Source organism: Stenotrophomonas sp. YJH_SMC_33, assembly GCF_059372295.1.
The window spans coordinates 169370-336875 of the sequence record NZ_JCAFVJ010000003.1; the positions used below are offsets into that span (position 1 = coordinate 169370).

Below are 167506 nucleotides of genomic sequence, written 5' to 3' on the forward strand. Positions count from 1 at the left end.
AGCGCATCACCCGGCTGTATGCGCAGCATTGCGGACGCAGTGTCGAGGAGGTCGAGCAGACCCTGGACCGCGATCGTTTCATGAGTGCCGAGCAGGCATGCGAATGGGGCCTGATCGACCAGGTACTGGTACGGCGCGACGAGCACGCGGCCTGAGCCTGCCTCTGTAACCACCACATCCACGCTGTGCTGTATGTGCCGCGCGTTGCAGACGCACTCTATGCTCGTACGGTCTTCTGAAGTGGATGTGCGCCATGGCCCTGCATACCTGGTGGTGGTTCCTCGCCACGGTGTTCGTTCTGTGTGGCACGCCGGGGCCGAACATGCTGCATATCCTCGGCCGCAGCGTCGGACTCGGCTTCCGCGGCAGTGTACCGGCGATGGCCGGCTGCCTGCTGGCGATGCTGCTGGTGCTGGCCGCGTCCGCTGCTGGCCTGAGCGCATTGCTTCATTCCTCGCCGATGCTGTTCGAAGTGCTGCGCTATCTGGGCGTGGCCTACCTGGCCTGGCTGGGCCTGAAGGCATGGCGCGACAGCTGTCGTCCCGCGCCTACGGTGACGGTGGATGCCGCACTGCCGATGATGCCGACGCTTGGTGCCTGGACCGTGTTCCGTGGTGGCCTTCTGGTGGGCCTGAGCAATCCCAAGCTGCTGCTGTTCGCGGCGGCGTTCCTGCCGCAGTTCGTTGACCCGTCACGTGGCCAGGCGTTTCAGTACAGCGTGCTGGTGGCCACCTTCGCCGCTTGCGAACTGTTCTGGTACGTGATGTATGCAGCCGGTGGCCATGGCCTGCGCCGCTGGCTGGCCGAACCCTTTGCGCGACGCTGGTTCGAGCGGTTGGTCGGTAGCGTGTTCCTGGCGTTTGCCGTCGCGCTGCTGCGCTTTCGTCCGCGCTGATTCACGCCGCGCACGCGGCCTGTTCACGACTGCCGCATCGGTGACGGCCTAGCCTGATCATCCAGTACGCAGTCCCCGCAGGGAGAGGTTTGACATGATCAAGTGGGCCATCATCTTCGCCATCATCGGTGTGATCGCAGGCGTGCTCGGCTTCGGTGGCATCGCCGGTGCCTCGGTCGGCATCGCCAAGTTCCTGTTCTGGGCCGGCATCATCATCGCCGTGGTGCTGTTCCTGCTCGGCATGACCGTGGCCAAGAAGGTCAGCTAGCGTTGATCGCGCAGCAGCGTGCTCAGTGCGCGCTGCTGCGCGAAAACAGGTTGATCACGAGTACACCGGCGCAGATCAGGCCGATGCCGATCAGCGCGGGTGCATCCAGGCGCTGCTTGAACACCACCAGCCCGATCAGCGAGATCAGCACGATGCCGACGCCGGACCAGATCGCGTAGGCGATGCCGGTCGGGATCGACTTCATGGTCATCGACAACAGGTAGAAGCACAGTCCATAGCCGACCAGTGCGCCCAGTGTCGGCGCCAGCCGGCTCATGCCGTCGGACGCCTTCAGCAGTGATGTGGCAATCACTTCCAGCACGATGGCAGCGGCAAGGTAGAGATAGGAATTCATTGACCGCTCCAGCTCATTGCGCTCAGTTTCAGCGCCTGTTCGGCCATGGTCAATGCGCTGGCACGTTCCTGCGCGTCCAGCGGGTAGGCCGTGGCCCAGAAGCCATTGGCAGCGTGCAGCGCGCCGCGTACCGTTGGCGTCGCCAGGATTCGGCCAGCATCGCACGCTTCCAGGACGTCAAGCGCAGGCAGCGCTGGTTCCATCGGGTTGCCCGCGCTTCGAAATCGCCGATCAGCGCGCCGGTGGCTTCATCCACCAGCAGCCAAGCCATTACGGCAGGCTACTTCGATGGTGGCCCGCAGCAGTGATTGGCGCACGCGGTCGGCTGCCTTGCAGCGCGAACAGGAGCGGATACCGGCGTGGCGGGAAGAAACCGACTGGACGGTACGACTGTAGCGCAGGCCCACCGCGTTGCCGCGCGCTGCCGGCCAAGGCCGGCAGCGGAGCCATCATGCGTCGATGCGGGCGAAACGCGGTTGCGGTCCGTGCTCGCCCGGCACCTGCTCGACGAACATGGTGTACGGGCGTACCCACAGGCCACCTTCGCCATACAGCGCGCGGTACAGCACCATCGGCTGCAGGGTCTCACTGCTGCGGACGATGTCGAGCACTTCGTACTCGCCGCCCTTGAAGTGGCGGTAGCGGCCCGGGGCCAGGGTGGGTAGCGGACTCAGCTCGGCCATGGGCGGCGCGACTCACTTGCGCGCCGGGCTGGCCGGCTTCGCGCAGTAGGCATCGATGGCTTCGGCGGTGTTGGCCAGACCCTGTGCCTGCGCCAGTTCCCACGGACGTTCGCAACGCTGGCTGTGCTCGCACCACTGGTAGCCGGCCGAACCGATGCAACCGTGGGCATCGCGGTCGCCACCGACCTTCGGCGTTGCAGGCGAAGTGGCCGCCGTATCGGCACGCGCAGCGGCCTGATGCTGGTTGGCACAGGCGGACAGCACCAGCAGGGCTGGAATCAGAAGAAGCGCTTTCATCGGGCGGGCTCCGTGCCTAAAGCGACAGTGTCTGCCGCAAATAGCCCTGCAGCAAGCGCTCAGTGCATGGCGGCGCGGATCAGTTCCTCGATCAGCACGAGGTAGCTGGCCACGAAGTAGAACTTCAGCAGCGTCCAACGCTGCTGCGAGAAGAAGGTGCGCATGTGGAAGGGGCCCCTGTTGGTGACGGTAGTGTGAAGCTCCGCCAACTCCGTGACAAGGGTCACGAAAGGGGACTCACTAAACGGCCTCAGGGATGTGATGGCGGGGGCCCTGACAGCGCGGCGCGGCATTTTCGTACAAATCTGATGGGCCATCCCGGAGGCGATCGCTAGCCTGCTGGGGTACCGGTGCTCAGGGCCTTCCGTCGCCGGCTTGACCCATTCCGCAGGAGTCTCCAATGGTCATTACCGTTCAATGCAATGCCCGGCACTGGTCCGTACTGGACCCGCAGGCGCATGACGCAACCCGTTATGCACGGGGCGCCGAGGCCTTCGATGTCGCCGCAGCGCGGGCCCAGGAGCACCACCGCCGCACCGGCCAGTGCAGCACGGTACGGGTCGAGGCGCTTGGCAATTCCGTGGACGCACTCCACTTCGGACGTTGACACCACCCGGCCGAGGTGCAGTCAGCCACGGTTGAGCTGTTTGAATGGGGAAAGAACCGCCTTGGGGGCGCCCCCTGTCCGCCGCGCCGCGAATCCCGGATGCTTGCGCCATCGTATTCATGTGGAGATTCCGATGGGCAAGGCACTCACCTGGCGCACCCTGGCCTGCACGCTGCTGCCGATGTTGGCCGCCGCAGGCGGCGCGCAGGCGCAGAGCTATGGCTACGGTTATGACGACGATCGCTATGGCGGTCGCGACGGCGGCGGCATCGTACGCTGCGAATCGATCAAGAACCGCAGCAATGAATGCCGCCTGGAAGGCCGTGCCCGGATGATCCGTCAGTTGTCCGGCTCGCCGTGCGTGGAAGGCGAGACCTGGGGGCAATCGCGCTACGGCGTCTGGGTCACCCAGGGCTGCCGTGCCGAGTTCGTCGGCGAGTACCGCCGCGGCGGTGGCTGGGGTGGTGGCCATGGCAACGGCTGGGGCAATGGTGGCAATGGCTGGGGCGGGGGCGAGGTGATCACCTGCCATTCCAACGGTCACCGCCAGGAATACTGCGATGCCCGCATCCGCCGTGGCGTGCGCCTGGTCCGCCAGGATTCACGCAGTGCCTGCATCGAAGGCCAGACCTGGGGCTGGGACCGCCGTGGCATCTGGGTCAGCGACGGCTGCCGGGCGCAGTTCCAGGTGAATTGAGCGCGCCCCTCGAAAATCAGAATAATCTGATACAGCTCACATTTTGAACGTCGTATCTTCTGCGAATCAGGGCACCCCTGCGTGCCCCTGATCCGTCGCGATGACGTCTGCCGTAACCGGCACGCCCATCCCGCCACCGTCGATACGCTGCCTCAAGGAGTGAGCTGCATGTTGATCCGCCTGCAATGCGAGCAACGCCAATGGCGCGTGCTGCACCCGGACCGGCCCGAACCGATCGAGTTCCGCGACGGTGCCAGAGCCTATGATTTCGCCGAGACCCTTGCACGTCTCCACTTCGTCGACACCGGGCAGCGCGCTGCGGTGCGGGTGGAAGCCAGCGGCGCCTTCGTGGAAGCGGTCAGCTACGGCTGAGGGTTGGGGCTTCCGGCCAGATCCGGTTCTGGGACCCCGCTATCCACGCATGGCGTCGATCTACTTTGCATCTGGCGTGGGTCTGCGCCTCTGTTCCGCAGGAGATCCACGCCATGCGTGGATCCACGGATTGGCAATCGGCCTCAGCCGGCCGCGCTGAGCGGCGGTGTGCCGGCGGCCAGCTGCGGCCAGCGCTTGAGTACCGCCGCGCGGATGCCCGCGGCATCGATACCGGCTTCGGCCAGCAGGTCTTCACGGCTGGCGTGGTGCTGGTAGCTGTCGGGCAGGCCCAGGTGCAGGATGGGGCGCAGCACGCCTTCGGCGTTGAGCAGCTCACCGACGCCGGAGCCGGCGCCACCGGCCACCACGTTGTCTTCGATCGTCACCAGGCCCTCGTGCTGGGCGGCCACAGCCAGCAACAGCTCGCGGTCCAGCGGCTTGATGAAACGCATGTTGACCACGCTCAGGCCCAGTTCGCGGCCGACCTGCTCGGCGGCGGCCACCGTGCTGCCGAAGGCCAGCAGGGCGATGCGGCTGCCCTGCAGGCGCAGCTCGCCCTTGCCGATCGGCAGGGTGGACAGGTCGGTGCCGGCAGCCACGCCGGTGCCGGTGCCACGCGGATAACGCACGGCTGCCGGGCCGGGGTGCTGCAGGCCGGTGCTGAGCATCTGCCGGCATTCTGCTTCGTTGGAGGGGGCCATCACCACCATGTTCGGCACGCAACGCAGGAAGCTCAGGTCGAGGTTGCCGGCATGGGTCGCGCCGTCCGGGCCGACCACGCCGGCGCGGTCGATCGCGAACAGCACATCCAGGTCCTGGATGGCCACGTCATGCACCAACTGGTCGTACGCGCGCTGCAGGAAGGTCGAGTAGATCGCCACCACCGGCTTGCCCCCCTGGGTCGCCATGCCGGCGGCGAGGGTGACCGCGTGCTGTTCGGCAATGGCCACGTCGAAGTAGCGCTGCGGGTATTCCTTGCTGAAACGCACCAGGCCGGAGCCTTCGCGCATCGCGGGGGTGATGCCGTACAGGCGCGGTTCGGCGGCGGCGGCATCGCACAGCCAGTCGCTGAACACATCGGTGTAGGTCGGCTTCTTGGCACCGGCCTTGGCCACCAGGCCCTTGTCCGGATCGAACGGACCCACCGCGTGGTAGCCGATCTGATCGCCTTCAGCCGGCTCGTAGCCCTTGCCCTTTGTCGTCATCACGTGCAGCAGCTTCGGGCCCTTGGAGGCGCGCAGCGTCTTCAGCGTGGACAGCAGGGCGGGCATGTCGTGGCCGTCGATCGGGCCGGTGTAGTGGAAACCCATTTCCTCGAACATCGTGGACGGCACGAACATGCCCTTCCAGTGTTCTTCCCAGCGCTTCACGAAGCGCGCCGGGTTGTTCTTCTTGTCACCGAGGATCTTCTTGCCGCCTTCGCGCAGCGCATTGAGCGTGCGGCTGCCGGTAGCACGGCCGAGCATCTTGGTCAGGCCGCCGACCGCCTCGGAGATCGACATGTTGTTGTCGTTGAGGATCACCAGCAGGTTCGGTTCCGGCTCCATGCCGCCGGCATGCATCAGCGCTTCGAACGCCATGCCGGCGGTCATCGCGCCGTCACCGATCACGGCCACGATCTTGCGGTCGTCGCCTTCGGACTGGCGGGCGATGGCCATGCCCAGTGCCGCCGAGATCGAGGTCGAGGAGTGGCCGACGCCGAAGGTGTCGTACTCGCTTTCCTCGCGCTTCGGGAACGGCGCGACGCCGTCCTTCTGCTTGACGGTATGGATCTCGTCGCGGCGGCCAGTCAGGATCTTGTGCGGGTAGGTCTGGTGACCCACGTCCCAGACCAGCTGATCGACCGGAGTCTGGTAGAGGTAGTGCAGGGCCACGGTGAGTTCGATCACGCCCAGGCCGGCGGCGAAGTGGCCGCCGCTCTTGCCCACCGATTCGATGAGGTAGGCGCGCAGTTCGTCGGCGACCGCCCTCAATTCGGATTCGTCGAACGTGCGAAGGTCATCCGGAGTCTGGATGCGCGCGAGGCGGGGATAGCGGGCAGAGTCGATCATCATGTTCGCACTTTTTCTGAACGCCCATTTTCGCCCTCAAACGGGGGTGGGGCAAGCAAACGCCGCCGCCCGTGACAAGACGGTGAGGGTTGCATTTTCGGGCGTTCAGGTGCTCAGTTTCGACCGCTTGGGCAATTGCGCCTTCAGGAAGGCCATCTGGTCGGCCAGGATGTTGCGGTTGGACAGGATCAGGTGCTCGATCCAGCTGGGCCGGTAGGGGACTGCCAGCAGGGGCATGCCGGCCTGCTGCGGGGTGCGGTCGCTCTTGCGCGAATTGCAGTGGAAGCAGGCGGTGACCACGTTTTCCCAGCAGTCCAGGCCGCCCTTGGACAGCGGCACGACGTGGTCGCGGGTGAGCGTGGGGCGGTTGAACTGCTGGCCGCAGTACATGCACAGATGGGCGTCGCGGGCGAACAGGGCCGGGTTGGTCAGGTTCGGTGTCGGATCGATCGCGCGGGAGCGGGCGTGGCCGCGGGCGGCAATGATCGGGTGCAGGTCCATGCCGCTCTGCAGGCCGCTGAAGCGGTTGGTACCGCCGTGGATGTGCAGGCAGGGATCGCCCAGCGTCCAGGCAACCGCTTCGCGGGCGTAGAGGCAGGCTGCGTCCTGCCAGGTGATCCAGTCCAGTACGCGTCCGTGGGCATCAAGCGAGAGCAGCCGGACCGATCCGGGGCGATGCAGCGTCGTGGCGTTGGGCGATGCTTCGGCGCCCGGAGCAGAAAGGGGAGCTCCGGCTTCGATCAGACCCAAGCGTGTAGTGTCTGTCTCCATCGGGAGAACAGCTTATACCTGAATCATTGCGATTTGGGTATCGCCCTGTGGGCGAAACCCAAATCGCAAGATTCAGGTCCGCGCATTCCGCATCCCAGCCCGCCGATGGCGGGTTGGGATGCCCACGCATTCCTCCTATCCCCTGCGCCATTGGCGCGCCCCCCTTAACAAGGGGGGGCTTTTCCCCAGGGGGATTTCGGTGGCTTTCATCCACGCGTGGCGTGGATTTCAGATCGCGGGGAACTGTCAGAGGCGGGGCGGTGTGGGTTGGCAGGACCGTTGGCGCCATGGGCCCGAGGCATGCCTCGGGCGGGTTGGGCAGGACGCCCCAACCCCGGTCTTGCCGTGTGCGCAGGACAGCGCACACGAGCAAGGCGCCATCGAGCCCCCAGGGGTGAGGGCGCTTTGCTTGCGAAGCACTGCTTCGCAAGCGCCCGAACGCCCAGCCGCCAGCGGCTGGGCCGGACCGCGGAGCGGGGTTTACGGCGTGTCCTGCCAGCCCACACCGCCCCGCCATCCACCGGGATCCAGCTGTTCCTATTGCGGTTGCCGGCCAGCGGCCGGCACTACCGCGGGTGCCGGGCGGCAGCCCGGCTCAGGCGCCGAAGCGCTCGTCGTCCATTGCCATCAGCGGGGCGGCGCCGGCCTGGATGGCGGCGGCGTGGCTGAGGGTGCGCGGCAGCACGCGGGCGAAGTAGAAGCGCGCGGTTTCGCGCTTGCCCTGGGCGAAAGCGGCACCGTGCGCGCTGGCATCGGCGGCGGCCACGCTGCGGGCCCACCAGTAGGCCAGCACCACGTAACCCGAATAGAACAGGTAGTCGTAGCTGGCTGCGCCCAGTTCGTCCGGATTGCCGGCCGCGCGCTGCAGCACGTCCATCGTCAGCTTGCCCCATTCGGCGGCCTTGGCGCGCAGCGGGCCAATGAACTCGGCCAGCGCTTCGTTGCCCTCGTGTTCCTTGGCGAAGGCTTCGATCTCGGCCAGCATCAGCTTCAGGCCGGCGCCCTGGCTGGAGGCGGTCTTGCGGCCGATCAGGTCCAGCGCCTGGATGCCGGTGGTGCCTTCATACAGCGTGGTGATGCGCGCATCGCGGGCCAGCTGTTCCATGCCGTGTTCGCGGATGTAGCCGTGGCCACCGAAGCACTGCAGGGCGTTGTAGGTGTTCTCGATGCCCCATTCGGTCTGGCAGGCCTTCGAGATGGGCGTGAGGAAGCTCACCAGGGTGTCGGCGCGCTCGCGCTCGGCGGCATCGCCGGCATGGTGGGCAATGTCGATCAGGGTGGCAGCGTGCAGCGCCAGCAGGCGGCTGCCTTCGACCAGCGACTTCACCGTCAGCAGCATGCGTCGCACATCCGGGTGGACCAGGATCGGGTCGGCCGGCTTGTCCGGGAACCTGGCGCCACTCAGGGCGCGCGACTGCAGGCGCTCACGGCTGTACTTCAGTGCGTTCTGGTAGGCGCGCTCGGACAGGCCGATGCCCTGCAGGCCAACGCCCAGGCGCGCGGTGTTCATCATGGTGAACATCGCCTGCAGGCCCTTGTGCGGCTGGCCGACCAGGTAGCCCTGTGCGCCATCGAAGTTCATCACGCAGGTGACCGACCCCTTGATGCCCATCTTGTGCTCGATCGAGCCGCAGCGCAGTGCGTTGCGCTCGCCGACGTTACCTTCGCGGTCGACCTTGAACTTGGGGGTGACGAACAGCGAGATGCCCTTGGCGCCCGGAGGGGCGTCGGGCAGCTTGGCCAGCACCAGGTGCACGATGTTGCCGGTCAGGTCGTGCTCGCCGGCGGTGATGAAGATCTTGGTGCCGGTGATCGCGTAGCTGCCATCGGCATTCGGCTCGGCCTTGGTCTTCAGCAGGCCCAAGTCGGTGCCGCAGTGCGGTTCGGTCAGGCACATGGTGCCGGTCCAGCGACCTTCGATCAGCGGCTTGAGGAAGGCCTCGTGCTGCCAGGCTTCGCCGTGCTGCTTCAGCGCTTCGATGGCGCCGTGCGAGAGCAGCGGGAAGTTGCCCCACGCCAGGTTGGCGGCGTTGATCATTTCGTTGAGCGGCACGCCCAGGGTGTGCGGCAGGCCCTGCCCACCCAGTTCCGGCGAGGCGGTCAGGCCGGTCCAGCCGCCATCGACGAACTGGTCGTAGGCCTGCTTGAAGCCGGGCGGGGTGGTCACTTCACCGGTGGCCTGGTCGAGCACGCAGCCGATCTCGTCGCCGACGCTGTTGAGCGGGGCCAGCACGGTGGCGCTGAAGCGGCCGGCTTCCTCCAGCACGGCATCGACCACGTCGGCGGTGGCGTCGGTGAAGCCCAGGCGGGCGAACAGGGGTTCGACCTTGAGCACGTTGTGCAGGGCGAAACGGAGGTCGGAAAGCGGGGCGGTGTAGCTGCTCATCGGTACGTCTCGGTTTGATCAGGGCAGGGGAGAGTGGCGCCAGGCGCCGCGACGGAAGGTGGAAATCAGCGCAGCACGCCCGGCAGGCCGGGCGCCTGGTTGAGGGTGCTGCGGCTGCTGATATCGAAGCTGCGCTGCTTCTTTTCCTGCGGCGTGGCCGCCACCGTTCCCTTCAGGCCGTAAGCCAGGGTGCGGTTGCTGGCCAGCGCGTCGGCCACCACCAGGCGTGCGGCCGAGCTGGGCACGAGGTCAACATTGATGACATCGGCTGAGGTGCCGCCAATGGAGATGCCCGGCTTGGCCTGCAGGGTGCCGGCGTCGCTGTCGCCGACGGTCAGCGCCAGCGCGACGTCATCGAAGGTCATGGGCATGGAGCTGTAGTTCTGCAGGCGCAGGGCCACGGTCCAGTTGCCGTCGGCGCGCACGGTCAGCTGCTGGAGGCTGGCCGCCGGTTCCGAAACACGCTTGACGATGCCGTTGTTGCAGGCAACAAGGGCGAGGGTGCACAGGACGATCAAGGCGATACGGAAACGGTGGAGCATGGGCGCAGTTCCTCTGAAGGGGTGCGTTGGATAAGCATACTACGGCGTATGGTCGTTTGGATCGCCTGTGGCGACCCGTCGCAGAGGGTAGCGCGTGAAGATGGCGGCCGGGCGTGCGCGGCGCCGGATGGCGCGCGCGTGGTGCGCCGGATGCGGGGAGGTTCAGTCGGCGGGTGTATCGCGAATCGGGGCCATCAGGCGCAGCGGGCCGAGGTCGTAGCCCATCGTCTCGGCCTTGGCTTTCAGCTGTTCGAACTGGGCGCGATCCATTTCCGGCAGGCGCGAGAGGATCCACAGGTACTTTCGGTCCGGTTCACCGACCAACGCCCACTGATAGTCCGGGTCCAGTGCCAGGACCCAGTAGTCGGCCCAGACCAGTGGCACCCAGCTCAGCCAGTCCGGAACGAATCGCACCTGCAACTGGCCGGGATGGCCGGCAACCGGGCGCGCCACGCCTTCAGCAACCACGCGTTCTCCGTCGCCGTTGCGGCAGGCATTGGTGACGCTGATGCGGCCATCGCGGCGCAGCCCGTAGTTGGCGGTGATATCGCCCACGCATTGCTTCTGGAACGAAACCGGAAGATGCGCAATCTCGTGCCACTGGCCGGCGTAGCGATCGATGTCCAGGCGCTCGACCGCGCGCACAGGTTCAGTGGCGATCACCGGGAAGGCGGCCAGCAGCAGGCAGGCGAGCAGGGCATGGCGCAGAGGCATCGTTAGGCTCCAGGCAGGAGTCTGGAGCGTAGGTGCCGCCGCGCATGCCGGTGTAAATGTTTCGTCAACCGGGCGTGTGCGCAGGCGCCGCATCCGCAACTTGTGCAGTGCGCGAAGCACGGACAAAAAAAAGACCCGCATTTCTGCAGGTCTCGAAAGATGGTGGCCGAAGACGGAATCGAACCGCCGACACGGGGATTTTCAATCCCCTGCTCTACCAACTGAGCTACTCGGCCAAACTGTGTGGCAATCACGATCAACTGCGATTCCCGAAAAAAGACCCGCATTTCTGCAGGCTGTCGAACGTGGTGGCCGAGGACGGAATCGAACCGCCGACACGGGGATTTTCAATCCCCTGCTCTACCAACTGAGCTACTCGGCCACGTAGTTCATTGCAGCGAGGTCGCTGCCAAGGACGCGCATATTACGGAGGTCAGTCGCCTACGGCAAGCATTTTGGCAAAAAACCTTCACATTGCCGTCTGCGCAGGCGCAAGTACTTGATCCGCCGTCGCGGGGCGGGGGCGCGCTGGATGCCGATTCATCCGGGCGCGGCGGCGCGGTGATCATCGCCTGCGGCGGAATTCAGCGGGCCACGGTGATCGACAAAAGCGGTGTGGCGGGGCCAGCGCTTGGACGGCACCGACACCTGACATGGAACGCTGTTTTCGTGACCGCCATTGGGGCACGCTGCGGCGTAGTGTCGGCGTTCTCTTCCTGACGCTGGCAACAGCAGAGATCGTTGTCATGTCCGATTCATCGACCACCACCCGCATCGTGCTGGCGTCGCGTCCGCTGGGGGCGCCTACTGCAGCCAATTTCCGCTTGGAGCATGCCGCGCTGCCGCCCTTGGGCGACGGCGAGGTGCTGCTGCGCAATCGCTATCTGTCGCTTGACCCGTACATGCGTGGACGCATGGATGAGGGACCGTCCTATGCCGCGCCGGTGGCGGTGGGCGCGGTGATGGAAGGGCAGACCGTGGCCGAGGTGCTGCAGTCCAACGCCGAGGGTGTAGCTGCAGGTGAGCTGGTGCTGGCGCCGGGTGGCTGGCAGACCCACGCGGTGCTGCCGGCCACGGCACTGGGGCGCCGCCTGGACCCGGCCGGACTGCCGCTGAGTACGGCGCTGGGGGTATATGGCATGCCCGGCTTCACCGCCTATTCCAGCCTGCATGAAATCGCCCGTCTGAAGCCGGGCGAGACGTTGGTGGTGGCTGCCGCAACGGGGCCGGTCGGCGCGACCGTAGCGCAGCTGGCCAAGCTGCAGGGCGCGCGCGTAGTGGCTATCGCTGGTGGCGAGGCCAAGCGTGCCTATCTGCAGACGCTGGGCGTGGACGAGGCGCTGGATCATCGCGCGGCTGATTTTGCCGAGCAGCTGCGCGCGGCGGTACCTGCCGGCATCGACGTGTACTTCGAGAATGTCGGTGGCCATGTGCTGGATGCAGTGCTGCCGCTGCTCAACAACTTCGCCCGCATTCCGGTGTGCGGCACCATCGCCACCTACAACGAGCGGGGCGTCGAGCAGCCCGGCCCGGACCGGTTGCCGGCACTGTTCAGCCAGATCCTGCGCCAGCGCCTGACCGTGCGTGGCTTCATCGTGCACGACTTCAACCATCTGTGGCCGGACTTCGAACGTGAGATGCGGCAGTGGCTGCGCGAAGGCCGCATCCAGTACCGCGAGGATGTGGTGGAAGGGCTGGAGAATGCGCCGGAGGCGTTCTTCGGGCTGCTGCAGGGACGCAACTTCGGCAAGCTGGTGGTGAAGCTGGATTGAGGGCTTGGCGGTGTGCCGACCAAGGTCGGCACCCACTTCAGGCAGTCGAGGCCTTTTCCCTGCGCAGCAGTTCGCGCTTGCGTGCCACGCCCCAGGCATAGCCGGACAGGTCGCCGTCGCGGCGCACCACGCGGTGGCAGGGGACTGCCACCGCCAGCGGGTTGCTTGCGCATGCACGTGCCACCGCACGACTCGAGCGTGGCGCACCGATACGCGCAGCGACATCCGCATAGGAGGCGGTTTGTCCACGCGGGATCTGTTGCAGCGCCTGCCACACCCGTTGCTGGAATGCGGTGCCGCGGATATCCAGCGGCAGCGTGGCGCCCCGCGAAGGATCCTCGACCAGGCCCACGACCTGCGCCACCAGTTGCTCATAGCCCTGGTCGGCGCCAATCAGTTCGGCCTGGCGGAAGCGTTGCTGCAATGACTGCAGCAGCGTCTCCGGATCGTCGCCGAGCAGTATCGCGACCACGCCGGTGGCACTGCTGGCCACCAGCACGCTGCCCAGTGAACTTTCGGCAAGCGCGAAGTGGATGACTTCGCCGCGACCACCTGCGCGCCATTGCTTGGGCGTCATGCCCAGCAACTTCGGTGCGTTCTCGTAGAAGCGCCCACTGGAACCGAAGCCGGCATCATGGAAGGCATCGGTGATGCGTTCCTGCTGTTCCAGCCCGGTGCGCAGGCGGTCGGCGCGCAGCGCGGCAGCGTACTGCTTGGGGGTCAACCCTGTGGCCTGCTTGAACAGGCGGTGCAGCCGGGTCGGGCTGCAGCCGGCGATGTCGGCCAGTTCCTGCAGTGAGGGTTCGTCGAGGCTGGTCTGCAGGTGGCGGCAGACCCGTTCGACGCGGGCATCGAGGGCGGTGGTGGCGGTACTGTCCATGGCCGGATTCTGGCACGCGCCGGTTCTGCGGAAACTCCGTTTCCTGCACCGACGGGCCAGGCCCGGAAACGGAGTGTTGGCAGGCCGAAGGCGCGGCATCGTGGCGGCCACTTCACAACCGGCACCACGACCATGCGCCTGAACAACAAGATCGCTCTCATCACCGGTGCCAGCGCTGGCATTGGCCGCGCCAGCGCGCTGCGCTTCGCCGCCGAAGGGGCGAAGCTGGTGCTCAACGCACGGCGGCCGGAGCCGCTGCAGGCGCTGGTCGAGCAGATTCGCGCCGCCGGTGGCGAAGCCGTGGCGCATGCCGCTGACGTGGCTGACCCGGGCACGGCACAAGCGCTGGTCGATCTGGCCCAGCAGTCCTTCGGCGGCCTGGACATCGCGCTCAACAATGCCGGCATGCTCGGGCCGGGCGTGCCGGCAGCGGAGTTCCCGGTGGACGCTTGGCGTGAAGTGATGGCCACCAATCTGGATGCCGCGTTCCATGCCGCACGTGCGCAGTTGCCGGCACTGCTGGCGCGCGGCGGCGGCTCGCTGGTGTTCGTTGGCACTTTCGTCGGTCACACCGTGGGATTCCCGGGCATGGCGGCCTATGCGTCAAGCAAGGCCGGGCTGATCGGCCTGAGCCAGGTGATCGCCGCCGAATACGGTGCGCGCGGCGTACGCAGCAATGTGCTGCTGCCCGGTGGTACCGATACCGAGATGGGCCGGCAGGCGGCTCCCACCGGCGATGCACATGACTTCGTGCGCTCGCTGCACGCACTCAAGCGCTTGGCCGAGCCGGAGGAGATCGCCAATGCGGCGCTGTTCCTGGCCAGCGATGAAAGCAGTTTCGTTACCGGTACCGCGATGCGTGTGGAGGGCGGGGTATCGATTACCCGCACCTGAGGACGGTCACCGACGTGGCCGGTAGCGGATACCGCTGCTGGCCATGAAGCCCTTCGGATCGAAACGGGCCCATGCCTCGCCCCAGTCGAAGCGGGCGTGGCCGCCGGCCAGTTTGCGCCCCAGCGCCGCACCCAGCGTGCGGCGCATGAAGGCGACTTCGGCATCGATTGCCGCCTGGTTCGGCCAGCCGTCTTCCAACGTCGCACCAGGCAGATCGACGCCGATCGTCACCATGTCGAGCTGTTGCCCGAAGAAGCACAGGCTGATGCCAGCGGGCACACCGCCCAGGCTGAGCCGGTGCAGGCTGAGCCAGCGATAGCCGGTGCCGACATCGCGCTCCCCCCGCACCAGCGGGGCAAAGGCGGCACGCGCTTCGTCCAGTAACAAGGTGGGGCCGATCAATGCTGGCAGGTTGCCGAGCTGGATGCTGCCGTCGGCCGCATTGAGGAGCATCGGCAACGCGTGGGCTGCGTGCTGGGCAGAGGAGGGCATGGCACACCGGCGAGCGTGGTGCCCCGGATTCTGGCTGGGCGGGGCGGTGGCGGCAAGCCGCTTCCTGCACAGGATGTTGGCGCGGGACTGACCTGCGGCTCACTCGGCAACCTCTAGCGTGGTGGCAGCGCTGGCCTGCTGCCGGCGAGGGAGTTTTCGATGAACGAGCAAAGCAGGGATCAGGACCCGAAGCAGGGCGTCCAGGAAAGCCGCCAGGACAGGAAGCAGGACGATGTGGCCAAGCAGCGGCCCGGGCAGCGCGACCAACAGGTGCGCGATGCGCACTCACGCGGCCCGCAGCGCAAGGACGGCGACCAGGAGCCGGCCTGAGTTGCGGGCGCTAAAAAGAAAAGCCCGCAGATCACGAAGATCTACGGGTTCTTCTGAATAGTGGTGGAGCCAAGGAGGATCGAACTCCTGACCTCGTCATTGCGAACGACGCGCTCTCCCAGCTGAGCTATGGCCCCACGGCAGGGCTTCAGTCTAGCCAAGCGCTTGCCGCTTGCCAAGCCGATCAAAGGAATTTCATGTCGAGACGCGAGGCACATCAGCGGGTGACTGTGCCGAAACCGCTTGTTTCGACGGGCTTGGGCACCACGCAACGAAATCGTAACAATTTGGGGGATAATGGCCGCTTGCGCAGTTCTCCTCCCTTTTGCCGCCCGGCTCGCGCAGGCCGCACGGACGCCTCCTCAGAGCATTCCATGCCCTCCCATTCCGATTCCCGCCGCCTGTCGGGTCTGTCGTCTTCCTTTGTTTCCTTCCGCCGTCACCCGCTGGCCCTGGCCTGTGCTGGCCTGGCCCTGGCGGGCAGCTTCGGTGCCGCCGCGCAGGACAGCGCGCCGACCCCAACCGGCCTGGACACGATCACCGTGACCGCCGAACACCGTGAGCAGAACCTGCAGGAAGTGCCGGTCTCGGTGGGTGTGGTGCAGGGCGAGCGCATGCGCGACTTCACCGCCGGCGGCGACGACACCCTGCTGGCACTGTCCGGCCGCGTGCCGAGCCTGTATGCGGAAACCACCACCGGCCGCATCTTCCCGCGCTTCTACATCCGCGGCCTGGGCAACATCGACTTCTACCTGGGAGCCTCGCAGCCGGTGTCGATCATCCAGGACGACGTGGTGCTGGAGCACGTGGTGCTGAAGTCCAACCCGGTCTATGACGTAGACCAGGTGGAAGTGCTGCGCGGCCCGCAGGGCTCGCTGTTCGGCCGCAACACCACCGCCGGCATCGTCAAGTTCGACACCCTGAAGCCGACCCAGGACTACACCGGCCGCGTCAGCGCCAGCTACGCCACCTACAACAGCGTGTCGATCGACGGCGGCTTCGGCGGCCCGATCAACGACATCGCCTCGTTCCGCGTGTCGGCGCTGTACCAGCACCGCGATGACTACGTCGACAACACCTACAGGGGCCCGAGCGCCGATGGCACGGTCAGCCCGAAGAAGAACGCCATGGGCGGCTTCGACGACCGCAACGTGCGCGCCCAGCTGCTGCTGACCCCGAGCGACCAGTTCTCGATCCTGGCCTCGGCCCACGCCCGCGACTATGAAGGCACCTCGACCCTGTTCCTGCGCGGTGCGCTGACCAAGGGCTCGAACAAGACCGACGTGCCGCGCGACAAAGTCGCCTACGACGAGGCCGACAACAACCCGCAGGCCTACAAGACCTACGGCGGCTCGGTGAAGGCACGCTACGACTTCGGCGCGATCGACTTCACCTCGATCACCGCCTACGAGACCACCTCCGGTTACAGCCGTGGCGACACCGACGGCGGTGCTGCGGTGAACTTCCCGGTCAACGGCGTGCCGAACGGCTACGGCCAGTCGATGGGCCGCATCCGCGACCTGGACCAGTGGACCCAGGAATTCCGCCTGGCCAGCCATGACGACAGCGCGCTGCAGTGGCAGGCCGGTGCGTTCTACTTCAACGGCAGCGACACCACCGACTTCTACCAGCGCGCCTGGTTCCTGCAGGGCGCGGCACGCAACCCGAACAACTGGGTGCGCCTGCGCAACAAGAACACCTCGTGGGCCGGTTTCGGCCAGCTGAGCTACGCCTTCACCGACAAGTTCACCGTCACCGCCGGCCTGCGCCAGACCAGGGACGAGAAGCACACCCGCCTGCTGAAGACCGCCGACACCGCTGCCGGCGTGGTCACCTACAAGGGCCGCACCGACGTCAAGATGTCCGACACCACCCCGAGCTGGGATCTGAGCGCGATGTATCAGATCACGCCGGACGTGAGCGTCTACGCCAAGGTCGCGCGTGGCTTCCGTGGCCCGACCATCCAGGGTCGTTCGGCAGTGTTCAATGCCGACTTCACCACCGCCGATTCCGAGACGATCCTGTCCTGGGAAGCGGGCGTGAAGAGCAGCCTGTGGGACAACCGCCTGCGCCTGAACGCCACCGCGTTCACCTACACCGTCAACGACATCCAGCTCAACGGCAACGATTCGGACGGCAACGGCGTGCTGTTCAACGCCGACAAGGCCAAGGCCTACGGCTTCGAAGCCGACATGGAGCTGCGCCCGATCCCGAACCTGACCTTGAGCGCCGGCCTGAGCCTGCTGCACAGCGAGATCAAGGACAAGCGCGTCTACGCACAGGTCTGCGGCCTCAACGGCCAGGTGGTGTGCACGGTGAATGACCCGACCATCAAGGTCGGCGCCAACACCTTCGCGCAGATCGACGGCAACCCGCTGCCGAACGCACCGAAGTACAACGTGAACCTGGCTGCCCGCTACGACTTCCCGGTCAGCGACGCTGGCACCATGTTCGTGTCCACCGACTGGAACAAGCAGGGTTACACCAGCTTCGTGCTGTACGACAGCAAGGAGTTCAACTCCAAGGGTGACTTCGAAGGTGGCCTGAAGATCGGCTACTCGGGCAACTACGGTGCCTACGAAGTTGCGCTGTTCGCGCGCAACATCACCAACGAGAAGAACCTCAAGGGTGTGATCGAGAACTACATGGCGGCGGTCTACAACGAACCGCGCACCGTGGGTGTCTCGCTGAACATGAACTGGTAAGCCTCACCCCGTCGTGTACCGGAAACGGCGCTCATCGAGCGCCGTTTTTCGTTGCTGGCCAGGCATCATCCGTGCTCAAGGCGTGGCGCTGACGCCCTTGCCCAGCGCTGCATCGGACGGCGCACTGGGGCCCAGCACCTGCAGCTGCATCGCCTCCATCCGCTCCAGTACCTTGCGCTGCTTGCCGTTGAGGCCGCGCGAGGTGATTGCGATGTGCTTGCGTGCAGCGTCCAGCGGCGCGGGTTGGTAGTGCACCGTGAAGCGGCGCAGGGCGCATCCCATCAGCTTGTCGACCGGTGCGCAGTCGTTGGCGTTGAAATCGATATCGCCGTCGGCGGCAACAATGAAGGGGCTGAGCAGGATCTGCCCTTCGCGGGCAGTGAAGGCCAGTGGCGCGTGGGCCTTGGCGATGACCGCCTGGATGCGTACGGCAGGGATGTCTTCAGGGACGATCCTGTCATCCCAGTAGCCTTCGGTCGGGCGCGAGGTTTCGTAGTTCTGGGTGCCCCATGCCACGCAGTTGCCGGAGGCCACATGCACCGAGATGCAGACCTGCTGGGAGTGCTGATCGGTCAGGACGCCGGGTGGTACCCAGACCTTCTTCCAGGAATAGAAACGGTAATCGACGTCGGCCAGGCGGGTGACGCCGATGTCCTTCGATACTTCGTCCGTGGTCCCCAGCGGCTTCAGCTTGGCCACGCGGGTGTTCAGGCGGTAGTTCTCCGCACCGTTCAGCAGATAGGTGCCCGGCGGAATCAGATGCACCTCGAACACGTCCATCAACACCGTCCGCTGCGGGCCGGTTTCCAGTTCGTTGGTGTTGAACAGCTGCACATAGCCCTGGGAGGGAATATCCTTGTGCTGGAAGGACACCCGCGTCGAGAACCCGGGTAGGTCGGTCGAGCGGTTGCCCAGATGAAAGCCGGGGACCGGGGAGCCGACACCTGGCCCGCCGTTGTGCACGACATACGGGGCCGGCACCAGCACAGCAACCAGACCGTCGCGGGTGGCACCGTCAATGATGTCCACCAGCTTGGCTGTGTTCTCCTTTTCCTGTGCATAGGAAAGCGGTGCGGCCTGCCCAGAGCATGCCAGGCCCAACGTGGTTAGCAGCAGTGCGCAGGCGGTCGCGATCTTGAGGGTCTGCATCGACGTCTCCTTGTCAGTACCGCCAAACCCTAGCACGGCCCCTGCAGGCTTGAGGTGCACGACGCCGGCGTGGTCCGGCGCCTTGTGCCATCAACGTGCGGGCAGCAGCGCCTGAAGCTGCGATTCCAGTTCCTGCTGGCGCCAGCCCGCCAGTGCGGCCGGCCATTTGCGGCGTTCCAGATAGCTTTCCAGATGCTTGCGGGAGGCCAGCACGCCATCCGGCAGGCCCAGCTCGCGGCTGCGTTCGGCAACGGCGTCCTGCAGCCTCTTCAGTACCTGCTTGTTGCTGTCGTTGGCGGGCAGTGCCAGCGGTGCCTCGGCCTCATCGGCCAGCGGCGTGGATAGTGCCTGCCAGACCGCGCCTGCCAGCTTGCGCGGTGCCTTCGGGAACTGTTCAAACAGCGTGGCCAGCGCGGCGGCATCGGCCGGTGGCGTGCGTGCCAGCGTGGCGGCCAGTTCGTTGTCCAGGATCCAGCTGCGCGGGCGGTCGCTGCTGCGTGCCTGCACATCACGCCAGCGCAGCAGGCGCAGCAGGCGGCGCTGCGCGGGAGCATCGAGAAACTGCGCTGAGCGCATCGCCAGATGCGGCCAGCGGTCCTCGTCATTGGCGACGCTGGCCAGCAGGCGCTCGCCGTCGTCGTGCAGCCACTGCTGGCGGCCCAGTGCCTGCAACTTGGCATCAATGGCGTCATGCAGCGCGAACAGGTGCTCGACGTCGTCGGCGGCGTATTGCAGTTGCGACTCCGAGAGTGGACGGCGCATCCAGTCCGAGCGGGTTTCGCCCTTGGTCAGCGCCACGCCGGTGATTTCCGCGACCAGCTTCTGGTAGCCCATGCCGCCACCAATGCCGGCCAGCGAAGCGCCGATCTGTGTGTCGAACAGCGGTCGCGGCAACACGCCGCAGGTCCACTTGAAGGCAACCAGGTCTTCGCTGGCGCTGTGCATCACCTTGGTGATTGATTCATCGGCCAGCCACGGCGCCAGTGCCTCGGTCATGCCGGGAATCAGCGGATCGATCAGCAGGATGTCCTGCCCGACCGCCATCTGCACCAGAGCCAACTGCGGCCAGAAGGTGCGTTCACGGATGAATTCGGTGTCCAGGCCGATGCGGGCCGGACGCTGCTGGAAGTACGCATCCAGCTCGGCGGGGGTGGTGATCCAGGTTGCCACGGGTCAGGGCCTACTACTCGGGTTTGCTCAGGCAGGGGAGAATAGCCTAACGTCGGTGCGCGTCCCTGCCGAAGGAGATCCTGCTTGCGTTTTCCGCTGTCGTCCGCGCTGTGCACCGCCTTGGCCATGGCCCTGGCAGGCTGCACGCCGTCGCCCCCCACGGCAGTGGACCGGAGTGCCGGGGAGGAGGCGCGCCCGTCCGCGAACGCAGACAGCGACGAGCGCCCGCAGGCCGGGCAGGGCAGCGTGACCATCGCCGGTGAGGATGCCGCCGAGGATGTACAGCAGTGGACGCCGCCGCGGGTGGACCGCCAGGGCCGCAGCCTGGCCCAGTTGCGCCGCGCGGCCGGGCAGGCCTTCACTGAGGGCCGGCTGTATGAGGATGCCGATGCCGCCATTCCGCTGTGGCTGGCAGTACAGGAAGAGGACCCGGATGACCGCCAGGCCCGCCAGGGCCTGCAGCGTGCCCGCCAGCGCCTGCAGCAGCAGGCGGGTGCGTTGCTGGTGCGGCCGCTGAAGCAGCGCGAGGCGCTGGCGGAGGCCAGCCGCCAGGCGCTGGTGCTGCTGACCCTGGCGCCCAAGGACGAGAAGGTACGCGCACTGCAGGGTCGGGTGGAGCTTGCCCAGCGGGTGGTGGCTTACAACCGCGCCGGTGAAGAGGACCTGCGCTCGGGCCGGATCGGCGAAGACGGGGACGGGGCTATTGGCAACTTCCGCGAGGCACTGGCACTGGATGGGAACAACAGCCGTGCGCGGCAGGGACTGGCCGCAGCCGAAAGCGGGCTGATCCGCCGCGCAGAAGATGCTGCACGCGCGCGCGATTTCGCCAGCGCGGGCACTTGGTTGGCCGAAGCCAGCAAGGTGCGCGACTCATCGCCGACCATTGCCGACGCGTTCGAGCGCATCGAGCAGATCCGTGCGGCGGTGTTGCTGCAGCTGCGCGATGACGGCCTGCGCGACCTGTCCACGCCGCAGGGCCTGAAGCCGGCACGCGAGAAGCTGGCCGAGGCCCTGCGCATCGCCCTGCCGGGAGACCCGGTGGTGGCCCAGCTGCGTGAGCGCATTGACCTGGCCACGCACTACGGCAGCTTCCGCCCGGGGCAGGTATTCAGCGATGCCATGCGCGATGGCGGGCGCGGGCCGCAGATGGTGGTGGTCCCGCACGGCGGCTTCCAGATGGGGGCCGGTGATGCCGAGCCGGGCGCCAGCGATGCCGAGCGGCCATCGCATTATGTACGCTTTGATCGAGGCTTCGCGATGGCGATCACCGAGGTGACGGTCAGCGATTTCCAGCGCTACGTGAAGGCGACCAATGCGCGCCCGCGTGCGACCCGTCGCGGCCATTCGGTGGTCTATGACGAACGCAGCGGCAACTTCATCCGCCGCAGCGGCGTGGACTGGCGTTCGGACTACGACGGTGGCCTCGCGATGGCCAATTCGCCGGTGATGCATGTCAGTATCCGCGATGCCGAAAACTATGCGGCGTGGTTGTCCGAGCAGACCGGGCGCAGCTACCGGTTGCCCAGCGAGGCCGAGTTCGAATACGCGCTGCGCGCCGGCAGCAGTGGCCGCTATCCGTGGGGCGCCGCCGGCACGCCGCCGCCCGGTGCTGGCAACTTCACTGGCAGCAAGGATGTCTCGCCATCGGGACGGCACTGGCACAACGCCTTCATCGGCTATGGCGATGGCTGGTGGGGGCCCGCGCCGGTGGCCAGTTTCCAGGCCAATGCCTTCGGCCTGCACGACATGGCGGGCAATCTCAGCGAGTGGGTGGCCGATTGCTGGCATGCCAGCTACCGGCGCGCGCCCTCCGATGGCGCGGCCTGGTTCAACCCGGGCTGCCGCGCACGGGTGATCCGCGGGGGCAACTGGGCCAACGCGCCGGAGCAGACCCGTGCGGCGTGGCGGCAGTCGCAGGATTCGGACACCACCAGCGCGCGCATCGGTTTCCGCCTGGTGCGGGGCATCTGAGCGGCACCGGGCTTCACCCGCTGCTGGCGCCCGCGCACTAAGATTGCGCCGTGCCCGCCGGCCGGCGGGGCCTGCTGGACGACCCCTGATGCGCAATGATCCCTTTTCCCGCTCGCCCCAAGGCCCGCAGCGTCGCGGCCTGTTTGGCAACATCCGCTGGTGGGTGCTGCTGCTGGCCGCCGCCTATGCGCTCTTCTACTGGTTTTCCAATCGCACGGTGGACCCCTACACCGGCGAGAAGGTGATGATTGACAGCAGCCTGGACGCCCGCCAGGAGACCGCCTTGGGCCTGCAGGCCTACCAGCAGATCCTCTCGGAGGAGCCGCCGATGGACTCCAACGCGCCGATCGCCCGCGATGTGCGCGACATCGCCCAGCGCCTGATTGCCAAGGTTGATGTGGTGGAGACTGCACTGGCGCAGGAGCACGGCGTTCAGCCGGCGCATTTCGCGCGTGATTTCCAGTGGGAAGTCAACGTGATCCCATCTGAACAGGCCAACGCATTCTGCCTGCCTGGTGGCAAGATGGCGGTCTATACCGGCCTGGTGCCGGTGGCGCGCACGCGCGACGCGATGGCGGTGGTGATGGGCCACGAGATTGCCCATGCGCTGCTGCGCCACGGTGCGCAGCGGATGGCGCAGCAGAAGCTGACCCAGATCGGGCAGATGGCCGGCGCCGCCAGCGGCATGGATGCGCAGCAGCAACAGATGATGATGTCGGCGATGGGCTACGGGTATCTGTTGCCGTATGCGCGCAGCCACGAGACCCAGGCCGACGAAGTGGGACTGATGCTGGCCGCAGCGGCGTGCTTCGACCCGCGCGAGGCGGTGCCGCTGTGGCAGCGCATGGGCCAGGCCAGTGGTGGCCAGTCACCGCCGGAGTTCGCGTCGACTCACCCGAACCCGGGTACCCGTATCCAGAACCTGCAGGCGTTGATGCCGAAGGCACTCGAGTACCGGCAGAAGTTCTGCGAGCAGGCAAAGTAGGGGGTTGTTCGGCAGGGCTTGCAGCCCTGCACCTGCCGAAGCAACAGCAACAGCAACAGCAACAGCGTGCATTCCTTGGGATGGCGGGGTGGGTCCGGTTGCGGGGGCCGCTGCAAGTACGTCCATGTAAGCTCGGTCGCCGCATCCATGCGGCTCACGCCCCCGCAACCGGACCCACCCCGCCTTCGACAGATGTCCGCGATCTGCCGGAATGGCGCTTGGGGTCAGATCCGTTTTCCGCAGGAAAACGGATCTGACCCCGAATTGATTCGATATCTGAAAGAGATTCATCCACGCATGGCGTGGATCTACCGACCGTCATCGGGACACTGTCTAGGGTGGGGCGGTGTGGCTGTGAGGACCGTTGGCGCCATGGATGGCGCCATCGAGCCCCCAGGGATGGGTTTACGGCGTGTCCTGCACAGCCACACCACCCCGCCAAGCTATCAGCAATCCAGAGCCGCTTTCGCTGTTGCTTCGGCTGTTGCATTTGCCTCTGCAGGTGCAGGGCGCAGCCCTGCCGAACCCCTTTACTTGACCTGCACGTCGATCACGCCGTCGCCCACGCGCGCCTGCAATGCGTCGCCGGGCTGTACCTGATCGACCTGGCGCACCAGCGTGCCATCGTCACTGCGGGTCAGGATGCTGTAGCCGCGCGCTACAGTCGCCAGCGGGCTGACCGCTTCCAGCGAACGCGCCAGCCCGCGCAGGCGCAGCGCATCGCGTTCCAGCAGACGCTGCATCGCTGCCTGCGGTCGTCCGCGCAGGGCGGCCAGGCGGCGTTGCATCGTGTCGAGTTGGCGCTGTGGGTGGTGCCCGCGCAGGACCGCCGCTGCATGGCGAAGGCGCGCAGCACGGCGCTCCTGCTGCTGGTTGAACGCGGCATGCAGGCGCCGGCCCAGATCGAGCTGGCGGCGGCGCAACAGGTCCAGTCGCGCCTGCGGGCTCTGCGCGTTCAGGCGCAGCAGGGCACGGTCAGCACGTTGCATCGCCTGCTGCATCGTGTGCCGCTGCAGCTGCGCCATGCGTGCCGCGGTGCGCCGCAGGCGCAGGGCCAGTTCGCGCTGGTCCGGTACCAGCAGCTCGGCTGCCACCGATGGCGTCGGTGCACGCAGGTCGGCGGCGAAGTCGCTCAGGCTGAAGTCGGTTTCATGGCCCACCGCCGACACTACCGGGGTGCGGCTGGCGGCGATCGCACGGGCCAGTGCTTCATCGTTGAAGGCCCACAGGTCTTCCAGTGAACCGCCGCCACGGGTCAGCAGGATCACGTCGTAGCGGCCACTGGCATCGGCGGCCTGCAGCAGGCGGGTGATCTGTGCAGCGGCGCTGCTGCCCTGCACCAGGGTCGGCAGCAGGTCCACTTCCAGCAGCGGGAAGCGGCGGCCGAGCACGCTCAGCACGTCGCGCACAGCGGCGCCGGTGGGGGAGGTGATCACCGCAAGGCGCTGCACGTGCGCCGGCAGCGGCCGCTTGCGTGCCGGGTCGAACAGGCCTTCGGCCTCCAGCCGTGCCTTCAACTCCTCGAAGGCGCGGCGCAGTGCGCCTTCGCCGGCTTCCTCCATGTGGTCCAGCACCATCTGGTACTCGCCACGGGCGTCGTACAGGGTCACTTTGCCGCGCACCAGCACGCGCATGCCTTCGCGCGGCACGAACTTCAGGTACTGCGCCTTCATCCGGAACATCGCCGCACGCAGCTGCGCGCGCGCATCCTTCAGGGTGAAGTAGAGGTGTCCGGAGGCAGGACGCGCCACGCTGCCCAGTTCGGCCTCGACCCAGATCGCCGGGAAGCTGCCTTCCAGCAGGTCGCGGGCCAGGGTGTTGAGCTGGCTGGGGGTGAGGATGTCGTTGTTGCGTGGCTGCATGGGAACGGCGTGCTGCGGGCGGAACGGGGGCTCAGGATCGCACGTCAGCGCACCGTGTGCTGGCCCAGTGCCCACTGCACGTGTTCACGCACCAGCGGCGAGGGATCGTCGATGCGGGTCTGCAGGGCAGCCAGCGCTTCGGCCGAGGACGGCGCATTGCCCAGCGCCACGGCGATGTTGCGCAGCCAGCGCTCATGGCCGCTGCGCCGGATCGGGCTGCCTTCGGTGCGGCGCAGGAACTCGGCTTCGTCCCAGGCGAACAGCTGGTCCAGGCGCGCGGTATCGAGGTTGTTGCGCGCGCGGAAATCGGCTTCGTCGGTACGCTTGGCGAACTTGTTCCAGGGGCAGACCAGCTGGCAGTCGTCACAGCCGTAGATGCGGTTGCCGATCAACGGCCGCATGTCTTCGGGGATGGCACCGTCGTGCTCGATGGTCAGGTAGGAAATACAGCGCCGCGCGTCCAGCCGCTGCGGGCCGGTGATCGCGCGGGTAGGGCAGACATCGATGCAGCGCGTGCAGGTGCCGCAGTGTGCCGTAGCCGGCGCATCGATCGGCAGCGGGATATCGATGTAGATCTCGCCGATGAAGAACCAGGAACCGCCGTTGCGGTCGATCAGGCAGGTGTGCTTGCCGATCCAGCCCAGCCCCGCGTTGCGCGCCAGTGCGCGCTCCAGCACCGGCGCCGAATCGACGAATACCCGGTAGCCCAGCGGTGCCACTTCATCGTTGATCTGCGTGGCCAGCTTCTGCAGGCGGTTGCGCATCAGCTTGTGGTAGTCGCGGCCCAAGGCGTAACGGGCCACGTAGGCGCGGCCCGGGTCGGCCAGGGTTGCCCAGGCTTCGGTGTCGTCCTTGTGGCTGTAGTCCATGCCTACCGAGATCACCCGCACCGTGCCGGGCAGCAGCTCGGCCGGGCGCGCGCGCAGGGTGCCGTGGCGCGCCATCCAGTCCATCGTGCCGTACAGGCCCTGGCCCAGCCAGTCGGCCAGGTGCGCCTCGTCCTCGCCCAGCTCGATGCCGGCGATGCCGCAGCGCTGGAAGCCATGCGCACGCGCCAGTTCGCGGATGCGCTGTACGGCCTGGACCGGATCGACAGGGGAGGGGGCGGGAGACATATGCACCAGTATAAAATCCCCGCATGGCCAACCTTGCCGCTCTGTTCGATTCCGCTGCCGCGCGCGCGCTTGATGCGCAGGCCTCGGCACTGGCTGCCGAGGGCGGCTGGAGCCTGATGGCGCAGGCCGGCCACGCCGCCTGGCAGTGCCTGCTGCAGCATTGGCCACAAGCGCAGCGGATCGGCGTGGTGGTTGGCGCAGGAAACAACGGCGGCGATGGCCTGGTGCTGGCCCGCCATGCACGACAGGCCGGGCGTACGGTGACGGTGATCGCCTTGCCGGGCAAGCCACCGGCGACGTCGCTGGCGCAGCGTGCCGCATCGGAATTCACGTCCGACGGCGGCACCATCACCGATTTCGACGGCGCGCTGCCCGAGGCCGATATCTGGGTCGATGCCCTGTTCGGTCTGGGCTTCGACCGTGCGCCGGAAGGTGTGGCGCAGGCGCTGATCGTCGCCCTCAACGCGCAGGCGGCACCGGTTCTGGCGCTGGACGTCCCCAGTGGCGTCGATGCCGATCGGGGCGCCGTACCGGGCGAGGCGGTGAAGGCTGCTTTGACCCTGCAGTTCATCGTGCCGCATCGCGGGCTGTATACCGGCGATGCGCTGGATCACTGTGGCCAGAAGGCGCTGGCGCCGCTGCAGCTGCCCGCGGCCGCATGGCAGGGCGTGTCACCCGCCGTGGAGCACTGGACCCAGGCGCGCTTGCCGGCACTGCTGCCGCCGCGCCGCGCCAACAGTCACAAGGGCGAATCCGGCCACGTGCTGTGCGTCGGCGGCAACCACGGCAGCGGCGGTGCCATCGCCATGGCAGCCGAGGCCGCCTTGCGCGCAGGGGCGGGGCTGTTGAGCCTGGGCACCCGCCGCGACCACGTCGGTCCACTGCTGGCTCGGCTGCCCGAGGCGATGACCCATGCACTGGAAGACGGCGATGTGCTGCCGGCGCTGCTGGACAAGGCCAGGGTGGTGGCGATCGGGCCGGGCCTGGGCCAGGACGAATGGGCGCGCGCGCTGTTTGCGCGGGCGCTGGCCAGCGCCAAACCGCTGGTGGTCGATGCCGATGCACTGAATCTGCTGGCGCAGGATCCGCGCGCGCTGCCGGACGCCATCCTTACGCCACATCCGGGCGAGGCCGCGCGCCTGCTCGGCTGCAGTACCGCTGACATCCAGGCCGATCGCTACCGTTGTGCGCAGGCGTTGGCCGAACGCTTCCACGCCGTGGTGGTGTTGAAGGGCGCAGGCAGCATCGTGACGGCGCCCGGGCAGGCGCCACGGCTGATCGCTGCAGGCAATCCCGGCATGGCCGTGGGAGGCATGGGCGATCTGCTCACCGGCATCATCGCCAGCCTGCGCGCGCAGGGCCTGGCCGCCTTCGACGCCGCCGCGGCCGGTGCGCTGCTGCATGGGCTCGCGGGCGACGCCGCGGCCGCCGATGGCGCGCGCGGCCTGCTTCCTACTGATCTGCTGTCGCCGTTGCGGCGACTGGCCAACCCGGAACTTTCCCGATGATCGATTTCTTCCTTGCCGACAGCGATGCCACTGAACTGCTCGGGCAATGGCTGGCGGCCACGCGGCCGCCGCAGGCGCTGGTCGAATTGCGCGGCGACCTGGGGGCCGGCAAATCCACCACGGCCCGCGCACTGCTGCGCGCGCTGGGTGTCCAGGGCGCCATCCGCAGCCCGACCTACACCCTGGTCGAGCGCTATCCGCTGGCCGGCGGTGGCGAGGCCTGGCATCTGGATCTGTACCGGATCGGGCAGGCCGGCGAACTCGATTTCCTCGGGCTGGACGAGGGCAGCGCGGTACTGTGGCTGGTTGAATGGCCGGAACGCGGTGCCGGTGCGCTGCCGCCAACCGACCTGGTGGTGGCGCTGGAGATCGAGGGACAAGGGCGTCGCGTTCGTCTCACTGGCGCCAGCGACGCGGGGCATGAATGGCTGAAACGGCTTCCCCAAGGAGGCGACTTGCAGGCCATATCTGTCGGCTGACGAGAACAAACACCGGCAGGTTACGGATTATTAAGGAAAAAGGTGTTGCATTCCGTTCAGCGCGGTGATTGAATCCTGAGCCATGCGCCCGGGGAACCGTCTCATCGCCATCTGTGCCGCCGTCGGACTGGGTCTGGCGAGCGTCAGCGCGTGGGCCGGTGAAATTCGCCAGGTCCTGCTGAATACCGGTGCCACCGGCACCCGTGCCGAGATCTCGCTGGTGGGCAGTGGCGGTTACAAGACGATGTCGTTGGCCGGACCGAACCGCCTGGTGGTCGATTTCCCGGACTCCAGCGCCGTACGCAACCTGAAAATGCCAGCGGCGCAGGGCGTGGTCACCGCGGTGCGCACCGGACAGCCGGTGCCGGGTACCTTCCGTGTCGTTTTCGACCTTGCTGAATCGGTGGCGCCGTTCCGCCCACAGATGCAGCGCGAGGGCAATGAATCCAAGCTGGTGATCGAATGGCCGGGCGATGGCCCGGCCGTGGCCGCCAGCCGTCCGGCAGCGACGCCAGCGGTGCCGCCGCAGGCGCCGGCCAACACGCCCGCACCGACGCCGACGCCGACGGAGAGCGCGCAGGCGCGTACCGATGCCGCGCGTGCCACGGCGCTGCTGACTGCCCAGGTGCGGCAGCAGGCCAGTGCCACCGCCGCCGCGCCGGCCACGCCTACCCCGGCGCCATCCACCGCGCCGGCCCAGGTCGCGGCGGCGGGTACCGTGGCCAGCAGTTCGCCTTCTTCCTCGCCGGCCGCGATCCTCGCTGGGCAGCGCACCGCAGCGGTGGTGACCACGCCGCCGGCCACGGTGCCTGCGCCGGCACCGACGCCGGTGGAACCGCCGCGCCCGGCCATGCCCAGTGATGCCTCCCGCATCCGCATGCAGGCCGGCATGCGCCATCTGGTGGTGGCCATCGATCCCGGTCACGGAGGCCAGGATCCGGGCGCGATCGGCCCGACCGGCAAGCGTGAGAAGGATGTCACCCTGGCGGTGGCGCGGGAACTGGCCCGTCAGGTCAATGCGACGCCAGGCCTGAAGGCCTACCTTACGCGCGACAGCGACGTGTTCATTCCGCTGCCGATGCGCGCGCAGAAGGCGCGTGCAAACAAGGCCGACATCTTCATTTCCATCCATGCCGACGCGGCCGAGAACCGTTCGGCCACCGGTTCGTCGGTGTACGTACTGTCGACCAAGGGTGCCTCTTCGCAGCGCGCCCGTTGGCTGGCAGACAAGGAAAACGCGGCCGATCTGGTCGGTGGCGTTCGCCTGCAGCAGACCGAGGGCACGCTTGCCAATGTGCTGCTGGACCTGGCGCAGAGCGGCTACATGAAGGCGTCCGAAGACGCCGCCGGCCACGTGCTGGGCGGCCTTAAGCGGATCGGCAACAACCACAAGCCGAACATCGAGCGCGCCAACTTCGCGGTGCTGCGTACGTCGGACATGCCGGCGATGCTGGTGGAAACCGCGTTCATCTCCAACCCGGATGAAGAGCGTCGCCTGACCGACCCGGCCTACCAGCGCAAGATCGCCGGTGCCGTGCTCGATGGCGTGCACACCTTCTTCAGCCGCCAGCCACCGCCGGGCACGCTGTACGCGGCCCGTGCCCAGGCCGAGATCGACGCCGCAGCCACCATGGCCGGCGGCAGCAAGTAATCCGCTTCCTGTAGAGCGCGGTAGAGTCGACTGTTGGTTGACTACGTGCGCAGCGCGGGGCTTTTCGGCGCCCGGGCGGAGAGCAGTCGACTGACAGTCGACTCTACCCACGGGCGCTCCGCTATCATCGACCCATGAAGTCTGCTGCCCATCATCTCCCATGAGCGCGCCCGGTCCGCGCCCGATCCGGCCCTTGCCGGAGATCCTGATCAACCAGATCGCCGCTGGCGAAGTGGTCGAGCGTCCCGCTTCGGTGGTCAAGGAGCTGGTCGAGAACGCGATCGACGCCGGTGCCAGCCGCGTAGATATCGATCTTGAAGAGGGCGGTGTACGCCTGATCCGCATCCGCGACAACGGCAGTGGCATCGCGCCGGAGCAGCTGCCGCTGGCGGTATCGCGCCACGCGACCAGCAAGATCGCCGATCTGGACGATCTTGAATCGGTGGCCACGCTCGGTTTCCGTGGCGAAGCGCTGCCGTCGATCGCCTCGGTCAGTCGCTTCACCCTGGCCTCGCGTCGCGCACATGACGAGCATGGTTCCGCGCTGCAGATCGAAGGCGGAAAGATCGGTGAGGTGACGCCGCGCGCGCATGCGCCGGGTACCACGGTGGAAGTGCGCGAGCTGTTCTACAACGTACCGGCGCGGCGCAAGTTCCTGCGCGCCGAGCGCACCGAGCTGGGCCATATCGAAGAATGGCTGCGCTCGCTGGCCCTGGCGCGGCCGGACGTCGAACTGCGCGTGTCCCACAACGGCAAGGCCTCGCGCCGTTACAAGCCGGGCGATCTGTATTCCGATACGCGATTGGCAGAAACGCTGGGCGAGGATTTCGCCAACCAGGCCGTGCGCGTGGATCACAGTGGCGCCGGCCTGCGCCTGCATGGCTGGATCGCGCAGCCGCATTACTCGCGTGCCAGCGCCGACCAGCAGTACCTGTACGTCAACGGCCGTTCGGTGCGTGATCGCAGCGTCGCCCACGCGGTGAAGATGGCGTACGGCGATGTGCTGTACCACGGTCGGCAGCCGGCCTATGTGCTGTTCCTCGAACTGGACCCGACCCGTGTTGATGTCAACGTGCACCCGGCCAAGCACGAGGTGCGCTTTCGTGATTCGCGGCTGGTGCATGACTTTGTCTATCGCACGCTGAAGGACGCGTTGGCTGATACCCGCGCGGGCATGTCGGCGCAGGAGATCGGTGCGGGTCCGGTGCATCCGGTGGACGCCGCTGCTGCATCGATGGCATCGAGCGCGGGCGCATCGGGTTTCGGGCTGGTGCGTGGGCCTGCGCCCGGTGCCGGCTCGGGCGCAGGCGGCGGTGGCTTTTCCGGCTGGCGCCCGCAGCAGCCCCTTGGGCTGCAGGTTGCTGATGCACCGGCGGCCTACGCCGCGCTGTATGCCACGCCGGCCGGTGCCGAGCCCAGGGCGGCGCTGCCGCCGATGCCGACCGAGAACGGACTGCCGGTCACCAGTGCCGATGCCGGAGTGCCGCCGCTGGGCTATGCGATCGCGCAGCTGCACGGCATCTACATCCTGGCCGAGAACGCCGAAGGCCTGATCGTGGTCGACATGCATGCCGCACACGAACGCATCGGCTACGAGCGGCTGAAGAACGCGCACGATGGCATCGGCCTGCAGTCGCAGCCGTTGCTGGTGCCGATCACGCTGGCGGTGGGCGAGCGCGAGGCCGATACCGCCGAAAGCGAAGCCGACACGCTGGCCGCACTCGGCTTCGAAGTGACCCGTGCCAGCCCCGGTTCACTGCACGTGCGCAGCATACCGGCACTGCTGGCGCATGCCGAACCGGAAGGCCTGCTGCGCGACGTGCTGACCGACCTGCGCGAGCACGGCCAGAGCCGCCGCGTGGCCAGCGCGCGCGACGAGCTGCTGTCGACCATGGCCTGCCACGGCGCGGTGCGTGCCAACCGTCGCCTGACCGTGCCGGAAATGAACGCGCTGCTGCGCGACATGGAGATCACCGAGCGGTCCGGCCAATGCAACCACGGCCGGCCGACCTGGGCCCGTTTTTCGCTGGCGGAGATCGACCGCTGGTTCCTGCGCGGACGTTGAGGGGAGCATCGATGCGTTATCGGGGAATGGGCGGCCTGCTGGTCGCCATGGTGTTGGCCGCCTGCAGCCCCGCGCCGCCGCCGGCACCGGCTTCGGCCGCGGAGGATCCGTCCTATGCCGCCGGGCAGCAGCAGTGGCGGGTGGCACGCTATCAGGACCTGACCCGCCCGGACGGTTGGACAGCGCTGGTCGGCCTGCACTGGCTGCAGAACAGATCGCACTTTGTCGGCAGTGGCGCGACCAATGGCATCCGCCTGGCGGTGGGGCCGGACAAGCTGGGCCTGCTGCGCCGCGAAGGCAGCCAATGGTGGTTCACTCCCGAAGCCGGTACGGATGTCAGCCATGGGGGCAAACCGGTCCGCGGCCGCATCCGCATCGACACCGACAAGGATCCGCAGCCGACGCTGCTGGCCTTCGATGGTGGCAAAGGCCAGCTCAGCATCATCCGTCGCGGTCCGCGCGATGCGCTGCGGGTCAAGCACGCCGATGCGCCTGCACGCCGTGGGTTCGCCGGCCTGGAGTACTGGCCGGGCGGTCCTGACTGGCAGGTGCAGGCGCGCTTCATCGCGCACCCGCCAGGCAAGACCCTGCCGATCGTCGATATCACTGGCTTGACCACCGAGATGCCGAACGCGGGCGCGGTCGAGTTCCAGCGTGATGGCCGCAACTGGCGGCTGGAGGCGATAGGTGCACCCGGGCAGCCGCTGTTCCTGATCTTCGCCGACCGCACCAGTGGTCGCGGCAGCTATCCGGCTGGGCGTTACCTGGACACCGATGCGCCAGGCGCCGATGGTACGGTGCGCATCGATTTCAACCATGCCTACAACCCACCGTGTGCGTTCACCGCCTATGCAACCTGCCCGTTGGCGCCGCCTGAAAACCGGCTGGACCTGCGCGTGGAAGCGGGCGAGAAGGCCTACCACCTGCCTGAAGGAGAAGGCTGAGATGCCGATCAGATCACTGTTGCGTGCCGCCGTTCTGTTGGCGGCCTGTGCGCTGGCACCGCTGGTTGCAGCACGTACCCTGCAAGCCGACACCGCTGGCGCAGCGGCGGCCAGGCCGCCGGTGCCGTTGCTGTGGAAAGTGACCGGCCCAGGCGACTCACGCCTCTACCTGCTCGGTTCCTTCCACCTGCTGAAGCCGCAGGACTACCCGCTGTCGCCCGATGTCGAACAGGCGTTCGAGGCCTCACAGCGGGTAGTGTTCGAACTGTCGCCGGAAGACATGCAGTCGCCCCAGCTGGCCAGCCGCATGGTGCAGGCGGCGATCCGCACCGATGGCAGCGAGCTGAAGCGTGATCTGGATGCGGCCACCTGGCAGAAGCTGCAGGCCTTTGCTGCCCAGAACCAGTTGCCGCTGGCGCAGATGCAGGGCATGAAGCCCTGGTTCGTCGGCCTGAGCATTTCGATCGGGCAGATGCAGAAGCTCGGCCTGGACCCGGCGCTGGGCCTGGACCGCCACTTCATGGAGCGCGCGCAGAAGACCGGCCGCAAGACGGCGGGACTGGAGGACATTGATACCCAGATCGGCATGCTTGACGGAATGACGCTGCAGGAACAGCGGCAGATGCTGGCCGAAGCACTGGACCAGGCCGGCAAGGCCGATGAGCAGGCGCGGCTGCTGCATGATGCGTGGCGCCGCGGTGATGATCGCCTGCTGTGGACCAAGATGGCGGCAGAGATGCGCCAGCAGTACCCGCAGCTGTACCAGCGCATCAACACCGGGCGCAACGATGCCTGGGTGCCGAAGCTGCAGCCGTACCTGCAGGCCGGGCAGGGCGGTACGCTGGTGGTGGTCGGCACGCTGCACCTGCTGGGCAGTGATGGCGTGGTCGAGAAACTGAAGGCGAAAGGGTACAAGGTCGAGCGCGTGTGCTCGGCGTGCAAGGCGAAACGCTGACGTATCGTTGGCGCGATCCAGACAGAAACGGCGCGCCAGGGGCGCACCGTTCTCGTGTCAGCCTGTGAAGCGGCTCAGCGGCGGGTCTTGCTGCCGGTGCCGGTGCCCGGTTCGTTCGGCTTGTTGCCGGTGCCCGTACCGGTGCCGCCCGGGCGCGGGCCACCGAAGCCGCTGCCCATGCTGCGCTGGAATTCCTGCCACAGCTCCAGGTTGCGCTCGGTCAGCTGGTTCATCATCGCCCACGGGGTCTGGCCCAGCAGGTTGCCCATCTGCTGGCGGAACTGTTGCTGCTGGTCGAGGAAGACCTGCATGCTGCGCTCCAGGTAGTTGCCCATGAAGCCCTGCAGGGAATCGCCGTAGAAGCGGATCAGCTGGCTCAGCAGCTGCGTGGACAGCATCGGTTCGCCGTCCTGTTCCTGGTCGGCGATGATCTGCAGCAGGACTGAACGGGTGAGGTCGTCGCCGCTCTTGGCGTCGCGGACTTCGAAGTCTTCACCGTCCAGGATCAGCTGGCGCACGTCCTCGATGGTGATGTAGCTGGAGATCTCGGTGTCGTAGAGACGGCGGTTCGGATACTTCTTGATGATGCGGGTCGCAGCCATGAAGCGGTACTCGTCACAGTAGACGCGCAGCATGGCGCAGTGCAGCAGCGGTTGCAACCGCCCCAGCCCCCGCCAGGCTTGGCTTTCAGGGGCGATCATGTTGCGCAACAAGGGTTTGCGTGCTGCGCAGCATGACCATCGGCAGGGGCCGCCGGTGCATGCCGCGGCGCCCCCTGCGCGGCTCACCAGCCCATGTGGTGGCCGCCGTTGATGTCCAGGTTGCTGCCGGTGATCCACGAGGCTTCCTCGGCCACCAGGAAAGACACGCCATAGGCGATTTCTTCCGGCTTGCCGAGGCGCCCGGTGGGAATGTCGGCGATGATCTTGGCGCGCACGTCCTCCGGAACCGCCATCACCATGTCGGTGGCGACGTAGCCGGGCGAAATGGTGTTGACCGTGATGCCGAAGCCGGCGTTCTCGCGGGCCAGCGAGATGGTGAAGCCGTGCATGCCGGCCTTGGCCGCAGCATAGTTGGCCTGGCCGTACTGGCCCTTCAGGCCGTTGATCGAGCTGATCTGGATGACCCGGCCCCAGCCGCGGCGGCGCATGCCTTCGATGACCGGCCGGGTGACGTTGAACACCGAGTTGAGATTGGTGTTGATCACATCGTGCCACTGGTCCGCGCGCATGCGGTGGAAGGTGGTGTCACGGGTGATGCCGGCGTTGTTGACCAGGATCTCGACCGGGCCCAGCTCGGCCTCGACGGCGCGCACCAGCGCTTCGGCGCTGTCTGGATCGGAGACATCGCCCGGGAAGATCGCCACGTGGTAGCCGCGCTCGGTCATCGCCTGCTGCCAGACGCGGGCCTTGGACTCGTCGCGGTAGTTGGTGGCGACCCGGTGGCCCTGGTCGGCCAGGCGTTGGCAGATGGCGGTACCGATGCCGCCGGTTCCGCCGGTGACCAGTGCGACGCGAGATGTCATGGAGTGCTGTCCGGGTATCAGGTGGGTGAAGGGGGATTCTGCAACATCGGCGCGGAAAGTGCGCCGGCCGGCAACAGGACGTCGGTCCGCGGCAGCCGCGCCGGGTCGAACGCCCGTTGCGCAGCCTCCAGCAGCGCATCCCGCTCATCGGCGCCGTCCAGTGCGGCAGGCGCCTGGCCCAGCAGCTGCCAGAGCGCGCGCAATACCGGCACCGGCCGCGTGCTGTCCACCGGCAGCGACGCCAGCGACTTGGACAGTTTGTGCCCCGGGGCATCGAGCAGCAGCGGCAGGTGCCAGTAGCGTGGCACGGCCAGGCCCAGCGCCTGCTGCAGCAGGATCTGCCGCGCGGTGGAATCGAGCAGGTCGGCGCCGCGCGCCACTTCGGTCACGCCCTGTTCGGCGTCATCGACCACCACGGCCAACTGGTAGGCCCAGCAGCCATCTGCACGGCGCAACACGAAGTCGCCAACCTCGGCATGCACGTCCTGCTGCTGCGGGCCGCGCAGGCCATCGTCGAAGTGCACGATGCTGCCCGGCGGCACGCGGAAGCGGACGGCAGGGTCCGGTCGCGGTTGCCGCGCAACGCAGCGGTGATGGATGCCGCCGTTGGCAGCCAGTTCGCTGCGGCTACAGTGGCAGATGAAGGCCTGGTCGCTGGCCAGCAACACATCCAGCGCGGCCTGGTAGGCCTCGCCTCGCGCGCTCTGCCACAGGACCGGGCCGTCGTGGACCAGTCCGAACGCAGCCAGTGCCTGCAGCTGCGACTGCGCGGCGCCGGGCACGGTACGCGGCGGGTCAACGTCTTCGATGCGCAGCCGCCACAGGCCGCCATGGTGGCGGGCCAGCAGCCAACTGCCGAAGGCGGCAAGCAGGGATCCGGGGTGGAGCAGGCCGGTCGGCGAGGGCGCGAAACGGCCGCAGGGAATGGGGGAGGTCATGCTGGCTGAATCGTCGGTCAGGTTGGCGCTTGAATTCAAGCTGACCACGCCGCAAATTGACCGGTATCGACCCCTTCCGAGCCGGATTTTCCCATGTTTACCCGCATTGCCCTGTTCCTGGCGACCAACTTCGCGGTCCTGATCCTCGCCAGCATCGTGATGTCGCTGGCGGGAACCGACCCGAGCAAGATGAGCGGTCTGCTGATCATGGCCGGCATCTTCGGTTTCGGTGGCTCCTTCATCTCGCTGCTGCTGTCCAAGTGGATGGCCAAGCGCTCCACCGGTGCGGTGGTGATCACCGAGCCGCGCAACCAGACCGAGCGCTGGCTGCTGGCCACGGTCGAGCGCCAGGCCAAGGCCGCCGGCATCGGTATGCCGGAAGTGGCGGTCTATGACGGCCCGGAGATCAATGCCTTCGCCACCGGCGCCAACCGCAACAACGCGCTGGTGGCGGTGTCCACCGGCCTGCTGCACAACATGAGCGAGGACGAGGCTGAAGCGGTGCTGGGCCACGAGATTGCCCACGTCGCCAACGGTGACATGATCACCATGGCGCTGCTGCAGGGCGTGCTGAACACCTTTGTGATCGTGCTGGCCCGCGTGGTCGGCGGCATCATCGACAGCGCGCTGTCGGGCAACCGCGAAGGCGGTGGCCGTGGCTTCGCCTACTACATCATCGTGTTCGTGCTGGAGATGGTGTTTGGCCTGTTCGCGACGATGATCGCCATGTGGTTCTCGCGCCACCGCGAGTTCCGCGCCGATGCAGGCGGTGCCTCGCTGGCTGGCCGCCAGAAGATGATCGCCGCGCTGGAGCGCCTGCAGTTGAACCACGGCCAGAGCACGCTGCCGACCCAGATCGCCGCGTTCGGTATTGCCGGTTCGACGGCGAAGAAGCTGTTCATGAGCCACCCGCCGCTGGAAGAGCGCATCGCCGCGCTGCGGGCGTCGACGGTGGCGTAACTCTCTGCTCCTTGTTAGTGCAGGAACGCCTGGCCCCGCGCCGGGCGTTTTTGTTTTGCGCGCGCACGCATTGGTGGCGCCAGGCGATGCCTAGGATCATTTCCGCGACCGCGGAGGGGTGTCACTTTCTTTGCGCGCAAAGAAAGTAACCAAAGAAACGCTCCGCCAGCCGCGAGCCGTCGCTACGCGCCGGTACCCTGCGCTTCTCGGTGAATCAGGGGACGGCGCCGAACTCGCTGCGCTCAGACACCGGCGCCTCTTCGCCCCTGATTCCCCTGCGATGCTCGGCTCGCTCAAGGCGGACTGGAAGATCAAGATCAAGATCGACAGCATCCACACGTGGCGCGGATCTACTGGGTGCAGCTGTGGCATTTGACGTTGGGTCCGCCTTGAGCGAGCCGAGCACCGCAGGTCCGGCGAGGGCGAAGAGGTGCGGGTGTCTGAGCGCAGCGAGTTCCCGCACCGTCCCTCGACGGTCCGAGGAGCGCAGGGTACCGGCGTGCGCAGCACGTCGGCTCGCGCCCCGGCGGCGTGTTTCTTTGGTTACTTTCTTTGCACGAGCAAAGAAAGTGACACCCCTCCGCGGTCGCGGAAGCGACTCTCCGTGCGCACAAACGAAAACGGCACCTTCGCAGATGCCGTCCCCATGAACCGCTTTACGCGAAACCTCAGAACTTCGCGTCGAACTCGGCGGCGTAGCCGGTGTTCACCAGCACCTTCTGCAGCGACTCGGCCACCTTCAGGTTGCCGGCTACGATCTGGTGGGTCTCCGGGCCACGGTTGTCCATGCGGCCCAGGGTCGCGCCCTTGAAGTCACAGACCTTGCCGCCCGCCTCGCGGACCAGCAGCAGGCCGGCGGCGATGTCCCACGCCTTCACACCGGCTTCGAAGTAGGCGTCGGCGCGGCCGCAGGCCACGTAGGCCAGGTCCAATGCGGCCGAACCGGTGCGGCGGATGTCTTCGCCGTGCACCAGCAGGGCGTCGACCGCCTTCAGCTGGGCGCTGGCGCGGCTGCGCTCGCGCGGGGCGAAACCGGTGTGGATCATCGTGCCTTCCAGATCCTTGCGGTCGGCCACGCGGATGCGGCGGTCGTTCAGCACGGCGCCGGCACCACGGCTGGCGGTGAACAGTTCATTGCGCAGCGGGTCGAAGATGACCGCGTCGGTCGGCTCGCCGTTCTCGACCAGCGCGATCGACACGCAGTAGTGCGGCACGCCACGCAGGTAGTTGCTGGTGCCGTCCAGCGGGTCGATGACCCACATCTGGCGACGCTCGCCCTGCACGCCACCTTCTTCACCGAAGATGCCGTAGTCCGGGTAAGCGCGCTTGAGTTCCTTGACGATGACCTTTTCCGCGTCCGCATCCACTTCGCTGGCGTAGTCCATCCGGCCCTTCTGCACCACGTTCAGTGCCTCGAGCTTGTTGATGTTGCGCAACAGGACGTTGCCGGCGAGGCGGGCGGCCTTGACCATGACGGTGACGGCGGGTTTCTGCATGGCGTGGGCTCCCGGAAAGGCAGAAGAGATGGACTGGCGGGGGAAAAGAGCGGGTCCGGCGCAGTGGCCGGCCGCACAGTTTACCATTGGTCATCGTCCAGCTCGACCTTTTCCCTGTTCATGTCCCAGTTTCCCGCCGCCACCCGCCTCCGATTCGTCCTGGTCGGTACCCAGCATCCCGGCAACATGGGGGCCGCCGCCCGTGCCCTGAAGACCATGGGCCTGGCCCGCCTGGTGCTGGTCGCTCCCGAAAAGCCTCTGGACGAGGAGGCCTTCCGCCGCTCGGCCGGGGCCGAAGATGTGCTGGGGGACGCCCCGGTGGTCGCCACCCTGGCCGAGGCCGTGGCCGATTGCCGCCTGGTGCTGGGCTGCACCGCCCGTGCCCGCCGCGTGCAGCTGGAGGAATACCTGCCGGCCGATGCCGCCGCCCGCGCGGTGGCCAAGGCGGGCGAAGGTGCCGAGGTCGCACTGGTATTCGGTCGTGAGCGCACCGGCCTGACCAACGAGGAACTGCAGCTCTGCCATGCGGCGGTGCACATCCCGTCCGATCCTGAGTTCAGCTCGCTCAACCTGGCGGCCGCCGTACAGGTGCTGGCCTATGAAACGCGCATGCAGCTGCTGGGCGCGCAGCCGGCCCCCAATGCCGAGCCCGGCTTCCGCGAACAGGCCGCCAGCCATGAGCAGATGGAGAGCTTCTTCGCCCAGCTCGGCGACACGCTGGACGAGATCGATTTCCACAAGGGCCGCGCGCCGGAATCGGCGATGCGCAAGCTGCGCCGCCTGTTCCTGCGTAGCGAGCCAAGCGAGCAGGAAGTGCGCCTGTTGCGCGGCATCCTCGCCGACACCCAGCGCATGGCGCGACTGGCACAAGCAGGCAACAAGAACAGCTGACGACGTTCTCATTTTTTCGGGTAGTCTGTCTGGATACCCAGGGGGGGATGAAGCCTGTGTCGGGTCTGCGAAAGGCAATGCAGGGGGGACTGCTGAGCCTGGCCATGGTCCTGCTGGCCGGGACGGTGCGTGCAGCACCGGACCACGTGCTGGTGCTGGGCCGGATCAGCGATGATCCCAAGGCCCACTACGAGCAGCTTCAGCCCTTGCTGGATTACGTGGTGGCGCGCATGCACGACGTTGGCATCAAGGAGGGAAGGATCCTGATGGCACGCGATCCACAGCAGATGGCCAGCTATCTGCGGCGCGGTCGTGTCGACTGGGTCACGGAAACCTCGGGTACGGCGGTGGCGCTGGGCCAGCGCAGTGGCGCCCGTCCGCTGCTGCTGACCGAGCGCAACGGTGTGCGGGAGTACCAGACGGTTTTCTTCGTGCGCCGCGACAGCCCGATCCAGCGCATGCAGGATCTGCGGGGCCATCGCCTGGCCCTGCAGAACACGGCGTCCACCAGTGCCTACCTGGTGCCGGTGATGACGTTGCTGCAGGAAGGCCTGTCGCCGCAGATCCTGGCCGGTGCATGGGACATGCCGGGCCCAGATAGCGTGGGCTACGTATTTGCACGCAGCGAGCTGAACATCGCGACGTTCGTGCACAAGGGGGTGGTTGACGTGGGAGCAGTGAGCAGCGTGGACTGGAATGACGAACGGCGGATGCCAGCAGCGTTCCGGCGCGACTTCCGCGAGCTGCTGCGCACCGAACCCTACCCGCGTGCGGTGGAGATGGTCCGCGCCGACCTTGATCCACGCGTGCGCGATCGCCTGCAGGAAGTGCTGCTGCAGGCGGCCGGCGACCCGAGGGCACGGGGAGCGCTGCATCGGTTTTTTGGCACTTCCGGGTTCCACCGCGTCGATGCGCATGCGCAGCAGCGGCTGGATGAATTGAAACAAGGATTGACGCGCGTGCGGATGGAAGTGGAATGAAGTGGCTTGGCTCGGGGATGCAGGCCCGGTTCCTGCTCGCGATGGGCGGGGCAATGGTCGTGGTGATCGCGATCCTGGCAGTGTTGTTGGGGCGGCAAGCGGCGATGCAGGGCGAGGTGCGCAACCTCAGCGGTGGCGTCATCCATGAATTGTTCGACCGCAGCGTGCGCAGCCGCGGCGAGGCGATGGCGCGCGAGTTGTCCGATGCGCTGGCCAACCCGTTGTACTACCGTGACCTGGACCAGGTTGGCGTACTGGTGCGCAGTACTGCGCGCCAGCCCGTGGTGCGCTACGTGCTGGTGTTCGACGAACGCGGCCGGCTGGTTCACGACGGCTCGGTCGAAGTATCCGGTTTCGGCCAGCCGATGGCTGATCCTCTTGCACCCAGGGCCGCGGCTGCGCAGGCGCTGGTCGTGCAGGAGTCGCCGAAGGTGCTCGACAACACCATGCCGATCATGGTCGGCAACCAGCGCATTGGCGGCGTCCGCGTCGGCATGGCGCTGGATGAGGTGCAGCAGCGCGAGCAGGCAGCCAACGCCACCTTGGGCGAACGCCTGCAGCAGGTCGGCAGCCGTCACCTGGGCTGGCTGCTGTTGATGCTGGGCCTACTGGTGGTGATCGGCGTGGTCGTGATCGTGTACGTGCAGCGTACTCTGGTTGCGCCGATCCGTGATCTTGCCGTCGCTGCCCGTCGCATCGAGGCGGGCGACTACCAGACGCCGCTGGCCGAGAACACCCGCGACGACGAGGTGGGTGAACTGGTGCGCGGTTTTGCCCGCATGCGTGATGCGATCGCCCGCCATGACCGCGAAGTGCGGCGCATGGCCTATACCGACGCGTTGACCGGGCTGACCAACCGGCTGGCATTCCGCGAGGCGCTTGATCATCGGTTGATGGCTGCCCGTGCCGCCAATCACCGGTTGGGCCTGTTGTTCGCCGATATCGACGACTTCAAGCGAGTCAATGACACCCTTGGCCACGAAGCTGGCGATGAAGCACTGCTGCAGTTTGCACAGCGTATCGATCGCGCGGTCACCGAAGCCGGGGGCGATGAAGCCCTGTTGGCGCGCTTCGGCGGAGATGAGTTCGTGATCCTGGTGGGCGATGGTGATGTGGCCGCAAATGCGCGGCTGCTGGCTGAAGTGCTGGTGCGGGAGCTGGGCAAGCCGCTGGTGGTGCAGGGCCGGGAACTGTTCCTGGGTACCTCGATCGGCGTGACCCTGTTCCCTGACGATGCGGCCGATGCCACCACCCTGCTGAAGAACGGCGACATTGCCATGTACCAGGCAAAGATGGCGGGCAAGAACTGCTATCGCTATTACAGCCGGGCGATGGACCATGCAGTCGAGCGTCGCGTGCATATGGAACAGGAGCTGCGCGGCGCCTGGGAGCGCGGCGAACTGCGCCTGGCCTACCAGCCGATCTTCCGCATGCGCGACCGCCGCATGGTCGGCGTTGAAGTGCTGCTGCGCTGGCAGCACCCGACCCTGGGCACGATCCCGCCTTCGGTGTTCATCGAGGTGGCCGAGCAGAGTGGCCTTATCGAAGTCATCGGCCCGAAGGTGCTGCGTGCGGCCTGCATGGAGGCCGCGCAATGGCCGCGCGGGACGGCCGGGGACGACCTGTTCGTGTCGGTCAACGTGTCGCCACGGCAGTTGCGCGGCGGCGAACTGCCGGCACTGGTGGCGCAGTGCCTGCATGAGTCCGGGCTACCGGCCTCGCGGCTGCATCTGGAGCTGACCGAAACCGCCGTGATCGGCGACGAGATGGTGGCCGCACAGCTGCTGGACAAGCTGCACCGCACCGGCGTGAAGGTCTGGCTGGACGATTTCGGCACCGGCTTCTCCGGTCTCAGCCATCTTCGCCAGGTACCGGTGGACGGGGTGAAGATCGACAAGAGCTTCGTGGCCGACATGCAGCGCGATCCCGACGATCTGGCGCTGACCACGGCGATCATCGCCATGGCCCACGCACTGGGCATCACCGTGGTGGCCGAGGGCATCGAGCAGCAGGCGCAGTTCGACCTGCTGGTGCAGCGCGGCTGCGATCTTGGCCAGGGCTACTGGCTGAGTCATCCGGTGACCGCCACCGAAGTGGTGCGGATGATCGAATCGGGCCTCTGACCGACACAAAAAAAGGGACGGAGGGGATTAAGTCGCTTGTGCATTTGCGACTTAATCCCCTCCGTCCCCTTTTTTGGGGCTACAGCGGACGCTTGCTCGGGTCGCCGGGCAGTTCGCGCACCAGTTTCGGGATCAGATAACCGGACAGGCGCGCGGTCAGGCCGGCAATCAGCGCCTTGGCCTGGGCGTCATCCACTTCGAAGTGGGCCACGCCCTCGACCCGGTCCAACTGATGCAGGTAGTAGGGAAGCACGCCGGCGTCGAAGCTGCGCTCGCTCAGGTCCTGCAGGGCCTGCACGCTGTCATTGACCCCGCGCAGCAACACCGCCTGGTTCAGCAGTTGGGCGCCGGTAGCGCGCAGGCGGGCCATCGCCGCGTCCACGCTGGCGTCGAATTCATTGGCATGGTTGGCGTGGACCACGATCGCCAGCGGCCAGGGCAGACTGCCCAGCCAGGAGACCAGCTCATCGTCCACGCGCTCGGGCAGCACGATCGGCAGCCGGGTGTGGATGCGCAGGCGGTGGATATGCGGGATGGCGCGCAGGGCATCGGTCAGTTCGACCAGCTTGTGCGTGGCCAGCGACAGTGGGTCACCGCCGGACAGGATCACCTCGTCGATGTCCGGGTCGGCGGCGATGGCGGCTACGGCCTCCTGCCAGCCACCCTTGGCGGCGTTCTCCGCGCCATAGTCGAAGTGGCGGCGGAAGCAGTAGCGGCAGTTGATCGCGCAGCTGCCGGTGGCGACCAGCAGGGCGCGGCCACGGTACTTCTGGATGACGCCGGTGGCCTTCCTGGCGGCGCCATCGCCCACCGCATCGAAACTGAACCCGGGCGCGGGACGCATTTCCTCGTCGATCGGCAGCACCTGGCGCAGCAGCGGATCGGCCGGATCACCCTTGCGCATGCGGGCCACGAACCCCTCCGGTACGCGCAGCGCGAACTGGGCCATTGCCGCTTCCGAGACGCCCAGCGCGGCCGGGTCCAGCTGCAGCCGGGCCAGCAGGGCCTGTGGGTCGCGCAGTGCCTGGCGCCAGAGCTGCTGCCAGCGCGCGGGCGCGCCTGGCGACTGGGGCCGGGGGAAGGCGGAAAGCTGCATGGAGAGGGGGCCTGCGGTTATCATGGGGGCAGAAAAACAGTCGCCCACCGGCATCCGGTGGGCTTTCCATTCTAACGGCTCGCCGCACCCGCGGCGTTTCTGCCACTCAGGAGTTTACGCATGGCCAGCTACGGCATGAACGACGTCAAGAACGGGATGAAGATCCTGGTCAACAACCAACCGGCCGTCATCATCGACACCGAATACGTCAAGCCGGGCAAGGGCCAGGCCTTCACCCGCGTGAAGTACCGCCTGATCAAGGACGGCCGTACCCAGGAAGTGACCATGAAGTCGACCGACTCGCTGGATGCAGCCGACGTCGTCGACACCGACATGAACTTCATGTACAGCGATGGCGAGTACTGGCACTTCATGGATCCGGAATCCTTCGAGCAGGTCCAGGCCACCAAGGCCGGCATGGGCGGCGCCGAGAAGTGGCTGAAGGGCGAGGAGTCCTGCGTGGTCACCCTGTGGAACGGTGAGCCGATCTTCGTGCAGCCGCCGAACTTCGTCGAGCTGAAGATCACCGAGACCGATCCGGGCGTCCGTGGCGACACCTCGGGCGGCGGCGGCAAGCCGGCCACCCTGGAAACCGGCGCCGTGGTCCGCGTGCCGCTGTTCGTCAACCAGGACGAAGTGATCCGCGTCGACACCCGTTCGGGCGAGTACTCCGCACGCGTCAAGTAATCCGGCGCAGCCGGATTACCTGTAGAGCCGAGCCATGCTCGGCTTTCCGGGCATAACCCGGAACCCGTTGCTGGCGCCCATGGCGCCGCAGCGGACAGCCGCCGGGCATGGCCCGGCGCTACCGCCTCCCGCCAGGCCCTTCTCCAATAGCCAGTGAGCCCGCATGAGCGATAGCCCGCACCTCCCCGAAGCCTGCGACCTGCTCATCGAAGCCGGTTACGTCGTTCCGATCGAGCCGCATGCGGTGGTGCTGGAAGACCATGCCGTCGCCGTGCGTGGCAGCGAGATCGTGGCCATCCTGCCGCGTGCCGAGGCGCGCGCGCGCTTCCGTGCCGCCCAGGTAGTCAGTCGCCCCGAGGCCGCGCTGATGCCGGGTCTGGTCAACGCCCACACGCACAACCCGATGACCCTGCTGCGCGGCGTCGCCGACGACCTGCCGCTGATGACCTGGCTGCAGCAGCACATCTGGCCGGTGGAAGCGGCGGTGATCGGCCCCGAATTCGTTGCCGACGGCACCACCCTGGCCATCGCCGAGATGCTGCGCGGCGGCACCACCTGCGCCAACGAGAACTACTTCTTCGGCGACGTGCAGGCCGCGGTCTACAAGAAACACGGTTTCCGCGCGCTGGTGGGCGCGGTCATCATCGATTTCCCCACCGCCTGGGCCAAGACCGACGACGAGTACTTCGCCAAGGCCGGTGAACTGCACGACCAGTGGCGCACCGATCCGCTGATCGCCACCGCGTTCGCGCCGCATGCGCCTTACACGGTCAACGATGCCAACTTCGAGCGGGTGCGGATGCTGTCCGACCAGCTCGACATGCAGGTGCATCTGCATACCCACGAGACCGCGCAGGAAATCAACGATTCGATCAGGCTGCACGGCCAGCGCCCGCTGGCGCGGCTGGATCGGCTCGGCCTGGTCAACGACCGCCTGATTGCGGTGCACATGACCCAGCTGACCGATGCAGAAATCCACCTGTGCGCCGAGCGCGGCGTGAGCGTGGTGCATTGCCCCGAATCCAACCTGAAGCTGGCCTCCGGTTTCTGCCCGGCCTGCGCCCTGCAGCGCGCAGGCGTGAACCTGGCGATCGGTACCGATGGCTGCGCCAGCAACAACGACCTGGACATGTTCAGCGAGAACCGCACCGCGGCGATCCTGGCCAAGGCCGTGGCCGACGACGCCACTGCACTGGATGCGGCAACCACGCTGCGCGCGTCCACGCTGGGTGGCGCACGCGCGCTGGGCTTCGGTGACCGCATCGGCTCGATCGAAGTCGGCAAGCAGGCCGACCTGGTCTGCGTCGACCTGTCTGCGCTGGAAACCCAGCCGCTGCACAACGTGCTGTCGCAACTGGTGTACGCCACCGGCCGCCAGCAGGTCAGCGACGTCTGGATCGCCGGCAAGCCGAAGCTGGTGCAGCGCGAGCTGGTCGGCATGGACCTGCCGGGCATCATCGCCAACGCGCGCCAGTGGCGCGAGCGCATCCGTCATATCCGCGCCTGATCCCTGGCGCCGCAAGGACCCCTCATGACTGCCCCCCACGCTTCCTCCAATTTCGATCAGGCCGAGCTGGACAAGTTCGCCGCGCTGGCCAACCGCTGGTGGGACGCTGACGGCCCGCAGAAGCCGCTGCACGCACTGAATCCGGTGCGCCTGAAGTACGTGGCCGATCGCGTGCCGCTGCGCGGCGCACGCGTACTCGATATCGGTTGCGGTGGCGGCCTGTTGAGCGAAGCGCTGGCCCAGGCCGGCGCCGACGTCACCGCCATCGACCTGGCCCCGGAGCTGGTGAAGGTCGCGCGCCTGCATGCGCTGGAAAGCGGCGCCAAGGTCGACTACCGCGTGCAGGCTGCCGAGGATCTGGCCGCCGAGCAGCCGGGCAGTTTCGATGTGGTCACCTGCATGGAAATGCTCGAGCACGTGCCAGACCCGGGTGCGATCATCGAGGCCTGCAAGCGCCTGCTGAAGCCGGGCGGCCACCTGTTCCTGTCGACCATCAACCGCACCGCGGCCGCCTTCGCGGTGGCGATTGTCGGCGCCGAGTACGTGGCGCGCCTGCTGCCCAAGGGCACGCACCACTACCAGGAATTCATCAAGCCGGCCGAGTTGGCGCGCTGGCTGCGCGAGGCCGACCTGCAGCTGGTGGATGTCAGCGGCATGGCCTACGAGCCGTGGCGCAACCATGCCCGCCTGAGCAGCCGCACCGACATCAACTATCTGGCCTACGCGGTCAAGCCGGCATGACCTCTGCACGCTTCCCGCGCGCGGTGCTGTTCGATCTGGATGGCACCTTGCTGGACAGCGCGCCGGACTTCGTCGCTACCTGCAACGCGATGCTGGCCGAACGTGGTCGTGCACCCATCGATCCGGCCGCACTGCGCCCGGTGGTGTCGAAGGGCTCGCGGGCGATGGTCTCGGCTGCCTTCCCGGAACTGGACGTCGCCGCACGTGACGCGCTGATCCCGGAATTCCTGCAGCGCTACGAAGCGCTGATCGGCCAGCACGCAGTGCTGTTCGACGGCGTGGCCGGCATGCTCGCCGCGCTGGATGAGGCCGGTACGGTGTGGGGCATCGTCACCAACAAGCCGGAGTACCTGGCGCGCCTGATCCTGCCGCAACATGGTTGGCAGCAGCGTTGCGCGGTGCTGGTCGGCGGTGACAGCCTGGCCGAGCGCAAGCCTCACCCGCTGCCGCTGCTGCACGCTGCGCAGGCCATTGGCGTTGCTGCCGAAGACTGCGTGTACGTGGGTGACGACGAGCGCGACATCATCGCCGCGCGGGCCGCGGCCATGCCGTCGGTGGCGGCGCTGTGGGGTTACCGCCTGCACAGCGACGATCCGCTGGCCTGGCAGGCCGACGTGCTGGTCGAGAACGCTGAACTTCTGCAACTGGCCAGTCTCTGGCCGACCCGGCCGGCAGCCCCGGCCCAGCCGTAAGGAATGGTGTAGTGAGCAGTACCGCGCTGGACAGTTTCCTCGACAAGTGGCGCAGCCGTTGGCCGGAATGGTCGGTGGCCGCCCCGTTCGTGGCCGAATCGCAACGCGAGCTGGCCGTGGCGTGGTTTGCGCTGCTGCAGGAGTTCGACGACATGCTCAACACCAGCGGCGACCCGTTGCCGGCCGACGCCAAGCTGGCGTGGTGGGGCGAGGAGCTGCGCAGTTGGGCCGGGCATCGTTCGCGCCATCCGCTGGGCCGGCTGCTGGAGCCGGTGCGTGCGCCGTGGGCGCAGTTGGCCGAAGCGCTGCCGGATCTGGTTGAAGCACGCACCGTCGCGCCCGATGCAGCCGGCGCCGAGCGCGCGCTGGCCAACTACGCCGAGGCCGTAGCCGCAGTGGAGGCAACCTTGTTCGCGGACAAGCCGCGCACCGGTGCCGGTCGCGCGGTGCAGCTGCAGACCCTGGCCCAGCGCCTGCAGGATGCCGGCGTGGCCGGTGTGCCGCGCAGCCTGCTGGACGGTGATGCCAGCACCGCTGCGCAGCGCTGGGCGCAGCATCTGTTGAAGGGGTGGGGCACCCGCGTGCCCGGCCCGCGCCCGCGCCGCGTGTGGTCCAGCCTGGCACGTGCCCGTGTGGCCGCGCAGGCCGCAGGCAAGCCAATCGAAGCCACTCCGGTGCGCACCCTGCTGCGCGTGTGGTGGGCGGCGCGCGGTTGATCCCGCGCCCCGCCGGGCATGGCCCGGCGCTACCTCGCGCGGTTGATTGAATGCTGTCTGCAGAGCCGAGCCCATGCTCGGCTCATCTCTGCGCGACAGCAGCCGAGCGTGGGCTCGGCTCTACAACAGTGGCTCACCGCTGCACCGGGCGATGGGCGTTATTTGCGCTCCAGCACCAGCAGCGGGTCGATACGGGTCTCGAACCAGTTCATGCCCCAGTGCAGGTGCGGGCCGGTGGCACGGCCGGTGGCGCCGACGGCAGCGATCACCTGGCCCTGCTCCACACGTTCGCCGACTTTTACGTCGATGCGCGACAGGTGCAGGAAGTTGGAGCTGACCCCGAAACCGTGGTCGAGCAGCAGCGTGCCACCGGTCAGGTACAGGTCGGGGCCGGCGAAGGTGACGATGCCGGCGGCCGGTGCCTTTACCGGCGTGCCGGTCGGCACCGCGATGTCCATGCCGGAATGACCGGCACCGGGCTGGCCGTTGTACACCCTCGCATTGCCGAAGCGGCCGCTGATGCGGCCCTGGACCGGCCAGATGAAGGTCTGGGTGAAGTCGGTACGGTCGTCGTCGCGCGAACGTGCAGCGGTTACCTGCGCCTGTTCGCGCTTGATCCGCTCGGCAATCGCCGCCGGCGGATTCACCGTCTTCGGTGGCACCCCGTTGACCCGCTCGGTGGGCCAGTCGCGCGGCGTCACCGCGATGGTTGCGGTCTCGCTGCCACCATCGGGGCGTTGCACCTGCACGTGCAGCGGACCCTTCTCGTCGCGGCCGATGCCGAACACGACGCTGCCATAGCCGCTCACCCGCAGCTGGCGGCCGGCGTACTGCACGCGGCTGCCAGCGGGCACCTTGCCGATCACCAGCGCGCCCTGTGACGCACTGGCCGGGAACACCACGCGGCTGTCGATCAGGCTGCCGATGCCGTCCTGTGCCTGCGCCGACGGTGCGGTGAACAGGGGCGCGGCCAGCAGCAGCGCTCCGAACAGAAGTGCCGAACGCATCAGCGGTCGTAGGTCATGCGCTGGCCGGCGGGTTCGCCCACCAGCTTGCTGCCGTCCCACACCAGCTGGCCGTTGACCCAGGTGGAGGCGATGCGCGAGCGGAAAGTGGTGCCTTCAAACGGCGACCAGCCGCACTTGGACAGCACGTCCTCGCGCTTGACGGTGAACGGCACGTCCTCCACCAGCACCAGGTCGGCAAAGTAGCCTTCGCGCAGGAAGCCGCGTTCTTCCACGTCGAACAGCTGCGCCGGCGCATGTGCGAATTTCTGCACCACCTGCTCGCGGGTCAGCTTGCCTTCGTGCACCCGCTCCAGCGCGGCCACCAGCGCGTACTGCACCAGCGGCAGGCCCGACGGCGCCTGCGCGTAGGGCTTCTGCTTCTCCTCCCAGGTGTGCGGCGCGTGGTCGGTGGCCAGCACGTCCAGCACGTCATCGGCCAGTGCAGCGGTGATTGCCTCGCGGTCGGACACTTCCTTGATCGCCGGGTTGCACTTGATCAGGTTGCCCTTGGTCGCGTAGTCCGGGCGCGCGAAGTGCAGGAAGTGCACGCAGGTTTCGGCGGTGATCTGCTTGCGGCTGCCATCGGCGCGGATCAGCGGGCCCTTCTCGAACAGCGCCAGCTCGTCGGCGGTGGAGATGTGCAGCACATGCAGGCGGGTGCCGTGCTTGCGCGCCAGCGACATCGCCAGGCGGGTCGACTTGATGCAGGCCTCGCGCGAACGGATATCCGGATGCATGTCCGGGGTCAGCGCGTCGCCGTACTTTTCCTGGAAGGCCTTCAGGTTGGCATCGATCATCGGCGTGTCTTCGCAGTGCGTGATGATCGGGGTCGGGCATTCGCGGAAGATCGCATCCAGCGTTTCCGGGTTGTCCACCAGCATGTTGCCGGTAGAGGCGCCCATGAACACCTTCACGCCCGGGGCCTTCTTCGGGTCCAGCGCACGGATCGCTTCGAGGTTGTCATTGCTGGCGCCATGGTAGAAGCCGTAGTTGGCCCAGGCGCGGCCGCGCGCGAGCTCGTACTTGGCTTCCAGGATGGTTGAATCCAGCGTCGGCGGGTTGGTGTTGGGCATGTCCATGAAGCTGGTCAGGCCACCGGCCACGGCCGCCGCCGATTCGCTGGCGATGTCGCCCTTGTGGGTCAGGCCCGGTTCGCGGAAGTGCACCTGGTCATCGATCATGCCGGGAAGCAGCCAGCGCCCGGCCGCGTCCACCACCTGCTCGCCGTCGCGCGGCGCCAGCCCATTGCCGATCTGCGCGATGCGGCCGTTCTCGATGCGCAGGTCGCCGTCGAAGGTGCGGCCTTCGTTGACCATCCGGGCGTTGGTGATGAGGGTGGAGGACATGTCAGTGTTTTCCTGTGCAACGGCAAGAGGGGGCGTGGTTGGATTCGGGCACCGGGTCGAAGCCGCCGGGGTGGAACGGGTGGCAGCGGCCCAGCCGGCGCGCAGCCAGCCAGCTGCCGCGCAGCGGGCCGTGCCGCGAGATGGCTTCCATCGCGTATTCAGAACAGCTCGGCACGAAACGGCAGCGTGGCCCCAGCAGGGGGCTGATGAAGCGCTTGTAGAAGCGCAGCAGGGCAATGAGCAGGCGCGAGATCACCCAGTCATCTTATGCCAGTTGGCATGAAGGCCGCATTTGTGCAGGATGGGCCGTTGGTCGCATGTCGCCGATGGCCTGCGACCGGTACCAGCACCTTCGGGTGCTGGCCAGGTTCCGTACCGCGCAAGGCGGTCCGTGTTCGTCGGACTGCCCATTGGGCGCCTTGGCTCCAGGACTGAATGGGGCAGGGTGCCGAGGTTGCTGCTGCGGGTCGGGTAGGCTATAAAGGCCCGCTTTCCCGGGCCCCGGGGAATCCAAGGAAGAGCGTTTCGTGGCTGCTAAAAAAACTGCAAAGAAGGCCGCAACGGCCGCCAAGAAAACCGCCAAGCCTGTTGTGAAGAAGTTGGCGGCAAAGCCCGTTGCCAAGAAGCCGGCCAGCAAGCCGGCGACCAAGGCAGCGTCCTCGCAACCGGCGGCCAGGAAGGCCACCGCAAAGAAAACGCCGGTCAAGGCAACCAAGCCGGTGGCGAAGAAGGCCGCTGCGCCCGCCAAGGCCAAGCCAGCCGCTGCCAGCAAGAAGGCGCCGGTGAAGAAGACCGTCAGCAAGGCTGCGCCGGTGAAGAAAGCTGCCGCCAAGCCGGTGGCCAAGAAGGCCGCCGCCAAGCCGGCGCCGAAGGCGGTGGTGAAGAAGGCTGCAGCCAAGCCGGTCGCCAAGCCCGTAGCAAAGAAGGTCGCTGCGGCCAAGCCGGTCGCCACGCCTGCCGCTGTAAAGAAGGGTGCCAAGAATGTTGCCGCACCGGCCGTAAAGCCGGCCCCGGCCCCAGTAGTGAAGTCCGCACCGAAGCCTGCTGCCAAGCCGGCTCCGGCCAAGCCTGTCCCGGCCAAGACCGTGGCAGTGGCAGCAGCCCAACCGGCCTCCAAGCCGGCCCCGGCCGCCGCTCCTGCCGCTTCGAAGGCCCCGCAATCCAAGAATCCCGTGCCCGTTTCGAAATCGCCTGCCAAAACCGCCGTGAAATCCGATTCCGCCCCGAAGACCGTGTCGCGCCCTGTCGGCAAGGTTGCCGTGGCCGTCGCCGCCCGCTCGGCAGCACCGGCCCCGCGCAGCAAGTACAAGGTGGTCGAATACAAGACCGACGAGGCCACCGGCCGCCCGATCCTGCCGGCTGGCTACAAGCCGTCCTCGGAAGAGGAATACATGAGCCCGCTGCAGCAGGAGTACTTCCGTCAGCGTCTGCAGAACTGGCGCGCGGACCTGGTGGAAGAGTCCAAGCAGACCATCGAGAATCTTCGTGAGGAAGTGCGTGACATCGGCGATGAAGCCGAGCGCGCGACCCGCGAGACCGAGAACTCGCTGGAACTGCGTACCCGCGACCGCTACCGCAAGCTGATCGGCAAGATCGACAGCACCCTGAAGCGCCTGGAAGCGGGCGACTACGGTTACTGCGTCGACACCGGTGAAGAAATCGGCCTGGAGCGCCTCGAAGCGCGCCTCACGGCTGAACGCACCATCGACGCCCAGGAGCGTTGGGAGCACCTGCAGAAGCAGCAGGGCGACTGATTCCTGCTCGTTGTGTGGTCATGCGAAAAACCCGGCCTCGGCCGGGTTTTTTGTTGGGGTGGTTGGCTGAGTAGAACGGCGCCTTCCGCGTATCAGAGGGAGCCTGCGGGTGGGGCCGGGCAGGACACGCTGCAAGTACATCCCTGTAAGCTCGGCCGCGGCATCCATGCCGCGGACGGTCCTGCCCGGACCCACCCGCAGGCTCTCGCCGGTTTCCTGCGTGCGCGGCCGATGTAGAGCCGAGCCCACGCTCGGCTCAGGCCGCCAAGAGCGGTCATGCGTGCGCTCGCGGCTGTTGAGTCCGCCTTGTAGCGAGCCGAGCACCGCAGGGGAATCAAGGGCGAAGAGGCCGCTCTATCCTGTAGAGCCGACTGCTAGTCGGCTGGCTCTCCGCGCCGTCCCCTGATTCACCGAGGAGCACAGGGCACCGGCGCGCAGCGCCGGCTCGCGGATGGCGGAGCGTTTCTTTGGTTACTTTCTTTTCGCGAAAAGAAAGTGACACCCCGCCGCGGTCGCGGAAAAGGGCTGCCGGGCATGGCCCGGCGCTACCAATGCGTCGGCGCACGTAAAGCGGCTGTCGCGGAAACGACGAGCCGACGCTACTGCAGATCACGCAAATTCAGTTTCCGCAGCGTCGGGTTCTTCCACGCGGTGATCCCGGCCACGCTCAGCACCGCAAACCCACCCAGCACCACGGCCGGCACCAGGCCGAGCAGCTTCGCCATCGTGCCGGCATAGAACGCGCCCAGCTCGTTGGACGAACTGATGAAGATGCCGTTGATCGACGACACCCGGCCGCGCATCTCTTCCGGCGTGGCCAACTGCAGGATGGTCGATCGGATCACCACCGAGATGCCATCGAAGGCCCCGTAGAACAGCAGGATCAGCGCTGACAGCCAGAAGTGCTGCGACAGGCCGAAGCCGATCACGCACAGGCCGAAACCGGCCACCGCGAACAGCAACACGCGGCCGGCATTGCGGTGCAGCGGGTGGCGGGCCAGCCACAGGCCCACGCACACCGAGCCGAGCGCCGGCATCGCGCGCAGGATGCCCAGGCCTTCCGGACCGTGGTGCAGGATCTCGTGCAGGAAGGCCGGCAGCATCGCCACCACGCCGCCCAGCAGCACCGAGAACATGTCCAGCGCCATCGCCCCGACCATGATCCGGTTGCCGACCACGAAGCGCGCGCCTTCGGCGATGCTCTTGAAGATCGGCGCGGCCGGACCGGTGTGCACCGGTTCTTCCACCTTCAATGTAGCCAGGCAGGCCATCGCCACCAGCGCAAAGGCCGTAGCCACCGCGTAGGAGAGGCCCTTGCCGCCGAAGCCGACCAGCACGCCGCCCAGCGCCGGGCCGGCGACCATGCCGGCCTGGAACACCACCGCGCCGAGGCCTGCGCCGCGCGCGAACTGATCGCGGGCCAGCACGCGGGCGAACAGTGCGTTGTAGATAGGTGACAGGAAGGCGCGGACCATGCCGGTCAGGGCGATGGCTGCATAGATGGGCCACACGTCTTCAAACGGCAGCCAGCCCTTGGCCACGCTGGTCAGTACCAGCGCGGTGGCGATCAGCCCGGAACAGGCCGCCATGCCCAACCGACGCCGCGGCAGATGGTCGACCAGGTAGCCGGCGAATGGCGCCACGCAAAAGAACGGCAGCACCTCGGCCAGGCCGATCAGGCCCAGCGAGAACGGATTGCGGGTGACTTCGTAGATGTGCCAGCCGACGGTGACTGCCACCACCTGGTAGGACAGCATCGCGAAGATGCGGTAGGCCAGCAGCTTGGCGAAGCCGGGCCGGGACAGCAGGCCCAGCGCGGTGTCCTCGGCTGTGGCAGGCTCGTTCACGACGGATCGCGCTGCAGCTGGGTCTGCGCGGTCTCGCGGATGAAGGCCAGCATCGCAGCCACACCATTGCTGCGGGTCGGAGACAGGTGGCGGGCCAGGCCGATGTCCTGGATATAGCTCGGTTCGGTGTCCAGGATCTCCCGCGCCGAGCGCCCGGAGTACACGCGCAGCGCCAGGAAGATCAGGCCGGAGACGATGGCCGAATCACTGATGGCATGGAAGCGCAGCGACTGCGCATTGCCTTCCGGCACGATCCAGACCATCGACTGGCAGCCGAGCAGGCGATGCTCTTCGGTCTTCCATTCTTCCGGGAAGGCCGGCAGCTTGCGGCCGAGGTCGATCAGGTACTGGTAGCGCTCGGACCAGTCGCCGAAGAAGCCGAATTCCTCGGCGATGGCGGTCTGGGCCTCGGCGGCGGTGGGTTCAAGCGGGAACGGGGAGTCGGTCACAACAGTCTCTACAGTGGGGGCGTGGCCGGCGGGCCGGCCACGGGGCAGGGCAGCAGGTCAGCCGCGCTTGCGCGACCAGCGCACGCCCTGCGGGGTGTCTTCCAGCACGATGCCTTCGGCGGCCAACTGGTCGCGGATGGCATCGGAACGGGCGAAGTCGCGCGCCTTCTTGGCCGCAGCGCGCTCGTCGATCAGGCCCTGGATACGGGCATCGTCGCCGTCAGCGCCCGCAGCGGTACCAAACCACTGCGCCGGATCGGCCTGCAGAAGGCCCAGTGCCAGGCCGGCACCGAGCAGCTCGGCCTTCAGGCGCGACTGTTCGGCCGGGTCCGTGGCACGACGCGCCTCGGCCGCGATGCGGGCCACTTCGGCCAGCGCCTGCGGGGTGTTGAGGTCGTCGTCGAGGGTCGCTTCGACCGTGGCCGGAATCACCGCGCTGGCCTCGACCGAGGCCAGTTCGCGCAGGGTGCCGTACAGGCGGTCCAGCGTACGCACCGACTGTTCGATCAGCGCATCGGACCAGTCCAGCGGTTGACGGTAGTGGGCCGACAGCAGGGCCAGGCGCAGTGCCTCCGGCGGATGCTGGCGAACCAGGTCATGCACGCGCTCGATGTTGCCCAGTGACTTGCTCATCTTGGCGCCGCCGAAGTTGAGCATGCCGTTGTGCAGCCAGTAGCGGGCGAAGATCCTGCCGCCATGCGCGCATTCGCTCTGCGCGATCTCGTTTTCATGGTGCGGGAACTGCAGGTCGACGCCGCCGGCATGGATGTCGATGGTCTCGCCCAGGTGGGCGGCGGCCATCGCCGAGCATTCGATGTGCCAGCCCGGGCGGCCACGGCCCCAGGGCGATTCCCAGCCGGGCAGGTCGTCGCTGGATGGCTTCCACAGCACGAAATCGCCCGGATCACGCTTGTAGGGGGCGACATCGACGCGGGCGCCAGCCAGCATTTCTTCCGGGTCGCGGCGGGAGAGCTTGCCGTAGCCATCGAAGCTGGCCACCGCAAACAGCACGTGGCCTTCGGCGGCATAGGCATGACCACTGGCGATCAACTGCTCGATCATGGTGATGATCTGCGGCATGTGCGCGGTCACTTCCGGTTCGATGTCAGGCGGCACCACGCCCAGCGCGGCCATGTCTTCACGGTAGGCGGCGGCGAACCTGTCGGTGATGGTGCTGATCGGCACCCCCTGCTCGCGCGCGGCGGTGTTGATCTTGTCGTCCACGTCGGTGATGTTGCGGGCGTAGCGCAGTGCGCCGAAACGCCGCCGCAGCAGGTCGGCCAGCACCCCGAACACCACCGGGCCACGGGCGTTGCCGATGTGCACGTAGTTGTAGACCGTGGGGCCGCACACATACAGGGTCGGACAGGCCGGGTCGAGCGGGGTGAACGGTTCGAGCTGGCGAGTCAGGTTGTTGTGCAGGCGCAGGGTCATGGGGCTGTGGCTGGGGGACAAGTCTGTGATTTTAGAACGTGTCGCTCCCTTTGGGGGCGCTGGTTGCCACCGGTGGACGCCGGAGGGAGCCAGGGTGGGGTGGGCAGGAGCGGCGTGGACGGGTAATGTTCAGCCCCTTGCGCTCGCCACTGCCTACACTATCGCCGTGTCCTTGCTCCCGTCGCCACTGAAATCCACCGCATTGCTGACCCTGGCCTGCCTGTCGGCGCTGCCCGCCGTGGTGCTGGCGCAGGAGGCCGAGCCCCGCAACCGGGTGGTGATCGTGGAGAACGTGAAGTTCGACTACGCCCAGGTACTGAACGTCGAGCCGGTATTCCAGACCCTGCGCGCGACCCGTACCGAGGAGCATTGCGAGCCGGTGTCGACCCGCACCCTGGCCCCGGTCAACGTGACCGGCGAGGAGCCGGTCGAGGACAAGGGCCGGATCAGCCGTTTCTGGGACTCGGTGCGCTCGATATTCAAGCGCAGCGACGAGGAGCCCTCCGAAGAGGCCGGCCCCGAAACGCCGGCCCCGGCGCCTGCCAACAATGGCCCGATGCTGACCCGTGACTGCCGCATCGTGCCGGTGGGGCGTGAATTCCGCCGGCCCATCGCCTACGACGTGGACTACGTCTACAAGGGCACCAAGTATCGGTCGCGGCTGCCGGAAGACCCGGGCAACCGGCTCAAGATCCGGGTGTCGATCACCCCCTGGGTCGGTCCTGAGCAGGGCGCCGCCGGCAATCCCTGATTCTGCGACCCCGGCCCCTTGCGCCGGTCACGGCCGCATGCAAAGATATTCGGCCATGAAGCTCACCGACTTCCAGCACGACAGCAGCGCAGCCCGACAGGCGTCGGGCATGACCTCGCGTGCGCGTCGACCGGAACCCCACATTCTCGCTGGGTAACCGGAGCTTTTTGCTGTTCGTCCGAAAAAAACCCAGCCCGCCGGCTGGGTTTTTTCGTTTCCGCGTTCTGAAAGCTGCAACTGCAACCTTTTCGTTTCACCTTTGCTTCCTGTTTTCCCTTCCACCGCGTCGAACCCGGCGCCGCCACGCAAGGAAAGAAGATGTCCCCCAAGCACTTCCTGAACACCCAGGACTGGAGCCGCAGCGATCTCGACGCATTGCTGACCCAGGCCGCGCTGTTCAAGCGCAACAAGCTCGGCGACCAGCTCAAGGGCAAGTTGATCGCGCTGGTGTTCTTCAACCCGTCCATGCGCACCCGCACCAGCTTCGAACTGGGCGCGTTCCAGCTCGGCGCCCATGCGGTGGTGCTGCAGCCGGGCAAGGATGCGTGGCCGATCGAGTTCAACCTCGGCACGGTGATGGACGGCGATACCGAGGAACACATCGCGGAAGTGGCCAAGGTGCTGGGCCGTTACTGCGACATCATCGCCGTGCGTGCGTTCCCGAAGTTCCAGGACTGGGCGTACGACCGCCAGGACATCGTCCTCAACAGCTTCGCCAGGTATTCGCCGGTGCCGGTCATCAACATGGAGACCATCACCCACCCGTGCCAGGAGCTGGCGCACATCATGGCGCTGCAGGAGCACTTCGGCACCCAGGACCTGCGTGGCAAGAAGTACGTGCTGACCTGGACCTACCACCCCAAGCCGCTCAACACCGCCGTGGCCAACTCGGCGCTGACCATCGCCACCCGCATGGGCATGGACGTGACACTGCTTTGCCCGACCGCCGACTACATCCTCGACGAGCGCTACATGGGCTGGGCCGAGCAGAACGTGGCCGAAAGCGGTGGTTCGCTGAAGATCAGCCATGATGTCGACAGCGCCTACGCCGGCGCCGACGTGGTTTACGCCAAGAGCTGGGGAGCGCTGCCGTTCTTTGGCAACTGGGAACCGGAAAAGCCGATCCGCGACCAGTTCAAGCACTTCATCGTCGACGAACGCAAGATGGCGCTGACCAACAACGGTGTGTTCAGCCACTGCCTGCCGCTGCGTCGCAACGTGAAGGCCACCGATGCGGTGATGGATTCGCCGCAGTGCATCGCCATCAACGAAGCCGAGAACCGCCTGCACGTGCAGAAGGCGATCATGGCCGCGGTTGCCGGGCGCTGATTTTTTCCGATTCAATCATTTCCGCCGGGCACGGCCCGGCGCTACCAGGACATACCCTCCCCATGAGCAATAAAGACGTCGTTCTCGCCTTCTCCGGCGGCCTGGATACCAGCTTCTGCGTGCCCTACCTGCAGGAGCGTGGCTACAACGTGCACACCGTGTTCGCCGACACCGGCGGCGTGGATGATGAAGAGCGCGATTTCATCGAGAAGCGTGCCGCCGAGCTGGGCGTGACCAGCCATGTCACTGTGAACGGTGGCCCGGCGATCTGGGAAGGCTTCGTCAAGCCGTTCGTGTGGGCCGGCGAAGGCTACCAGGGCCAGTACCCGCTGCTGGTGTCGGACCGCTACCTGATCGTGGATGCCGCGCTGAAGCGTGCCGCCGAACTGGGCACCAACATCATCGCCCACGGCTGCACCGGCATGGGCAATGACCAGGTCCGCTTCGACCTGGCCGTGAAGGCGCTGGGTGACTACCAGATCATCGCGCCGATCCGCGAGATCCAGAAGGAACACACCCAGACCCGTGCCTACGAGCAGAAATACCTGGAAGAGCGCGGCTTCGGCGTGCGCGCCAAGCAGCAGGCCTACACCATCAACGAGAACCTGCTGGGCGTGACCATGTCCGGTGGCGAGATCGACCGTTGGGAAGCCCCGGGCGAAGGTGCGCGTGGCTGGTGCTCGCCGCGCAGCGAATGGCCGGAACAAGCGCTGACCGTCACCCTGAAGTTCATTGAAGGCGAAGCGGTTGAACTGAACGGCAAGGCGCTGCCGGGCGACCAGATCCTGGCCCAGCTCAACAAGCTGTTCGCCCCGTACGGCGTCGGTCGCGGCGTGTACACCGGCGACACGGTGATCGGCCTGAAGGGCCGCATCGTGTTCGAGGCCCCGGGCCTGGTCTCGCTGCTGGCCGCACACCGCGCGCTGGAAGATGCGGTGCTGACCAAGCAGCAGAACCGCTTCAAGCCGGACGTGGCACGCAAGTGGGTGGAGCTGGTGTACGAAGGCTTCTACCACGACCCGCTGAAGACCGACATCGAAGCCTTCCTGAAGTCCTCGCAGGCCAAGGTCAACGGTGAAGTGGTGCTGGAAACCCGTGGTGGCCGCGTCGATGCGGTGGCCGTGAAGTCGCCGCACCTGCTCAACACCAAGGGTGCCACCTACGCGCAGTCGGCCGACTGGGGCGTGGAGGAGGCTGAAGGCTTCATCAAGCTGTTCGGTATGAGCTCGACGCTTTACGCGCAAGTCAATCGCTGAGCGATTGAATTGCGCGCGCGTCTCCCGCGCATTCCACCTCAACCCTGCGCCGTTGGCGCGCCCCCTTCAACAAGAAGGGGGCTCTCCACCAGATGCATCACGGTAGCGCCGGGCCATGCCCGGCGGAATTCCACAGGATCTTTGTTTCATGCTTGAACAGACGCTCGATCACCTGCAGGTCCTGGTGTCCTTCGACACCCGCAACCCGCCGCGCGCGATCACCACCGGTGGCATCTTCGATTACCTGCGCGCGAACCTGCCCGGCTTCAACGTCGAGGTGATCGACCACGGCGCCGGTGCGGTCAGCCTGTACGCCGTGCGCGGGACGCCGAAGTACCTGTTCAACGTACATCTTGATACCGTGCCCGATTCGCCGCACTGGAGCGCCGACCCGCACGTGATGCGCCGCCTGGACGACCGCGTGGTCGGTCTGGGCGTGTGTGACATCAAGGGCGCGGCCGCCGCACTGGTGGCCGCAGCCAATGCCAGCGACGGTGACGCGGCCTTCCTGTTCTCCAGCGATGAAGAAGCCAACGATCCGCGCTGCATCGCCGCGTTCCTGGCCCGTGGCCTGCCGTATGAAGCGGTGCTGGTGGCCGAGCCGACCATGAGCGAAGCGGTGCTGGCGCATCGCGGCATCAGCTCGGTGCTGATGCAGTTCGCCGGTCGTGCAGGGCACGCCTCGGGCAAGCAGGATGCGGCTGCCAGTGCGCTGCACCAGGCGATGCGCTGGGGCAACCGCGCGCTGGACCATGTGGAATCGCTGGCTTCGGCACGCTTCGGTGGGCTGACCGGCCTGCGCTTCAACATCGGCCGCGTCGAAGGCGGGATCAAGGCCAACATGATCGCGCCCGCTGCCGAAGTGCGCTTCGGTTTCCGGCCGCTGCCGTCGATGAACATCGACGCGTTGCTGGCCACCTTCGCCGGGTTCGCCGAGCCGGAAGCGGCGGTATTCACCGAGACCTTCCGTGGCCCCAGCCTGCCGGCCGGCGACATCGCCGAAGCCGAGAACCGCCGCCTGCTGGCGCGCGATGTGGCCGACGCGCTCGAGCTGCCGATCGGCAACGCCGTGGACTTCTGGACCGAGGCCTCGCTGTTCTCCGCCGCCGGTTACACCACCCTGGTGTTTGGCCCGGGCGATATTGCCCAGGCCCACACCGCCGATGAGTTCGTGACGCTGGACCAGCTGCAGCGCTACACCGACGCCGTGCACCGCATCATCGCCGCCGGCGCCTGATTCTTCCCTTTCCGACGAAACCGAAATGTCTCCTGCCCTCCAGCCCCACCGCCAGACCCGCCAGACCATCGTGCGCCTGCTTTCCAGCATGGCCAGCGCGAAGGAGATCAGCCAGTACCTCAAGCGCTTTTCGCAGCTGGATGCCAAGCGCTTCGCCGTGGTCAAGGTCGGCGGCGCGGTGCTGCGCGACGATCTCGACGCGCTGACCTCTTCGCTGTCGTTCCTGCAGGAAGTCGGGCTGACCCCGATCGTGCTGCACGGCGCCGGCCCGCAGCTGGATGCCGAGCTGTCGGCGGCCGGCATCGACAAGCAGACCGTGAACGGCCTGCGCGTGACTTCGCCGGAAGCACTGGCGATCGTGCGCCGGGTGTTCCAGCAGTCCAACCTGCGCCTGGTCGAGGCGCTGCAGCAGAACGGCGCGCGCGCCACCTCCATCACCGGTGGCGTGTTCGAGGCCGAGTACCTGGACGTGGATACCTACGGCCTGGTCGGCGAGGTGAAGAAGGTCAACCTGGCGCCGATCGAGGCCAGCCTGCGTGCGGGCTCGATCCCGGTCATCACCAGCCTGGGTGAAACCGCCGGTGGCCAGATCCTCAACGTCAACGCCGACTTCGCCGCCAACGAGCTGGTGCAGGAACTGCAGCCGTACAAGATCATCTTCCTGACCGGCACCGGCGGCCTGCTGGACGAGGCGGGCAACGTGATCGATTCGATCAACCTGTCCACCGAGTACGACCACCTGATCGCGCAGCCGTGGATCCACGGCGGCATGAAGGTGAAGATCGAACAGATCAAGGATCTGCTCGATCGCCTGCCGCTGGAATCGTCGGTGTCGATCACCCGCCCGGCCGACCTGGCCAAGGAACTGTTCACCCACAAGGGCTCGGGCACGCTGGTGCGCAAGGGCGAAAAAGTGCTGCGCGCCACCGCTTGGGACGAACTGGACCTGCCGCGCCTGAAGGGCCTGATCGAATCCAGCTTCGGCCGCACCCTGGTGCCGGACTATTTCCAGAAGACCAGGCTGCTGCGCGCCTACGTCAGCGAGAACTACCGCACCGCGGTCATCCTCACCGACGAGGCCGAAGGCGTGTACCTGGACAAGTTCGCCGTGCTCGACGACGCACAGGGCGAAGGCCTCGGCCGTGCGGTCTGGAACGTGATGCTGGAAGAAACGCCGCAGCTGTTCTGGCGCTCGCGCCATGGCAACCCGATCAATCACTTCTACTACGCCGAGTCCGATGGCTGCTACAAGCAGGATCAGTGGAAGGTATTCTGGTTCGGTGCCGATGGCATCGACCGGATCAAGACCTATGTCGATCATTGCGCGCAGCGCACCCCGAGCCTGCAGGGCTGAGCAATGAGCAACCTCGATGCCTGGAACACGGTTCCTACCCTGCGCGGCCAGCACGTAACCCTGCAGCCGCTGCAGATGGAGCACGTGCCCGGCCTGCGCGATGCGCTTGAAGGCAGCGGCCTGGACCAGCTCTGGTACACCCAGGTGCCATCGCCGGAACAGGCCGAGGCCTATGTGCGGGCCGCGGTGCAGGCGCAGAGCGAAGGCAAGGTGCTGCCGTTCGTGATCCGTGATGCGGCGGGTGACATCATCGGCAGCACGCGCTTCTACGACATGGATGCCAGCGTGCCCAGGCTCAGCCTCGGCTACACCTGGTACACGCCGCGCGTGCAGCGCACCGGCGCCAACACCGAAGCCAAGCTGTTGCTGCTGCAGCACGCCTTCGAGGCCATGGGCTGCATCAGCGTGGTACTGGAAACCAGCTGGTTCAACGTCACCTCGCGCACCGCCATCGCGCGCTTGGGCGCCAAGCAGGATGGCGTGCTGCGCAACCACAAGCGGCATGCCGATGGCACGCCGCGCGATACCGTCATCTTCTCCATCATCGATGCGGAATGGCAGGGCGTGAAGCGCCACCTGCAGTACCGCCTGGACAGTCACGCATGAACGATTCGACCTTTACCCTGGGCATCGTCGGTGCCCGCGGCCATACCGGCGCCGAGCTGATCAAGCTGGTGGCCGCCCATCCGCGGCTGGAACTGGCTTTCGTCTCCTCGCGCGAGCGCGCCGGGCAGCGCCTGTCCGACCACCACCCGGAATTCCAGGGCGAGCTGCAGTACGAAAACCTGGACGCCGACGCAGTGGCGGTCAAGGGCGTGGATGCGGTGATCGTGGCCCTGCCCAACGGCCTGGCCGCGCCGTTCGTGGCCGCGCTGGAGGCGGCGAAGGCGGACACCGTCATCGTCGACCTCTCGGCCGACTACCGCTTCGACAACAGCTGGTATTACGGCCTGCCGGAGCTGACCCGCGGCCGCTACAACGGCCAGAAGCACATCAGCAACCCGGGCTGCTATGCCACGGCGATGCAGCTGGCGGTGCATCCGCTGCTGGACCTGCTGGCGGGTCCGCCGCAGTGCTTCGGTGTCTCCGGCTACTCCGGCGCCGGTACCACGCCGTCGGACAAGAACAACGTCGAACTGCTGGCCGACAACCTGATGCCCTACGCGCTGACCAACCACGTGCATGAGCGGGAGGTGTCGGTGCAGCTGGGTGTGGCTGTTGAATTCATGCCACATGTCGCGCCGCATTTCCGGGGCATCACGCTTACCGCCAACCTGTGGCTGAACCGCGTGCAGACCCGCGAACAGATCGTCGAGCGCTTCCAGCAGGCCTATGCCGGCGAACCCCTGATCGACGTGGTGGATGAAGCGCCGTGGGTCAGCCGTATCGCCGGCCGACACGGTGCCCAGGTCGGTGGCTTCACGCTCGCGCCGGGCGGCAAGCGGGTCGTCGTGGTGGCGACCCTGGACAACCTGCTGAAGGGCGCGGCCACCCAGGCCATGCAGAACCTCAACCTCGCGCTTGGCATCGACGAACTGACGTCGATCCCGCACTGAATACGCATTCCGGAGCCCCCATGGCAGACCTTCTTTGGCAGAAGCCCGGCGTCGCCGTCGACGCCCAGATCCAGACCTTCCTCGCCGGCGACGACGTGATCCTCGACCGCGAGTTCTTCCTGCATGACATCGCTGCCAGCGCCGCGCATGCGCAGGGCCTGCAGCACATCGGCATCCTCAGCGCCGATGAACTGGCAGAACTGCTGCGCGAACTGGAGATCCTGGCGCAGGACTTCCGCGAAGGCCGCTTCGTGCTCGATACCCAGTACGAGGATGGTCACTCGGCGATCGAAGCGCGCCTGACCGAACGCCTCGGCGATGCCGGCCGCAAGATCCACACCGGCCGCAGCCGCAACGACCAGATCCTGGTCGCCACCCGCCTCTGGCTGAAGGAGAAGCTGCAGCGCGTGGCACAGCTCAGCGCCGAAGCGGCCAAGGTTGCGCTGGACCGCGCACAGGCCGAGAAGGACCTGCCGATTCCCGGCTACACCCACATCCAGCGCGCCGTAGTGTCCTCGGCCGGCATGTGGTGGGCGGGCTGGGCCGAGGCCTTCATCGACAACGCCATCCGCGCCCGCGATACCCATGCGCTGGTCGACGCCAATCCGTTGGGTACCGCTGCCGGCTACGGCGTGAACCTGCCGCTGGACCGCGAGCACACCACGGCGGCGCTCGGCTTCGCGCGCATGCAGATCTCGCCGATCTATGCGCAGCTGTCGCGTGGCAAGTTCGAGCTGGCTGCACTGGAAGCGCTCGGTGGCGCCACGCTGGACCTGCGCCGCATTGCCTGGGACCTGTCACTGTTCACCAGCGCCGAGTTCGGCTTCGTCGCGCTGCCGGCGCAGTACACCACCGGCAGTTCGATCATGCCCAACAAGCGCAATCCGGACGTGATCGAGCTGATGCGTGCCACCCACGCCAGCGTCGCCGCTGCGCGCACCGAGATCGAGCAGCTGCTGTCGCTGCCGTCCGGCTACCATCGCGACCTGCAGTCGTCCAAGGGGGCCATCTTCCACGGCTTCGGCCGTGGCCTGGCCGCGCTGGAACTGCTGCCGGCGCTGCTGGCCAATCTGGAATGGCGTGACGACAAGCTGCGCGCGGCGATTGATTCGGGCATGTATGCCACCGACGTTGCGGTGGAAGCGGCGGTGGCTGGCGTGCCGTTCCGCGAGGCCTACAAGGCCGCAGCTGCCGGTGCCGACAGTGCAGGGCAGGGGCGTACCCCGGAAGGCAGCCTCGCCGCGCGCGTGTCGCCGGGTTCGGCCGCCGACCTGCGCCTGGACGAACTGCGCGCGCGCTGGCAGGCGCTGTCCTGATGGCGGGCACTGTCTACCTGGTGATGGCGATGCGCCGGCCGGACTTCAACGATGCAGCGGTGCAGCCGCACCGCGATTTCCTCGATGCGTTGCAGGCGCAGGGCAAGCTGCAGCTGACTGGTGGTTTCGCCGACGGCAGTGGTGGCGCCTATGTGCTGTGCAACGTGGACAGCCTGGCGCAGGCGCAGGCCATCGTCGCCACCGATCCGCTGGTGACGATGCATGCCTCCGACCTGACCGTGCACGAATGGAACACCCGCTGAGGCCCTGACTGATGACTCTGCATGCCAGCCACGTCGCTTCGCCGTTCCCGGAACAGGCGCTGCCGCCGTGGCGGCGTGCGGTGCTGAAAGTGGGCAGCAGCCTGCTCGCCGCCGATGGCGGCGGCCTGTCGCCCCGCCACGCGCTGGGCCTGGCACAGTTCGTTTCTGCCAATGTACTGGCCGGACGTGAGGTGGTGATCGTGTCGTCCGGTGCGGTTGCGGCCGGGCGGGCGATCCTGCCGCGGGCCGATGAGCCCGGCGCGGCGATGGCGGCACGGCAGGCGCTGGCCGCGCTTGGCCAGGCCCAGCTGATCGGGCTCTGGCAGCGCTTCTTCGAGCGCCCGGTGGCGCAGGTGCTGCTGACCCATGACGACCTGCGCAACCGCCGCCGCTACCTCAACGCACGCGCCACGCTCAACGAACTGCTGCGGCTGGGCGCGTTGCCGGTGGTCAACGAGAACGACACCGTGTCGGTGGACGAACTCAAGCTCGGCGACAACGACAACCTGGCCGCCACCGTGGCCGCGCTGGTTGATGCCGATGCGCTGTTCATTGCCACCGACATCGACGGACTGTACAGCGCCGACCCGCGCACCGTGGCCGATGCGCGGCCATTGCACGACGTGCCGGAACTGAGTGACGAGGTGCTGGCGATGGCCGGCGGCGCCGGCTCGCGCGCCGGTACCGGCGGCATGCGGACCAAGCTGGAAGCGGCAGCGAAGGCGGGGCGTCTCGGCATCGAAACCTATCTGTTCAATGGCCGCAGCGGTGACGTGGTACGCGCGCTGGCCCAGGACCGCCTGTTCGGTACCCGTATCCACGCCGCGCGCAGCCGTGAGGCGGCCCGCAAGCACTGGCTGCGGCACGCGCCGCTGGTCGAGGGTGCTATCGTGATCGATGCCGGCGCGGCGCAGGCGATGCGCGAGAAGGGCGCCTCGCTGCTGCCCGGCGGCATCACCGGCGCGGAGGGCATGTTCCGCCGTGGCGACATGGTGCAGGTGTGCTGGAACGCGCCACAGGGCCGCGTCTGCGTGGCGCGCGGAGTCAGCCAGTACGCGGCCGATGATGTGCGCCGGATCGCCGGCCGCCATTCGCGCGACATCGAGGCCGTGCTGGGCTACAACTACGGCGGTAGCGTCGTCCATCGCGACGACCTGGTGCTGCCATGACCGGATTGAAGGACTCGCCGATGAGCGAAATCGAAGCGCAGGCGCGTGCCTGCCGTGACGCGGCCCAGACCGTTGCCGGCCTCGACAGTGCGACGCGCCGCACGCTGCTGCTGGCGATGGCCCAGGCACTGGAAGTGAATGCCGGGCTGATCCTGGCCGGTAATGCGCGCGACCTTGCCGCTGCGCGCGAGAAAGGCATTGGCAGTGCCATGCTCGACCGCCTGGCGCTGGACCCGGCACGCCTGTTCGCGATGGCCGAAGCCGTGCGAGAGGTCGCCGCGCTGCCCGATCCCGTCGGCCAGATCACCCGCGACGATGTGCGTCCAAACGGCATCCGCGTGCAGAAGGTGCGCGTGCCGCTGGGCGTGATCGCGATGATCTACGAGGCGCGCCCGAACGTGACCGCCGAAGCGGCCGCGCTGTGCCTGAAGGCCGGCAATGGTGTGATCCTGCGCGGTGGTTCCGAAGCGATCCACTCCAACACCGCCATCGCCCAGGCGCTGGCCGGCGCCCTGCAGGCCAATGGCGTACCGGCGGCGGCAGTGACCGTGCTGACCGACCTGCGCCGCGAAGCAATGCTGGAACTGCTGCAGCTGCATGAACTGATCGATCTGGCGATTCCGCGCGGCGGCGAAGGCCTGATCCGCTTCGTTGCCGAGCATGCGCGGGTGCCGGTGATCAAGCACTACAAGGGTGTCTGCCACCTGTTCGTGGATGCCAGCGCCGACCTCGGCAAAGCCATCGACCTTCTGGTGGACGGCAAATGCAGCCGTCCGTCGGCCTGCAACTCGCTGGAAACCCTGCTGGTGCATCGTGATGTGGCCGAAGCCTTCCTGCCGCGCGTGGCGCAGGCGCTCGGTGAGCGTGGCGTGGAGCTGCGCGCCGACACGAACGCGCAGCCGCTGCTGCCAGGCAGCACCGCCGCCAGCGAAGACGACTACGCTGCCGAGTTCCTCGACCTGGTGCTGGCCGTGCGCGTGGTTGATGACCTCGAGGCGGCCATCGCGCACATCCGTGCCTATACCTCCGACCATACCGAAGTGATCGCCACCGAAGACGCCGGCCATGCCGAGCGCTTCGTCACTGCGCTGCGCTCGGCGGTAGTGATGGTCAATGCCTCGTCGCGCTTCTCCGACGGTGGCCAGCTGGGCCTGGGCAGCGAGATCGGCATTTCCACCACGCGCCTGCATGCGTACGGTCCAATGGGCCTGGAAGCACTCACCGTCGAACGATTTGTCGTGCGCGGCGAAGGGCAGACGCGCACGTAGATCCACGCGATGCGCGGATGCACTTCGCGGTAGACCCCGGTGCCGACCAAGGTCGGCGCCCACCAGGCCCAAGCGCCGACCAGGATCGGCAGCTACCAAAGCAAGCGCCGACCCGGGTCGGCGACTACCGGGGCGTCACACCACCTCGCGGCGGATACCGATCGGCCGCGCGTGATCGTCCATGTGCAGCGTGGCGGCCTTGCAGCCCAGCAGGCGCTCGGCAAGGCCGGTGCTGGCACCCAGATCGGCCGCGACTTCATTGAGGCTGGCCAGTGGTCGCGGCAGGCGTCGCTCGTGGCCACGGAAGCGCGCGCGGTTGTACTCGGCCCAGCCGATCAGCAGCACGCTGGCACACAGCAGCATCAGCGGCAGTGCCACCAGCACATAGGGGTCGAACTGGCTTTGCCGTTCGTACAGCTGCTGCCAGGCCAGCTGGCCGCCGATCAGCCACGAGAACAGGGTCACCAACGGTGCCCACAGGTAGAAGTAGAACCCCCAGAACGCGAGGGTGACGAAGCCCCAGGCGGTGCGCTGGAAGCGTGGTTGGCGATGCGGCTTGCGGATCATCCGCGAGTCGAAGCGGTTGGACGGGCGTTGTGCGTTCATCGGATCCCCCGATCGGGACTGGTCCAGGTGGCGCGCTTGCTGCGACGGCGCAGCAGGGTCTTCGGCAACGCCACCAGGGTGGTGGAAAGACTGATCAGCCAGTACGCCATCGGGTACCAGATGACCCAGAAGTAGTTGCGTCCAATCTGTGTTTCGTAACGACGGTCGATGATCAGGCTGCTGGCGAACTGCATCAGGCAGACCAGGGCCAGGATCACGCCATGCCATTGCGGCAGCAGGCTGGCGATATGCAGCTGCGGCGGCAGTTCGATGAACTTGCCCAGCGCCCACAGCACAACGATGAACAACATGGTGTAAGCCCAGATCACGCTCAGCACGTACTCCAGCAGTACGCCCCACATGCGCCGCTCCTTCCAGTGCAGCAGCGAGCGGGCGTGGCGCAGCATCACCTCCACGCCACCCTGGGCCCAGCGCAGCCGCTGCCTCCACAGCCCCTTCAGCGTTTCCGGCATCAGGATGAAGCACAGTGCGTTGGGTTCGTAGCGAATGTCCCAGTGCGCCCGCTGCAGGCGCCAGCTGATGTCGATGTCTTCGGTCACCATGTCGTCCGACCACCAGCCGACCTGGTGCAGGGCGGTGCGGCGAAAGCCTGCGATCACTCCGGAGATGGTGAAGATGCGCCCGTACACGCGCTGCGCGCGCTTGATCATGCCGATGATCGACGAGAACTCGGCCACCTGCAGGCGTCCGAGCAGGGTGGAGCGGTTGCGGATGCGCGGATTGCCGGTCACCGCGCCGACCCGGTTGCCGCTCACCAGGTGCCAGATCATCCAGTGCAGCGCGTGCTCCTCCAGCATCGCGTCGCCATCGATGCACACCAGGTACTCCGAGCGGGCCGCCAGCGCACCCATGCGCAGCGCGTTGGCCTTGCCGAGGTTGCGGTCAAGGTGCAGCATGCGCAGCCGCGGATGCTTCGCCGCCAGCACGTCGAGCCGGGCGCCGGTGTCATCACTGCTGCCATCGTCGATGGCGATCACCTCGTAGTCGGCCGGATAGCGCTGTGCCAGCGCCGCGCCGAGCGTGTCGTCGAGGTTCGCGGACTCGTTGTGGCAGGGAATCAACAGGCTCGCGAACGGTGGATCGACCATCAGCGGCGGGTCGTTGCGTGGGCGCGAATGGCGTTCGCGCCGGAAGTAGTAATACAGGCCGCCCGACATCCAGAAGAACGCCATCACCATCGGGTAGTAGAAGGCGAACTGGAACAGGACCTGCAGCAGCGGATGCATGTCCATGTCACTTCTCCGGGTACGGGAAGTTGCCGGCGGACATCGCCGCGCGGGCATCATGGGTGGAAGGCTGGCCGGCGATGAAGTCATCCGGGTACCAGGCGAAGTGGTGCACGCCCTGCGCCTGCAGCTGGCGGATCTGCGCGCGCAGCCGCTCGGCGGGAATCGGTTGCCCGCTGCGCCAATCGACGGTCTGCAGTTCGAACAGGGTGTGCTGCAACTGGGGATCGTGCGCGCGCACCGCGGCCAGCAGCTGGTCGAGCCAGCGTTCCGGATGCCTGCTGCCTTCCATCCACGGCATCGCCATCAGTGCGGTCTGGTCGTAGGCCTTGTTGAACAGGTCCAGGCGCTGCGCGAACCAGGCCTCGCTCTGCGGACGCAGCACCGGCTCCGCGTACAGGTTGCGCACCGTGGCCAGCTTCGGCCGCCAACGCTGCGCACTGTCGCGCAGGGCCAGGGTGAAGTCGATCAGCGCCTGTGTGCGTGCGCTGCCGTCCGTACCGGCCGACAAGGTGGGCAGCTCGGTGTCGCGCAGGTAGCCATCATCATGGAAGAGCAGGCCTTCGAAATACGAATTGACGGCCAGATCCTCGTAGATGTCGAGCATGATCTGGCGTGCCTTCGGATTGGTGAAGTCCAGCCGGTACATGCCGTCGGCATCACCGTTGTGGATCGCCAGTGCCTTGCGCTGCACGGGGTCGGGCAGCTCGAAGCCGAGCACCGGCAGCCATGCGTAAACCTTCACCCCCGTGCGCGACTTCAGCTGCCAGGCGACCCGGCTGAACAGGTCCGCGCGCATCGGCATGTGCCGGTTGGGGAAGTACAGTGCATCGGCGGTGTTGTTGCCGTCCGGATCGGCGAACGCCTGCAGGTAGACGTGGGTGGGCGAGATGCGCTTGACCCGCTCGATCAGCGCATCGAGGTTGCGCCCCTGCTGCGCCGGGTCCGGGTCGTACACATCATCCAGGTCGACCTGCAACGCGCGGATGCCGTCGAGCGCAACGTCGCGCCGCAGCTCGTAGGCGAGGCCCTCCACGGTCGGGTTGTCGCTGACCAGGAAGCGCGCCAGCCCATGCAGGTCGCTGGCCACTGGCGTGCTGCGGCCTTCCAGATCGAAGGACACCGGCATGCCCAGCTGTTCGGCGATGTCGTTGCTCAACTGGTTGTAGGCCGCGTACGGCCAGACAATGGCGCGCGGGCGCACGCCCAGATGCTGCTGGATGCGCTGCACGCTGCGGCCGAGATCGGCGCGCAGGCGCTGCTCGTACTGCGCCTCGCTCTCGTAGCTGCGCGTGGCCGGCCGGTAGATGCGGGTGACCACCGCTGGCGTCGAATTGCCCTGAGGATTGGCAAGCACTCCGTGGTGCAGGTCGTCGGTATGGCTGGCCACTTCGATCAGGCCGCTGTCGTGCATCTGCTTCAGCTGCGCCCAGGTAACGAAGTCATCGTGGCCGAACGGCCGGTAGCCATAGTCGATCGTGCGCCCGGGTGCCATGTCCACGTAATCGGTGATCACTGCCACCAGCGCCGGGTAGCGGTACGCCTGCAGCAGCGGGAACGCCTTGTCGTAGACGCTGCGCAGGCCATCATCGAAGGTCAGCAGTACGGGTTTCGGTGGCAGCGTGGCGCGTCCCTGGGAGGCGTCGATCACCTGCGACAGCGAGACCGGGTGATAACCATGCGCGCCGAGCCAGTCCAGGTGTGCGGCGAAGTTCTGCGTGCTCACCGCATAGGTATCGGCATCGCCCTTGGCCGCGACCCGGTCGCGGATGTCGTGGTAGCTGAGGATCAGCAGGCCGTTGTCAGTGGCATCGAGATGCAGGGCCTGCTGCGCGAACGCCGGCGGCGTGGCGGCCAGCAGCAGGAGCACGATCAGTCGCAGGATGCGGGCCATGTCACTCTCCCCAGCGCAGTGCGGCTTCGAAGCCGATATGACGCTCGCGGTGGCCGTCGTAGACCGGCCGCGACCAGCGCACGCCGTACTCGAACACGCGGCCCTGGCCCAGCTGCCATTCGTGCATGTAGGACACCGAAGGGACCAGAGCGCTGCCGAAGCCGTCCTGCCAGTAGTCACCCAGCGAGACCGTCAGGCGGTGCCGGAAGTGGCGCTCGTAGTGCCGCCACAGCTGCTGGTCGATGCGCAGCCCGATCTCGACCATGCGGTCGCGCTTCGGGTTGAAGTAGGGCGCGTCGTCGCGGCTGCCCCGGCTGGTGTAGGCACTGGCCAGGCCGTCGATCAACCAGCGCGGGCGGGTCAGCAGGCGCTGTTCGATGCTGGTGCTGAACAGCTCGCGGTGGTTGCCGTCGTCGTAGCGGAAGCGGCTGGCGCCGAACATCCAGTGGGTCAGCTCGCTGCGCCGGTAGTCGACCTGCGCGCTCACGCTGTCAGCGGTGATGCCCGCCACGCGCGCCTGCATCGAGGCTTCCGGGTCATTGCGTGCGGCCACCAGCCCGGCATGCCAGTAATCGTTGAACTGCCAACCCACGCCGATGCGCAGGCCGGTATCGCCAATGTGGTCGTTGGCGCGCAGTACCGCCGCTTCCGCATCCAGCTGGCCGAAGCGGTAGCGTACGCCCGCGCCCAGCCACAGCGGGTCAATGCGCTGGTCCTGGAAGTCGACCGAGCGCCTGTCGGCCAAGGCGAACAACCGCCAGCGGTCGTCGAGTACCGGTGTCTGCACTTCGACCCCGTAGTGACGGTCGTTGTTGCCCAGCGGCGAGGTGCCGCCACCGCCGGAGCTGCGACCAATGTCGGTCCATGCCTTCAGCTGCCAACCGCGATGCGCCCGCCAGGCCTGGTCCATGCGTTCGACGGCGGGTTGGGTCGGGTAGCGTGCGACAAGATCGTCGTGCAGTGGCCTTGCCAGGTCATCGCGCTGCAGGGCGACGTAGGCCTCCTCCATGCCCAGCCGCGGCTCGATGTCGCGAGGGTCCAGCGCATGTGCCATCTGCTGGCGCTGCAGTGCCATGCGTGGCCATCCGCGCATCATGTAGACGCTGCCCAGCGCGCTCTGCAGTCCACCGTTGCCCGGTGCGATCTCCACCATTGATTCCAGGTCGCGCTGCGCGGTGGGCAGGTCACCGCTGTAGGCGCGTACCATCGCCAGGTTGAGGTCAGCTTCGTAGCGCGACCAGTTCGCGTATGGGGATTTGCCATTGCTCCAGCGCCACGCTGGTTCCTTGTCGCGCCATGCCTGCAGCAGGTCGATCGCCTTTTCCTGCTGCTCGCTTTCCAGGTAGGCGTAGGCCAGTTCCGAATGCGAGGCGTCGCGCGCCGGATCGCCAGCGACGGCCGCCTGCAGCACCGGGATGGCTTCTTCCGGATGCAGGGTGCCCATCAGCGAATCGCCGACCGCAGGCAGCACATAGTCGGGCAGGGCATGGCCTTCGGCCTGCAGTGCGCGGGCTTCCTCGCGCACCTGCGCATGGCGGCCCAGCCGGTTGAGCAGGATCAGCCGGTCCATGCGGACGCGAAGCGGCGCCTGCGCGGGTGGAGTGCCTTCGGCGCCCAGGTAGCGCTGCATGCGCGCCAGGGTTGATTCGGCCTCTTCCAGCCGGCTGTCTTCGCTGCTGCTGTAGGCCAGGCTCCAGACCACCAGTTTGGCCAGGTAGTCGCCTTCGATGCGCTGCTTCTGTGCAGCGTCGAACAGCTGCGGGCGCTGCTGATACAGCTCCCAGGCGCGCCACGCATTGCCGATGTCGCCCAGGGTCAGTACGCGCAGCTTGAACAGCAGATCGTCGTTGGGCTGCTGTTGGCTGGCGCGCTCGATGGCGCCGAGGGCATCCAGCCAGCGGGCCTGGTCGCGGTAGCGGCCGATCTCGGCCAGGGCCGCCTCGCGGTCGGGCGGGGCAGCACTGCTGGCCCAGGCCAGGGCGGTACAGGCAAGGCCGACGCAGAGCGCCAGCCGGCGGTGGACAACCATTGGGGACCCCCTTGGCTTCCGAACCAGACAACCTGAAAAATGTGACGCACATCACATGCCAGATTTTGGGGTGGCCGTGGCCTGCGTCACTCCCCTCGCGAACTCCCATCCAGCAGGGATGGGCGGAACCAGGACAGCGACCTGCAATGTCTTGTCTGAAACGAGAGTCCCCCGCGCACCGAGTGGTGGCCTGGGCGGCGCTGCCGCCCCCATGCCCGATGCCGGCACGCGGCAAGGATGGGCATTCGTGGGCACTATCCGCCCGGAATTGTCAGCCCGGCGTCAAAATGCGCAAACGGGCTGACGAGCGGTAGGTGGGGCCGGTTGCTGGCCCCATGCGGCTTACCAGAGGTCTTCCAGCTTGCGCGGCTTGCAGGCCACCCAGGAAGCGCACAGCATCAGGGTGGCGCAGCCGAACAGGAAGCTGAACGGGATCGTCCAGCCGTTGCTGACCGTATGCAGCCAGCCGACCAGGAACGGCCCGAGGCAGCTGAAGCTGTAACCCACGCCCTGCATGAAGCCGGACAGTGCCGCCGAGCCGGTGGGGGTGCGCGTGCGCAGGTTGATCAGGGTCAGCGCCAGCGGGAAGGTGGATGGACCGACGCCGAGCAGGCACGCCCACAGCAGAGGGGCCTTCATCGGTGCCAGCAGCAGGCCGGTGAAGGCGATCACGAACGAGAAGAAGCCGATCAGCACCAGCGGAAACGGGTTCTGCATGCGAACTGCCATGGATGGAATGACCAGCGACGGCAGCAGCCCGAGCGCCGAGAACACCGCCACCATCACGCCACCAAAGGCCGGTGTGCCGCCGGCCTCGACCACGATGCGTGGCAGCCAGGTGAACATCGAATAGGTCATCAGCGAAGTCATGCCGAACATCAGCGTCATGCTCCAGCCCAGTGAGGTGCGCCAGACTTTCCCATGCGGCTGTGCGGTCGGGTCGATGGCATCTGCCTGCGGCTTCGGTGCGCGCCTGGCCAGAACCAGCCACGGCAATGCTGCGGCCAGTGCCAGCAGTGCCCACATGCCCAGCGACACGCGCCAGCCAGCGGTGTTGGCCACCGGTACCGCCAGCAATGCGGGCAGCATGGTGCCCAGCTGCAGCACGCTGATGTAGAGCGTGCTCATGGTGCCGACCTTGTTGGCGAAGTAGCGCTTCACCAGCGGCGGCACCACCACGTTGCCGATGCCCATGCCGGCCAGTGCCAGCACCGAACCGAGCAGCAGCGTGCCGACGTTGCCGGCGCTGGAGCGCAGCAGCAGGCCGGCCATCGCCATCACCATCGCCAGCAGCGTGGTGCGCTCCAGGCCCAGGCGCCGCGCCAGCGTCGGCGTGGCCACGCCGAACACCGCGAACGAGGCGGTCGGCAGCATGCCCAGCACGCCGGTCATGGTGGTGCCGAAGCCGAACTGCTGGCCGAGTACGTCCAGCAGCGGGGTGATCGAGGTGACCGCAGTGCGCAGGTTGACCGCTGCCAGCAGGATCGCGGCAAACGCGAGGACACGACCGTGCAGCAGCGACGGCGAATCGGAAGTGGAGGAACTCATCGGTGGTCCTTGCAGGTGTCGCACACCGGGGCAATGGCATGCAGCGCCGGCATCGGTCTACGCCGAAGCGGCAGGTGGGGGAGGGGCTGCTGGCGGGCCGGCAGCGCGGCCATTGTACGTGCGCTGCCTGGCAAGGTCCCGTCATGCGGGAGGCCTGGCGCCTGGTACAAAAAAACCCGGAGGACAGTGATGTCTTCCAGGCTTCTTGGTGACCACCGAAGTGGTCGGGGAGACAGGATTCGAACCTGCGACCTCTACGTCCCGAACGTAGCGCTCTACCAGACTGAGCTACACCCCGAAGGGAGCCGCCTATTCTAGCGATTCATCCCGATGGCGGCAAGGGGTGAACGCTGTTTTCTTCACACCGCAAAAGCGGTGCCACTTCAGGGAACAAAAAAGCCTGGGCGACATCACCAGGCTTCAATGCGACCACCGAAGTGGTCGGGGAGACAGGATTCGAACCTGCGACCTCTACGTCCCGAACGTAGCGCTCTACCAGACTGAGCTACACCCCGAAGGAGCCGCCTAAGATACCGTGTGAAGGCCAAGGCGGCAAGGTCTTTTTACATCTCAGCGACGATTTTCGTTCTCGATGCGGTTCTGCTCGCGGGCTTCGAACCACATGCCGTTGAGGATGGCCACCGTCGAGGCGAGGCCGGCACCGAGAATCCAGGCGAAATACCACATGATCAGTCTCCTTCATTCCGGGTAGGTGCCGACCGTTGGTCGGCACACGTGCAAGCAATCAATACGCGTTGGGGTTGTTGCCCATCTCTTCGGAGGTGGTCTTGCCCTTCAGCACGCGGTACACCCAGGTGGTGTAGGCGAGGATGATCGGCAGGAACACCGCCGTGGCCAGCAGCATGATCCACAGGGTCAGGTGGCTGGACGAGGCATCCCACACGGTCAGGCTGGAGGTGGGCTGGCTCGAGGACGGCAGCAGGAACGGGAAGATGGCGAAGCCGACGGTCAGGATGATGCCGGCGATGGCCGCACCGGAGGCGATGAAGGCCAGGCCACCACGACGGGCCCGCAGCAGAACCGCACTGGCCAGCAGGCCGGCCAGGCCGAGCAGGGGGGCCAGGATCGTGGCCGGCATCGCGCTGTAGTTGCGCATCCAGCCACCGGCGGCGCCGAGTTCGGCGGTCTTCAGCAGCGGATTGGTGGCGCCATCGGTAACCACCTGCGAGGTGATCTGGTAACCCGGCAGGCCGAAGGCCACCCAGGCGCCGCCCACCGCGAACAGCACGAAGGCGATGATCGCCGCGATGCTGCCGAATCGGGCGGCACGCTCGGCCACCGCGCCGTCGGTCTTGATCACCAGCATGGCGGCACCGTGGGCGACCAGCATCGACACGCTCAGCAGGCCGGCCAGCAGCGCGAAGGGCATCAGCAGGCCGAAGAACGAGCCGGTGTAGAAGATGCGCATGCTGTCATCGAAATGGAACGGCACGCCCAGCAGCACGTTGCCCACTGCCACGCCCATGATCAGCGCCGGGATGAAGCCACCGATGAACAGCGCCCAGTCCCAGGTGTTGCGCCAGCGTTCGCTGGGCATCTTGCTGCGGAACTTGAAGCCGACCGGGCGCAGGATCAGGGCGAACAGGATCACGAACATCGCCAGGTAGAAGCCAGAGAAGCTGACCGCGTACAGCGGCGGCCAGGCGGCGAAGATGGCGCCGCCACCCAGGATCAGCCACACCTGGTTGCCTTCCCAGACCGGGCCGATGGTGTTGATCACCCGGCGGCGTTCGGCGTCAGTGCGGGCGACGAAGGGCAGCAGGGTGCCCACGCCCAGGTCGAAACCATCCATCACGGCAAAACCGATCAGCAGGATGCCAAGCAGCAGCCACCAGATCACGCGCAGCGTGGTGTAGTCCAGAAGAATGAAATCCATCTTGGTTCTCCTGCCTCAGGCCTGGCCGGCGACCGGCGCCGAGGCATTGTGGGAAGCATGCGGCTGGGGCGACTGCAGCGATGGCAGCAGCTCGTCCGGACCCTTGCGGATCGCCTTGAGCATCAGCTTGATCTCGACCACGATCAGCGCGGTGTAGATGGCAGTGAAGCCGGCCAGGGTGAGCACGATTTCATGCAGGGCCAGCCCCGATGCCGCATAGAAGGTTGGCAGCACGCCATCGACCGCCCACGGCTGGCGACCATACTCGGCCACGAACCAGCCGCACTCGATCGCGATCCACGGTGCCGGCAGCGTCCACAGGGCCAGCTTGAGGAACCAGCGCTTGTCCTGGAAGTTGTTGCGGCAGGAGTAGTAGAAGGCCAGTGCGAAGAAGGCGATGAGGTAGAAGCCCAGGCCGGCCATCACGCGGAAGGTCCAGAACAGTGGCATCACGCGCGGCACCGTGTCCATCGCCGCCTGCGAGATCTCCTGCGGGGTGGCGTTGAGGATGTCATCGCGATAGCGCTTGAGCAGCAGGCCGTGGCCCAGGTCCTGCCAGTGGCGGTCGAACATCTCGCGTGCTTCGACGTCGTTCTTGTTCGCACGCAGGCGTTCCAGCGCGCCGTAGGCCAGCTGGCCGCCACGCACGCGGTGTTCGGCGCGCTCGACCAGTTCCAGGATGCCTGGAATCGGCTGGTTCAACGAACGGGTGGCGATCAGGCCCATCAGGTAGGGGATCTTCACCGCGTAGTCGTTCTGGTGGGTGTCCTGGTTCGGGATGCCGAAGGCGGTGAAGTCGGCCGGCGCACGCTCGGTCTCCCACATCGCTTCGATCGCGGCCAGCTTCATCTTCTGGTGTTCGCTGGCGGCGTAGCCACTTTCGTCACCCAGCACCACCACCGACAGCGAGGACAGCAGGCCGAACGCCGCGGCCACCGCGAATGAACGACGGGCCAGGTCCTTGTGCTTGTTGCGCAGCAGGAACAGGGCACTGATCGCCATCACGAACACCGCACCGGTCACGTAGCCGGCGCTGACGGTGTGCACGAACTTGGCCTGCGCCACCGGGTTGAACACCACCGCCATGAAGTCGACCACTTCCATGCGCATGGTTTCCGGGTTGAACACCGCACCGGTCGGGTTCTGCATCCAGCCGTTGGCGACCAGGATCCAGATCGCCGACAGGTTGGTGCCCAGCGCCATCAGCCAGGTCACCATCAGGTGCTTGACCTTGCTCAGGCGGTTCCAGCCGAAGAAGAACAGGCCGACGAAGGTGGCTTCCAGGAAGAAGGCCATCAGGCCTTCGATGGCCAGCGGCGCACCGAAGATGTCACCCACGTAGTGGCTGTAGTAGGACCAGTTCATGCCGAACTGGAATTCCATGACGATGCCGGTGGCGACGCCCATGGCGAAGTTGATGCCGAACAGGACGCCCCAGAACAGCGTCATCCTGCGCCAGATCTCCTTGCCGGTCATCACGTACACGCTCTCCATGATGGCCACCATGAAGGACAGGCCGAGGGTGAGCGGTACGAATAGGAAGTGGTACATCGCGGTCAGCGCGAATTGCAGCCGCGACAGTTCTACGACTGTCTGATCAATCATGGCCTGGCTACCTCGTTGGATAGTGCCGTTGCAGGTGGCGGGAAGGGTGGTCTACGACGTGAATGATGTGACCGACTACTTCAAACAGCCTTGATCCAGATCAATGTATGAACAGGTGCCCCGGTTGATCGTATGCCAACCTGATGAAGACTGCGACCGCCGGCCGCAGGGGCGGGCTATTGCCTGCGCCTACAATGCCGTGTCTCCCCCGTTGCCCGTGAAGACCTCTTGAGCGCTGCCGAAACGACCCCTGACGGCCTGTCCCCGGAAGCTGAAACCGCCCGCCAGCGGCGTGTGCGCACGGCCTGGCTGGCCGACCTGGCACGCTCCGCCCGGGCCCGCCAGCGCCTGGCCGCGCTGTGCATCAGCCTGTCCGGCGCGCTGTTGATAGGCCAGGCTGCCGCCATCGCCTGGCTGGTGCAGCAGGTGCTGGTGGAGCGCGTGCCGCTGGCCTCGGGACTGCCAGCGCTGGGTGGGCTGGCGGTGATCCTGGTGCTGCGCACGCTGCTGGGCAGCGCCACCCAGGCGGCTGCCGGTGACGTGGCCGACGCCGCACGCCTGGCATTGCGCGAACGCGTGTTCGCACGCCTGCTGGGCCACGGCCCACTGTGGCTGCGCCAGCGCCGCACCGGCGAACTGGGCGAACTGATGCTGCATCACGGTGATGCGATCGAGAGCTATTACAGCGGCTTCCTGCCGGTGCGCACTGAAGTGGTGGTGGTGCCGCTGCTGATCCTGGCCGCTGTCGCCTGGGTCGACTGGGTGGTGGCGCTGATCCTGCTGTTCACTGCGCCGCTGGTGCCATTTTTCATGATGCTGGTGGGCTGGGGCGCCGAAGCGGCCGGCCGCGCGCAGCTGGGTGAGCTGGCACGCATGAGCGGCCATTTCGCCGACCGCATCAAGGGCCTGGGCCTGCTACGCCTGTATGGCCGCGGCGAAGCTGAGCTGGAGGGGATCGAGGCGGCTGCCGAAGGCGTGCGCGTGCGCACCCTGAAGGTTCTGCGCATCGCCTTCCTCTCGTCCACGGTGCTGGAATTCTTCGCCTCGGTGAGCGTGGCGATGGTGGCGCTGTACCTGGGCCTGAGCTATCTTGGCATGATGTCGCTGCATGCAGCGGTGCCGACGCTGGGTGCGGGGCTGTTCTGCCTGCTGCTGGCACCGGAATTCTATGCGCCGCTGCGACGGCTGGCCGCGCATTACCATGATCGCGCCAATGCACTGGCCGCCGCCGCCGAAGTGGAGCGCCTGCTGCAGTCGCTGCCCGATGAGCAGGGCCTGATCGAGAACGAGGTTGCACCGCTGGCGGTGGAGCCGGCCGAGGCCGCCTTGCCGCCGCTGCAGGCACAAGGGCTGGTGCTGCGCCCGCTGGGCGCGCCGCAGGATGTGCTGCAGGATCTGGACCTGCGGCTGGAGCCGGGCCAGCGCCTGGCCCTGGTTGGTCCCAGCGGCTCCGGTAAAAGCACCCTGCTGGAAGCGCTGGCCGGCTGGCTGCCGCCGCGCGCCGGCAAGCTGCAGCTGCGTCCCGGTGTGCAGGTGGCCTATGCCAGCCAGCGCCCCTACCTGTTCCACGGCAGCATTGCCGACAACCTGCGCCTGGCCGATCCGGGTGCCAGCGATGCGCGTCTTCGTGCGGTGGCCGAGGCCGCGCAGGTGCTGCAGTTCGCACAGCGCCTGCCACTGGGCCTGGACACGGTGATCGGCGAACGTGGCTTCGGCCTGTCCGGCGGCGAAGCCCGTCGTATCGGCCTGGCCCGGTTGTTGCTGCGCGATCCGCAGGTGCTGCTGCTGGACGAACCCACCGCGTTCCTCGATGCCGATACCGAAGCGGCGCTTTTGCGCAGCCTGGCCGCCTATGCACGTGGCCGCAGCGTGGTGGTCGCCACCCACAGCCCGGCGGTGATCGCCTGGGCCGACCGTTGCCTGCTGTTGCCGGAAGGCCGCCTGGTCGAGCCGGCACAGGCGGTGCGCGCATGAGCCGTTCGCCTGATTCGCTGCGCGCGGTGTTCCTGCGCCATCGGCCGCGCCTGCTGCTCACCGTGCTGCTGCTGTGGACCACCATGCTGGCCGGCACCGCATTGCTAGGTCTGTCCGGTGGCTTCCTCACCGCCGCCGCGTTGGCTGGCGCGGCCGGCCTCGGCCAAGGCTTCAACTTCTTTTCACCGTCCGCTGGCATACGCGGGCTGACGATGGCGCGCATCGTGTCGCGCTATTTCGAGAAGCTGGTCGGCCACGACGCCACGCTGCGCATCGCCCGCGACCTGCGCGTGTGGTTCTTCCGCCGCGCGTTGCCGCTGGCACCCGCACGGTTGGGGGCTACGCGCACCGGCGACCTTCTGGCGCGCCTGCTCGGCGATATCGGTGAAGTGGACGGCCTGCTGGTGCGTGCGATCGGGCCGCTGGTGGCGTTGGGCGGATTGTCGCTGGTCGCGATCGTTTCGGCGGCACTGATCCTGCCGTCGGCTGCGGTGCTGATGGCGGTGCTGGCGCTGCTGATCGCCTTCGGCGTGCCGTGGCTGGGCGTGCGTGGCCATGACGACGAGGAGGCCGACCGTGCCGCGCATCGTGCCGCATTGCGTACCGCTGCATTCGAAGGGCTGGAAGGTGCGGGTGACCTGGCCGCGCTGCACGCCGATGCGGCCTGGCAGCTCAAGGTACGCGTAGCTGCCAAGCAGCTGGCCTCGCGTGATCGCCGCCGCCGCTGGCGCCTGATCGCGGCCTCGACGCTGCACGGTCTGGTCGCCGGGCTGGGGCTGGTGGCGATGCTGGCATTGGCCCTGCATGCGGCCGAACAGCAGCGCATCGCGCCGGAGATGGCCGCGGGCCTGGTGTTCCTGACCGTGGCGTTGATCGAGCTGTGGGCCGGCATGGGCCTGGCCTGGCAGTCGCTGCAGTCCGGGCGCATTGCCGCCGAGCGGTTGCAGGCCATCGTCGAGCAACCGCCGACGGTGGACGATCCGCAGGCGCCGCAGCCGGTACCGCAGGCCGCGCGCGTACAGTGGGATGACGTGCATTTCCAGTGGCCCGGTGCGGCGCGGCCGGTGCTGTCCGGCCTGCATCTGACCCTGGCGCCGGGCGAGCGCATCGCGATTCGCGGCGACAGCGGCAGCGGCAAGACCACGCTGTCCAGCCTGCTGCTGCGGCTGTGGGATCCGCAGCAGGGACGGCTGACCTACGGTGGCCGCGATCTGCGTGATTTCGCCCAGGCTGACTGGCACCGGCAACTGGCGTGGCTGCCGCAGAACGCGCCGGTGTTTGCCGGCAGCGTGGCCGAGAACCTGCGCCTTGGTGATCCCGATGCCAGCGACGCCGCGTTGTGGGCGGTGCTGCGCCGCGTGCGTCTGGGCGAATGGGCCGAGCGCAACGGCGGCCTGCAGGCCTGGGTGGGCGAGAACGGCGCGACGATGTCAGCCGGCCAGGCGCGGCGGTTGGCACTGGCGCGCGCGCTGCTGCGCAATGCGCCGATCCTGCTGCTGGACGAACCGACCGAAGGCCTCGACGTGGATACCGCACGCGCGTTGTTGCAGGACCTTTCCGGGTTGCTGGACGGGCGCAGCCTGCTGATGATCACCCACGATGATCTGCCTCAAGGCGTGGTCGATACGCAGTACAGATTGCGCGACGGGGTGTTGGAGCGCGAACTTTGACCGATGCACATCCGCGCGTGGCGTGGATCTACTGTAGAGCCGAGCCCATGCTCGGCTGCCTCTGTACGGAGCCGAGCATGGGCTCGGCTCTACAGGTTGGTTACCGCGAGAACTCGCGCAGCATCACCGCGATCGAGGCCACGTTGGCCAGCACGCACAACCAGAACACCCACTGGAACGCGGCCTTGCGGTGCTTGTGGCGGAACATCGCCTGGCCCAGCAGTGCGCCGGGCCAACCACCTGCAAAGGCCAGCAGCTGCAGGGTGCGCTCGGGAATACGCCACTGCTTTCGCTGCGCCGCGCGCTTGTCATGGCCATAGAGGCCGAACGACACCGCACTGGCCAGCAGGCACCAGCCGCCCAGCCACAGCGGCAGCACGCCGCTGATCATCAGCGCGATCAACGCGCCGAACGCGGCCAGTGCGAGGTTACGCCGCCACGCCACTTACAATGCGTCGAGGAAGCCGCGCACGGCGGGGCCGAAACGATCGAAGTCGACCAGGAAGGCGTCGTGACCCTGCGGTGACTCCAATCCGATGAAATGGGCGTCAGCGCCTCCGGCACGCAGGCCATCGGCGACCTGTTGCTGCTGCTGCACCGGGAACAGGATGTCGGTGTTGGCGCCGATGGCCAGCGCCTTCTCCACCCGGATCTTCGCCAGCCCGGCCAGCACATCGCCATCGGCGTACTCGGCCAGGTCGAACCAGTCCATCGAGCGGCTCAGGTACAGATAGCAGTTGGGATCGAAGAATCGCACGAAGCGCCGTGCGTGGCCTTCCAGGTAACTTTCCACCTGGAATTCGAGGCCGAACGGATCGTCGTCGGTCTGGTCCGAATCCAGCCGCACGCGGCCAAAGCGGCCATCCCATTCCAGTGCCGAACGGTAGGTGATCACGCCCAGCTTGCGGGCCATGCGCATGCCGGACTCGGGATACGCGTCGTCGTCGTAGTGGCCGCCATTCCAGCGCGGGTCAAGGCGGATTGCCTCGCGCTGCAGCGAGCGGATCGCGATGGAGAACGGCAGCGCCTGCGCGCTGCCGGAAATGTTGACGTGGCTGCGCGCAATGCCCGGGTGCAGCATCAGCACGGCCAACGCGGTCATGCCGCCCATCGAGTTGCCGACCACGCAGGCCAGCTGCTCGATGCCCAGCGCACGCACGACTTCGATGGCGGCGCGCGCGCCGTCTTCGATCGACAGCTCGGGGAAGTCGAGACGATACGGCTGGCCGGTGGCCGGGTTGAGCGAGGCAGGACCGGTCGAGCCCTTGCAGCTGCCCAGCGAATTCACGCACACCACGAACCAGCGGTTGGTATCGATGGGTTTGTCGGGGCCAACCATCGCTTCCCACCAGCCCGGTGCCGGGTTGGCCTCGTTGGCCGCTGCATGCGCGTCTGGGGACAGGCCGGTCACGATCAGGATCGCATTGCTGGCGTCAGTCGCCAGCGTTCCCCAAGTCTCGTAGGCCGCGCGCGCGCCGTGCAGGGCGCCACCGCGCTTGAACGAGAAGGGCGAAGGCAGGGCGTGGAAGCGGGTGCCGGGCGGGATGAATTCGGTCATGCAGCCATTCTAGCGGGGCCGCATGTGCAGCTGGCGACACGCTGGATTCCAGCAGCGGGTGGACGCGGACCGGACCGTCGTATCCACGCATGGCGTGGATCTGCTGTAGAGCCGAGCCGATGCTCGGCTGGCGGGCGCCGGCAAGCCAATCGCAGCCGAGCGTGGGCTCGGCTCTACAAGTCAGGGAAACCGCAGTTCCACCACGCCTTCATGCGGCAGGCTTACCTTCACCGGAACGCTCTGCAGGTCGTCCTCGCTGCGGTTGGCGCTGCCGGTGCGTGAGATGCGTGCCAGCACTTCCACTTCGCGATGGGCCGACAGCGGTGCGGTTGGCATCGGACTGTCACCGTCGCCCAGCCCGACCGTGTCCGGGAATCCGCTCAGCGGCAGCTTGCGTGCGGCCACCGGCATCGGCGGTCCACCCACGGCGCGGGCCAGCACGAATACCTGGGTGCTGGCCGGCCACTCGGTGCGCTTCAACGCAGGCAGCTGCACACGCACCTGCAACAGCGCCGGTGCAGCGACTGCCGTCGCGTCCGGTGCCTGGCCTGCGGCCTCGCGGGCAATCGCGATCTGCGCCTGCAGCGCCTGCGCGGCACCCGGTTCCAGTCGCGGCAGCAGGCCGCTCCACACATCCGCGGCCTCGGCATTCTTTCCGCGTTGGCGCAGGGCGATGCCCAGCAGCCAGCTGGCGCGCTCGGCGTCAGGGGCCTGTGTACGTGCCTGCTGCAACCAGGCCATCGCGGTGTCATCGAACTGCTTGCCGGCATCAGCCTGCGCGCGCGCCTGCGCGGCTTCCACCAGCACGCCAGGATCATCCGGTGCCAATTCGGCGGCCTTCGCGAAGGCGTCTGCCGCAGCTGAGGCATTGCCCAGTTCTGCCTGCGAACGCCCGAGCAATGCCCAGCCATCGGCACGCTGAGGGTCGCGCTTCAGTGCATCCTGCAGGGCCTGCACGCCATCGCGCAGGGTGGCTACCGACGGCGTCGGCTGTACCTGTGCTGCACGCGGATCACCGACCAGCAGGTACAGGCAGGCACCGGCCACGCCCAGTGCGAACACGCCGACCACGAAACCGCGACGACCGTGGTGGCGCAACGGCCACAGCACCAGTGCTGCCATCAGCGCAGCAACCAGGCCGGCCAGCACCGGCAGCCAATGGTTCACCATTCGTCTCCTTCATCGGCCTTGCCGGCCGGCGCCGCGCCGACGGTGCGTCCACGTCGGCGGACGATGCCCAGCACCACCAGTGCACCGGCGCCGAGCACCAGCAGGGGGCCACCCCACAGCAGCCAGGTGCCCGGCTGCAACGGTGGTTGATAGAGCACGAACTCACCGTAGCGGGCGACCAGGAACTGCTTGATCTGCGCGTCGTCGTGGCCCTGCTGCATCAGCTGCAGCACCTCGCGGCGCAGGTCCTGGGCGATCTGCGCGTTCGAATCGGCCAGCGACTGGTTCTGGCACTGCACGCAGCGCAGCTGCGCGGCCAGGTCATGGAAGCGGCGTTCCTCGGCATCATCGCGGAACTGCAGCGGCTGCGGATCGTGCAGCGGCTGCTGGGCCAGCGCGGCCAGCGGCAGCATCAGGAGCAGCAGCGCCAGCAGCCAGCGCATCGGCTCAGGGCGCCGTATGCAGGGTGTTGCCGGCACTGCCCTGGGCCTTCTCGATCTTCTCCAGTGCCGGGATCAGCTTCTCGTCGACCACGCGCTGGGTCATCGCTCCGCTGTACTTCCAGCGCACGATGCCACTGCCATCAACCAGGAAGGTTTCTGGCGCAGCGGTCACGCCCCAGTCGATCGCGGTGCGGCCCTCAACATCGCTGAGCACCACCATGAACGGGTTGCCCAGCTGCTCCAGCCAGTGCAGCGCGTCCTTCGGATCATCCTTCCAGTTGTAGCCGATCACGCGCACGCGCTTGCTTTCCGCGAAGCGGGTCAGCACCGGGTGTTCCTCGCGGCAGGCCGCGCACCAGCTGCCCCATACGTTCAGCAGGTAGGGCGCACCGCGCAGGTCGTCGCTGTGCACGATCATCTCCGGATCGTGCAGCACCGGGAGCGCGAACGCGGGTGCCGGCTTGTCGATCAGCGCAGACGGCAGCACGTCGCGCTGCGGGTCACCCGATTTCATCACCCCGTAGATCATCAGCCCGAGCAGGCCGAAGAAGAACAGCACGCCGATCACGATGGCTACCGGCGGCAGCGGGCGGGAGGAGCGCGGGGCAGGGGACTCGGACATGGAAACTCCTACGGACGACGGAAACGGCGGTCGGCGGCGGCGATGAATCCGCCCAGGGCCATCAACAGCGCGCCCAGCCAGATCCAGCGCACGAACGGCTTGATGTGCACCCGTACCGCCCATGCATTGTTGCCCAGCGGCTCGCCCAATGCCACGTAGACATCGCCGTCGAAGCGTGCATCGATGCCGGCCTCGGTCATCACCTGGCCGCCGCTGGCGTACTGGCGCTTCTCCGGGTGCAGCAGGGCCCGTTCGCGGCCGTCGCGGAACACCCGCAGGTGACCGCGGTCGGCGATGAAATTGGGGCCTTCGCGATGGTCCACGCCCTCGAAGCGCACTTCGTAGCGACCGACCACCAGATGCTGGCCCGGTGCCAGCGCCACTTCACGCTGCACGTTCAGCGCTTCGACCAGCAGCGCGCCAGCCAGGAACACGGCGATGCCGGCGTGGGCGACGATCATGCCGAGCATCTCGGCGGTGAAGCGGCCATTGCCGCGCAGGCGCTGCCAGACGAAGCGTGCGGTGCCGAGTGCGACCCAGGCCGCAGCGGCGACGCCGATGCCGGCCTTCCAGCCGTTCTGCGGCGCCTGCCACCAGGCCAGCGCGCCCAGCAGCAGCGCCAGTCCCAGCCAAGGTGCCAGCAGCGCGAAGGCGCGCGAGGGCTGGTCACGCTGCCATTTCACCAGCGGGCCGAACGGCAGCAGCAGGATCATCGGCGCCATCAGCAGCAGGAACAGACTGCCGAAGTAGGGCGGGCCGACCGAGATCTTGCCCAGCGACAGCGCATCGGCCAGCAGCGGGTACAGCGTGCCCAGCAGGACCATCGCGCAGGCGGTGGCCAGCAGCAGGTTGTTGGCCAGCAGCAGGGTCTCGCGCGAGGCGGCGGTGAAGCCACGGCGCGGATCGTCGGCGTCCACGCTCAGCTGGCTGGCACGCAGCGCGTACAGCAGCAGGCTGCCGCCGACCAGCACCGACAGGAACACCAGGATGAACAGGCCACGCGACGGATCGGCGGCGAACGAATGCACGCTGGTCAGCACACCGGAGCGCACCAGGAAGGTGCCCAGCAGCGACAGCGCGAAGGCCGCGATCGCCAGCAGCAGGGTCCAACTGCCGAACGTGCCGCGCTTTTCAGTGACGGCCTGCGAATGGATCAGTGCCGCACCGACCAGCCATGGCATGAAGCTGGCGTTCTCCACCGGGTCCCAGAACCACCAGCCGCCCCAGCCCAGCTCGTAGTAGGCCCACCAGCTGCCCAGCGCTATGCCAAGAGTCAGGAAGCCCCAGGCGACGTTGGTCCAGGGCCGCGTCCAGCGCAGCCAGCGGGCGTCGACGCGGCCTTCCAGAAGCGCTGCCACCGCGAACGCGAACGGCACCGCGAAACCCACGTAACCGATGTACAGCATCGGCGGATGGATGATCAGCCCCGGGTCCTGCAGCAGCGGGTTGAGGTCGCGGCCTTCCAGCGGTGCCGGGTTCAGGCGCAGGAACGGATTGGAGGTGAAGATCAGGAAGGCGAGAAAGCCGACGCTGACAATGCCCATCACCGCCAGTACGCGCGCCTGCACCGGTGCTGGCAGGTGCCGCGAGAACAGCGCCACCGCGCCGGTCCACAATGCCAGCACCAGCGCCCACATCAGCAGCGAGCCCTCATGCGCACCCCACACCGCCGAATAGCGGTAGATCATCGGCAGCAGCGAATTGGAGTTCTCGGCCACGTAGCGCACCGAGAAATCCTGCTGCACGAACGCGGCGGTAAGCACCGCGAACGCGCCGGCCAACAGCAGCAGCTGCGCGAAGGCGGCAGGCCGCGCCACTGCCATCCATGCCGCGTTGTTGCGATGCGCCCCGACCAGCGGCAGGCCGGCCTGCAGCAGCGAGGCCAGCAACGCACACAACAGCAGGATCTGACCCAGTTCGGGCAGCACTCAGCGCACCTCGGGGGCCGTCACCGGCACGTCGTGCCTGCGATGGGCATCGCCCATCTTGTCGGCCACTTCCTTCGGCACGTACTTCTCATCGTGCTTGGCCAGCACTTCGTCGGCGACGAAGACACCGTCCTGCAGGCGGCCACTGGCGACCACCGCGGTGCCTTCGGCGAACATGTCCGGCAGGATCCGCGAGGTGGTCACCGCCAGCTGTGCATCGCCGTCGGTCACGTCGAAGCGCGCCTCCAGCGAGCCGACCGGGCGGTTGAAGGAGCCCTTCACCACCATGCCGCCCAAGCGGAAGCGCGACTGCGCATCGACATCGCCGCGCAGCACTTCCGAAGGGGTGTACAGGTAGGCGATGTTGCGCTCCAGTGCCATCGCCACCAGCGCGGTGGCCAGGCCGGAGGCGAGCAGTGCCAGCAGTACCCAGGCCAGGCGGCGGCGTTGTACCGGCGTCATCGTTCCAGCTCCGTCGACAGTGGCGTCGCTGCGTCCTGCCTGCCCGCCCGGGTCTGCTGGCGTTGCTGGCGGGCCAGTGCCAGCCGGCGTGCCACGCGCAGTCGCAGCCACGAACCGATGGCATCGGCGCCGAGCACCAGTACGAACACGGCGTAGGCGCCGATCACATAGGGAAGGTGGGTCATGGCTGGGCCTCCGGGACAGGGCGTTCGGCACCGACACGTCCACCGACCCAGGCCTTGCCGGCCTCGCGGTCGAGATTGTCAGAGCGCGCCTTGGCCAGCACCGAACCGGCAAACCAGAACTTGGTGCCGATCACCATCCACCACAGCGGCGCGATCATCGCGCTGCTGATCGCCGATTCACCGAACACGTTGATGGACTGGCGCTGGTGCAGGCCGCCCCACCAGTCCACCGAATAGCGGATCACTGGCAGCAGGCTGACACCGACGATGGCCAGCAGGCCGGCCGCGCGTGCGGCGCTGCGGCGGTCCTCGATGGCGTGGTACAGGCCGATCACGCCCAGGTACAGGAACAGCAGCACCAGTTCGCTGGTCATGCGCGGGTCCCAGTCCCACCAGGTGCCCCAGGTGCCCTTGCCCCAGATGCTGCCGGTCAGCAGGGTGATGAGGGTGAAGCCGGCGCCCATCGGCGCGCAGGCCATGGCCAGGATCTCGCAGACCTTGATCCGCCAGATCAGCGCGATGGCCGCGTACAGCGCCATCAGTGCGAACACGAACAGGCTCATCCAGGCACTGGGCACGTGGATGTAGAGGATGCGGAAACTGTCCAGCTGCTTGGCTTCCGGCGGAACCACCAGCAGCGCCTGCCACATGCCGACCAGCAGCACCGGCACTGCGGCGAGGTAGAACACCCGCGACCAGCGGGCGGCGAAACGGTCGAACGTGGGAGGCGAACCGAGTTGGTGGAACCAGCGGACAATCGGATTCATGCGTGGCGGCTATCCAGCAGGGGTGGATTGGCTCTCAGCTCGGTCAACTCAGAGAAATACGTATTGCAGCAGCAGTGGCCAGCGGAGCCAGCACCAGCGCGACCAGCAGGCCGGCGCCCAGCATCAGCAGCGCACCGACCGGATCCTGCCCGCGCCCGGCTGCCGCCAGGCTGCCTGCGCCGAACACCAGCACCGGCACGTACAGCGGCAACGACAGCAACGCCACGAGAATACCAGAGCGCCGGATGCCGACGGTCAGTGCAGCGACCACGCCACCGATCAGGCTCAGCAACGGCGTTCCCAGCAGCAACGATGCCAGCAACATCGGCAGCTGGTCATGCGGCAGATGCAGCATTTCGGCCAGCAGCGGGCTGACCACGATCAACGGCAGGGCGGTGGTGGCCCAGTGCAGCAGCACGCGTACCAGCACCAGCCAGGCCAGCGGCACCGGCGCCAGCAGCCATTGTTCCAACGAGCCGTCTTCGGCATCGGAACGGAACAGCGAATCCAGCGACAGCTGTCCCGCCAGCAGCACGGCCAGCCACAGCACCGCGCCGGCGGTGGCGGCCAGCAGCTGTGGCTCACGACCCTGGGCCAGCGCGAACAGCACCACCACCAGCACCGCGAACAGCAGCGGTTGCAGCGCGTCGCCGCGGCGGCGCCAGAGCAGGCGCAGGTCGCGCTTGAGCAGGGCGCCTGCGGTCTGCCACAGGCCCGGTTCGGTACCCGGCGCGATCATGCGGCACCGCCGAGGTCGAGCTGGCGGGTACGCACCGGCGGTGCGGCATAGGCGCCGTGGGTGGTGACCAGCGCAGCGCCACCGGCGCGCAGGTGCGCCGAAATCATCCGGTTGACCAGGGTGATGCCCTCCAGGTCGAGGTTGGCGTAGGGTTCGTCGAGCAGCCACAGCGGCGCCGGCGACAGCCAGATGCGCGCCAGTGCCAGCCGCCGCTTCTGTCCGGCCGACAGGTGCCGTACCAGGGTGTCCTCGTAACCGGCCAGGCCGACGATGGCCAGTGCGTTGCCGGGCATCTGCCCCGCGCGGCGCCCATGCAGGCCACACAGAAAGTGCAGGTTCTCCAGTGTACCGAGGTCCGGCTTCAGGGCAGGTAGATGGCTGAGGTAGGCGACATAGCGCGCACGCTCGGCATTGCTGGCGGGCCTGCCGTCGATCCGCACCTGGCCGGCGCCGGGCCGGGCCAGGCCGGCCAGCACGCGCAGCAGGGTGGTCTTGCCGGCGCCGTTGCCACCCTGCACCAGCAGGGCTTCACCCGCGTCCACATGGAAGTCCAGCGGGCCGAACACCGGCTCGTCATTGCGGGAGAAGCTCAGGCCGCTGGCGGCCAGCAATGCAGGGGTGTCCAAGGGGCAGGGGTCTTCATGCCGGAGTGCGGTCGCAATTGTAGCGGTGAATTCACAGGGTAGTGCCGGCCGCTGGCCGGCAATTTCGCCATCTGCCAGCCGAGGTTGCCGGCCGGCGGCCGGCACTACCGACGCGCGGATTGCGTAAACTCGCAGGTCTGTTCCCCCACAGCCCAGGCCGATGCAACCCACCACCAAGCTGCCCAAGGTCGGTACCACGATCTTCACCGTGATGTCCCAGCTCGCCGCCGAACACGGCGCGGTCAACCTGGGCCAGGGTTTCCCGGACTTTTCCGCGCCGCAGCGCCTGATCGACGAGACCGCCAGGGCGATGGCCGCCGGGCTGAACCAGTACCCGCCGATGACCGGCGTGGCGCCGCTGCGCCAGGCCATCGCGCAGAAGTCGCTGGACCTGTACGGCGCCACCATCGACCCGGACGCCGAAATCACCGTCACCAGCGGCGCCACCGAGGCCATCTTCAATGCCATCCACGCCGTGGTGCGTGCCGGCGAGGAAGTCATCGTGCTCGACCCGGCCTATGATTGCTACGAGCCGGCGATCGAGATGGCCGGGGCCACCGCCGTGCACGTGCCGCTGGACCCGCAGACGTTCGCTGTCGATTGGGATCGCGTGCGTGCAGCGATCACCCCGCGCACCCGCATGTTGATCGTCAACACCCCGCACAATCCGTCCGGCGCGATGCTGTCGGCGCAGGACATGCAGGCGCTGGCCGAGCTGCTGCGTGGCACGCAGATCTACCTGATTTCCGATGAAGTGTATGAGCACATCATCTACGACGGCCGTCGCCATGAGTCGGCGCTGCGCTACCCGGAGCTGCGCGAGCGCGCGTTCGTGATCTCCAGCTTCGGCAAGACCTACCACTGCACTGGCTGGAAGATCGGCTACGCCGTGGCGCCGCCGTTGCTGACCGCTGAATTCCGCAAGGTGCACCAGTACAACACGTTCACCAGCTTCGGCCCGGCCCAGTACGGCTTCGCCGCGATGATCCGCGACGAACCCGAACACCACCTGGAACTGGGCGCCTTCTACCAGGCCAAGCGCGACCGTTTCCGCGAGCAGCTGGCCGGCACCCGCCTGAAGGCGCTGCCGGTGCCGGGCGGCTACTTCCAGCTGGTCGACTACTCGGCCATCAGCGATCTGCCGGACCATGAGTTCGTGAAGTGGCTGACCATCGAGAAGGGCGTCACTGCCATTCCGCTGTCGCCGTTCTACGAGACTCCGCCGGCCGGCCAGCGCCTGGTGCGGCTGTGCTTTGCCAAGAACGAAGCGACCATGGACGCGGCGATCGAACGCCTGCGGCTGCTGTGATGTCAGTGGGGCCTGGTTCGGATCGGAAGAGATTCTTCGAGCTGCTTGGGTCGGAGCTCTTTCCGCGTCTGCTGCAGGAGGGATTCGTTCGCAAAGGACTGACCTTCCGCAGGATTCGCACTCCGCTGATTCATGTAGTCGAATGCCAAACCGGTTCCAACGGGCAGTGTTGCTACTTGGAGATGGGGGCGCATCTGGATTTTTTGCCTCAGCATGGTGGCGGCGAGTATTCGCCGGCAACGATTGACGAATCCGGCTGTGTTTTCAGAGAGCGGCTTGCCGGGGACGGTGCAGGTACAGGCGGTGGCTGGGTCTATGGGGCTTCCGAACAGGAGAGTGTCACCTCAGTGAAAGCGCTTTGTTCCGCATGGGAGAGCGCCGGTAGCCACTTTTTCGCAGCTCACCAGGCTTTCCCGGACGACTATCAGGTCATGTTGGACAGGGCAGATCTTGAGCGAGCTCGGGCCATTGAGCTGCTCACCCTCGCGCGTGTAGCGGCCAATCTGCGGCGTAAGGAGCAGGCTTTGGCACTGGCTCACCTGGGGTTGGAGCGGGCAGCTCCGGCTGCAAGCTCGCTGAGGGCGCAGTTGCGCCGATTCATTGAATGCGAAGGGTGATGTCGAATCCCTTGATCGCGTCATTGTCACTTACTGCTTCTTCAACATCAGTGAATCCATGTCAATGAATGACCTGCGCATTTCCCTCGTCCAGGGCGACACCCGCTGGCACGATCCGGCCGGCAACCGCGCCTACTACGGCGCGCTGCTCGCACCGCTGGCTGGCACCACCGACCTGGTGATCCTGCCGGAGACCTTCACCAGTGGTTTCTCCAACGAGGCCATCGCCCAGGCCGAAGGCATGGACGGCCCGACCGTGGCCTGGGTGCGCGAACAGGCGAAGGCGCTGGACGCGGCGGTGATCGGCAGCGTGCAGCTGCGCGACGGCGAGGGCGTGTACAACCGCCTGCTGTTCGCCACCCCCGATGGCAACCTGCAGTACTACGACAAGCGCCACCTGTTCCGTTACGGCGGCGAGCACGAGCGCTATGCCGCTGGCCGTGAGCGCCTGAGCGTGGAATGGAAGGGCTGGCGGGTCAATCCGCAGGTCTGCTACGACCTGCGCTTCCCGGTGTTCTGCCGCAACCGCTACAACGTCGAACGCCCGCAGCAGCTGGATTTCGACCTGCAGATCTTCGTGGCCAACTGGCCGTCGGCGCGCGCCTATGCGTGGAAGACCCTGCTGCGTGCGCGCGCGATCGAGAACCTGTGCTTCGTGGCGGCGGTAAACCGCGTCGGCGTGGACGGCAACCAGCTGCACTACGCCGGCGACAGCGCGGTGATCGACTTCCTCGGCCAGCCGCAGGTGGAGATCCGCGAACGCGAACAGGTGGTGACCACCACCATTTCGGCCGAAGCACTGGCCGCACATCGTGCGCGCTTCCCGGCGATGCTCGATGCCGATGCCTTTCGCCTGGACGAACAGGCCTGAGCCACGGCCTGAACACCGCCGCACCAGCGCGCGCGCCTGCATCCAATCTGCACGCGCGCGCTGCTAGATTCGCCGGCAGTCCGACCGAACTGGAAGTGCCGCCATGAACAAGCCTCTCGCCCTGCTGCTGGCCCTGTCTGCTGCAACGCTGGCCCCAGCTGCACACGCCGCCGGCAATCTCGATTGCCAGCTGCGCTACAACCTGTCCGGTTGGTCGCTGATCTACAAGACCGCTTCCGGCACCGGCACGGTCAGCTGCAGCAATGGCGCCAGCATGCCGGTGCGTATCGAAGTGAAGGGCGGGGGCCTGACCGTGGGCAAGTCGAAGATCACCAATGGGCGTGGCAGCTTCACCGGTGCGGCCAGCGTCAACGAACTGCTGGGTACCTACGCGTCGGTGGGTGCGCATGCGGGTGCGGTGAAATCCAGCAACGCGCAGGTGATGACCAAGGGCGACATCTCGCTGGCCCTGTCCGGTACCGGCAAGGGCTGGGACCTGGGCGTGGACGGCGCCGCCTTCACCATCAGCCGGCGCTGAGGCGCGTCGGCTGGGCAGTTCCCCAGCTGATGCGGATGTAGTGCTGTTCGGAATCGCTCAACAGCCGTTCGACATCGAAACCATTTTTCAGCAATTGTGCGACCGCGTCTTCGACGAGCTGCTCGCTGGCCATTACCTGGCTGAAGCCGAACACGATGTAGCGACGGCCATTTTCCGAGGCGGCCTGGATGGCGTTGTCGAGGTCGCGGTAGAACAGTTCGATCGGGCGCTTGGCGGCGTCAGCGTTGGCGCGGGCCTGTTCGGCGGTGATGGTGATCATGGGCATCGGTCTTGTGTGGGACAGCGCGCACGATAGCCAGCGAATCAAAGCCGTTCCCGGAAGCCGCGCACAGTGCGCTGTTTTTGCAGCAATTCCTAGGTCGCAGCGGGACGCCGCCGCTGCAGCCAGAAGGCCAGCAGGCCACACACGATGAGCGTCGGGGCCAGCAGCTGCACTGCACCGACCAACGCCATTGCCGCACCGATCAACAGGTAGTAGAGCAGGCCGAACAGTGCGCCTGCGCTGCCAAGACAATGTGGGTAGCCGCGCAGGGCCTGGCCCAGCACATTGGGAATGGCAAGGCCGAAGCCCGTCACCACCGGCACCATCGCCGCGATCACGGCAGGGTGATCATGCAGCAGCGCAGCCAGCAGGCCTCCCGTCAGAACCAGGCCTGCGGCGGTGCGGATGCGCGTGGCCGCGGCAACGCCGGCACGCAACAGGCGGCCATTGCCCCATGCACCCAGTGCCGAGCCCAATGCCAGCAACGCGCCGCTGGCGCCGAACCAGGCGGCGGGCCAGTGCAGGCGCGCAAATACGAAAGGACCGAGCGCGTACCAGCTGTACATCGCTACGTTGAAAGCCATCACCAGCAATGCGTGTGACCAGATCCAGCGATCGCACAGCAGTTGCCGCAGCAGCGGCAGCATGGGCGTGTGCGGGATATGTGCAGGGCGGCTTTCGCGCAGGCCAGCCAGGCATGCGACTGCCAGCACGGCAGCGGTCAGCAGCAGGCCGGACTGTACGCCGACATAGCCATGGACGGCGACCAGCAGCGTGCCCAGTGCAAGGCCGATGGCCGGGCTCAGGGCCAGGGCCATGCCGATCCAGGAGAATGCCTGCGCCAACGCGGGTCCCTGCAGGTGGTCGCGCAGCACGGTCTGGGTGACCACCGAAGCGGCGGCGGCGCCAACCGCGGCCAGCGCTTGGGCCAGCAACACCTGGCCGAAGCTACCAGCGAGCAGGCCGCCCAGTGCAGCCACGGCAAAGACGCCCAAGCCACATAGAAGGGCCGGGCGACGACCGATACGATCGGCCAGGCGCCCCCACAGCAGCACGCCTGCAGCGAAGCCGAACAGATACAGGCTCATGGCCTGGCTGGCGGTACCCGGCGGCAGGGCGAAGCGTTTGGCCAGATCGGCCAGGGCCGGGCTGTACAGGGTCTGTGCCAACTGCGGAAACATCAGCAGTGCAATGGTGAGCAACAACAGGCGGCGCGACATGCGGGCGCTCCAGAAACGGGGCTGCGCATTGTGGTCGCGACTGCAATGACGCACCCTGTCTATCCTGTCATCGAATGTATGAAATCAGACATGGCCTGGTTGCAGCCGCACACGCACTTCGACGCCGATGCCTGGAGCGCTCCGGTGCTGGGGATCGCAGCATCACTGGCGGATCACGACTCGGGTTGGCACCAGCATGCACGCGCGCAACTGCTCTACACCCGGCAGGGCTGCACGCGCCTCACCTACGGTGATCGCATCAGCCTGCTGCCGCCCGCGCGCGCCGCGTGGATTCCCGGTGGGCTACGCCATCGCGCGCAGATGCGCCAGGCGGTCGACTACCGTTCGTTGTACTTCGACGCCACCCTGTCAGCCCAGCTGCCCCGGCAACCAGCGATCATCGGCGTGGGGCCGCTGCTGCAGGCCTTGCTGGAGCCGATTGCGCAGGCGCCGTTCGACCATGACTGGCAGTCGCCGCGCGCGCACCACCAACTGGCGTTGTGCGTGCTGGAAATCGCTGCTGCACCGGTGGCGCCGATGGACCTGCCTTTGCCGCGTGATCCGCGCATTGCACGTTGCCTGCCGTTGGCCGAACAGCTGCCGCCCGAACTGCACGAACTGGCCACGCGTACCGGCCTGAGCGCGCGTACGGTTGGCCGGTTGATGCAACACGATACAGGCATGGGCTATCAGGCCTGGCGCCAGCAATGGCGCCTGATGCGGGCCATGGAGCTGCTGTTGCTCGGTCATCGCGTCGCGCATGTGGCCCAGGACACCGGCTTCTCCGCCGAGAGCCCGTTCATCGCCTTCTTCCGCGGCATGACCGGCACCACGCCCGCCGCGTTCCAGCGCCACGCAAAAGGGGACGGAGGGGATTAAGTCGCTTTCGCCCCTTTGATACAGGCCGTGGCAAAAACGACTTAATCCCCTCCGTCCCCTTTTCAAAGAAAAACCCCGGCCGGAGCCGGGGTTTTTCATTTCAGTCGGGCCGGTGATCAGCCGCCGCGCGGGCCGCTGCGGCGCGGGCCGCCCGGTCCGCGGTTGCCACCGGGGCCGCCCGGACCACGGTTCCCACCCGGGCCGCCAGGGCCGCGATTGCCGCCCGGGCCACGGTTGCCGCCGCCCGGACCACGACCGCCCGGACGCGCACCGTGCGCCGGCTTCGGGCTGCCGTAGGGGTTGAAGCCCGGCGTGGCGTGGTCGGACGGGAAGCTTGGGGCATTGCCCGGATGGCCGTACGGGTGCCTGTTGCCCTGGCCCTGCGAGCGGTTGCCGGCACCGGCCGGACGACCCTGGCCGCCTGCGCCGCCACGGCCTTCGCCGCCGAAACCGCCACGGCCCTGCCCGCCACCGGCGCCTGCACCCGGACCCTTCGGCTTGCCATACGGACGACCCTGGCCGCCTGCACCCGGACCACGGGCACCGGGGCCGCGCGCGCCCGGACCGGCGTTGCGATGGCCGCTCGGGCCGGTGCTTACGCCATCCGGCACGTACCAGGTGCGGAATGCCGCCGGATTGCCTTCCGGCAGCGAGCGATCATTCTTCGGGGCGCGCTGCTTGAACGGCTTCTGCGACTGCTTGGCTGCCGCTTCACCGCTGACCGTCAGGCCGCCCTTGAAGCCGCCACCCTTGCCGCCGCGACCACGGCCGCGGTCTTCGCGGACGTTGTCGAAACGGCGCAGCTCGCGACCTTCGTCAGCGGTGTTGTGGCCATTGACGTAGGCATTGCCGCGGCCACCTTCGCGCACGCGCACGGTGGTCTTGGCGGCGCGGCGCTGGCCGATCACCGGCTGCAGCGTCAGCGCCGACGGTGCGCCTTCTTCCAGCTTCAGCTGCGCACGCAGCGCTTCCACCTGGGCGGTACCCAGTTCCACCGAATGGCCACGGGCCAGTTCGCGCGGCAGGCTAACCTTGCCGTAGCGGGTGCGCTTCAGGCGGCTGACCTGGCAACCCTGCGATTCCCACAGGCGGCGCACTTCGCGGTTGCGGCCTTCCTTCACCACGACGCGGAACCAGTCGTGCGAATCGGTGCCGCCGATGCGTTCGATCTCATCGAACTTGGCCGGACCGTCCTCCAGCGCGACGCCACGGCTGAGGCGGTCGACGATGGCGTCGGAGACCTTTTCCTCGCCTTCCGGCGCACGCACGCGCACCACGTACTCGCGCTCGACCTCGAACGACGGGTGCATCATGGCGTTGGCCAGTTCACCGTCGGTGGTGGCCAGCAGCAGGCCGGTGGTGTTGATGTCCAGGCGGCCGATGGCGATCCAGCGCGCGCCCTTCAGCGGCGGCAGCGATTCGAACACGGTCGGGCGGCCTTCGGGATCTTCGCGGGTGGTCACTTCGCCTTCAGGCTTGTTGTAGACCAGCACGCGCGACGGTTCGGACAGGGCGGTGGCGACGAAGCCGCGACCGTCCAGTTCGATCCTGTCGCCGCTCTTGACCGACATGCCGGTCTGCGCGACTTCACCGTTGACCTTGACCAGGCCCTCGGCAATGCGCTGTTCCAGCGCACGGCGCGAGCCGAGGCCGGCCTGGGCCAGCACCTTGTGCAGGCGCTCTTCCAGCTTGAACTGTTCGGAGGTGGCTTCGCGCTTCAGCGAGAGCTTGTTTCGGGGGGTGTCACTCATCAGTTTTGCTCCGGCCGACGGTTTCGAGGTCGGCCTCTGGTTCGGAATCGGCTTGGTCAACAGCCACGGTCGTCATCGCGACGGCGTTGTCTTCGCGTTCGTTCAGGGGCACCGCGCGCTCGCCCGGCGCGGAATCGGGGTGCCCATCATCGAGGGGCGAAGGTGCTTGCTCATCGGTGGCCGACGCAGGCGCTGCATCGGCGGAATCGGGGGTGTCACTGCCGGCCAGGCCGGCGTCGTCGTTGGCGGCAGCGCCGTCGGCCGAGACGTCCGGGCCGTCGGCGCCGGCAACGGCCGGAGCATCGCGGTCCAGCGCCAGCTGCGGTTCCAGCTCGCCCAGGTCCTTCAGTTCCGACAGCGGCGGCAGTTCGTCCAGCCGCTTCAGCCCGAAGTAGTCCAGGAAGCCCTTGGTGGTGCCGAACAGTGCCGGCTTGCCGGGCACGTCGCGGTGGCCGACCACGCGGATCCATTCGCGTTCTTCCAGTGCCTGGATGATGTTGCTGCTGACCGCCACGCCGCGCACCTGTTCGATCTCGCCGCGGGTGATCGGCTGCCGGTAGGCGATCAGCGCCAGGGTTTCCAGGGTGGCACGGGTGTAGCGGGTCTTGCGTTCGGTCCACAGCCGGCTGATCCAGCCATGCACTTCGCTGGTGACCTGGTAGCGGAAGCCCGAAGCGACCTCGACCAGTTCCACGCCGCGTCCTTCGCAGGCCTCGCGCAGCCGTTCCAGCGCACGTTCGATGCTGCCCGGCGGTGCGGGCTCATCTTCCGGGAACAGGTCCTTCAGCTGGGCCAGGGTGAGCGGCTGGCTGGAGGCCAGCAGGGCACCCTCGACAATGCGGTCGATCAGCGATTGGTCCATCGGCACTCAGCGCTCACTCATTGGCATTGGCGGCGTCGTTGTCGTCAAACTCGCTGCTGAACTGCAGCGGGGCGTTGGTGTTGCCGGCCGCCAGCGACTTGACGTAGATCGGCGCCAGCGGTTCTTCCTGGACGATGTCCAGCAGCTGTTCCTTGGCCAGCTCCAGCACCGCCAGGAACGTGACCAGCACGCCCAGCTTGCCTTCTTCGGCCGTGAACAGCCCTTCGAAGCGATAGAACCTGCCGTCTTCCAGGCGGCCGAGTACCTCGCCCATGCGTTGCCGCACGCTCAGTGCCTCGCGCTTGATGGCGTGGCCGCTGAACAGCTCGGCGCGCTTGAGCACGTCGTGCAAAGCCAGCAGCATTTCCTTCAGGTCCACCGGCGGCGGCAGCTTCACCGTGGCGCGTTCGGGCATGAAGGCATGCGCCACCGTGGTGTCGCGGTCCTGACGGGGCAGGGCGTCGATGTCCTCGGCGGCCTGCTTGAAACGTTCGTACTCCTGCAGCCGGCGCACCAGCTCGGCGCGCGGGTCGGCCTCATCGCCTTCCTCGCTGACCGGGCGCGGCAGCAGCATCCGCGACTTCACCTCGGCCAGGATCGCGGCCATCACCAGGTACTCGGCCGCCAGCTCGAATCGCAGCTCGCGCATCACGGTGATGTATTCCACGTACTGCCGGGTGATCTCGGCGACGGGGATGTCCAGTACATCGAGGTTCTGGCGGCGGATCAGGTACAACAGCAGGTCCAGCGGGCCTTCGAAGGCATCCAGGATGACTTCCAGCGCGTCCGGCGGGATGTACAGGTCCTGCGGGATCTGCAGGACCGGTTGCCCATGCACCACGGCCAGCGGCATTTCCTGCTGCTGGGGGGCGGGCGGCCGGGTTGGCGGGTTCGCGTCAAGCGCGAGTTCGGAAGTCATCTAATGGACATCAGGATTGCAACGGACCAGTCGCGGCACCGGGTTCGCCGGGCCAACGCCACGGCGCCCCAAGGCACCAGACACGCCGGGATCGGCGCGATTCCACACATATCAAACAGCAGGACGCGCCGCAGGAGACGGCAGCGACAGAACTACGGGGAGGTCGTCTACGTGGCCCGGCCGGATGGTCCGGTTTGAAGCAGCGGGACGGTCGTCGGGGGCTGCGTTGGCCGCAAAACCGACGGGCTGCTGCATCCACCACGTGCAATGGAGTCTAGGGTAAGCCTTTGTCGCGCCAGTGTCCAGCCGGGCCGGGGCAGGGAGCGCATTGGCTAGAATCTGCGCACCCGACAACGCAAGCGAGGAAATGCCGGTGTGGTATGTGATCGAAGGGTATGACGGCCAGGATGTGCTGGCGCAGCGGCTGCAGGCGCGGCCGGAACACCTGGCGCGCCTGCATGCGCTGCGCGACGAGGGGCGCCTGCTGCTGGCCGGGCCGTGCCCGGTGGTGGACAGCGAAGACCCGGGCCCGGCCGGCTTCAGTGGTTCGGTGGTGATTGCACAGTTCGAGTCGCTGCCGCAGGCCCAGGCCTGGGCCGATGCCGACCCGTACGTCGCCGCCGGCGTATACACCCATGTGCAGGTGCGGCCGTTCCGCAAGGTGCTGCCGTGAACGCGGAACGGATCGAGCGGATCCGTGATGCGCTGCAGCAGGCGCTGGCGCCGAGCGTGCTGGAGATCGAGGACGACAGCCATCGTCACGCCGGCCATGCCGGTGCGCGCGACGGGCGCGGCCATTTCAACGTGCATGTGGTCAGTGAGCGCTTCGCAGGGCTGGCTCCATTGGCCCGGCATCGCGCGGTGTATGCCGCGCTGGGATCGATGATGGACACCGATATCCACGCGCTGTCCATCCGCGCACAGACCCCGTCAGAACAGGGCTGAGTCCTTGTCCCGCACTGTCCTGGCCGGTCCCTGCGGGCCTCGCCACGGACAGATTTTCATGTCCATTTCGGGACATTCGCCTAACGGACTGTTTACAAGCCTGGATGGAAACGCTTACATTCCGCGCCAATGCTGGTAGGTCCAAGCCGTGGAGGGCGGCTTCGTGAACAAGGCAGCTATCACAATCAAAGACGTCGCACGCGAAGCCCGGGTCTCCGTGGCCACGGTTTCCCGCGCGCTAAACGGGCATGAAAATGTCGCCGAACCGGTCCGCCAGCTTGTGCTGGAGGTGGCCGCACGGCTGCGTTACACCCCGCACGCCGCCGCCCGCAGCCTGAGCAGCCGCCGCACCAATACGGTGGGCGTGGTGCTGCCTGACCTGTACGGCGAATTCTTCTCCGAGCTGATGCGCGGCATTGACGGGGTGGCCCGCAACCGCCGCCAGCACCTGCTGGTGTCCAGCTACCACGGTGACCAGGAACAGCAGGGCGCCGCCCTGCGTGCCATGCGCGGCCGCGTCGACGGCCTGCTGGTGCTTTCGCCCTATGCCGAGAGTCCGGGCTTCCTGACCGACAACCTGCCGCAGTCGTTGCCGACGGTGTTGATCAACACCTATCTGCCCGGGCAGGACCACCCGGTGCTGAGCATCGACGACCACGCCGGCGCGATGGCGATGACCCGCCACCTGCTGGATGCCGGCCACCGCCGCATTGCCTTCATTTCTGGTCCGGACCTCAACTTCGACGCGCGCGAGCGCCTGCGCGGCTTCCGTGACGCGCTGGCGGCTTTTGGCGGTGGCGCCGAAGGCATCGAGCTGCCCGGTGATTTCGACGAAGCTTCCGGCCATCGTGCCGGTCAGGAGTTGCTGGCAGCCGGAGCGCTGCCCGATGCCGTATTCGCCGCCAACGACATGATGGCCCTGGGCTGCCTGTATGCGTTCACGCAGGCAGGGGTCCGTGTGCCGGCCGATGTGGCCCTGGCGGGTTTCGATGATATTCCACTGGCGCGTTTCGTCCACCCGTCGCTGACCACCATGCAGGTCAGCATCGCCGAGCTCGGCGACCGGGCCATGACGCGTCTGATGCAGTTGATGGACGGCACCTCCACGGATGGGGCAGGGGACAAGCAGACCCTGGTTCCCCGCTTGATTGTTCGCGATTCCACCACTCCGCCATCCGGCCGTTGAAGCCAGAGGCGTTCCTTCTTTTTTGATTGATCGCAGGGACCGCGCAAGCGGTTACCGCCACCCGGAGATTGAGTTGATGATGCATACCACCTTCCGCATGCCGGCGCGCCGGCTGCTGAGCACCGCACTGGTCAGCTGCCTGATGCTGGCTGCCGCCCCCAACGTCATGGCGCAGTCGGCCAACGCCAGCCTGCGCGGCCAGGTTGCCGGCGCCCAGGCAGGCACCGAAGTGACCGCCACCAACGTGGCCACCGGTACCGTCCGCCGTGGCACCATCCGCGCCGACGGCAGCTACTCGCTGATGGGCCTGGATCCGGGCACCTACAACGTGGTCGCCAACGGCCAGACCCAGAAGGTCACCGTCACCGTGGCCTCGACCGCGACGCTGAACTTTGCCGGTGCCGCCAGCAGCACCCAGGGTTCGACCGCGGCCACCAACCTGGACACCGTCAACGTTGTTGCGCCGACCCTGCTGCAGGAAGTGCGCACCTCTGAAGTCGGCAAGACCGTCAGCCTGCAGCAGATCCAGACCACCCCGCAGGTGTCGCGCAACTTCCTGGAGTTCGCCGACGCGGTGCCGGGCCTGATCTTCACCCGCGACGCCAAGGGCAACACCTCGCTGCGCGGCGGCGCCACCAATGCCGATGGCACCAACGTGTACATCGACGGCGTGGGCCAGAAGAGCTACGTCAAGGGCGGCGGCGTGGCCGGCCAGTCCGGCAGCGCCGGCAACCCGTTCCCGCAGCTGGCCATCGGCGAATACAAGGTCATCAGCGGCAACTACAAGGCCGAGTATGGCCAGGTGTCGAGCGCCGCGGTGACGGCTGCAACCAAGTCCGGCACCAATGAGTTCAAGGGTGAGGCGTTCTACCGCTACACCGATGAAGACATGCGTGCCAAGACCCCGGCCGAGCGCCAGGGTGGCAAGGAGAAGATGGTCTCGGCCGAGAAGGAATACGGCTTCGCCCTGGGCGGCCCGATCATCCAGGACAAGGCGCATTTCTTCGTGACCTACGAAGCCAAGCGCTTCGACCTGCCGGTCACCATCGCGCCGGATGGCGCGGTCACCGGCGCTGCCGGCCTGCTGCCGCCGGCCGGCGCCGCCGGCCTTGGCCCGGCCAGCCAGCCGTTCCAGCAGGACCTGATCTTCGGCAAGATCGACTTCGAGCCGACCGACAACGATCGCATCGAGCTGACCTTCCAGGACCGCGACGAAACCCAGTCGCAGTTCAGTGGCCAGACCTCGCCGGAAGCCGGCCGTGAAGTGGTCAACACCGACCGTCGTTATGCCCTGCGCTGGAACCACAGTGGTGAGCGCTATTACAACGAGTTGATGGTCACCCACGAGGATTCGTTCAACAACCCGACTCCGCTGACGCTGGCCAACGGCATCACCTACACCGCACCGGACGGCCCCGAAGACCGCACCATCGTGAAGATCGGTGGCGCCTCGGCACTGGATTCGCAGGTGAAGGGCCAGAAGGGCTGGTCGATCGAAGACAACCTGACCCTGGATGGCATCCAGTGGGCCGGTGACCACACCATCAAGATGGGCGTGAAGTACAAGGCGATCGATCTGTACGCATCCGATGCGGCACAGATCAACCCGACCTTCACCTACTCGCTGGGCGATCCGGACTTCCCCGATTCGATTCCGTACAAGGCGCAGTTCGTCAAGCCGGTGACCGGCGTGTCCGGCGTGTCCGGCGAAGTGCGTTCGAAGTCCAAGCAGTACGGCGTGTTCATCCAGGACGACTGGCAGGTCAACGACCACCTGCAGCTGAACATCGGCCTGCGCTGGGACTACGAAAAGACCCCGTCCTACCTGGACTTCGTGACCCCGCAGCAGGTGGTCGACGCCATCTATTCGCAGGATCCGCGCGCCCCCGCCGGCCAGACCTATGCCGATTCGCTGGCACTGGGCGGCCTGGACATCAGCGACTACATCAGCAACGGCCACAACCGCAAGGCGTTCAAGGATGCCTGGCAGCCGCGCCTGGGCTTCTCGTATGACATCAATGCCGACGAGCAGCACGTGATCCACGGTGGTGCCGGCCGTTCCTACGACCGTGACCTGTTCGACAACCTGCAGTTGGAAACCACCAAGCTGGCCCTGCCGCAGCCGACCATCTACTTCCGCAACCCGGCCACCAACACCTGCATCAACGGCCAGGCCGCCTGCTATGACTGGAATCCGAACCTGCTCAACGGCATCGGCAACCTGCAGGCACTGGTCGGCGCGACCAGCAATGCCGGGCTGGAGGTTGACCTGCTGAACAACAAGCTGAAGGCGCCGTACTCCGATCAGTTCAGTCTGGGCATGAGCAACCAGATCGGCGACTGGCTGACCGATGCCACCATCGCTCGTACCCTGAGCTACGACGGCTTCGCCTTCACCCTGGGCAACCGCTACCCGACCGGCCAGTTCTTCGATGATCCGCGCCTGTGCGGCGGCACCTCCGCAGGCCTGAGCCAGGCCTGGAGCTGCAACGTGCCGGGCTTCGGCAGCCTGATCATCGGCCAGCAGGGCATCAAGACCCGCGCCACCCAGGTCCTGTTGTCGGCACAGAAGCCGTTCACCAAGGAAAGCGGCTGGGGCACCTCGATCGCCTATACCTGGACCACTGCGCGCCATAACCGCGACATCAACGAGAAGTATGCGTTCGATCGCGGCCTGATCGGTGACTACCCGACCATCCGCTCCAACGGCGCGCCGCGCCACCGCCTGGTGGTGACCGGTTCCTACGCGGGCTTCTGGGGCATCACCTTCGGTGGCAAGATCACCCTGGCCACCCCGACCGCCGTCAACGACTGGTACCCGGTGATGCAGGCCAGCGGCTACACCCTGCCGACCCCGCAGGCGGCCGTGCCCAACGCCACCGGCAAGTTCCTGGTGGGTGGCAAGATCTTCGGCTACCGTTCGGTCGACCTGCAGGCGACGAAGACGTTCAAGCTGGCGGGCAACACCGAGCTGTACGCCCGCCTGGACATCATCAACGTGTTCAACTTCGACAACTTCTCCACCTACAACTACGTCAAGACCAACGGCAAGCTGCAGGCCAGCTACAACGAGACCGGCGACATCATCGGTACTCCGCGCCAGGTCAAGGCCGAAGTGGGCTTCCGCTTCTAAGCCCGGGCGGTGATGCATGACCCGATGCCGCCGGCTCGCTGGCGGCATCGGTCAAACCGGCAATGGCCGGCCCTGTGCCGGTCCATTGCCCACGCCGCTGCCGGCCAGGGGGCAGCGGCGTGGGCAATGATCGCGGTGTCAAGCCACGTTTTTCGTGGTTTTTTAAGAGCGCACCTTGTAAACGATTTCAGATCATTGGACGTTATGCTTTCCCATCGATCAGACCACCGGAGGAACCGCGCCATGCAGGCACGCCATCTGTTGTCCGCCGCAGCGCTGAGCCTGGCCGTGGCCGCCTGCCAGCCGGCCCAGCAGGAATCTGCCAAGCCCCGCCCGCCGGTGATCCTGATCGAGGCCGACGCACCGCCGCGGCCGATGAAACCGGAGCTGCCGCCGCTGTTCGATGATATCGAGCGCCGCACCTTCCAGTTCTTCTGGGACACCACCAACGAAGTGAACGGCCTGACCCCGGACCGCTACCCGTCACGGCCGTTCGCCAGCATCGCCTCGGTCGGTTTCGCGTTGACTGCCTATCCGATCGGCATAGAAAACGGCTGGGTCAGCCGCAACCAGGCCATCGACCGCACGCTGACCACGCTGAAGTTCTTCCGCGATGTGCCGATGGGCCCGCAGCGCACCGGCAAGGCCGGCTACAAGGGCTTCTACTACCACTTCCTGGACATGCAGGAAGGCCGTCGCTACGACAGCTGGGTCGAACTGTCCTCGGTGGATACCGCACTGCTGATGATGGGCGTGCTGTTCGCGCAGTCGTACTACGACGGCGATGATCCGCGCGAGAAGGAGATCCGCCAGATCGCCGACACCTTGTACAAGAAGGTGGACTGGCCGTGGCTGCAGCAGCGCGCGCCGCTGATCTCGATGGGCTGGTTCCCCGAGAGCGGCTTCATCGACCACGACTGGATGGGCTACAACGAGGCGATGATGGTCTACATCCTTGCCCTGGGGTCGCCCACGCACCCGGTCAGCCCGGATGCGTGGACGGTGTGGACGCGCACCTACGACAACGACTGGGGTGTTTACCAGGGCCAGGAATACCTGTCCTTCGGCCCGCTGTTCGGCCACCAGTACAGCCACGTCTGGATCGACTTCCGCGATATCCAGGACGCATACATGCGCGAGCGCGGCAGCACTTATTTCCTCAACAGCCGCTCGGCTGCGCTGGCCCAGCGCGAATACGCCATCGCCAACCCGATGCAGTGGAAGGAGTATGGCGAGAATGTGTGGGGCCTGACCGCCAGCGATGGCCCGCAGAACACCACGCAGGAGTACCGCGGCGAGCAGCGCCAGTTCCGCCATTACTCCTCGCGCGGCGCTGGGCTGCGCGAGAATTTCGATGACGGCACCATCGCCCCGACTGCTGCGATCGCCTCGGTGGTGTTTGCGCCGGAGCAGGTGATCCCGGCCACGCTGGAAATGCACAAGCGCTACGGCGACTACATCTATTCCAGCTACGGCTTCCTGGATTCATTCAACCCCAGCTTCAACTACGACATCCCTATCAAGACCGGCCGCCTGGTGCCGGATCGCGGCTGGGTCGCCAGCGATTACATCGCCATCGACCAAGGACCGATCCTGACCATGATCGCCAACTACCGCAACGATTTCGTGTGGGAGGTGATGAAGAAGAACCCCTACATCCGCAAGGGACTGGAGCGGGCAGGGTTCAGCGGTGGCTGGCTGGCGCCGGAAGGCGCGTTCCAGCCGCTGGAGCTGCAGAAGGACGAAAAGGCCGCGGCGGCACGCGCGGTGGGTATCGCCGAATCACGCGCGGCTGCCGCGCAGGAACAGAAAAACAATGCCAACCGCAACACAGGGCAGGGGAAGTAACCCGGTGCCGAACTGGATCGACCGCCTGCGCCGCTGGGCGCTGCCCGCCCTGGCCGCTTTGGCCGTGGCCGGCTGCGCCCGCACCGAGCCTGGAACCACCACCGTGCGCTTCTGGGCGATGGGTCGCGAAGCCGAGGTGGTCAGCGAGCTGATCCACGAGTTCGAGGCCGAGAACCCCGGCATCAAGGTGGATGTGCAGAACATCCCGTGGACGGCAGCGCACGAGAAACTGCTGACCGCGTTCGCTGCCGATGGCCTGCCGGATGTCTGCCAGCTCGGAAACACCTGGGTGCCCGAGTTCGCCGAGCTCGATGCGCTGACACCGCTGCAGCCGTTCGTCGATCACTCGGCGGTCGTTGATGAAAAGGACTACTTCCAGGGCATCTGGGATACCAACGTGATCCACGGCGAGCTGGTGGGCGTGCCGTGGTACGTCGATACACGCCTGATCTACTACCGCAAGGACCTGCTGGCCAAGGCCGGCTACGACCACCCGCCGCGTACCTGGGCCGAGTGGGACGAGCAGATGGCGGCGATCAAGCGCATGCAGGGTCCGAACCGCTATGCGGTGCTGATGCCGATCAATGAGTTCGAGCAGCAGTTGTCCTTGGCACTGCAGCAACCCGATCCGCTGCTGCGCGACGATGACACCCGCGGCAATTTCGCCAGCCCGGGGTTCCGCCGCACACTGGCCTTCTACGCCAACATGTTCGAGCAGGGCTGGGCGCCGAAGATGTCCGAGACGCAGATCTCCAACGTCTGGGACGAGTTCTTCCGCGGCTTCAACGTGTTCTACATCTCCGGCCCCTGGAACATCCGCGAGTTCAAGAAGCTGCAGCCAAAGGAACTGGAAGGGCAGTGGGGCACCGCGGCGCTACCGGGTCCGGACGGCCCCGGCGCCGGCATCGCCGGTGGCACCAGCCTGGTGATCTTCCGCAAGTCGCAGCAGAAGGAAGCGTCGTGGAAGCTGATCGAGTTCCTGTCGCGGCCGCAGATCCAGGCGCGTTTCCATTCGATCATCGGCGATCTGCCGCCGCGCCGCAGTACCTGGAACGCACCGTCGCTGGCCAACGATCCGCTGGCAGCGGCATTCCGTGACCAGCTGGAGCGGGTCAAGCCGACGCCGAAGGTGCTCGAATGGGAGCGCATCGTGCAGGAAATGCGCATCGTCACCGAGAAGGTGGTGCGCGGTGGCCTGCCGCAGGACAAGGCCGTGGAAGAACTGGACCAGCGCGTGGACAAGGTGCTGGCCAAGCGCCGCTGGATGCATGAACAACAACGCCTGCAGCAGCGCGCACCGTCGTCGCAGTCCAGCAGTGCCGTAGCCGCCGGGAGCGCGCAATGAAACGTACTTCGCTTGCCGGCTGGATCTTCGCCGGGCCCTCGTTGATCGTGCTGGGCGTGTTCTTCGGCCTGCCGGTGGCTTCGGCGCTGGCGCTGAGCGTGACCGACTTCGACCTGTATGCCCTGGCTGACAGCAGCAACCTGCGGTTTGTCGGCCTCGGCAACTACATCGACCTGCTGCAGACACCGATGTTCTGGAAGTCGCTGTGGAACACCACCTACTTCGTGCTGATCGGGGTGCCATTGTCGATCGGCGTGTCGCTGGGCGCGGCGATGCTGCTCAACGCGCCGGCCGCGCGCTTCAAGGCGCTGTTCCGCACCGCGCTGTTCGCGCCGGTGGTGACCACGCTGGTGGCGGTGGCGGTGATCTGGCGTTACCTGTTCCACACCAGCTACGGCCTGGTGAACTACAGCCTGGGCCACCTGGGCATCAGCCCGATCGACTGGCTGGGCGATCCCAACTGGGCGATGCCGACCATCATGCTGTTCGCGGTGTGGAAGAACTTCGGCTACAACATGGTGATCTTCCTGGCCGGCCTGCAGGCGATCCCGCATGACCTTTACGAGGCTGCGCGCATCGACGGCGCCTCGCGCTGGAAGCAGTTCCTGCACATCACCCTGCCGATGCTCGGCCCGGTGCTGCTGGTGGTCGGCGTGATTACCGTGTCCGGCTACTTCCAGCTGTTCGCCGAGCCGTATGTCATGACCCGCGGCGACCCACTGCAGAGCACCGTCAGCGTGCTGTATTTCATGTTCGAGGAAGGCTTCAAGTGGTGGAACCTGGGACGCGCCTCCGCCGTGGCGTTCCTGCTGTTCCTGATCATCCTGGCGGTGACCACCGTGATGCTGCGTTTCGGCCGCAAGAGGCAGTTGGTATGAGTCGTGAAATCGGCCAGTCGCGCTGGTACCCGTGGTTGATCAATGGTGCATTGTTGGTGCTGGCCCTGGTCAGCCTGGCACCGCTGTTGTGGATGCTCTCGGTCTCGTTCATGCCGCAGGGCGAGGCCAGCCATTTCCCGCCGCCGCTGCTGCCTTCGAGCATCACCACGCACAACTACCATGAGCTGTTCGCGCGCACTGGCATGGGCGGCAACTTCGCCAACAGCCTGCTCGTCTCGCTGGCGATCACCTTTGGCTCGCTGTTGCTCAACACCATGGCCGGCTATGCGTTCGCCAAGCTCAACTTCGTCGGCCGCGAGCGCCTGTTCCAGGTGCTGATGGCGGCGCTGGTGATTCCAGCGCAGGTGGCGATGCTGCCGCTGTTCCTGCTGATGAAGCAGCTGGGCCTGGTCAACAGCTTCGGCGGCGTGATCGTGCCGGCGCTGGCCAGCGTGTTCGGCATCTTCCTGGTGCGCCAGTACGCGCGTTCGATTCCGGACGAATTGCTGGAAGCGGCCCGTATCGACGGGGCAGGGGAGCTGCGCATCTTCTTCCAGATCGTGCTGCCGATGCTCAAGCCGGTGCTGGTGACCCTGGCGATCTTCACCTTCATGGGCGCATGGAACGATTTCATGTGGCCGCTGATCGTGTTGACCGATCAGGAGCACTACACTTTGCCGGTGGCGCTGGCCACCCTCTCGCGCGAGCACATCATGGACGTGGAAATGATGATGGCCGGCGCGGTGGTCACCGTGGTCCCGGTGCTGGCGCTGTTCCTGGTGCTGCAGCGGTACTACATCCAAGGTCTGTTGCTGGGGAGCGTCAAGGGATGAAGCGAGCGATCGCCGTTGGACTGGGCCTGCTGTGGACCTCCCTGGCGATCGCCGCGCCACCGGCGCTGCCGGCACCGAAGGTGCTGGACGACTTCGACGACGTCGCGGCCTGGAAGCTGGTGCTGTCCGACCAGGTCAGCGGTTCGCTGCGCCCGGTCAGTGGCGCTGGCGGCGGCCGCGCGCTGTGCCTGGACTATGACTTCCACGATGTCTCCGGCTACGTCGGCATCCGCCGCGCGCTGAACATCGAATACCCGGTCAATTACCGTTTCGGCTTCCAGTTGCGCGGTGATTCACCGGGCAACGACCTGCAGTTCAAGTTGATCGATGCCAGCGGTGACAACGTCTGGTGGGTCAATCGTCCCGGCTACAGTTTCCCCAAGGGCTGGACGCCGGTCGAGTACCGCCGCCGCCAGATCGACAAGGCGTGGGGTCCCTCGCCCGAGAAGGAGATGGCGCGCAGCGCCGCCGTCGAGTTCACGATCTACAGCAAGGTCGGCGGCCGCGGCACCGTATGCTTCGACAGGCTGACCCTGCAGGGGCTGCCACCGCAGGATGATTCGGCGCTGGTGCCGTCGGTGATTGCCGATACCGCCACCGCGCTGCAGGACCGCATGATCGACGGCAAGAGCGACACGTTCTGGATCAGCGGTGGCGTCAAGCAGCAGACCATCAGCCTGGACCTGCACAAGAGCCGCGAGATCGGCGGTGTCGTGATCGATTGGCTGCCGAACCTGGAAGCCAATCGCTACACCGTGCGGACGTCCGAGGATGGCCGGGATTGGCGCATCGTGCGCGAAGTGACCAGCGGTGCCGGTGGCCGCGACTGGCTTGCCCTGCCGGATACCGACGCGCGCTACGTGCGTTTCGATCTGCGCGATGGCCCGAACTGGCGCTACGGCATCCGTGACATCGCACTCAAGCCGCTGGCGTTCGCCGCCACGCCCAATGCCTTCCTGTCCTCGGTAGCCGCCGATCTGCCGCGCGGTTCGTTGCCGCGCGCGTATGTGGGCGAACAGCCCTACTGGACCCTGCTCGGCCTCGATGGTGGCCAGGAGCAGGCGCTGATCAGCGAAGATGGCGCGCTGGAGCCGGCCAAGGGCAGCTTCAGCATCGAGCCGTTCATCCGCCTGGACGGCAAGCTGCTGGACTGGTCGAAAGTGGCTATCACTCAGTCGCTGCAGGATCACTACCTGCCGATCGCCACCGTCGACTGGGTGCATGAGAAGGCCGGACTCTCGGTGACCGGTTTCGTGCAGGGCACGCCCGAGCGTGCGCAGCTGATCGGCCGCTACCGGCTGAGCAATCCGGACAAGGTCGCGCACGAATACACCCTGGCACTGGCGATACGGCCGTGGCAGGTCAATCCGCCCACCCAGTTCCTTAATACCGTCGGAGGCTTCAGCCGGATTGATGCCCTGGATGTAGGTGAGCAGCTGGTTCGGGTCAACGGTGAGCCGCGGATCTATCCGCTGCAGGTACCGGACGCGCGCTTTGCCAGTACGTTCGATGGCAAGCTCGATGCGATGCATCTGGAAAGCGGCACGTACCCGGCGACCACGGCGGTGAAGGACAGCACCGGCATGGCGTCGGGTGCGCTGGTGTACACGATCAGGCTGGAGCCCGGGCAGAACCGTGAGGTGGCGGTGGTGCTGCCACAGACCGGTGGCTGGGCGCCGCAGGCGCTGGATGTGGCCAAGGCGCAGGCGCAGGTGGCCGAGCAATGGCGGAAGAAGCTGGGCGTGGTTTCGCTGCAGGTGCCTGCTGCAGGCCAGCCACTGGTCGACACCCTGCGCACGGCGGTGGCGCACATGCTGATCTCGCGTGTCGGACCGCGCCTGCAGCCGGGCACGCGGTCGTATGCGCGCAGCTGGATCCGCGACGGCGCGATGATCTCCGAGGGCCTGCTGCGCATGGGGCGCAGTGATGCGGTGCGCGATTACATCAACTGGTATGCGCCGTACCAGTTCGAAAACGGCAAGGTGCCGTGCTGCGTCGACGCGCGCGGCAGCGACCCGGTGCCGGAGAACGACAGCCATGGCGAGTTGATCTACAGCATCGCCGAGTATGGGCGCTACACCGGCGACAGCACGTTCACCGAGCTGATGTGGCCGCACGTGCAGGGCGCCTACCACTACATGGAGCAGCTGCGCGCCAGCGAGCGCACCGAGGAAAACCGCGCGCGCAACCCGGCGTTCTACGGGATGATGCCGGCCTCGATCAGCCATGAAGGCTATTCGGCCAAGCCGATGCATTCCTACTGGGACAACTTCTGGGCGCTGCGCGGCTACAAGGACGCGGCGCTGCTGGCGACCCAGCTGGGCAAGGTCGAGGCGATGCAGATCGCCGAATCGCGCGACCAGTTCCGTGCTGACCTGCAGGCCTCGCTGCTGTCGGCGATGCAGCAGCACAAGATCGATTACCTGCCGGGCTCGGCCGAGCTGGGCGACTTCGACGCGACCTCCACCACGATCGCGCTTGCCCCCGGCGGCGAGCAGGGCCGGCTGCCGCAGCAGGCGCTGCAGGCGACCTTCGAGCGCTACTGGAACGAGTTCGTTGCCCGTCGCGATGGCAAGCGCGAGTGGAAGGATTACACCCCGTACGAATGGCGCAACGTGGCAGCGTTCGTGCGCCTGGGCTGGCGCGACCGCGCCTGGCAGGCCACCGAGTTCTTCTTCAGGGACCGCGCGCCACAGGCCTGGAACCAGTGGGCCGAAGTGGTCTCGCGCACGCCGCGCAAGCCGTTCTTCGTCGGTGACCTGCCGCACGCCTGGGTGGCTTCGGACTTCGTGCGCTCTGCGCTGGACATGTTCGCTTACAACCGTGATCTGGACGATGCGCTGGTACTGGCCGCCGGCGTGCCGACCGCGTGGCTGCAGGGCGAGGGCATTGCCGTGCAGGGCCTGCGCACGCCGCAGGGGCAGTTGAACTACCGCCTGCAGCGCAGCGACAAGCAGCTGGTGCTGGAGGTGCAACCGGGCCTGGTGCCGCCGGTCGGTGGTGTGGTGCTGCCGTGGCCGTATGCCGGCGACCCGGGCGAGGCGAGCATCAACGGTGAAGCGGCCCAGTGGGTCAACAGAGAACTGCACGTGCACCAGCTGCCGGCGCGGATCGAGATCGACGTGCCGAGCGCAGTGCGCCGCGCCGAGCGCAAGGGACAGTAACGATGAAGCAGCAGCGGGCGAAGGTGCGCACGTCGGTGCGCGCCCTGGGGCTGGCCATTGCAATGGCATTGCCGGGCGTGATGATGGCGGCTGAACCGGCTGGCACGACTGTGGCGCCCGACGTTGCCAGCGCGCCGGGCATGAGCATGGTCACCTTCAACCTGCACCACGACCGCGAAGACTGGCCGAGCCGGCGCCGCACCATCCTGGCCGAGCTCAAGCGCCTGCAGCCGGATGCGGTTGCCCTGCAGGAAGTGATCCAGCGCCGCAACGTGCGAAACCAGGCGCAATGGCTGGCCGGCCAACTCGGCTACAGGTATGTGTTCGTGTCCACCGATCCGGTCGCGGCACCCAAGCGCTACGGCAATGCGCTGCTGACCCGGCGGCCGATCCTCGCTCAGGGCGATCATCTGCTGCAGCCGCTGGACGACTACCGCACCGTGGCCCACCTGCGCATCGACGTCGACGGCACGCCGGTAAACATCTACGCCACGCATCTGAACGAGCGCAGCGACGAGAACGGGCAGCGCATCCGTCGCACCCAGGTCGAAGACCTGCTGCGCTTCATCACTGCAACCTCGGCCGGTGCACCGGTGGTGATCGCTGGCGACTTCAATGCACTGGTGGATGCCGGCGACCTGAGCGAGCTGCGCAGCCACTACGGCGACAGCTACGGCAGCGTGCATGTCAACACCGATCTGTCCGCGGTCAGTACGCTCAACCGTCACTATTACCAGGCGCCGTCGCGGATCGACCACATCTTCTTCCAGCAGGACGAGATGGTCGCACGCGAGGCGAAGATCCTGTTCGACCAGCCCGACGACAGCGGTCGCTGGGCCTCGGACCACTACGGCGTGTGGACCCGCCTGCAGTTCGCGCCGAAACCCTGACGCAGGCACGCTTGGGTAGGTGCCAACCTTGGTGGGCACGGTTCGGCCCGACGCACAAACAAAAACGGCGGGGATCATTGATCCCCGCCGTTTCGTTTTCACGCTATCAAGATCAGTTCGACGGAGGCGTGCGCTTGGCGGCCTCTTCGTCTTCTTCATCGGCCCTGGCTTCTGCAGCCTGCGCTGCGGCGTCGGCATGGCCATCGGCGACCGGATCGACCGATGGCGTCACCACGGCTTCGGCGACCGGGGCAGCGGCCTCGATCGGCGCGGCTTCCACCGCCACCGGCGCGACCGGCTGTTCCACGATCGGCGCAGTCTCGACGACCGGCGTGGCTTCAACGGCCGGGGCGGCCTCCACCACCGGGCCACTCTCACTGGCCACCGGCTTGGTTTCAACCACCGGGGTTGCTTCAACCACCTGCGGCTTCGATTCCACGACCGGCGCGGCCTCGACCGCGACCGGCCTCGTTTCGATCACCGGAGCGGCTTCAGCCACTGCGGTCGTTTCAGCCACAACCGGCTTTGCTTCGATCACCGGCGCGGCAGCGTCCACCACCGGAGTGGCGTCGGCGACCGGCTGAACCGGGGTCGCAGCGTCGATGGCATCGAGCATGCTGGTCTGCACCGGCGAGGACACCGTTTCAGTTTTCGCAGCAGCCTCGGCCGGCGCCTGCGCTTCAGCCGCGACGGGGGCGGCGACTTCGACCACGGCGCTGCTCACCACCGCAACCGGTGCGGAAACCGCAGCGGCGGCAGCGCGGGCCGGCTTCCCGGCTTCGATGGCGATCGGCTCGACTTCGTCATCGAAGTCGAACTCCGGCTGCGAACGGACCGGCTGCACCGCAGCAACCGGAGCGGTTCCGGCGGTGTTGTTGACGCTCGGCTCGGCGCCGTCGGTATCTTCACCGTCATCACCATCGTCCTGGTCATCGCCCAGGGCGTCGCTGCCGACGGCATTCTCGGTGCCACCGCGACGACGGCGACGGCCACCACGACGGCCACGACGACGGCGGGTTGCGCCTTCGCCTGCCTGCTCGCCATTGGTGTCGGTTGCAGCCTCCTCGCCGGCAACCGCAGTCACCTCGGCCGCGCTGCCAGCGTTGGCAGCGGTGTCGGCCGACGCAGCGGCTTCCACCGGAGCGGCGGGTGCCGGAGCAACCGGCGTCACCGGCGCGGTGGCTTCCAGCGCGTTCACCCCGTTGGCGGCGACGGCCGTAGCGGCTACGGCTGCCGCTGCGGTCACGGCTTCGGCAGCTGCTTCGGCGGCATTGCGCTGCGGCTTCTCGGCCGGCTTGTCACCGTCCTGCTGCTGCGGGCGCGGCTGCTTGGGCTGCTTCAGCTTCGGCTGCTGGTTCTGGTTCTGGCCCTGCTGCTCGTTGCGCGGCTTGTTCTGCTGCTGCGGCTGCTGCTGGCCATCCTTGTGCTGCGGCTCCTTCTGCTTGCCCTGCTGCGGCTGCTGCTGCGCATTGCCGTTGTTGCCGTTGCGGCCGTCCTTGCGCTGCTCGCTGCGGTCCTTGCGGTTGCCGCCATCCTTCTGCTGCTGCGCGTTGCCATTGCCACGACTGTCGTCGCGACGGTCCTTGCGGTCCTTGTTGCGATCCTTGTTGCGGTCCTTGCGGCCACCGTCCTGCGACTGACGCGCCGCCGGAGCGGCCGGCGCCGGCGCCGGGGCCGGCTCGCCACCGAACACGCGCTTGAGCCAGCCGATCACGCCGCCGCTGGGGGCCGGGGCCGTCGGTGCGACCGCGACCGGGGCCGGGGCTGCCTTGGCCGGCTCAACTTCCTCGCGAACCGGGGCGGGCGAGGTGTGCTTGACCTGGGTCACCGCCGGCGGCGGGATGTTCAGCTGGCCCTTGGTCAGCGCGTGCACCGGCAGCTTGCGCGGGGTGCCCCGCTGGTAGCTGGGCTTGCTGCTTTCTTCACCCAACTCGTTCTCGCGCAGGCGGGTGACGGTGTAGTGCGGGGTATGCAGCTGCTCGTCGGCCACGATCACGATCGGCGCCTCGTGGCGCTGCTCGATCTCGCGCAGGGCGCTGCGCTTCTCGTTCAGCAGGTAATTGGCGATCTCCACGGGGGCCTGCACCAGCACCTGCCCGGTGTTCTCCTTCATCGCATGCTCTTCGGCGACGCGGATGATCGACAGCGACAGCGACTCGACGCTGCGCATGCGGCCGTGGCCGTCACAGCGCGGGCAGACGATCTGGCTGGACTCGCCCAGGCTCGGGCGCAGGCGCTGGCGGCTCATTTCCAGCAGGCCGAAGCGCGAGATGCGGCCGACCTGGACGCGGGCCCGGTCGTACTTCAGCGCGTTGGCCAAGCGGTTCTCGACCTCGCGCTGGTGCTTGTTGGAGGCCATGTCGATGAAATCGATGACCACCAGGCCACCCAGGTCGCGCAGGCGCAGCTGGCGGGCCACTTCCTCGGCCGCTTCCAGGTTCGTCTGGAACGCGGTGTCCTCGATGTCGCTGCCCTTGGTGGCGCGCGAGGAGTTCACGTCGACCGCGGTCAGTGCTTCGGTCTGGTCGACCACGATCGAGCCGCCCGACGGCAGGCGCACGTTGCGCTCGTATGCACCTTCGATCTGCGACTCGATCTGGAAGCGGTTGAACAGTGGGATGTCGTCCTTGTAGTGCTTGAGCTTGCGCAGGGTCTGCGGCATCACCTGCTGCATGAACTCGCGGGCGTGCTCGTACATCTCCTCGGTGTCCACCAGGATCTCGCCGATGTCGGCGCGCAGGTAGTCACGCAGGGCGCGCACGATCAGGCGCGATTCCTGGTAGATCAGGAACGGAGCGGGCTTGCTCAGCGCGGCTTCGGCAATGGCGCGCCAGACGTTGAGCAGGTAGTCCAGGTCCCACTGCAGTTCTTCCGCATCGCGGCCGACGCCGGCGGTACGGATGATCACGCCCATGTCGTCGGGAATGTTCAGCTTGTCCAGCGCGTCCTTCAGCGCGGCCCGGTCTTCGCCCTCGATGCGGCGGGACACACCACCGGCGCTGGGCGAGTTCGGCATCAGCACCATGTAGCGGCCGGCCAGCGAGATGAACGTGGTCAGGGCGGCGCCCTTGTTGCCACGCTCTTCCTTGTCGACCTGGACGACGATCTCCTGGCCTTCCTTCAGCAGTTCGCGGATGCCGGCCTTGTTGTGGTCGACGCCGGCCTGGAAGTAGTCGCGGGAGATTTCCTTCAACGGCAGGAAGCCATGGCGGCCACCGCCGTATTCGACGAAGGCCGCTTCCAGCGAGGGCTCGATGCGGAAGATCCGGCCCTTGTAGATGTTGGACTTCTTCTGTTCCTTCGACGGCTGCTCGATGTCGATGTCATACAACGACTGGCCATCCACGATGGCAACACGCAGCTCTTCAGCCTGCGTTGCGTTGATCAGCATTCGCTTCATTGTTGCGTTCCTCGCAAGCGGCTACCGCGCGGAACGCCATGGGGTTTCGCCTCTGGACACGGCTCGCCGCCCATTCGCGCAAGCGCGGGGAGGGCGGCTTGGGTTTCCAGCGCTACGACACCACGGCAGGCCGCGGGAGCGCTTCACTCTTATGGGTTTTGGGTGTTGCAGGGCCGCAGGCAGCTGTCAGCCAGGCTGGAGCGCCACGCGGGACATGTTCAGCACGGTTGCGTGTCAGGCATCCGGCGATGGCCGGGAAGGCCGGTGAGCCGCTAACATGGCCGCCCCGCGGGCGGTGGTCGCGCACTGTGCCGGATTCGTCGGAAGCTGGGCTTCTGGCCCTGAGTAACTTCCAACGAAATCAATCCCTTATCTCGCCCCCCGAGTGTAACAGAATAAACAGCCTGATGACCGCCCAAGACCCCACCAAGCCCGCAGGCGACAAGCCTTCCGTGCGCATGATCACCGTTCCCGCCGACCGTGCCGGCCAGCGCCTGGACAACTTCCTGCTCGGCCAGCTGAAGGGGGCCCCGCGCAGCCTGGTCTACAAGCTGGTGCGCAGTGGCCAGGTGCGGGTCAACGGCGGTCGCGCCAAGGCCGAGCGCAAGCTGGAGGCGGGCGATGAGGTGCGTGTACCACCCGTGCGTCTCAGCGAGGAGGGAGACAAGGCCGGTCCACCTGAGGCGTTCATGCGCCGCCTGGAGCAGGCCATCGTGTTCGAGGATGCCCGCCTGCTGGCCCTGAACAAGCCCTCTGGCGTGGCCAGTCATGGCGGCAGCGGCATCAGCTTCGGGGCGATCGAGACCCTGCGCGCGCTGCGCCCGGGGCAGACCCTGGAGCTGGTCCATCGGCTGGATCGCGACACCTCCGGCCTGCTGATCGTGGCCAAGAAGCGCTCGGCGCTGAGTGAACTGCAGGCCCTGCTGCGTGAAGACCATGGCGCTGGCATCCGCAAGCGCTACCTGACCCTGCTGGCCGGGCGCATGCCCGATGGCGTGATGACGGTGGACGCGCCGCTGCACGTGGGCCTGCGCCAGGGCGGCGAGCGCCATGTGCAGGTCAACGCGATCGGCAAGGAATCGATCAGCCACTTCCGGGTGCTGGAGCGCCGCGGCGGCCATTCGTACTGCGAGGTGCGCATCGAGACTGGCCGCACCCATCAGATCCGCGTGCACGCCCAGCATCTGGGCCACCCGGTGGCCGGTGACGACAAGTACGGCGATCCGGCGGTGAACAAGCGGCTTCGTGAGCAGATCGGGCTGAAGCGCCTGTTTCTGCACGCGGCTTCGCTGGAGTTCGCGCTGGATGACGGCAAGAGCCCATACGTGCTGAACGCGCCGCTGGCGGATGAGCTGGTTGAGGCGCTGGACCGCCTGCGCTGACGGCGGTTCGGCGGCGCCGGGTGCTTGGTCGGCGCCGTCGCTTCCCTGCGATGAGTGGGCTCGTCACTTTCTTTGCTCGTGCAAAGAAAGTAACCAAAGAAACACGCCGCCATCCGCGAGCCGGCGCTGCGCGCCGGTACCCTGCGCTCCTCGGTCCGCCGAGGGGCGGCGCGGAACTCGCTGCGCTCAGACACCCGCGCCTCTTCGCCCTCGCCGGACCTGCGGTGCTCGGCTCGCGACAAGGCGGACCTGACAGCCGCAGCGTAGACCCATACCCGCACGCAGCCCTTGTAGAGTCGAGCCACGCTCGACTCACGCGCGCAGCGCGGGCTTCGCTTTTTCATTCTTTCATCGCGCGGCTGGCACGCCTATAGCCTGTCAGAGGCCGGGCGAGGTGGGTTTGCGGTGGTGTAAGCGCCATGGATGGCGCGCCCAAGCCCCCAAGGATGGGTTTACGGCGTCCCCCGCAAACCCACCTCGGCCGGCCCAACCCGGAATGTCGCTCCGCCAGCCGCGAGGGGGCTCAGCCCGTTGGCCGGGAACCCCTCACCACTTGAACAGCACCAGGCTGATCGCCAGGGTGCCCATGCCGGCCACCAGTCCGTAAACCGTCTCGTGGCCCTTGGCATAGCGCTTGGCCGCCGGCAGCAGCTCATCCAGCGCCAGGAACACCATCACGCCGGCGATCAGTCCGAACACCCAGCCAAACGTGGCGTGCGACAACGATCCTGACAGCAGCCAGTAGCCCAGCGCCGCGCCCACCGGTTCGGCCAGGCCGGACAGCAGGCTGGCACTGAACGCATAGAACTTGTTCTGGGTGGCGAAGTACACCGGCACCGCGATCGCGATGCCCTCGGGAATGTTGTGGATGGCGATGGCGAAGGCCAGTGGCATGCCCACCGATGGGCTTTCCAGCGTGGCGAAGAAGGTCGCCAGCCCTTCCGGGAAATTGTGCGCGGTGATCGCGACCGAGGTCAGCAGTGCGACCCGCTTCAGGTACTCGCGGCTGTTCTCGCGGAACGCGGGGTCCTGCTTGTCCAGGCTGTCGTGCGGATTCGGAATGAAGTGATCGATCAGCACGATGACGATCACGCCCAGCAGGAAGGCCAGGGTGCCGTAGGTGAAACCGGTACGCTCTCCATAGGCCAGTGCGAAGGAAGCAATGGACTTGTTGAGGATCTCCGACAGCGACACATAGACCATCGCGCCGCCGGCGAAGGCCAGGCCGAACGCCAGCAGGCGCGGATTGGGGCGGCGCGAGAACAGCACCAGCAGGCTGCCGATGGCGGTGGCGAGGCCGGCCGCAAGAGTGACCGCCAGTGCGATCCAGATGTTTTCGGGAGGAATCTGCAGCATGTACCGACGCGGTCCTGGTCAATAGACAACCGCCCCGGACAAGGCCGGGGCGGCGAGGGCGAGGCGGGCGTCGGCTGGCCTCGTCGGGGCGCGGGCGATCAGCCGCCGCGGCGCAGGCGTTCTTCGATGGCGAAGCACTGGTCCGGCTTCGGCTGCGGCGGGTTGAAGCTGACCGGTACCTGGATGGTGGCCGGCACTGCAGCACCGTTGCGGGTGGCGGCCTTGAACTGCCAGCCCTGCACGGCGGTCCTGGCCAGTTCGTCCAGTTGCGGGTTGCCGGCCCCGGTCAACAGCGCGACCTCGCTCGGTTTGCCGTCGGCGCCGATGGTCACCTTGAAGGTGCTGGTGCCGCCCACGCCCATGCAGGCCAGCTCAAGCGGGTACTGCGGCGGCGGCGTCTTCACCGCGGCCACTTCGGTCGGCGGCGGCGGTGGTGGTGCCGGTGGTTCGGACGGGCCACAGCCGGCCAAGCCGGTCGCAGCGATCAGGGACAGGCTCAGCAAACGTACGTTCATGGCAGTTGCTCCGTCAGGGCCGAAGTCTTTGCCGCGCAGATGAAGTCGTTCTCGCTCAGGCCGCCCACATCGTGGGTGGAAAAGCGCACCACAGCGCGGTCGTAGTGCACGCCCAAGTCCGGATGGTGGTCCTCGCGGTGGGCAATCCAGGCCAGCGCGTTCACGAAGGCCATGGTGGCGTAGTAATCCTTGAAGCGGAAGGTGCGCGTCAGGGCCTGCCCGCCCTCGCTCAGCTCCCAGCCGGGAACCTGCGGCAGCAGTTCGGCCAGGCGGGCCTCGCCAAGCTTGTGGTCGCTGCCTTTGCGCGGCACGCAACGGGCCTGGGCCAGTGGAATCAGGTCGGCCATGGGAATCTCCACCTCGTGTTGACTGAACAATGCGCCGGACGGTGTATAAACCGAATGAGCGGCTGACGCGTACTTGGCTAGAATAGCCTGATGATCCAGATCTCCGACACTGCCCAGACCCACTTCCGCAAGCTGATCGAACGCGAGGGCGTGCCCGGCATGGGCGTGCGCCTGAGCGCGGTCGACCCCGGTACCCCGCGCGCCGACGCCCGGCTGGAGTTCGCCGAACCGACCGACCTGCTCGGCGATGAGTGGGCGGTGGACTGCGAAGGATTCACCCTGTACGTCGATGCCGGCAGCGTCGGCTGGCTGGACGGGGCCGAGATCGACATCGTCGCCGGTACCGCCGGCACCCAGCAGCTGACCATCAAGGCGCCACGCATCAAGGGTGAAGCGCCCGGTGATGCGGCCTCGCTGGTCGAGCGCGTGCACTGGGTGGTGGAGAACGAAGTCAATCCGCAGCTGGCCTCGCATGGCGGCAAGGTGGCCGTGCAGGAAGTCTCGGCCGACGGCGTGGTACTGCTGCGCTTCGGCGGTGGCTGCCAGGGCTGTGGCATGGCCGATGTGACACTGAAGCAGGGCATCGAAAAGACCCTGATGGGCCGCGTGCCGGGCGTGACCGCCGTGCGCGACGCGACCGACCACGACAGCGGCCACGCGCCGTACATCCCGCGCGACAACGTCGCCTGATCGCTGACGCGTGCCTCTGACCCGGGCCGAGCAACTCATCGATCTACTGCTGGCGCGCCAGCAGCCCCGCGCCGTCCTCGAGAAGACCACGCGCCTGCCTTATGGCTGGGCGCTGTGGCTGCGCTCGCTGGGGCCGCTGCCGCGGCCGTACCACGCGCGCGACGTGATCGCGGTATTGCTGCCCCGACCGTTGCCGGGGCCACCCGGTCAATCGACGCAGCTGTCGCCGTGGCAGGCGCTGCGCCGCTTGTTCTGGCAGGACTGGGACGCCGCGCCGCGCGACCAGCGCTGGATGCGTTGGGTCTCGGCCTTGGCCAGCGCGCTGCTGCATCTGCTGTTCTTCATGCTGCTGCTGTGGGTGGCGGTGATCCGCACCACGGCACCGGAAGCGGAGGGCGCCGAAGGCGAGCGCTTGCAGGTGGAGTTCGTCGGTCGCGCTACCCAGGAAGGCGGCGGCGATCAGCCAGGTGCGGAAGCGGCGGCCGCTGCACCGCCGGGCCAGGTTGCAGCTGGCCAGAACGCAGGGGCCGCAACGGCGCCTGAGCCGCGTCCGGCGTCCGCGTCGGCAGCTGCGTCCGCACCCGCTCCGGCTGCAGTGGCCAGCGTGCCGCCGCCGCCCACCGAATCCGAGCCGGCGCCGGTCGCGGCACCGCCGCCGTCTCCGGTGCAGGCCACCGAAGTAGCCGAGGCCAGTGCGGATTTCGTGGTGCCGCCGGTGAGCGTGCCGCGTACCGAGGTCAGCATCGTGCCGCGTGACACCACGCCCACGGTGCGCGAGCGCAGTGTGCAGCCGGTGCAGGTGCCGCCGGCCCCGGCCGCACTGCGAGCGCCGGAGATCGCGGTGCGGACGCCGCAGCTGCGTGACATCCCGGTGCAGGAGCGTGAAATCAGTACGGTCGATGCACCGGCGATATCGCAGCCGCTGCGCACGGCCGATGTACAGGTCCGTGTGCCGCAGCGCGATGTGCAGGTGCGCGAGCGCGAGGTGCAGGCCGTGGTCGATCCGCAGGTGCGGATGGCTGCTGTGGCCGGGCGCGAGCCGACCGTGCGAGCGCCGGCAGGCCGTGACCTGCAGGTGCGCGAGCGCGAAGTTGCGTCGGCACCCGCGGCGGCGCCTTCAACGTCCAGCGGCAGCGCGCCAGCGACAACGGCCGCGCCTGCGGCCAGTGGCAGTGCGCGCCAGGCCGAAAGCAGCACGCCACGGCCGTCCGCCTCCAGCACGAAACCGGCCCAGGCTGGAGCGCGCCCGGCCCCCGATCCGGGCAACTGGGCCACGCCCGCCAAGGGCGATGACTGGGGGGCGTCGAGCCGCAAACAGGACGGCGCCGACAAGGGCGCCCGCCAGGCCAGCGCCACCGGCAAGGGCAGTGGCCTGTTCAACGCCGATGGCAGCGTCCGCGTGCCGGGCCAGGAAGGCGATGGACGTGCCGAGCGCGGTGCGCCCGGTGGTGCCAACGATGGCTGGAGCAAGGAACGCATCGCGCAATCGGGCACCTGGTTGAAGCGACCGCCTTACGACTACACGCCCACGTCATTCGACAAATACTGGGTCCCGCAGGAATCGCTGCTGGCCGAGTGGGTGCGCAAGGGAATAAAGGCAATGGAGATTCCGTTGCCGGGTACCAATACGAAGATTTCCTGCGTGATCTCGATCCTGCAGGCCGGTGGTGGCTGTGGCCTTACCAATCCGAACATGCAGGACCAGCCGGCCGTGGCGCGGCCACCGCCGGACATTCCGTTCAAGAAAGAACTGCAGGAAGATAACGGGAGCCGGTAGGCTAGGGAGCGCGCCACGCCCTGGCAGGCTCGCTTGGGTAGGTGTCAATCTTGGTTGGCACAGAAGCGCCTACCAAGGTCGGCATCCACCACGGCAGTGACCTTACGCGCTCTGCGACAGGAACACCCAGAACGGGACGTCGCGGCCAAGCCAGTCGCGGCTGGTCTCGTCCATCACGTCCAGCAGGGTGTCGAAGTCCTTCTGCGCGGTGGCGCGCAGCGCGTCCACGTCGCACAGGAACAGTGCATAGCCGTTGGCTGGCAGCCATTGCAGGTCGCGTAGATTGTCCGACAGCGCATCCCAGTTGCCGCCGAAACCGGCCGGAAAATCCAGCTGCGCGGCCAGCCGTGCGAGCAGGGGGCGCTTGTCGGCCACCCCTTCCAGATCGATGCGGATCACCTTCAGCCCGGCATCGCGCATTGCGGCGGCCAGGGCGCCGATGTCGTCGCTGTCGATGGTGTAGACACCGGCATTGTTGATGTCGTGCAGGCCGAGGCCGAAATCGTCATGGCTCATCACTGCGCTCCCTGGGCCGGTACGGTGAAGCTGCGGAATGATTCGTAATGGTCGTCGGTGTAGTACCACGCCTCCGGCGGATCGCCGCCGGTGACGATGCGGCGCGTGCCACGGGTGCGCGCTCCGGGGGTGTCCACGGTGTATTCGCGGTAGTAGCCGCGCGGACGCTGCGGCAACTGCTGTTCGCGGTTGCCGAACGTGCTGCCATCCTGGCGGTGCGGGAACGGCCCGCCGCGCTGGATCAGCGCGATCGTCTGCCGGGCTTCGGCGGGCAGGAAGGCGGGCAGACCGTTGCCCTTGCCGGGCGTGGCCGTGGCCGGTGCGCGCGCGGCAGGCGCACCCTGCAGGTCCGGCGCGAACTGCGGCGCCGGCGGGCGCTGCATGAAATGGTTGACTACCAGGCCGAGCAGCAGCAGGGCGATGGCGGTGATCAGCAGCCGGGGGTTGCGCATGGGCAAGGGAGCGGGCGAGGGTGGTGCTCGCACTGTAGCGCCTGCGCGCTGCACGGCGCATGAGGAGGGGGCTGCGTCACCGCCGCGTAACAATTGCCGTCGTGCTCACCGGCGGGACGCAATTTCCTTTACATCCCCCTTGGTAATCTGCCGTTCTGTCCCCATCATTCACCGCGCACCGCCCGACAACGTCGGGTGCCCTCGCAATCAGGAGATGCACCATGGCCTATACCCTGCCCAAGCTGTCCTACGCCTACGACGCGCTGGAACCGCATATCGATGCGGCGACGATGGAAATCCATCACACCAAGCATCACCAGACCTACATCAACAACGTCAACGCGGCGCTGGAAGGCACCGAGTACGCTGACCTGCCGGTCGAAGAACTGGTGAAGAAGCTCAAGTCGCTGCCGGAGAACCTGCAGGGTCCGGTGCGCAACAACGGTGGTGGCCATGCCAACCACTCGCTGTTCTGGACCGTGATGGCTCCCAATGCTGGCGGCAACCCGGTGGGCGACGTGGCCAAGGCCATCGACAAGGACCTGGGCGGCTTCGACAAGTTCAAGGACGCCTTCACCAAGGCGGCGCTGACCCGTTTCGGCAGCGGCTGGGCGTGGCTGAGCGTGACCCCGGACAAGAAGGTGGTGGTCGAAAGCACCGGCAACCAGGACAGCCCGCTGATGGAAGGCAACACCCCCATCCTCGGCCTGGACGTGTGGGAGCACGCGTACTACCTGAAGTACCAGAACCGTCGCCCGGAATACATCGGCGCGTTCTTCAACGTCATCGACTGGAACGAAGTCGAGCGCCGTTACCAGGAAGCGATCGCCTGATCGCGGTGATGGGATGAACGGAGAAGGCCGGGGAAAACCCGGCCTTTTCTGTTGCAGCAATCATTCGGTAGTGCCGGCCGCTGGTCGGCAATCGTGTGATCCCCGGGGAGCCGGCCAGCGGCCGGTACTCCCTATTCGGCGGTGGCCGTATTGCCTTGCAGGCGCAACGTGGCCATCACGCCCAGGCGCAGGCCGGGCAGGTCGCCGTCGGCCGGCAGCAGGATCGGCTGCTGGCGGATGCCGTCGAAATGCTTGACCTGGAAGAGCACATCCAGACCATGGCCAGTGCTGCCCCCGCCACTGGCCGCAGGCGCCTCGGCTCGGCCGCCGGGATTGCGCCGCGCCGGCTGGAAGCCCGGCGTGCTGCGCACCAGTTCCATCGTGTTGGCCGAGAAGTCGCCGGCGATCAGGCTGGGCATGCCCTCGGCGGTGGCACCAATCCAGGTCATCAGGTCGCTGGTCTGGTGCTGGCGTGCGGCGGCCTCGTCCGGGTCGGGGCGGAGCCGTGCCACATAGATGTTGACCAGCGCCTCGCCCAGCTTCAGCCGCATCATGCCGGCCGCGCTGAAGGTGCCGGGAGGATGCAGCAGGGTTACGCCGTCCTCGCTGACCGGCAGCCGGGTCAGCATCGCGTTGCCATGCCGCAATGTCTGGCTGGGTGGATCGGCGGTAACGAAGTCGCAGCTGTAACGCAGCCGGCTGGCCAGCCAGCAGGCCGGGTTGCGGCCCTGCTGCTGCAGCACCTGCTGCACCGAGATCACGTCCGGCTGCAGGTCGGTCAGCAACTGCGCGACCTGCTCGCGGCGCAACTTCCATTGCGCATCATCGTGGCTGGGCAGCTCCAGCGCGGCCACCGTCAGCTGGCGAGAGCCGCTTTCGCTGGCCGCCGTGGCCGGTGCCTGCGGCCGCGCCTGTGCCTGCAACGCCATCAGCAGCATCAGGCAACTGAGCAGGAGACGGGCGGGGGGGAGGGGGCGCATAACGATAAGTTTACGCTTTTGTCGTGCAGGTGCCGTGACTTCCGGCACGGAGCGCGGTTGCCTGCCATGGATGGGCACCGTTGTCATGCAGCCCTGCAGCGTGCTTCGCAAGGCCCGGTTCCGGTAACCTTGCGCCTTTCGCTTTGCAGGAATGCCTTACAGGATGAGCCACGACGCAGTTGCCCCCATCGCCGGCCAGGGAAAGATGCCGCGCCAGATCCCGTACATCATCGGCAATGAGGCCTGCGAGCGGTTCAGTTTCTACGGGATGCGCAACATCCTGGTGCAGTTCCTGATCACCTCGCTGCTGTTGCAGGAAATCACAGCCGAAGGCCGTGCCGGTGAAGCCAAGGACATCATGCACAGCTTCATGATCGGCGTGTATTTCTTCCCGCTGCTCGGAGGTTGGCTGGCCGACAGGTTCTTCGGCAAGTACCACACCATCCTCTGGTTCAGCCTGGTCTACTGCGCCGGTCATCTGTGCCTTGCCCTGTTCGAGAACAGCCGCGAGGGCTTCTTCCTCGGCCTGGGCCTGATCGCCCTGGGTGCCGGTGGCATCAAGCCGCTGGTGGCCTCCTTCATGGGCGACCAGTTCGACCAGAGCAACAAGCACCTGGCCAAGATCGTCTTCGACGCCTTCTACTGGATCATCAACTTCGGCTCGCTGTTCGCCTCGCTGCTGATCCCGCTGGCGCTGAAGAACTGGGGCCCGCAGTGGGCGTTCGGCATCCCGGGCATCCTGATGTTCATCGCCACCTTCGTGTTCTGGCTGGGCCGCAAGCGTTACGTGCTGGTGCCACTGCCACCGAAGGACCCGCACTCGTTCGCCAACGTGGTGCGCACTGCGCTGACCGCACGCGCGGCCGGCCAGGGCCGCCCGGGCCTGGTGATCGCCGTGCTCGGCCTGGTGCTGGCAGCGGCGTCGTTCGGCCTGGTCGGTTCGCTGGGCATCGTGATCTGCCTGTGCCTGGCGCTGGTGGCCATTCTCGCCGGCATCGGTGGCGGCACCTGGTTGCAGCTGGACCGGGCCCGTGGCCAGCATCCAGCCGAAGCCGTGGAAGGCGTGCGCTCGGTGCTGCGCGTGCTGGTGATCTTCGCGCTGACCACGCCGTTCTTCTCGCTGTTCGACCAGAAGGCCTCGACCTGGGTCCTGCAGGGCCAGCAGATGCAGATGCCGAGCTGGTTCAGCGCCTCGCAGATGCAGGCGCTGAACCCCCTGCTGGTGATGATCCTGATTCCGTTCAACAACCTGGTGCTGTACCCGGCCCTGCGCCGCTTCGGCTTGGAGCCGACCGCGCTGCGCCGCATGACCGCCGGCATCGCCTTCAGTGGCCTGGCCTGGATCGTGGTCGGCGGCATCCAGGTGGTGATGGACGGCGGCAACGCTTTGTCGATCTTCTGGCAGATCCTGCCGTATGCATTGCTGACCTTCGGTGAGGTGCTGGTCTCGGCCACCGGCCTGGAGTTCGCCTACAGCCAGGCGCCGCAGGCGATGAAGGGCGTGGTGATGAGCTTCTGGAACCTGACCACCACCATCGGCAACCTGTGGGTGCTGCTGTCCAACGCTGCTGTGCGCAACGATGCGGTGACCCACAAGATCGCCAGTACGGGCTTGAGCGAGGCGGCATTCCTGATGTTCTTCTTCGCCGGTTTCGCCTTCGTCGCGGCGTTGGCCTTCGGTTGGTACGCGAAACGCTATCGTATGGTCGACAACTACCGTAGCGCCTGAGCCTGACATGACCCCCGTCAATCTGCTGTTGATCGCCATCACCGCCATCCTGTCGTGGATGGCGTTCAACAACCGCACGCTGGCCGACCGCCTGATCCTGTGGCCGCCGGCCATCGACCGTCACCGCCAGTACGACCGGCTGGTGACCTATGGCTTCATCCATGCCGACTGGTCGCACCTGATCTTCAACATGATCACCCTGTTCTTCTTCGGGGGATTCATCGAGAGCGTGATGGTGCAGCTGACCGGCAGCTACCTGACCTACCCGGCGTTCTACATCGGTGCGCTGCTGGTCTCGATCCTGCCCAGCTACCTGAAGAACCAGAAGAACCCGAACTACCTCAGCCTGGGTGCGTCCGGGGCGGTGTCGGCGGTGCTGTTCGCCTTCATCCTGATCAAGCCGTGGTCGATCATCCTGGTGTTCTTCATCCCGGCACCGGCCATTGTCTATGCCGCGTTCTACGTCGGCTACAGCATCTGGATGGACAAGCGCGGCGGTGACCGCATCAACCACAGCGCCCACCTGGCGGGCGCGGCGTTCGGCGTGATCTTCATGCTGGCCATGCAGCCGAGCATCTTCACCCACTTCCTGCGCGAGCTTTCCAACCCGACCTTCCGCCTGGGCGGCTGAAGCGTGCCAGGGTCGGATCCTGCGGATCCGACCCTGGCGTATCCGGTTTCAGGCCTGGGTCGTGTGGCCGTAGGTATCCAGCAGGCGGGCGAATACTTCCTCGCCGATGCGCTGGAAATCCTGATCCTCGGTCTGCCCTTCCACCGCCAGTTGCAGCAGGCCCTCCAGCAGGGCGCGGTCGGTATCGGAATGGGAATTGCTGGCGTGCATGGGAGCCTCCACGGTGGTGCGCATGGTCAACGGTCGCAAGGGTCGTGCCAGCCTGGCCGTACCCCTCCATAGGCGATAGCGGCCGGCCCGCCTCCAGCTTGAGGGCGAAAACTGACGTGAATGGACTGGACTTGCCCCTGTTCAGGCTTCACGCGATCATGGCGCCCGGCTGCGCACCATCCACGCAGTCGCCGCAGGAGACAGTTCCATGGCTTCGGTCACGCCCCCCGGTCTGGCCTACGAGGTCGAACACGACCTGGCCAACCACCGCTTCACCGCCCGTGTGCGAGGACAGCTGGCGGTGCTGGACTACCAGATCAAGCGCAAGCGCATGGTGATCACCCACACCGAGGTGCCCGAGCCGATCGCCGGCCGTGGCATCGCCGGTGAGCTGACCCGCGTGGCACTGCGTTTCGCCCGCGAGCAGAAGTACAAGGTGGTGCCGGCATGTTCCTACGCCGAGGCTTTCCTGCAGCGGCACGAGGAGTACCACGACCTGCTCGTTGGCTGAGTGCCAGCGGGCCACGCTTCAGCCATGGCAGGCGATGATGTACAAACATGAACAGGGGATCCCGATGAAGATTGGAAACAACCGGCCATTGCACGGCAGCGTGCTGGCCGGCGTGGTGGGCGTGCTGTTGCTGGCCGGTTGCCAGCGTGAAAGCGAGCCGGCACCGGCGGCTGAGGCGGCTCCCGCCGTCGAGGCCACCGCCGCAGTCGAAACGCCGGCCACGGAAGCGCCGCTGGACCTGCGCGACGTGATCGAGAACAACGAGCGCGAAGTGGTGGGCATCAGCTACCCGGCCGGCATCGACCGTTATCCGGGGTTGGCCCGTGCGCTGCAGAACTATGCGACGAGTGCGCGCAGTGACCTGCAACAGGCGTTGGACGGGCTCGGCAACGACAAGCCGACCATGCCCTACGAGCTGTCGCTGAGTTTCGAGAAACTGCTGGAAACCCCGCAGCTGGTGGTGGTCAGTGCTGATGGCAGCCGCTACACCGGTGGCGCCCACGGCGAACCGCTGGTGGCGCGCTTCGTATGGCTGCCGCAGCAGCAGCAGATGCTCAGTGCCGAAAAGCTGGTGACCGATGCCAAGGGCTGGAAGGCGATCAGCGATTTCGTCGCCGACCAGCTGCGCGAACGCGTGGCCACACGGCTCAGCGGCGAGGACATGGACCCGGCCCAACTGCAGGAATCGCTGCGCAATGCATCGCGCATGATCGCCGACGGTACTGGCCCGCAGGCCGACAATTTCAGCCAGTTCCAGCCACTGACCGACGACAAGGGGCAGATCACCGCGCTGCGCTTTGTTTTCCCGCCGTACCAGGTGGGTCCATACTCGGACGGCACCCAGACCGCCGATGTACCGGCGGCGGTGCTGTTGCCGCACGTGGCCAAGGACTACGTGGAGCTGTTCGCACGCGGTTGACCGCAGTCGAGGAGGTGACGTGGATACAGGGTTGCAGGAGCGGGTCGCCGACCTGCTCCACGAAGCCGGGGTCCGCATCGGCGGTACCCAGCCACAGGACATCCAGGTGCATGACCCGCGCTTCTTCGCGCGGGTCATGGGCCAAGGCTCGCTCGGCCTGGGCGAGAGCTACATGGACGGCTGGTGGGATGCGAACGTCCTGGATGAATTCCTCGCCCACCTGATGCAGGCGCACCTGGATGAACGGGTGCACGGCTGGCGCGAAGTGGCCGATGCGCTGAAGGCGCGCCTGTTCAACCTGCAGGCGGGGCAGGGCAGCTACGAGGTCGGGCGCCGTCATTACGACCTGGGCAACGATCTCTACCAGGCCATGCTGGGCCAGCGCCTGGTCTACAGCTGCGGCTATTGGCGCAACGCCGATGATCTCGACGCCGCACAGGAAGCCAAGCTCGACCTGGTCTGCCGCAAGCTGGGCCTGCGCCCGGGCCAGCGCGTGCTGGACATTGGCTGCGGTTGGGGCGAAGCGCTGAAGTTCGCCGCTGAGCGCTACGGTGTGAGTGGCGTCGGCGTGACGATTTCGCAGGAGCAGGCCGAGTTCGCGCGGAACCTGTGCGCGGGCCTGCCGATCGAGATCCGATTGCAGGACTACCGCGAGCTGGACGAACCGTTCGATGCGATTTTCTCGATCGGCATGTTCGAGCACGTCGGTGACAAGAACTACGCGGGCTTCTTCGAGGTGGCCAAGCGTTGCCTGTCGCCGCGCGGCCTGCTGCTGTTGCACACCATCGGCACCAACATCTCCCGGCATCGCACCGATCCGTGGATCGCGCGCTACATCTTTCCCAACTCGATGCTGCCGTCGGCGGCGCAGATCACCCGGGCGTTCGAAGGCCGTTTCGTGCTGGAAGACTGGCACAACTTCGGCACCGACTACGACCTGACCCTGCAGGCCTGGCGGCGCAACGTGGAAGCGGCGTGGCCACGGCTGGATGCGCGCTATGACGAGCACTTCCGCCGCATGTGGCGCTTCTACCTGGCCGGGTCGATGGCCACCTTCCGCTGCCGCCATGCGCAGTTGTGGCAGCTGGTGCTGTCGCCGGAAGGCGTGCCGGGCGGGTACGTGGCGCCACGGTAGTGTTGCGTCGGGAGAGAGGGATAGATCAGGCCTGATACGACACTCATTGACGCCAAATCCGTGTGTTACACGGTCTGCTCCGCGCGTGGGCGTCGTCGACGCTAAGCTGTTGGGTCGGCGGGATTACCGCATTCCTGAAGGCGTTGCAGCATGGGTTGGGACATCACCTACCATCCAGTCGCGGACTCGGAAATCCGTGGCCTCTATTTCCGTGCGCTGGAGGACGCGACGCTGGTTGAGCCGCTGCAGCAGCAATTCCGGATCGAGCCGTTCTACATGGAGCAGCTGCAGGAACGCATCGACGAGGCTCGCTCGATCAGCGCAGACGTGCCCTTCGAGAAGGGGCATGCTTTGTACCTGGCGATCGTGGCCGGTCACCTGCGCCGGTATCACTATCTTCGCGGGAGCGCCCTTTCGTTCTTCATCGACGATCCGGTGGTTGCCCGCTATTTCGCGGACTGGCGGCAACTGGTGCCGCCACAGTGGGCGGACGCCGCTGCAGGCAACCACCTGCGCGAAAACTACGGTGGTGGTGTGTTCATCACGCATGACCGGCTGAAGCAGATGCGCGCGGACTACGCCGGGGACAATGACCTGCGCGCGCGTCTGCACGAGCTGTTCTCCGATGGTCGACTGGCCGTGTTCTGGAGCGTTGTCGATGATGCCATCGGCAATGGATGCGGATTGCTGGAAGCAAGCGAGGTGGTCGAGCCGAATCCGATGGACTTCAACGCATCGACCAGCATGAGCAATCTGCTCAACTGCGCCCCCGATGGCGCGTTGCTGTACGCAGAGGCCGTCGCGGCGGAGCTGGCGCAGTTCGTGCCGGAAACCCTGGATACGGATACGGCTCCGGCGGCAAACACGCAGAAACGATGGTGGGAACGATTGTTCCGGCGATGACCTCAACGAAAAAAACCGCCCGGTCTCCCGGGCGGTTTTCGTTTCACGCTAGCGCGCAGGCGATCAGTTGCCGGCGCCGGTCAGGCCACGCTTTTCCAGCAGCGGTTCGATCTGCGGCTCGTGGCCGGCGAAATCGCGGAACAGCTGCATCGCGTCGACGCTGCCACCCTTGGACAGCAGGGTGGCGCGGAAGTGGTCGCCGTTCTTGCGGCTCAGGCCACCGTTGTCCTTGAACCACTTCTGGGTGTTGGCGTCGAGCACTTCCGACCAGATGTAGGCGTAGTAGCCGGCCGAGTAGCCACCCATGATGTGGCTGAAGTACGGGGTCTTGTAGCGCGGCGGCACCGGCGCGTAGTAGATGCCGTCCTTCTCCAGCGCGGCGCGCTCGAAGGCCATCACGTCCTTGGCGGCCGGCACCTGGTCGGCACCGATCTGGTGCCAGCGCTGGTCCAGCATCGCTGCACCCAGGTACTCGGTGGTGGCGAAGCCCTGGTTGAACTTGGCCGCCGCCAGCACCTTGTCCAGCAGCGCCTGCGGCATCGCCGAACCGTTCTGGTAGTGCTTGGCGTAGTTCTTCAGGATGACCGGGTTGTCGGCCCACATCTCGTTCACCTGCGAGGGGAACTCGACGAAGTCACGCGGCACCGAGGTGCCCGAGAAATACGGGTACTTCACATTGGAGAACATGCCGTGCAGGGCGTGGCCGAACTCGTGGAAGGTGGTGTTCACCTCGTCCCAGGTCAGCAGGGTCGGCTGGCCGGCCGGCGGCTTCGGGATGTTCAGGTGATTGGCGACCACCGGCTTGAAGCCGGTCAGCTTCGACTGCGAGACGTAGGAGTTCATCCACGCGCCGCCGCGCTTGGAGGCGCGTGCGTACGGGTCGAAGATGAAGATTGCCAGCTGGCTGCCGTCGGCGTCGAACACGTCGTAGACGGTCACGTCGTCGTGGTAGACCGGCAGGTCTGTGCGCTGCTTGAAGGTCAGGCCGAATTCCAGGTTGGCGGCATGGAACACGCCGTTCTCCAGCACGTTCTTCATTTCGAAGTACGGCTTCAGCTGCGACTCGTCGAAGTTGTACTTGGCCTGGCGCACCTTCTCGCTGTAGAAGGCCCAGTCCCACGGTTCCAGCTTGAAGGTCGGCTTGCCTGCGGCCTTCTGTTCCTGGTCGATCATCGCCTGCAGGTCGGCGGCTTCGCGCTTGGCGTTGGCCACCGCGGCCGGGGCCAGCTTGCCCAGCATCGCGTTGACCGCTTCCGGCGTCTTGGCGGTCTGGTTGGTCAGGTTGTAGGCGGCGAAGTTCGGGAAGCCCATCAGCTTGGCCTTGTCGGCACGCAGCTGCATGATGCGCGAAACCAGCGCGGTGTTGTCGAACTCACCGCCGCGGCTGCCGCGGCTGACCGACGCTTCGTAGATCTTCTGGCGCAGGGCGCGGTTGGCCAGGTTGGTCAGCGGCGGCTGGCCGGTGGTGTTGAGCAGGGTGATTACATACTTGCCTTCCAGGCCCCGGGCCTTGGCGGCTTCGGCGGCGGCGGCGATCTGCTCCTTGGACAGCCCGTCCAGTTCCTTGACGTCGTCGACGGTGATCGCCGAGGCGTTCACTTCCGACTGCACGTTCTGGCTGAACCTGGTGCCCAGGCTGGCCAGTTCGGCGTTCATCTCCTTCAGCTTGGCCTTGTCGGCCTCGGACAGCTTGGCGCCGGCGCGCACGTAGTTGTCGTAGTACTTCTCGACCAGGCGCACGCCTTCGGCGTCCAGGCCCAGCTGGCTGCGGGTGTCATACAGCGCCTGGATGCGGGCGAACAGCTTGCCGTTCAGCGCGATCGCATCGCTGTGCGCGGCGAACTTCGCCGAGTAGTCGGCCTGCAGCTTCTTGCGGGTGTCATTGGTGTCGGCGCCGACCAGGCTGAAGAACACGGTGGTCGCACGGTCGAGGATGTCACCGCTCTTCTCCAGGGCGATGATGGTGTTGTCGAAGGTCGGCTTGGCCTTGTTGTTGGCGATCGCTTCCACTTCCTTCAGCTGCTGAGCCATGCCGGCGTCGAAGGCCGGGGCGAAGTCGCTGTCCTTGATCCTGTCGAACTGTGGGAAGTGCAGCGGCAACGGGCTTTCGGCGAAGAACGGATTGGCCTGCTGGGCGGTGCTGCTGGCGGCCGGGGCGGCGCCGGCCGAGAAGGCGGGCAGGGCAAGGCCGAGGGACATGGCCACGGCAAGGGCAAGGCGAGTGGTCAAGGTAGGAACTCCGGTAAGGCAAACAAGGGCCCGAGGGTAACCCGGCCGGCGGCGCTGGCACTTGTGTCAAAAGGCATGTTGCCGGGGCCGGGCGCGGGTACCATGCATCCACCGCCCACGGCCCGCCATCATGACCAGCGCCTACGATTTCAGCTTCCGTGACCTCGACGGCCAGCCGCAGGCGCTGGATCAGTACCGGGGCCGTCCCTTGTTGCTGGTCAATGTCGCCAGCCGTTGTGGCTTCACCCCGCAGTACACCGGGCTGGAACAGTTGTGGCAGAACTACCGTGAGCGTGGCCTGGTGGTGATCGGCTTCCCATGCAACCAGTTCGGCGCGCAGGAGCCCGGCGACGCCGCGCAGATCCGCCAGTTCTGTTCGCTGGATTATCCGGTCAGCTTCCCGCTGTCGGAGAAGATCGAGGTCAACGGCGAGGGGGCTGATCCGTTGTGGGCCTGGCTGTCACGCGAGAAGCGCGGCCTGCTGGGTAGCGCCCGCATCAAGTGGAATTTCAGCAAGTTCCTGGTCGATCGCCAGGGGCGGGTGGTGTCGCGGCATGCGCCCACCACCAGGCCGGAGCAGCTGCGCGACGAGATCGAAGCGCTGCTGTAACACGCCTTGTTCGCGCAGGAGGCGATGTATGTAGTCAGTGCCCCAGCGCTGCTGCGCCTGCCTCGCGGTTGCGCACTTCTTCCGGCAGTGCATCGATCACCTGTTGCATGATCTGCGGCAGGCTGGCCTCGCTGTAGCCGCGGTGGGCATGGGCGACGGTGCCGTCGCGGCCGACGATGAACATGTGGGGTACTGCGACGATGCCGAATTGCTCGGCCAGCGCGCCGCCGGGATCATGCAGGTACTCCAGCTTCGGCCAGTCGCGCTGACGGATCAGACGGCTGACTTCCAGTCGGCGTTCGCCCCAGTTGACCGCGTAGACCTTCAACGCGTCCTCGCCGACCACCTGTTGCAGATGGGCCAGGATCGGAAGTTCCTTGCGGCAGGGGCCGCACCAGGAGGCCCAGAAGGTCACGATCACGACCTTGCCGCGCTGCTCGGCCAGATTGACCGGATTGCCCTTGCGGTCGTTGCCCAGTGCCTGCGGCGGCACATCGCCACGGTCGGGCGGCGCAGCCCACGCCGGAGCCGCCGCCAGCAGAAGACCGGCAATCGCCCACGCCCGCATCCGGTGCGGGATCCATGTGTCCATCATCCGTGTATTCCCCAAGAGGGCCATCGGCCCGTGTGTGGCGGACCATGCCGGCAATGCGCAGGGTATGCAACAGGTCGGGTGCAGAGGCGGGGTCGGTGCCCCGCGCTTTACTTCTCGACGAACGCGCGCTCGAAGACATAGTGGCCCGGCTGGCCGATGCGCGGCGAAACCTGGAAGCCACGCGCGTCGAGCACGGTGCGCAGGTCGGCCAGCATCTGCGGGCTGCCGCAGATCATCGCGCGGTCGTTCTCCGGGCTCAGTTCCGGCAGGCCGAGGGTGCGCTGCATCTGGCCGCTTTCCATCAGCGAGGTCAGGCGGCCCTGGTTGGCGAAGGGCTCGCGGGTGACAGCCGGGTAGTACAGCAGCTTGTCGCCGATCATGTCGCCGAGGAACTCGTGCTCACGCAGTTCCTTCTCGAAGTAATCGCGATAGGCCAGGTCCTTCTCGTAGCGCACGCCGTGGCACAGGATCACCTTCTCGAAGCGCTCGTAGGTTTCCGGGTCCTTGATCACTGACAGCCACGGCGCCAGGCCGGTGCCGGTGCCCAGCAGGTACAGGTTCCTGCCGGGGTGCAGGTCGCTGATCAGCAGGGTGCCGGTGGGCTTCTTGCCGACCAGCACCTTGTCGCCCGGCTTGATGTGCTGCAGGCGCGAGGTCAGCGGGCCGTCCTGCACCTTGATGCTGAAGAACTCCAGCTGCTCTTCCCAGTTGGCACTGGCGATGGAGTAGGCACGCAGCAACGGGCGCGCCTCGGTTTCCAGGCCGATCATCACGAACTGGCCGTTCTCGAAGCGGAAGCCGCTGTCGCGGGTGGTGGTGAAACTGAAGTAGGCGTCGGTCCAGTGGCGGACCTCAAGCACCGTTTCGGCGCCAAAAGCGGTGGACATGGGCGTATCTATCAAAAGTCGTCGGGGGTGATTCTATCTCAAATGAGACAGGTTCTCATTGGGCAGAACGAGAGGCGTTCTCAGCGATAACCCGCCGCCTGCAGCTCGAACAGCTCGGCGTAGCGGCCACCCTGTGCCATCAGCTGCGCGTGGGTGCCGCTGGCCTCGATCCGGCCGTCGGCCAGGACCAGGATGCGGTCGGCCATGCGTACGGAGGAAAAGCGGTGGGAAATCAGCACTGCGGTGCGATTATCCGCCAGTTCCCTGAACCGCTGGAACACCTCGAACTCGCTGCGCGCATCCAGCGCTGCGGTTGGCTCATCCAGGATCATGACCTGCGCATCGCGCATCCATGCGCGCGCGATGGCGATCTTCTGCCATTGGCCGCCGGACAGGTCCACGCCCTGCTTGAAGCGCCGGCCGATCTGCTGGTCGTAGCCACCGGGCAGGTCCTCGATCACTTCCTCGGCCATGCCGCGCCTTGCGGCGTCGGCAATGCGCGCCTGGTCGTCCATCGCCTCGACCTGGCCAACGCCGATGTTCTCGCCCGCGCTGAGGTTGTAGCGCACGAAGTCCTGGAAGATCACCCCGAGGTTGGCGCGCAGGTCGTCCAGGTCGTAGTCGCGCAGATCGCGGCCATCGAGCAGGATCCGGCCTTCGTCCGGCTCGTACAGCCGTGCCAGCAGTTTCACCAGCGTGGTCTTGCCGGCGCCGTTCTCGCCGACCAGGGCCAGCACTTCACCTGCGTACAGCTGGAAATCCAGATGGCGCACCGCCCACTGTTCGGCATCGGGATAGCGGAAGCCGACGTTCTCGAACACGAAGCCCTGGCGGATTGGCTGCGGCACGCGCACGGCGCCTTCACGCGAGTGGATTTCCGGCTCGATCTGGAAGAACGAGAACAGGTCATCCAGATACAGCGCCTGGCTGGCGACCTGCGAGAAGCCGATCAGCAGGCCTTCCAGCAGCTGGCGCAGGCGCAGGAAGCTGCCGGCGAGGAAGGTCAGGTCGCCGATCGAAAAGTCGCCGCGCACCGTGCGCCACGCGATGTAGGCGTAGGCGGTGTAGTACCCCAGCGTGCCCAGTGCAGCCAGCAGCGTGCCCCAGAACGCGCGGCGCCGGGCCAGTGCACGGTTGGCCTGGAACAGCGCCACCGACAGCCGCCGGTAGCGTTCCACCAGGAAGCGGTGCAGGTTGTAGATCTTCACTTCCTTGGCCGTTTCCACGCTGGCACCGAGCTGGCGCAGGTAGTCGAGCTGGCGGCGCTCGGGCGTCCATTGGAAGTTGAGGCTGTAACCGGCCGCGTTGAAGTGCGATTCGCCGATGAAGGCCGGCACCAGTGCCAGCGCCAGCAGCAGGATCAGCCACGGTGCGTAGACCAGCAGGCCAACGGCGAGGCTGGCTACGGTGATCGCGTCCTGTACCTGGCCGAACAGCTGGCTCATCAGGTTCATCCGGCCCATGGTCTGGCGCCGCGCACGGTCCAGCTTGTCCTGCAGGTCCGGATCCTCGAAGTCCTCCAGATCCAGCGTTGCCGCGTGTTCCATCAGCCGGATGCTGGTGACGTTGGCGAACAGCTCCGAGAGCAGGGCATCGGCGTAGCTGACCAGGCGGCCGAGCAGGTCCGAGCCGATGGCCAGGCCGAATTCCAGCGCCAGCAGGCCCAGCAGTGGGTTGAGCAGACCACTGGACAGCGCTTCGCCCAGCGGCGGGAAGCCGGCATCGTGCTGGCTCAGGTGCAGGGCGCTGTCGATGATCAGCTTGCCGACGTACAGCATTGCCACCGGCAGCAGCGCACGGATCAGGCGCAGCCCAAGGCTGGCGAGGGTCAGGACGGGACTGGTCTGCCAGACCATGCGCAGGAAAGGCGGCAGGTTGCGCATCGCCCTGAAGCGCTGGCGCAGGCTGGGTTTCTTCGCGGCGTCAGCGCCAGCGGTGGGGGTAGCAGGCATGCGCGTATTGTGCGCGTCGGACGCGTGCAGATGGGGTCAGTGCAGCCGTGTGGCCGGCACCGGGATCAGATCCCTTTGCAAAGGGATCTGATCCAGCCCCCCGTATCCACGCATGGCGTGGATCTACCGTGTCGACCAAGGTCGACACCTGCCAACAGCAGTAGAAGTCTGTCGAGGGCGGGGTGGGTCAGGTCGCAGGGGCGTGAGCCGCACGGATGCGGCGACCGAGCTTACATGGACGTACTTGCAGCGTCCCCTGCGACCTGACCCACCCTGCCAACCCGCAGAAGAGCCAGCTTCTGCCGTTGCTCCAGCTGTTGCTCTGGCCTCTGCGGGTGCCGGGCGGCAGCCCGGCCAACAGGCCCCTTTTACGGCAGCGGCGGCAGCAACCCTGCACCCAGCCGGTTCCACGCATTGATCACCGCAATGCCCATGCTCAGGTCACTGATGCCCTTCTCATCGAAGTGCGGTGCCAGTGCATCGAACGCCGCCTGCGACGGCGCACCGTCGGTCAGCCGGGTCAGCGCCTCGGCCCAGCCCAGCGCCGCACGTTCACGGGCATCAAAGAAGCGGCTTTCGTGCCAGGCGGGCAGCGTATCGAGCTTGCGCGGCTCGATGCCGCCCTTGCGCAGCGCAGTGCCGTGCATGTCCATGCAGTAGCCGCAGCCGTTGAGCTGCGACACGCGCAGGAACACCAGTTCCATCAGGGTCGGATCGACCGAGCTGTCATGCACCGCCTGGCTGGTGGCCAGCAGGCCCTTGAAGGCCTCGGCGGCCAGGCGGGTGTAGGGGACGCGGGGAGAGGCATGGTTCGACATCGTGGGCTCCACGGCGGCCACAGTGGCCGCCTTTCACTACCAGGACGCCGTACCGTCGCCGCGCGTGACAACGTCCGGCAGCTTCTCCGGATTCAACACGCTGTACACGTTGGCGATGCGGCCATCGACCACTTCGATGGTGGTGATCGAGTGCAGGTGGTCGCCCTGGAAGCGCAGAATCGCCGGCTCGCCATTGACGCAGCCCAGGTGGGCCGGATGCACCGCGCCACGGCGGGCGATGGCCCAGAACAGGCGGCCGATGCGCTCGGCACCCAGCAGTGGGCGGATCGCTGCGGTAACCACGCCGCCACCGTCGGAGACCAGTTGCGCGTTGGCGTGCAGCAGCGCTTGGATCGCCTCGCTGTCGCCGCGCTGCGAGGCGTCCATGAAGCGCGCCAGCAGCTGCCGGTGCTGGCTGGCATCGGCGTTGAAGCGCGGCCGCCGGGCCAGCAGGCGTTGCCGGGCACGGTGCACCATCTGCCGGCAGTTGGCCTCGCTGTGACCGATCAGCTCGGCGATCTCGCGATAGTCGTGGTCGAACGCCTCTTTCAGCAGGAAGGCGGCGCGTTCTTCGGGGCCGAGTTGTTCGAGCAAGGTCAGGAAGGCCACCGAGACATCGTCGGCCAGCGCATGCAGCTGGGCCGGGCCGGGCGCCGGGTCAGGCTCCAGCGTGACGGCCAGCGGCTCGGCCAGCCACGGCCCGACATAGTGCGCGCGCTCGCGCTTGGCCGCACGCAGCCGGTCCAGGCCGAGCCGGGTGGTGGTGGTGACCAGCCAGGCCTCGGGGTCGCGGACGCTGGCAGGATCGGCGCCGGACCAGCGCAGCCAGGCGTCCTGGACCACGTCTTCGGCGTCGGCGCGGCTGCCGAGCAGGCGGTAGGCCAGGGCCATCAGGCGCGGGCGGTGGGTCTGGAAAGCGGTTTCAGCGTTCATGTGGGCAAGGACGCCGCAGTGGCGCATGGCGTGACAGAGGGCTTGCGCGGATAGTGCCGGCCGGCGGCCGGCACTACCACCCCCGCGGCCGGGGGAGGGGGTAAAATGGGCGGATTACCCCGCCAGCCTCGAGCAAGCGAGCAAGACGTGACATCGATCAAGCAGGAAGACCTCATCCAGTCCATCGCCGACGCGCTGCAGTACATCTCGTACTACCACCCGGTCGACTACATCAAGAACCTTGCCGCCGCCTACGAGCGCGAGGAGTCGCCGGCCGCGAAGGAGGCGATGGCGCAGATCCTGATCAATTCGCGCATGTGCGCCGAAGGCCACCGTCCGATCTGCCAGGACACCGGCATCGTCACCGTGTTCCTGGAAATCGGCATGGACGTGCGCTGGGACGACGCCACCATGGGCGTGGAAGAGATGGCCAATGAGGGCGTTCGCCGCGCCTACATGCACCCGGACAACAAGCTGCGCGCCTCTGTGCTGGCTGATCCGGCCGGCAAGCGCATCAATACCAAGGACAACACTCCGGGCGTGGTCAACGTCAAGGTGGTGCCGGGCAACACCGTCGACGTGATCGTCGCCGCCAAGGGCGGTGGTTCGGAAGCGAAGACCAAGTTCGCCATGCTCAACCCGTCCGACTCCATCGTCGACTGGGTGCTGAAGACCGTGCCGACCATGGGCGCCGGCTGGTGCCCGCCGGGCATGCTCGGCATCGGCATCGGTGGCACCGCCGAGAAGGCGATGCTGCTGGCCAAGGAAGCGTTGATGGAGCCGATCGACATCACCGAACTGCAGGCCCGGGGCGCGTCCAACCGCATTGAAGAGCTGCGCCTGGAGCTGTACGAGAAGGTCAACGCGCTTGGCATTGGTGCGCAGGGCCTGGGGGGCCTGACCACCGTGCTCGACATCAAGATCAAGGATTACCCGACCCACGCGGCCAACCTGCCGGTGGCCATGATCCCGAACTGCGCGGCCACCCGCCATGCGCACTTCACCCTGGATGGCAGCGGCCCGGTGATGCTGGACCCGCCGTCGCTGGAAGACTGGCCGAAGCTGACCTATGACGCGTCCAAGGGCACCCGCGTGGACCTGGACACGATCACCCCGGAAGACGTGGCCAGCTGGAAGCCGGGCCAGACCCTGCTGCTCAACGGCAAGCTGCTGACCGGCCGCGACGCCGCGCACAAGCGCATGGTCGACATGCTCAACAAGGGCGAGGAACTGCCGGTGGATCTGAAGGGCCGCTTCATCTACTACGTCGGCCCGGTAGATCCTGTGCGCGACGAAGTGGTGGGCCCGGCCGGCCCGACCACGGCGACCCGCATGGACAAGTTCACCGAGCAGGTGCTGGCGCAGACCGGCCTGCTGGGCATGGTCGGCAAGGCCGAGCGCGGCCCGGCCGCCATCGAAGCGATCAAGAAGCACAAGTCGGCCTACCTGATGGCCGTTGGTGGTTCGGCCTACCTGGTGTCCAAGGCGATCAAGGCGGCCAAGGTGGTCGGTTTCGCCGACCTGGGCATGGAAGCGATCTACGAGTTCACCGTGCAGGACATGCCCGTGACCGTGGCCGTCGATTCCACCGGCGAATCGGTGCACAAGACCGGCCCGCGCGAATGGCAGGCCCGTATCGGCAAGATTCCGGTGGTGGTGGAGTAATCCTTCCGCCCAGTGTTCAGACAACGGCGCCCGTGTGGCGCCGTTGTTGTGTGCAGCCTGCCTGCGCGTGGCCTGCTCTGCTAACGTACTGGCTGGCGTTCTGGAAGGGAGTCCATCGTGCTGCAGTTGCCGCGTGTTTTCGTGTTGCTGGTCGCTGCGCTGGCGTGCAGCGCCTGCGGGCCACGTTACTTCGTCGAGCCTCCCACCCACGAAGCGGGGAAGATCTGCGCGTCGGTCTGCGAGAACCGGAAGGCAACGTGCGACTTCCACAACCGCGCCCTTGCCGAGTCGGATCAGCGCAGCTGCGAAAGCGAGAAGAGCCGGGTCATCAGCCGTTGCAGTGATATCGCCGATGACAAGCAGCGGCACAACTGCGAAGGGGGCAACGGTGCCGGCAACTACTGCGGTCCCCCGGTGCTTCCTTCATGCGGCGCTCCGTACGCCCAATGCCTGCTCTCCTGCGGCGGCACCGTGAATGACGTTCGCACCGACACCGGTGTTCCCGTGTACTGATCGGGGCGCGCGTCGGGCCTGCACGAGTAACCGTAGTCTGCTAGGGTCGGCACATCCCTGCACTGGATGTGCCCATGCGCCTGCATCGATCCGTCGCGACTGTATTCCTGCTGGTCCTGGCCGGCTGCAGCACAACGTCCTCCTATGAAGGTGCGGATTTCTCCGCCTCCTCGCAGTGCCGCGTGCAATGTCAGGCCGATTATCGGAGCTGCATGGCGCGGGGGAGTATCGGCAGCAACGACTTCAGCTGCGAACAACAGATGGTGCCGGCGCCGGACAAACGCTGCAAGGACGTTGCCAATCCCGAACTGCGCCGTTCCTGTGAACTGAAGACACACGACTGCGCGATACGCACGCCGATCATGTCCTGTAGCGAAGGCCGCGATACCTGCATGAGCCGCTGCGGCTGAGCAACGATTGCCCGTGCAGGGCATAATCGGCCGATTCATCCACCCGGGACTTGCGCATGAGCACCACGCTGTATGGTTCGACCAGCACCGCCGCCCTGGTGGTGCACTGGCTGCTGATCGAACTCGGCATCGAGCACGAACTGGTGCTGCTGGATTTCGACGCACGCGAGCACAAGTCGGCCGAGTACCTGGCACTGAACCCTGCTGGCGTGGTGCCGACGCTGCTGATCGATGGCCTGGTACTGACCGAAGCGGCGGCCATTGCACTGTACCTGGCTGATCGTCATCCGGACGCCAACCTGCTGCCCGCGCTGGGCACACCGCAGCGCGCCGATGCCTACCGTTGGATGTTCTGGTGTGCCAATACGCTGCAGCCGGCCTATCGAGCATGGTTCTATCCACACGAAATGGCGGGCGAGGCGAATATCGAGGCCAGCCGCGGGATGGCACGGCAGCGCCTGGAAGCGGCCTGGCAGCATGTGGCCGCGCACCTGCATGCACATGGCCCCTACCTGCTGGGCGCCACGCCCTGCGTGGCCGACTACATGCTGGTGATGCTGATGCGCTGGTCGCGCAACATGCCGAGGCCCAGCGACACCTGGCCGGCGCTGAAGGCGCATGCCACGTCGATGAAGGCGCGCCCGGCGTTCGCCGAGGTGTATCGCCGCGAGGGCATCACCGACTGGCAGTAGCCCGTTCTGCAGCGCCGAGCCACGCTCGGCTGCATTCACGGGTGGCACGCGAGCAGCAGCCGGGCAGCAGCCGGCCAGGGCTCGGCTCTGGCAGTGCGGGTTACAGGATCTCCAGCACCGTTTCCGGCGGCCGGCACAGCCGTGTACCCTTGGGCGTGCGCACCACGGGGCGGTTGATCAGCCGCGGGTGTTCGGCCATCGCGGCCAGCAGCGTGGCCTCGTCCGCATCCTCCAGGCCAAGTTCGGTGAACTGCGCCTCCTTGTTGCGCACCAGCGCCCGCGCGTCCAGTCCGGATTCGGCCAGCACCTGGCGCAGCGTGGCCGCATCGGGTGGGTTGCCCAGGTATTCGATCACCTCCGGATCGAAGCCTGCATCGCGGATCAGCTTCAGTGCGCCGCGCGAGTTGCTGCAGGCCGGGTTGTGCCAGATCGTCACGTCCATCAGAACCACTCCAGCAGGGACACACCCACGCCCACGTAGGTGGCCTTGTGGTTGTAATCGATCAGGCTTTCGCCGTAGCCGTCGAAGACCTGCACATGGCCGCGCAGCAGGTTGCTGATCGGGAAGCCGTAATCCAGCTGCAGGGCGCCGTGCGAGCGGCTGCCGGTGCGCAGCGAATGGCGTGCCATCAACGAGACTTCGTGGCCGTTGCGGTTCCAGGTCAGGGTCGCGTCACCGCGGCCCATGTAATCCTCGATGTCCGGGTTGTTGTCATCGCTGCGGGTTTCCGGGATGCGGTACCAGGGGCGCAGCACCAGCGCCCAGTTCTCGCGGTCCAGGCCGATGTTGAGCATGACCCGGTTCCAGCTGCGCGACAGTGGGTCGGCCCGGCCATTGGACTGGTGGTTCAGCGCGATGCCGGTCATGCGCCCGCGCCAGCCACCGATCGAGTAGCCGTTGCGGAAGACCATCATCACTTCCGGTTCGTAATTGGTTTCGCGGAAGGGGCGCGAATCCTCGCTGTTGTAGGCCTGCCAGCGCGAGCTCTGGGTGTAGCCGGCCCAGATGTCGCCGTTGTCGCCGAACAGGTTTTCGGCGATCTTGGTCTTGAAACTGATCTGGAACTTCAGCTCGGCACTGTCCAGCACCTGCGGCGTGGTGACCGTGTTGGCCGGATTCGGCGAATGCGGTGTGGTGTTGCGGTCGCTGGTCCAGAACGCAGGCAGCAGGTACACCGGCTTGTAGGCGCGCAGCTGGAACGGGCCGAGCTTGGAGTCTTCGGCCAGTTCCCAGCGGCTGTCCAGCAGTGAGCCCCGGCCAGCGTTTGCCAGCGCGCTGTCGGGCTCTGCTGGGCGGAGCAGATCACTGACCCGCTCGCGCAGTTTCTCTTCGCCCTGGCTTACGCGTGCAGTCTGTCGTTCTTCGCGACGGGCCTGTGCTGCTGCCTCGGCGGCAGCGTCGGCCTCGGCGGTGGACTGCGCGGAGCGCCCGAACTGCCGGTCATAACAGGCCAGGCGGGCAGCGTCTGTGGTAATCGCCGCACATGCGGCCGGCGAGGCTTCGGCGCTGGGCGCGAACTCCTGCGCAGCGAGCGGAGCACTGGCCAAGGCCAGCGCCAGCGGTGCGAGGCGGGGAAGCAGCGGGGGGAGGGTCATTCCAGCAGGCCCTTCGGTGAATACGGGAGTCGCACAGTGTGGCGGCTGTACCGGGTCGCGGCCAGCCCCCACGGTTTATGCACGCCCACCGCGTGCGTGCGGCGTGAAGGCGGTGCCGATTACAGGAACCACGCGAAGGCGAACAGGCCAAGCATCGCGATCACTACGGCCAGTTTCAGCGCCAGGCCGAGCAGGATGCCGAGCCAGGTGGCCAGTCCCACCCTGGTCGAGCGGCCCAGCTCGCGGGTGTGCCAGTACTCGCCGAGCAGGGCGCCGAGCAGTGGGCCCGCAAACAGGCCGATGGGCATGAAGAACAGCCCCACGATGCTGCCGGCGAAGGTGCCCCACAGCGCCTTGCGGCTGGCACCCACCCGCTGTGCACCCACTACGGTGGCCAGCACGTCCGCCAGCAGCGAGAGCACGGTCAGTACGCCCAGCGCAACCAGGGTCGGCCAGCCGACGTGGACGAAGCCGTCCGCCCAGGCCGCCAGCAGCAGTCCGATGAACACCAGCGGGATGCCGGGCAGGGCCGGGAGGATGATGCCCGCGATGCCGGCGAGGACAAAATGACCGATAGCAGATACAAGATGAATGAGAGTCCCATGCTGTCCCGTATGGTGGCCGTTTTGGGGTTGACAGTGAAAGATTTTGCCAGTTGCTTTTTCGTTTTGGGCGGGTTAAGTTGCAGTCGCTGAGCTTGGCAAGGTCACCGTGGATCGTGGCCTGATGAAGCAAGATCTTCCCGATCCGCTGCATCGATGCACCTCGCTTCCCCCTTGCTTGTCAGCCGCCCACCAGGCGTTTCCAACAACAAGAGAGAGTCACCAGGGAGTTAGTGAGATGTCTGATCGCGAGACCGGTACCGTCAAGTGGTTCAACGATGCGAAGGGCTTCGGCTTCATCAGCCGTGAAAACGGCGAAGACGTGTTCGTGCACTTCCGCGCCATCCAGACCCAGGGCTTCAAGAGCCTGAAGGAAGGCCAGAAGGTCACCTTCACCGTCGTGCAGGGCCAGAAAGGCCTGCAGGCCGACGCCGTGCAGCCGACCTGATCGCGCTGCAAGCCGTCGCATGAAAAAGGCCCGCGCAAGCGGGCCTTTTTCTTTGCGATCGGCCCGGTGCAGATCAGCGCAGGATGACCTTGCCGTTGACTACGCGCACGTAGGTGTTTTCGCGGATGCCGCCGAGGTCGCGCTGGTTGACCACGATGGTGCGGCCATCGTCCATGCGCACGCTGATGTCGTAGGTATCGCTGGTGACGTTCTTCTGGATCTGGTTGCCCGCCAGCGCGCCGCCGACCGCGCCCGCAGCGGCGGCGATGTTCTTGTTGCCACGGCTGCCGCCGGTGTGGTCGGAGATCTCGTGGCCAGCCACCGCGCCGACGATGCCGCCGAGGATCGCGCCGGTCGCGCTGGGCGCAGTGCGGCCCGAGGGCACCGTGTTGATGCGGGTGACGATGCCGCAGTCGGCACAACGGCCCTGGTTGTAGCCGCCGTTGTTGCCGTAGCCGCCGTTGTTGTAGCCGTTGTTGTAGCCGCCACCGCCATAGCCGGGGGAGGTGGCACAGCCAGCCAGGGCGAGGGTAGCGATGGCGCTGGCGGCAATGAGCTGGATCTTCATGGGGCGTCTCCTGGCCGTGAAGGCGGGTGCGTTGGGTGGTACTGCGTCGTGCAGCAGGGTGGACGAATCGTCCCCTTTTGAACGTGAACAAGGCGCCAACCGCGCAGCCCTTGCCCGGCTGCAGGATGAATGCGGCTCAGCGGAAGTCCTGGTGGCAGGCGCGGCAATCGGCCTGCACCGTTTCCACCACCTGCGCCAGGGCCGTGCAGTCGCTGGGCGGCGCGGCCAAGGCGGCATTGAGGCTGCCGCGCAGCTGGCTGGCATGCTGCTGGAACTGCGCGCTGTCCTTCAGCCCGGGGAAGGCAAGATCCAGGTCGTTGGACAGCAAGCGCATTGCCTGCAACCGCGGCACGCTGTCGGCCAGGCTGCAGCGGTTCTGCTGCTGGGCCTGCAGCAGCAGCTGCGACTGCCGTTGCATCACCTGCATCAGGCTGTCGGGGAACGGGTCGCGGCGGGACTGCAGGGCACGGCCGACCATCACCGTGGCGACCAGCCCGATCAGCAGGCCCAGGCCGAGCACGAACAGGTAACGGTAGGCAGGTGACGGGCGGCGGGGCGGGCTGGCGTTCATGGCAGGCTCTCCGGCGTGCAACGGTGGGTTCGATGCCGGCGCGCAGCAGGTGCCGGCAGGTGCACGTTAAAATAGCGGCATGAACGAACTGGTCAAACAACGCTTCGCCGGCATCGAACGGCTGTATGGCGTGGGCGCACTCGAGCGCCTGCAGGGCAGCCGCGTGGCGGTGGTGGGCATGGGCGGCGTCGGCTCGTGGGTGGTGGAGGCATTGGCCCGCTCTGCGGTCGGCCACCTGACCCTGATCGATGCCGATGACATCTGCGTTTCCAACACCAACCGGCAGCTGCCGGCGATGGAAGGCAACTACGGCCGCAACAAGGCCGAGGCGATGGCCGAGCGTTGCCGCGCGATCAACCCGGACATCGAGGTCGATGCCGTGCAGGCATTCCTGACCGTGTCGAACATGGCCGAGTTGCTGGACCGTGGCTTCGACTTGGTGATCGATGCCTGCGACAGCTTCCGGGTCAAGGTCGAGACGATCGCCTGGTGCCGTCGCCGCAAGCTGCCGCTGCTGACCGTGGGGGCTGCCGGTGGTCGCACCGATCCGACCCTGGTGCGCATCCGCGATGTCTCGCGCACCGAGCACGATGCCATGCTGGCACTGATCCGCAAGAAGCTGCGCAGCGAGTTCAACTTCCCTAGGAATGCCAAGCGCTACTTTGGCGTGCCGGCGGTGTATTCGCTGGAGAACGTGAAGTACCCGCAGGCCGATGGCAGTGTGTGCGGCATCCGGCCGAACCTGGGCGCCGATGCGGCATTGAAGCTCGATTGTGGTGCAGGCCTGGGGGCGGCGACCCACATCACCGGTGCGTTCGCCTTCGCCGCAGTGGGCAAGGCGCTGGAAATGCTGCTGGAGCCGAAGAAGGTGAAGGCCGACGTGGCTGAAGCCCACGCCGACGCATGACGGTAGGCGCCGGCCGCTGGCCGGCATTGCCGTTGATCGTCGCCGATTCGATCAACACGTAAGTGCAGCCGGTAGCGCCGGGCCCTGCCCGGTGGCGGGTCCGCCGCTCGTTACAACGCTGGCAGAGCGAACAGCCGTCGCGCGTTCTCCGTCGTGGCATGTGCAACGGCTTCAACGTCCATTCCGCGCAGTGCCGCGACATGGCGGGCGATGACCGCCAGCCGTGCCGGTTCGTTGCGCTGGCCGCGGATGCCGGCGTCAGGCTGGTCGGGCGCGTCGGTCTCCAGCAGCAGCTGTTCCAGCGGCATCCCGCGCACCAGGCGCTGCAGCCGTTGCGCGCGTTCGTAGGTCAGCGGACCACCGAGACCGAGCAGGAAGCCCTGCCGGTGCAGCTGCGCAGCCTGTTCGGGGCTGCCGGAAAAGCTGTGCACCACGCCGCGCAGGCCGCCGATACGGCGGATCGCGGCGATCACCGCGTCCACCGCGCGTCGCGCGTGCACGATTACCGGCAGCTCGAACTCGCGGGCCAGTTGCAGCTGACCGATGAAATACGCCTGTTGCGCCTCCTCATCCAGCCCCTCGACGAAGAAATCCAGCCCGCATTCGCCGATCGCACACGGGCGTTCGCGCTCGATCCATTCGCGCAGCAGCGGCAGATGGTCGGGCCGGTGCTCGGCCAGGAACATCGGGTGCAGCCCGTAGGCCGGATGCAGCCCCGGCGCCTGCTGGCAGACCACGCGCAGCTTCGGCCAACTGGCCGCGGTCACCGCCGGCACCACCTGCAGGCGCACGCCAGCGGCCTGCGCGCGCGCGATCACGGCGCTGCGGTCACTGTCGAACTCGCCGGCATCGAGGTGGCAGTGGCTGTCGACCAGCGGGCTCAACGCTGTTCCAGCGACGGCGCAACCGTGGCAGCGTGGCGGCTTTTCCAGTTGGCCAGCAGCAGGGTGCCGAAGCCGAGCACCAGCTCATCGACGAACGGGATCGGGTCCGGGATGAACAGCGTCAGCACGAACAGGCCCGCTGTAAGCTTGAACAGGGTGGGGTAGCGCAGCCGGCGGGCCCATTGCAGTACCGGCAGCAGCATCGGGTTGGCCATGGCGGAAATCCTCGTGGGGAATATGCAAACGCTACCACGGGCCCAGCATTTCCCGATGCTGAATGGGTTACAGGAATGAGCAGGAAATGTGGAGATTCCGTTCAGGCAGCGCATGCTGCAATCTGGTTCGAGAACGTTGCGGATGGTCCGCAAGGAGCAGGTCATGAAAAGCACAACTACAACTGTCCTGGTCGCAGCGGGCGCGCTGCTGGTCGGTGGCATCGCCACCGCCGCCTTCATGAAGAGTGGCGACAAATCGCCCGATTCCATCAGCGCCACCACCCCCAATGGCGAGTCGCGCCTGGTCGACGGCAGTGCCACCGACGATGGCGCACGTGGTGACAGGCTCGACCCGTCTGCGCCGCGTGGGCTGGAATACGCCGACGTGCTGAAGGTCGACCCGATCACCGAGAAGCAGAAGGCCTACGCCACTGTGATCGGCACCGATCCCGTGCGCGAGACTTCCACCACCCAGACCCCGCACGAGGTGTGCCAGGACGTGACCGTGCAGGAACGCCTGCCGGAGCGTGATGGCAACGTCGGTGGCACCGTGGTCGGCGCCGTGGTCGGCGGCCTGCTCGGCAACCAGGTTGGCGGCGGCAACGGCAAGAAGGCCGCGACCGCCGCAGGCGCGGTGGCCGGTGGCTTCATCGGCAACCAGATCGACAAGCGCCACGTGGGTGGCCGCGTGGTCAACCGCACCGAGCGCCAGTGCCACACCGAGACCGCCACCTCCGAGTCGAGCCGTGTTACCGGCTACAACGTGACCTACCGCAACGAAGACGGCACCACCGGTACCATGCGCATGGCCAGCAAGCCGGGCAACCGCATCGCCATGGGCACCAATGACGTGGTGAAGGGCTACAACGTGACCTACCGCTACGACGGCGCCGAGAAGACCGTGCGCATGGACAACAAGCCGGCCAGCGATCGCCTGCCGGTGGTCGATGGCCAACTGGTCACGCAGACCGCTGCTGCCGGCGCCACTGCGGCCACGCGCCAGTAATCCAGAATACGTGCTGTACCCGACGGGCCGGCGCATGCCGGCCCGTTTCGTTGTGAGCGCGGGCATTCATCCGTGTGGAGGCCGAATCCACCATCATGGTGGCCCCTTCGACATGGAGTCGGCATGAGCATCTTCGACCTGCGCCTGGAAACCGAGCGCCTGATCCTGCGCCCGCTGCGGCGCGAGGACTACGAACCCTATCTGGCGTTCTGCGCCGACGAGGAAACGATGCGCACCCTCGGTGGCGTGCAGCCGCCTTCGGTAGCCTGGCGCGGCTTCTGCAGCCTGGCTGGCGCCTGGCAGCTGTTCGGCTTCTCGATGTTCAGCGTGATCGAAAAATCCAGCGGGGACTGGATCGGGCGGATGGGCCCCTGGCAACCGCAGGACTGGCCGGGTACCGAGGTCGGCTGGGGCATCCGCCGCGCCAGCTGGGGCCGGGGCTATGCGCCGGAAGCGGCGGTCGCGGCGATCGACTGGGCCTTCGACACGCTGGGTTGGCACGAGGTGATCCATACCATCGCCGAGAACAACGACAACTCGCGGGCGGTCGCGCGCAAGCTCGGCAGCAGGTTGCTGCGCATGGGCGAATTGCCGCCGCCGTACAACGACAAACCAATGCAGATCTGGGGCCAGTCGCGCGAGCAGTGGCGGCAACGCGCGCGCTGAGCGTTGCCTGGTAGTGCCGGCCGCTGGCCGGCAACCATGTTGCGGCAGCATTCGTGCAATCGCCGGCCCGCGGCCAGCGTTACCTGGTTGCCATGCTGCATCCGCGCTTGGCATTCCCTGGCGCACTTGCCAGACTGCACGCAGCCGGCCGCCGGCCGGATCCGATGGAGCAGGCAATGGTGGAAGAGCGCGTCCCGCTGACGGTGCATGGCATGTCGGTCTCGGGCAATTGCCACAAGGTCCGGCTGCTGCTTGAGCAGCTCGGGAGCCGTTACCGCTGGGTGGAAGTGGACAGTGCCCATGGCCAGACCCACACGCCCGAATTCCTTGCGCTCAACCCGAATGCCAAGGTGCCGCTGATCGTCCGCGACGACGGCCGCGTGCTGACCGAATCCAACGCGATCCTGTTCTGGCTGGCCGAAGGCACGCCCTACCTGCCCAGCGATGGCTGGGAGCGTGCGCAGGCGTTGAGCTGGATGTTCTTCGAGCAGTACACGCACGAGCCGTGCGTGGCGGTAGCGCGCTTCATCCGGGGCTGGACGGCGCCCGACTCGCCACGCCGCGCCGAGCTGCCACGGTTGCACGAGCGCGCCGCCACCGCGCTGGCGGTGATGGAGCAGCACCTTCGCCAGGCGCAGTGGTTCACCGGCAGCAGCTACGGCATCGCCGATATCGCCCTGTTTGCCTACACCGACGTGGCAGGCGAGGGCGGCATCAGCCTGGAGCCATTCCCCGAGGTGCGCGCCTGGCTGCAGCGCGTGCGTGCGCAGCCGCGCTTCCTGCCGATGCCGGCGGTGACCGCCGAGGTGCGCTCGCGTTTCGAGGCGGCTTGATGCCCACAGGGTAGCGCCCGGTATTGCCGGGCGGAACGCAACAACGACACGGAGGGTGTTCGATGTTCGCTGTGGTTCCGGATCCGATTCCCGCACGCATGCGGGGGCTCAACCGCGCCGAGGTGTGCGACGTCAATTTCCTTGAGGCGGTGCGCGGGTGGCGCGGGACGCCGCGCCCGCGACCCGCGGCAGATGCTCCGATCCTGCCCGGCAGTACGCTCACCGCTGCCGCCTTCGATGAACTGTTCGACTCGCAGCTGGCCAGCCGCCAGCTGGACCTGATGGCGCGCGTGCTGCGCGTGCAGAACAAGGTCTTCTACACCATCGGGTCGTCCGGCCATGAAGGCAACGCGCTGCTGGCGCGGGCCTGCCGGCACACCGATCCTGCCTTCCTGCACTATCGTTCCGGCGCCTTCATGGCCGAGCGTTCGCGCCAGGTGCCGGGCATCGACCCGTTGCGCGATGCTGCGCTTTCCTTCGCTGCCTGCGCCGATGATCCGGCCAGTGGTGGCCGCCACAAAGTGTGGGGCAGCAAGCCGCTGTGGGTGCTGCCGCAGACTTCGACCATCGCCTCGCACCTGCCGAAAGCGCTGGGCACCGCGCTGGCCATCGAGAGTGGCAAGCGGCTGGCGCAGGCGCTGCCGGTTCCCGCCGACAGTATCGTGCTCTGCTCGTTCGGCGACGCCTCGGCCAATCACGCTACCGCGCAGACGGCGTTCAACACCGCGATGTGGGCGGCCTACCAGAAACTGCCGGCGCCAATCCTGTTCGTCTGCGAGGACAACGGCCTGGGCATCTCGGTGAAGACCCCCGATGGCTGGATCGCCGAGCGCTTCAGCCACCAGCCGGGGCTGGACTATTTCTTCGCCGACGGGCTGGACCTGGCCACCGGGCACGCCCAGGTGCAGGCTGCGGTGGAACACTGCCGGCGAACGCGGCGACCGACTTTCCTGCATCTGCGCACCACGCGCCTGATGGGCCACGCCGGCACCGACTTCGAAGTGGAATGGCGGGCGTTGCCGGAGCTGTGCGCGGCCGAGGCGCAGGATCCGCTGCTGCGCTCGGCGCAGATCGCACTGGAGTCGGGCTGGATGGATGCGGCGGCGATCGAGACGGCCTACGAGACGATGCGTGCGCGCTGCATGGCCGCTGCGACCGAGGCTGAAGGCGGGGCGAAGCTGGGGTCGCTGCGGGAGGTGATGGCGCCGCTCGCACCGTACACGCCGGCAGCGGTGCAGGCCGAAGCGCAGCGCGAGGTCGCTGCCGAAGCGCGCGAGGCACTCTATTGTGGTATCGAGGCATTGCCCGAACGACAGGCGCCGCGGCATCTGGCGATCCAGATCAACCACGGCCTGCAGGAATTGCTGGCGAAGTATCCGCAGAGCCTGCTGTTCGGCGAGGACGTGGCCCAGAAGGGCGGTGTGTACACTGTCACAAAGGATCTGCTGCGCCGCTTCGGGCCACGCCGGGTGTTCAACACCCTGCTGGACGAAACCATGATCCTGGGCATGGCGCAGGGCCTGGCCAACATGGGCATGCTGCCGATTCCGGAAATCCAGTACCTGGCCTACCTGCACAATGCCATCGACCAGTTGCGTGGCGAGGCCTGTTCGCTGCAGTTCTTCTCCAACGACCAGTACCGCAACCCGATGCTGCTGCGGGTGGCCGGGCTGGGCTACCAGAAGGGCTTCGGCGGCCACTTCCACAACGACAACTCGATCACCGCCCTGCGCGACATCCCCGGGCTGGTGGTCGGCTGCCCGTCGCGCGGCGACGATGCGGTGATGATGTTGCGCACGCTGGCGGCGCTGGCCCGGGTGGATGGGCGCGTGGCCGTGTTCCTGGAGCCGATCGCGCTGTACATGAGCAAGGACCTGCATGAGCCGGGCGATGGCCAGTGGCTGTTCGACTATCCGGCTCAGGGCCGGGCACTGGTGCCGGGCGAAGGCCGTGTTTACGGGCCGGAGGCGGGCGATCTGGTGGTCTACACGTATGGCAACGGCGTGCCGATGGCGTTGCGCGCAGCGCGAGCCATCGGGCAGCAGCTGGGCTGGCAGGTGCGGGTGGTCGACCTGCGCTGGCTGGTGCCGCTGGATGCCGGCTTCATCGCCGCCCAGGCCGCCAGCGCACGGCGGGTGCTGGTGCTGGACGAGGGCCGGCACAGTGGCGGGGTGGGCGAGGGCGTGGTGACCGCACTGGTCGAGGCCGGTTTCGGCCATCTGCCACTGCGCCGGGTCTGCGGTGCCGATACCTACACCCCGTTGGCGGGGGCAGCAATGTTCGGGCTTCCAAGCGACAATGCGGTGATTGGCGCCGCCCTTGAACTGGCGCAGGAACCTTGATGCATGTGTGGATTGGCGGGAATGTTGTTGCCGGCGCCTGTGGCGTCGGCCGAGCTACTGCAGGCGCAGGTGCTGGCCATGGGCGAAGCGCTGCACCATCGCGGGCCGGATGATGGCGGCAACTGGGTCGATGCCGGTGCAGGCATCGCGCTGGCACACCGTCGCCTGAGCATTCTCGACCTGTCGCCGCTGGGCCACCAGCCGATGGCTTCGGCCGACGGCCGCTATGTGATGGCGTACAACGGTGAGGTCTACAACTTCGCTGCCCTGCGTGCAGAACTGGAGCCATTGGGGCATGTCTTCCGTGGTCACTCCGACACCGAGGTGCTGCTGGCAGCGATCCTGCAATGGGGCATGGAAGACACCCTGCAGCGCTGCAACGGCATGTTCGCCATCGCGCTGTGGGACCGCCAGCAGCAATGCCTGTGGCTGGCCCGCGACCGTGTTGGCAAGAAGCCGTTGTACTACGGCTGGGCCGGGGACACCCTGGTGTTCGGCTCCGAACTGAAGGCGCTGTGGCAGCACCCGGCCTTCGACAACGACATCGACCGTGACGCACTGACCCTGCTGCTGCGGCTGGACTACATTCCAGCCCCGCACAGCATCCACCAGCGCTGCTACAAGCTGATGCCGGGCCGCGTGCTGCGCCTGGATGCCGAAGCCGTGGCGGCGGGCGCTTCGGCGCATCGCCCGGAACAGGCGCAGCGCCCCTACTGGGATGCACGTGCACGCATGCAGGCGGCGCTGGCTGCGCCGTTCCAGGGCCGCATTGAGGAGGCCGAGGAGCAGCTGGACGGGCTGCTGCGCGACGCAGTGGCGCTGCGCATGGTGGCCGACGTGCCGGTGGGCGTGTTCCTGTCCGGGGGTACCGATTCGTCGCTGGTGGCGGCGCTGATGCAGGCGCAGAGCGGGCAGCCGGTGCACAGTTTCAGCATCGGATTTACCGATTCGAGCCACGACGAGGCGCCGCTGGCCAAGGAACTGGCCGCGCACCTGGGCTGTGACCACACCGAACTCTACGTGAGTGGCGCCGATGCACTGGCGGTGGTGCCGCAGTTGCCGGCGATGTTTGACGAACCCTTCGCCGATGCCTCGCAGGTGCCGACCGCGCTGGTCGCCCGGCTGGCGCGGCAGGGCGTGACCGTGGCGCTTTCCGGCGATGGTGGCGATGAACTGTTCTTCGGCTACACCCGCTATGTGCGCGCGCTGCGCAACTGGCAGATGCTGGGGCGCGTGCCTGGGCCGCTGCGGCGCTGGATGGGCGCGCGCTCCCAGCAGCAGGGCGAGGCCTCGCGTACCGGCGGCCTGGCCGCGCTGTTGGCCGAGTCCGGCGCGCGTGGCATCGGTGACGTGTACCGCAACCGCATCTCGCGCTGGCGCGACCCGACAGCGGCAGTGCCGGGCGCGCAGGCTGCCGGCAGCTTCTATGATCTGGCCGATCCGTTGCACGGCGCCGGCACACCGGCCGACGCGATGATGCTGGCCGATTATCTGACCTACCTGCCGGATGATCTGCTGTGCAAGGTCGACCGGACCTCGATGGCGGTCAGCCTGGAAGCGCGCGCACCGTTGCTGGATTCACGCGTGGCCGAGTTCGCCTGGTCGCTGCCGCTGGGCTTCAAGCGCAGTGAGACCACCAGCAAGGTGCTGCTCAAGCGCGTGCTGGGCCGTTATGTGCCGCAGTCGATGGTGCACCGTCCCAAGCGCGGTTTCGGCGCACCGGTCAGTGACTGGCTGAAGGGCGACCTGCGGCCGTGGGCCGAAGACCTGTTGCAGCCGGCACGGCTGGAGCGGGAGGGCGTGCTGTCGGCGGCCGCCATACAGCCGCTGTGGCAGCAGTTCCTCGGCGGCCAGCGCAAGTGGCATACCCATCTGTGGAACGTGCTGATGTTCCAGGCCTGGCAGGCGCATTGGCGGCAGGTGCGTGCGGGCGTGACGGGCGGCTGATCTTCACCGGCCTGCAAGGGCCCGGCGACTAGGCTGGTGCTCCCGCACCGTGAGGAGTATGTCCCGATGTCCGTCCCCACCATCGCCGTGTTCGTTGGCAGCCTGCGCAAGGATTCCTGCAACCGCAAGCTGGCCCATGCGCTGGAGAAGCTCGCCGGTGATCGCGCGCGCTTCCAGTATGTGCAGATCGGCGATCTGCCGTTGTACGACCAGGATTTCGACGCCGATTATCCGCCGCAGGGCACCCGGCTGAAGGACCAGGTGCGCGCCGCCGACGCGGTGCTGTTCGTGACACCCGAGTACAACCGGTCGGTGCCCGGCGTGCTCAAGAACGCCATCGATATCGGATCGCGCCCGTATGGTGACAGTGCGTTTGCCGGCAAGCCGGCGGCGGTGATCGGCGCCTCCATCGGCCAGATCGGCACCGCCGTGGCCCAGCAGCATCTGCGCAACAGCCTGGCCTTCCTGGACATGCACGTGCTCGGCCAGCCAGAGGCATTCATTCATTTCAAGGACGGCCTGATCGATGCCGACGGCACGGTCCACAACGAGGGCACGCAGAAATTCCTGCAGGGCTATACGGACCGGTTCCTGGCGCTGATCGCGGTGCACGTCAAGGGCGATTGACGCCAGCGGTCGACACCCCCATCTGCGATAATGCGTGCTCGGGCGCCGCAACGGCGCCCGTCGCAGGCAGTGCGACGCTCCCACGCCAGTCTGGCCAGGTACCGGCGGATATCCCCCGTTTTCCCACGGTTTATCCACAGGCTTGTCCATCGCCGCCGGGGGCGGCACATGCCTACACTCGTCTCGCCCACTTTTGCAGGAAACATCGCAGCATGTCCGCTCGCCCCGGCTTCCGTTCCAACCGCAGAGAGCGCGGTGATGGCTTCGATCGCGAACGCGACGAGTCGCGCATCGACCAGCTGCGGGTACCGCCGCATTCGGTGGAAGCCGAGCAGGCGGTGCTGGGTGGCCTGATGCTGGCCCCGGAGGCCTACGACCGGGTCAATGACCAGCTGACCGAAGGCGACTTCTACCGCCGCGACCACCAGATGATCTATCGCGCAATCCGTGAGCTGTCCGAGCGCGAGCGGCCGTTCGATGCGGTGACCTTGGGCGAGTGGTTCGAATCGCAGGGCAAGATGGAACTGGTGGGTGATGGCGCCTACCTGGTCGAACTGGCCAGTACCACGCCGTCAGCCGCCAACATCGTGGCCTATGCCGAGATCGTGCGTGACAAGGCGGTGCTGCGGCAGCTGATCCAGGTCGGCACGGATATCGTCAACGACGGCTTCCAGCCCGAAGGGCGTGACAGCAGCGAGCTGCTGGCCTCGGCAGAAAAGAGCGTGTTCGCCATCGCCGAACAGGGCGCACGCGGCCGTACCGATTTCGTGGCGATGCCCGGTGCACTGAAGGATGCCTTCGAAGAGCTGCGCAGTCGTTTCGAGAACGGCGGCAACATTACCGGCCTGCCGACCGGTTATACCGATTTCGACGCAATGACCTCCGGCCTGCAGCCGACCGACCTGATCATCCTTGCCGCGCGCCCGGCCATGGGCAAGACCACCTTCGCACTGAACATCGCCGAGTACGCAGCGATCAAATCGAAGAAAGGCGTGGCCGTGTTCTCGATGGAAATGTCGGCCGCGCAGCTGGCGATGCGCCTGATTTCCTCCAATGGCCGCATCAACGCGCAGCGCCTGCGTACCGGCCAGCTGGAAGACGAGGACTGGAGCCGTGTCACCAGCGCGATCAAGATGCTGAAGGAAACCAAGATCTTCATCGACGACACGCCTGGCGTGTCGCCTGAAGTGCTGCGTTCCAAGTGCCGCCGCCTCAAGCGCGAGCATGACCTGGGCCTGGTGGTGATCGACTACCTGCAGCTGATGAGCGTGCCGGGCAACAGCGAGAACCGCGCGACTGAAATCTCGGAAATCTCGCGTTCGCTGAAGGGCCTGGCCAAGGAACTGAACGTTCCAGTGATCGCGTTGTCGCAGCTCAACCGCTCGCTGGAAACGCGTACCGACAAGCGCCCGGTGATGGCCGACCTTCGCGAATCGGGCGCAATCGAGCAGGACGCGGACATGATCGTCTTCATCTACCGCGACGATTACTACAACAAGGAAAATTCGCCAGACAAGGGCTTGGCCGAGATCATCATCGGCAAGCACCGTGGTGGCCCGACCGGTTCGTGCAAGCTGAAGTTCTTTGGCGAATACACCCGATTCGACAACCTGGCCCACGATTCGGTCGGTTCGTTCGAGTAACGGTCGTGCCGGCCGTTGGCCGGCAACCGCCATCGGGCGCTGTAGAGCCCAAGGCAGCGGCAGGAGCCGCTGTCAGCGCCCCCGTGCAGCGCCGGTTCCATGCGGTCGCCACCAAGCGCAGCCGGGCATGGGCTCGGCGTTGTACCGGCGCTGGGGCGGTTTCATCGCCCCCAGCCCGGTTTCGTCGCAAACCGTTTGCGCGCGGCAAGGGCAGGGCGCCAACGTGTCGGCAGGCGGCAAGGTGCCGCCACAAGGAGACCGTGATGAAGACCCTGTTCGCGCTCGGTGTGTGGTGCCTGCTGTTCGTGCTGTGCTGGCCGCTGGCGGTCCTCGCCCTGATCGCGTGGCCGTTTGTCTGGTTGCTGAGCCTGCCGTTCCGCTTGGTCGGCATCACGTTCTCGGCGCTGTTTGCGTTCCTGCGCGCGCTGTTCATGCTGCCCGCGCGCCTGCTCGGCGGCGGCCCGGTGGCGGCATGAGGGCAGTGGTGCTGGTCGCGCTGGCATTGCTTGCGGGGCCGGCACCGGCCACACCGGTGTCACCGTCGTCCGCATGGCTGGAACGACAGCAGGCCGCCGCTGCCGATGAGGCGGATGCTGCAGCGGCCAGGGCGGTCAAGCCCAGGGAGCGGTGCCGGGTGGTGAAGGAGTGGAAGGCGGGTGGAACCGTGGTCCGGCACCGCATCTGTGACGATCCGCCGAAGAAGCCGGCCGGAAAGGTGTAGCGCCGAGCCCAATGCTCGGCGGCCTGTGCAGGGCAGCCGAGCGTGGGCTCGGCACTACAGGGAAATGAGCAAAAAAAAAACCCGCCGAAGCGGGGTTCCTTGCATCCGGCCATGCCGGCCAGCGGCCGGCACAACCCGCGAACGATCAGTTCGCCTTGTGGATGGCGCGCTTGCTGACCGCCATCGCCGCGTCGTGGATCACTTCCGACAGCGACGGGTGGGCGTGGCAGATGCGGGCCAGGTCGTCGGCCGAGCCGCTGAATTCCATGGTCAGCACGCCTTCGTGCACCAGCTCGGAGACGTTGGCGCCGACCAGGTGCATGCCGAGGATGCGATCGGTTTCGGCATGGGCCAGGATCTTCACGAAGCCCGCCGGCTCGATCATCGCCACGGCACGGCCGTTGGCGGCGAACGGGAAGCTGCCGGCCTTGTACGGAATGCCCTCGGCCTTCAGCTGGGCTTCGGTCTTGCCGACCCAGGCCAGTTCCGGCTCGGTGTAGATGACCCACGGGATGGTGTCGAAGTTGACGTGGCCCGGCAGGCCGGCGATCAGCTCAGCCACCGCGATGCCTTCCTCGAAGCCCTTGTGCGCCAGCATCGGGCCGCGCACGCAGTCGCCGACCGCCCACACGCCGTCGACGCCGGTGTGGCAGTGCGCATCGACTTCAATCTGGCCGCGCTCGTTGACCTTGACGCCGGTGCCTTCGGCCAGCAGGCCCTTGGTGGCGGCGCGACGGCCCACGGCCACCAGCAGCTTGTCCACGGTCAGGGTCTTTTCGCCTTCGGCGTCGGTGTAGGTGACGATGACTTCCTTCTTCTTGCCCTTGCCGGTGATCTCGGTCTTGGAAACCTTGGCATTGAGCTTGATGTCCAGGCCCTGCTTCTTGAACTCCTTGGCAGCGGTCTTGGCCACTTCGGCGTCAGCAGCGGCCAGGAACTCCGGCATGGCTTCCAGGATGGTCACTTCAGCGCCCAGGCGCTTCCACACGCTGCCCAGTTCCAGGCCGATCACGCCGGCGCCGATCACCGCCAGGCGGTTCGGCACTTCGGTGAAGTCCAGGCCGCCGACGTTGTCGACGATGGTCTCGCCGTCGAACTTGGCGAACGGCAGCTCGATCGAATCCGAACCGGCCGCGATGATGACGTTGGTGCCCTTCAGCTCGACTTCCGAACCGTCGTGCTGCTTCACCTTGACCACGTTGCCTGGCTGCAGCTGGCCGAAGCCGTAATAGGCGGCGACCTTGTTGGCCTTGAACAGCATGCCGATGCCGCCGGTGAACTGCTTGACGATCTTGTCCTTGCGGCCAATCATCGCCTCGACGTCGATCTTGGCATCCTTGAAGCTGATGCCGTGGTCGCCAAAGATGTGGCCCATGTTCCAGAACTGGCGCGAGGAATCCAGCAGCGCCTTGGACGGGATGCAGCCCACGCGCAGGCAGGTGCCGCCGAGGGCCGGCTTGCCGTCCTTGCCCAGCGCTGCGTCGATGCAGGCGGTCTTCAGGCCCAGCTGGGCCGCGCGGATGGCAGCGTGGTAACCGGCCGGGCCGGCACCGATGACGACGACGTCGAATTGTTCAGCCATTGAATTATTCCTTGATGCATTACCAGAACCCCTCCGCGCAGGCGCGGAGGGGCGGGAGGTTTCTTACAGGCCGAACAGCATGCGGCCCGGGTTTTCCAGCTGGTTCTTGATGTCCACCAGGAACTGCACCGAGTCCTTGCCGTCGATGATGCGGTGGTCGTAGGACAGCGCCAGGTACATCATCGGCGCGATCACGACCTGGCCGTTCTGGGCGATCGGACGCTCCTTGATGGCGTGCATGCCCAGGATGGCGCTCTGCGGCGGGTTGATGATCGGGGTCGACAGCAGCGAACCGAAGGTGCCGCCGTTGGTCACGGTGAAGGTGCCGCCCTGCAGTTCCTCCAGGCCCAGCTTGCCGTCACGTGCCTTCTTGGCGTAGTCGGCGATGGTCTTCTCGATGTCGGCGAACGACATGCGCTCGACGTTGCGCAGGACCGGCGTGACCAGGCCCTTTTCGGTCGAGACGGCGATCGAGATGTCCGAGTAGCCGTGGTAGATGATGTCGTCGCCGTCGATCGAGGCGTTGACCAGCGGGAAACGCTGCAGCGCGTTGGCGGCGGCCTTCACGAAGAAGCTCATGAAGCCCAGCTTGATGCCGTGGGCCTTGACGAACTCGTCCTGCAGTTCCTTGCGCGCGGCCGAAACCTTGGACAGGTCGACTTCGTTGAAGGTGGTCAGCATGGCGGTGGAGTTCTTCGACTCCATCAGGCGCTCGGCAATGCGCTTGCGGATGCGGGTCATCGGCACGCGCTCTTCCGGACGTGCGCCACCGGCCTTGCCGGCGCCGCCGTTGCGGGCGAAGTTGACGATGTCTTCCTTGGTCACCGCGCCACGACGGCCGGTGCCGTCGACGTCGGCCGGGTTCACGCCTTCGGTGATGGCGGTGAAGCGGGCGCCCGGCGGCAGCGCGTCGGCGGCCGACTTGGCAGCCGGGGCCGGCGCAGCGGCAGCGGCCGGAGCAGTGGCGGCCGGTGCGGCTTCAGCCTTCTTCTCTTCAGCGGCCGGGGCCGGAGCCGCAGCTACGGCGCCTTCTTCGATGATCGCCACGACCTGGCTGGAGGTCACGGTATCGCCTTCCTTGAACTTGATTTCCTTGAGCACGCCGTCAACCGGCGACGGCACTTCCAGGACGACCTTGTCGGTTTCCAGGTCAAGCAGGTTTTCGTCGCGCTTGACGGCGTCGCCCACCTTCTTGTGCCAGGTGGCGATGGTGCCGTCGGCGACGGATTCGGGCAGTACCGGGGCTTTGACTTCGGTGGCCATTGCGGGAGCTTCCTGGTTTGTCTTCTAAATAGGGGGGGGAGTTATTCAGCGACCTGGTCGTTGAACGGGTTGACCAGTGCGTCGGCGATCAGCTGCTGCTGCTCGCGGACATGGTCAGCCATGTGACCGGCAGCCGGCGAGGCCGAGCGTGCGCGACCGGCGTAGTGCAGGTTCTGGCCATCGGCCAGGCAGAACTGCAGGTGGTGGCGGATCTGGTACCACGCGCCCTGATTCTGCGGTTCTTCCTGCGTCCACACCACGTCGGTGGCCTTGCCGTACTTCTTCAGCTCGGCAGCCAGCAGCGCACGCGGGAACGGATACAGTTGCTCCACGCGGATGATCGCCACGTCGTCCTGGCCACGCTTGGTCTGGTCCTCCAGCAGGTCGTAGTAGACCTTGCCCGAGCACAGCACCACGCGCTTGACCTTCTTGGCGTCGGCATTGGCGTCGCCGATCAGGTGCTGGAACTCGCCGTTGGCCAGCTCGTCGAGGGTCGACACCGCCAGCTTGTGGCGCAGCAGGGACTTCGGCGACATCACCACCAGCGGCTTGCGGGTGGTCATGTGCAGCTGGCGACGCAGCATGTGGAAGGCCTGGGCCGGAGTCGACGGCACGACCACCAGCATGTTCTCCAGCGCGCACAGCTGCAAGAAGCGCTCCAGGCGCGCCGAGCTGTGTTCGGGGCCTTGCCCTTCATAGCCGTGCGGCAGCAGCAGGGTCAGGCCGGAAATGCGGCCCCACTTGGCTTCACCGGCGGCGATGAACTGGTCGATCACCACCTGGGCGCCGTTGGCGAAGTCGCCGAACTGGCCTTCCCAGATGCACAGCGTGTTCGGATCGGTGGTGGAGAAGCCGTATTCGTAGGCCATCACCGCTTCTTCGCTCAGCAGCGAGTCGATGACGGTGGCCTTCTCCGGCGAATCCACCAGCTGCCGCAGCGGCATGTAGTAGTTGTCGGTCTTCTGGTCGTGCAGGATCGCGTGGCGGTGCGTGAACGTACCGCGGCCGACGTCCTGGCCGACCAGGCGCAGTGCATGGCCTTCGTCGAGCAGGGTGGCGTAGGCCAGGTTCTCGGCAAAGCCCCAGTCGCCCGGAATCTCGCCGGCGGCCATCTTGCGGCGGTCGTCGTAGACCTTGGCCACGCGCGAGTGCAGCTGCACTTCGTCCGGGATGGTGTTGATCAGCCTGGCCAGTTCGACCAGCTTGTTCTTCTCGACCTTGGTCGAGACCGGGTCGGACAGCTTGCCTTCCAGCAGCTTCGGCCAATCGACGAACAGCGGGCTGCTCGGCGGGGTCTTCTCGACCTTGGCCAGTTCGGTGGTCACTTCACCGGCGTCCAGCTTCTCGCGGTAGGCATCGACCATCGCCTTGCCGGCACCGGCGGCGATCACGCCTGCCTTCTCCAGCTGCTCGGCGTACATCTCGCGGGTGGTCGGGTGCTTGCGGATCACCTGGTACATCAGCGGCTGGGTGATTGCCGGTTCGTCGGCCTCGTTGTGGCCCCAACGGCGGTAGCACATCAGGTCGATGACCACGTCCTTGGCGAACTTCTGGCGGAACTCGAAGGCCAGCTGCGCGGCGAACACCACCGCTTCCGGATCATCGCCGTTCACGTGCAGTACCGGCGCGGCGATCATCTTCGCCACGTCGGTGGCATAGCGCGTGGAGCGCGTATCCAGCGGGTTGGAGGTGGTGAAGCCCACCTGGTTGTTGACCACGATGTGCACGGTGCCACCGACGGCGAAGCCGCGGGCCTGCGACATCTGGAACAGCTCCATGACCACGCCCTGGCCGGAGAAGGCTGCGTCGCCGTGGATCAGGATCGGCATCACCTGCTTGCGGGCGGTGTCCTTCCGGCGCTCCTGGCGCGAACGCACGGAACCGGCCACGACCGGGTCGGCGATTTCCAGGTGCGACGGGTTGAACGCCAGCGCCAGGTGCACCGGGCCGCCTTCAGTGGCGACGTCGGCGGAGAAGCCCATGTGGTACTTCACGTCGCCGGCCGAAGCGTGCTCGTCGTGCTCGAACTTGCCCTCGAACTCGTCGAACAGCTTGCGCGGGTTCTTGCCCAGGGTGTTGACCAGCACGTTCAGGCGGCCGCGGTGGGCCATGCCGATCACCACGTCCTTGACGCCATCCTTGCCGGCGCTGCGGATGATGGTGTCCATCATCGGGATCAGCGAGTCGCCGCCTTCCAGCGAGAACCGCTTCTGGCCGACGTACTTGGTGTGCAGGTAGCGCTCCAGGCCTTCGGCCGCGGTCAGGCGCTCCAGGGTGCGGCGCTGGGTGTCAGCGTCCAGCTGGTAGTTGCCACCGGCCGCTTCCAGCTTCTTGTAGATCCACTGGCGCTGCTCGACCTCGGAGATGTGCATGAACTCCGCACCGATCGAGCCGGTGTAGGTCGCCTTCAGGCGTGCCAGCAGGTCGCGCAGCTTCATGCGCGGCTGGCCGCCGACGCCGCCGGTGCTGAACTCGCTGTTGAGGTCGGCATCGGACAGGCTGTGGAACGGCAGGCCCAGGTCCGGGGTGTTGACCGGTGCGGCCAGGCCCAGCGGGTCCAGGCGGGCGTCGAGGTGGCCACGGGAGCGGTAGGCGGTGATCAGACGACCGACATTGCGCTCGCGCTCGTCGCCCGCACCGCTGCCGGTGCCAGCTTTCAGCGCATCCTTGGCCGCGTCCGCGATGTGGGAGATGACGGCCGAGTGCGGAATGTCACCTGCTTCACGGCCCTTGAAGCCATCGAAGTAGGTTTTCCATTTGGGATCGACACTATCCGGGGAGACCAGGTACTGCTCGTACAGGTCCTCGACATAGGAGGCGTTGCCGCCGGCGAGTTGCGAAGATTGCGCAAACTGCTTCAGTTGATTGTCCACGATGGAGGGTGTTGATTCGCTTTGTGGGGTATGGCTTCAGAAGGACCCGGCAGGAATGATGAATAGCCCTGCGCGGGCGCGTTCAAACAGCCAAATTGTACCCCCAACGGGCCACGAAGGGGCATTGCCGCGGGCAACCCGCGTCCTCGGGTGCCGGTTCCAGACAGGTTGGGTCGGCGGCGCCGGCTCAGATGCCGAGCGCGCGCAGTTCGCTGCAATCGCGCGAACGGTCCCAGACACGCAGCAATTGCTGCTCGAACGGCTGCGAACGTGCAGGCAGTGCGATGCCGGCCTCGCCGTCGAGGCGATGGCCGATCAGACGAAAGTAGAAGTCGCCCGCATCGTTGAGCAGGCAGGCCGAGGCCAACGCACGGTCGACCGGATCGCTGACCTCGCGGAACCGGACCACGCTGGGCAGGCGCTGGGCCAGCGCCAGCAGTGGGGCGCCGGCAGCGGCGATCGCAGCGGCATCGTGCACGATCACCCGCAGCTGCTTGTCGTGGCGGGCAGTGACGAAGCGGCGCAGCGCGGCCTGCACCGTAGGCGTGTCGAGCAGGCCCTGGTCGAGCTGGCGGCTGTGCAGCCACAGCCGGCGACGGGCGCGGTGAATGACGGCGGTAGTGGCCGCCACGGCCTCGGCGCGGCTGTCGATGGCGCTGGCCGCGCCCAGCCGCCGCCGCATCTGCTGGTGGCCGATGCCGGCCTCCTCGAACACCTCGCCCTCGGGCAGGAAGCCCTGGCGGGCATAGAAGTCGCGGGCGGGCAGCTGGGCGTGCAGGTGCAGTTCGGCCAGGCCGAGCCGGCGCCCGGCCTCCACCAGTGCCTCCAGCAGGGCCTCACCGACGCCCTGGCTGCGATGGTCGGCCAGCACCGCCATGCGACCGATGCGGCCATCGGGGGCCAGGCGGCCGGTGCCGACCGGCAGGCCCTCGGCGTCCAGCGCCAGCACATGGGCGCTGACCGGGTCCAGCGCGTCGCGTTCCAGTTCGGCGGCGATGCCCTGTTCCTGCACGAACACGCGTTGGCGCACGTCGTGGATGGCAACGTGGGCGTCGGCGTGGCTGACCTGCTGGACCCGGACCATGGCGGCAGGGCTCAGGCGCGACCGTCGTCGCTGTCGTCTTCGTCGTGATCCTCGAAGTTGACGATGACCTCGATGCCGTCGTCGTGCACGGTCACGGTGTGGACATCGTCGGACACCGCGTCGGCGTCGATCGCGTCGACACGGTCACGGCCTTCAACCACTTCGCCGAGCACCACGGCGTCTTCGCCGTCATCCTCATCTTCAGCGTCATACACCTCGTTCGGATCGATCAGCTGGAACACGCCACCGGCCAACAGCTGCTGGACCACCGCGCGGCCCTTGTCGGACAGGCCGCGATAGGCGGCGGCATCGAGCTGCTCGGCGCCGGCCAGGCGCTGCGCGTCCTTCACCGGCAGCGCGAAGTCCTGGCCGCTGACGTACAGGCTGGCGCCACGCTTGGCCCGGCGCCAGGCCAGGCGCGCCCAGGGGTGACGCTGCAGCAGCAGGCCCGAGGCCAGGGCCTGGACCACTTCCTCCGGTGCGGGAGCGGCCTGGTGAGCCATCACTTCGCCGGCGGCGCGGTAGGTGGTGATGAAACGGCCGAACCAGTCACCCAGCTTGTCCGGGTCGTTCATGCGGATGGCGTTGAGCGCGGTGATCACCCGCGCCATCGCCACCGTGTCGATCTCGTTCGGGTCGGCCGGCACCTTCAGGTCGGCATCCTGATAGCGGATGTTCTCGTCGGCATCGGCAATCAGGGTGTCCAGGTAGTCGCTGATCAGCTCGGCCGAGGACGGCGCGCGCATGCCGAAGGAGAAGGTCAGGCAGGGGTCTTCGGCGACGCCGTGGTGCGGCACGTTCGGTGGCAGGTAGAGCATGTCGCCCGGCGCCAGCACCCAGTCGTGGGTTGGCTTGAACACCTTCAGCAGCTTCAGCTCCACGTCCGGGCGGAAGCCCAGCGGCGGCTGCCTGCCCTTGATCGATTCGCTGGCATCGATCTGCCAGCGGCGATGGCCGTGGGCCTGCAGCAGGAACACGTCGTACTGGTCGACATGGGCGCCGACCGAGCCGCCGGTGGCGGCGAAGCTGATCATCACGTCATCCATGCGCCAGCGCGGCAGGAAGCTGAAGTGCTCGATCAGGGCGCGCACGTCCGGGTCCCACTTGTCCACGTCCTGCACCAGCAGGGTCCAATCGTGGTCGGGCAGGGCGGGGAACACGTCTTCCTGGAACGGGCCGGTGCGCACGCGCCAGCCGTCCTGGGTCTTGTCGTGCTCGATCAGGCGCGCCAGCACGCCTTCCTCGCAGGCCAGCCCGGCCAGGTCTTCCGGCTGCACCGGGGTCTGGAAATTGGGGAAGGCGTTGCGGATCAGCAGCGGGCGTTTCTGCCAGAAGTCGCGCAGGAAGGTGGCCGGCGCCATGCCCAGCGGCTGGCCGGGGCGGGCGGTGACTTCGATCAGGGGGGCGGAGGACTTGCGGGCGGCCATGGGGGAATCCTTGCAGCGGAAAGCGGGAGGGGCGGCGCGGCGGGCCGCCAAGGTCTCCATTGTCCGACGTTCGTGGGGATTGCGCACGTGCGCGGGTTTGTCGCGGGGTGTCCGGCCAACGGCGGAGCCCCTCGTGGCGACAGCTTGGTAGGGTCGACTGTTAGTCGACCGGCTTCATGGGCTTGGCCGGGCGGGTGGGCTGCGCGGAGGACGCTGCAAGTACGTCCCTGTAAGCTTGGCCGCCGCATCCATGCGGCGGACTGATCTGGCCGCCCGTCAGCGGACGCCAAGAAGCGATACTTTGATCGCACTTGGAGGTCCCTTATGTCCCGTATCACCCGTCGTAGCTACACCGATGAGTTCAAGCACCAAGCCGTGGAGTTGGCCGAGTCGCTCGGG

158 protein-coding genes and 5 tRNA genes (1 of these 163 only partly in view) are annotated in these 167506 nt (G+C 66.9%); 82 read left to right on the forward strand and 81 right to left on the reverse strand.

Annotation, left to right across the window (positions count from 1 at the left end):
* The 3 genes from AC5P9W_RS07465 to AC5P9W_RS07475 all read left to right on the forward strand — a co-directional run.
* A protein-coding gene (locus AC5P9W_RS07465; protein ID WP_021202179.1) for an ATP-dependent Clp protease proteolytic subunit crosses the window boundary here: on the forward strand, positions 1 to 155 show its 3' portion. It extends 454 nt beyond the left edge of the window; the window shows 155 of its 609 coding nt (coding positions 455-609); the start codon falls outside the window, past its left edge; the stop codon is at positions 153 to 155.
* A gap of 98 nt (positions 156 to 253) precedes the next feature.
* The gene (locus tag AC5P9W_RS07470; protein ID WP_019660553.1) at positions 254 to 895 is read left to right on the forward strand and encodes a LysE family translocator; all 642 of its coding nucleotides are present in this window, start codon (positions 254 to 256) and stop codon (positions 893 to 895) included.
* 94 nt (positions 896 to 989) lie between these two features.
* Positions 990 to 1163: a DUF1328 domain-containing protein gene (locus AC5P9W_RS07475; RefSeq protein WP_021202178.1), complete on the forward strand. Its 174-nt coding sequence runs from the start codon at positions 990 to 992 to the stop codon at positions 1161 to 1163.
* Positions 1164 to 1185: 22 nt separating this feature from the next.
* Here the strand turns inward: AC5P9W_RS07475 and AC5P9W_RS07480 are convergent, their stop codons facing one another.
* The 4 genes from AC5P9W_RS07480 to AC5P9W_RS07495 form a co-directional block, all read right to left on the reverse strand.
* Entirely contained in the window at positions 1186 to 1518 is a 333-nt protein-coding gene (locus AC5P9W_RS07480) for an SMR family transporter (protein WP_019660551.1), read from the reverse strand.
* Positions 1515 to 1721, reverse strand: coding sequence for a hypothetical protein (locus AC5P9W_RS07485; RefSeq protein ID WP_227853529.1), 207 nt, complete (start codon positions 1719 to 1721; stop codon positions 1515 to 1517). The genes AC5P9W_RS07480 and AC5P9W_RS07485 overlap by 4 nt, the downstream gene beginning before the upstream one ends.
* Positions 1722 to 1967: 246 nt before the next feature.
* Positions 1968 to 2201 (reverse strand): DUF1653 domain-containing protein, encoded by a 234-nt coding sequence (locus AC5P9W_RS07490; protein ID WP_021202177.1) that lies wholly within the window; start codon positions 2199 to 2201, stop codon positions 1968 to 1970.
* Between the two features lie 12 nt (positions 2202 to 2213).
* Positions 2214 to 2498 carry a hypothetical protein gene (locus AC5P9W_RS07495; protein WP_005410420.1) on the reverse strand — a complete coding sequence of 95 codons (285 nt, stop codon included), beginning with the start codon at positions 2496 to 2498 and terminating at the stop codon, positions 2214 to 2216.
* Between the two features lie 400 nt (positions 2499 to 2898).
* Between AC5P9W_RS07495 and AC5P9W_RS07500 the strand changes: the two genes are divergently transcribed.
* The 3 genes from AC5P9W_RS07500 (at position 2899) to AC5P9W_RS07510 (ending at position 4174) form a co-directional block, all read left to right on the forward strand.
* On the forward strand, positions 2899 to 3105 hold the full coding sequence (locus tag AC5P9W_RS07500; RefSeq protein WP_021202175.1) for a hypothetical protein: 207 nt from the start codon (positions 2899 to 2901) through the stop codon (positions 3103 to 3105).
* 133 nt (positions 3106 to 3238) lie between these two features.
* Complete coding sequence (locus AC5P9W_RS07505) at positions 3239 to 3802, forward strand: DUF3011 domain-containing protein (protein WP_010486507.1); 564 nt, start codon at positions 3239 to 3241, stop codon at positions 3800 to 3802.
* 168 nt (positions 3803 to 3970) lie between these two features.
* Entirely contained in the window at positions 3971 to 4174 is a 204-nt protein-coding gene (locus AC5P9W_RS07510) for a hypothetical protein (RefSeq protein WP_005417823.1), read from the forward strand.
* Between the two features lie 143 nt (positions 4175 to 4317).
* On the opposite strand, the gene dxs is transcribed toward AC5P9W_RS07510, so the two are convergent.
* The 7 genes from dxs to AC5P9W_RS07545 all read right to left on the reverse strand — a co-directional run bounded on the left by dxs (position 4318) and on the right by AC5P9W_RS07545 (position 11020).
* Positions 4318 to 6225, reverse strand: a complete 1908-nt coding sequence (gene dxs, locus AC5P9W_RS07515) for a 1-deoxy-D-xylulose-5-phosphate synthase (RefSeq protein ID WP_032953273.1) — start codon at positions 6223 to 6225, stop codon at positions 4318 to 4320.
* Positions 6226 to 6330: 105 nt separating this feature from the next.
* Positions 6331 to 6996 carry an HNH endonuclease gene (locus AC5P9W_RS07520; RefSeq protein WP_019660544.1) on the reverse strand — a complete coding sequence of 222 codons (666 nt, stop codon included), beginning with the start codon at positions 6994 to 6996 and terminating at the stop codon, positions 6331 to 6333.
* 595 nt (positions 6997 to 7591) lie between these two features.
* The gene (locus tag AC5P9W_RS07525) at positions 7592 to 9382 is read right to left on the reverse strand and encodes an acyl-CoA dehydrogenase C-terminal domain-containing protein (protein ID WP_288041454.1); all 1791 of its coding nucleotides are present in this window, start codon (positions 9380 to 9382) and stop codon (positions 7592 to 7594) included.
* Positions 9383 to 9447: 65 nt separating this feature from the next.
* Positions 9448 to 9924, reverse strand: a complete 477-nt coding sequence (locus tag AC5P9W_RS07530; protein ID WP_010486516.1) for an LEA/WHy family protein — start codon at positions 9922 to 9924, stop codon at positions 9448 to 9450.
* 162 nt (positions 9925 to 10086) lie between these two features.
* Positions 10087 to 10638: a lipocalin family protein gene (locus AC5P9W_RS07535; RefSeq protein WP_111098303.1), complete on the reverse strand. Its 552-nt coding sequence runs from the start codon at positions 10636 to 10638 to the stop codon at positions 10087 to 10089.
* A 160-nt stretch (positions 10639 to 10798) separates the two neighbouring features.
* Positions 10799 to 10874, reverse strand: a tRNA-Phe gene (locus AC5P9W_RS07540).
* 70 nt (positions 10875 to 10944) lie between these two features.
* Positions 10945 to 11020 (reverse strand) — tRNA-Phe (locus AC5P9W_RS07545).
* A 364-nt stretch (positions 11021 to 11384) separates the two neighbouring features.
* Between AC5P9W_RS07545 and curA the strand changes: the two genes are divergently transcribed.
* On the forward strand, positions 11385 to 12410 hold the full coding sequence (curA, locus tag AC5P9W_RS07550; protein WP_227852705.1) for an NADPH-dependent curcumin/dihydrocurcumin reductase: 1026 nt from the start codon (positions 11385 to 11387) through the stop codon (positions 12408 to 12410).
* A 37-nt stretch (positions 12411 to 12447) separates the two neighbouring features.
* On the opposite strand, the gene AC5P9W_RS07555 is transcribed toward curA, so the two are convergent.
* On the reverse strand, positions 12448 to 13290 hold the full coding sequence (locus AC5P9W_RS07555; protein ID WP_031269378.1) for a bifunctional transcriptional activator/DNA repair enzyme AdaA: 843 nt from the start codon (positions 13288 to 13290) through the stop codon (positions 12448 to 12450).
* A 132-nt stretch (positions 13291 to 13422) separates the two neighbouring features.
* On the opposite strand from AC5P9W_RS07555, the gene AC5P9W_RS07560 reads away from it, so the two are divergent.
* Positions 13423 to 14184, forward strand: coding sequence for an SDR family oxidoreductase (locus AC5P9W_RS07560; RefSeq protein ID WP_021202169.1), 762 nt, complete (start codon positions 13423 to 13425; stop codon positions 14182 to 14184).
* A 6-nt stretch (positions 14185 to 14190) separates the two neighbouring features.
* Here AC5P9W_RS07560 and AC5P9W_RS07565 read toward each other — a convergent pair whose 3' ends face one another.
* Entirely contained in the window at positions 14191 to 14676 is a 486-nt protein-coding gene (locus tag AC5P9W_RS07565) for a hypothetical protein (RefSeq protein WP_457894720.1), read from the reverse strand.
* A 159-nt stretch (positions 14677 to 14835) separates the two neighbouring features.
* Here AC5P9W_RS07565 and AC5P9W_RS07570 point away from each other — a divergent pair, with 159 nt between their 5' ends.
* Positions 14836 to 15006, forward strand: a complete 171-nt coding sequence (locus AC5P9W_RS07570; RefSeq protein ID WP_021202167.1) for a hypothetical protein — start codon at positions 14836 to 14838, stop codon at positions 15004 to 15006.
* A gap of 61 nt (positions 15007 to 15067) precedes the next feature.
* On the opposite strand, the gene AC5P9W_RS07575 is transcribed toward AC5P9W_RS07570, so the two are convergent.
* Positions 15068 to 15143, reverse strand: a tRNA-Ala gene (locus AC5P9W_RS07575).
* A gap of 237 nt (positions 15144 to 15380) precedes the next feature.
* Between AC5P9W_RS07575 and AC5P9W_RS07580 the strand changes: the two genes are divergently transcribed.
* On the forward strand, positions 15381 to 17711 hold the full coding sequence (locus tag AC5P9W_RS07580; RefSeq protein WP_227853047.1) for a TonB-dependent receptor: 2331 nt from the start codon (positions 15381 to 15383) through the stop codon (positions 17709 to 17711).
* Positions 17712 to 17786: 75 nt separating this feature from the next.
* On the opposite strand, the gene AC5P9W_RS07585 is transcribed toward AC5P9W_RS07580, so the two are convergent.
* Both AC5P9W_RS07585 and rnd read right to left on the reverse strand, forming a co-directional pair.
* Positions 17787 to 18860 carry a hypothetical protein gene (locus AC5P9W_RS07585; protein WP_021202165.1) on the reverse strand — a complete coding sequence of 358 codons (1074 nt, stop codon included), beginning with the start codon at positions 18858 to 18860 and terminating at the stop codon, positions 17787 to 17789.
* A 90-nt stretch (positions 18861 to 18950) separates the two neighbouring features.
* Positions 18951 to 20030: a ribonuclease D gene (rnd, locus tag AC5P9W_RS07590; RefSeq protein ID WP_111102438.1), complete on the reverse strand. Its 1080-nt coding sequence runs from the start codon at positions 20028 to 20030 to the stop codon at positions 18951 to 18953.
* An 84-nt stretch (positions 20031 to 20114) separates the two neighbouring features.
* Here rnd and AC5P9W_RS07595 point away from each other — a divergent pair, with 84 nt between their 5' ends.
* A complete protein-coding gene (locus tag AC5P9W_RS07595; protein ID WP_111102437.1) occupies positions 20115 to 22001 on the forward strand; it encodes a formylglycine-generating enzyme family protein in 1887 nt (628 codons plus the stop codon).
* Positions 22002 to 22089: 88 nt separating this feature from the next.
* Positions 22090 to 22986, forward strand: coding sequence for a M48 family metallopeptidase (locus tag AC5P9W_RS07600; protein WP_111102436.1), 897 nt, complete (start codon positions 22090 to 22092; stop codon positions 22984 to 22986).
* A gap of 530 nt (positions 22987 to 23516) precedes the next feature.
* On the opposite strand, the gene xseA is transcribed toward AC5P9W_RS07600, so the two are convergent.
* The gene (gene xseA, locus AC5P9W_RS07605) at positions 23517 to 24848 is read right to left on the reverse strand and encodes an exodeoxyribonuclease VII large subunit (protein WP_111097875.1); all 1332 of its coding nucleotides are present in this window, start codon (positions 24846 to 24848) and stop codon (positions 23517 to 23519) included.
* Positions 24849 to 24892: 44 nt separating this feature from the next.
* Positions 24893 to 25963, reverse strand: a complete 1071-nt coding sequence (queG, locus tag AC5P9W_RS07610) for a tRNA epoxyqueuosine(34) reductase QueG (RefSeq protein ID WP_111097874.1) — start codon at positions 25961 to 25963, stop codon at positions 24893 to 24895.
* A gap of 23 nt (positions 25964 to 25986) precedes the next feature.
* On the opposite strand from queG, the gene AC5P9W_RS07615 reads away from it, so the two are divergent.
* The 6 genes from AC5P9W_RS07615 to AC5P9W_RS07640 all read left to right on the forward strand — a co-directional run bounded on the left by AC5P9W_RS07615 (position 25987) and on the right by AC5P9W_RS07640 (position 33565).
* Positions 25987 to 27471 carry an NAD(P)H-hydrate dehydratase gene (locus AC5P9W_RS07615; protein WP_111102799.1) on the forward strand — a complete coding sequence of 495 codons (1485 nt, stop codon included), beginning with the start codon at positions 25987 to 25989 and terminating at the stop codon, positions 27469 to 27471.
* A complete protein-coding gene (tsaE, locus tag AC5P9W_RS07620; protein ID WP_019660526.1) occupies positions 27468 to 27950 on the forward strand; it encodes a tRNA (adenosine(37)-N6)-threonylcarbamoyltransferase complex ATPase subunit type 1 TsaE in 483 nt (160 codons plus the stop codon). The genes AC5P9W_RS07615 and tsaE overlap by 4 nt, the downstream gene beginning before the upstream one ends.
* Before the next feature lie 82 nt (positions 27951 to 28032).
* Complete coding sequence (locus AC5P9W_RS07625) at positions 28033 to 29601, forward strand: N-acetylmuramoyl-L-alanine amidase (protein ID WP_329866776.1); 1569 nt, start codon at positions 28033 to 28035, stop codon at positions 29599 to 29601.
* Between the two features lie 160 nt (positions 29602 to 29761).
* Positions 29762 to 31666: a DNA mismatch repair endonuclease MutL gene (mutL, locus tag AC5P9W_RS07630; protein WP_329866778.1), complete on the forward strand. Its 1905-nt coding sequence runs from the start codon at positions 29762 to 29764 to the stop codon at positions 31664 to 31666.
* Positions 31667 to 31677: 11 nt separating this feature from the next.
* Positions 31678 to 32610: a DUF1684 domain-containing protein gene (locus AC5P9W_RS07635; RefSeq protein ID WP_019660523.1), complete on the forward strand. Its 933-nt coding sequence runs from the start codon at positions 31678 to 31680 to the stop codon at positions 32608 to 32610.
* Position 32611: 1 nt separating this feature from the next.
* Positions 32612 to 33565 carry a TraB/GumN family protein gene (locus tag AC5P9W_RS07640; RefSeq protein ID WP_134729896.1) on the forward strand — a complete coding sequence of 318 codons (954 nt, stop codon included), beginning with the start codon at positions 32612 to 32614 and terminating at the stop codon, positions 33563 to 33565.
* 74 nt (positions 33566 to 33639) lie between these two features.
* On the opposite strand, the gene phaR is transcribed toward AC5P9W_RS07640, so the two are convergent.
* The 3 genes from phaR to gluQRS all read right to left on the reverse strand — a co-directional run bounded on the left by phaR (position 33640) and on the right by gluQRS (position 36028).
* Positions 33640 to 34167, reverse strand: coding sequence for a polyhydroxyalkanoate synthesis repressor PhaR (phaR, locus tag AC5P9W_RS07645; protein WP_026347074.1), 528 nt, complete (start codon positions 34165 to 34167; stop codon positions 33640 to 33642).
* Positions 34168 to 34349: 182 nt separating this feature from the next.
* The gene (gene phbB / locus AC5P9W_RS07650) at positions 34350 to 35090 is read right to left on the reverse strand and encodes an acetoacetyl-CoA reductase (RefSeq protein ID WP_021204170.1); all 741 of its coding nucleotides are present in this window, start codon (positions 35088 to 35090) and stop codon (positions 34350 to 34352) included.
* Between the two features lie 17 nt (positions 35091 to 35107).
* Positions 35108 to 36028, reverse strand: coding sequence for a tRNA glutamyl-Q(34) synthetase GluQRS (gluQRS, locus tag AC5P9W_RS07655; RefSeq protein ID WP_134729898.1), 921 nt, complete (start codon positions 36026 to 36028; stop codon positions 35108 to 35110).
* A 93-nt stretch (positions 36029 to 36121) separates the two neighbouring features.
* Between gluQRS and htpX the strand changes: the two genes are divergently transcribed.
* Complete coding sequence (gene htpX / locus AC5P9W_RS07660; RefSeq protein WP_111097871.1) at positions 36122 to 36988, forward strand: protease HtpX; 867 nt, start codon at positions 36122 to 36124, stop codon at positions 36986 to 36988.
* Positions 36989 to 37656: 668 nt separating this feature from the next.
* Here the strand turns inward: htpX and AC5P9W_RS07665 are convergent.
* Positions 37657 to 38484: an inositol monophosphatase family protein gene (locus AC5P9W_RS07665; protein WP_005417749.1), complete on the reverse strand. Its 828-nt coding sequence runs from the start codon at positions 38482 to 38484 to the stop codon at positions 37657 to 37659.
* A 120-nt stretch (positions 38485 to 38604) separates the two neighbouring features.
* Between AC5P9W_RS07665 and AC5P9W_RS07670 the strand changes: the two genes are divergently transcribed.
* The 3 genes from AC5P9W_RS07670 (at position 38605) to AC5P9W_RS07680 (ending at position 42478) form a co-directional block, all read left to right on the forward strand.
* A complete protein-coding gene (locus AC5P9W_RS07670) occupies positions 38605 to 39375 on the forward strand; it encodes an RNA methyltransferase (protein ID WP_031270736.1) in 771 nt (256 codons plus the stop codon).
* Between the two features lie 77 nt (positions 39376 to 39452).
* Positions 39453 to 40355 carry a phosphate/phosphite/phosphonate ABC transporter substrate-binding protein gene (locus AC5P9W_RS07675; protein ID WP_032953776.1) on the forward strand — a complete coding sequence of 301 codons (903 nt, stop codon included), beginning with the start codon at positions 39453 to 39455 and terminating at the stop codon, positions 40353 to 40355.
* Positions 40352 to 42478 (forward strand): EAL domain-containing protein, encoded by a 2127-nt coding sequence (locus tag AC5P9W_RS07680; protein ID WP_206621274.1) that lies wholly within the window; start codon positions 40352 to 40354, stop codon positions 42476 to 42478. Before AC5P9W_RS07675 ends, AC5P9W_RS07680 begins: the two co-directional genes overlap by 4 nt.
* Positions 42479 to 42557: 79 nt before the next feature.
* Here AC5P9W_RS07680 and epmB read toward each other — a convergent pair whose 3' ends face one another.
* Complete coding sequence (gene epmB, locus AC5P9W_RS07685) at positions 42558 to 43598, reverse strand: EF-P beta-lysylation protein EpmB (RefSeq protein WP_152525815.1); 1041 nt, start codon at positions 43596 to 43598, stop codon at positions 42558 to 42560.
* Between the two features lie 96 nt (positions 43599 to 43694).
* Between epmB and efp the strand changes: the two genes are divergently transcribed.
* From efp to AC5P9W_RS07710, 5 genes are all read left to right on the forward strand, one after another.
* Positions 43695 to 44261 carry an elongation factor P gene (efp, locus tag AC5P9W_RS07690; RefSeq protein WP_005410381.1) on the forward strand — a complete coding sequence of 189 codons (567 nt, stop codon included), beginning with the start codon at positions 43695 to 43697 and terminating at the stop codon, positions 44259 to 44261.
* 163 nt (positions 44262 to 44424) lie between these two features.
* Entirely contained in the window at positions 44425 to 45768 is a 1344-nt protein-coding gene (locus AC5P9W_RS07695; RefSeq protein WP_019660513.1) for a TRZ/ATZ family hydrolase, read from the forward strand.
* A gap of 24 nt (positions 45769 to 45792) precedes the next feature.
* Entirely contained in the window at positions 45793 to 46509 is a 717-nt protein-coding gene (gene ubiG / locus AC5P9W_RS07700; RefSeq protein WP_188249615.1) for a bifunctional 2-polyprenyl-6-hydroxyphenol methylase/3-demethylubiquinol 3-O-methyltransferase UbiG, read from the forward strand.
* Positions 46506 to 47201, forward strand: coding sequence for a phosphoglycolate phosphatase (locus AC5P9W_RS07705; protein ID WP_021204179.1), 696 nt, complete (start codon positions 46506 to 46508; stop codon positions 47199 to 47201). The genes ubiG and AC5P9W_RS07705 overlap by 4 nt, the downstream gene beginning before the upstream one ends.
* A gap of 11 nt (positions 47202 to 47212) precedes the next feature.
* Complete coding sequence (locus AC5P9W_RS07710; RefSeq protein ID WP_019660510.1) at positions 47213 to 47917, forward strand: squalene/phytoene synthase family protein; 705 nt, start codon at positions 47213 to 47215, stop codon at positions 47915 to 47917.
* A 158-nt stretch (positions 47918 to 48075) separates the two neighbouring features.
* On the opposite strand, the gene AC5P9W_RS07715 is transcribed toward AC5P9W_RS07710, so the two are convergent.
* From AC5P9W_RS07715 to yidD, 3 genes are read right to left on the reverse strand one after another with little or no spacing between them, the layout of a single operon-like run.
* Positions 48076 to 48924 (reverse strand): M23 family metallopeptidase, encoded by an 849-nt coding sequence (locus AC5P9W_RS07715; RefSeq protein WP_457894722.1) that lies wholly within the window; start codon positions 48922 to 48924, stop codon positions 48076 to 48078.
* Positions 48924 to 50270, reverse strand: a complete 1347-nt coding sequence (locus tag AC5P9W_RS07720; RefSeq protein ID WP_111097867.1) for a dihydroorotase — start codon at positions 50268 to 50270, stop codon at positions 48924 to 48926. The genes AC5P9W_RS07715 and AC5P9W_RS07720 overlap by 1 nt, the downstream gene beginning before the upstream one ends.
* 1 nt (position 50271) lies before the next feature.
* The gene (gene yidD, locus AC5P9W_RS07725; protein ID WP_010486626.1) at positions 50272 to 50526 is read right to left on the reverse strand and encodes a membrane protein insertion efficiency factor YidD; all 255 of its coding nucleotides are present in this window, start codon (positions 50524 to 50526) and stop codon (positions 50272 to 50274) included.
* A 271-nt stretch (positions 50527 to 50797) separates the two neighbouring features.
* Here yidD and dksA point away from each other — a divergent pair, with 271 nt between their 5' ends.
* Positions 50798 to 52024, forward strand: coding sequence for an RNA polymerase-binding protein DksA (gene dksA, locus AC5P9W_RS07730; RefSeq protein WP_111097866.1), 1227 nt, complete (start codon positions 50798 to 50800; stop codon positions 52022 to 52024).
* 599 nt (positions 52025 to 52623) lie between these two features.
* Here dksA and AC5P9W_RS07735 read toward each other — a convergent pair.
* Genes AC5P9W_RS07735 through cysS form a run of 3 tightly spaced genes read right to left on the reverse strand, consistent with a single transcriptional unit; the run spans position 52624 to position 55754 of the window.
* Positions 52624 to 53871, reverse strand: coding sequence for an MFS transporter (locus AC5P9W_RS07735; RefSeq protein ID WP_021204182.1), 1248 nt, complete (start codon positions 53869 to 53871; stop codon positions 52624 to 52626).
* The gene (locus tag AC5P9W_RS07740) at positions 53868 to 54320 is read right to left on the reverse strand and encodes a SufE family protein (RefSeq protein ID WP_021204183.1); all 453 of its coding nucleotides are present in this window, start codon (positions 54318 to 54320) and stop codon (positions 53868 to 53870) included. The genes AC5P9W_RS07735 and AC5P9W_RS07740 overlap by 4 nt, the downstream gene beginning before the upstream one ends.
* Before the next feature lie 57 nt (positions 54321 to 54377).
* Positions 54378 to 55754 carry a cysteine--tRNA ligase gene (gene cysS, locus AC5P9W_RS07745; protein ID WP_021204184.1) on the reverse strand — a complete coding sequence of 459 codons (1377 nt, stop codon included), beginning with the start codon at positions 55752 to 55754 and terminating at the stop codon, positions 54378 to 54380.
* 187 nt (positions 55755 to 55941) lie between these two features.
* Between cysS and AC5P9W_RS07750 the strand changes: the two genes are divergently transcribed.
* From AC5P9W_RS07750 to AC5P9W_RS07800, 11 genes are all read left to right on the forward strand, one after another.
* On the forward strand, positions 55942 to 56505 hold the full coding sequence (locus tag AC5P9W_RS07750; RefSeq protein ID WP_026347073.1) for a glycine zipper 2TM domain-containing protein: 564 nt from the start codon (positions 55942 to 55944) through the stop codon (positions 56503 to 56505).
* A 318-nt stretch (positions 56506 to 56823) separates the two neighbouring features.
* On the forward strand, positions 56824 to 57834 hold the full coding sequence (locus AC5P9W_RS07755) for an N-acetylornithine carbamoyltransferase (RefSeq protein ID WP_495219008.1): 1011 nt from the start codon (positions 56824 to 56826) through the stop codon (positions 57832 to 57834).
* Positions 57835 to 57896: 62 nt separating this feature from the next.
* Positions 57897 to 59090, forward strand: a complete 1194-nt coding sequence (locus tag AC5P9W_RS07760) for an argininosuccinate synthase (RefSeq protein ID WP_019660501.1) — start codon at positions 57897 to 57899, stop codon at positions 59088 to 59090.
* Positions 59091 to 59238: 148 nt separating this feature from the next.
* Complete coding sequence (locus AC5P9W_RS07765; protein WP_111097865.1) at positions 59239 to 60327, forward strand: acetylornithine deacetylase; 1089 nt, start codon at positions 59239 to 59241, stop codon at positions 60325 to 60327.
* A 25-nt stretch (positions 60328 to 60352) separates the two neighbouring features.
* Positions 60353 to 61681, forward strand: a complete 1329-nt coding sequence (locus AC5P9W_RS07770; protein ID WP_021204188.1) for an acetylglutamate kinase — start codon at positions 60353 to 60355, stop codon at positions 61679 to 61681.
* 3 nt (positions 61682 to 61684) lie between these two features.
* Positions 61685 to 62287, forward strand: a complete 603-nt coding sequence (locus AC5P9W_RS07775) for a GNAT family N-acetyltransferase (protein WP_111102826.1) — start codon at positions 61685 to 61687, stop codon at positions 62285 to 62287.
* Positions 62284 to 63237, forward strand: a complete 954-nt coding sequence (argC, locus tag AC5P9W_RS07780; RefSeq protein ID WP_495219010.1) for an N-acetyl-gamma-glutamyl-phosphate reductase — start codon at positions 62284 to 62286, stop codon at positions 63235 to 63237. Before AC5P9W_RS07775 ends, argC begins: the two co-directional genes overlap by 4 nt.
* A gap of 20 nt (positions 63238 to 63257) precedes the next feature.
* Positions 63258 to 64553, forward strand: a complete 1296-nt coding sequence (argH, locus tag AC5P9W_RS07785; RefSeq protein WP_111102830.1) for an argininosuccinate lyase — start codon at positions 63258 to 63260, stop codon at positions 64551 to 64553.
* Complete coding sequence (locus AC5P9W_RS07790) at positions 64553 to 64816, forward strand: YciI family protein (RefSeq protein WP_019660495.1); 264 nt, start codon at positions 64553 to 64555, stop codon at positions 64814 to 64816. Before argH ends, AC5P9W_RS07790 begins: the two co-directional genes overlap by 1 nt.
* 11 nt (positions 64817 to 64827) lie before the next feature.
* Positions 64828 to 65985, forward strand: coding sequence for a glutamate 5-kinase (gene proB / locus AC5P9W_RS07795; protein WP_019660494.1), 1158 nt, complete (start codon positions 64828 to 64830; stop codon positions 65983 to 65985).
* Entirely contained in the window at positions 65982 to 67253 is a 1272-nt protein-coding gene (locus AC5P9W_RS07800; RefSeq protein ID WP_111102832.1) for a glutamate-5-semialdehyde dehydrogenase, read from the forward strand. The genes proB and AC5P9W_RS07800 overlap by 4 nt, the downstream gene beginning before the upstream one ends.
* A 135-nt stretch (positions 67254 to 67388) precedes the next feature.
* Here the strand turns inward: AC5P9W_RS07800 and pgaD are convergent, their stop codons facing one another.
* From pgaD to AC5P9W_RS07850, 10 genes are all read right to left on the reverse strand, one after another.
* Positions 67389 to 67859, reverse strand: coding sequence for a poly-beta-1,6-N-acetyl-D-glucosamine biosynthesis protein PgaD (gene pgaD, locus AC5P9W_RS07805; RefSeq protein ID WP_005410359.1), 471 nt, complete (start codon positions 67857 to 67859; stop codon positions 67389 to 67391).
* Complete coding sequence (gene pgaC, locus AC5P9W_RS07810; protein WP_495219012.1) at positions 67856 to 69112, reverse strand: poly-beta-1,6-N-acetyl-D-glucosamine synthase; 1257 nt, start codon at positions 69110 to 69112, stop codon at positions 67856 to 67858. Before pgaC ends, pgaD begins: the two co-directional genes overlap by 4 nt.
* Before the next feature lies 1 nt (position 69113).
* Entirely contained in the window at positions 69114 to 71000 is a 1887-nt protein-coding gene (pgaB, locus tag AC5P9W_RS07815) for a poly-beta-1,6-N-acetyl-D-glucosamine N-deacetylase PgaB (RefSeq protein WP_111102837.1), read from the reverse strand.
* A gap of 1 nt (position 71001) precedes the next feature.
* On the reverse strand, positions 71002 to 73029 hold the full coding sequence (pgaA, locus tag AC5P9W_RS07820) for a poly-beta-1,6 N-acetyl-D-glucosamine export porin PgaA (RefSeq protein WP_111102839.1): 2028 nt from the start codon (positions 73027 to 73029) through the stop codon (positions 71002 to 71004).
* Positions 73030 to 73371: 342 nt separating this feature from the next.
* Complete coding sequence (locus AC5P9W_RS07825) at positions 73372 to 74577, reverse strand: CynX/NimT family MFS transporter (RefSeq protein WP_111102841.1); 1206 nt, start codon at positions 74575 to 74577, stop codon at positions 73372 to 73374.
* A gap of 221 nt (positions 74578 to 74798) precedes the next feature.
* A tRNA-Pro gene (locus tag AC5P9W_RS07830) sits at positions 74799 to 74875 on the reverse strand.
* A 140-nt stretch (positions 74876 to 75015) separates the two neighbouring features.
* Positions 75016 to 75092: transfer RNA gene (locus AC5P9W_RS07835), tRNA-Pro, on the reverse strand.
* 55 nt (positions 75093 to 75147) lie between these two features.
* Complete coding sequence (cydX, locus tag AC5P9W_RS07840; protein ID WP_021204639.1) at positions 75148 to 75264, reverse strand: cytochrome bd-I oxidase subunit CydX; 117 nt, start codon at positions 75262 to 75264, stop codon at positions 75148 to 75150.
* Between the two features lie 58 nt (positions 75265 to 75322).
* Positions 75323 to 76474: a cytochrome d ubiquinol oxidase subunit II gene (cydB, locus tag AC5P9W_RS07845; RefSeq protein ID WP_058982786.1), complete on the reverse strand. Its 1152-nt coding sequence runs from the start codon at positions 76472 to 76474 to the stop codon at positions 75323 to 75325.
* Between the two features lie 15 nt (positions 76475 to 76489).
* Positions 76490 to 78079, reverse strand: coding sequence for a cytochrome ubiquinol oxidase subunit I (locus AC5P9W_RS07850; protein WP_019660486.1), 1590 nt, complete (start codon positions 78077 to 78079; stop codon positions 76490 to 76492).
* A 228-nt stretch (positions 78080 to 78307) separates the two neighbouring features.
* Here AC5P9W_RS07850 and cydD point away from each other — a divergent pair, with 228 nt between their 5' ends.
* Entirely contained in the window at positions 78308 to 80053 is a 1746-nt protein-coding gene (cydD, locus tag AC5P9W_RS07855; RefSeq protein WP_021204642.1) for a thiol reductant ABC exporter subunit CydD, read from the forward strand.
* A complete protein-coding gene (cydC, locus tag AC5P9W_RS07860) occupies positions 80050 to 81723 on the forward strand; it encodes a thiol reductant ABC exporter subunit CydC (RefSeq protein WP_206621278.1) in 1674 nt (557 codons plus the stop codon). The genes cydD and cydC overlap by 4 nt, the downstream gene beginning before the upstream one ends.
* Before the next feature lie 100 nt (positions 81724 to 81823).
* Here cydC and AC5P9W_RS07865 read toward each other — a convergent pair whose 3' ends face one another.
* The 11 genes from AC5P9W_RS07865 to ccmA form a co-directional block, all read right to left on the reverse strand.
* Positions 81824 to 82168 carry a DUF1294 domain-containing protein gene (locus tag AC5P9W_RS07865; RefSeq protein WP_019660483.1) on the reverse strand — a complete coding sequence of 115 codons (345 nt, stop codon included), beginning with the start codon at positions 82166 to 82168 and terminating at the stop codon, positions 81824 to 81826.
* Entirely contained in the window at positions 82169 to 83281 is a 1113-nt protein-coding gene (metX, locus tag AC5P9W_RS07870; protein WP_180832184.1) for a homoserine O-acetyltransferase MetX, read from the reverse strand.
* A 180-nt stretch (positions 83282 to 83461) separates the two neighbouring features.
* A complete protein-coding gene (locus AC5P9W_RS07875; protein ID WP_111097856.1) occupies positions 83462 to 84451 on the reverse strand; it encodes a tetratricopeptide repeat protein in 990 nt (329 codons plus the stop codon).
* On the reverse strand, positions 84445 to 84894 hold the full coding sequence (locus AC5P9W_RS07880; protein WP_005417657.1) for a cytochrome c-type biogenesis protein: 450 nt from the start codon (positions 84892 to 84894) through the stop codon (positions 84445 to 84447). The genes AC5P9W_RS07875 and AC5P9W_RS07880 overlap by 7 nt, the downstream gene beginning before the upstream one ends.
* Before the next feature lie 4 nt (positions 84895 to 84898).
* Complete coding sequence (locus AC5P9W_RS07885; protein ID WP_021202996.1) at positions 84899 to 85516, reverse strand: DsbE family thiol:disulfide interchange protein; 618 nt, start codon at positions 85514 to 85516, stop codon at positions 84899 to 84901.
* A gap of 8 nt (positions 85517 to 85524) precedes the next feature.
* On the reverse strand, positions 85525 to 87444 hold the full coding sequence (locus tag AC5P9W_RS07890) for a heme lyase CcmF/NrfE family subunit (protein ID WP_495219020.1): 1920 nt from the start codon (positions 87442 to 87444) through the stop codon (positions 85525 to 85527).
* On the reverse strand, positions 87445 to 87906 hold the full coding sequence (gene ccmE / locus AC5P9W_RS07895) for a cytochrome c maturation protein CcmE (RefSeq protein WP_021202998.1): 462 nt from the start codon (positions 87904 to 87906) through the stop codon (positions 87445 to 87447). It lies immediately after the preceding gene.
* The gene (ccmD, locus tag AC5P9W_RS07900) at positions 87903 to 88091 is read right to left on the reverse strand and encodes a heme exporter protein CcmD (protein ID WP_019660476.1); all 189 of its coding nucleotides are present in this window, start codon (positions 88089 to 88091) and stop codon (positions 87903 to 87905) included. The genes ccmE and ccmD overlap by 4 nt, the downstream gene beginning before the upstream one ends.
* Positions 88088 to 88858 carry a heme ABC transporter permease CcmC gene (ccmC, locus tag AC5P9W_RS07905; protein ID WP_019660475.1) on the reverse strand — a complete coding sequence of 257 codons (771 nt, stop codon included), beginning with the start codon at positions 88856 to 88858 and terminating at the stop codon, positions 88088 to 88090. The genes ccmD and ccmC overlap by 4 nt, the downstream gene beginning before the upstream one ends.
* Positions 88859 to 88901: 43 nt before the next feature.
* Positions 88902 to 89597 carry a heme exporter protein CcmB gene (gene ccmB / locus AC5P9W_RS07910; RefSeq protein ID WP_006456616.1) on the reverse strand — a complete coding sequence of 232 codons (696 nt, stop codon included), beginning with the start codon at positions 89595 to 89597 and terminating at the stop codon, positions 88902 to 88904.
* Positions 89594 to 90448: a heme ABC exporter ATP-binding protein CcmA gene (gene ccmA / locus AC5P9W_RS07915; RefSeq protein WP_495219023.1), complete on the reverse strand. Its 855-nt coding sequence runs from the start codon at positions 90446 to 90448 to the stop codon at positions 89594 to 89596. The genes ccmB and ccmA overlap by 4 nt, the downstream gene beginning before the upstream one ends.
* On the opposite strand from ccmA, the gene AC5P9W_RS07920 reads away from it, so the two are divergent.
* From AC5P9W_RS07920 to AC5P9W_RS07935, 4 genes are all read left to right on the forward strand, one after another.
* Positions 90402 to 91550 carry a pyridoxal phosphate-dependent aminotransferase gene (locus AC5P9W_RS07920; RefSeq protein ID WP_456115734.1) on the forward strand — a complete coding sequence of 383 codons (1149 nt, stop codon included), beginning with the start codon at positions 90402 to 90404 and terminating at the stop codon, positions 91548 to 91550. The genes ccmA and AC5P9W_RS07920 overlap by 47 nt on opposite strands.
* Positions 91550 to 92167, forward strand: coding sequence for a DUF4304 domain-containing protein (locus tag AC5P9W_RS07925; protein WP_099496124.1), 618 nt, complete (start codon positions 91550 to 91552; stop codon positions 92165 to 92167). The genes AC5P9W_RS07920 and AC5P9W_RS07925 overlap by 1 nt, the downstream gene beginning before the upstream one ends.
* A 64-nt stretch (positions 92168 to 92231) precedes the next feature.
* Entirely contained in the window at positions 92232 to 93038 is an 807-nt protein-coding gene (locus AC5P9W_RS07930; RefSeq protein ID WP_456115735.1) for an amidohydrolase, read from the forward strand.
* Between the two features lie 103 nt (positions 93039 to 93141).
* Entirely contained in the window at positions 93142 to 93576 is a 435-nt protein-coding gene (locus AC5P9W_RS07935; protein ID WP_288039030.1) for a hypothetical protein, read from the forward strand.
* On the opposite strand, the gene AC5P9W_RS07940 is transcribed toward AC5P9W_RS07935, so the two are convergent.
* Positions 93563 to 93856 carry a hypothetical protein gene (locus AC5P9W_RS07940; RefSeq protein ID WP_111097848.1) on the reverse strand — a complete coding sequence of 98 codons (294 nt, stop codon included), beginning with the start codon at positions 93854 to 93856 and terminating at the stop codon, positions 93563 to 93565. The two genes, AC5P9W_RS07935 and AC5P9W_RS07940, sit on opposite strands and share 14 nt — an antisense overlap.
* A gap of 95 nt (positions 93857 to 93951) precedes the next feature.
* Positions 93952 to 95079 carry an MFS transporter gene (locus AC5P9W_RS07945; RefSeq protein WP_111102856.1) on the reverse strand — a complete coding sequence of 376 codons (1128 nt, stop codon included), beginning with the start codon at positions 95077 to 95079 and terminating at the stop codon, positions 93952 to 93954.
* Between the two features lie 90 nt (positions 95080 to 95169).
* On the opposite strand from AC5P9W_RS07945, the gene AC5P9W_RS07950 reads away from it, so the two are divergent.
* Positions 95170 to 95958, forward strand: coding sequence for an AraC family transcriptional regulator (locus AC5P9W_RS07950; protein WP_021203002.1), 789 nt, complete (start codon positions 95170 to 95172; stop codon positions 95956 to 95958).
* Between the two features lie 116 nt (positions 95959 to 96074).
* Here the strand turns inward: AC5P9W_RS07950 and AC5P9W_RS07955 are convergent, their stop codons facing one another.
* Genes AC5P9W_RS07955 through AC5P9W_RS07965 form a run of 3 tightly spaced genes read right to left on the reverse strand, consistent with a single transcriptional unit; the run spans position 96075 to position 99490 of the window.
* A complete protein-coding gene (locus tag AC5P9W_RS07955) occupies positions 96075 to 97709 on the reverse strand; it encodes a pseudouridine synthase (RefSeq protein ID WP_021203003.1) in 1635 nt (544 codons plus the stop codon).
* A complete protein-coding gene (gene scpB / locus AC5P9W_RS07960; protein ID WP_019660466.1) occupies positions 97702 to 98571 on the reverse strand; it encodes an SMC-Scp complex subunit ScpB in 870 nt (289 codons plus the stop codon). The genes AC5P9W_RS07955 and scpB overlap by 8 nt, the downstream gene beginning before the upstream one ends.
* 13 nt (positions 98572 to 98584) lie before the next feature.
* Positions 98585 to 99490 (reverse strand): segregation and condensation protein A, encoded by a 906-nt coding sequence (locus tag AC5P9W_RS07965; protein ID WP_019660465.1) that lies wholly within the window; start codon positions 99488 to 99490, stop codon positions 98585 to 98587.
* 373 nt (positions 99491 to 99863) lie between these two features.
* Between AC5P9W_RS07965 and AC5P9W_RS07970 the strand changes: the two genes are divergently transcribed.
* From AC5P9W_RS07970 to AC5P9W_RS08015, 10 genes are all read left to right on the forward strand, one after another.
* On the forward strand, positions 99864 to 100163 hold the full coding sequence (locus tag AC5P9W_RS07970; protein WP_026347072.1) for a YciI family protein: 300 nt from the start codon (positions 99864 to 99866) through the stop codon (positions 100161 to 100163).
* Positions 100160 to 100435: a BolA family protein gene (locus tag AC5P9W_RS07975; RefSeq protein ID WP_049414528.1), complete on the forward strand. Its 276-nt coding sequence runs from the start codon at positions 100160 to 100162 to the stop codon at positions 100433 to 100435. Before AC5P9W_RS07970 ends, AC5P9W_RS07975 begins: the two co-directional genes overlap by 4 nt.
* A 148-nt stretch (positions 100436 to 100583) precedes the next feature.
* Positions 100584 to 101621 (forward strand): LacI family DNA-binding transcriptional regulator, encoded by a 1038-nt coding sequence (locus AC5P9W_RS07980; RefSeq protein WP_049414529.1) that lies wholly within the window; start codon positions 100584 to 100586, stop codon positions 101619 to 101621.
* Positions 101622 to 101697: 76 nt separating this feature from the next.
* Positions 101698 to 104754: a TonB-dependent receptor gene (locus AC5P9W_RS07985; protein ID WP_111102862.1), complete on the forward strand. Its 3057-nt coding sequence runs from the start codon at positions 101698 to 101700 to the stop codon at positions 104752 to 104754.
* Between the two features lie 243 nt (positions 104755 to 104997).
* Positions 104998 to 106602 carry a glucoamylase family protein gene (locus tag AC5P9W_RS07990; RefSeq protein ID WP_495219027.1) on the forward strand — a complete coding sequence of 535 codons (1605 nt, stop codon included), beginning with the start codon at positions 104998 to 105000 and terminating at the stop codon, positions 106600 to 106602.
* Positions 106571 to 107947 (forward strand): sugar ABC transporter substrate-binding protein, encoded by a 1377-nt coding sequence (locus AC5P9W_RS07995; RefSeq protein WP_194445152.1) that lies wholly within the window; start codon positions 106571 to 106573, stop codon positions 107945 to 107947. The genes AC5P9W_RS07990 and AC5P9W_RS07995 overlap by 32 nt, the downstream gene beginning before the upstream one ends.
* Positions 107944 to 108825, forward strand: coding sequence for a carbohydrate ABC transporter permease (locus tag AC5P9W_RS08000; RefSeq protein WP_111102864.1), 882 nt, complete (start codon positions 107944 to 107946; stop codon positions 108823 to 108825). The genes AC5P9W_RS07995 and AC5P9W_RS08000 overlap by 4 nt, the downstream gene beginning before the upstream one ends.
* Entirely contained in the window at positions 108822 to 109658 is an 837-nt protein-coding gene (locus tag AC5P9W_RS08005) for a carbohydrate ABC transporter permease (protein WP_111097843.1), read from the forward strand. The genes AC5P9W_RS08000 and AC5P9W_RS08005 overlap by 4 nt, the downstream gene beginning before the upstream one ends.
* A complete protein-coding gene (locus AC5P9W_RS08010; RefSeq protein ID WP_111097842.1) occupies positions 109655 to 112822 on the forward strand; it encodes a discoidin domain-containing protein in 3168 nt (1055 codons plus the stop codon). Before AC5P9W_RS08005 ends, AC5P9W_RS08010 begins: the two co-directional genes overlap by 4 nt.
* Before the next feature lie 2 nt (positions 112823 to 112824).
* Entirely contained in the window at positions 112825 to 113712 is an 888-nt protein-coding gene (locus AC5P9W_RS08015) for an endonuclease/exonuclease/phosphatase family protein (RefSeq protein WP_019660456.1), read from the forward strand.
* Between the two features lie 112 nt (positions 113713 to 113824).
* Here AC5P9W_RS08015 and AC5P9W_RS08020 read toward each other — a convergent pair whose 3' ends face one another.
* Positions 113825 to 117112 carry an Rne/Rng family ribonuclease gene (locus AC5P9W_RS08020; RefSeq protein WP_111097841.1) on the reverse strand — a complete coding sequence of 1096 codons (3288 nt, stop codon included), beginning with the start codon at positions 117110 to 117112 and terminating at the stop codon, positions 113825 to 113827.
* A gap of 407 nt (positions 117113 to 117519) precedes the next feature.
* Between AC5P9W_RS08020 and AC5P9W_RS08025 the strand changes: the two genes are divergently transcribed.
* Positions 117520 to 118494 (forward strand): RluA family pseudouridine synthase, encoded by a 975-nt coding sequence (locus tag AC5P9W_RS08025; RefSeq protein ID WP_031269982.1) that lies wholly within the window; start codon positions 117520 to 117522, stop codon positions 118492 to 118494.
* 546 nt (positions 118495 to 119040) lie between these two features.
* On the opposite strand, the gene zupT is transcribed toward AC5P9W_RS08025, so the two are convergent.
* The 3 genes from zupT to AC5P9W_RS08040 all read right to left on the reverse strand — a co-directional run bounded on the left by zupT (position 119041) and on the right by AC5P9W_RS08040 (position 120712).
* Entirely contained in the window at positions 119041 to 119850 is an 810-nt protein-coding gene (gene zupT / locus AC5P9W_RS08030; RefSeq protein ID WP_010486740.1) for a zinc transporter ZupT, read from the reverse strand.
* 98 nt (positions 119851 to 119948) lie between these two features.
* Entirely contained in the window at positions 119949 to 120365 is a 417-nt protein-coding gene (locus AC5P9W_RS08035; RefSeq protein ID WP_010486743.1) for an energy transducer TonB, read from the reverse strand.
* Positions 120362 to 120712: a 4a-hydroxytetrahydrobiopterin dehydratase gene (locus AC5P9W_RS08040; protein ID WP_021203009.1), complete on the reverse strand. Its 351-nt coding sequence runs from the start codon at positions 120710 to 120712 to the stop codon at positions 120362 to 120364. The genes AC5P9W_RS08035 and AC5P9W_RS08040 overlap by 4 nt, the downstream gene beginning before the upstream one ends.
* A 90-nt stretch (positions 120713 to 120802) precedes the next feature.
* On the opposite strand from AC5P9W_RS08040, the gene AC5P9W_RS08045 reads away from it, so the two are divergent.
* Together AC5P9W_RS08045 and AC5P9W_RS08050 are read left to right on the forward strand one after the other, a co-directional pair.
* Positions 120803 to 121402 carry an NfuA family Fe-S biogenesis protein gene (locus AC5P9W_RS08045; RefSeq protein ID WP_021203010.1) on the forward strand — a complete coding sequence of 200 codons (600 nt, stop codon included), beginning with the start codon at positions 120803 to 120805 and terminating at the stop codon, positions 121400 to 121402.
* 10 nt (positions 121403 to 121412) lie between these two features.
* Entirely contained in the window at positions 121413 to 123179 is a 1767-nt protein-coding gene (locus tag AC5P9W_RS08050) for a hypothetical protein (protein WP_495219029.1), read from the forward strand.
* Positions 123180 to 123281: 102 nt separating this feature from the next.
* Here the strand turns inward: AC5P9W_RS08050 and AC5P9W_RS08055 are convergent, their stop codons facing one another.
* Together AC5P9W_RS08055 and AC5P9W_RS08060 are read right to left on the reverse strand one after the other, a co-directional pair.
* Positions 123282 to 123695 (reverse strand): barstar family protein, encoded by a 414-nt coding sequence (locus tag AC5P9W_RS08055; protein WP_495219031.1) that lies wholly within the window; start codon positions 123693 to 123695, stop codon positions 123282 to 123284.
* The gene (locus tag AC5P9W_RS08060; RefSeq protein WP_021203013.1) at positions 123695 to 124147 is read right to left on the reverse strand and encodes a guanyl-specific ribonuclease; all 453 of its coding nucleotides are present in this window, start codon (positions 124145 to 124147) and stop codon (positions 123695 to 123697) included. Before AC5P9W_RS08060 ends, AC5P9W_RS08055 begins: the two co-directional genes overlap by 1 nt.
* A gap of 221 nt (positions 124148 to 124368) precedes the next feature.
* Between AC5P9W_RS08060 and AC5P9W_RS08065 the strand changes: the two genes are divergently transcribed.
* Positions 124369 to 124980, forward strand: a complete 612-nt coding sequence (locus AC5P9W_RS08065) for a superoxide dismutase (RefSeq protein ID WP_005410310.1) — start codon at positions 124369 to 124371, stop codon at positions 124978 to 124980.
* 131 nt (positions 124981 to 125111) lie between these two features.
* Here AC5P9W_RS08065 and AC5P9W_RS08070 read toward each other — a convergent pair whose 3' ends face one another.
* The gene (locus AC5P9W_RS08070; RefSeq protein WP_021203014.1) at positions 125112 to 125960 is read right to left on the reverse strand and encodes an endonuclease/exonuclease/phosphatase family protein; all 849 of its coding nucleotides are present in this window, start codon (positions 125958 to 125960) and stop codon (positions 125112 to 125114) included.
* Between the two features lie 163 nt (positions 125961 to 126123).
* Between AC5P9W_RS08070 and AC5P9W_RS08075 the strand changes: the two genes are divergently transcribed.
* The gene (locus AC5P9W_RS08075; protein WP_019660445.1) at positions 126124 to 127689 is read left to right on the forward strand and encodes a POT-type proton-dependent oligopeptide transporter; all 1566 of its coding nucleotides are present in this window, start codon (positions 126124 to 126126) and stop codon (positions 127687 to 127689) included.
* A gap of 7 nt (positions 127690 to 127696) precedes the next feature.
* A complete protein-coding gene (locus AC5P9W_RS08080; RefSeq protein ID WP_197575738.1) occupies positions 127697 to 128320 on the forward strand; it encodes a rhomboid family intramembrane serine protease in 624 nt (207 codons plus the stop codon).
* Positions 128321 to 128368: 48 nt separating this feature from the next.
* On the opposite strand, the gene AC5P9W_RS08085 is transcribed toward AC5P9W_RS08080, so the two are convergent.
* Positions 128369 to 128530, reverse strand: a complete 162-nt coding sequence (locus AC5P9W_RS08085; protein WP_180883853.1) for a hypothetical protein — start codon at positions 128528 to 128530, stop codon at positions 128369 to 128371.
* 208 nt (positions 128531 to 128738) lie between these two features.
* Between AC5P9W_RS08085 and AC5P9W_RS08090 the strand changes: the two genes are divergently transcribed.
* The 4 genes from AC5P9W_RS08090 (at position 128739) to AC5P9W_RS08105 (ending at position 131998) form a co-directional block, all read left to right on the forward strand.
* Positions 128739 to 129041: a GNAT family N-acetyltransferase gene (locus AC5P9W_RS08090; protein WP_005417588.1), complete on the forward strand. Its 303-nt coding sequence runs from the start codon at positions 128739 to 128741 to the stop codon at positions 129039 to 129041.
* A 37-nt stretch (positions 129042 to 129078) separates the two neighbouring features.
* Positions 129079 to 129960, forward strand: a complete 882-nt coding sequence (locus AC5P9W_RS08095; protein ID WP_031269985.1) for a DUF3298 and DUF4163 domain-containing protein — start codon at positions 129079 to 129081, stop codon at positions 129958 to 129960.
* Positions 129961 to 129979: 19 nt separating this feature from the next.
* The gene (cfa, locus tag AC5P9W_RS08100) at positions 129980 to 131095 is read left to right on the forward strand and encodes a cyclopropane fatty acyl phospholipid synthase (protein WP_021203018.1); all 1116 of its coding nucleotides are present in this window, start codon (positions 129980 to 129982) and stop codon (positions 131093 to 131095) included.
* 150 nt (positions 131096 to 131245) lie between these two features.
* Positions 131246 to 131998 carry a hypothetical protein gene (locus AC5P9W_RS08105; RefSeq protein ID WP_111104335.1) on the forward strand — a complete coding sequence of 251 codons (753 nt, stop codon included), beginning with the start codon at positions 131246 to 131248 and terminating at the stop codon, positions 131996 to 131998.
* Positions 131999 to 132061: 63 nt separating this feature from the next.
* Here the strand turns inward: AC5P9W_RS08105 and AC5P9W_RS08110 are convergent, their stop codons facing one another.
* On the reverse strand, positions 132062 to 134227 hold the full coding sequence (locus AC5P9W_RS08110; RefSeq protein WP_155029833.1) for a M3 family metallopeptidase: 2166 nt from the start codon (positions 134225 to 134227) through the stop codon (positions 132062 to 132064).
* A 130-nt stretch (positions 134228 to 134357) separates the two neighbouring features.
* On the opposite strand from AC5P9W_RS08110, the gene AC5P9W_RS08115 reads away from it, so the two are divergent.
* Positions 134358 to 134837: a glutathione peroxidase gene (locus tag AC5P9W_RS08115; RefSeq protein ID WP_111104338.1), complete on the forward strand. Its 480-nt coding sequence runs from the start codon at positions 134358 to 134360 to the stop codon at positions 134835 to 134837.
* Positions 134838 to 134871: 34 nt separating this feature from the next.
* On the opposite strand, the gene AC5P9W_RS08120 is transcribed toward AC5P9W_RS08115, so the two are convergent.
* From AC5P9W_RS08120 to AC5P9W_RS08140, 5 genes are all read right to left on the reverse strand, one after another.
* Positions 134872 to 135429, reverse strand: coding sequence for a TlpA disulfide reductase family protein (locus tag AC5P9W_RS08120; RefSeq protein ID WP_242542475.1), 558 nt, complete (start codon positions 135427 to 135429; stop codon positions 134872 to 134874).
* A 110-nt stretch (positions 135430 to 135539) separates the two neighbouring features.
* Positions 135540 to 136319: a ferredoxin--NADP reductase gene (locus AC5P9W_RS08125; RefSeq protein WP_019660436.1), complete on the reverse strand. Its 780-nt coding sequence runs from the start codon at positions 136317 to 136319 to the stop codon at positions 135540 to 135542.
* 80 nt (positions 136320 to 136399) lie between these two features.
* Positions 136400 to 138271: an ABC transporter ATP-binding protein gene (locus AC5P9W_RS08130; RefSeq protein ID WP_111098440.1), complete on the reverse strand. Its 1872-nt coding sequence runs from the start codon at positions 138269 to 138271 to the stop codon at positions 136400 to 136402.
* Positions 138272 to 138639: 368 nt separating this feature from the next.
* A complete protein-coding gene (locus tag AC5P9W_RS08135) occupies positions 138640 to 139089 on the reverse strand; it encodes a carboxymuconolactone decarboxylase family protein (RefSeq protein WP_019660434.1) in 450 nt (149 codons plus the stop codon).
* A 36-nt stretch (positions 139090 to 139125) separates the two neighbouring features.
* Entirely contained in the window at positions 139126 to 140022 is an 897-nt protein-coding gene (locus tag AC5P9W_RS08140) for an RNA polymerase sigma-70 factor (protein ID WP_111099275.1), read from the reverse strand.
* Positions 140023 to 140169: 147 nt separating this feature from the next.
* Here AC5P9W_RS08140 and AC5P9W_RS08145 point away from each other — a divergent pair, with 147 nt between their 5' ends.
* The 4 genes from AC5P9W_RS08145 (at position 140170) to AC5P9W_RS08160 (ending at position 143302) form a co-directional block, all read left to right on the forward strand.
* Positions 140170 to 141687, forward strand: a complete 1518-nt coding sequence (locus AC5P9W_RS08145; RefSeq protein WP_019660432.1) for a fumarate hydratase — start codon at positions 140170 to 140172, stop codon at positions 141685 to 141687.
* A gap of 117 nt (positions 141688 to 141804) precedes the next feature.
* Complete coding sequence (locus tag AC5P9W_RS08150) at positions 141805 to 142200, forward strand: hypothetical protein (protein ID WP_111099277.1); 396 nt, start codon at positions 141805 to 141807, stop codon at positions 142198 to 142200.
* 74 nt (positions 142201 to 142274) lie between these two features.
* Positions 142275 to 142610, forward strand: a complete 336-nt coding sequence (locus tag AC5P9W_RS08155) for a hypothetical protein (RefSeq protein ID WP_019660430.1) — start codon at positions 142275 to 142277, stop codon at positions 142608 to 142610.
* Positions 142611 to 142666: 56 nt separating this feature from the next.
* Positions 142667 to 143302: a glutathione S-transferase family protein gene (locus tag AC5P9W_RS08160; RefSeq protein WP_019660429.1), complete on the forward strand. Its 636-nt coding sequence runs from the start codon at positions 142667 to 142669 to the stop codon at positions 143300 to 143302.
* 100 nt (positions 143303 to 143402) lie between these two features.
* On the opposite strand, the gene arsC is transcribed toward AC5P9W_RS08160, so the two are convergent.
* The 3 genes from arsC to AC5P9W_RS08175 form a co-directional block, all read right to left on the reverse strand.
* Positions 143403 to 143744, reverse strand: a complete 342-nt coding sequence (gene arsC, locus AC5P9W_RS08165; protein WP_019660428.1) for an arsenate reductase (glutaredoxin) — start codon at positions 143742 to 143744, stop codon at positions 143403 to 143405.
* On the reverse strand, positions 143744 to 144898 hold the full coding sequence (locus tag AC5P9W_RS08170) for a phospholipase A (RefSeq protein WP_019660427.1): 1155 nt from the start codon (positions 144896 to 144898) through the stop codon (positions 143744 to 143746). The genes arsC and AC5P9W_RS08170 overlap by 1 nt, the downstream gene beginning before the upstream one ends.
* Positions 144899 to 145017: 119 nt before the next feature.
* The gene (locus tag AC5P9W_RS08175; protein WP_495219040.1) at positions 145018 to 145491 is read right to left on the reverse strand and encodes a DUF456 domain-containing protein; all 474 of its coding nucleotides are present in this window, start codon (positions 145489 to 145491) and stop codon (positions 145018 to 145020) included.
* A gap of 247 nt (positions 145492 to 145738) precedes the next feature.
* Between AC5P9W_RS08175 and AC5P9W_RS08180 the strand changes: the two genes are divergently transcribed.
* Complete coding sequence (locus AC5P9W_RS08180; RefSeq protein ID WP_005410290.1) at positions 145739 to 145948, forward strand: cold-shock protein; 210 nt, start codon at positions 145739 to 145741, stop codon at positions 145946 to 145948.
* 73 nt (positions 145949 to 146021) lie between these two features.
* Here AC5P9W_RS08180 and AC5P9W_RS08185 read toward each other — a convergent pair whose 3' ends face one another.
* Together AC5P9W_RS08185 and AC5P9W_RS08190 are read right to left on the reverse strand one after the other, a co-directional pair.
* Positions 146022 to 146516: a glycine zipper 2TM domain-containing protein gene (locus AC5P9W_RS08185; RefSeq protein ID WP_005410289.1), complete on the reverse strand. Its 495-nt coding sequence runs from the start codon at positions 146514 to 146516 to the stop codon at positions 146022 to 146024.
* Positions 146517 to 146652: 136 nt separating this feature from the next.
* Positions 146653 to 147087 carry a cytochrome c gene (locus AC5P9W_RS08190; RefSeq protein WP_019660425.1) on the reverse strand — a complete coding sequence of 145 codons (435 nt, stop codon included), beginning with the start codon at positions 147085 to 147087 and terminating at the stop codon, positions 146653 to 146655.
* Positions 147088 to 147166: 79 nt separating this feature from the next.
* On the opposite strand from AC5P9W_RS08190, the gene AC5P9W_RS08195 reads away from it, so the two are divergent.
* A complete protein-coding gene (locus tag AC5P9W_RS08195) occupies positions 147167 to 147994 on the forward strand; it encodes a tRNA threonylcarbamoyladenosine dehydratase (RefSeq protein WP_019660424.1) in 828 nt (275 codons plus the stop codon).
* A 110-nt stretch (positions 147995 to 148104) separates the two neighbouring features.
* On the opposite strand, the gene AC5P9W_RS08200 is transcribed toward AC5P9W_RS08195, so the two are convergent.
* Positions 148105 to 148878 (reverse strand): TatD family hydrolase, encoded by a 774-nt coding sequence (locus tag AC5P9W_RS08200; RefSeq protein WP_019660423.1) that lies wholly within the window; start codon positions 148876 to 148878, stop codon positions 148105 to 148107.
* A complete protein-coding gene (locus tag AC5P9W_RS08205) occupies positions 148875 to 149093 on the reverse strand; it encodes a DUF6116 family protein (RefSeq protein WP_019660422.1) in 219 nt (72 codons plus the stop codon). The genes AC5P9W_RS08200 and AC5P9W_RS08205 overlap by 4 nt, the downstream gene beginning before the upstream one ends.
* Positions 149094 to 149256: 163 nt before the next feature.
* Here AC5P9W_RS08205 and AC5P9W_RS08210 point away from each other — a divergent pair, with 163 nt between their 5' ends.
* From AC5P9W_RS08210 to AC5P9W_RS08250, 9 genes are all read left to right on the forward strand, one after another.
* On the forward strand, positions 149257 to 150099 hold the full coding sequence (locus tag AC5P9W_RS08210; protein WP_026347069.1) for a glycine zipper 2TM domain-containing protein: 843 nt from the start codon (positions 149257 to 149259) through the stop codon (positions 150097 to 150099).
* A gap of 123 nt (positions 150100 to 150222) precedes the next feature.
* Complete coding sequence (locus tag AC5P9W_RS08215) at positions 150223 to 150765, forward strand: GNAT family N-acetyltransferase (protein WP_019660420.1); 543 nt, start codon at positions 150223 to 150225, stop codon at positions 150763 to 150765.
* A gap of 176 nt (positions 150766 to 150941) precedes the next feature.
* The gene (locus AC5P9W_RS08220) at positions 150942 to 151598 is read left to right on the forward strand and encodes a glutathione S-transferase family protein (RefSeq protein ID WP_031269994.1); all 657 of its coding nucleotides are present in this window, start codon (positions 150942 to 150944) and stop codon (positions 151596 to 151598) included.
* A gap of 62 nt (positions 151599 to 151660) precedes the next feature.
* Entirely contained in the window at positions 151661 to 153940 is a 2280-nt protein-coding gene (locus AC5P9W_RS08225) for a thiamine pyrophosphate-dependent enzyme (RefSeq protein ID WP_134732283.1), read from the forward strand.
* Between the two features lie 3 nt (positions 153941 to 153943).
* Complete coding sequence (gene asnB / locus AC5P9W_RS08230; protein WP_021203034.1) at positions 153944 to 155887, forward strand: asparagine synthase (glutamine-hydrolyzing); 1944 nt, start codon at positions 153944 to 153946, stop codon at positions 155885 to 155887.
* A gap of 66 nt (positions 155888 to 155953) precedes the next feature.
* A complete protein-coding gene (locus AC5P9W_RS08235) occupies positions 155954 to 156514 on the forward strand; it encodes an NADPH-dependent FMN reductase (protein WP_111104478.1) in 561 nt (186 codons plus the stop codon).
* Positions 156515 to 156726: 212 nt separating this feature from the next.
* Complete coding sequence (locus AC5P9W_RS08240; RefSeq protein ID WP_021203036.1) at positions 156727 to 158157, forward strand: replicative DNA helicase; 1431 nt, start codon at positions 156727 to 156729, stop codon at positions 158155 to 158157.
* Positions 158158 to 158420: 263 nt separating this feature from the next.
* On the forward strand, positions 158421 to 158633 hold the full coding sequence (locus AC5P9W_RS08245; protein ID WP_019660414.1) for a hypothetical protein: 213 nt from the start codon (positions 158421 to 158423) through the stop codon (positions 158631 to 158633).
* Entirely contained in the window at positions 158630 to 158878 is a 249-nt protein-coding gene (locus tag AC5P9W_RS08250) for a hypothetical protein (RefSeq protein ID WP_032955311.1), read from the forward strand. Before AC5P9W_RS08245 ends, AC5P9W_RS08250 begins: the two co-directional genes overlap by 4 nt.
* A gap of 145 nt (positions 158879 to 159023) precedes the next feature.
* On the opposite strand, the gene lpdA is transcribed toward AC5P9W_RS08250, so the two are convergent.
* From lpdA to AC5P9W_RS08275, 5 genes are all read right to left on the reverse strand, one after another.
* Positions 159024 to 160460 (reverse strand): dihydrolipoyl dehydrogenase, encoded by a 1437-nt coding sequence (gene lpdA / locus AC5P9W_RS08255; protein WP_019660412.1) that lies wholly within the window; start codon positions 160458 to 160460, stop codon positions 159024 to 159026.
* Positions 160461 to 160523: 63 nt separating this feature from the next.
* Complete coding sequence (gene sucB / locus AC5P9W_RS08260; RefSeq protein ID WP_188249594.1) at positions 160524 to 161723, reverse strand: dihydrolipoyllysine-residue succinyltransferase; 1200 nt, start codon at positions 161721 to 161723, stop codon at positions 160524 to 160526.
* Positions 161724 to 161764: 41 nt separating this feature from the next.
* Positions 161765 to 164596 (reverse strand): 2-oxoglutarate dehydrogenase E1 component, encoded by a 2832-nt coding sequence (locus AC5P9W_RS08265; RefSeq protein ID WP_019660410.1) that lies wholly within the window; start codon positions 164594 to 164596, stop codon positions 161765 to 161767.
* Between the two features lie 187 nt (positions 164597 to 164783).
* Complete coding sequence (locus AC5P9W_RS08270) at positions 164784 to 165680, reverse strand: GNAT family N-acetyltransferase (protein ID WP_021203039.1); 897 nt, start codon at positions 165678 to 165680, stop codon at positions 164784 to 164786.
* A gap of 11 nt (positions 165681 to 165691) precedes the next feature.
* Positions 165692 to 167107 (reverse strand): ribosomal protein uL16 3-hydroxylase, encoded by a 1416-nt coding sequence (locus AC5P9W_RS08275; RefSeq protein WP_019660408.1) that lies wholly within the window; start codon positions 167105 to 167107, stop codon positions 165692 to 165694.
* Positions 167108 to 167506: the final 399 nt, after the last annotated feature.

Excerpts from the sequence above, each read along its gene's own strand:
- AC5P9W_RS07470 (WP_019660553.1), top strand. The coding sequence starts at position 254 with ATGGCCCTGCATACCTGGTGGTGGTTCCTCGCCACGGTGTTCGTTCTG.
- AC5P9W_RS07475 (WP_021202178.1), top strand. The coding sequence starts at position 990 with ATGATCAAGTGGGCCATCATCTTCGCCATCATCGGTGTGATCGCAGGC.
- AC5P9W_RS07480 (WP_019660551.1), bottom strand. The coding sequence starts at position 1,518 with ATGAATTCCTATCTCTACCTTGCCGCTGCCATCGTGCTGGAAGTGATT.
- AC5P9W_RS07485 (WP_227853529.1), bottom strand. The coding sequence starts at position 1,721 with ATGGAACCAGCGCTGCCTGCGCTTGACGTCCTGGAAGCGTGCGATGCT.
- AC5P9W_RS07490 (WP_021202177.1), bottom strand. The coding sequence starts at position 2,201 with ATGGCCGAGCTGAGTCCGCTACCCACCCTGGCCCCGGGCCGCTACCGC.
- AC5P9W_RS07495 (WP_005410420.1), bottom strand. The coding sequence starts at position 2,498 with ATGAAAGCGCTTCTTCTGATTCCAGCCCTGCTGGTGCTGTCCGCCTGT.
- AC5P9W_RS07500 (WP_021202175.1), top strand. The coding sequence starts at position 2,899 with ATGGTCATTACCGTTCAATGCAATGCCCGGCACTGGTCCGTACTGGAC.
- AC5P9W_RS07505 (WP_010486507.1), top strand. The coding sequence starts at position 3,239 with ATGGGCAAGGCACTCACCTGGCGCACCCTGGCCTGCACGCTGCTGCCG.
- AC5P9W_RS07510 (WP_005417823.1), top strand. The coding sequence starts at position 3,971 with ATGTTGATCCGCCTGCAATGCGAGCAACGCCAATGGCGCGTGCTGCAC.
- dxs (WP_032953273.1), bottom strand. The coding sequence starts at position 6,225 with ATGATCGACTCTGCCCGCTATCCCCGCCTCGCGCGCATCCAGACTCCG.
- AC5P9W_RS07520 (WP_019660544.1), bottom strand. The coding sequence starts at position 6,996 with ATGGAGACAGACACTACACGCTTGGGTCTGATCGAAGCCGGAGCTCCC.
- AC5P9W_RS07525 (WP_288041454.1), bottom strand. The coding sequence starts at position 9,382 with ATGAGCAGCTACACCGCCCCGCTTTCCGACCTCCGTTTCGCCCTGCAC.
- AC5P9W_RS07530 (WP_010486516.1), bottom strand. The coding sequence starts at position 9,924 with ATGCTCCACCGTTTCCGTATCGCCTTGATCGTCCTGTGCACCCTCGCC.
- AC5P9W_RS07535 (WP_111098303.1), bottom strand. The coding sequence starts at position 10,638 with ATGCCTCTGCGCCATGCCCTGCTCGCCTGCCTGCTGCTGGCCGCCTTC.
- curA (WP_227852705.1), top strand. The coding sequence starts at position 11,385 with ATGTCCGATTCATCGACCACCACCCGCATCGTGCTGGCGTCGCGTCCG.
- AC5P9W_RS07555 (WP_031269378.1), bottom strand. The coding sequence starts at position 13,290 with ATGGACAGTACCGCCACCACCGCCCTCGATGCCCGCGTCGAACGGGTC.
- AC5P9W_RS07560 (WP_021202169.1), top strand. The coding sequence starts at position 13,423 with ATGCGCCTGAACAACAAGATCGCTCTCATCACCGGTGCCAGCGCTGGC.
- AC5P9W_RS07565 (WP_457894720.1), bottom strand. The coding sequence starts at position 14,676 with ATGCCCTCCTCTGCCCAGCACGCAGCCCACGCGTTGCCGATGCTCCTC.
- AC5P9W_RS07570 (WP_021202167.1), top strand. The coding sequence starts at position 14,836 with ATGAACGAGCAAAGCAGGGATCAGGACCCGAAGCAGGGCGTCCAGGAA.
- AC5P9W_RS07580 (WP_227853047.1), top strand. The coding sequence starts at position 15,381 with ATGCCCTCCCATTCCGATTCCCGCCGCCTGTCGGGTCTGTCGTCTTCC.
- AC5P9W_RS07585 (WP_021202165.1), bottom strand. The coding sequence starts at position 18,860 with ATGCAGACCCTCAAGATCGCGACCGCCTGCGCACTGCTGCTAACCACG.
- AC5P9W_RS07600 (WP_111102436.1), top strand. The coding sequence starts at position 22,090 with ATGCGCAATGATCCCTTTTCCCGCTCGCCCCAAGGCCCGCAGCGTCGC.
- xseA (WP_111097875.1), bottom strand. The coding sequence starts at position 24,848 with ATGCAGCCACGCAACAACGACATCCTCACCCCCAGCCAGCTCAACACC.
- queG (WP_111097874.1), bottom strand. The coding sequence starts at position 25,963 with ATGTCTCCCGCCCCCTCCCCTGTCGATCCGGTCCAGGCCGTACAGCGC.
- AC5P9W_RS07615 (WP_111102799.1), top strand. The coding sequence starts at position 25,987 with ATGGCCAACCTTGCCGCTCTGTTCGATTCCGCTGCCGCGCGCGCGCTT.
- tsaE (WP_019660526.1), top strand. The coding sequence starts at position 27,468 with ATGATCGATTTCTTCCTTGCCGACAGCGATGCCACTGAACTGCTCGGG.
- AC5P9W_RS07625 (WP_329866776.1), top strand. The coding sequence starts at position 28,033 with ATGCGCCCGGGGAACCGTCTCATCGCCATCTGTGCCGCCGTCGGACTG.
- mutL (WP_329866778.1), top strand. The coding sequence starts at position 29,762 with ATGAGCGCGCCCGGTCCGCGCCCGATCCGGCCCTTGCCGGAGATCCTG.
- AC5P9W_RS07635 (WP_019660523.1), top strand. The coding sequence starts at position 31,678 with ATGCGTTATCGGGGAATGGGCGGCCTGCTGGTCGCCATGGTGTTGGCC.
- AC5P9W_RS07640 (WP_134729896.1), top strand. The coding sequence starts at position 32,612 with ATGCCGATCAGATCACTGTTGCGTGCCGCCGTTCTGTTGGCGGCCTGT.
- phaR (WP_026347074.1), bottom strand. The coding sequence starts at position 34,167 with ATGGCTGCGACCCGCATCATCAAGAAGTATCCGAACCGCCGTCTCTAC.
- phbB (WP_021204170.1), bottom strand. The coding sequence starts at position 35,090 with ATGACATCTCGCGTCGCACTGGTCACCGGCGGAACCGGCGGCATCGGT.
- gluQRS (WP_134729898.1), bottom strand. The coding sequence starts at position 36,028 with ATGACCTCCCCCATTCCCTGCGGCCGTTTCGCGCCCTCGCCGACCGGC.
- htpX (WP_111097871.1), top strand. The coding sequence starts at position 36,122 with ATGTTTACCCGCATTGCCCTGTTCCTGGCGACCAACTTCGCGGTCCTG.
- AC5P9W_RS07665 (WP_005417749.1), bottom strand. The coding sequence starts at position 38,484 with ATGCAGAAACCCGCCGTCACCGTCATGGTCAAGGCCGCCCGCCTCGCC.
- AC5P9W_RS07670 (WP_031270736.1), top strand. The coding sequence starts at position 38,605 with ATGTCCCAGTTTCCCGCCGCCACCCGCCTCCGATTCGTCCTGGTCGGT.
- AC5P9W_RS07675 (WP_032953776.1), top strand. The coding sequence starts at position 39,453 with ATGCAGGGGGGACTGCTGAGCCTGGCCATGGTCCTGCTGGCCGGGACG.
- AC5P9W_RS07680 (WP_206621274.1), top strand. The coding sequence starts at position 40,352 with ATGAAGTGGCTTGGCTCGGGGATGCAGGCCCGGTTCCTGCTCGCGATG.
- epmB (WP_152525815.1), bottom strand. The coding sequence starts at position 43,598 with ATGATAACCGCAGGCCCCCTCTCCATGCAGCTTTCCGCCTTCCCCCGG.
- efp (WP_005410381.1), top strand. The coding sequence starts at position 43,695 with ATGGCCAGCTACGGCATGAACGACGTCAAGAACGGGATGAAGATCCTG.
- AC5P9W_RS07695 (WP_019660513.1), top strand. The coding sequence starts at position 44,425 with ATGAGCGATAGCCCGCACCTCCCCGAAGCCTGCGACCTGCTCATCGAA.
- ubiG (WP_188249615.1), top strand. The coding sequence starts at position 45,793 with ATGACTGCCCCCCACGCTTCCTCCAATTTCGATCAGGCCGAGCTGGAC.
- AC5P9W_RS07705 (WP_021204179.1), top strand. The coding sequence starts at position 46,506 with ATGACCTCTGCACGCTTCCCGCGCGCGGTGCTGTTCGATCTGGATGGC.
- AC5P9W_RS07715 (WP_457894722.1), bottom strand. The coding sequence starts at position 48,924 with ATGCGTTCGGCACTTCTGTTCGGAGCGCTGCTGCTGGCCGCGCCCCTG.
- AC5P9W_RS07720 (WP_111097867.1), bottom strand. The coding sequence starts at position 50,270 with ATGTCCTCCACCCTCATCACCAACGCCCGGATGGTCAACGAAGGCCGC.
- cysS (WP_021204184.1), bottom strand. The coding sequence starts at position 55,754 with ATGACCCTGCGCCTGCACAACAACCTGACTCGCCAGCTCGAACCGTTC.
- AC5P9W_RS07755 (WP_495219008.1), top strand. The coding sequence starts at position 56,824 with ATGTCCCCCAAGCACTTCCTGAACACCCAGGACTGGAGCCGCAGCGAT.
- AC5P9W_RS07760 (WP_019660501.1), top strand. The coding sequence starts at position 57,897 with ATGAGCAATAAAGACGTCGTTCTCGCCTTCTCCGGCGGCCTGGATACC.
- AC5P9W_RS07765 (WP_111097865.1), top strand. The coding sequence starts at position 59,239 with ATGCTTGAACAGACGCTCGATCACCTGCAGGTCCTGGTGTCCTTCGAC.
- AC5P9W_RS07770 (WP_021204188.1), top strand. The coding sequence starts at position 60,353 with ATGTCTCCTGCCCTCCAGCCCCACCGCCAGACCCGCCAGACCATCGTG.
- AC5P9W_RS07775 (WP_111102826.1), top strand. The coding sequence starts at position 61,685 with ATGAGCAACCTCGATGCCTGGAACACGGTTCCTACCCTGCGCGGCCAG.
- argC (WP_495219010.1), top strand. The coding sequence starts at position 62,284 with ATGAACGATTCGACCTTTACCCTGGGCATCGTCGGTGCCCGCGGCCAT.
- argH (WP_111102830.1), top strand. The coding sequence starts at position 63,258 with ATGGCAGACCTTCTTTGGCAGAAGCCCGGCGTCGCCGTCGACGCCCAG.
- AC5P9W_RS07790 (WP_019660495.1), top strand. The coding sequence starts at position 64,553 with ATGGCGGGCACTGTCTACCTGGTGATGGCGATGCGCCGGCCGGACTTC.
- proB (WP_019660494.1), top strand. The coding sequence starts at position 64,828 with ATGACTCTGCATGCCAGCCACGTCGCTTCGCCGTTCCCGGAACAGGCG.
- AC5P9W_RS07800 (WP_111102832.1), top strand. The coding sequence starts at position 65,982 with ATGACCGGATTGAAGGACTCGCCGATGAGCGAAATCGAAGCGCAGGCG.
- pgaD (WP_005410359.1), bottom strand. The coding sequence starts at position 67,859 with ATGAACGCACAACGCCCGTCCAACCGCTTCGACTCGCGGATGATCCGC.
- pgaC (WP_495219012.1), bottom strand. The coding sequence starts at position 69,112 with ATGGACATGCATCCGCTGCTGCAGGTCCTGTTCCAGTTCGCCTTCTAC.
- pgaB (WP_111102837.1), bottom strand. The coding sequence starts at position 71,000 with ATGGCCCGCATCCTGCGACTGATCGTGCTCCTGCTGCTGGCCGCCACG.
- pgaA (WP_111102839.1), bottom strand. The coding sequence starts at position 73,029 with ATGGTTGTCCACCGCCGGCTGGCGCTCTGCGTCGGCCTTGCCTGTACC.
- AC5P9W_RS07825 (WP_111102841.1), bottom strand. The coding sequence starts at position 74,577 with ATGAGTTCCTCCACTTCCGATTCGCCGTCGCTGCTGCACGGTCGTGTC.
- cydX (WP_021204639.1), bottom strand. The coding sequence starts at position 75,264 with ATGTGGTATTTCGCCTGGATTCTCGGTGCCGGCCTCGCCTCGACGGTG.
- cydB (WP_058982786.1), bottom strand. The coding sequence starts at position 76,474 with ATGGATTTCATTCTTCTGGACTACACCACGCTGCGCGTGATCTGGTGG.
- AC5P9W_RS07850 (WP_019660486.1), bottom strand. The coding sequence starts at position 78,079 with ATGATTGATCAGACAGTCGTAGAACTGTCGCGGCTGCAATTCGCGCTG.
- cydC (WP_206621278.1), top strand. The coding sequence starts at position 80,050 with ATGAGCCGTTCGCCTGATTCGCTGCGCGCGGTGTTCCTGCGCCATCGG.
- metX (WP_180832184.1), bottom strand. The coding sequence starts at position 83,281 with ATGACCGAATTCATCCCGCCCGGCACCCGCTTCCACGCCCTGCCTTCG.
- AC5P9W_RS07875 (WP_111097856.1), bottom strand. The coding sequence starts at position 84,451 with ATGGTGAACCATTGGCTGCCGGTGCTGGCCGGCCTGGTTGCTGCGCTG.
- AC5P9W_RS07880 (WP_005417657.1), bottom strand. The coding sequence starts at position 84,894 with ATGCGCTGGCTGCTGGCGCTGCTGCTCCTGATGCTGCCGCTGGCCGCG.
- AC5P9W_RS07885 (WP_021202996.1), bottom strand. The coding sequence starts at position 85,516 with ATGTCCGAGTCCCCTGCCCCGCGCTCCTCCCGCCCGCTGCCGCCGGTA.
- ccmE (WP_021202998.1), bottom strand. The coding sequence starts at position 87,906 with ATGACGCCGGTACAACGCCGCCGCCTGGCCTGGGTACTGCTGGCACTG.
- ccmD (WP_019660476.1), bottom strand. The coding sequence starts at position 88,091 with ATGACCCACCTTCCCTATGTGATCGGCGCCTACGCCGTGTTCGTACTG.
- ccmC (WP_019660475.1), bottom strand. The coding sequence starts at position 88,858 with ATGAATCCGATTGTCCGCTGGTTCCACCAACTCGGTTCGCCTCCCACG.
- ccmB (WP_006456616.1), bottom strand. The coding sequence starts at position 89,597 with ATGATCGCGCCGGGTACCGAACCGGGCCTGTGGCAGACCGCAGGCGCC.
- AC5P9W_RS07920 (WP_456115734.1), top strand. The coding sequence starts at position 90,402 with ATGCAACCCACCACCAAGCTGCCCAAGGTCGGTACCACGATCTTCACC.
- AC5P9W_RS07925 (WP_099496124.1), top strand. The coding sequence starts at position 91,550 with ATGTCAGTGGGGCCTGGTTCGGATCGGAAGAGATTCTTCGAGCTGCTT.
- AC5P9W_RS07930 (WP_456115735.1), top strand. The coding sequence starts at position 92,232 with ATGAATGACCTGCGCATTTCCCTCGTCCAGGGCGACACCCGCTGGCAC.
- AC5P9W_RS07935 (WP_288039030.1), top strand. The coding sequence starts at position 93,142 with ATGAACAAGCCTCTCGCCCTGCTGCTGGCCCTGTCTGCTGCAACGCTG.
- AC5P9W_RS07940 (WP_111097848.1), bottom strand. The coding sequence starts at position 93,856 with ATGATCACCATCACCGCCGAACAGGCCCGCGCCAACGCTGACGCCGCC.
- AC5P9W_RS07945 (WP_111102856.1), bottom strand. The coding sequence starts at position 95,079 with ATGTCGCGCCGCCTGTTGTTGCTCACCATTGCACTGCTGATGTTTCCG.
- AC5P9W_RS07950 (WP_021203002.1), top strand. The coding sequence starts at position 95,170 with ATGGCCTGGTTGCAGCCGCACACGCACTTCGACGCCGATGCCTGGAGC.
- AC5P9W_RS07955 (WP_021203003.1), bottom strand. The coding sequence starts at position 97,709 with ATGAGTGACACCCCCCGAAACAAGCTCTCGCTGAAGCGCGAAGCCACC.
- scpB (WP_019660466.1), bottom strand. The coding sequence starts at position 98,571 with ATGGACCAATCGCTGATCGACCGCATTGTCGAGGGTGCCCTGCTGGCC.
- AC5P9W_RS07965 (WP_019660465.1), bottom strand. The coding sequence starts at position 99,490 with ATGACTTCCGAACTCGCGCTTGACGCGAACCCGCCAACCCGGCCGCCC.
- AC5P9W_RS07985 (WP_111102862.1), top strand. The coding sequence starts at position 101,698 with ATGATGCATACCACCTTCCGCATGCCGGCGCGCCGGCTGCTGAGCACC.
- AC5P9W_RS07990 (WP_495219027.1), top strand. The coding sequence starts at position 104,998 with ATGCAGGCACGCCATCTGTTGTCCGCCGCAGCGCTGAGCCTGGCCGTG.
- AC5P9W_RS07995 (WP_194445152.1), top strand. The coding sequence starts at position 106,571 with ATGCCAACCGCAACACAGGGCAGGGGAAGTAACCCGGTGCCGAACTGG.
- AC5P9W_RS08000 (WP_111102864.1), top strand. The coding sequence starts at position 107,944 with ATGAAACGTACTTCGCTTGCCGGCTGGATCTTCGCCGGGCCCTCGTTG.
- AC5P9W_RS08005 (WP_111097843.1), top strand. The coding sequence starts at position 108,822 with ATGAGTCGTGAAATCGGCCAGTCGCGCTGGTACCCGTGGTTGATCAAT.
- AC5P9W_RS08010 (WP_111097842.1), top strand. The coding sequence starts at position 109,655 with ATGAAGCGAGCGATCGCCGTTGGACTGGGCCTGCTGTGGACCTCCCTG.
- AC5P9W_RS08015 (WP_019660456.1), top strand. The coding sequence starts at position 112,825 with ATGAAGCAGCAGCGGGCGAAGGTGCGCACGTCGGTGCGCGCCCTGGGG.
- AC5P9W_RS08020 (WP_111097841.1), bottom strand. The coding sequence starts at position 117,112 with ATGAAGCGAATGCTGATCAACGCAACGCAGGCTGAAGAGCTGCGTGTT.
- AC5P9W_RS08025 (WP_031269982.1), top strand. The coding sequence starts at position 117,520 with ATGACCGCCCAAGACCCCACCAAGCCCGCAGGCGACAAGCCTTCCGTG.
- zupT (WP_010486740.1), bottom strand. The coding sequence starts at position 119,850 with ATGCTGCAGATTCCTCCCGAAAACATCTGGATCGCACTGGCGGTCACT.
- AC5P9W_RS08035 (WP_010486743.1), bottom strand. The coding sequence starts at position 120,365 with ATGAACGTACGTTTGCTGAGCCTGTCCCTGATCGCTGCGACCGGCTTG.
- AC5P9W_RS08040 (WP_021203009.1), bottom strand. The coding sequence starts at position 120,712 with ATGGCCGACCTGATTCCACTGGCCCAGGCCCGTTGCGTGCCGCGCAAA.
- AC5P9W_RS08045 (WP_021203010.1), top strand. The coding sequence starts at position 120,803 with ATGATCCAGATCTCCGACACTGCCCAGACCCACTTCCGCAAGCTGATC.
- AC5P9W_RS08055 (WP_495219031.1), bottom strand. The coding sequence starts at position 123,695 with ATGAGCCATGACGATTTCGGCCTCGGCCTGCACGACATCAACAATGCC.
- AC5P9W_RS08060 (WP_021203013.1), bottom strand. The coding sequence starts at position 124,147 with ATGCGCAACCCCCGGCTGCTGATCACCGCCATCGCCCTGCTGCTGCTC.
- AC5P9W_RS08065 (WP_005410310.1), top strand. The coding sequence starts at position 124,369 with ATGGCCTATACCCTGCCCAAGCTGTCCTACGCCTACGACGCGCTGGAA.
- AC5P9W_RS08070 (WP_021203014.1), bottom strand. The coding sequence starts at position 125,960 with ATGCGCCCCCTCCCCCCCGCCCGTCTCCTGCTCAGTTGCCTGATGCTG.
- AC5P9W_RS08075 (WP_019660445.1), top strand. The coding sequence starts at position 126,124 with ATGAGCCACGACGCAGTTGCCCCCATCGCCGGCCAGGGAAAGATGCCG.
- AC5P9W_RS08080 (WP_197575738.1), top strand. The coding sequence starts at position 127,697 with ATGACCCCCGTCAATCTGCTGTTGATCGCCATCACCGCCATCCTGTCG.
- AC5P9W_RS08085 (WP_180883853.1), bottom strand. The coding sequence starts at position 128,530 with ATGCACGCCAGCAATTCCCATTCCGATACCGACCGCGCCCTGCTGGAG.
- AC5P9W_RS08090 (WP_005417588.1), top strand. The coding sequence starts at position 128,739 with ATGGCTTCGGTCACGCCCCCCGGTCTGGCCTACGAGGTCGAACACGAC.
- AC5P9W_RS08095 (WP_031269985.1), top strand. The coding sequence starts at position 129,079 with ATGTACAAACATGAACAGGGGATCCCGATGAAGATTGGAAACAACCGG.
- AC5P9W_RS08105 (WP_111104335.1), top strand. The coding sequence starts at position 131,246 with ATGGGTTGGGACATCACCTACCATCCAGTCGCGGACTCGGAAATCCGT.
- AC5P9W_RS08115 (WP_111104338.1), top strand. The coding sequence starts at position 134,358 with ATGACCAGCGCCTACGATTTCAGCTTCCGTGACCTCGACGGCCAGCCG.
- AC5P9W_RS08120 (WP_242542475.1), bottom strand. The coding sequence starts at position 135,429 with ATGGACACATGGATCCCGCACCGGATGCGGGCGTGGGCGATTGCCGGT.
- AC5P9W_RS08125 (WP_019660436.1), bottom strand. The coding sequence starts at position 136,319 with ATGTCCACCGCTTTTGGCGCCGAAACGGTGCTTGAGGTCCGCCACTGG.
- AC5P9W_RS08130 (WP_111098440.1), bottom strand. The coding sequence starts at position 138,271 with ATGCCTGCTACCCCCACCGCTGGCGCTGACGCCGCGAAGAAACCCAGC.
- AC5P9W_RS08135 (WP_019660434.1), bottom strand. The coding sequence starts at position 139,089 with ATGTCGAACCATGCCTCTCCCCGCGTCCCCTACACCCGCCTGGCCGCC.
- AC5P9W_RS08140 (WP_111099275.1), bottom strand. The coding sequence starts at position 140,022 with ATGAACGCTGAAACCGCTTTCCAGACCCACCGCCCGCGCCTGATGGCC.
- AC5P9W_RS08155 (WP_019660430.1), top strand. The coding sequence starts at position 142,275 with ATGCGCCTGCATCGATCCGTCGCGACTGTATTCCTGCTGGTCCTGGCC.
- AC5P9W_RS08160 (WP_019660429.1), top strand. The coding sequence starts at position 142,667 with ATGAGCACCACGCTGTATGGTTCGACCAGCACCGCCGCCCTGGTGGTG.
- arsC (WP_019660428.1), bottom strand. The coding sequence starts at position 143,744 with ATGGACGTGACGATCTGGCACAACCCGGCCTGCAGCAACTCGCGCGGC.
- AC5P9W_RS08170 (WP_019660427.1), bottom strand. The coding sequence starts at position 144,898 with ATGACCCTCCCCCCGCTGCTTCCCCGCCTCGCACCGCTGGCGCTGGCC.
- AC5P9W_RS08180 (WP_005410290.1), top strand. The coding sequence starts at position 145,739 with ATGTCTGATCGCGAGACCGGTACCGTCAAGTGGTTCAACGATGCGAAG.
- AC5P9W_RS08185 (WP_005410289.1), bottom strand. The coding sequence starts at position 146,516 with ATGAAGATCCAGCTCATTGCCGCCAGCGCCATCGCTACCCTCGCCCTG.
- AC5P9W_RS08190 (WP_019660425.1), bottom strand. The coding sequence starts at position 147,087 with ATGAACGCCAGCCCGCCCCGCCGCCCGTCACCTGCCTACCGTTACCTG.
- AC5P9W_RS08195 (WP_019660424.1), top strand. The coding sequence starts at position 147,167 with ATGAACGAACTGGTCAAACAACGCTTCGCCGGCATCGAACGGCTGTAT.
- AC5P9W_RS08205 (WP_019660422.1), bottom strand. The coding sequence starts at position 149,093 with ATGGCCAACCCGATGCTGCTGCCGGTACTGCAATGGGCCCGCCGGCTG.
- AC5P9W_RS08210 (WP_026347069.1), top strand. The coding sequence starts at position 149,257 with ATGAAAAGCACAACTACAACTGTCCTGGTCGCAGCGGGCGCGCTGCTG.
- AC5P9W_RS08215 (WP_019660420.1), top strand. The coding sequence starts at position 150,223 with ATGAGCATCTTCGACCTGCGCCTGGAAACCGAGCGCCTGATCCTGCGC.
- AC5P9W_RS08220 (WP_031269994.1), top strand. The coding sequence starts at position 150,942 with ATGGTGGAAGAGCGCGTCCCGCTGACGGTGCATGGCATGTCGGTCTCG.
- AC5P9W_RS08225 (WP_134732283.1), top strand. The coding sequence starts at position 151,661 with ATGTTCGCTGTGGTTCCGGATCCGATTCCCGCACGCATGCGGGGGCTC.
- asnB (WP_021203034.1), top strand. The coding sequence starts at position 153,944 with ATGTGTGGATTGGCGGGAATGTTGTTGCCGGCGCCTGTGGCGTCGGCC.
- AC5P9W_RS08235 (WP_111104478.1), top strand. The coding sequence starts at position 155,954 with ATGTCCGTCCCCACCATCGCCGTGTTCGTTGGCAGCCTGCGCAAGGAT.
- AC5P9W_RS08240 (WP_021203036.1), top strand. The coding sequence starts at position 156,727 with ATGTCCGCTCGCCCCGGCTTCCGTTCCAACCGCAGAGAGCGCGGTGAT.
- AC5P9W_RS08245 (WP_019660414.1), top strand. The coding sequence starts at position 158,421 with ATGAAGACCCTGTTCGCGCTCGGTGTGTGGTGCCTGCTGTTCGTGCTG.
- AC5P9W_RS08250 (WP_032955311.1), top strand. The coding sequence starts at position 158,630 with ATGAGGGCAGTGGTGCTGGTCGCGCTGGCATTGCTTGCGGGGCCGGCA.
- lpdA (WP_019660412.1), bottom strand. The coding sequence starts at position 160,460 with ATGGCTGAACAATTCGACGTCGTCGTCATCGGTGCCGGCCCGGCCGGT.
- sucB (WP_188249594.1), bottom strand. The coding sequence starts at position 161,723 with ATGGCCACCGAAGTCAAAGCCCCGGTACTGCCCGAATCCGTCGCCGAC.
- AC5P9W_RS08270 (WP_021203039.1), bottom strand. The coding sequence starts at position 165,680 with ATGGTCCGGGTCCAGCAGGTCAGCCACGCCGACGCCCACGTTGCCATC.
- AC5P9W_RS08275 (WP_019660408.1), bottom strand. The coding sequence starts at position 167,107 with ATGGCCGCCCGCAAGTCCTCCGCCCCCCTGATCGAAGTCACCGCCCGC.